Annotated in this window: 229 protein-coding genes, 9 tRNA genes, 1 other RNA gene, 4 pseudogenes and 1 riboswitch (2 of these 244 cut by a window edge); of the genes and pseudogenes, 136 read left to right on the top strand and 107 right to left on the bottom strand. The window is 70.9% G+C overall.

Annotated features, from left to right (window positions below; genetic code table 11):
• Window positions 1-899: the 5' portion of a putative hexosyltransferase gene (locus tag DEJ18_RS11050; RefSeq protein ID WP_111082698.1), read on the bottom strand. It extends 343 nt beyond the left edge of the window; the window shows 899 of its 1,242 coding nt (coding positions 1-899); the start codon lies at window positions 897-899; the stop codon falls past the left edge of the window.
• Between the two features lie 99 nt (window positions 900-998).
• Between DEJ18_RS11050 and DEJ18_RS11045 the strand changes: the two genes are divergently transcribed.
• Window positions 999-2,429 carry an MFS transporter gene (locus DEJ18_RS11045; protein ID WP_111211081.1) on the top strand — a complete coding sequence of 477 codons (1,431 nt, stop codon included), beginning with the start codon at window positions 999-1,001 and terminating at the stop codon, window positions 2,427-2,429.
• Between the two features lie 145 nt (window positions 2,430-2,574).
• Window positions 2,575-3,351, top strand: a complete 777-nt coding sequence (locus DEJ18_RS11040; RefSeq protein WP_181431255.1) for an endonuclease/exonuclease/phosphatase family protein — start codon at window positions 2,575-2,577, stop codon at window positions 3,349-3,351.
• Between the two features lie 252 nt (window positions 3,352-3,603).
• Here DEJ18_RS11040 and DEJ18_RS11035 read toward each other — a convergent pair whose 3' ends face one another.
• From DEJ18_RS11035 to DEJ18_RS11025, 4 genes and pseudogenes are all read right to left on the bottom strand, one after another.
• Window positions 3,604-4,275 carry a methionine ABC transporter permease gene (locus tag DEJ18_RS11035; RefSeq protein ID WP_111211080.1) on the bottom strand — a complete coding sequence of 224 codons (672 nt, stop codon included), beginning with the start codon at window positions 4,273-4,275 and terminating at the stop codon, window positions 3,604-3,606.
• Window positions 4,272-4,649 (bottom strand): NIL domain-containing protein, encoded by a 378-nt coding sequence (locus DEJ18_RS16010; RefSeq protein WP_502866271.1) that lies wholly within the window; start codon window positions 4,647-4,649, stop codon window positions 4,272-4,274. Before DEJ18_RS16010 ends, DEJ18_RS11035 begins: the two co-directional genes overlap by 4 nt.
• A gap of 123 nt (window positions 4,650-4,772) precedes the next feature.
• Window positions 4,773-5,303: pseudogene (locus DEJ18_RS16005) on the bottom strand (methionine ABC transporter ATP-binding protein); the annotation flags it as partial.
• Window positions 5,303-6,265 (bottom strand): MetQ/NlpA family ABC transporter substrate-binding protein, encoded by a 963-nt coding sequence (locus tag DEJ18_RS11025; RefSeq protein ID WP_111211078.1) that lies wholly within the window; start codon window positions 6,263-6,265, stop codon window positions 5,303-5,305. The pseudogene DEJ18_RS16005 and the gene DEJ18_RS11025, both read right to left, overlap by 1 nt.
• A gap of 165 nt (window positions 6,266-6,430) precedes the next feature.
• On the opposite strand from DEJ18_RS11025, the gene DEJ18_RS11020 reads away from it, so the two are divergent.
• On the top strand, window positions 6,431-6,928 hold the full coding sequence (locus tag DEJ18_RS11020) for a 2'-5' RNA ligase family protein (RefSeq protein WP_111211077.1): 498 nt from the start codon (window positions 6,431-6,433) through the stop codon (window positions 6,926-6,928).
• Between the two features lie 81 nt (window positions 6,929-7,009).
• Here DEJ18_RS11020 and DEJ18_RS11015 read toward each other — a convergent pair whose 3' ends face one another.
• The 3 genes from DEJ18_RS11015 to DEJ18_RS11005 form a co-directional block, all read right to left on the bottom strand.
• A complete protein-coding gene (locus DEJ18_RS11015) occupies window positions 7,010-8,257 on the bottom strand; it encodes a D-arabinono-1,4-lactone oxidase (protein WP_111211076.1) in 1,248 nt (415 codons plus the stop codon).
• A gap of 98 nt (window positions 8,258-8,355) precedes the next feature.
• Entirely contained in the window at window positions 8,356-9,846 is a 1,491-nt protein-coding gene (locus DEJ18_RS11010) for an MDR family MFS transporter (protein ID WP_258376973.1), read from the bottom strand.
• Window positions 9,847-9,958: 112 nt separating this feature from the next.
• Window positions 9,959-10,243: an acylphosphatase gene (locus tag DEJ18_RS11005; RefSeq protein ID WP_111080684.1), complete on the bottom strand. Its 285-nt coding sequence runs from the start codon at window positions 10,241-10,243 to the stop codon at window positions 9,959-9,961.
• A gap of 103 nt (window positions 10,244-10,346) precedes the next feature.
• On the opposite strand from DEJ18_RS11005, the gene DEJ18_RS11000 reads away from it, so the two are divergent.
• The 6 genes from DEJ18_RS11000 (at window position 10,347) to DEJ18_RS10975 (ending at window position 16,477) form a co-directional block, all read left to right on the top strand.
• Window positions 10,347-11,093: an NUDIX hydrolase gene (locus DEJ18_RS11000; protein ID WP_181434243.1), complete on the top strand. Its 747-nt coding sequence runs from the start codon at window positions 10,347-10,349 to the stop codon at window positions 11,091-11,093.
• A gap of 14 nt (window positions 11,094-11,107) precedes the next feature.
• Window positions 11,108-12,394, top strand: coding sequence for a quinolinate synthase NadA (gene nadA / locus DEJ18_RS10995; RefSeq protein WP_502866270.1), 1,287 nt, complete (start codon window positions 11,108-11,110; stop codon window positions 12,392-12,394).
• Window positions 12,394-14,064, top strand: a complete 1,671-nt coding sequence (locus DEJ18_RS10990; RefSeq protein ID WP_111211072.1) for an L-aspartate oxidase — start codon at window positions 12,394-12,396, stop codon at window positions 14,062-14,064. Before nadA ends, DEJ18_RS10990 begins: the two co-directional genes overlap by 1 nt.
• Entirely contained in the window at window positions 14,061-14,987 is a 927-nt protein-coding gene (nadC, locus tag DEJ18_RS10985; RefSeq protein WP_111211071.1) for a carboxylating nicotinate-nucleotide diphosphorylase, read from the top strand. The genes DEJ18_RS10990 and nadC overlap by 4 nt, the downstream gene beginning before the upstream one ends.
• 4 nt (window positions 14,988-14,991) lie before the next feature.
• Window positions 14,992-16,131 carry a cysteine desulfurase family protein gene (locus DEJ18_RS10980; protein WP_111211070.1) on the top strand — a complete coding sequence of 380 codons (1,140 nt, stop codon included), beginning with the start codon at window positions 14,992-14,994 and terminating at the stop codon, window positions 16,129-16,131.
• Window positions 16,132-16,213: 82 nt separating this feature from the next.
• Window positions 16,214-16,477 carry a hypothetical protein gene (locus DEJ18_RS10975; protein WP_111080678.1) on the top strand — a complete coding sequence of 88 codons (264 nt, stop codon included), beginning with the start codon at window positions 16,214-16,216 and terminating at the stop codon, window positions 16,475-16,477.
• Window positions 16,478-16,665: 188 nt separating this feature from the next.
• Here DEJ18_RS10975 and DEJ18_RS10970 read toward each other — a convergent pair whose 3' ends face one another.
• The gene (locus tag DEJ18_RS10970; RefSeq protein WP_111080677.1) at window positions 16,666-17,130 is read right to left on the bottom strand and encodes an MSMEG_6728 family protein; all 465 of its coding nucleotides are present in this window, start codon (window positions 17,128-17,130) and stop codon (window positions 16,666-16,668) included.
• A gap of 87 nt (window positions 17,131-17,217) precedes the next feature.
• Here DEJ18_RS10970 and DEJ18_RS10965 point away from each other — a divergent pair, with 87 nt between their 5' ends.
• The gene (locus DEJ18_RS10965) at window positions 17,218-17,814 is read left to right on the top strand and encodes an NAD(P)H-dependent oxidoreductase (RefSeq protein WP_111211201.1); all 597 of its coding nucleotides are present in this window, start codon (window positions 17,218-17,220) and stop codon (window positions 17,812-17,814) included.
• A 33-nt stretch (window positions 17,815-17,847) separates the two neighbouring features.
• Here the strand turns inward: DEJ18_RS10965 and aroQ are convergent, their stop codons facing one another.
• Window positions 17,848-18,282 carry a type II 3-dehydroquinate dehydratase gene (aroQ, locus tag DEJ18_RS10960; RefSeq protein WP_111080676.1) on the bottom strand — a complete coding sequence of 145 codons (435 nt, stop codon included), beginning with the start codon at window positions 18,280-18,282 and terminating at the stop codon, window positions 17,848-17,850.
• A 138-nt stretch (window positions 18,283-18,420) separates the two neighbouring features.
• Here aroQ and DEJ18_RS10955 point away from each other — a divergent pair, with 138 nt between their 5' ends.
• The 4 genes from DEJ18_RS10955 (at window position 18,421) to DEJ18_RS10940 (ending at window position 21,709) form a co-directional block, all read left to right on the top strand.
• Entirely contained in the window at window positions 18,421-20,091 is a 1,671-nt protein-coding gene (locus tag DEJ18_RS10955; protein ID WP_111080675.1) for a sodium:solute symporter family protein, read from the top strand.
• Between the two features lie 26 nt (window positions 20,092-20,117).
• Window positions 20,118-20,441 carry a hypothetical protein gene (locus DEJ18_RS10950; protein ID WP_181431072.1) on the top strand — a complete coding sequence of 108 codons (324 nt, stop codon included), beginning with the start codon at window positions 20,118-20,120 and terminating at the stop codon, window positions 20,439-20,441.
• Window positions 20,442-20,604: 163 nt separating this feature from the next.
• Window positions 20,605-21,009: a VOC family protein gene (locus DEJ18_RS10945; RefSeq protein WP_111080674.1), complete on the top strand. Its 405-nt coding sequence runs from the start codon at window positions 20,605-20,607 to the stop codon at window positions 21,007-21,009.
• A 103-nt stretch (window positions 21,010-21,112) separates the two neighbouring features.
• Window positions 21,113-21,709, top strand: a complete 597-nt coding sequence (locus DEJ18_RS10940) for a DNA-3-methyladenine glycosylase I (protein WP_111211069.1) — start codon at window positions 21,113-21,115, stop codon at window positions 21,707-21,709.
• A 40-nt stretch (window positions 21,710-21,749) separates the two neighbouring features.
• Here DEJ18_RS10940 and DEJ18_RS10935 read toward each other — a convergent pair whose 3' ends face one another.
• Entirely contained in the window at window positions 21,750-22,256 is a 507-nt protein-coding gene (locus DEJ18_RS10935; RefSeq protein ID WP_111211068.1) for a GNAT family N-acetyltransferase, read from the bottom strand.
• Window positions 22,253-23,029 carry a LysR family transcriptional regulator substrate-binding protein gene (locus DEJ18_RS10930; RefSeq protein ID WP_220034341.1) on the bottom strand — a complete coding sequence of 259 codons (777 nt, stop codon included), beginning with the start codon at window positions 23,027-23,029 and terminating at the stop codon, window positions 22,253-22,255. Before DEJ18_RS10930 ends, DEJ18_RS10935 begins: the two co-directional genes overlap by 4 nt.
• Before the next feature lie 33 nt (window positions 23,030-23,062).
• Between DEJ18_RS10930 and DEJ18_RS10925 the strand changes: the two genes are divergently transcribed.
• The 3 genes from DEJ18_RS10925 to DEJ18_RS10915 are packed head-to-tail and all read left to right on the top strand — an operon-like array spanning window position 23,063 to window position 24,547.
• Complete coding sequence (locus DEJ18_RS10925; RefSeq protein WP_111211066.1) at window positions 23,063-23,440, top strand: DUF5997 family protein; 378 nt, start codon at window positions 23,063-23,065, stop codon at window positions 23,438-23,440.
• Window positions 23,441-23,448: 8 nt separating this feature from the next.
• Complete coding sequence (locus DEJ18_RS10920; protein WP_111080669.1) at window positions 23,449-23,961, top strand: hypothetical protein; 513 nt, start codon at window positions 23,449-23,451, stop codon at window positions 23,959-23,961.
• 55 nt (window positions 23,962-24,016) lie between these two features.
• Window positions 24,017-24,547 carry an Lrp/AsnC family transcriptional regulator gene (locus DEJ18_RS10915; protein WP_111211065.1) on the top strand — a complete coding sequence of 177 codons (531 nt, stop codon included), beginning with the start codon at window positions 24,017-24,019 and terminating at the stop codon, window positions 24,545-24,547.
• Between the two features lie 43 nt (window positions 24,548-24,590).
• On the opposite strand, the gene DEJ18_RS10910 is transcribed toward DEJ18_RS10915, so the two are convergent.
• Entirely contained in the window at window positions 24,591-25,022 is a 432-nt protein-coding gene (locus tag DEJ18_RS10910; protein WP_111211064.1) for a GNAT family N-acetyltransferase, read from the bottom strand.
• A gap of 105 nt (window positions 25,023-25,127) precedes the next feature.
• On the opposite strand from DEJ18_RS10910, the gene DEJ18_RS10905 reads away from it, so the two are divergent.
• The 5 genes and pseudogenes from DEJ18_RS10905 (at window position 25,128) to ribH (ending at window position 30,842) form a co-directional block, all read left to right on the top strand.
• Complete coding sequence (locus DEJ18_RS10905) at window positions 25,128-26,651, top strand: hypothetical protein (protein ID WP_111211063.1); 1,524 nt, start codon at window positions 25,128-25,130, stop codon at window positions 26,649-26,651.
• A gap of 86 nt (window positions 26,652-26,737) precedes the next feature.
• The gene (locus DEJ18_RS10900; protein WP_111211062.1) at window positions 26,738-28,516 is read left to right on the top strand and encodes a hypothetical protein; all 1,779 of its coding nucleotides are present in this window, start codon (window positions 26,738-26,740) and stop codon (window positions 28,514-28,516) included.
• Between the two features lie 274 nt (window positions 28,517-28,790).
• Window positions 28,791-28,924, top strand: a riboswitch (FMN riboswitch).
• Window positions 28,925-29,011: 87 nt separating this feature from the next.
• The gene (locus DEJ18_RS10895) at window positions 29,012-29,668 is read left to right on the top strand and encodes a riboflavin synthase (RefSeq protein ID WP_111211061.1); all 657 of its coding nucleotides are present in this window, start codon (window positions 29,012-29,014) and stop codon (window positions 29,666-29,668) included.
• Window positions 29,668-30,321, top strand: a pseudogene (gene ribB / locus DEJ18_RS10890) (3,4-dihydroxy-2-butanone-4-phosphate synthase); the annotation flags it as partial. The gene DEJ18_RS10895 and the pseudogene ribB, both read left to right, overlap by 1 nt.
• A 41-nt stretch (window positions 30,322-30,362) precedes the next feature.
• Window positions 30,363-30,842, top strand: a complete 480-nt coding sequence (gene ribH, locus DEJ18_RS10885) for a 6,7-dimethyl-8-ribityllumazine synthase (RefSeq protein WP_111211059.1) — start codon at window positions 30,363-30,365, stop codon at window positions 30,840-30,842.
• 74 nt (window positions 30,843-30,916) lie between these two features.
• On the opposite strand, the gene DEJ18_RS10880 is transcribed toward ribH, so the two are convergent.
• Both DEJ18_RS10880 and DEJ18_RS10875 read right to left on the bottom strand, forming a co-directional pair.
• The gene (locus tag DEJ18_RS10880; protein ID WP_181431071.1) at window positions 30,917-31,087 is read right to left on the bottom strand and encodes a hypothetical protein; all 171 of its coding nucleotides are present in this window, start codon (window positions 31,085-31,087) and stop codon (window positions 30,917-30,919) included.
• A 65-nt stretch (window positions 31,088-31,152) separates the two neighbouring features.
• A complete protein-coding gene (locus tag DEJ18_RS10875; protein ID WP_111080663.1) occupies window positions 31,153-31,701 on the bottom strand; it encodes a TetR/AcrR family transcriptional regulator in 549 nt (182 codons plus the stop codon).
• Window positions 31,702-31,824: 123 nt separating this feature from the next.
• Between DEJ18_RS10875 and DEJ18_RS10870 the strand changes: the two genes are divergently transcribed.
• The 4 genes from DEJ18_RS10870 to DEJ18_RS10855 all read left to right on the top strand — a co-directional run bounded on the left by DEJ18_RS10870 (window position 31,825) and on the right by DEJ18_RS10855 (window position 35,997).
• The gene (locus tag DEJ18_RS10870; protein ID WP_111211058.1) at window positions 31,825-32,916 is read left to right on the top strand and encodes a Gfo/Idh/MocA family protein; all 1,092 of its coding nucleotides are present in this window, start codon (window positions 31,825-31,827) and stop codon (window positions 32,914-32,916) included.
• A gap of 222 nt (window positions 32,917-33,138) precedes the next feature.
• On the top strand, window positions 33,139-34,662 hold the full coding sequence (locus DEJ18_RS10865) for an MFS transporter (RefSeq protein ID WP_111211057.1): 1,524 nt from the start codon (window positions 33,139-33,141) through the stop codon (window positions 34,660-34,662).
• Window positions 34,663-34,797: 135 nt separating this feature from the next.
• Entirely contained in the window at window positions 34,798-35,337 is a 540-nt protein-coding gene (locus tag DEJ18_RS10860) for a flavin reductase family protein (RefSeq protein WP_258376972.1), read from the top strand.
• Between the two features lie 45 nt (window positions 35,338-35,382).
• Window positions 35,383-35,997, top strand: coding sequence for a superoxide dismutase (locus tag DEJ18_RS10855; protein WP_111080660.1), 615 nt, complete (start codon window positions 35,383-35,385; stop codon window positions 35,995-35,997).
• Window positions 35,998-36,133: 136 nt separating this feature from the next.
• On the opposite strand, the gene DEJ18_RS10850 is transcribed toward DEJ18_RS10855, so the two are convergent.
• The 6 genes from DEJ18_RS10850 to upp form a co-directional block, all read right to left on the bottom strand.
• Window positions 36,134-36,829 (bottom strand): TetR/AcrR family transcriptional regulator, encoded by a 696-nt coding sequence (locus DEJ18_RS10850; protein WP_146241605.1) that lies wholly within the window; start codon window positions 36,827-36,829, stop codon window positions 36,134-36,136.
• Between the two features lie 193 nt (window positions 36,830-37,022).
• A complete protein-coding gene (locus DEJ18_RS10845; protein WP_111211055.1) occupies window positions 37,023-38,531 on the bottom strand; it encodes a serine hydrolase domain-containing protein in 1,509 nt (502 codons plus the stop codon).
• Complete coding sequence (locus tag DEJ18_RS10840) at window positions 38,528-39,877, bottom strand: cryptochrome/photolyase family protein (RefSeq protein ID WP_111211054.1); 1,350 nt, start codon at window positions 39,875-39,877, stop codon at window positions 38,528-38,530. The genes DEJ18_RS10845 and DEJ18_RS10840 overlap by 4 nt, the downstream gene beginning before the upstream one ends.
• Window positions 39,874-40,377, bottom strand: a complete 504-nt coding sequence (locus DEJ18_RS10835) for a MarR family winged helix-turn-helix transcriptional regulator (protein WP_258376971.1) — start codon at window positions 40,375-40,377, stop codon at window positions 39,874-39,876. The genes DEJ18_RS10840 and DEJ18_RS10835 overlap by 4 nt, the downstream gene beginning before the upstream one ends.
• 247 nt (window positions 40,378-40,624) lie before the next feature.
• Complete coding sequence (locus DEJ18_RS10830) at window positions 40,625-41,413, bottom strand: winged helix-turn-helix domain-containing protein (RefSeq protein ID WP_284177478.1); 789 nt, start codon at window positions 41,411-41,413, stop codon at window positions 40,625-40,627.
• A gap of 422 nt (window positions 41,414-41,835) precedes the next feature.
• Entirely contained in the window at window positions 41,836-42,471 is a 636-nt protein-coding gene (gene upp, locus DEJ18_RS10825; protein ID WP_111080654.1) for a uracil phosphoribosyltransferase, read from the bottom strand.
• A gap of 106 nt (window positions 42,472-42,577) precedes the next feature.
• Here upp and DEJ18_RS10820 point away from each other — a divergent pair, with 106 nt between their 5' ends.
• Window positions 42,578-43,009, top strand: coding sequence for a nucleoside deaminase (locus DEJ18_RS10820; RefSeq protein ID WP_111211620.1), 432 nt, complete (start codon window positions 42,578-42,580; stop codon window positions 43,007-43,009).
• Between the two features lie 20 nt (window positions 43,010-43,029).
• On the opposite strand, the gene DEJ18_RS10815 is transcribed toward DEJ18_RS10820, so the two are convergent.
• Entirely contained in the window at window positions 43,030-43,986 is a 957-nt protein-coding gene (locus DEJ18_RS10815) for a cation diffusion facilitator family transporter (RefSeq protein ID WP_111211615.1), read from the bottom strand.
• A 74-nt stretch (window positions 43,987-44,060) separates the two neighbouring features.
• Here DEJ18_RS10815 and proC point away from each other — a divergent pair, with 74 nt between their 5' ends.
• Window positions 44,061-44,891 (top strand): pyrroline-5-carboxylate reductase, encoded by an 831-nt coding sequence (gene proC / locus DEJ18_RS10810; RefSeq protein ID WP_111211614.1) that lies wholly within the window; start codon window positions 44,061-44,063, stop codon window positions 44,889-44,891.
• 42 nt (window positions 44,892-44,933) lie between these two features.
• On the opposite strand, the gene DEJ18_RS10805 is transcribed toward proC, so the two are convergent.
• Entirely contained in the window at window positions 44,934-45,629 is a 696-nt protein-coding gene (locus DEJ18_RS10805) for a potassium channel family protein (protein ID WP_111080651.1), read from the bottom strand.
• Complete coding sequence (locus DEJ18_RS10800) at window positions 45,622-47,058, bottom strand: TrkH family potassium uptake protein (protein ID WP_111211613.1); 1,437 nt, start codon at window positions 47,056-47,058, stop codon at window positions 45,622-45,624. Before DEJ18_RS10800 ends, DEJ18_RS10805 begins: the two co-directional genes overlap by 8 nt.
• A 72-nt stretch (window positions 47,059-47,130) precedes the next feature.
• Here DEJ18_RS10800 and DEJ18_RS10795 point away from each other — a divergent pair, with 72 nt between their 5' ends.
• The 5 genes from DEJ18_RS10795 (at window position 47,131) to DEJ18_RS10775 (ending at window position 48,820) form a co-directional block, all read left to right on the top strand.
• Complete coding sequence (locus tag DEJ18_RS10795) at window positions 47,131-47,646, top strand: ArsR/SmtB family transcription factor (protein ID WP_111211612.1); 516 nt, start codon at window positions 47,131-47,133, stop codon at window positions 47,644-47,646.
• A gap of 87 nt (window positions 47,647-47,733) precedes the next feature.
• Window positions 47,734-47,928, top strand: a complete 195-nt coding sequence (locus DEJ18_RS10790; protein WP_111080648.1) for a helix-turn-helix domain-containing protein — start codon at window positions 47,734-47,736, stop codon at window positions 47,926-47,928.
• Window positions 47,929-48,085: 157 nt separating this feature from the next.
• Window positions 48,086-48,184, top strand: a complete 99-nt coding sequence (locus tag DEJ18_RS10785; protein WP_003792170.1) for a 30S ribosomal protein bS22 — start codon at window positions 48,086-48,088, stop codon at window positions 48,182-48,184.
• Window positions 48,185-48,275: 91 nt separating this feature from the next.
• Entirely contained in the window at window positions 48,276-48,530 is a 255-nt protein-coding gene (locus DEJ18_RS10780) for a glutaredoxin family protein (RefSeq protein ID WP_111080647.1), read from the top strand.
• Window positions 48,527-48,820, top strand: coding sequence for a Dabb family protein (locus DEJ18_RS10775; protein WP_111080646.1), 294 nt, complete (start codon window positions 48,527-48,529; stop codon window positions 48,818-48,820). The genes DEJ18_RS10780 and DEJ18_RS10775 overlap by 4 nt, the downstream gene beginning before the upstream one ends.
• A 90-nt stretch (window positions 48,821-48,910) precedes the next feature.
• Here the strand turns inward: DEJ18_RS10775 and aspS are convergent, their stop codons facing one another.
• Window positions 48,911-50,251, bottom strand: coding sequence for an aspartate--tRNA(Asn) ligase (aspS, locus tag DEJ18_RS10770; protein ID WP_111211611.1), 1,341 nt, complete (start codon window positions 50,249-50,251; stop codon window positions 48,911-48,913).
• A 261-nt stretch (window positions 50,252-50,512) separates the two neighbouring features.
• Window positions 50,513-50,914 (bottom strand): MerR family transcriptional regulator, encoded by a 402-nt coding sequence (locus tag DEJ18_RS10765; protein ID WP_111080644.1) that lies wholly within the window; start codon window positions 50,912-50,914, stop codon window positions 50,513-50,515.
• Window positions 50,915-50,989: 75 nt separating this feature from the next.
• On the opposite strand from DEJ18_RS10765, the gene DEJ18_RS10760 reads away from it, so the two are divergent.
• The 6 genes from DEJ18_RS10760 (at window position 50,990) to ccsB (ending at window position 57,302) form a co-directional block, all read left to right on the top strand.
• Entirely contained in the window at window positions 50,990-52,480 is a 1,491-nt protein-coding gene (locus DEJ18_RS10760) for a SulP family inorganic anion transporter (RefSeq protein ID WP_111211610.1), read from the top strand.
• Between the two features lie 68 nt (window positions 52,481-52,548).
• Window positions 52,549-53,205, top strand: coding sequence for a histidine phosphatase family protein (locus DEJ18_RS10755; protein WP_111211609.1), 657 nt, complete (start codon window positions 52,549-52,551; stop codon window positions 53,203-53,205).
• The gene (locus DEJ18_RS10750; protein ID WP_111080641.1) at window positions 53,202-53,828 is read left to right on the top strand and encodes a TlpA family protein disulfide reductase; all 627 of its coding nucleotides are present in this window, start codon (window positions 53,202-53,204) and stop codon (window positions 53,826-53,828) included. The genes DEJ18_RS10755 and DEJ18_RS10750 overlap by 4 nt, the downstream gene beginning before the upstream one ends.
• A 3-nt stretch (window positions 53,829-53,831) precedes the next feature.
• Window positions 53,832-54,578: a cytochrome c biogenesis CcdA family protein gene (locus tag DEJ18_RS10745; protein WP_111080640.1), complete on the top strand. Its 747-nt coding sequence runs from the start codon at window positions 53,832-53,834 to the stop codon at window positions 54,576-54,578.
• On the top strand, window positions 54,562-56,313 hold the full coding sequence (gene resB / locus DEJ18_RS10740; RefSeq protein WP_111211608.1) for a cytochrome c biogenesis protein ResB: 1,752 nt from the start codon (window positions 54,562-54,564) through the stop codon (window positions 56,311-56,313). The genes DEJ18_RS10745 and resB overlap by 17 nt, the downstream gene beginning before the upstream one ends.
• On the top strand, window positions 56,310-57,302 hold the full coding sequence (ccsB, locus tag DEJ18_RS10735) for a c-type cytochrome biogenesis protein CcsB (protein WP_258377026.1): 993 nt from the start codon (window positions 56,310-56,312) through the stop codon (window positions 57,300-57,302). The genes resB and ccsB overlap by 4 nt, the downstream gene beginning before the upstream one ends.
• An 81-nt stretch (window positions 57,303-57,383) precedes the next feature.
• On the opposite strand, the gene DEJ18_RS10730 is transcribed toward ccsB, so the two are convergent.
• The gene (locus DEJ18_RS10730) at window positions 57,384-58,352 is read right to left on the bottom strand and encodes an o-succinylbenzoate synthase (RefSeq protein WP_258377028.1); all 969 of its coding nucleotides are present in this window, start codon (window positions 58,350-58,352) and stop codon (window positions 57,384-57,386) included.
• A 333-nt stretch (window positions 58,353-58,685) separates the two neighbouring features.
• Between DEJ18_RS10730 and DEJ18_RS10725 the strand changes: the two genes are divergently transcribed.
• The 4 genes from DEJ18_RS10725 to DEJ18_RS10710 all read left to right on the top strand — a co-directional run bounded on the left by DEJ18_RS10725 (window position 58,686) and on the right by DEJ18_RS10710 (window position 62,306).
• Entirely contained in the window at window positions 58,686-59,060 is a 375-nt protein-coding gene (locus DEJ18_RS10725) for a hypothetical protein (RefSeq protein ID WP_111080638.1), read from the top strand.
• Between the two features lie 37 nt (window positions 59,061-59,097).
• Window positions 59,098-60,027: a 1,4-dihydroxy-2-naphthoyl-CoA synthase gene (locus DEJ18_RS10720; RefSeq protein ID WP_111080637.1), complete on the top strand. Its 930-nt coding sequence runs from the start codon at window positions 59,098-59,100 to the stop codon at window positions 60,025-60,027.
• On the top strand, window positions 60,027-61,175 hold the full coding sequence (locus DEJ18_RS10715; protein ID WP_111211606.1) for an AMP-binding protein: 1,149 nt from the start codon (window positions 60,027-60,029) through the stop codon (window positions 61,173-61,175). The genes DEJ18_RS10720 and DEJ18_RS10715 overlap by 1 nt, the downstream gene beginning before the upstream one ends.
• A 135-nt stretch (window positions 61,176-61,310) precedes the next feature.
• A complete protein-coding gene (locus DEJ18_RS10710) occupies window positions 61,311-62,306 on the top strand; it encodes a 1,4-dihydroxy-2-naphthoate polyprenyltransferase (protein WP_258371061.1) in 996 nt (331 codons plus the stop codon).
• 65 nt (window positions 62,307-62,371) lie between these two features.
• Here DEJ18_RS10710 and DEJ18_RS10705 read toward each other — a convergent pair whose 3' ends face one another.
• Entirely contained in the window at window positions 62,372-62,734 is a 363-nt protein-coding gene (locus DEJ18_RS10705; RefSeq protein WP_111080635.1) for a DUF4229 domain-containing protein, read from the bottom strand.
• An 82-nt stretch (window positions 62,735-62,816) separates the two neighbouring features.
• On the opposite strand from DEJ18_RS10705, the gene DEJ18_RS10700 reads away from it, so the two are divergent.
• Complete coding sequence (locus DEJ18_RS10700) at window positions 62,817-63,188, top strand: PLDc N-terminal domain-containing protein (RefSeq protein WP_111080634.1); 372 nt, start codon at window positions 62,817-62,819, stop codon at window positions 63,186-63,188.
• Between the two features lie 34 nt (window positions 63,189-63,222).
• The gene (gene menD / locus DEJ18_RS10695) at window positions 63,223-64,956 is read left to right on the top strand and encodes a 2-succinyl-5-enolpyruvyl-6-hydroxy-3-cyclohexene-1-carboxylic-acid synthase (protein WP_220034364.1); all 1,734 of its coding nucleotides are present in this window, start codon (window positions 63,223-63,225) and stop codon (window positions 64,954-64,956) included.
• 21 nt (window positions 64,957-64,977) lie between these two features.
• Here the strand turns inward: menD and DEJ18_RS10690 are convergent, their stop codons facing one another.
• The gene (locus tag DEJ18_RS10690) at window positions 64,978-66,237 is read right to left on the bottom strand and encodes an isochorismate synthase (protein ID WP_111211605.1); all 1,260 of its coding nucleotides are present in this window, start codon (window positions 66,235-66,237) and stop codon (window positions 64,978-64,980) included.
• A 118-nt stretch (window positions 66,238-66,355) separates the two neighbouring features.
• On the opposite strand from DEJ18_RS10690, the gene DEJ18_RS10685 reads away from it, so the two are divergent.
• Genes DEJ18_RS10685 through DEJ18_RS10670 form a run of 4 tightly spaced genes read left to right on the top strand, consistent with a single transcriptional unit; the run spans window position 66,356 to window position 70,845 of the window.
• Entirely contained in the window at window positions 66,356-67,150 is a 795-nt protein-coding gene (locus DEJ18_RS10685; protein ID WP_111080631.1) for a demethylmenaquinone methyltransferase, read from the top strand.
• 48 nt (window positions 67,151-67,198) lie between these two features.
• Window positions 67,199-68,275, top strand: coding sequence for a polyprenyl synthetase family protein (locus DEJ18_RS10680; RefSeq protein WP_111080630.1), 1,077 nt, complete (start codon window positions 67,199-67,201; stop codon window positions 68,273-68,275).
• A gap of 57 nt (window positions 68,276-68,332) precedes the next feature.
• On the top strand, window positions 68,333-69,709 hold the full coding sequence (locus tag DEJ18_RS10675) for an FAD-dependent oxidoreductase (protein WP_111211604.1): 1,377 nt from the start codon (window positions 68,333-68,335) through the stop codon (window positions 69,707-69,709).
• Between the two features lie 2 nt (window positions 69,710-69,711).
• A complete protein-coding gene (locus tag DEJ18_RS10670; RefSeq protein WP_111211603.1) occupies window positions 69,712-70,845 on the top strand; it encodes a heparan-alpha-glucosaminide N-acetyltransferase domain-containing protein in 1,134 nt (377 codons plus the stop codon).
• 64 nt (window positions 70,846-70,909) lie between these two features.
• Here DEJ18_RS10670 and cls read toward each other — a convergent pair whose 3' ends face one another.
• Together cls and DEJ18_RS10660 are read right to left on the bottom strand one after the other, a co-directional pair.
• Complete coding sequence (gene cls / locus DEJ18_RS10665) at window positions 70,910-72,370, bottom strand: cardiolipin synthase (protein WP_111211602.1); 1,461 nt, start codon at window positions 72,368-72,370, stop codon at window positions 70,910-70,912.
• Between the two features lie 34 nt (window positions 72,371-72,404).
• Window positions 72,405-72,893 (bottom strand): YajQ family cyclic di-GMP-binding protein, encoded by a 489-nt coding sequence (locus DEJ18_RS10660; protein ID WP_111080626.1) that lies wholly within the window; start codon window positions 72,891-72,893, stop codon window positions 72,405-72,407.
• A gap of 159 nt (window positions 72,894-73,052) precedes the next feature.
• On the opposite strand from DEJ18_RS10660, the gene DEJ18_RS10655 reads away from it, so the two are divergent.
• From DEJ18_RS10655 to DEJ18_RS10635, 5 genes are all read left to right on the top strand, one after another.
• Window positions 73,053-73,135, top strand: a tRNA-Tyr gene (locus DEJ18_RS10655).
• Between the two features lie 172 nt (window positions 73,136-73,307).
• Window positions 73,308-74,141, top strand: a complete 834-nt coding sequence (locus DEJ18_RS10650; protein WP_111080625.1) for an inositol monophosphatase family protein — start codon at window positions 73,308-73,310, stop codon at window positions 74,139-74,141.
• Between the two features lie 147 nt (window positions 74,142-74,288).
• Entirely contained in the window at window positions 74,289-75,569 is a 1,281-nt protein-coding gene (locus DEJ18_RS10645; protein WP_111211601.1) for a M23 family metallopeptidase, read from the top strand.
• A 136-nt stretch (window positions 75,570-75,705) separates the two neighbouring features.
• Window positions 75,706-75,777: transfer RNA gene (locus tag DEJ18_RS10640), tRNA-Thr, on the top strand.
• Window positions 75,778-75,826: 49 nt separating this feature from the next.
• Window positions 75,827-75,900: transfer RNA gene (locus DEJ18_RS10635), tRNA-Met, on the top strand.
• A gap of 148 nt (window positions 75,901-76,048) precedes the next feature.
• Here the strand turns inward: DEJ18_RS10635 and DEJ18_RS10630 are convergent.
• Entirely contained in the window at window positions 76,049-76,462 is a 414-nt protein-coding gene (locus tag DEJ18_RS10630; RefSeq protein ID WP_111211600.1) for a hypothetical protein, read from the bottom strand.
• Window positions 76,463-76,567: 105 nt separating this feature from the next.
• Here DEJ18_RS10630 and DEJ18_RS10625 point away from each other — a divergent pair, with 105 nt between their 5' ends.
• Genes DEJ18_RS10625 through DEJ18_RS10615 form a run of 3 tightly spaced genes read left to right on the top strand, consistent with a single transcriptional unit; the run spans window position 76,568 to window position 78,470 of the window.
• Window positions 76,568-77,017: a MaoC family dehydratase N-terminal domain-containing protein gene (locus DEJ18_RS10625; RefSeq protein ID WP_111211599.1), complete on the top strand. Its 450-nt coding sequence runs from the start codon at window positions 76,568-76,570 to the stop codon at window positions 77,015-77,017.
• The gene (locus DEJ18_RS10620; RefSeq protein ID WP_111080621.1) at window positions 77,014-77,436 is read left to right on the top strand and encodes a MaoC/PaaZ C-terminal domain-containing protein; all 423 of its coding nucleotides are present in this window, start codon (window positions 77,014-77,016) and stop codon (window positions 77,434-77,436) included. The genes DEJ18_RS10625 and DEJ18_RS10620 overlap by 4 nt, the downstream gene beginning before the upstream one ends.
• A complete protein-coding gene (locus DEJ18_RS10615) occupies window positions 77,433-78,470 on the top strand; it encodes a UDP-N-acetylmuramate dehydrogenase (protein WP_502866269.1) in 1,038 nt (345 codons plus the stop codon). Before DEJ18_RS10620 ends, DEJ18_RS10615 begins: the two co-directional genes overlap by 4 nt.
• 311 nt (window positions 78,471-78,781) lie before the next feature.
• Here DEJ18_RS10615 and DEJ18_RS10610 read toward each other — a convergent pair whose 3' ends face one another.
• Entirely contained in the window at window positions 78,782-79,963 is a 1,182-nt protein-coding gene (locus DEJ18_RS10610) for a pyridoxal phosphate-dependent aminotransferase (RefSeq protein ID WP_111211617.1), read from the bottom strand.
• A gap of 272 nt (window positions 79,964-80,235) precedes the next feature.
• Here DEJ18_RS10610 and DEJ18_RS10605 point away from each other — a divergent pair.
• The 6 genes from DEJ18_RS10605 to DEJ18_RS10580 all read left to right on the top strand — a co-directional run bounded on the left by DEJ18_RS10605 (window position 80,236) and on the right by DEJ18_RS10580 (window position 83,951).
• Window positions 80,236-80,308, top strand: a tRNA-Trp gene (locus tag DEJ18_RS10605).
• Between the two features lie 19 nt (window positions 80,309-80,327).
• Window positions 80,328-80,603: a preprotein translocase subunit SecE gene (gene secE, locus DEJ18_RS10600; protein WP_111080619.1), complete on the top strand. Its 276-nt coding sequence runs from the start codon at window positions 80,328-80,330 to the stop codon at window positions 80,601-80,603.
• Window positions 80,604-80,773: 170 nt separating this feature from the next.
• Window positions 80,774-81,838 carry a transcription termination/antitermination protein NusG gene (gene nusG, locus DEJ18_RS10595; RefSeq protein WP_111211597.1) on the top strand — a complete coding sequence of 355 codons (1,065 nt, stop codon included), beginning with the start codon at window positions 80,774-80,776 and terminating at the stop codon, window positions 81,836-81,838.
• Between the two features lie 142 nt (window positions 81,839-81,980).
• Window positions 81,981-82,412 (top strand): 50S ribosomal protein L11, encoded by a 432-nt coding sequence (rplK, locus tag DEJ18_RS10590; RefSeq protein WP_111080617.1) that lies wholly within the window; start codon window positions 81,981-81,983, stop codon window positions 82,410-82,412.
• Window positions 82,413-82,492: 80 nt separating this feature from the next.
• Complete coding sequence (gene rplA / locus DEJ18_RS10585; RefSeq protein ID WP_110824625.1) at window positions 82,493-83,185, top strand: 50S ribosomal protein L1; 693 nt, start codon at window positions 82,493-82,495, stop codon at window positions 83,183-83,185.
• A gap of 115 nt (window positions 83,186-83,300) precedes the next feature.
• Window positions 83,301-83,951, top strand: coding sequence for a Pr6Pr family membrane protein (locus tag DEJ18_RS10580; RefSeq protein ID WP_146241637.1), 651 nt, complete (start codon window positions 83,301-83,303; stop codon window positions 83,949-83,951).
• Here DEJ18_RS10580 and DEJ18_RS10575 read toward each other — a convergent pair.
• Both DEJ18_RS10575 and DEJ18_RS10570 read right to left on the bottom strand, forming a co-directional pair.
• Window positions 83,902-84,594: a YqaJ viral recombinase family protein gene (locus tag DEJ18_RS10575; protein WP_111080615.1), complete on the bottom strand. Its 693-nt coding sequence runs from the start codon at window positions 84,592-84,594 to the stop codon at window positions 83,902-83,904. The genes DEJ18_RS10580 and DEJ18_RS10575 overlap by 50 nt on opposite strands.
• 71 nt (window positions 84,595-84,665) lie before the next feature.
• Complete coding sequence (locus DEJ18_RS10570; protein ID WP_258377024.1) at window positions 84,666-85,877, bottom strand: ROK family transcriptional regulator; 1,212 nt, start codon at window positions 85,875-85,877, stop codon at window positions 84,666-84,668.
• Window positions 85,878-86,018: 141 nt separating this feature from the next.
• Between DEJ18_RS10570 and DEJ18_RS10565 the strand changes: the two genes are divergently transcribed.
• The 6 genes from DEJ18_RS10565 (at window position 86,019) to DEJ18_RS10540 (ending at window position 92,351) form a co-directional block, all read left to right on the top strand.
• On the top strand, window positions 86,019-86,765 hold the full coding sequence (locus DEJ18_RS10565; protein WP_111211595.1) for a sugar phosphate isomerase/epimerase family protein: 747 nt from the start codon (window positions 86,019-86,021) through the stop codon (window positions 86,763-86,765).
• Window positions 86,762-87,913, top strand: a complete 1,152-nt coding sequence (locus DEJ18_RS10560) for a Gfo/Idh/MocA family protein (protein WP_111211594.1) — start codon at window positions 86,762-86,764, stop codon at window positions 87,911-87,913. The genes DEJ18_RS10565 and DEJ18_RS10560 overlap by 4 nt, the downstream gene beginning before the upstream one ends.
• 134 nt (window positions 87,914-88,047) lie before the next feature.
• Window positions 88,048-89,349 carry an ABC transporter substrate-binding protein gene (locus DEJ18_RS10555; protein ID WP_111211593.1) on the top strand — a complete coding sequence of 434 codons (1,302 nt, stop codon included), beginning with the start codon at window positions 88,048-88,050 and terminating at the stop codon, window positions 89,347-89,349.
• A 91-nt stretch (window positions 89,350-89,440) separates the two neighbouring features.
• The gene (locus tag DEJ18_RS10550) at window positions 89,441-90,436 is read left to right on the top strand and encodes a carbohydrate ABC transporter permease (RefSeq protein WP_111080611.1); all 996 of its coding nucleotides are present in this window, start codon (window positions 89,441-89,443) and stop codon (window positions 90,434-90,436) included.
• Window positions 90,429-91,268, top strand: a complete 840-nt coding sequence (locus DEJ18_RS10545; protein WP_111080610.1) for a carbohydrate ABC transporter permease — start codon at window positions 90,429-90,431, stop codon at window positions 91,266-91,268. Before DEJ18_RS10550 ends, DEJ18_RS10545 begins: the two co-directional genes overlap by 8 nt.
• A gap of 144 nt (window positions 91,269-91,412) precedes the next feature.
• Entirely contained in the window at window positions 91,413-92,351 is a 939-nt protein-coding gene (locus DEJ18_RS10540) for a TolB family protein (RefSeq protein ID WP_111211043.1), read from the top strand.
• A 235-nt stretch (window positions 92,352-92,586) separates the two neighbouring features.
• Here DEJ18_RS10540 and DEJ18_RS10535 read toward each other — a convergent pair whose 3' ends face one another.
• Together DEJ18_RS10535 and DEJ18_RS10530 are read right to left on the bottom strand one after the other, a co-directional pair.
• A complete protein-coding gene (locus DEJ18_RS10535; protein WP_258376962.1) occupies window positions 92,587-93,318 on the bottom strand; it encodes an ABC transporter ATP-binding protein in 732 nt (243 codons plus the stop codon).
• Between the two features lie 92 nt (window positions 93,319-93,410).
• A complete protein-coding gene (locus DEJ18_RS10530) occupies window positions 93,411-94,934 on the bottom strand; it encodes an ABC transporter permease (protein ID WP_111210876.1) in 1,524 nt (507 codons plus the stop codon).
• A 228-nt stretch (window positions 94,935-95,162) separates the two neighbouring features.
• Between DEJ18_RS10530 and DEJ18_RS10525 the strand changes: the two genes are divergently transcribed.
• The 4 genes from DEJ18_RS10525 to rplL all read left to right on the top strand — a co-directional run bounded on the left by DEJ18_RS10525 (window position 95,163) and on the right by rplL (window position 98,772).
• On the top strand, window positions 95,163-95,903 hold the full coding sequence (locus DEJ18_RS10525; protein ID WP_111080606.1) for a response regulator transcription factor: 741 nt from the start codon (window positions 95,163-95,165) through the stop codon (window positions 95,901-95,903).
• 14 nt (window positions 95,904-95,917) lie between these two features.
• Window positions 95,918-97,516: a sensor histidine kinase gene (locus DEJ18_RS10520; RefSeq protein WP_111210877.1), complete on the top strand. Its 1,599-nt coding sequence runs from the start codon at window positions 95,918-95,920 to the stop codon at window positions 97,514-97,516.
• A gap of 302 nt (window positions 97,517-97,818) precedes the next feature.
• A complete protein-coding gene (gene rplJ, locus DEJ18_RS10515; protein ID WP_111080604.1) occupies window positions 97,819-98,334 on the top strand; it encodes a 50S ribosomal protein L10 in 516 nt (171 codons plus the stop codon).
• A gap of 54 nt (window positions 98,335-98,388) precedes the next feature.
• Window positions 98,389-98,772: a 50S ribosomal protein L7/L12 gene (gene rplL, locus DEJ18_RS10510; RefSeq protein ID WP_110824614.1), complete on the top strand. Its 384-nt coding sequence runs from the start codon at window positions 98,389-98,391 to the stop codon at window positions 98,770-98,772.
• Between the two features lie 342 nt (window positions 98,773-99,114).
• Here the strand turns inward: rplL and DEJ18_RS10505 are convergent, their stop codons facing one another.
• On the bottom strand, window positions 99,115-100,527 hold the full coding sequence (locus DEJ18_RS10505; protein ID WP_111210878.1) for an amino acid permease: 1,413 nt from the start codon (window positions 100,525-100,527) through the stop codon (window positions 99,115-99,117).
• Window positions 100,528-100,737: 210 nt separating this feature from the next.
• Between DEJ18_RS10505 and DEJ18_RS10500 the strand changes: the two genes are divergently transcribed.
• From DEJ18_RS10500 to DEJ18_RS10480, 5 genes are all read left to right on the top strand, one after another.
• Window positions 100,738-102,618: an ABC transporter ATP-binding protein gene (locus DEJ18_RS10500; RefSeq protein ID WP_111080602.1), complete on the top strand. Its 1,881-nt coding sequence runs from the start codon at window positions 100,738-100,740 to the stop codon at window positions 102,616-102,618.
• Between the two features lie 138 nt (window positions 102,619-102,756).
• Window positions 102,757-104,121: a cystathionine beta-synthase gene (locus tag DEJ18_RS10495; protein ID WP_111210879.1), complete on the top strand. Its 1,365-nt coding sequence runs from the start codon at window positions 102,757-102,759 to the stop codon at window positions 104,119-104,121.
• Between the two features lie 125 nt (window positions 104,122-104,246).
• Entirely contained in the window at window positions 104,247-105,392 is a 1,146-nt protein-coding gene (locus DEJ18_RS10490) for a cystathionine gamma-synthase (RefSeq protein ID WP_111080600.1), read from the top strand.
• Between the two features lie 77 nt (window positions 105,393-105,469).
• Window positions 105,470-106,873: an MFS transporter gene (locus DEJ18_RS10485; protein ID WP_111210880.1), complete on the top strand. Its 1,404-nt coding sequence runs from the start codon at window positions 105,470-105,472 to the stop codon at window positions 106,871-106,873.
• Window positions 106,874-106,951: 78 nt separating this feature from the next.
• Window positions 106,952-107,542: a substrate-binding domain-containing protein gene (locus DEJ18_RS10480; protein ID WP_181434227.1), complete on the top strand. Its 591-nt coding sequence runs from the start codon at window positions 106,952-106,954 to the stop codon at window positions 107,540-107,542.
• A 72-nt stretch (window positions 107,543-107,614) separates the two neighbouring features.
• Here DEJ18_RS10480 and DEJ18_RS10475 read toward each other — a convergent pair whose 3' ends face one another.
• On the bottom strand, window positions 107,615-108,196 hold the full coding sequence (locus DEJ18_RS10475) for a TetR/AcrR family transcriptional regulator (RefSeq protein WP_111210882.1): 582 nt from the start codon (window positions 108,194-108,196) through the stop codon (window positions 107,615-107,617).
• 309 nt (window positions 108,197-108,505) lie between these two features.
• On the opposite strand from DEJ18_RS10475, the gene DEJ18_RS10470 reads away from it, so the two are divergent.
• Window positions 108,506-109,762 (top strand): multidrug effflux MFS transporter, encoded by a 1,257-nt coding sequence (locus DEJ18_RS10470; protein ID WP_111210883.1) that lies wholly within the window; start codon window positions 108,506-108,508, stop codon window positions 109,760-109,762.
• A 25-nt stretch (window positions 109,763-109,787) separates the two neighbouring features.
• On the opposite strand, the gene DEJ18_RS10465 is transcribed toward DEJ18_RS10470, so the two are convergent.
• Both DEJ18_RS10465 and DEJ18_RS10460 read right to left on the bottom strand, forming a co-directional pair.
• The gene (locus tag DEJ18_RS10465; RefSeq protein ID WP_146241589.1) at window positions 109,788-110,429 is read right to left on the bottom strand and encodes a hypothetical protein; all 642 of its coding nucleotides are present in this window, start codon (window positions 110,427-110,429) and stop codon (window positions 109,788-109,790) included.
• A gap of 321 nt (window positions 110,430-110,750) precedes the next feature.
• A tRNA-Ser gene (locus DEJ18_RS10460) sits at window positions 110,751-110,835 on the bottom strand.
• Between the two features lie 164 nt (window positions 110,836-110,999).
• Between DEJ18_RS10460 and pta the strand changes: the two genes are divergently transcribed.
• Both pta and DEJ18_RS10450 read left to right on the top strand, forming a co-directional pair.
• Window positions 111,000-113,129, top strand: a complete 2,130-nt coding sequence (gene pta, locus DEJ18_RS10455) for a phosphate acetyltransferase (protein WP_111210885.1) — start codon at window positions 111,000-111,002, stop codon at window positions 113,127-113,129.
• Window positions 113,126-114,322 (top strand): acetate/propionate family kinase, encoded by a 1,197-nt coding sequence (locus tag DEJ18_RS10450; RefSeq protein ID WP_111210886.1) that lies wholly within the window; start codon window positions 113,126-113,128, stop codon window positions 114,320-114,322. Before pta ends, DEJ18_RS10450 begins: the two co-directional genes overlap by 4 nt.
• Before the next feature lie 137 nt (window positions 114,323-114,459).
• Here DEJ18_RS10450 and DEJ18_RS10445 read toward each other — a convergent pair whose 3' ends face one another.
• Entirely contained in the window at window positions 114,460-115,134 is a 675-nt protein-coding gene (locus tag DEJ18_RS10445; RefSeq protein ID WP_111210887.1) for an NAD(P)H-binding protein, read from the bottom strand.
• Between the two features lie 37 nt (window positions 115,135-115,171).
• On the opposite strand from DEJ18_RS10445, the gene ffs reads away from it, so the two are divergent.
• The 12 genes and pseudogenes from ffs to DEJ18_RS10385 all read left to right on the top strand — a co-directional run bounded on the left by ffs (window position 115,172) and on the right by DEJ18_RS10385 (window position 129,556).
• Window positions 115,172-115,268, top strand: an RNA gene (gene ffs, locus DEJ18_RS10440) — signal recognition particle sRNA small type.
• A gap of 94 nt (window positions 115,269-115,362) precedes the next feature.
• Window positions 115,363-118,356, top strand: a complete 2,994-nt coding sequence (locus DEJ18_RS10435; protein WP_111210888.1) for a DNA polymerase III subunit gamma and tau — start codon at window positions 115,363-115,365, stop codon at window positions 118,354-118,356.
• Window positions 118,356-118,955, top strand: a complete 600-nt coding sequence (gene recR / locus DEJ18_RS10430; RefSeq protein ID WP_111080591.1) for a recombination mediator RecR — start codon at window positions 118,356-118,358, stop codon at window positions 118,953-118,955. Before DEJ18_RS10435 ends, recR begins: the two co-directional genes overlap by 1 nt.
• A gap of 117 nt (window positions 118,956-119,072) precedes the next feature.
• Window positions 119,073-120,338 carry an aspartate kinase gene (locus tag DEJ18_RS10425; RefSeq protein ID WP_111080590.1) on the top strand — a complete coding sequence of 422 codons (1,266 nt, stop codon included), beginning with the start codon at window positions 119,073-119,075 and terminating at the stop codon, window positions 120,336-120,338.
• 20 nt (window positions 120,339-120,358) lie between these two features.
• Window positions 120,359-121,417 carry an aspartate-semialdehyde dehydrogenase gene (locus DEJ18_RS10420; protein ID WP_111210889.1) on the top strand — a complete coding sequence of 353 codons (1,059 nt, stop codon included), beginning with the start codon at window positions 120,359-120,361 and terminating at the stop codon, window positions 121,415-121,417.
• 134 nt (window positions 121,418-121,551) lie between these two features.
• Entirely contained in the window at window positions 121,552-123,039 is a 1,488-nt protein-coding gene (locus DEJ18_RS10415; RefSeq protein ID WP_111080588.1) for a malate:quinone oxidoreductase, read from the top strand.
• Window positions 123,040-123,085: 46 nt separating this feature from the next.
• Window positions 123,086-124,171 (top strand): annotated as a pseudogene (locus DEJ18_RS10410) (Rv2578c family radical SAM protein); the annotation flags it as partial.
• Window positions 124,172-124,658: 487 nt separating this feature from the next.
• A complete protein-coding gene (locus DEJ18_RS10405) occupies window positions 124,659-125,906 on the top strand; it encodes a sensor histidine kinase (protein ID WP_111210890.1) in 1,248 nt (415 codons plus the stop codon).
• Window positions 125,903-127,072: a hypothetical protein gene (locus DEJ18_RS10400; protein WP_111210891.1), complete on the top strand. Its 1,170-nt coding sequence runs from the start codon at window positions 125,903-125,905 to the stop codon at window positions 127,070-127,072. The genes DEJ18_RS10405 and DEJ18_RS10400 overlap by 4 nt, the downstream gene beginning before the upstream one ends.
• Complete coding sequence (locus DEJ18_RS10395; protein WP_258371057.1) at window positions 127,059-127,760, top strand: DNA-binding response regulator; 702 nt, start codon at window positions 127,059-127,061, stop codon at window positions 127,758-127,760. Before DEJ18_RS10400 ends, DEJ18_RS10395 begins: the two co-directional genes overlap by 14 nt.
• Complete coding sequence (locus DEJ18_RS10390; protein WP_111210892.1) at window positions 127,760-128,395, top strand: thymidine kinase; 636 nt, start codon at window positions 127,760-127,762, stop codon at window positions 128,393-128,395. Before DEJ18_RS10395 ends, DEJ18_RS10390 begins: the two co-directional genes overlap by 1 nt.
• Window positions 128,396-128,515: 120 nt before the next feature.
• On the top strand, window positions 128,516-129,556 hold the full coding sequence (locus DEJ18_RS10385; RefSeq protein ID WP_111210893.1) for an LLM class flavin-dependent oxidoreductase: 1,041 nt from the start codon (window positions 128,516-128,518) through the stop codon (window positions 129,554-129,556).
• 155 nt (window positions 129,557-129,711) lie between these two features.
• Here DEJ18_RS10385 and DEJ18_RS10380 read toward each other — a convergent pair.
• From DEJ18_RS10380 to DEJ18_RS10370, 3 genes are all read right to left on the bottom strand, one after another.
• Window positions 129,712-129,785, bottom strand: a tRNA-Pro gene (locus DEJ18_RS10380).
• A gap of 94 nt (window positions 129,786-129,879) precedes the next feature.
• Window positions 129,880-130,833 (bottom strand): metallophosphoesterase, encoded by a 954-nt coding sequence (locus DEJ18_RS10375; protein ID WP_111210894.1) that lies wholly within the window; start codon window positions 130,831-130,833, stop codon window positions 129,880-129,882.
• Window positions 130,830-133,466, bottom strand: a complete 2,637-nt coding sequence (locus DEJ18_RS10370) for a transglycosylase domain-containing protein (RefSeq protein ID WP_111210895.1) — start codon at window positions 133,464-133,466, stop codon at window positions 130,830-130,832. Before DEJ18_RS10370 ends, DEJ18_RS10375 begins: the two co-directional genes overlap by 4 nt.
• Before the next feature lie 50 nt (window positions 133,467-133,516).
• Between DEJ18_RS10370 and sp36 the strand changes: the two genes are divergently transcribed.
• Window positions 133,517-133,675, top strand: a complete 159-nt coding sequence (sp36, locus tag DEJ18_RS10365) for a Sp36 family protein (protein WP_181431068.1) — start codon at window positions 133,517-133,519, stop codon at window positions 133,673-133,675.
• Window positions 133,672-134,133 (top strand): RidA family protein, encoded by a 462-nt coding sequence (locus tag DEJ18_RS10360; RefSeq protein ID WP_111210896.1) that lies wholly within the window; start codon window positions 133,672-133,674, stop codon window positions 134,131-134,133. The genes sp36 and DEJ18_RS10360 overlap by 4 nt, the downstream gene beginning before the upstream one ends.
• Before the next feature lie 84 nt (window positions 134,134-134,217).
• On the opposite strand, the gene acs is transcribed toward DEJ18_RS10360, so the two are convergent.
• Window positions 134,218-136,182: an acetate--CoA ligase gene (gene acs, locus DEJ18_RS10355; RefSeq protein WP_111210897.1), complete on the bottom strand. Its 1,965-nt coding sequence runs from the start codon at window positions 136,180-136,182 to the stop codon at window positions 134,218-134,220.
• A gap of 720 nt (window positions 136,183-136,902) precedes the next feature.
• Between acs and DEJ18_RS10350 the strand changes: the two genes are divergently transcribed.
• From DEJ18_RS10350 to DEJ18_RS10285, 14 genes are all read left to right on the top strand, one after another.
• Window positions 136,903-137,985 carry a TadA family conjugal transfer-associated ATPase gene (locus DEJ18_RS10350; protein WP_111210898.1) on the top strand — a complete coding sequence of 361 codons (1,083 nt, stop codon included), beginning with the start codon at window positions 136,903-136,905 and terminating at the stop codon, window positions 137,983-137,985.
• Window positions 137,985-138,872, top strand: a complete 888-nt coding sequence (locus DEJ18_RS10345) for a type II secretion system F family protein (RefSeq protein WP_111210899.1) — start codon at window positions 137,985-137,987, stop codon at window positions 138,870-138,872. The genes DEJ18_RS10350 and DEJ18_RS10345 overlap by 1 nt, the downstream gene beginning before the upstream one ends.
• 110 nt (window positions 138,873-138,982) lie before the next feature.
• Complete coding sequence (locus DEJ18_RS10340; protein ID WP_111210900.1) at window positions 138,983-139,204, top strand: DUF4244 domain-containing protein; 222 nt, start codon at window positions 138,983-138,985, stop codon at window positions 139,202-139,204.
• On the top strand, window positions 139,201-139,608 hold the full coding sequence (locus tag DEJ18_RS10335) for a TadE family protein (protein WP_111080576.1): 408 nt from the start codon (window positions 139,201-139,203) through the stop codon (window positions 139,606-139,608). Before DEJ18_RS10340 ends, DEJ18_RS10335 begins: the two co-directional genes overlap by 4 nt.
• The gene (locus DEJ18_RS10330) at window positions 139,605-140,270 is read left to right on the top strand and encodes a hypothetical protein (RefSeq protein ID WP_146241590.1); all 666 of its coding nucleotides are present in this window, start codon (window positions 139,605-139,607) and stop codon (window positions 140,268-140,270) included. The genes DEJ18_RS10335 and DEJ18_RS10330 overlap by 4 nt, the downstream gene beginning before the upstream one ends.
• A complete protein-coding gene (topA, locus tag DEJ18_RS10325) occupies window positions 140,246-143,047 on the top strand; it encodes a type I DNA topoisomerase (RefSeq protein WP_111210902.1) in 2,802 nt (933 codons plus the stop codon). Before DEJ18_RS10330 ends, topA begins: the two co-directional genes overlap by 25 nt.
• 50 nt (window positions 143,048-143,097) lie before the next feature.
• Entirely contained in the window at window positions 143,098-143,730 is a 633-nt protein-coding gene (gene tmk / locus DEJ18_RS10320; protein ID WP_111211044.1) for a dTMP kinase, read from the top strand.
• Between the two features lie 46 nt (window positions 143,731-143,776).
• Window positions 143,777-144,919, top strand: a complete 1,143-nt coding sequence (locus DEJ18_RS10315) for a DNA polymerase III subunit delta' (protein WP_111210903.1) — start codon at window positions 143,777-143,779, stop codon at window positions 144,917-144,919.
• A gap of 84 nt (window positions 144,920-145,003) precedes the next feature.
• Window positions 145,004-145,684: a TetR/AcrR family transcriptional regulator gene (locus DEJ18_RS10310; RefSeq protein ID WP_111210904.1), complete on the top strand. Its 681-nt coding sequence runs from the start codon at window positions 145,004-145,006 to the stop codon at window positions 145,682-145,684.
• A 46-nt stretch (window positions 145,685-145,730) separates the two neighbouring features.
• Window positions 145,731-145,803: transfer RNA gene (locus DEJ18_RS10305), tRNA-Thr, on the top strand.
• Window positions 145,804-146,101: 298 nt separating this feature from the next.
• Window positions 146,102-146,812: an MmpS family transport accessory protein gene (locus tag DEJ18_RS10300; RefSeq protein WP_111210905.1), complete on the top strand. Its 711-nt coding sequence runs from the start codon at window positions 146,102-146,104 to the stop codon at window positions 146,810-146,812.
• 58 nt (window positions 146,813-146,870) lie between these two features.
• Window positions 146,871-147,158: a hypothetical protein gene (locus tag DEJ18_RS10295; protein ID WP_111210906.1), complete on the top strand. Its 288-nt coding sequence runs from the start codon at window positions 146,871-146,873 to the stop codon at window positions 147,156-147,158.
• A 102-nt stretch (window positions 147,159-147,260) separates the two neighbouring features.
• The gene (locus DEJ18_RS10290) at window positions 147,261-147,551 is read left to right on the top strand and encodes a hypothetical protein (protein ID WP_111210907.1); all 291 of its coding nucleotides are present in this window, start codon (window positions 147,261-147,263) and stop codon (window positions 147,549-147,551) included.
• Between the two features lie 83 nt (window positions 147,552-147,634).
• Entirely contained in the window at window positions 147,635-147,817 is a 183-nt protein-coding gene (locus tag DEJ18_RS10285; RefSeq protein WP_146241591.1) for a hypothetical protein, read from the top strand.
• On the opposite strand, the gene DEJ18_RS10280 is transcribed toward DEJ18_RS10285, so the two are convergent.
• On the bottom strand, window positions 147,814-149,094 hold the full coding sequence (locus DEJ18_RS10280; protein ID WP_146241592.1) for an O-antigen ligase family protein: 1,281 nt from the start codon (window positions 149,092-149,094) through the stop codon (window positions 147,814-147,816). The two genes, DEJ18_RS10285 and DEJ18_RS10280, sit on opposite strands and share 4 nt — an antisense overlap.
• A gap of 136 nt (window positions 149,095-149,230) precedes the next feature.
• Between DEJ18_RS10280 and DEJ18_RS10275 the strand changes: the two genes are divergently transcribed.
• Window positions 149,231-149,956, top strand: a complete 726-nt coding sequence (locus tag DEJ18_RS10275; protein WP_111210910.1) for an SGNH/GDSL hydrolase family protein — start codon at window positions 149,231-149,233, stop codon at window positions 149,954-149,956.
• Window positions 149,957-150,011: 55 nt separating this feature from the next.
• On the opposite strand, the gene DEJ18_RS10270 is transcribed toward DEJ18_RS10275, so the two are convergent.
• The 27 genes from DEJ18_RS10270 to DEJ18_RS10140 all read right to left on the bottom strand — a co-directional run bounded on the left by DEJ18_RS10270 (window position 150,012) and on the right by DEJ18_RS10140 (window position 169,696).
• Window positions 150,012-150,407 carry a hypothetical protein gene (locus DEJ18_RS10270; RefSeq protein ID WP_111210911.1) on the bottom strand — a complete coding sequence of 132 codons (396 nt, stop codon included), beginning with the start codon at window positions 150,405-150,407 and terminating at the stop codon, window positions 150,012-150,014.
• Entirely contained in the window at window positions 150,404-150,913 is a 510-nt protein-coding gene (locus DEJ18_RS10265; protein WP_111210912.1) for a hypothetical protein, read from the bottom strand. Before DEJ18_RS10265 ends, DEJ18_RS10270 begins: the two co-directional genes overlap by 4 nt.
• Window positions 150,910-151,230 (bottom strand): hypothetical protein, encoded by a 321-nt coding sequence (locus tag DEJ18_RS10260; RefSeq protein ID WP_111210913.1) that lies wholly within the window; start codon window positions 151,228-151,230, stop codon window positions 150,910-150,912. Before DEJ18_RS10260 ends, DEJ18_RS10265 begins: the two co-directional genes overlap by 4 nt.
• Window positions 151,230-152,066, bottom strand: coding sequence for a hypothetical protein (locus DEJ18_RS10255; RefSeq protein ID WP_111210914.1), 837 nt, complete (start codon window positions 152,064-152,066; stop codon window positions 151,230-151,232). Before DEJ18_RS10255 ends, DEJ18_RS10260 begins: the two co-directional genes overlap by 1 nt.
• Window positions 152,063-152,221 carry a hypothetical protein gene (locus DEJ18_RS10250; protein ID WP_181434228.1) on the bottom strand — a complete coding sequence of 53 codons (159 nt, stop codon included), beginning with the start codon at window positions 152,219-152,221 and terminating at the stop codon, window positions 152,063-152,065. The genes DEJ18_RS10255 and DEJ18_RS10250 overlap by 4 nt, the downstream gene beginning before the upstream one ends.
• Before the next feature lie 65 nt (window positions 152,222-152,286).
• Window positions 152,287-153,018, bottom strand: a complete 732-nt coding sequence (locus DEJ18_RS10245; RefSeq protein WP_111210915.1) for a hypothetical protein — start codon at window positions 153,016-153,018, stop codon at window positions 152,287-152,289.
• Window positions 153,018-154,118, bottom strand: a complete 1,101-nt coding sequence (locus tag DEJ18_RS10240) for a hypothetical protein (RefSeq protein WP_146241593.1) — start codon at window positions 154,116-154,118, stop codon at window positions 153,018-153,020. Before DEJ18_RS10240 ends, DEJ18_RS10245 begins: the two co-directional genes overlap by 1 nt.
• Entirely contained in the window at window positions 154,115-154,543 is a 429-nt protein-coding gene (locus DEJ18_RS10235) for a hypothetical protein (protein WP_146241594.1), read from the bottom strand. Before DEJ18_RS10235 ends, DEJ18_RS10240 begins: the two co-directional genes overlap by 4 nt.
• 52 nt (window positions 154,544-154,595) lie before the next feature.
• On the bottom strand, window positions 154,596-155,375 hold the full coding sequence (locus tag DEJ18_RS10230; RefSeq protein WP_111210918.1) for a hypothetical protein: 780 nt from the start codon (window positions 155,373-155,375) through the stop codon (window positions 154,596-154,598).
• 13 nt (window positions 155,376-155,388) lie between these two features.
• The gene (locus tag DEJ18_RS10225; RefSeq protein WP_111210919.1) at window positions 155,389-156,477 is read right to left on the bottom strand and encodes a hypothetical protein; all 1,089 of its coding nucleotides are present in this window, start codon (window positions 156,475-156,477) and stop codon (window positions 155,389-155,391) included.
• 14 nt (window positions 156,478-156,491) lie between these two features.
• On the bottom strand, window positions 156,492-157,271 hold the full coding sequence (locus DEJ18_RS10220) for a hypothetical protein (RefSeq protein ID WP_111210920.1): 780 nt from the start codon (window positions 157,269-157,271) through the stop codon (window positions 156,492-156,494).
• A 3-nt stretch (window positions 157,272-157,274) separates the two neighbouring features.
• Window positions 157,275-159,956 (bottom strand): tape measure protein, encoded by a 2,682-nt coding sequence (locus DEJ18_RS10215; protein ID WP_111210921.1) that lies wholly within the window; start codon window positions 159,954-159,956, stop codon window positions 157,275-157,277.
• A gap of 15 nt (window positions 159,957-159,971) precedes the next feature.
• Window positions 159,972-160,226, bottom strand: a complete 255-nt coding sequence (locus DEJ18_RS10210; protein WP_111210922.1) for a hypothetical protein — start codon at window positions 160,224-160,226, stop codon at window positions 159,972-159,974.
• A 59-nt stretch (window positions 160,227-160,285) separates the two neighbouring features.
• Window positions 160,286-160,849 (bottom strand): hypothetical protein, encoded by a 564-nt coding sequence (locus tag DEJ18_RS10205; protein ID WP_111210923.1) that lies wholly within the window; start codon window positions 160,847-160,849, stop codon window positions 160,286-160,288.
• Between the two features lie 100 nt (window positions 160,850-160,949).
• Window positions 160,950-161,531 (bottom strand): hypothetical protein, encoded by a 582-nt coding sequence (locus DEJ18_RS10200; RefSeq protein ID WP_111210924.1) that lies wholly within the window; start codon window positions 161,529-161,531, stop codon window positions 160,950-160,952.
• A 67-nt stretch (window positions 161,532-161,598) separates the two neighbouring features.
• Complete coding sequence (locus tag DEJ18_RS10195; protein WP_111210925.1) at window positions 161,599-162,018, bottom strand: hypothetical protein; 420 nt, start codon at window positions 162,016-162,018, stop codon at window positions 161,599-161,601.
• Entirely contained in the window at window positions 162,011-162,286 is a 276-nt protein-coding gene (locus tag DEJ18_RS10190) for an HK97 gp10 family phage protein (RefSeq protein WP_111210926.1), read from the bottom strand. The genes DEJ18_RS10195 and DEJ18_RS10190 overlap by 8 nt, the downstream gene beginning before the upstream one ends.
• A complete protein-coding gene (locus tag DEJ18_RS10185) occupies window positions 162,283-162,633 on the bottom strand; it encodes a hypothetical protein (RefSeq protein WP_111210927.1) in 351 nt (116 codons plus the stop codon). Before DEJ18_RS10185 ends, DEJ18_RS10190 begins: the two co-directional genes overlap by 4 nt.
• Complete coding sequence (locus tag DEJ18_RS10180; RefSeq protein WP_181434229.1) at window positions 162,633-163,040, bottom strand: hypothetical protein; 408 nt, start codon at window positions 163,038-163,040, stop codon at window positions 162,633-162,635. Before DEJ18_RS10180 ends, DEJ18_RS10185 begins: the two co-directional genes overlap by 1 nt.
• Window positions 162,985-163,317 (bottom strand): hypothetical protein, encoded by a 333-nt coding sequence (locus DEJ18_RS10175; protein ID WP_111210929.1) that lies wholly within the window; start codon window positions 163,315-163,317, stop codon window positions 162,985-162,987. Before DEJ18_RS10175 ends, DEJ18_RS10180 begins: the two co-directional genes overlap by 56 nt.
• Window positions 163,318-163,328: 11 nt before the next feature.
• Window positions 163,329-164,273 carry a phage major capsid protein gene (locus DEJ18_RS10170; protein WP_111210930.1) on the bottom strand — a complete coding sequence of 315 codons (945 nt, stop codon included), beginning with the start codon at window positions 164,271-164,273 and terminating at the stop codon, window positions 163,329-163,331.
• 54 nt (window positions 164,274-164,327) lie between these two features.
• Window positions 164,328-164,963, bottom strand: coding sequence for a hypothetical protein (locus DEJ18_RS10165; protein WP_111210931.1), 636 nt, complete (start codon window positions 164,961-164,963; stop codon window positions 164,328-164,330).
• 62 nt (window positions 164,964-165,025) lie between these two features.
• Window positions 165,026-166,360, bottom strand: a complete 1,335-nt coding sequence (locus tag DEJ18_RS10160) for a phage portal protein (protein ID WP_111210932.1) — start codon at window positions 166,358-166,360, stop codon at window positions 165,026-165,028.
• 9 nt (window positions 166,361-166,369) lie between these two features.
• Window positions 166,370-167,863: a terminase large subunit domain-containing protein gene (locus DEJ18_RS10155; protein ID WP_111210933.1), complete on the bottom strand. Its 1,494-nt coding sequence runs from the start codon at window positions 167,861-167,863 to the stop codon at window positions 166,370-166,372.
• Window positions 167,826-168,242 (bottom strand): hypothetical protein, encoded by a 417-nt coding sequence (locus DEJ18_RS10150; RefSeq protein ID WP_111210934.1) that lies wholly within the window; start codon window positions 168,240-168,242, stop codon window positions 167,826-167,828. Before DEJ18_RS10150 ends, DEJ18_RS10155 begins: the two co-directional genes overlap by 38 nt.
• A 292-nt stretch (window positions 168,243-168,534) precedes the next feature.
• On the bottom strand, window positions 168,535-169,368 hold the full coding sequence (locus DEJ18_RS10145) for a hypothetical protein (protein WP_111210935.1): 834 nt from the start codon (window positions 169,366-169,368) through the stop codon (window positions 168,535-168,537).
• A gap of 49 nt (window positions 169,369-169,417) precedes the next feature.
• Window positions 169,418-169,696 (bottom strand): HNH endonuclease, encoded by a 279-nt coding sequence (locus DEJ18_RS10140; RefSeq protein WP_111210936.1) that lies wholly within the window; start codon window positions 169,694-169,696, stop codon window positions 169,418-169,420.
• Between the two features lie 269 nt (window positions 169,697-169,965).
• Between DEJ18_RS10140 and DEJ18_RS10135 the strand changes: the two genes are divergently transcribed.
• On the top strand, window positions 169,966-170,337 hold the full coding sequence (locus DEJ18_RS10135; protein ID WP_146241595.1) for a hypothetical protein: 372 nt from the start codon (window positions 169,966-169,968) through the stop codon (window positions 170,335-170,337).
• A gap of 219 nt (window positions 170,338-170,556) precedes the next feature.
• Window positions 170,557-170,922 (top strand): hypothetical protein, encoded by a 366-nt coding sequence (locus tag DEJ18_RS10130; protein WP_146241596.1) that lies wholly within the window; start codon window positions 170,557-170,559, stop codon window positions 170,920-170,922.
• On the opposite strand, the gene DEJ18_RS10125 is transcribed toward DEJ18_RS10130, so the two are convergent.
• Window positions 170,923-170,994 (bottom strand) — tRNA-Arg (locus tag DEJ18_RS10125). It lies immediately after the preceding gene.
• 70 nt (window positions 170,995-171,064) lie between these two features.
• Here DEJ18_RS10125 and DEJ18_RS10120 point away from each other — a divergent pair.
• Window positions 171,065-171,244, top strand: a complete 180-nt coding sequence (locus tag DEJ18_RS10120; protein WP_111210939.1) for a hypothetical protein — start codon at window positions 171,065-171,067, stop codon at window positions 171,242-171,244.
• A gap of 111 nt (window positions 171,245-171,355) precedes the next feature.
• Here the strand turns inward: DEJ18_RS10120 and DEJ18_RS10115 are convergent, their stop codons facing one another.
• The 12 genes from DEJ18_RS10115 to DEJ18_RS10060 all read right to left on the bottom strand — a co-directional run bounded on the left by DEJ18_RS10115 (window position 171,356) and on the right by DEJ18_RS10060 (window position 177,733).
• Window positions 171,356-172,156, bottom strand: a complete 801-nt coding sequence (locus DEJ18_RS10115; protein WP_111210940.1) for a hypothetical protein — start codon at window positions 172,154-172,156, stop codon at window positions 171,356-171,358.
• Window positions 172,157-172,199: 43 nt separating this feature from the next.
• On the bottom strand, window positions 172,200-173,738 hold the full coding sequence (locus DEJ18_RS10110) for an ATP-binding protein (RefSeq protein WP_111210941.1): 1,539 nt from the start codon (window positions 173,736-173,738) through the stop codon (window positions 172,200-172,202).
• Window positions 173,725-173,847, bottom strand: a complete 123-nt coding sequence (locus tag DEJ18_RS10105) for a hypothetical protein (protein ID WP_258376963.1) — start codon at window positions 173,845-173,847, stop codon at window positions 173,725-173,727. The genes DEJ18_RS10110 and DEJ18_RS10105 overlap by 14 nt, the downstream gene beginning before the upstream one ends.
• A gap of 28 nt (window positions 173,848-173,875) precedes the next feature.
• On the bottom strand, window positions 173,876-174,223 hold the full coding sequence (locus DEJ18_RS10100) for a hypothetical protein (RefSeq protein ID WP_146241597.1): 348 nt from the start codon (window positions 174,221-174,223) through the stop codon (window positions 173,876-173,878).
• Window positions 174,174-175,010, bottom strand: a complete 837-nt coding sequence (locus tag DEJ18_RS10095; RefSeq protein ID WP_146241598.1) for an LvrA C-terminal domain-related protein — start codon at window positions 175,008-175,010, stop codon at window positions 174,174-174,176. Before DEJ18_RS10095 ends, DEJ18_RS10100 begins: the two co-directional genes overlap by 50 nt.
• The gene (locus DEJ18_RS10090) at window positions 175,010-175,513 is read right to left on the bottom strand and encodes a hypothetical protein (RefSeq protein ID WP_111210944.1); all 504 of its coding nucleotides are present in this window, start codon (window positions 175,511-175,513) and stop codon (window positions 175,010-175,012) included. Before DEJ18_RS10090 ends, DEJ18_RS10095 begins: the two co-directional genes overlap by 1 nt.
• Complete coding sequence (locus DEJ18_RS10085; protein WP_111210945.1) at window positions 175,510-175,776, bottom strand: hypothetical protein; 267 nt, start codon at window positions 175,774-175,776, stop codon at window positions 175,510-175,512. The genes DEJ18_RS10090 and DEJ18_RS10085 overlap by 4 nt, the downstream gene beginning before the upstream one ends.
• Entirely contained in the window at window positions 175,773-176,258 is a 486-nt protein-coding gene (locus DEJ18_RS10080; protein ID WP_111210946.1) for a helix-turn-helix domain-containing protein, read from the bottom strand. Before DEJ18_RS10080 ends, DEJ18_RS10085 begins: the two co-directional genes overlap by 4 nt.
• A complete protein-coding gene (locus DEJ18_RS10075; protein ID WP_111210947.1) occupies window positions 176,255-176,656 on the bottom strand; it encodes a hypothetical protein in 402 nt (133 codons plus the stop codon). The genes DEJ18_RS10080 and DEJ18_RS10075 overlap by 4 nt, the downstream gene beginning before the upstream one ends.
• A 51-nt stretch (window positions 176,657-176,707) precedes the next feature.
• Window positions 176,708-176,863, bottom strand: a complete 156-nt coding sequence (locus DEJ18_RS10070) for a hypothetical protein (protein WP_181434231.1) — start codon at window positions 176,861-176,863, stop codon at window positions 176,708-176,710.
• 448 nt (window positions 176,864-177,311) lie between these two features.
• Entirely contained in the window at window positions 177,312-177,509 is a 198-nt protein-coding gene (locus DEJ18_RS10065) for a hypothetical protein (protein ID WP_111210948.1), read from the bottom strand.
• Entirely contained in the window at window positions 177,506-177,733 is a 228-nt protein-coding gene (locus DEJ18_RS10060; RefSeq protein WP_111210949.1) for a helix-turn-helix domain-containing protein, read from the bottom strand. The genes DEJ18_RS10065 and DEJ18_RS10060 overlap by 4 nt, the downstream gene beginning before the upstream one ends.
• Window positions 177,734-177,855: 122 nt before the next feature.
• Between DEJ18_RS10060 and DEJ18_RS10055 the strand changes: the two genes are divergently transcribed.
• Both DEJ18_RS10055 and DEJ18_RS10050 read left to right on the top strand, forming a co-directional pair.
• Window positions 177,856-178,566, top strand: coding sequence for a helix-turn-helix transcriptional regulator (locus DEJ18_RS10055; protein ID WP_111210950.1), 711 nt, complete (start codon window positions 177,856-177,858; stop codon window positions 178,564-178,566).
• A 52-nt stretch (window positions 178,567-178,618) separates the two neighbouring features.
• Window positions 178,619-178,819: an ImmA/IrrE family metallo-endopeptidase gene (locus DEJ18_RS10050; RefSeq protein WP_111210951.1), complete on the top strand. Its 201-nt coding sequence runs from the start codon at window positions 178,619-178,621 to the stop codon at window positions 178,817-178,819.
• A 198-nt stretch (window positions 178,820-179,017) separates the two neighbouring features.
• Here the strand turns inward: DEJ18_RS10050 and DEJ18_RS10045 are convergent, their stop codons facing one another.
• The 4 genes from DEJ18_RS10045 to DEJ18_RS10030 form a co-directional block, all read right to left on the bottom strand.
• Window positions 179,018-180,394: a hypothetical protein gene (locus tag DEJ18_RS10045; protein WP_111210952.1), complete on the bottom strand. Its 1,377-nt coding sequence runs from the start codon at window positions 180,392-180,394 to the stop codon at window positions 179,018-179,020.
• Window positions 180,395-180,526: 132 nt separating this feature from the next.
• Complete coding sequence (locus DEJ18_RS10040; protein ID WP_111210953.1) at window positions 180,527-181,015, bottom strand: hypothetical protein; 489 nt, start codon at window positions 181,013-181,015, stop codon at window positions 180,527-180,529.
• Window positions 181,016-181,143: 128 nt separating this feature from the next.
• On the bottom strand, window positions 181,144-181,350 hold the full coding sequence (locus DEJ18_RS10035; RefSeq protein ID WP_111210954.1) for a hypothetical protein: 207 nt from the start codon (window positions 181,348-181,350) through the stop codon (window positions 181,144-181,146).
• 110 nt (window positions 181,351-181,460) lie between these two features.
• A complete protein-coding gene (locus tag DEJ18_RS10030; RefSeq protein ID WP_111210955.1) occupies window positions 181,461-182,735 on the bottom strand; it encodes a tyrosine-type recombinase/integrase in 1,275 nt (424 codons plus the stop codon).
• A gap of 419 nt (window positions 182,736-183,154) precedes the next feature.
• On the opposite strand from DEJ18_RS10030, the gene DEJ18_RS10025 reads away from it, so the two are divergent.
• Window positions 183,155-183,227 (top strand) — tRNA-Thr (locus DEJ18_RS10025).
• A 108-nt stretch (window positions 183,228-183,335) separates the two neighbouring features.
• Here the strand turns inward: DEJ18_RS10025 and DEJ18_RS10020 are convergent.
• Complete coding sequence (locus DEJ18_RS10020) at window positions 183,336-185,048, bottom strand: glycoside hydrolase family 13 protein (protein ID WP_111210957.1); 1,713 nt, start codon at window positions 185,046-185,048, stop codon at window positions 183,336-183,338.
• A 198-nt stretch (window positions 185,049-185,246) separates the two neighbouring features.
• On the opposite strand from DEJ18_RS10020, the gene DEJ18_RS10015 reads away from it, so the two are divergent.
• From DEJ18_RS10015 to DEJ18_RS10000, 4 genes are all read left to right on the top strand, one after another.
• Complete coding sequence (locus DEJ18_RS10015) at window positions 185,247-186,257, top strand: Gfo/Idh/MocA family protein (protein WP_111210958.1); 1,011 nt, start codon at window positions 185,247-185,249, stop codon at window positions 186,255-186,257.
• A 111-nt stretch (window positions 186,258-186,368) separates the two neighbouring features.
• Window positions 186,369-187,871 (top strand): D-alanyl-D-alanine carboxypeptidase/D-alanyl-D-alanine-endopeptidase, encoded by a 1,503-nt coding sequence (locus DEJ18_RS10010; RefSeq protein ID WP_111210959.1) that lies wholly within the window; start codon window positions 186,369-186,371, stop codon window positions 187,869-187,871.
• A gap of 52 nt (window positions 187,872-187,923) precedes the next feature.
• Complete coding sequence (locus DEJ18_RS10005) at window positions 187,924-188,544, top strand: isochorismatase family protein (RefSeq protein ID WP_111080562.1); 621 nt, start codon at window positions 187,924-187,926, stop codon at window positions 188,542-188,544.
• Between the two features lie 110 nt (window positions 188,545-188,654).
• Window positions 188,655-190,082: an NAD-dependent succinate-semialdehyde dehydrogenase gene (locus tag DEJ18_RS10000; protein ID WP_258376968.1), complete on the top strand. Its 1,428-nt coding sequence runs from the start codon at window positions 188,655-188,657 to the stop codon at window positions 190,080-190,082.
• 37 nt (window positions 190,083-190,119) lie between these two features.
• Here the strand turns inward: DEJ18_RS10000 and DEJ18_RS09995 are convergent, their stop codons facing one another.
• The 9 genes and pseudogenes from DEJ18_RS09995 to DEJ18_RS09955 form a co-directional block, all read right to left on the bottom strand.
• On the bottom strand, window positions 190,120-191,964 hold the full coding sequence (locus DEJ18_RS09995) for an ABC transporter ATP-binding protein (protein ID WP_111210961.1): 1,845 nt from the start codon (window positions 191,962-191,964) through the stop codon (window positions 190,120-190,122).
• Between the two features lie 153 nt (window positions 191,965-192,117).
• The gene (locus DEJ18_RS09990; RefSeq protein WP_111080559.1) at window positions 192,118-193,515 is read right to left on the bottom strand and encodes an MFS transporter; all 1,398 of its coding nucleotides are present in this window, start codon (window positions 193,513-193,515) and stop codon (window positions 192,118-192,120) included.
• A 232-nt stretch (window positions 193,516-193,747) separates the two neighbouring features.
• Window positions 193,748-194,371 (bottom strand): annotated as a pseudogene (ribA, locus tag DEJ18_RS09985) (GTP cyclohydrolase II); the annotation flags it as partial.
• A gap of 29 nt (window positions 194,372-194,400) precedes the next feature.
• Window positions 194,401-195,441, bottom strand: a complete 1,041-nt coding sequence (gene ribD / locus DEJ18_RS09980; protein WP_111080697.1) for a bifunctional diaminohydroxyphosphoribosylaminopyrimidine deaminase/5-amino-6-(5-phosphoribosylamino)uracil reductase RibD — start codon at window positions 195,439-195,441, stop codon at window positions 194,401-194,403.
• A gap of 68 nt (window positions 195,442-195,509) precedes the next feature.
• Window positions 195,510-196,097, bottom strand: a complete 588-nt coding sequence (locus DEJ18_RS09975; protein WP_111080557.1) for a GNAT family N-acetyltransferase — start codon at window positions 196,095-196,097, stop codon at window positions 195,510-195,512.
• 6 nt (window positions 196,098-196,103) lie between these two features.
• A complete protein-coding gene (trpS, locus tag DEJ18_RS09970) occupies window positions 196,104-197,111 on the bottom strand; it encodes a tryptophan--tRNA ligase (protein ID WP_111080556.1) in 1,008 nt (335 codons plus the stop codon).
• 35 nt (window positions 197,112-197,146) lie between these two features.
• The gene (locus tag DEJ18_RS09965) at window positions 197,147-197,989 is read right to left on the bottom strand and encodes an exodeoxyribonuclease III (RefSeq protein ID WP_111210963.1); all 843 of its coding nucleotides are present in this window, start codon (window positions 197,987-197,989) and stop codon (window positions 197,147-197,149) included.
• Between the two features lie 129 nt (window positions 197,990-198,118).
• Window positions 198,119-198,391 carry an HPr family phosphocarrier protein gene (locus DEJ18_RS09960; RefSeq protein ID WP_111080554.1) on the bottom strand — a complete coding sequence of 91 codons (273 nt, stop codon included), beginning with the start codon at window positions 198,389-198,391 and terminating at the stop codon, window positions 198,119-198,121.
• A gap of 97 nt (window positions 198,392-198,488) precedes the next feature.
• Window positions 198,489-199,259 (bottom strand): DeoR/GlpR family DNA-binding transcription regulator, encoded by a 771-nt coding sequence (locus DEJ18_RS09955; protein WP_111080553.1) that lies wholly within the window; start codon window positions 199,257-199,259, stop codon window positions 198,489-198,491.
• A gap of 275 nt (window positions 199,260-199,534) precedes the next feature.
• On the opposite strand from DEJ18_RS09955, the gene ptsP reads away from it, so the two are divergent.
• From ptsP to DEJ18_RS09915, 8 genes are all read left to right on the top strand, one after another.
• Window positions 199,535-201,193, top strand: a complete 1,659-nt coding sequence (gene ptsP, locus DEJ18_RS09950) for a phosphoenolpyruvate--protein phosphotransferase (RefSeq protein WP_111210964.1) — start codon at window positions 199,535-199,537, stop codon at window positions 201,191-201,193.
• Window positions 201,194-201,259: 66 nt separating this feature from the next.
• On the top strand, window positions 201,260-202,819 hold the full coding sequence (locus tag DEJ18_RS09945) for a PTS mannitol transporter subunit IIBC (RefSeq protein ID WP_181431066.1): 1,560 nt from the start codon (window positions 201,260-201,262) through the stop codon (window positions 202,817-202,819).
• 75 nt (window positions 202,820-202,894) lie between these two features.
• The gene (locus DEJ18_RS09940; RefSeq protein ID WP_111080550.1) at window positions 202,895-203,332 is read left to right on the top strand and encodes a PTS mannitol transporter subunit IIA; all 438 of its coding nucleotides are present in this window, start codon (window positions 202,895-202,897) and stop codon (window positions 203,330-203,332) included.
• A complete protein-coding gene (locus DEJ18_RS09935; RefSeq protein WP_111210965.1) occupies window positions 203,329-204,480 on the top strand; it encodes a mannitol-1-phosphate 5-dehydrogenase in 1,152 nt (383 codons plus the stop codon). The genes DEJ18_RS09940 and DEJ18_RS09935 overlap by 4 nt, the downstream gene beginning before the upstream one ends.
• 126 nt (window positions 204,481-204,606) lie before the next feature.
• On the top strand, window positions 204,607-205,539 hold the full coding sequence (locus DEJ18_RS09930) for an NADP-dependent oxidoreductase (RefSeq protein WP_111210966.1): 933 nt from the start codon (window positions 204,607-204,609) through the stop codon (window positions 205,537-205,539).
• A gap of 211 nt (window positions 205,540-205,750) precedes the next feature.
• Window positions 205,751-206,626 (top strand): DUF805 domain-containing protein, encoded by an 876-nt coding sequence (locus DEJ18_RS15910; RefSeq protein WP_349775048.1) that lies wholly within the window; start codon window positions 205,751-205,753, stop codon window positions 206,624-206,626.
• Between the two features lie 32 nt (window positions 206,627-206,658).
• Entirely contained in the window at window positions 206,659-207,249 is a 591-nt protein-coding gene (locus DEJ18_RS09920; protein WP_111210967.1) for a DUF805 domain-containing protein, read from the top strand.
• Window positions 207,250-207,386: 137 nt separating this feature from the next.
• Window positions 207,387-208,130 carry a DUF805 domain-containing protein gene (locus DEJ18_RS09915; protein ID WP_284177358.1) on the top strand — a complete coding sequence of 248 codons (744 nt, stop codon included), beginning with the start codon at window positions 207,387-207,389 and terminating at the stop codon, window positions 208,128-208,130.
• 75 nt (window positions 208,131-208,205) lie between these two features.
• Here the strand turns inward: DEJ18_RS09915 and DEJ18_RS09910 are convergent, their stop codons facing one another.
• The 6 genes from DEJ18_RS09910 to DEJ18_RS09885 form a co-directional block, all read right to left on the bottom strand.
• Window positions 208,206-208,847: a TNT domain-containing protein gene (locus DEJ18_RS09910; RefSeq protein ID WP_146241599.1), complete on the bottom strand. Its 642-nt coding sequence runs from the start codon at window positions 208,845-208,847 to the stop codon at window positions 208,206-208,208.
• A 51-nt stretch (window positions 208,848-208,898) separates the two neighbouring features.
• Window positions 208,899-209,672 (bottom strand): succinate dehydrogenase iron-sulfur subunit, encoded by a 774-nt coding sequence (locus tag DEJ18_RS09905; protein ID WP_111210969.1) that lies wholly within the window; start codon window positions 209,670-209,672, stop codon window positions 208,899-208,901.
• A 1-nt stretch (window position 209,673) separates the two neighbouring features.
• Window positions 209,674-211,467 carry a succinate dehydrogenase flavoprotein subunit gene (gene sdhA / locus DEJ18_RS09900; protein ID WP_111080544.1) on the bottom strand — a complete coding sequence of 598 codons (1,794 nt, stop codon included), beginning with the start codon at window positions 211,465-211,467 and terminating at the stop codon, window positions 209,674-209,676.
• Window positions 211,468-211,525: 58 nt separating this feature from the next.
• Entirely contained in the window at window positions 211,526-211,972 is a 447-nt protein-coding gene (sdhD, locus tag DEJ18_RS09895; protein ID WP_111080543.1) for a succinate dehydrogenase, hydrophobic membrane anchor protein, read from the bottom strand.
• A gap of 10 nt (window positions 211,973-211,982) precedes the next feature.
• A complete protein-coding gene (sdhC, locus tag DEJ18_RS09890; RefSeq protein WP_502866268.1) occupies window positions 211,983-212,327 on the bottom strand; it encodes a succinate dehydrogenase, cytochrome b556 subunit in 345 nt (114 codons plus the stop codon).
• A 192-nt stretch (window positions 212,328-212,519) separates the two neighbouring features.
• On the bottom strand, window positions 212,520-213,707 hold the full coding sequence (locus tag DEJ18_RS09885) for a glycosyltransferase family 4 protein (RefSeq protein ID WP_349775047.1): 1,188 nt from the start codon (window positions 213,705-213,707) through the stop codon (window positions 212,520-212,522).
• Between the two features lie 215 nt (window positions 213,708-213,922).
• On the opposite strand from DEJ18_RS09885, the gene DEJ18_RS09880 reads away from it, so the two are divergent.
• The 8 genes from DEJ18_RS09880 to DEJ18_RS09845 form a co-directional block, all read left to right on the top strand.
• A complete protein-coding gene (locus DEJ18_RS09880) occupies window positions 213,923-215,038 on the top strand; it encodes a mannose-1-phosphate guanylyltransferase (protein ID WP_111210972.1) in 1,116 nt (371 codons plus the stop codon).
• 585 nt (window positions 215,039-215,623) lie between these two features.
• Window positions 215,624-216,697, top strand: coding sequence for a BMP family lipoprotein (locus DEJ18_RS09875; protein ID WP_111080539.1), 1,074 nt, complete (start codon window positions 215,624-215,626; stop codon window positions 216,695-216,697).
• 93 nt (window positions 216,698-216,790) lie between these two features.
• Entirely contained in the window at window positions 216,791-218,311 is a 1,521-nt protein-coding gene (locus DEJ18_RS09870) for an ABC transporter ATP-binding protein (RefSeq protein ID WP_111210973.1), read from the top strand.
• The gene (locus DEJ18_RS09865; RefSeq protein ID WP_258376964.1) at window positions 218,308-219,708 is read left to right on the top strand and encodes an ABC transporter permease; all 1,401 of its coding nucleotides are present in this window, start codon (window positions 218,308-218,310) and stop codon (window positions 219,706-219,708) included. Before DEJ18_RS09870 ends, DEJ18_RS09865 begins: the two co-directional genes overlap by 4 nt.
• The gene (locus DEJ18_RS09860) at window positions 219,705-220,994 is read left to right on the top strand and encodes an ABC transporter permease (RefSeq protein WP_181434233.1); all 1,290 of its coding nucleotides are present in this window, start codon (window positions 219,705-219,707) and stop codon (window positions 220,992-220,994) included. Before DEJ18_RS09865 ends, DEJ18_RS09860 begins: the two co-directional genes overlap by 4 nt.
• A 127-nt stretch (window positions 220,995-221,121) precedes the next feature.
• The gene (locus DEJ18_RS09855; protein ID WP_258376969.1) at window positions 221,122-221,556 is read left to right on the top strand and encodes a cytidine deaminase; all 435 of its coding nucleotides are present in this window, start codon (window positions 221,122-221,124) and stop codon (window positions 221,554-221,556) included.
• 4 nt (window positions 221,557-221,560) lie between these two features.
• Window positions 221,561-222,847 (top strand): thymidine phosphorylase, encoded by a 1,287-nt coding sequence (locus DEJ18_RS09850; protein ID WP_111210975.1) that lies wholly within the window; start codon window positions 221,561-221,563, stop codon window positions 222,845-222,847.
• A 122-nt stretch (window positions 222,848-222,969) separates the two neighbouring features.
• A protein-coding gene (locus tag DEJ18_RS09845) for an adenosine deaminase (RefSeq protein WP_111080535.1) crosses the window boundary here: on the top strand, window positions 222,970-223,614 show its 5' portion. 468 nt of this gene lie beyond the right edge of the window; 645 of the gene's 1,113 nt are visible here — the first part of the coding sequence; its start codon is at window positions 222,970-222,972; the stop codon falls past the right edge of the window.

The following is a 223,614-nucleotide window of genomic DNA, read 5'->3' as shown; positions in this document are numbered from 1 at the left end:
AAGTGCACCCGGCCGATGAAGTTCACCCACCAGGACATCTCGGTCGCCAGGTACGCGTCCGGACGACCGGTCGCCCACGCCGCGATCACGGGCCACGCCGACCCGGCCACCGCCATCACGAGCCCGGACGCGACGACCCGCACCCGCTCCGCGACCGGGAACTCGTCGAGGGACCGCGCTCCCGACCGCCGCGCGGCGAGGTACCGGACGAGGGCGAGCACCCCGAGCGTCAGCGGGATCGCGAGCGCACCCGGGCGCGTGAACGCGGCGACGACCCCGACCACGGTGAGCAGCCCGTACCGCCGTCGTTCGATCGCGAGCAGCGCGCCGAAGGTGAGCGCGAGGAACACGGTCTCGGCGTACCCGACCTGCAGCAGGAACGACAGCGGTCCGCACGTGAAGAAGAAGACCGCCCAGAGCGCCGCGGTGGCACCGGCGTGCTCCTGCACGAGCCGGTGCAGCAGGAAGGTGGCGACGAGCCCGGCGACGACCGCCACGGCCGGGGCGCCGATCGTGAAGGGCAGGCCGGTCGAGACCGTCAGCAGTCTGATGGTGAACGGGAACGCGGGCAGGAAGGCCCAGGCGTTCTGCGCGACGTGCCCGGTGTCGTCGAGCGGCAGGACCGAGGGGTACCCGTGCAGCGAGATCGCCTCGTAGTACTGGCCGTCCCACGAGGTCAGGAACGCCGTGAACCCGTGGTCGTTGCCCCAGATGGCGTTGTCGGGCTGCACCCGCGAGACGAGCGGGTAGAGCACCATGAGCCACATCGTCGACACGAGACGCCCGACGGTCCAGAGCAGCAGGACCGCCGACCACACCGGCAGGCTGACGACGGTGTCGACCACGCGGCGACGGCCCGCGGCGACCGAGCCGGTGAGGACCCCGTCCAGGCGGCTCATGCGCGCGGTCCGCAGAGGTCGGGCACGGCAGACGACACGGCTCCACGGTAGTCGCTGCTCGCTGGGGACCCGGACGAGGCGGGACTAGCATCCGAAGCGATGACGACGACGACGACGGCACGACGGACGAGCAGCACGGCGGTCGCCGTGCTCGTGGCGGGCACCTTCTTCATGGAGCTGCTGGACGGGACCATCCTCGCCACGGCCGCCCCCGCGATGGGACGCGACCTGGGCGTCGACTCGGCGGCCGTCGGCGTCGCGATCACCGCCTACCTCGTGACGCTGGCCGTGTTCATCCCGGTCAGCGGGTGGATCACCGACCGGGTCGGCTCCCGCACCGTCTTCGTCGGCGCCATCGCGCTCTTCACGGTCGCCTCCGCGCTCTGCGCCGCCTCGACCGGACTCGTCGAACTCACGCTCTGGCGGATCCTGCAGGGACTCGGCGGCGCGCTCATGGTCCCGGTCGGGAGGCTCGTGGTGCTCCGGAGCGCGGGTCGCGACCAGCTCGTCACGGCCATCGCGATCCTCACCTGGCCCGCGCTCGCGGCGCCGATCATCGCGCCCTTCCTGGGCGGCGTGCTCGTCGACACCCTGTCGTGGCACTGGGTCTTCCTCGTCAACATCCCGCTCGGGGTGGTCGCCGTCGTCGCGGCGCTCGTGCTCGTGCCGCAGGAGCGCGCCCCCGAGCGGGTGCCGTTCGACTGGCTCGGGTCGCTGCTGGCCTGCCTCGGGCTCGGGGCGCTCGTCGTCATGGCGTCCCTGCTCGCCCTCGAGACCGTGCCCTTCGTGCCGGCCGTGCTCGCCGGGGTCGTCGGGGCGGTCTGCACCTGGCTCGCGATCCGGCACTTCCTGCGGGCACCGCACCCGATCATGGGGCTCGACGCGTTCCGGCTCGAGACCTTCCGGGTGTCCCACGCCGGTGGCAGCCTGTTCCGCCTGGCCGTCTCGGCGGTGCCGTTCGTGCTGCCGCTGCTGTTCCAGGACGCGTGGGGCTGGAGCGCCCTCGAGGCCGGGTCGGCCGTGCTCTGGGTCTTCGTCGGCAACCTCGGCATCAAGCCCGCGACGACCCCGTTCCTGCGCTGGTGGGGGTACCGGCCGGTCATCGTGGTGTCGTCGGCCGTCGCGGCGCTGACCGTCGTGGCGATGGTGTTCCTCACCCCGGACACCCCGTTCTGGCTGCTCGCGGTGCTGCTCGTCGTCAGCGGAGCTGCTCGCTCGGTCGGCTTCACTGCGTACAACACCATCGCGTTCGCCGACGTCGAGCAGCCGGACATGACGGCCGCCAACACGCTGTCCTCGACGCTGCAACAGACCGCGGCCGGGTTCGGTGTGGCGGTCGCCGCCGTCGTGCTCCGGGCAGCGTCCGGGCTCGGGGGTGACGGACTCGGCGGCACCGCCCCGTACGCCGTCGCGTTCGCGGTGATCGCGGTCCTGCTGGGGGTCGCCTGCGTCGAGGGGCTGCTCATGAGCCGGACCGCGGGGGAGACCGTGCGACCGGCGCAGCGGGTGCGGGTGACGACGCGGAACTGAGCCGTGACTCGTCACCGTTCGTCCACCGCCAGGTCACGTGTCCGCGATCCGCACCGCGCTACAGTCTCAGCAACCTGCTGCGATGCCCGAGTACCGTGACCGCCGCAGGAGAGAGGGCCGATCAGGGCCCGGGACGGAAGGCAGCATGGCCGCGCCACACGAACAGGGAACGACCGACTCCACCACCGAGGTCCGGCAGAGAGCCCTGCGCGTCGTGAGCTACAACCTCCGCGAGCACACCGCGAACGGTGAGCTCGCTGCCCTCGCCGAGTCGTCGCAGGCCGACGTGCTCTGCGTGCAGGAGTGCGACAGCACCGACCTCGCGAGCTCCGTCGGCGGGCTCACCCTCGCGGCGTCGACCCAGGGGAACCGGCTCGGCCTGGCGATCTACAAGCGGGACGACCGCTTCGAGGTCCGCGACCTCGGCATCCACTCGCTGCAGAAGTCCCTGCACGACCGGGTCCTCTCGCCCGCGCACGAGCGTCTCATCGCGATGCACCTGTACGACCGGGAGGCCGACGCCGAGGTCATCGTCGCCTCGTTCCACGCCTCGCCGCTCACCGCCACGAACTCGCTGCGCCGCAAGCAGATCGAGGCCGCGCACGACTTCGTCCGTGACCTGTCGAGCGAGGCACCGGCGATCATGGTCGGCGACTTCAACTACCCGTGGTTCCAGACGAACCTGCGCCGGAAGATCGAGGAGTCCGGCTTCGCGCTGTCGCTCTCGGACCAGCCGACCTACCTGCGCTACCGCAAGTTCACCGGGCACTTCGACTTCGCCACGAGCGTCGGGCTGCACATCGCCGGCGTCGAGACCCTGCCCGCGGGCATCTCCGACCACCGGCCGATCCTGGTCCGCGCGAACTACGAGGAGCCCGCCGCGGCGGACGCCCGAGCTGCAGCGGACACGCCCGCGGCGTAGGCGCCGCGACGTCGGCGACCGCCGGGACGGCTGCCGCCCGGCGCCCGCCCGGACGGCTGCCGTCCGGCGCCCGCCGAGGTCGCACGACCTGCCGCGCGCGTGCCGCCGCGGTTCCGGGATCCCGGCATCTCGGCGCGCGAGATGCCGGAATCCCGGCATCTCGGCGCGCGAGATGCCGCGATCCCGGAACCCGGGCGGGCCGGAACCCGGGCGGGCCGGAACCCGGGCGAGCCGGAACCCGGGCGGGCCGGCTCAGCGGCGGAGCGTCGCTCGGGCCAGGCGATTGCCGATGAACTGGCCGAGCTGCACGATGACGACGATCGCCGCGACCGACACGTAGACGACCCACCAGTCGTAGCGCTGCGAGCCGTACGTGATGGCGTACTCGCCGAGGCCGCCACCGCCGACCAGTGCGCCCTGGGCGGTCATGTCCACGATGCCGATGTAGATGAACGTGTACCCGAGGATGAGCGGACCCAGCCCTTCCGGGATGAGCACCGTCAGCAGGATCGACACCGGGTGCGCCCCGGAGGCCCTCGCCGCTTCGACGACGCCGGGGTCGACCGCCAGCAGGTTCTGCTCGACGATGCGTGACACCGCGAACGCCGCCGCCAGGGAGATCGCGAACGTCACCGCGGGCACGCCGATCGTCGTCTGCACGACCACGCGGGACAGCGGCGCGATGGCGGCCAGGAAGATCACGAACGGGATCGGCCGGACGAGGTTCACGACCAGGTTGATCACCGTGTACGCGGTCCGGTTGCCGAGCAGGTTGCCCGGCCGGGTGGCGTACAGCAGCAGGCCGAGGGCGAGCCCGATGACGCCGGCGATGACGAGCGACACGAGGGACATGACGATCGTGTCGCGGATCGCCGCGAGGAACACGTCGAAGGTGTCGATGACGCTCTGGAACGAGTTGTTCATGCGCGTGCCTCCTCGTCGACGGTGATGCCGCTCGCCCGGAGCGCGGTGACGGCCCGGTCGGCGTCGGAACCGCCGAGCTCGTAGGTGAGCGAGCCGATCCGGCGTTCCCGGATCTCGGTGACGCCGCCGAAGACGAGTTCTGCGGTGACGCCGGCGTCGCGGAACGCCTGGTCGATGCGTGCCTGCAGTCCGGTCTCGTCGGTGATCCGCACCGACACGAGGCGTCCGGGGTGCCGTTCCCGCAGTCTCGTGACGGTCTCGGCCGAGGGCCGGTCGTGCAGCGCGGTGCGCACGAAGCGCCGGGCGGCATCGGTGGTCGGTGCGGAGAACACGTCGTACACGTCCCCGACCTCCACCACGCGGCCCTGTTCCATCACGGCGACCCGATCGGCGATGCGGCGCACGGCGTCCATCTCGTGCGTGATGACGATGATCGTGACCCCGAGCTCCCGGTTCACCCGACGCAGCAGCGCGAGCACCTCGGACGTGGTCTCGGGGTCGAGGGCGCTGGTGGCCTCGTCGGCGAGCAGCAGCTCGGGGTTCGAGGCGAGCGCCCGGGCGATGCCGACGCGCTGCTTCTGCCCGCCGGACAACTGCTCCGGGTAGGCGTGTGCGCGGTCGAGCAGCCCGACGAAGTCGAGCAGTTCGGCGACCCGGCGGTCCCGTTCGGCCTTCGGCACGCCAGCGACCTTGAGCGGGTAGGCCACGTTGCCCGCGATGGTGCGGGAGCGGAACAGGTTGAACTGCTGGAAGACCATCCCGATGCGGCGACGGGCGGTGCGCCGGTCCCGTTCGGGGATCGCGGTCAGCTCCTGCCCGGCGACCGTGACGGTGCCGGAGGTGGGCAGCTCGAGCGCGTTGACGAGCCGGACGAGGGTGGACTTCCCGGCACCGGAGTACCCGATCACCCCGAGGACCTCGCCCTGGTGGACGTCGAGGTCGACACCCTCGACCGCGGTGACGGTCTCTCCGGTGTCGGCGCGGCGGTAGCTCTTGGTGACGCCGCGGAGTTCGACGAGCGCAGCCACTACTCCGCTGCCGCCTTCGCGTCCTGCTCGACGGTGGCGAGCTCGTCCTGCAGCTCCTCCGCGTCCTGGTCACGCGAGACCGCGTCCGGGTAGTCCTGCTTGAACGCCTCCTGCACGGCCTCGTCCTGGAACAGCTCGGCGAGGTCGAGGTACGTCTCGTTCGCCTTGTCCTCGTTGCGGACCGCGAAGACGTTCACGTACGGGGCGGCGGAGGAGCTGGTCGGGTCGTCGGTGAAGACCTTGTCCGAAGCGGGCAGCCCGGCAGCGGTGGCGAAGTTGTTGTTCACCACGGCGGCCTGCACGGAGCCCTGCTGCAGGGCGTTCGCGGTCTGCGAGGCGTCGAGCGGCTGCACGTCGACCTTCGCCGTCTCGATGTCGTCCGTGGTGGAGAAGGCGCTGCCGCCGTCCTCCAGCTCCAGCAGCTCCGCGGCCTGCAGGACGAGGAGCGCACGTGCCTCGTTGATGGCGTCGTTCGGGATCGCGACCTTCGCGCCCTCGGGCAGATCGGCGACGTCGTCGTACTTCGTCGCGTACAGGGGGAGCGGGTAGACGGCGGTGGAGCCGATCGGCTGCAGGTCGTCGTCCGAGGTGACGTTGTAGTTCGCCAGGTACTGGATGTGCTGGAACTGGTTGATGTCGACCTGGCCGTCCGTGAGGGCGGGGTTCGGCAGCGAGTAGTCGGCGAAGTTCGTCAGGTCGACGGTGACGTTCAACCGCTCCTTCGCGAGCTCCGTGTACGTCTTCCAGTACGGCAGGGCCTCGTCCGCGACACCGATGGTGACGGTCTGGGCCTTCCGGTCCGATCCGGCACCGGCGGCGCCGGCCTGCCCGGAACCGCCACCGCGGACGGCGACCACCACGAGGGCGACGACGATCGCGACGACGACGACGGCAGCAGCCACGATCCACCCGATGGGGCGCTTGCGCTTCGGACGGTCGGGCAGGACGGGTGCGGCGGTCATGGGTGCTCCTCGTGAAGGGGTCGCCCTGGTGGCAGGGTCGGTGCTGTGTGGTCCGTCGCCGGGGGTGAGCAGCGCGGACCCCACGAGTGTGCACGGCGACGCGGACGGGGTCGATTCGCGTTCCGCCGTGTTACGAGCGACGCCGTCACCGGGCAGGCTCGGAGCGTGCGCAGCATCGAACTCGTCCTCGACCCGGCCGCCGAACGGGCGGTCCGCGACGCCTGGGAAGCGCTGGTCACCGCCGACCTGCCGAGCATGGGCCGGCACACCTCGGACACGAACGCCCCGCACGTCACCCTGACCGCGGGCGAGGCCCTGCCCGTCCCGACCGCCTTCGACGCCCCGCTGCCGACGACCGTCCGGCCCGCCGGGCTCCTGCTGTTCCCCGCCGGTCCGGGTCGGCACGTGCTCGGGGTCGGCATCGTGGTCGACCGGACGCTCGCCGCCTTCCACGAGGCCGTGCACCGAGCGGCTCCCGGTGGTGTCGACACCGCACTGCCCGGCCGCTGGGTGCCGCACCTGACGCTCGCCCGTCGGCCGCGCGACGTCGACCTCCCGCGGATGCTCGAGGCGCTCACGGCCGTGCCGTTGCCCGAGGAGTTCGGGGTCGCCGGCGTGCGGCACTGGGACGGCGAGACGAAGACGGTCACCCCGCTCGGCTGACGCTCGGACGGCGGCGGGACGCGGGGAAACGGTCGTGACGGTCGTGCCGGGGCGCGCCCCGGGCCTCCCGGGAGGCCCGCATCAGGTCCCGAGCACCCGCTCACCGAACGCGGACGCGAACTTCCGGTCCGGGTCGCGCTCAGCGACGAGGGCGCGGAAGTCCGGCAGCCGCGGGTACAGGGCCGCGATCGCCACGCCGTCGAGGGAGCTCATCTTGCCCCAGTGCGGACGGCCGCCGAACGGGGCGAGCCGGGCCTCCAGGTCGGGGAGCAGGGCCGCGACCTCGTCCGGGTGCTTCCGCCAGGTGAGGGCGATGCAGAGCACGTCCTCGCCCTGTGTCGGGCTGAGCCAGAGGTCGTCAGCGGCCATCGTCCGCAGTTCGCACACGTGCAGGTGCGGCCGGAACCGGTCGGCGAGTCCGCGGAGCGCGTCGAGGGCGGCGGCCGCGTGCCGGAGCGGGACGAAGTGCTCGCTCTGCACCTCGGACCCGACCGAGGGGACCGCCTCGATCGGGAAGTGCGGCAGCCGGTCCCACCACGGACCCACCGAACCGTCGCGGGCGGTGTGGTGCCCGTCGCCGGGCGTGCCGGGCAGGCGGGGTGCGCTGCGGAGGTCCGTGGGCACCTCGACGTCGTCGGCGTCGTCCGGCACGCGGGACTTCACGAGCACCTCGGACACGGCGTCACCGAAGCGTGTGAACGCGCAGACGGAGTAGCCGGCCGCGAACACCTCGTCGACGCCCGCGGTGAACGTGTCCCAGCCGATCGGGCCGTACGTGTCCTGCCGCATCCGGTAGGTGGGCTGTACGTCGACCGTGACGCGCGTGACGATACCGAGCAGGCCGAGGTGGATCGCGGCCCCCGACAGCGCCGGGTCGCCGCGGCGGACGGTGCTCGTCGTGCCGTCCGGTCCGATGACCTCGAGCGCGGCCGCGGCGGTGCTGAGCGACCCGAGCGTCGTGCCCGAGCCGTGCGTGCCGGTGGCGATCGCGCCGCCGAGCGAGATGTGGGGGAGCGAGCCCTCGTTGTGGAGCGCGACCCCGGCGGCGTCGAGGTCGGGGGCGACGAGGCCGTACCGGGTGCCGGCGCCCATCGTCGCGGTGCTCCGGTCCCGGGCGACGACGAGGTCGGTCGGCACGGCGGTGAGGTCGAGCAGGACGCCGGAGGTGTCGGCGACGTCGTTGAACGAGTGGCGGGTGCCGAGCCCGTGGATGCGGGACGCCCGGGCCACGGTGTCGGCGACCTGGTCGAGCGACGCCGGGCGGAGGACCCGCTCGGCCGTGTAGGTGACCGTGCCGGACCAGTTCAGCTCGCTCGTCGTCGACCGCATGCGCCCACGATGCCACGGCCCGGGAACGACCGACGCGCCCCGTCGGGCGACGGGGCGCGTCGGTCGGACCGCGGGGCGGTGCGTCGTGCGTCGGCGCGTCAGTGCACGGCGGGCGCGGGTGCACCCTCCGGCGTGACCGGCTTCCGGACCATCGACGAGGCGAGGATGCCGAACAGCGAGATCACCGCACCGACGAGGAACGCCGAGTGCACGCCGGAGGCCGTGGCCCGCGCGGTGGCCTCAGCAACGGTCAGCCCGTCGCCGCCGGCGGCGGCGGTGGTCGCGCCGATGGTGAGCAGCGTGACGAACAAGGCCGTCCCGGCGGCACCGGCCAGCTGCTGCGCCGTGCCGAGCACGGCGCTGCCGTGCGAGTAGAGGCGCGGGGGCAGTCCGCCGAGCGCCGAGGTGAACAGCGGCGTGAAGGTCAGCGCCAGGCCGAGGCTCAGCACGACGTGGGCACCGAGCACGAACCAGACGCTCGTGTCCACCGTGACCGTCGAGAGCGCCCAGAGCACACCGCTGATGATGATCGAGCCCGGGATGAGCAGGACGCGCGGCCCGCGACGGTCGTAGATCCGACCGACGATCGGGGACAGGAGGCCCATGAGCAGGCCGCCGGGGAGGAGCAGGAGCCCGACGTCGAGGACCTCGAGCCCGAGCACGCGCTCGAGGTAGATCGGCAGCAGGATGAGCGTGCCGAACATCGCCATGAAGCTGATCGCCATCGCGACGATCGGGATCGTGAAGCCCTTCGTGCTGAAGGTGCGCAGGTCGAGCAGGGCCGCGTCACGACGCTGCAGGCGGGTCTGCCGCACGATGAAGACCGCGAGGGCGGCGAACCCGACGACGAGCGAGCCGACCGGCACGGCCAGACCCGTCGAGCCGGCCTCACCGATGCTCGAGAGGCCGTAGACGATGCCGCCGAACGCGACGGCCGACAGGACGACCGAGGCGACGTCGATCGCCGACTTCCGCGGGGTGGAGACGTTGCGGACCTTCAGCATGCCGAGCACGAGTGCGGCGAGGGCGATGGGGAGCACGAAGCCGAACAGCCAGCGCCACGAGAAGGCGTTGAGGATGAGGCCGGAGATCGTCGGGCCGATGGCCGGGGCGACGGAGATGACGATCGAGATGTTGCCCATCACGCGGCCGCGGTGCGCGGGTTCGATGAGGGTCAGCACGGTGGTCATGAGCAGCGGCATCATGATCGCGGTGCCGCTGGCCTGGACGATGCGCCCGATGAGCAGCATCGTGAAGCCCGGGGCGAGCAGCGCGACGAGCGTGCCGGCGGAGAACAGGCTCATCGCCCAGACGAACACCGGTCGGGTGTCGAAGCGCTGCAGCAGGTAGCCCGTGATCGGGATGACGACCGCCATGGTGAGCAGGAAGCCGGTGGTGAGCCACTGTCCGGTGGCGGCGCTGATGCCGAGGTCGTCCATGAGCCGCGGCAGCGCCACGCCCATGATCGTCTCGTTGAGGATGACGACGAACGCCGAGACGAGCAGCAGTCCGATCACGAGGCGGTTGCCCGCGGGGGAGGACTGCTCGATGCTCCCGGTGCGGGGCGCGGAGTCGACGGCCTGGGTCAAGGGGGCTCCTGGGGGTTCGGGGTGACACGCACCCGTGACGGACGGGTACCGATGCTGCAAGGCCCGACGACGCCAGGTCATTCCCGACGGACCGCGAACGCGGGGTGAACGGTCAGTGCAGGATGCGGAAGCCGTCCTCGTCGCCGTGTGGCACGACCTCGCGCACGGCGACGTCGGTGACGCTCGCCGACGGTGGACCGGACCGGAGCATGACGACCAGCGCGTCGACCGCGGGGGCGGGGCCCTCGGCCTCCACCTCGACGGTGCCGTCGAACAGGTTCCGGGCGTACCCGGCGAGTTCGAGGCCGTCGGCCTTGCGTGCGGTCCACCAGCGGAACCCGACGCCCTGCACCGTCCCGCTCACGACGGCGTGCTTCCTCGTGGTCGTGCTGCCCATGCCGCCGATGCTAGGCGCGGCGTGTTTCCCCGGCGTCACGGCTCGGTTCCGGTCCGGTGACCGCCGTGATACGGTCATCAGTACCCGAACACTTCGGGTCAGCATGACCCGAACAGCAGCAGGAGCAGCCGTGGACGACACCGGGATCCGGCTCGCGGTGTCCACCGTCATCGTCGCGCTCCGACCGCACCCCGACACCGGCACCCCGGCGCTGTGGATGCCGCTCGTCCGCCGCGTCACCGAGCCGTTCGAGGGGTCGTGGGCGCTCCCGGGCGGATGGGTGGGTCCGGACGAGGGGCTCGACGACTCCGCGGCGGCACGACTCCGTGAGACGACGAACGTGCAGCCGCGCTACCTCGAGCAGCTCTACGCGTTCGGGGACGTCGGCCGTTCGCCGAGCCGGGTCGTGTCGGTCGTCTACTGGGCGCTGGTCCACCCGGACGAGGCGAGCGTCGTGCCGGACGACTGGAACGTGCGGTGGTTCCTGGCCGACGAGCACCCGCCCCTCGCCTTCGACCACGACCGCATCGTCGAGTACGCCCTCTGGCGGCTGCGGAACAAGATGTCGTACTCCCGGATCGCACAGGCGTTCCTCGGTGACCGGTTCACCCTCGCCGAGCTCCGCGGGGTCTACGAGGCCGTGCTCGGTCGGACACTCGACCCGGCGAACTTCCGGCGGCAGGTCGCGCAGGGCGACGCGGTCCTGCCGACCGACGAGACCACGAGCGGCGGTCGGCACCGGCCGGCCCGGTTGTACCGCTCGAACCCCGACCTGTCGTACGCGGACAACGGCCCGCTGACGACCCCGCGGACCTCCGCGGACCCCACCCCTCCCACCACCGCGCACTGAACGGGGACGTGACCGTGTCCATCGCGACCACCATCGAACTGATCTCGAACGGCCGGGCGGCCGGCACCACCTGCACGCCCGACCTCGCCGCTCCCACCTGGGACTTCGACGCCGTCCCCGGGTACGGCCCCGGCTCGTCGATGTCCGACGTCATCCCGACCTCGGCGCCGCGGCAGGGCGTCCTGCCGGACGAGTACCGGAACGCTCCCGACGACGAGCTGCACGAGCGCATCGAGCGGGCGAAGGCCAGCCTCGGGGACCGCGTGGTCGTCCTCGGGCACTTCTACCAGCGGGACGAGGTGGTGCGGCACGCGGACTTCCTCGGCGACTCGTTCCAGCTCGCGAACGCCGCCCTGACCAGGCCGGACGCCGAGGCCATCGTGTTCTGCGGCGTGCACTTCATGGCGGAGACGGCGGACGTCCTGGCGCGGGACGACCAGCGCGTCATCCTGCCGAACCTGGCTGCCGGGTGCTCGATGGCGGACATGGCCGACATCGACAGCGTCGAGGCGGCCTGGGCCGAGCTGACGGCGCTGTACGGCTCGGAGCCGGACGCCGACGGCCGCGTCCCGGTCGTCCCGGTCACGTACATGAACTCCGCTGCCGACCTCAAGGCGTTCTGCGGTCGGAACGGCGGCATCGTCTGCACGTCCTCGAACGCGGCGACGGTGCTCGAGTGGGCGTTCGAGCGGGGGCAGCGCGTGCTGTTCTTCCCGGACCAGCACCTCGGTCGGAACACCGCGAAGGCGATGGGGATCAGCACCGACCGGATGCCGATGTGGAACCCGCGGCTCGCCGGTGGCGGCAACACCGCCGCCGAGTTGCTCGACGCCCAGGTCGTCCTGTGGCACGGTTTCTGCTCGGTGCACCGCCGGTTCACGGTCGAGCAGATCGAGCAGGCCCGGCGCGACGACCCGGACGTCCGGGTGATCGTGCACCCGGAGTGCCCGATGGCCGTGGTGGACGCCGCCGACGTCGCCGGCAGCACCGACCTCATCCGGAAGACGGTCGCCGCGGCCACCGAGCCGACGTCGTTCGCCATCGGCACCGAGATCAACATGGTCAACCGGCTCGCGGCCGAGTACCCGCAGCACACCATCACGTGCCTCGACCCCGTCGTGTGCCCGTGCTCGACCATGTACCGCATCCACCCCGGCTACCTGGCGTGGGTGCTCGAGGCGCTCGTCGATGGTGTCGTGCTCAACGAGATCGTGGTCCCCGCCGACGTCCAGGTCGACGCGAAGGTCGCGCTCGAACGCATGCTCGCCGCGAAGCCCCGTCCGCTGGGGACCCGGGCCTGATGCACGTCGTCGTCGTCGGGTCGGGCATCGCCGGCCTGACCGCCGCGATCCGCGCGAGCACCGTGCACGACGTCACCCTCGTCACGAAGGGCGCCCTGACCGACGGCGCCACCGCGTGTGCCCAGGGCGGCATCGCGGTGGCGCTCGGCGCGGACGACACCGCAGCCCTCCACCAGCATGACACGCACGTCGCGGCCGCGGGCACCGCGGACGCCCGGGCCGTCGACGTCCTCTGCACCGACGGCCCGGCGCGGGTGCGCGACCTCCTCGCCCTCGGGGTGCCGTTCGACCGCACCGGGGACGCTGCCGCACTCGACCGGTACGGCGACGACCTCGCCCGGGGGCGGGAGGCCGCGCACGGCCGCTGGCGGGTCCTGCACGCGGACGGGGACGCGACCGGGGCCGCGGTGGAGCGGACGCTCGTCGCCGCCCTCCACCGTCGGCACGTCACCATCCTGGAACGGACCTGCCTGACCGACCTCGTCGTGCGACACGGCCAGGTCGTCGGCGTCGACGTCCTCGACCTGCTCGGCGAACCGCGCCGGATCGACGCGGACGCGGTGCTGCTCGCCTCCGGGGGAGCCGGGCACCTGTACCGCGAGACCACCAACCCGCTCGTCGCGACCGGGGACGGGGCGGCCGCGGCCTGGCGTGCCGGTGCGGTGCTCGCCGACCTCGAGTTCGTCCAGTTCCACCCGACCCGTCTGGCCGTGCCCGGCGGCGGGCTCGTCTCCGAGGCGGTCCGCGGCGAGGGTGCCGTCCTGCGGGACGAGCGCGGGCACCGCTTCATGCGTGACGTGCACCCGGACGCCGAGCTCGCCCCGCGGGACGTCGTCGCGCGGGGGATCGCGGCCGCGATGCGCGACCAGGGCGGCCGACCCGTGCTCCTCGACGCCACCGGTCTCGACCCCGCCTTCCTGCTCGGCCGGTTCCCCGGCCTCACCCGGGCGACCCGGGCGGCGGGTGTCGACTGGACGCGGGAGGGCGTCCCCGTCGCCCCCGCAGCGCACTACGCGATGGGCGGCGTCGTGACCGACACCGAAGGACGGACGAGCCTGCCCGGGCTGTCCGCGGTCGGCGAGGTGGCCTGCACCGGCGTGCACGGCGCGAACCGTCTCGCCTCGAACTCGCTGCTCGAGGGCCTCGTGTTCGCCGTCCGCGCCGCCGACGCGCTCGGTTCCGCGCGGCCCGGCACGCTCCGGTTGCGGGGGGACGCGGCGCTCGTGCCCACGGTGGTGACCGGCGTGGCGGACGTCGGGCGCGCCTCCCGTCCGACCGACGACGTGCGCGGGGCGGACCGGGACCGGCCGGGAGGCCCGGACCGGCTCCGCCCTGACACCGTCGTCCGCCCCGTGGTCCAGTCCGTCATGACCGAGCACGTCGGGCTGCTCCGCGACGCCGACGGACTCGCCGCGGCCAGGCGCGCGCTCGACGCACCGTCGACCCCGGCACCGGCGACCGTCCGCGCTGCCGAGGACCGGGCGCTGCTCGACCTGGCACGCGTCACCGTGCTCGCCGCCGACGCCCGGACCGAGTCCCGCGGTGCCCACGCCCGGACCGACCACCCCGACACCGACCCGTCCGCGCCGGCGACGACCGCCTGGGTGCGTTCCCGACCGGCCGACCCCCTCGGCGCCCCGTCCGCCGTCCTGCAGGAGGCACTCGCATGACCACTCGAACCACCACCGGCGCGGACGTCACCGGCGCTGCCGGGCCCGCCGTCCTCGACCCGGGGACCGTCCCGCCGCACGTGCTCCGGCGGGTGATCGAGACCGCGCTCGAGGAGGACGCGCCCTGGGGCGACGTCACGAGCGAGACGCTCATCCCCGCCGCGGCGACCGCCACCGCGACCCTCGCGGCACGGGAGCCGGGGGTGCTCGCCGGCGGCGAGGTCTTCGTGGCCGTGATGCACGCCGTCGATCCCGGGCTCGTCGTGTCCGTGGCGCTCCGGGACGGCGCGGTGTTCGCCGCGGGCGACGTCATCGCGAGCGTCACCGGCTCGGCGCGGTCCGTGCTCCGCGCCGAGCGGGTCGCGCTCAACCTCGTGCAGCGGATGTCGGGCATCGCGACCCTCACCGCCCGGTACGTCGCCGCCGTCGCCGGCACCGGCGCCCGGATCGTCGACACCCGGAAGACCACGCCCGGCCTCCGTGCCCTCGAACGGCACGCGGTGCGCTGCGGCGGCGGCCACAACCACCGGACGTCACTGTCCGACGCGGTGCTCGCGAAGGACAACCACCTCGCGGTGCTCCTCGCCGAGGGCGTGGGCATCGGGGACGCGATCCGGACCGCCCGGCAGCGCCTCGGTCACACGGTGCACCTCGAGGTCGAGGTGGACCGGATCGACCAGATCGAACCCGTCGTCGGCGCGGGTGTCGACACCGTCATGCTCGACAACTTCACGGTCCCGATGCTCGAGGAGGGCGTGGCCCTCGTGGCGGGCCGGGCGCTCGTCGAGGCCTCGGGCGGGGTCTCGCTCGACACGGTGGCCGCGATCGCCGCCACGGGGGTCGACATCGTGTCCGTCGGCGCCCTCACCCACTCGGCGCGGGCGCTCGACCTCGGGCTCGACGTCGACGTCCGTCCGGTCTGACGCCGTGTTCTACCTCGACCGTGCCGCGACGACGCCGGTCCGCCGCGAGGTCCTCGAGGCGATGTGGCCCTACCTGACGGGGACCTTCGGCAACCCCTCGTCCACGCACGAGGTCGGTGACGCCGCGGCACGCGGTCTCGCAGCCGCGCGGTCGGTCGTCGCCGGGGCCCTCGGCGCTCGCCCGGGCGAGGTCGTCTTCACGAGCGGCGGCACCGAGGGGGCCAACACGGCGGTCAAGGGCATCGCGCTCGCCGCGCCCCGCGGACGGCACGTCGTGACGAGTGCGATCGAGCACGATGCCGTCCTCGCGAGCTGCCGGTACCTCGAACGGCACCACGGCTTCTCCCTCACGGTGCTGCCGGTCACGCCGGACGGCACCGTCACACCCGAGGCCCTGCGCGCCGCCCTCCGGCCGGACACGACACTCGTCTCGGTCGCGCACGCCGACAACGAGATCGGCACGGTGCAGGACGTCCGGGCGCTCGCCGAGGTCGCCCACGCCGTCGGGGCGCGCTTCCACACCGACGCCGTGCAGTCCGCACCGTGGTCGCCGGTCGGGCTCGACGTGCTCGGGGTCGACGCGGTGTCCGTCTCGGGACACAAGCTCGGCGCGACGAAGGGGACCGGCGCGCTCGCGGTCCGGGCCGGGGTCGCGCTCGAACCCCTGCTGCACGGTGGTGGGCAGGAACGCGGCCGGCGCTCGGGGACCGAGGACGTCGCGGGGGCCGTGGGCCTGGCTGCGGCCTGGGGGAGCCTCCTCGCGGGGCGCGACGCCGCCGCTGCGCAGGCCACCGCGGTCCGCGAGATCGTCGTCGCCGGCGTGCTCGCCCGGGTCCCGGGAGCCGTGCTCACCGGGTCGCGCGACCGTCGCCTGCCCGGCCACGCCTCGTTCTGCTTCCCCGGCGTGCACGGCGAGACGGTGCTGCTCGAGCTCGAACGGCGTGACGTCGTCTCGTCGTCGGGGAGCGCCTGTGCCGCGGGGAGCACCGAGGCCTCGCACGTGCTCACGGCGCTGGGCCTCCCGGAGGACGTGGCCCGCTCGGCCGTCCGCCTCACCTTCGACGAGACGCTCTCCGGCGACGACGCCGACCAGGTCGTCGACGCCGTCGTGACGGCCGTGGCAACGGTGCGCGCCCTCGCATGAGTGGGTGTACTAGACGTTCTACTCCAGGTCTGGGGCCGTGTCCCCCCTTCTGCGGACAGGCGGTGTCGGACAGAGTGGGGACATGGCGAACGCGACGACCCGACCGGTGACGCAGGACGACCGCTTCCGCGCGGTGCAGCTCCTGCCCGCGCCGGCCACCGTCCTCGCGCTCGCCGTCGGTGCCGGGCACGGCCTCGACGCGGTGCCCCTCGGGGTCGTCGCGGTCGTCGGTGCCCTCGCCACGCTCGCGAGCGCCCTGTTGCCCGCGCACCTCGCCCGGGTCGCGCGGTCGATGCCGGCACCGACGGAGTCCGACCGGTACCGGGAGGGTCGACTCCACCCCTGACGCCATGAGTCCTGCACCGCCGTCCGCGGCGGTGCGCCGGACCGGACGCACCCCCTGATGCGCGTCCGGCCGGGGCGCCGGTCCCTGCCGTGCCGTCCCGGAACGACCGGGCCCGCTGCGGATCCGGGACGATCGACCCCTGAACGATCGCTCCCGTTCCCCTGAGATCCGCGGCGGGCTCGGGCTCGTCAGGCCGAAGCTCGGTGCTCCACCGTGCCGGGCCAGTGGTACTCGAGGTCGTCCGGCACGTCGGGGAACAGCGGACGGTAGTGCTCGGGCGCCTTCTGCACGAGCTTCGACCGGTGCGACAGGTGCACCCGCTCGTCGGTGTTCCAGGACGGGACCTCGTAGTCGCCGCGCTCGTACGCCACCAGGTCCTCGGGGACGAGGGCCAGGTCGGCGAGGGTCTTCTCGAGGCAGGTGTCCGCGTGGCCCCGTTCGAGCCAGACCCGGCACGTCGCGTCCTGGTAGGCCATCAGTGCGGGCCGGAAGCCGCGCCACATCGCCGTCACGGGGTGGTGCTGCCAGCCGTAGTCCGGCAGCGTCAGGGCCCGCATGACCTGCAGCGTCTCGACCCGTTGCTTCCCGAGGCGCTTGTCGTCGAGCACCTCGGCGGAGGCGCGGAAGTCGGCGTACGGCAGGAAGGTCTGCATGCGCCGGACGGTACGCCGACCGGTTGGGAGCGACACATGTCGTCACATCGCGACCGGTCTCGGGACGCGCGTGTGAGCATCGAGCGCATGAGCGGAACCCTCGTCGTCGGAGTCAGTGGCAGCCCCTCGGACCCGTCCCGGACCTCGACGCTGGTCGGGGCGACGGTGCAGCGTCTGGCGGCCGAACTGCCGGACGCCGACGCCGTGACGGTCGAGATCGGGCCGCTCCTGGCCGACCTCGGCGCCGCGGCCGGGCGGGAGCAGATGTCCGCGGCGACGCAGGCCGCACTCGCAGCGGTCGAGGCGGCGGACGTCCTGGTCGTGGGGAGTCCGGCGTTCCGGGCCGCCTACTCGGGTGCGTTCAAGCTCTTCTTCGACTGGGTCGGCCAGTACGACCTCGTCGACACCCCGGTCCTGCTCACCGCGACCGGGGGCAGCGACCGGCACGCGCTCCTCGTCGAGCACCAGATGCGCCCGCTGTTCGGGTTCTTCCAGTCGACGACGCTCCCGCTCGCGGTGTTCGGGAACGAGCGCGACTTCACGAAGCGGGCCGGCGGGTACGACATCTCCAGCGTCGACCTCGAGCTGCGGATCGACCAGGCGGTCCATCGGGCGCTGCCCATCATCCGCGGCGGGTTCGTGGCGGCGGGCATCGAGGACGTGCGGCGGCCCGCGGACTTCTGACGGGCCTCCCGGGACGGAACGGGGCGGACCGGGTCAGCCGCGCAGCAGCGTGGCGACGTGTGCGACGGCCAGGCGGTACCCGTCCGCACCCGCACCGGCGATCACCGCGGTGGCGGCGGTGGCGACGTGGTCGACGTGCCGGAACGGCTCGCGCTTCCACGTGTTCGACAGGTGCACCTCGACGACGGGGACGCTGAGCGCCTCGACGGCGTCGTGCAGCGCGACCGAGGTGTGGGCGTACGCAGCGGGGTTGATGACGACGCCCGCGAAGTCGTCGAGCGCCTCGTGCAGCCACTCGACGAGCTCGCCCTCGCGGTTGCTCTGTCGGAAGTCGGCCTCGAGCTCGTGCACCGCGGCCTCGGTGTGGACGATCGCCTCGATCTCGGCGAGCGTCACCGTGCCGTACTGCTCCGGGTCGCGACGGCCGAGGATGTCCAGGTTCGGGCCGTTGAGGACGAGGATGCGCATGGTCCGAGCCTAGCGAGGGGTCGGGATCCGAGCGCGAGCACGATGCATACCGCGGCTATGTGAACGGTCACATCGCGTGTAACGTCTTCGTCCGGGTCGGCACGGTTGTCGACTGCAACACATCGACGGAGAGTGTGAATGGTTCTCGCGGCAGCGAACAGCGGGATCCGGCTCGACTTGGGCTGGGTCGACTACTTGATGATCCTCGTGTACTTCGGGGTGGTCATCTGGATCGGGTTCACGGCTCGGCGGCAGGTCCGCACGAGCATGGACTTCTTCCTCTCGGGCAGGTCCATGCCCGCGTGGATCACGGGCCTGGCGTTCGTGTCCGCGAACCTCGGCGCGACCGAGATCCTCGGCATGGCCGCGAACGGCGCCCAGATCGGCATGGCGACGCTGCACTACTACCTCATCGGTGCCGTGCCCGCGATGGTCTTCCTCGGCCTCGTGATGATGCCCTTCTACTACGGCTCGAAGGTCCGCAGCGTGCCGGAGTTCATGCTCCGCCGCTTCGGCAAGGCCCCGCACCTGGTGAACTCGATCGCGTTCGCGGTGTCGAACGTCCTCATCGCGGGCATCAACCTCTACGCGATGGCGATCGTCATCGAGGCGATGCTCGGCTGGCCGGAGTGGCTCGCCATCATCGTGTCGGCCGGCTTCGTGCTCGCCTACATCACCCTCGGCGGGCTCTCGAGCGCGATCTACAACGAGGTCATGCAGTTCTTCGTGATCCTCGCCGGGCTCATCCCGCTGACGATCGTCGGTCTCCACCGGGTCGGCGGCTGGAGCGGCCTCACCGAGGCGATCAAGGAGACCCAGGGCGTGCAGCACCTGCAGACCTGGGCCGGCACCGGCATCGGCGACGTGACGAACCCGATCGGGGCGAACTGGCTCGCGATCGTGCTCGGCCTCGGCTTCGTGCTCTCGTTCGGCTACTGGACGACGAACTTCACCGAGGTGCAGCGTGCGTTCTCGGCCAAGAACATGTCCGCTGCCCGGCGCACCCCGCTCATCGCCGCGATCCCGAAGCTGTTCATCCCGTTCATCGTCGTCGTTCCCGGCCTCATCGCCGCCGCCGTCGTGGGCAACCAGTTCGCCGACGGGACCCTGACCTACAACGACGCGATCCCGAAGCTCATCCAGATGTACCTGCCGACCGGCGTCCTCGGTGTCGCCGTCACGGGCCTCCTGGCGTCCTTCATGGCCGGCATGGCCGCGAACGTGTCGAGCTTCAACACGGTGTTCACCTACGACATCTGGCAGCGCTACATCAAGCCGGCCATGCCGGACGTGCACTACCTCAAGACCGGTCGCTGGGTCACCGTCGTGGGCGTCGTCGTCGGCGTCGGCACGGCGTTCCTCGCCGCCCAGGCCGGCAACATCATGACCTACATGCAGACGCTGTTCTCGTTCTTCAACGCACCGCTGTTCGGCGTCTTCATCCTCGGTCTGCTCTGGAAGCGGATGACCACGCAGGGCGCACTGTGGGGCTACGTGCTCGGCATCATCACGCCGACCATCACCTGGATCGCGTACCTGGTGGACCCGGACCTGTTCTCGACCGCCACGGCCGAGACGATGTACGGCGCGATCATCTCGTTCGTGACGGTCATCGTCGTCGCCGTCGCGGTGTCGATGTTCACCAAGCCCAAGGACGTCTCGGAGCTCGGCGGCCTGGTCTACGGCATCGGCAAGATCGACATGACCGCGGGGGCCGTCGCCACCGACACGGCCTGGTACCGCTCGCCGGCGCTGCTCGGCACGGTCGCGCTCGTGCTCTGTGTCGCCCTCTACCTGCCGTTCCTCTGATCGACGTCCACTGAAGGAGAACCCTCATGAGTGACACCACCCTCACCGAGGAGCAGAAGGCCGAACTCGTCCGGTCCACGCGCCGCCTCGACCTGCGCCGCATCCTCGGCGGACTGTTCGTCCTGTACGGCGTCATCACGACGATCGTCGGGATCGTGCACTGGGACACCGACCCCGAGAAGACCGGCGGCATCCACATCAACCTGTGGGTCGGACTCGCGATGCTCGCGGGCGGCCTGCTGTTCTTCCTCTGGGACCGCCTCGCCCCGGTGCCGGCCGAGGACATCGTCGGACAGGCCGAGGCGGAGGCACACCAGCGCGCCGCCGGCGAAGGCCGCGACCTGGCGTAGACAGGTGGGTCGCCCCGGCGACCCACGACGGACGGGAGGCCCGGTACCAGCTGGTACCGGGCCTCCCGTCCGTCGTCCCTCGGGCGGGGACGTCGGTTCCGCCACGGAACGGTTGCGCCGGCGCGGTCCGGGGTCCAGGTTGGTCACGACGAAGGGACCCCACATGTCGACCATGGTGTTCATCAACCTGCCGGTGTCCGACCTGGAGCGGGCGACCGCGTTCTACCGGGCGCTCGGCTACCCGCTCAACCCGGTGTTCAGTGACGACACCGCCTCGAGCATCGTCATCAGCGACACCGTCTCCGTGATGCTCCTGACGCACGCGAAGTTCTCCGAGTTCACCGACAAGGCGATCGCCGGACCGGACACGATCGAGGTCATCAACTCCCTCAGCGCCGAGACCAAGGACGAGGTGCACCGGATCGTGGACGCCGCGGTCGGGGCCGGCGGCACCGAGGACCGGCCGGAGATGGACCTCGGCACCATGTTCCAGCGGAGCTTCGTCGACCTCGACGGCCACCGCTGGGAGTACGTGTGGATGGACCCCGCCGCCGCGGAGGAGGGCTGACCCTCCCGCGGAACGCGACCCCGGCGGCGTCGCGCAACGGAGTACCGCTGCGAGCACGTGCCGGGGTCGCGTCCAGCGGAGGGGGCGACGGCAGGATGGGGGGATGACCGACGATCTCGTGACCGGCGATGACGGCCTCGCCCGTCCGTTCTGGGCATCGGCCGACCCGATGCTCCGCGCGTACTACGACACGGAGTGGGGGATGCCCGTCCGCGACGAACGGGGCGTCTTCGAACGGCTGTCGCTCGAGGCGTTCCAGTCCGGGCTCTCCTGGCGCACGATCCTGGCCAAACGTCCGGCGTTCCGTGCGGCGTTCGCCGACTTCGACCCCGACGTGGTCGCCGGCTTCGGGGAGCGCGACGTGGCCCGGCTGCTGGGGGACGCGGGCATCGTTCGGAACCGCGCCAAGATCGCCGCGACGATCACCAACGCGAACGCCACGATCGCCCTCCGTGCCGACGGCGGACTGGCGGACTTCGTGTGGTCCTTCCGGCCGGACGACACCCCTCGGCCCCGGACCGCCGCCGAGGTCCCGACGACCAGCCCCGGGTCGACCGCGCTGTCGAAGGCCCTGCGGAAGCGCGGGTTCGCGTTCGTGGGGCCGACCACCATGCACGCGTTGATGGAGGCGCTGGGCATCGTCGACACGCACCTGGTCGGCAGCCACCGCCGGGCGAGCTCCGGCGTCTGGCCCGACTGAACGGGGAGCGACGCCCGCCGTCGTCGGTGCAGCGGGGTGGTCAGTCGAGCGGCAGGCGCATCTGGACCGAGGCGACCTCGTACCCGAGTTGCTCGTAGAGACCACGGGCACCGGTGTTGTACCCGAAGACGTTGAGACCGATGCTCGTCGCACCCTCGTCCCGGGCGACTCGGTGCGCGAGCTCGAGCGCGCGCCGGGCGTACCCCTGCCGACGGTGTCCGGCGCCGATCTCGACGTCGAAGACCCACCAGTCGCTGCTGCCGGCCGTGAACGGGCCGATCCAGAGGTGACCGACGACGGTGCCGTCCGGAGTGGTCACCTCCCACACGTGGTGACCCGCAGCGGGCGAACCGCCCGGGAACCAGGTGTCGAGGGAGCGCTGCTTGTTCGCCTCGGCCTGCTCGCGGCTCTCGCCGGATCGCATGCGGGACCCGACGTACTCCGCCATGGAGCGGTCGAGCCATGCGGGCAGCCGGTCTTCGGGCATCGGCACGAGGCGCACGCCGGGCGCCGGGTGGTCGCCGTCCGGCGCCGTCCCCGCGGTCAACGGTTGCCCTTCGAGCCGCGCTTCGGCTTGCCCTGCATGCCGCGCTGTGTCCGGCCGCGTCCCGTCGAGTTCTTCCCACCGCCGCTCTTCGCCCCGGTGCCCTTCGTCGCGCTCCGCTTGGCGACGGTCTTCGCGTTCGCCGCCGTGGCCTTGCCGCCGCTCTTCGACGGACGCGAGCGGTCGGCACCGGCGGGATCGGTGCCTCCCGGCTCGTCCGTCTGGTTCCGGGAGCTGTTGGCGGTCCGGCCGCGGACGACGCCGATGAACTCCTCGGTCAGTTCCGAGGCGTCCTCGTCGCGCCAGACCAGCGCAACCCGGGTGCCGGGGGAGCCGGCGAGCGGTCGGGACACCAGGTCCTTTCGGCTCGCGGCGCGGAACAAGGACTGCGGCAGGACGACGACACCGACGTTCGCCTCCACCAGGTCGAGCGCGGCGGCGACGTCGGGCGGGACCGGGCCGGCGTCGAGGACCGTGACGTCGGCGAGGTCCGGCTCGGTCACCTCGTCGAGGTCGGCGAGCGGCGAGTCCTTCGGCGTCGCGACGACCGCCGTCTCGGTCCACAGCGGGATGGCGTGGTACTGCTCGCCGTCGGCCCGATCCGGGACCGGCATGCGGGCGAAGACCATGTCGGCGTCGCCCTCGATCGCCGCCGTGACCCCGTCGGCGTCCACGGGCAGCAGCACCAGGTCGACGTCCGGTCGGCGCTCCCGCCAGACCCGCACCCACTTGGCGGGGGAGACCCCGGGTACGAAGGCGATGGAGAGCGCGGTCATGCACCCGAGCATAGGGGCCGTACCCTTGTCACCATGGCCCAGGAACAGACCATGAAGCCCGAGACCGCTGCCAAGAAGCTCGGCATCCTCCTCTCGGCGACGCCGGAGTCGTTCCGTGCGGGCCCGATCGCTCGCACGACGTTCGACGAACTGCAGAGCGAGCCCCCGACGTGGCTGCAGGACCTCCGCCGTGACGGGCCGCACCCGCGTCCGGTCGTCGCCGCGCGCCTCGGCGTCTCGATCTCGGGTCTGGCCCGTGCCGGTGTCGACGACGTCCTGACCACCGAGCAGATCAAGCAGCTCCTGCAGGAGATGCCGGAGTGGCTCGTGCGCGAGCGCTCCACCCAGGCGGCGGTCCGCTCCGAGAACGTGCGCGTGAAGCAGGAGCGCGCCGCCCGCACCGAGAGCTGACCCTTCCCGTGCACGCGACCGTCGCCGACGCCATGCTCGTCGTGCCGCAGTTCGCGTCGGTCTGCTGCATCGTCGGCGACCGGTACCGGCCGCGGCCGGGCGTCATCGTGCCCGCGGCGGTCATGCTCGTCGCGATGCTCATGCCGGTCGTGCAGGCCGGTCCGTCGTGGACGATCCTGGCCGCGGCCCTGCTGTTGTTCCTCGCGCCACTGCCCGTCGCGCGGCGGCGGCGGCGCGCGGACGGCCGTCGGGCCGAACCGATGGACGTGCACCGAGCACTCTCCGCAGTGGTGATGGCCGGCATGCTGTTCATGGGGCACGCGTCCGAACTCGTCGGCGGTGCCGTGCACGCGCACGCGCTCGTCCTGACCGCGGTGCTCGGCGCCGGGGTGATCGGCTACTGCGCGTTCAGCGGGTGGCTGCTCCGGTACGAGTGGGCACGGGAGGACCGACGTGCCGTCCGCAGCGGTGAGGTCTTCGCCATGACCGTCGCCGTCGTGGGGATGACCCTGGCGATGTGACCGGCGGGACGGTCGTGCCCCTGCCGGCCCGGGCGCTCGGCGTTACGGTGGAGCCGTGTCCGACCGCATCGTCCGCCGACCCGACGCTCCACCGCCCCGTCTCGACGAGGTCGACGAGCGGATCCTGTGGGTGCTGGCGTCCGACGCCCGGATCCCGAACAACCGTCTGGCCGCGGCGGTCGGCATCGCGCCGTCGACGTGCCTGGTCCGGGTCCGCGCGCTCGAGGACGCCGGCGTCATCGCGGGCTACCGGGCCGAGGTGGACATCGCCCGGCTCGGGTTCTCGATCGAGGCGATGGTGTCCGTGCGCGTGCACGCCGCCGCCCGGCACGAACTCCGTGAGTTCGCGAAGCGCCTGCTGCGTGTGCCCGTCGTGCTCGACGTGTCGTTCCTGGCGGGTGACAAGGACTTCCTCGTGCACATCGCCTGCACCTCGACCGAGCAGCTCCGGGACTTCGTCGCGGACGAGCTGAGCGGGGACCCCTCGGTCGCGACCACGCAGACCTCGATCGTGTTCGAGCGTCTGGTCGCCGACCGGGAGCACCAGGCTCGCTCCTACGGCGAACTCCGTCACTGGCAGGCCTGACGCCGCCGGTCCGGTCGAGCCGAGCGGCCTCGGGAGGCTCGGGTCAGCGCGTGCGGACCATCGGCGTGTGCGGGATCGCGTCCTCGAGGAAGTCCTCGCCGGAGCGTTCGAAGCCGAACTGCCCGTACCACTGGCCGAGGTGTGCCTGCGCGTTGATGGCGATCCGCTCGGACCGGCTCTCGGCGATGGCGGCCGTCATGAGCGCGGCACCGAGACCCTTGCCGCGCGCCTGCACCGCGGTGGCGACCCGGCCGATCCGCTCGGTGCCGTCGGGTTCGCGGAGGAGGCGGAGCGTGGCGTCGACCGACCCCGTGCCGGCCCAGAACTGCAGCGTCCCCGGCTCGAGGTCGCGGCCGTCGATGTCCGGGTAGGCGCACTCCTGCTCGACCACGAACACGTCCTGCCGCAGGCGGAGGATCTCGTGCAGGGTGACGATGTCGAGGTTGCGAGTGGGGGCACTGAAGGTCGAGGTCACGCCGTTTCCTGACTTTTCCTTGTGAATGAGGAGCGTGGCAGCGGTCCTGGCGTACCGTGCCGGTCAACCACTCTACGTGCGCAGCCGAGATCAGGAGGTGAGCGCATGGACGCGACGATGCGCGCACCCTGGCGCGCGGTCCTGCGATGGGCTCTCATGGCCTCCGGGATCGCGACGGCGGTCGTGCTGCTCTCGCTCGTCCTCGGTGCCCGGCCCGCAGCGGCAGCGGGAGGACCACTCCTCGGCGGGGCGTCGTCCGGTGGTTCCCAGACATCCGCAGCACCGCGGGCCGACGGCCCGCTCGGGGGCGTCGTCTCCGGCGTCGGGGGAGCTGCGGAGCGCGTCACGAGCGGGGCGGGTCGGGTCGTCGACCGGGCCGTCGCACCCGTCCGCGGCGTCGCACCGGTCGTTGCTGCCCCGGTCCCGGCAGCGCCTGCTCCGGTCCGCACGCCGGCTCCCGCGCCGGTCGTCGCGACTCCGGCTGCGCCACCGGCTGCTCCCGTCGCACCCGCCCCTGCGGCTCTCGCTCCCGCTGCCCCCGCCGCACCGGTCGCCGCGCCACCGGCGGACGGGGCGCCGACGACTCCGGCGTCGACCGAGGCCGCGGCCGGGGCCACCGGATCCGCGTCGGCGACGCCGGCGGCCCCGTCGACCGGCGTCGACGAAGACCCCGCGGCCCGACCGGGCACGCCGCTCGTCGGCGACGTCGTGACGGCCGTGAGCAGCGCCTCGCGGCCCGTCACCGACACCGCGTCCGAGGCCCTCGCACCCGTCACCGACACCGCGTCCGAGGCCCTCGCACCCGTCACAGAGTCGGTGCAGGCCGTCACGGCCGCGGGCCCGGTGAGCAGCATCGTGGCGACCGTCGACCGGGTGGTCGGGAGCCTCCCGGTCGTCGGCACACTGCTCGGCGACGGCACGCTCGGCGAGGTCGCCGCACCCGTCACCGGCATCGTCGACGGGACCCTCGGCACGGTCGGTGACGTCGTCGCCGTCGTGCCGGACGTGGTCGCCGACGTGCCCGAGCTCGTCGATGGTCTGCCGACCACCGGAGGCGGCGTCCTGCCGGGAGGCCCGCTGCCCGTCGTCGACCTCCCCGTGCGCCCGGTGCTCCCGGGCTCCGGCGGTGCGCTGCCCGAGGTCCCGGGCGTCGGTCCGCAGTCGCCCGTGGTCCCCGCCCTGCCGGTGGACCCCGCGGTGCCCGCCCGACCCGGCGACGGCCGCGACGTCGGAGCGGACGTCACCCCGGCAGCGACCACGGACGCCGCAGCCGTCGTCGCCCTGGACGAACAGCGGCCGGCGACCACCACCGCGACGGACCTCGCCGCTCGTCCGACCGTCGGTCTGGTCGGAGCCGAGGTCGTCACCTCGGCCTCCGCAGCGGCGACGCTCGGTGGCGAGGCACACATCCTCCCGGACGGCGGCGCGCCGACACGCGCACCGTTCGAGGGCACCGCCGGAGGCACCGCAGGCGGGTCCGCCGCCGGTGGGTCGGCCGGCGCGAACGTCCTCGGCACCGTCGGTGCCGAGGTGTCGACCTCCCCCCTCACCGCGGGTCTCCGCGGTCCGGTCTCCGACGACGCCGTCCCGGCCTCGCTCGTCGGCGACCACGACGTCGCTCCCGATTGAGATCGGCGCACCTGCCCGTCACGGCAGGACGCGCCATCGACCGCAGCACGCGGTCGACCACCCATCTCGATCAGGAGTGAACGACCATGAACAAGAACGTCTCCCGAGGGCTGTGGTTCGCCCTCTGCGTGGGCGGGCTGACCTTCGGTGGAGCCGTCGCGGCGAACGCGGCGACGACCACCGGCGAGGACGGCACCGTCTCCGGAACCCAGGTCGCGCCGACCGTCGACGCGCCCGTCTCCGTCACCCGCAACGCCTTCGGCATCGTCGGTGACGCGGTGACCACGGCAGCACCCGCTCCGGCGCCTGCTGCTGCCCCTGCTCCCGCCCCCGCCGCAGCACCGACCACCAGTGGTGACGACGGCGTCGTGTCGGGCACCCAGGTCGCCCCCGAGGTCACGGCGCCCGTGCAGGTCGCCGGCAACGCGCTCGGCGTGCTCAGCGACGCGGCAGCCGCTCCCGCCTCAGCTCCGGCTCCGGCTCCTGAGCCGGCGTCGACGTCGGGTGAGGACGGTGTCCTGTCCGGGACGCAGGTGCTGCCCGACGTGTCGGTCCCGGTGACCGTCTCCGGCAACGGTGTCGGCGTCCTGGGTGACGGTACGTCGACCACTGGTTCCCCGGCGCCGGCGCAGCCGACCGGGACCGCCCCGGAGGCCGGCGGTACCACCTCGGGGTCGGACGGACTCATCTCGGGGACACAGCTGCTCGGGACCATCTCGGTCCCGGTGACGGTCGGTGGGAACGGCGTCGGTGTGGTCGGTGACGGGACGAGCACCGGTGGTGCGACGGCCGGTTCCGGCACGGGTGCTGGTCCGGCTCCGGCTGCTGGTGGTTCGACCTCGGGTGAGGACGGCATCGGTTCCGGGACGCAGGTCTCGCCGGTGGTGTCGGTCCCGGTGACGGTCGGTGGGAACGGCGTCGGTGTGGTCGGTGACGGGACGAGCACCGGTGGTGCGACGGCCGGTTCCGGCACGGGTGCTGGTCCGGCTCCGGTTGCTGGTGGTTCGACCTCGGGTGAGGACGGCATCGGTTCCGGGACGCAGGTCTCGCCGGTGGTGTCGGTCCCGGTGACGGTCGGTGGGAACGGCGTCGGTGTGGTCGGTGACGGGACGAGCACCGGTGGTGCGACGGCCGGTTCCGGCACGGGTGCTGGTCCGGCTCCGGTTGCTGGTGGTTCGACCTCGGGTGAGGACGGCATCGGTTCCGGGACGCAGATCATCCCGGTCATCGACGTCCCGATCACCATCGGTGGCAACGGCATCGGCATCGTCGGTGACGGGACCAGCACGACCCCGGTCGCCACGGATCCGGGCACGGACACGGGTACGGAGCCCGGCACCGGACCGGGGACCGACCCCGGCACGGTGCCGACGCCGGGTACCGGCACGACGCCGGGTACCGGTACGACTCCGGGTACCGGTGCGACTCCGGGTACCGGTGCGACTCCGGGTACCGGTGCGACTCCGGGTACCGGTGCGACTCCGGGTACCGGTGCGACTCCGGGTACCGGTGCGACTCCGGGTACCGGCACGACTCCGGGCACCGGGACGACCCCGGCGGTGGGGACCACCCCGATCGACCCGGGCACGGCCCCGGCGGTGGGAACCACCCCGGCCGTGTCCGGCACCACCCCGACGGTCCGAGCGGCCACGGTGACGACCGGCAGCACGGTCACCACGGCAGCGACCGTCGGAGCCAGCACGGTCACGGCGACCGACGCCTCGTCGGGAACCAACGGCACGACCGGCACGATCGGCACGACCGGTCTCGCGTACACGGGCGCTGACCCCGCCCTGCCGGCGACGGCAGCGCTCCTCCTCCTGCTCGCCGGACTCGGGACGCTGGTCCTGCGGCGTCGCCACTGACAGGGGGGACCTGCACGGATGCGGAGCACCGGACGCCCGGTGCTCCGCATCCGCCTGCCCAGGCCACGTCACCCGCGGAGCCCGGTCGAGCGCCGGGCCCGCGGACGTGCCGGAGGCTGACGGCGGTACCGAACCGCTCCGTGCCTCCAGGACGGCCGGTGCAGCCGGGCTGAGCGGAGCGGCAACAGACCGGCACCGACGACGACGCCGTGTGACGCCCGACGGACGGCCAGAGGGCGACGGTCGGGGGCCTGGGGTATCGTCTCGGGTACGCAAGCGCTCCGGGGTCGGTGCAAGTCCGAACCGGTGGTGACAGTCCACGAGCGCCGCGCCGGGTCCGCCCGGTGCGGGGTTGACCCGGTGGGATTCCGGGACCGACGGTGAAAGTCCGGACGGGAGGAAGCGCTGACGGAAGGTGACGGTCGTTCCCTGACCACCGCCTCCCGTCTGCCGACGACCGTCGCGCGCACCCGGAGTCCCGTTGAGAGGACACCAGTGTTCACCGGCATCATCGAGGAACTCGGCACCGTCACCGCCGTCGACGAACGAGGCGACTCCGTCGCGCTCACCGTCCGTGGCCCGCTCGTCGTCTCGGACGCGCAACACGGCGACTCCATCTCGGTCTCGGGCGTGTGCCTGACCGTCGTCGAGCAGACCCCCGAGACCTTCACCGCCTTCGTCATGAAGCAGACCCTCGACATGAGCGCGCACGGGTCCCTGCGTTCCGGGGACCGGGTGAACCTGGAGCGGGCGGCCTCGGTGGGGGACCGCCTGGGTGGACACATCGTGCAGGGGCACATCGACGGCACCGCGACCGTGCTCGAGACCGACGACGGCGACGGATGGCGTCGGGTGCGCTTCACGCTGTCACCGGAACTCAGTCCGCTGGTCGTCGACAAGGGCTCCGTCGCGATCGACGGGGTCTCCCTGACCGTGAGCGCCGTGTCGCCGGAGTCCACCGCTCGGGACGCCGCCTGGTTCGAGGTCAGCCTCATCCCGGAGACGCTCGCCGCGACGACCCTCGGCGCGCGTGTCCCCGGTGACCGGGTCAACGTCGAGACCGACGTCCTCGCCCGCCACGTCCGCCGCATGCTGCGACTCGACGCTGCTGCCGGCGCCCCGGGCGCACCCGTCGGGGTGGAGGCCCGGTGATGGCCGCCGACACCGACCCCGTGACGCGTACGGTCACGAGCGACCCCGGCCTGTCCTCGGTCGAGCAGGCGATCGCCGCGATCGCCGCCGGCCGGCCGGTCATCGTCGCCGATGACGAGCACCGCGAGAACGAGGGCGACGTCGTCCTCTCGGCCGAACTCGCGACGCCGGAGTGGATCGCCTGGACGGTCGCGCACTCGTCCGGGTTCATCTGCGCGCCGGTCAGCGCCGAGATCGCCGACGCCCTGGACCTGCCGCCGATGGTGCAGCACAACGAGGACGTCCGCGGGACCGCCTACACGGTGACCGTCGACGCCGCAGTCGGCGTCACCACCGGCATCAGCGCACACGACCGGGCGCGCACGCTCCGGGTGCTCGCCGACCCGACGTCGGCCCGCGACGACCTGCACCGGCCGGGGCACGTCGTCCCCCTGCGGGCCCGGCCGGGCGGGGTGCGTGAGCGGGCCGGTCACACCGAAGCCGCGATCGACCTCGTCACCGCCGCCGGACTCCGGCCCGCGGCGGCGATCTGCGAGATCGTCGACGAGCAGGGCGGCATGATGCGCCTGCCGGAGCTCGTCGGACTCGGGGCGCGCGAGGGCGTGCCCGTCATCACCATCGCCGCGCTGGCCTCCTGGCTGGACGCGGCCGACCGGGCGGCGGACGACGCCGCCCGTACCGAAGGGACACACGTATGAGCGGAGCAGGAGCGGCGGAGCGGGAGCTCGTCGACGGCAGCGGCATCCGGGTCGCGGTGATCGCCGGTCAGTGGCACGACGTCATCGCGACGGGGCTGCTCGACGGCGCCCAGCGCGAGATCGAGCGGCTCGGCGCCACCGGGCAGGTCATCCCCGTGCCGGGCAGCTTCGAGCTGCCGGTGGTCGCGAAGGCCGCCCTCGAGTCCGGCTTCGACGCTGCGGTCGCCCTCGGCGTCATCATCCGCGGTGGCACCCCGCACTTCGAGTACGTCTCGGACGCGGCGACGAGTGGCCTCACCCGAGTGGCGATCGACACCGGCAAGCCGGTCGGCTTCGGCGTGCTCACCCTCGACGACGAGCAGCAGGGCATCGACCGCGCCGGGCTGCCGGGGTCGAAGGAGGACAAGGGCGCCGAGGCCGCGCACGCCGCGATCGCCACCGCCGTGACCCTGCGCGGGTTGCGCGCGTCGGCGTAGCTCGTGCGGCGCCGCCCGTGACGCAGAACGGCCCCGCACCGGAAGGTGCGGGGCCGTTCTGCTGAGGCGTGTGACTACCGCTTGCCGAACACGTGGATCGGCAGGAAGAAGGAGAGGCTCATCAGGAGCACACCGGCGACGAAGACGAAGCCCTGACCGGAATCGACCTGGAACGCGAACCCGAACAGGTACATCGACACCAGCAGCAGCAGGATCGAGAAAACAGCGGCGAGGACGCGGCCCACGGTGGTACCTCCGGGAATCAGCGGGTGGATCGCAACCAGTCTATCCCCAGGACCGGGTGCACGGTTCACGGAGCGGGTTTCGTCGCGATCAGGCGGTCGACGACCTCGAGCAGGGCCCCCATGTCGACCGTGCCGCGGTCGGGTCGGACGTCGCTCGCGGCACCGAGCGAGGCCGCGTGGTAGAGCCCGTCGCCGAGGAGCTTGACGGCCTGTGCGGTGGGGACGTCCCCGAGCGCGTCGACCAGGGTGGCGAGCCAGGCGTTCTCGGTCTCGTCGAGGGTCCGTCCGGCCTCCTCGTACCCGGCCTGCTGCAGACGGGAGGCTGCCAGCAGCGCGAGGTCGAGCTCGCTGCCGACGAACTGGCAGTTCTCGACGAAGTAGCGAGCGGGCCCGTCCTCGGCGGCGCGCATCCGCTCGACGTCGAGTGCGGAGAGGTCGGCGAGCCGCTCGCAGAGCCCCTCGACCAGGGCGGCCTTCGACCCGAAGTGGTACAGCAGTCCGCCCTTGGAGACGCCGGCACGCGCGGCGACGGCGTCGAGCGTCGCGGGACGTTCGCCCTCCTCGCACACGATGGCGACGAAGCTGTCGAGGACGCGGTCGCGAGCACTGGCCATGCGCTGAGTCTAGGGACACCCGACGGTCCGCGGCGCCCGGGCACGGACACCGACCGTGGCCGTGCGGGCCCGGGGCGACTAGCCTCACCGAGACCGTCGAGGTCCACGACGAACAGGAGCCGCATGTCAGCGCAGACCGCGACCGAACCGAGCACGACACCGCCCGTGAACCCCCGCTGGGCCGTCCTCGGTCCCGGCAGCATCGCCCGACGCTTCCTGTCCCAGCTCTCCGCGAGCGGCGGGGTGCTCGTCGCCGCCGGGAGTTCCTCGGTCGAGCGTGCCCGGGCCTTCGCGGCCGAGGCCGGAGCACACGGCTTCCCGGACGTGACCGCCGGCACCTACGACGAGGTCCTCGCCGACCCCCGTGTCGACGCCGTGTACATCGCGACCGTGCACACCGGGCACGCCGACCTCGTCCTCGCGGCGCTTCGGGCCGGCAAGGCCGTGCTGTGCGAGAAGCCGCTCACGCCCGACCACCGCACGACGACGGTGCTCGTCGACGCGGCCCGCCGTGCCGGGCTGCCGCTCGTCGAGGCGTTCATGTACCGCTTCCACCCGCAGACGGCGGCGCTGCTCGACCTCGTGCGGGACGGCGTGGTCGGTACGGTCACACACGTCGACGCCGCGTTCGCGTTCCGGGTCGAGGAGCGCTCCGGACGCCTGTTCGACGTCGCCACCGCCGGCGGCGGCATCCTGGACGTCGGGTGCTACCCGGTGACGATGACGGCCGCGATCGTGCAGGCCGCCACCGGGACGGCGGCCGCCGAGCCGGTGGAGCTCTCCGCCGTGGGGACGATCGGCCCGACCGGGGTCGACGAATGGACCGTCGCGAGTGCGACGTACGCGTCGGGCATCACCGCGAGCCTCCGCACCGGCATCCGCGTCGAGGACGCGAACGTCGTCGTCGTGCACGGGAGCCGGGGCACCATCACGCTCCGAGACCCGTGGACCATCGGCGGGGAGCCGGTGATCGTCGTGCAGACCGTCGACGACGCCGTCGCGGAGCAGCCTTTCCCGGACGTGGCACCCTACGGGCTCGAAGCCGCGGCCACGATCGACGCCCTGCATGCCGGCCGTGTCGACGCACCGCAGATGACGACCGACGAGACCCTGGCCACCGCGCGCACGCTCGACCGCTGGCGCGCGGCGATCGGGCTGCGCTACCCGTTCGAGGCGGAGGCGGCCGACGACGTGCCCGAAGTGGGGGAGGCCTGACGGTCCGCTGACACGGCGGGCGCGACCGCCCGCCGGACGGGAGGCGCCGCACCGCCCGGCGGAGCGCCTCCCGGCCGCTCCGGTGCATTTGCGACCGTAACCGTCCGGACGGTACACTAACGGGACCCCGACGGGACGCGTGACGACTTCCGCGTCCCGTCTCGTCTGCGTCCGGCCCGTCAGGGCCGCAGGCGCGACACGCTCGAAGTCCTGGAGTCCGCCATGTCCGCACTGCTCACCAGCCCCGTCGCCACCCGGATCACCACGAGCCGCGGCTCACGGTTCGCAGCGCTCGCGGTGCTCATGCTGCCGGTGTTGCTCATCTCGGTCGACAACACCGTCCTGAGCTTCGCGCTGCCCTCGATCGCTCGTGCCCTGCACCCCGACGCGACCACCCAGCTCTGGATCGTCGACGCCTACCCGCTGGTCCTCGCCGGCCTGCTCGTCGTCATGGGCAGCATCGGTGACCGGATCGGCCGGCGTCGGATCCTCGTCATCGGTGCGACCGGCTTCGCCGTGCTCTCCGCCGCCGCCGCGTTCGCCACCGAGGCCTGGATGCTCGTCGCCGCCCGCCTCGCCATGGGCGTCTTCGGCGCCATGCTCATGCCCGCGACCCTGTCCATCATCCGGAACGTGTTCCCGGACGCCGGGGAGCGACGTCTGGCCCTCGCCGTGTGGTCGACGATGTTCGCCGCCGGGAACGCCCTCGGTCCGCTCGTCGGCGGCGTGCTGCTCGCACACTTCCACTGGGGCAGCGTGTTCCTCGTCGCCGTGCCGATCCTCGTCGTGATGCTCGTCGCCGTGCCGTTCTGTGTGCCGGAGTCCCGCGACCCCGAGCCCGGCCCCGTCGACGTGGCGAGCATGCTGCTCTCGCTCGGCGCCCTCGGCCCGCTCGTCTGGGCCATCAAGTCGCTCGTCCACCCGGAGGAGCGCGGCTTCGCGATCGCCATGGTCGCCGTCGGGGTGCTCTGCGGCATCGCGTTCGTCCGTCGTCAGCTCCGCACCCGCACCCCGATGCTCGACATGCGGCTGTTCCGCAGCACCGCCTTCACCGGCAGCGTGCTCATGAACATGGCGGCGATGTTCTCGCTCACCGGCTTCCTGTTCTTCATCGCGCAGCACCTGCAGCTCGTCGCGGGCCTCGACCCGTTCGCGAGCGGGCTCGTCCTGGTCCCCGGTGCGGTGCTCACGATCGTCGCCGGGCTCGTCGTCGTCCCGGTCGTCGCGCGGGTCGCTCCGCGCTGGGTCGTGTCGGTGTCGCTGCTGTTCTCCGCGGTGGCCTACGCCCTCGTCGCGGGGCTCGGGCACCACGCCACCATCGCGGCGCTGGCGTTCGCCTTCGTGCTGCTCGGCATCGGCATCGGCGCGTCGGAGACCGTCACGAACGACCTCATCATCTCGACCGCTCCGGCCGACAAGGCCGGGGCGGCATCGGCGATCTCGGAGACGGCGTACGAGATCGGCGCCGTGCTCGGGACCGCCGTCCTCGGGACGATCCTCGCCTCGGCCTACCGGGCGAACGTCGTGGTCCCCGAGGGGTTGTCGTCCACGGCGCACACCGCGGCGGAGGAGACCCTCGGCGGCGCGGTCACCGCGGCGGCCGAGCTCGGCGGGCCCGCGGGTCAGGCGCTCCTCGAGTCCGCGCGTGCCGCGTTCGACTCAGGGGTCACCACCACGGCGGGCGTCGCCGCGGCGCTGATGCTCGTGGCGGCCGCGGGTGCGGTCGTGATGCTGCGCCGTCGCTGATCGCGGGACTGCGCGGCACGCCCGGGATGGGCCGAACCTGTGAATCATGGACCGCCACCATGCCGCAGGTCCTACGTTGGGAGGTGGCCGCGACGACCGTGGCCGTCACACGAACGAGGAACGACCACGACTGACATGCCCGACGCCGCCTCCGCCGATCTCCCGCAGGCCGACGTCCCCCAGGCCGACATGGCCGCCGCGTACAAGGCCGCCTTCCGCGGGCACCCCGCCGGGGTCGCCGTCATCACCGCGGGAGGCCCCGACGGACCCACCGGGCTCACCGCGTCGAGCGTCGCCTCGGTCGCGGTCGACCCGCCCGTCCTGGTCTTCTCGCTCTCCACGAACTCCGGGTCCGCCGGCGTCGTGCTCGGCGCTCCGGTCTTCGTCGTCCACCTCATGGACGCCCGTGGGGTCGCCCTGGCCAAGCGTTTCGCGTCCACGGGCAGTCCCGCCGCCGACGACCCGATCTGGGGATCGCTGCCGTCCGGCGACCGGTACCTGCCCGATGCCGCCAGTGCCCTGCGCTGCCGTCCGCTCTCGACGACCCCGATCGGCAGTTCCACCGTGGTCGTCGCCGAGGTGCTCGACATCGTCGTCGGCCTCGACCGCGGGGAGCCGCTGGTCTACCACAACCGGGAATTCCACTCCCTGACCGATCGTTCCCGGCTCTCGTGAGCCGCGGGACCCCGCACCGCACATCACCGATCGAAAGGACCGCACATGGCTGAGTACACCCTGCCCGAGCTGCCGTACGACTACGCCGCACTCGAGCCGCACATCAGCGGCAAGATCATGCAGCTGCACCACGACAAGCACCACCAGACCTACGTGACCGGCGCGAACACCGCGCTCGAGCAGCTCGCGGAGGCGCGCGAGTCGGGCAACCTGGCGAACGTCAACAAGCTCGAGAAGGACCTCGCGTTCCACCTCGGCGGCCACGTGAACCACTCGATCTTCTGGACCAACCTCGGCCCGGAGACCAAGGTCCCCGAGGGCGAGCTCGCCGCCGCCATCGACGAGTTCTTCGGCTCCTTCGAGAAGTTCCAGGCGCAGTTCGCCGCCGTCGCCAACGGCATCCAGGGCTCCGGCTGGTCCGTGCTGGCCTGGGACACCGTGGGCCAGAAGCTCACTACGTTCCAGCTCTTCGACCAGCAGGGCAACATCCCGTTCGGTCTCGTCCCGATCTTCATGCTCGACATGTGGGAGCACGCCTTCTACCTCGACTACCTCAACGTCAAGGCGGACTACGTCAAGGCCGTCTGGAACATCGTCGACTGGGAGAACGTCGCGGCCCGTCTCGCGAACGCCCGGTCGCAGCGCTTCGTCACGCTCTGAGCCCCGTCGCATCGTGAGTGTCACGCTCGCGTGACCGACGGCGGGCGCTGAAGCGCCCGGTGGACGGACGGGAGGCCCGGTACCAGCTGGTACCGGGCCTCCCGTCCGTCCTCGGTGGGTTCCGCCCGGGGGAGCGTCAGTCGAGGGACCTGCCGACCGGGACCGGACCGACCCGGACAGCGCTGTCGTCGCACGCCCTGCCGTGCGGAGTACCGGCGTCCTGGGCGTCGGCGAGCGCGGTGCTCCTGTGCGGCGTGCGGGCACGGATGCCGGCGATCTCGGCGGCGAGTCGTCGGGCGACACCGCGGAGGACGACCTCGGTGTGGGCGACGTCACCGTCGAGGACGGCGCCCCACTGCGCACCGCGGCACGCGAGCACCGCGGCACGCGACGCCCGGACCGCTGTGCAGTCGTCGGCCCCGTGCGCGCGACACCAGGCGGCCAGTGTCTCGATCAGCGAGCGGTGCAGGCGCAGGTGTCGGTCGTGCCCGGTCAGGGACTCGACCGAGCCGAGCTCGAAGGTCAGGCGGGCGGCGAGGAACCGGTCCGGGTCGTCGAGGCCGCCGAACACCGCGCTCAGGTACCCGGCCAGCGCGTGCTGATCGCCGTCCGGGTCGAGTCGGACGCGGTGCACGGGGTGGCTCAGGTGCTCGACGACGGCGTCGACGAGGCCGTCACGGGAGCCGAAGTGGTAGACGATCGGGTACGCGCTCGTCCCCAGGACGCGGCCGAGGCTCCGGACCGAGACGTCCTCGAGACGGGTGTCACGCAGGTGTTCGGTGACCTTGCACACGATGGCGGGCTTCAACGTCGGGTCCGGTTTGCGTGGCATGGTCTCTTCCGAACGGGGGTCAGGGCTGACGGCCGCCACGAGACGGCGGACATGTCGCATGTTACCGGACGGGCGGCGGCAGCGCCCGACGGAGCGCGGAGCCGGTCGCTCGTCGTGGTCCGCCGTCGGTGTGCGGACCGTCGACCCGTCGACCTGCCGGTACGGCGAGGTCAGGCGATCTGCTCCTGGCCCGTCACTGCCGTTCGGCGTGCACCACGAGGGTCTGCACGAGGCCGGCCGCCATCGGAGCGAGGCGGATCTCCACCCGGAGCCGTCCCCGTCCGCCCGGCAGCCACCAGCGCAGGTGGGTGGGTGTGGCGGACCGTTCGGCGACGGGCGGTGCGGCGAGGTCGGCGTCGACCTCCGCCACCGCGTCCGCGATCGCCGTCCGTCGACGGTCCCACGGGACGTCCATGGGCACGTTCTCGGCACAGATCACCGTTGCGACGTCGTCAAACCAGTCGGCGAGCAGCCGGGTCACGGCGTGCTGCGCGACGCGCGTGGCCGGCAGGACCGCTTCGGTCCCCGGCTCGCGCCCGACGTCCGTCTGCGGACGGGACCGGGCATCCGCCGTGGTGTCGGGCTCGACCGGGGCCGAGGAGCCGCTGACGGACTCGGCCAGGACGAGGTCGAGGGCGCGGGAGGCGGCGGCGGAGACCCTCGCCTGCGTGGCGTTCTCGAACGCCACCACCCCGAGACCGGTCGACACCGACCAGCGCATGTGGGCGGAGAACCCGGGGTAGCCGCCGGAGTGCGACACGATCGACCCGACACCGGGGTCGTGCTCGACGAACAGGCCCGAGCCGTAGCCGGTGGCACGCGTGGAGCCGGGCAGGGCCTCGGCCGGGACCGCCCGCATCGCCTGCTGCATGGCGCGACGTCCCGCCCTGCCCAGGGGCCCGGCGACGGCGGTCGCCGGGTCCGTGAACGGTGCCGCGGTGCCGGTGAAGGCCGAGGCGAGCCACCCGCCCCACCGCGCCAGGTCCCGCACGGTGGAGAACAGGCCGCCGATCGGGGAGAACGCCCCCGGTCCGGTCGTGTCGAGTGCCTCCCAGGCGTCCTCGACCCGGCGGTGCCCGGTGACGACGTGCCCGCGGGCATCGGCGGCGCTGAAGACGGTGTCGTCGAGGCCGAGCGGCCGCAGCACACGATCGGTCGCGACCGCGGTGAACGGTGCCCCGGAGACGACCGACACCACCCGTCCGAGCAGGGCGTACCCGAGGTTCGAGTACGCGAAGCGCGTTCCCGGAACGGAGTCGAAGAGCAACCCGGCACGCAGGACGTCGTCGAGGTCGTCGTCCGTGATCGACTCCTGTCGGTCCGCCCACGGGTCGTCCGTCGGGAGCCCGGCGGACATCGTCAGGAGCATCCGGAGGGTCGGGACGGGGGAGTCGGCGGTGGGCAGCCGGACCGCGTCGAACGCCGGGACGAAGTCCGTGACCGGTGCGTCGAGCGAGACCAGGCCGTCGTCCACCAGGCCGAGCAGGGTCGCGGCGGTGACGCTCTTCGTGCACGAGGCGATGCGGTACACGGTGTCCGCGTCGGGCACGGCGCCGTCACCGCGGTCCCCGTGCCCGCCCCAGGCGACGAGTCCGTCCCGGTCGAACACGCCCCACACGCTGCTCGGCGCGATGCCGTCCGCCACGCGCTGCCGGTGCAGGGCGTCCACCGCGTCCAGCACGCCCGGACCCGGGCGCATCATGCGCGCCGCATCTCGGCGTAGGCGTCCAGTGCGCGCTGCCGACTGGACCTGAGGTCGAGCATCGGCTCGGGGCGGTCCTCGTCAGCGGGGACCCAGCGACGCACGTACTCGCGGTGCGGATCGAAGCGCTCGAATTGGCGATCCGGGTTGAAGACCCGGAAGTACGGTGCCGCGTCGAAGCCGGACCCGGCGACCCACTGCCAGTTCGCCGCGTTGTTGGCCGGATCGGCGTCGACCAGGGTGTCCCAGAACCACTGCTCACCGACCCGCCAGTCCACGAGCATGTTCTTCACGAGGAAGCTCGCCGTCGCCAGGCGCACCCGGTTGTGCATCGCGCCGGTGTGCCAGAGCTCGCGCATGCCGGCGTCGACGAGGTCGAACCCGGTCGTGCCGTACCGCCACCGGTCGAGCTCGTCGTCGGTGGGCTCCCGCCACGGGAAGGCGTCGAACTCGCGGCGGACGTTGGTCCGTGCGATGTCGTCGCAGTGGAAGTACTCGTTCCAGTTGAACTCCCGCCACGCGAGCTGCCGGAGGAACGCCGGGGCGGCACGCCGTCGGTCGGGCTCGAGTGTCTCGTGCAGGCGGTGCCAGACCTGGTACGGGCTGATCTCACCCCAGCGCAGGTGTGGGGAGAGGCTGCTCGTCGCAGCCTGCGCCGGTTCGTCGCGCTGGTCGTAGTCGGCCAGGGCCTCGTCGATGAACCGCTCGAGCCGGTCCCAGGCCCCGTGTTCGCCGGGGGTCCAGGCGTCTCGCATGCCGCCCGCCCAGTCCGGGGTGGTCGGCAGCAGCGCCCAGTCACCGAGCACGTCCGAGGCCACGTCGGCCGGCGCGGCGACGGACTCCGGCTCGGGCCACGGGTGCCGGGGTTCCGGCATGGCCTGCGCGGCCCGCCAGAACGGCGTGAAGACCTTGAACGGCTCGCCCTTGCCGGTCAGGACGGTCCACGGTTCCCAGAGCAGCGTCCCCGCGGAGCTGTGCGCCTCGATGCCGCTGGCGACGAGGCCGGACTTGATGCCGGCGTCGATCTCCCGCTCCACCCGGCCGTACCGCCGGTTCCAGAACACGGCGTCCGCACCGGACTCGGCGACGAGGTCCGTGACGACGTCCGCCGCGGCACCCCGGCGCAGCACGAGCCGTGACCCGTGGGCACGAAGGTCGGCGTCGAGCGCGGCGAGGGAGTGGTGGAGCCACCACCGTGCTGCGGCACCGTGGGGACGGATGCCGTCGCTCTGCTCGTCGAGCACGTACACCACGGTGACGGGGCCGGGCCGGTCGACCGCGGACCGGAGCGCCGGGTTGTCGGCGATCCGGAGGTCGTCACGCAACCAGACGATCGAGCCGCTCACGCCGAGGCCCGATCCGGTGCCGCGGCGACCGTCCGACGCGTCGGGGACGTGCCGGCAGCCGCGACCCGGAGCTTCGTGCAGAGCTCGGTGAGGGTGCGCAGCTCGGCGTCGTCGAGCCCGGCGCCGACCTGCGCGGCGATCGTCGACGCGTGCTGCACGGCGACGGCGCGGTAGACGTCGTACCCGTGGGCGGTCAGGGCGACGATCACCCCGCGGGCGTCGGTCGGGTCGGGCTGCTTCTCCACGATGCCCTTGGTCGCGAGACGGTCGACCAGTCGACTGACGCTCGGCTGGGTCAGGAGGAGGTGACCCGTCAGGTCACGCATCCGGCAGCGGCGCCCCGGCTGTGTCGAGAGGTTGAAGCAGACGTCGTACTCGTTGAAGGAGATCTCGGCCGAGGGGAACTCGGTGTTGAGGTTCCGCATCACGGTGACCTGCGCGCGGAACAACGACTCCCACGCCGCGACCGCTGTCGCCTTCTCGCTGCGGTGATCGCTCACGGGTACGTCCCTCCGTCTGGTGGACCCCCACCCTACCGAGGGGTACCGACGCAGAACGCGGGCCGGCCGCCCGAGTGGACGACCGGCCCGCTCCCTTGCACCGGGAGATTCCTGCAATCACATTCCACAGCCGGTGCCACAGCAAACACCGACTGCACGACCGACTGTATAACGAAGCGGTAACGCCAGGGAAGGCGGCCACGCCGTCGGTTCCTGCGAGTTGTCCGATCGCCGGACGAGAGCCGGTTCAGAAGAGGTCGGGCGACGGCGTGGAGGCGTAGCGCACCGACACGTCGGCGTGCCGGTCGAACCGGTACCCGACACCCCGCACCGTCCGGACGATCTCCTCGAAGGCGCCGAGCTTCGCCCGGAGGCGACGGACGTGCACGTCGATGGTGCGCTCGTTCGGGGTCTCGTCCTCACCGTCGGACCACAGTCCCTCGATGATGGCCGAGCGGTCAACCGTGCGACCCTCGCGGAGGACGAGGAACTGCAGGAGCTCGAACTCCTTGAACGTCAGGGGCGCGGTCTCGCCGTCGAGGACGACACGCTTGCGGGAGATGTCGATGACGACGCCGGTCTCCTCCGGCTCGGGCTTCTCCGTCTGCTTGCGCGCGGCCACCGCCGACCGGTCCTGCAGCGCGAGGCGGACCACGTCGACGTCCCGCCCGCCGGACCCCTCGGCCGCGACGGCGACGGCCGCGTAGGTCTCCGCCGACGGCACGAGCTGTGCCGTGAGCGCCTTCAGCTGCTCGACGACGGCGGCCAGGGTGGTGCCGGCCGCAGCCGCGGCGGCCTCGTCGAGCCCGACGTAGAGCGCGAAGCCACGCGCCTCGGTCCCCTCGGGCAGTGCCCGGTTCCGCTGCGGGGCGACGACCGGGCTGGTGGGGACGGCGGAACGGTCGGGGACCGGACGGACCGGCTGTGCCGCCGGTGCGCGACGGCTGCGGATCGGCGTGACGCTGCCGAGGTCGGTCGGAGCGGCGGCCGCCAGACGGGCGGGGGTGGTGCGGGGCTGGGCGATGGTGAGCGACATGGTGCGGTCTCCGGGTGGTGCGGCCGAGCGGAGTGGTGGGACGTCGGCCGGTGTCGAATGCGTCGGCCCGGATCGGCGGTACGCCGAGTGGCCCTGCGGTCCGTGGGGGACCGGGGCTCGTCCGGGGGAGCGGGATCAGACCTCGAGACGGTGGTGCGCGTCGTCGACGGGGTCGTCACCGGGGATCACGCGCGGGCGACGGGGGTGGTGTCGCGGGGGATCCGGCTGGAACGGGTACCGATCAGGCACACATTCGACAACGCATGACCGCCGTGGTCGGCATCATGATGCCGGCAGTCCCCTTGGCCTCGTGGAGGGCTCGGGTGGACACGGTTGCAGTCATGGCACGAGTATCGGCGGTATACCAACGTGGTGTCAACCGTCCGCGCGGACGGTGACGGATCCGGAAGGTGGTGCGGTCGCTAGTCGGCCAGGCCGTAGAGGCGGTCGCCGGCGTCGCCGAGACCGGGGACGATGTACCCGTTCTCGTCCAGGCGTTCGTCGAGCGCGCCGAGGACGATCGTCACGTCACGGTCGCCGACCGCCGCCTCGAGCGCGGCGAGGCCCTCAGGAGCGCCGAGGATGCACACGCACGTGACGTCCACGGCGCCGCGGTCGAACAGGAACTCGATCGCCGCGGCGAGCGTGCCGCCCGTCGCCAGCATCGGGTCGAGCACGAAGCACTGCCGGTTCGACAGGTCGTCGGGCAGGCGCTCGGCGTACGTCTGCGGCTCGAAGGTCTCCTCGTCGCGGGCCATGCCGAGGAACCCGACCTCGGCCGTGGGGACGAGCTTGACCATGCCCTCGAGCATGCCGAGCCCGGCGCGGAGGATCGGCACGACGAGCGGACGGGGCTTCGCGATCGCGACCCCCATCGTCTGCGCGACGGGCGTGCTGATCGGCGTCGCCGTCACCCGGACGTTGCGCGTGGCCTCGTACGCGAGGAGCGTGACGAGTTCCTCGGTCAGGGCACGGAACGTGGGGGAGGGAGTGGTCCGGTCGCGGAGCACCGAGAGCTTGTGGGTGATGAGCGGGTGGTCGGCGACGTGGACTCGCATAGGGTCGAGCGTACCGTGCCGCACCCCGACCGGCGGTCGCGGCCATCGTCGGCGTCGGGGCGGAGGACGCGTGGAGCACCCAGCCGGACGGCCGTTCGTCCCCGCCATGGAGCAGGCGCTGACCGAGGCCCGGGCGTGCCTGGCCACCGGCGACGTCCCGGTGGGCGCCGTCGTGCTCGACGCCGCCGGGGAGGTCGTCGCCGTGGGACGCAACGAACGCGAGGCCCGGCAGGACCCGACCGCACATGCCGAGGTCCTCGCGCTGCGGGCCGCGGCGGCGGTCACCGGGGACTGGCACTTGGCCGAGCACACCCTCGTCGTCACGCTCGAGCCGTGCCCGATGTGTGCCGGAGCGTTGCTCGCCGCGCGCGTCCCCCGGATCGTGTTCGGCGCCTGGGACCCCAAGGCCGGCGCGAGCGGCAGCGTCTACGACATCGCTCGCGACCGCCGGCTGCCGCACCGTGCGGAAGTCGTCGCCGGGGTCCTGGAACAGGACTGTGCGGCGCTGCTCGACACGTTCTTCGCCGAGCGCCGCTGAACCGACCGACCGACCGACCGTCAGTCGGCGGCGCGCAGGACGATCGCCTCGGTCGACGGGTGCGGGCCGTCGTGCCGCACATCGGGCTCGATGTAGATGACGCGCGCGATGGGCACCGCGGCGCGCACCCGCTGTTCCACGGTGTCGATGCCGGCGGCGACGTCGCCGAGGCGGCGGTCGCCGTCGACGGCGACCTTGACGCCGACCATGAGCTCGTCCGGCCCGAGGTAGAGGGTCTTGAGGTGGATGACCGAGTCGACCTCGGGTCCGTCGAGCACCGCCTGCTTGATCCGGGCGACGTCACGGGAGCTCGCACCCTCGCCGACGAGGAGGCTCTTCGTCTCGACCCCCAGCACGAGCGCGACGGCGATGAGGAGCACGGCGATGAGCACCGTGCCGATCGCGTCGAACACGCCGTTGCCGGTGAGCACCGTGAGGCCGACACCGAAGAACGCGAAGACCAGGCCGATCAGGGCAGCCGTGTCCTCGAGCATGACGACGGGGAGCTCCGGTGCCTTGGCCCGGCGGACGAACTGCACCCAGGACTGCCCGCCCTTGTGCGGCCGTGCCTCCTTCAGCGCCGTGCGCAGGGAGAAGCCCTCGAGACCGATCGCGATGACGAGCACCGCCATCGGCAGCCACCAGTTCTCGAGCGGGTGCGGGTGCGCGAACTTCTCGATGCCCTCGTAGAGCGAGAACACGCCACCCACCGAGAACAGCACGATCGACACGACGAACGCGTGCACGTAGCGCTCCCGGCCGTGGCCGAACGGGTGCTCCTCGTCTGCGGCCTTCTTCGCCTTCCGGCCACCGAGCAGCAGGAGCAGCTGGTTCGCGGAGTCCGCGAGGGAGTGCACCCCTTCGGCGAGCATCGACGCAGATCCGCTGATCGCCGCGGCGATGAACTTCACGATCGCGATCCCGACGTTCGCACCGAGTGCGGCGAAGATCGCCTTCGTCCCTCCGGAAGCGCTCATGTAGCTGTCCGACCCCTTCTCGTACCGACCTGGACCACGATCCTAGGCTCCCGCTGGTCGGTAGGTTGGAGGCCATGACCATCGACCTGCCCCGCGTCGCCATGCTCGGCGTCGGTTCCATGTCCGGCGCGGTCCTGCAGGGGCTCCTCGCCGCAGGGGTGGCACCCGAGACCGTCGCCGTCACCACCCGGTCCGAGTCCTCGGCGGCGTCGCACCGCGCCTCCGGGCTCCTCGCCGTCGCGTCCGAGACCGACCCCGACGCCAACCGGGCAGCCGTCCGCGGTGCCGGTGTCGTCGTGCTCGGGGTGAAGCCCTTCGGCATCGTCGACCTGCTCGACGAGGTCGCGAGCGACCTCGAGCCGGGCGCGGTCGTCGTCAGCGTCGCGGTCGGGGTGACCACCGCCACGATGGAGGCGCACGTCCCATCCGGCGTCCGCGTCGTCCGGGCGCTGCCCAACACGCCCGTCGGCGTCGGCCTCGGGGTCACGGGTGTCAGTGCGGGGGAGTCGGCGGACGCCGAGGCCGTCGCGCTCGCCAGCTCCGTCTTCGCCGTGTCCGGCGACGTCCTCGACGTCCCCGAGTCCCAGCTCGACGCCCTGTCCGCCGTGTCCGGCTCCGGCCCTGCCTACGTGTTCCTGCTGGTCGAGGAGTGGCAGCGGGCCGCCGAGCAGCTCGGGTTCACCGCCGAGCAGGCCCGCACCATGGTGCAGGGCACGGTCCGCGGTGCGGTCGAGCTCCTCGCGCGCTCGGGCCGTGAGCCCGCCGACCTCCGCCGTGCGGTGACCAGCCCGAAGGGCACGACCGAGCGTGCGGTGGCGGTGCTGCAGGAGGCCGACCTCGCCGACACGCTCGGACGGGCCGCACGTGCCGCCATCAGCCGCGCCGAGGAGCTGTCCCGGCTCTGACGCCGGTCGTCGGGCCAGGCCGCCGACCCCGCTCCGGGCGCACTACTCGAGCGCGGCGAACCGCTCGAGGTCGGTCTCGGTGCCCGAGACGATGATGAGGTCGTCCTCGCCGATGACGCTGTCCGGGGTCGCCGGGACGAAGGCCTGTCCCGGCGGCTTGATCCCGAGCACCGTGAGACCGTGGCGCGTCCGGATCACCGTCGTCGCGAGGTCCCGTCCCCGCACGGCCCGCGGCGGGAACATCTTCACCACGGCGAAGTCGTCGTCGAACTCGATGAAGTCGAGCATGCGCCCGGACACCAGGTGCGCCGTCCGCTCGCCGGCCTCGCGCTCCGGGTAGACCACGTGGTTCGCGCCGATCCGGCTGAGGATGGTGCCGTGCGACCGACTGATCGCCTTCGCCCAGATCTGCGGGACGCCGAGGTCGACCAGGTTGGCCGTGATGAGCACGCTCGACTCCAGGTCCGAGCCGGTGCCGACCACGGCGATCGCGAAGTCCTGCGCCCCGATCTGCCGGAGCGCGTCCATGTCGGTCGCGTCGGCCTGGACCGCGTGCGTCACCCGGTCCGACCACTTCTGCACGAGCGCGGCGTCGGTGTCCACGACCAGGACGTCGCGCCCCTGCCGTTCGAGCTGGCCGGCGGTCGCGGCACCGAACCGCCCGAGGCCGATCACGAGGACCGGGGCGTCGTGGCTGACGGGACCCTGCTGGGCGTGCGGACGGTGTCGGTCAGCCAACGATCGGCCTCTCCTCGGGACGTCGGAACAGCTGCCGGCTCTGACTGGCGGCGAGCGCGGCGGCGATGGTCACTGTACCGACCCGGCCGAGGAACATCGTGGCGGCGAGCACGTACTTGCCGGACTCGGGCAGGTCGGCGGACACACCGGACGACAGCCCGCAGGTCGCGAACGCCGAGATCACCTCGAACAGGACGCGGTCGAGGGGTTCCCGCGTGATCTGCAGCAGCACGACGGTGGCGACGGCGACGATGGTGGCGCCCCACAGGACGATCGCGACCGCCACGCGCAGGACGTCACTCGGGATGCGACGGCCGAACGCCTCCATGCTCTGCCGGCCACGGGCCTCCGCGACGGCCGCCAGGAAGAGCACGGCGAGCGTCGTGACCTTGATGCCGCCCGCGGTGGAGGCGGAGCCGCCGCCGATGAACATGAGCATGTCCGTGACGAGCAGGCTCGACCCGTACAGCTCGTCGAAGTCGACGAGCGAGAAGCCGCCGGACCGGGTCATCGTCGACAGGAAGAGCGCCTGGAAGGCCGTGCGGCCGGCGCCCTCGCGGCCGAAGGTCTCGGGGTTCGAGGCCTCGAGGGCGATGTAGGCGACGGTGCCGCCGAGGAGCAGCACCGCACTCGTCGCGAGCGTGAGCTTCACGTGGATGGGCCAGCGGCGCGGGGAGCGGAGCTGCTTCGTCAGCGTCCGGATGACCGGGAACCCGATCGACCCGGCGATGACGCCCACCATGAGGAGGCTGAGGAACCAGTAGTCGTGCGCGAACGGATCGAGGCCGTCGGCGTTCGGCGCGAACCCGGTGTTCGTGAAGGCCATCGCCGAGTAGTAGAAGGAGTCGCCGACCGCCGTCCAGAACGGCACCCCGGTGAGGAGCACACTCGGCAGGAGCAGCAGACCGATGACGACCTCGATCGTCAGGGTGCTGACTGCGACCGTGAGGAGCAGTGTGCCGACGTCGCCCAGGCGGACCGCCTGGCCCTCCGGCACGGCCCCGTGGTGTGTACGCAGCGGGTTCGAGTCCCCGGCGGCGATGAGCTTGGCGCGGAGGCCGAGCCGACGGGTGACCACGAGCCCGAGGATCGATGCGAAGGTGAGCACGCCGAGCGCGCCGATCTGCGTGCCGATGACCACGAGGACCTTGCCGAACACCGACCAGTGCGTCGCCATGTCGACGGTCGCGAGCCCGGTGACGCAGACCACGCTCGCCGCGGTGAACAGCGCGTCGGAGAAGTGGGTCACCGACCCGTCGGCCGTCGCCATCGGCGTCATGAAGAGCACCGTGAAGAGGAAGATGAGCACGATGAAGACCAGGATCGCCAGCCGCGAGGGTGACGCCCGCAGGGCCGTCACGAGCCTGCTCGGCCGTCGCTGACCCGCCACGGTCCCCACGGTGGGGATCGGCTCGGTGCGGTCGAGCATCGTATGCCTCCGGGGACATGGGCGGGACGGTTCGTCATGGTACATCCGCACGGCGGCGGATAGCCTTGCTGGATGGCCGACATCTTCAGCGTCGTCGCGGACCCGACGCGGCGTGCACTGCTGGGCGAGCTCCTCACCGCGTACGGGGCCGACGCCACCGGCGGGGAACTGAGCGTCGGGCAGCTCGTGCTGCGGCTCGGCGTGAGTCAGCCGACCGTGTCGAAGCACCTCCGCGTGCTCCGCGACATCGGCCTCGTCACCAGTCGCGAAGAAGGCCAGCACCGCTACTACCGGCTCGACCCCGAGCCGCTGCTCGGCATCGAGGAGTGGGTGGTCCCGTTCACGAACGCCGTGGACGCCGACGGCACCCCGGCCACCACGTCGTGGACGCCGGACGGTCAGCCGGTGTCCGTGCGGAGGAGCGGCACGGCGGGCAAGGCGACGGTCGAGGTCGGCACCGAACTCGGTCGCGTCATGGCCGAGGCGTCGCACCGCGCCACCGTCGCGATCACCGGGGCGCAGCAGGGCTGGGAGCGGGTCGTCGACCGCAGTCTGCGCCGCTTCACGAAGCGCCCCGAGGACGACTGAGCAGCTGCTGGACACCGGGCCTCACGCGCCTCTACAGTGTCCAGTGACCACACAGGTCACAACAAGCAAGCCACCCGAAGGCGGACCATGACCGGCAGTTTCGACGACGTGCGCTTCCTCACCGTCGCGGAGGTCGCCGAGATGATGCGCGTCTCCAAGATGACGGTCTACCGCATGGTCCACGCCGGGGAACTCCCCGCCATCCGATTCGGCCGGTCCTTCCGCGTGCCGGAGTCGGCGGTCGCGGAGGTCCTCCGCGGTGGCATCGCCGACGTCGGCTGAACCGACCCGGCTCAGCCGTTCCCGTCCCGGGCGTCCATCGTCCGTCCCGGCGCCGTTCGACATCGCAGCAGCCAGCCGGTAGACTCGGGCAGGTTGATTTTCCGCGGCTTCATCGGCCCGGTGTCCGTACATCAGCATCAGTCCGAGCGAGGTCCACATGGGTTCTGTCATCAAGAAGCGTCGCAAGCGCATGGCGAAGAAGAAGCACCGCAAGCTCCTTCGCAAGACGCGCCACCAGCGTCGCAACAAGAAGTAGGTCGAGAGACCCGCAGCAGAAGCCCCGGTTCGCCGGGGCTTCTGCGTTTCCGGCCCACGGACCCCCGGAGTGGCGCGGGTAGCCTGAGGTCATGACAGCCGTGACGCTCCTCACCAAGCCCGGATGCCACCTCTGCGACGACGCTCGTCCCGTCGTCGAACGTGTCGTCGCCGCACGGCCGGGAGTCACCCTCGAGGAGCGGTCCATCCTCGACGACGACGACCTGCGCCTGGAGTACGCGGAGGACATCCCCGTCGTGCTCGTCGACGGTCGTGTGCACAGCAACTGGCACGTCGATGCCGAACGACTCGCCCGGGCGCTCGAGCAGGCCGAGGCCCGAGCGTGATCCGCCACGTCGTCTCGTGGACGCTCCGCGAGGACCTCGACCACGACGCCGCGGTCGTCCGGATCCGCGAGCTGCTGACCGGACTGGTCGGGGTGGTCCCGTCGATCCGCTCCCTGCGGGTCGTCGAGAACGTCGCCTACCCGGGGAAGAACCAGGACGTCGCGGTCGTGGCCGACTTCGACGACCTCGCCGGGCTCGACGAGTACCAGGTGCACCCGGAGCACCAGGCGGCCGCGGCCGAGATCCGTGGGCTCGTCACCGCCCGCGCGGCCATCGACTGGCAGGACTGACCGCGGCGAGAGCCCGGTACGACGAGGACCGGCTCCACCACGGGTGTCCGTGGTGGAGCCGGTCCTCGTGTTCGCGCTGCCGCCCGGCGACTACGGGGTGAGGCGCGTCGGCCCGCGGAAGAGGTACGTGACCTCGCGGATCGACGGCTCGCCGAGCATGAGCATCAGCACGCGCGCCAGGCCCATCCCGAACCCACCGTGCGGCGGGACCCCGTAGCGGAAGAAGTCGAGGTACCAGCCGAGCTCGGCGGCGTCGAGGCCCTTCTCCTCCGCCTGGGCGGTGAGGACGTCGACCCGGTGCTCACGCTGGGCACCGGTCGAGATCTCCGCGCCGTTGAACAGCAGGTCGTAGCTGTTCGTGAGGGTCGGGTCGTCGGCGTGACGCATGTGGTAGTACGGCCGGATCGAGGCGTCGTAGTCGGTGACGAAGACGAACTCGGACCCGTGGTGCTCCTTGGCCCAGGCGGAGACCCGGCGCTCGCCCTCGGGGTCGAGGTCGCCGTCGGCGCGGACGACCTCGTAGCCGCTGTCGGCGACGATCTTCCGGGCGTCGGCCAGCGTGACGCGGGGGAACGGCGTCGTCGGGATCTGCAGCTCGAAGCCGAAGACCTCCTCGATGTCCTTGCCGTACTTCTCCTTGACGGCGGTGATGCCGGCGACGAGGACCTCTTCGTGCATCGCCATGACGTCCTCGTGGGACTCGATCCACGAGAACTCGGCGTCGACGCTCGTGAACTCGGTCGCGTGGCGGGAGGTGAACGACGGGTCGGCGCGGAAGGCGTCGGCGATCTCGAACACGGCACCGAAGCCCGCGGGCTGCGCCATCTGCTTGAAGTTCTGCGGTGACTGCGCCAGGTAGGCGGTCGTCTCGAAGTACTCGAGCTGGAAGAGCTCGGCGCGCGACTCGGACGCCGACGCCATCAGCTTCGGGGTGTGGATCTCGATGTAGTCACGCTCGACCCAGTAGGTGCGGAACGCGTGCTCGAGCGTGGTCTGGATGCGGAAGATCAGGTTCTGCTTGCGGTTGCGCAGGTCGAGGAAGCGCCAGTCCAGACGCTTGTCGAGCGAGGAGTCGTCGGCGATGGGCGTCTCCGGGATGGCGGCACTGACCACGGTCAGCGTGCCGACCTTGACCTCGAGCCCGCCGAGCTTGACGCGCTCGTCGTGCTTCAGCGTGCCCTGCACGTGGACGAAGGTGCCGTGCGCGAGGCCGGAGATCGACTCCGTGGTGGCGAGTGCCGTGGCAGAGGCGTCGTCACCCTCGGCCGCTTCGCGCGTGGCCGGGTTGACGAGCTGGACGGCGCCGCTCTCGTCGCGGAGGACGACGAACTGCACCTTCTTCTGATCACGGACGGTCTCGACCCATCCGGCCACGGAGACGGGGCCGTCGGGGAGGCTTGCGAGGTCGGCGATGCGGGTGCGTTCGATCACGGTCGTCGAGTCTACCGGCCGGGCGTGCCATCGGAGGCGCCCGAGGCGGACCGGGCCCCGGGGAGGCCACTTCCCCTCCACAACGATGCGCGGTCATCCGGTTCTCCACAGCTCTGCCGGGAGGCCCTTGCCCGGGCTCGGGGCCGCCGTAGCGTCGACGTCGTGGCCAGGTCGCAGGACGAACGCGGCGGTACCCGCGACGGAGGGTCCGGGATGGGACTGCGGCCTGGTCACCCGATCAGGCGGCGAACGCCGGCCCGGTCACGGCAACGAGGCGCGCAGGGTCCCCAGCGTGCCGATGAACTCCTCGGCCATCGCCGCGCGCTCCAGCAGCTTCGCGTGGCGCGCCCTGGCGTCCTCGAGGAACGCGTCGAGGCGGGCCGCCAGGTCGGCGGCCTCGTCCGGGTCGCCGGCCGTCAGACCGTCGACGACGCGGAGGAGCCCCGCCATCTCGTCGAGTGTGAACCCGAGTGGTTTCATCCGGCGGATGACGAGCAGGCGCTCGAGGTCGCCGGCCGTGTAGACCCGGAACCCGCCGGCGGTGCGGCCGCTCGGCACGAGCAGCCCGACCTCGTCGTAGTGCCGGATCGACCGCAGCGACATCCCGGTCCGTTCGGCGAGCTCCCCGATGTGCATGGTGGCGGGGACGTCGGGACCGGTCATGTCCGACATCGTGGCAGAGGGCGAGGGGCAGCGGCTGGACGGTCGACACCCTCACATGACGGTAGGGTTGCCGCGATGTCGACCGCCACCACCGCTCCCGTCACACCGAGCGTCCTCGCCGCACTGCGGTCCCCGCGCCTCCTCACGAGGGAGCTCCTGGCCGGCGTCGTCACGGCGCTCGCCCTCATCCCCGAAGCGATCTCGTTCTCGGTGGTCGCCGGGGTGGACCCCGCGGTCGGGCTCTTCTCGAGCGTCGTCTTCGCGATGGTCATCTCGGTGGTCGGCGGCCGACCGGCGATGATCTCCGCCGCTGCCGGATCGGTCGCGCTCGTGATCGCACCGCTCGTGCGGGACCACGGGGTCGCCTACCTCGTCCCCGCGATCGTGCTCGGCGGCCTGTTCCAGCTCGTGCTCGGGTTCCTCGGCGTCGCACGCCTGATGCGCTTCATCCCACGCAGCGTCAACGTGGCGTTCGTCAACGCCCTGGCGATCCTCATCTTCACCGCGCAGCTCCCGAACCTGCTCGGGAACGACGTGCCGCTCGTCGTCTGGCCCCTCACCGCACTCGGCGTCGCGCTCATCGTCGGGGTCCCCTTCCTCACGAAGGCCGTCCCCGCGCCGCTCATCGCCGTGGTCGTGGTGACGGCGATCACCATGGTGTTCGGGGTCGCCGTCCCCACGGTCGGTGACGAGGGGTCCCTCCCCACCGCGTTGCCGGGCTTCAACGGGATCACCGTCCCCCTGACCCTCGACACCCTCCAGCTCATCGCGCCGTACGCGTTCGGCGTCGCGATCGTCGGGCTCATCGAGACGCTGCTGACCGCACAGCTCGTCGACGCCGTCACCGAGACCCGGTCCAGCGCCTGGCGCGAGTCGTGGGGTCAGGGCGTGGCGAACATCGCCTCGGGCTTCTTCGGCGGCACCGGCGGGTGCGCGATGATCGGACAGACGGTCATCAACGTGAAGACGGCCGGTGCCCGCACCCGGGTGTCGACCTTCGTGGCCGGCGCGGCGGTCCTCGTCCTGACGATCGTCCTGCACGACGTGGTGGCCCAGATCCCGATGGCGGCCCTCACCGCGGTGATGCTCATGGTCTGCGTGGCGACCTTCGACTGGCACAGCGTCCGGCCGCGCACCCTCCGCCGGATGCCCCTCGGGGAGACGGCCGTCATGGTCATCACCGTGCTGGTCGTCGTCGCGACGGACAACCTGGCCACCGGGGTGCTCGTCGGGGTCGTCGTCGCCGCGCTGGTCTTCGCCCGCCGGGTCGCCCACGTCGTCGAGGTCGTGCGGGAACCGGTCGACGAGCGGACCGTCCGCTACCGGGTGCGCGGGGCGCTGTTCTTCGCGTCCTCGAACGACCTCGTCAACCGGTTCTCCTACGCCGAGGACCCCGAGCGCGTCATCGTCGACATGTCCGAGGCGCACGTGTTCGACGCGAGCACGGTCGCGGCACTCGACGGGGTCGAGCAGCGCTTCGCGAAGCACGGGTCCACGGTGGAGGTCGTGAACCTGAACACCGGTTCGACCGCCCTGCACGGTCGGCTGTCCGGCCACCTCGGCTGAGCGCTCCCGAAGTCCGTGGATCCGCTGTGGGGCGGGTGGGCGAGCGGGACCGACCTACACTGGAACCCATGCCCGCGACCAAGATCCACCTCGTGCGGCACGGCGAGGTCCACAACCCCGACCGTGTCCTCTACGGGCGGCTCCCGGGCTTCGGTCTGAGCGAGCTCGGCACCCGGATGGCACAGGCCTCCGCGACCGCCTGGAAGGACGCCGGCATCGACGTCCGGGCGATCGTGGCGTCCCCGTTGCAGCGCACGCAGGAGTCGGCCGCGCCCTGGGCCGCGGCCTACGGACTCGACGTCCGGATCGACGAGCGCCTCATCGAACCCACGAACCGCTACGAGGGGCAACCGCCCGGCTTCACCAAGCGCTCGGTCCGGCGTCCGAGCGAGTGGCCGTGGATCGCGAACCCGTGGCGTCCGAGCTGGGGCGAGGCGTACGAGTCGATCGCCAACCGCATGCTCGCCGCCGTCAGCACGGCGTGGGAGAGCGTCGACGAGGGCGACGTCGTCCTCGTCAGTCACCAGCTGCCGATCTGGATGGTGCACCGCCGGCTCGCGGGGGAGCCGCTCTGGCACGACCCCCGGAAACGCCGGTGCGACCTCTCGAGCATCACCACCCTCGTGCGGACGCCCGACCGCTCGGCCGGGCGGTTCACCGAGGTCGGGTACGCGGACCCGGCGGCCGAGCTCCGTGCGTCCGCCATCGACGAAGGAGCAGTGTGACGCGCACCACCCGCACGACCCGGGCCCGGACCACGGGCGCCGCAGCGATCGCGATCGTGACGGCACTCGTGCTCGTCGGGTGCTCCTCGAGCAACGACTCCCTGTCGCGGCAGTACGGCAACGGCAGCACGCAGAACTACATCTCCGGCACCGGGGCGGTGACCGAGGTCGCCGTCGACGAGCGGACCGACCCCATCGACTTCACCGCCGAGTCGACGGAGGGCGACGAGCTCTCCGCCGAGGCCCTGCGCGGCGACGTCGTCGTGATCAACTTCTGGTACGCGGGGTGCCCGCCGTGCCGCGCCGAGGCCGAACACCTCAACACCGTCCACGACCGCTTCGCCGACGACGACGTGCAGTTCATCGGGGTCAACGTCCGTGACGAGGCCGGCACCGCGAAGGCCTTCGAGCGGAAGTTCGGCGTCGACTACCCGACCGTCCTCGACGCGAACACCGGCACGATGCAGCTCGCGCTCTCGGGTGAGATCGCGCCGAACGCCGTGCCGACGACGATCGTCCTCGACAAGCAGGGCCGGGTCGCAGCGCGGGTGCTCGGCGCGGTCGACGGGCCGGGCATCCTGGACACACTCGTCGGCGACGAACTGACCGGCAAGGCGTCCTGAGCGGTGACCAGCGGCAATCCCTTCGCCGACGCGATCTTCAGCGGACAGCTCCTCGTCGGGCTGCCGGTGGCGGCGCTCGCCGGGCTCGTCTCGTTCCTGTCACCGTGCGTGCTGCCCCTCGTGCCGGGCTACCTCGGGTACGTGGGCGGCATCGCCGACGGCTCGCGGCGCTCCCGCGGGCGCGTGCTCCTCGGCGTGCTCCTGTTCGTGCTCGGCTTCACGGTCGTCTTCGTCCTCGGGTCGGCCGCAGCGGGGGCCGTCGGGTTCTGGCTCGTGCGCTGGCGTGACCTCATCGTGCAGCTCATGGGGATCGTCGTCATCGCGATGGGGCTCGTCTTCATCGGTCGGTTCACGTTCCTGCAGCGGACCGTCAAGGCCGACTTCACGCCGCGCACCGGTCTGCTCGGCGCCCCGCTGCTCGGCATCGTGTTCGCCCTCGGGTGGACGCCCTGCATCGGGCCGACCCTCGCGGCCATCAACCTCATCAGCTTCCAGTCGGGCAGCGCCTGGCAGGGCGTCGTGCTCGGCATCGCGTACTGCATCGGCCTCGGCGTCCCGTTCCTGCTCGTCGCGCTGGGCGCCGGGTGGGCCTCGGGTGCGATCGGCATCGTCAAGCGGCACATGCGCACCGTCAACATCATCGGAGGAGCGATCCTGATCGTCATCGGTCTGCTCATGGTCACCGGCATCTGGTCGGCCGTCATGTCGAACGTCGGGGCGGTGATCCAGAGCTTTGTCCCCGCGGTCTGACAACCAGGACGACCTGACGGACGATGCCGCCACCGGGGCCGATCGGTCGTCGGACCCGCAGCGACCGTCCGACCACGTCGACGGGACCCCCGTCACGCCGAGCCCGCGGGACGAGGGCATCGCGCAGCCGAAGCTCGGCGTCGTCGGGTACCTCCGCTTCGCCTGGCGCCAGCTGACGAGCATGCGGACGGCGCTCTTCCTGCTCATGCTGCTCGCCCTCGCGGCGATCCCGGGTTCCCTCGTGCCGCAGCGGCAGGCGGACCCGAACGGCGTCGTGCAGTACGAGAACGACCACCCGACGCTCTTCCCGGTGCTCGACAAGCTGCAGGTGTTCGACACCTACACCTCGGTGTGGTTCTCGGCCATCTACCTGCTGCTCTTCGTGTCGTTGATCGGCTGCATCGTCCCGCGGACCCGTCACCACTGGCAGGCCCTCCGGACCCGGCCCCCGAAGACCCCGGCACGGCTCGGGCGACTGGCCGGGTTCCGGACGGTCGCCGTGACGACGGAGACGGTCACCCCGACCCCGACCGCGACCGCGAACGGTGGGGCGGACGCCACGACGGGCCTCCCGTCCGTCGACCGAGCGGTCACGAGCGCCATGGCGCAGCTCAGGAAGTCCGGCTACCGCGTCGAGCGGTTCGGCGACTCCGTGAGCGCGGAGCGCGGGTACCTGCGCGAGACCGGCAACCTGGTGTTCCACGCGGCGCTCGTCGGCGTGCTCCTGGCCGTCGGCCTGGGCGGCGGGTTCAGCTACACCGGGCAGCGGCTGCTCGTCGAGGGGCAGACCTTCACGAACGTCCTCGGGTCCTACGACTCGTTCAACCCCGGCCGGTGGTTCTCGCAGTCGGACCTGCAGGGCTACAACCTGACGCTCGACGACTTCGAGACGGAGTACGAGGAGACGAACCTCGACGCGCTCGGGCAGGCGACCGACTACTCGGCGACCGTGACGGCACGGACCAAGGACGGCGGGACGACGACGAGCCGTCTCGGTGTCAACGAGCCGCTCGCGATCGGTGGGACGAACGTGTACCTGCTCGGCAACGGCTACGCCATGCAGGTGACCGTGCGCGACGGCGAGGGGAACGTGGCGTTCCAGGACGTCGTGCCGTTCCTGCCGGAGGACGCGAACTACACCTCCACCGGCGTCGTCAAGGTCCCGGACGCCTCGCCCGAGCAGCTCGGCATGATCGGGTTCTTCTACCCGACCGCGGTGAAGCAGAGCACCGGAGCCTTCGCGTCGGCGTACCCGGACACCGAGAACCCGATGCTGTCGCTGCAGGTCTACACGGGCGACCTCGGTCTCGACGACGGGGTGCCGCAGAGCGTGTACCAGCTCTCCACGAAGGGCCTGACGCAGATCGCCGGACGCCAGTCCGACACCCCGAGCATCTCGATGAAGCCGGGGGAGACCAAACAGCTGCCGGACGGTGCCGGGTCGATCACCTTCGACGGCGTGAAGCGGTACGTCTCCCTCGACGTGCACCGTGACCCGTCGCAGCTCTGGGTCGCCGCGTTCGCCATCCTGTCGGTGCTCGGGCTGCTCACCTCGCTGTTCGTCCCCCGCCGTCGCGTGTGGGTCAAGGCGGTGCGCCGGACCGGTTCCGAGCACGGCGAGTTCGACCTCGAGTACGCGGGTCTGGCCCGCGGCGAGGACCCGAACCTGGAGCGGGCGGTCGCGGACATCGCCCAGCGGCACATGTCGGACCTCGGAGTTAGGATCGCCCAGTGAACACGACCACCCTCGCCACCTACTCGGTGGTCCTGACGTACTCCGCGATGGCGGTCTACGTCATCGCGTTCATCTCGTTCGCGCTCGACATGGCCAAGCGTGCCGGCGGCGCCGGCTCGACGGCGGGCTCCGCGGCCTCGCCGGACCACGGCACGGCGGCCACCGTCGCGACCGTCCAGGGCGGCACCGTGGTCCTCGAGCGTGTCGAGCAGAAGCGCTCCGGCGGCGGCGGCCAGCGCGGATCCCGGTTCGAACGGGTCGGCATGGCGATGACCGTGCTCGCGCTCGTCGTCCACGTCGGCGCGATCGTGCTCCGTGGGATCGCGGCCGACCGCGTGCCGTGGGGCAACATGTTCGAGTTCTCCCTGACGGGCACGGGGCTCATCATCCTGGTGTTCCTGCTCGTGCAGTTCTGGCAGGACCTCAAGTTCCTCGGGGTCTTCATCACCGGGCTGACGATCATCCTGCTCGGCATCGCGACGGTGAACTACTACGTCCCCGTCGTCCCGTTGCAGCCGGCGCTGCAGTCGTACTGGCTGGTCATCCACGTCTTCGTCGCGATCGCCGGCACCGGCTTCTTCGCGCTCGGCGCCGGGCTCGCGGTCACGCAGCTCGTCCAGACGTACCGCCTCGGCCGACCGGCGTCGCGCAGGCTGCGGTTCATGGCGACCCTGCCGGACGCCGACCGGCTCGAGGTCCTCAGCTACCGGGTCATCCTGGTCGGTTTCGTGCTCTGGACCTTCACGCTCATCGCCGGTGCGATCTGGGCCGAGCGTGCGTGGGGTCGGTACTGGGGGTGGGACACGAAGGAGGTCTGGACCTTCATCATCTGGGTCCTCTACGCCGGGTACATCCACGCTCGTGCCACCCGCGGGTGGCGCGGTGCGCGGTCGTCGTGGCTCGCGCTCATCGGCTTCGCGGCCGTCATGTTCAACTTCTCGGTGGTCAACGTCTTCTTCAAGGGACTGCACAGCTACTCCGGGCTGTGAGCAGTCGCTGACGCGACCGCCTGACGGACGGGAGGCCCGACACCAGCCGGTGTCGGGCCTCCCGTCCGTCGCGTGGTGGGCCTACCCCGCCGCGAGCAGCGCGTGCACCCGCGCCAACCGCGCTCGCCACCACGCCGTGCGTTCCGGGGACGCCGCCCAGCGCTCGAGCAGCGCCGGGTCCGGCTCGACCCGCCGGACCGCGATCCCTCCGGCCACGGGCAGGAGCGGCTCGGCGGTGACGTCGCCCGTGAACATCGCACCGGTGCCCAACCCGGCCGCGTAGGCCGGTGCCATCGCTGCCGCGGCGAGGAACGCGCCCATGCCGAGCCCGACCGAGGTGTCGAGCGCACTCGAGACGACGCAGGGCAACCCGGCCTCCGCGATGACGGCTCGTGCAGCGGTGACGCCGCCGAGCGGCTGCGCCTTGACGACGAGCACGTCGGCCGCTCCGGCACGGGCGACGGCGAGGGGGTCCGAGGCCTTCCGGACGCTCTCGTCGGCCGCGATGGGGATCCCGAGGCCGGCCACGCGGCTCCGCAGGGTGGCGAGGTCCGGCACGGAGGCCACCGGTTGCTCCGCGTACTGCAACCGGTACCGGGCGAGGCGTCCCAGGGCCTCGGTCGCCTGGTCGAGCGACCACAGACCGTTCGCGTCGACGCGCACGGCGGCGTCCTCGCCCATCGCCCGACGGACGGCGGCGACCCGGGCGACGTCGTCCTCGATGCTCGTGCCGGGTTCGGCGACCTTGACCTTCGCCGTGGTGCAGCCCGGGTAGCGCCGGAGCAGGTCGGGGACGTCCGCTGCGGGGACCGCGGGGACGGTGGCGTTCACGGGGACGGCGTCCGCGGCGGGTGCCTGCCGTGTCCACCCGAAGTCGACGGCGGCACGGAGCCACGCGGCGGCTTCGGCGTCGTCGTACTCGACGAAGGGGGAGAACTCGGTCCAACCCTCGGGACCACGGAGCAGGAGCGCCTCACGCACGGTGATGCCGCGGAACCGGACCCGCATCGGCAGCGCCACGACCCGGGCAGTGGCGAGCAGGTCGCGCAGGTCGGGGACGGTCGCCGCGGCGGACGACCGGTCACTGCCGGGCGACCGGTCGACACCTCCCGCGAGCGAGCCGACACGATCCGACCGCCCGTCGGCAGGGCCCGTCGTCCCGTCGGCACGACCTGCCGGACGGTCAGCACGGTCTCGTGGTGTTCGCGGGCGGGGCGACGGGGTCACATCGGGCACCCGGCCATCCTCGCAGGAGGGTCCCGGGCTGCTCTCGGCTGTTCCGAGGGGACCGCCAGGGCGGCGCACTAGCATCGCTGCGGTCGACCACCGGTCGACGGGTCGGCTCCGTGCACGGACGCCGACGTGGATCGACGAGGAGGCTCGGTGGCGACCGACGAGTTCGCGCGGCTCATGCGCCAGGGCACCGTCGACGTCCGTCGTCCGACCGCCACGCAGCGCCGCAGGAACCCGGTCATCGGGAAGATCGCGCTCGGCCTCGCCGTCGTCGCGGCGGCGGTCGACGCGAGCGCGTTCGCGGTCTTCATGGGCGGCGACACGACCTTCGCGTTCGGCATCTGCTTCGTCGTCGTGTTCCTCACCCTGGTCGCCGCGGTGCTCGGGTTCATCTCGGCCGTGGGGTCGTTCGGCCGCTGGTACGGGGTCGTCGGCGTCGTGATGGCCTTCTTCGCGAACCCGGTGATCCTCATCGTGCTCGTCGTCATCGTGGCGCCGGAGATGCTCGCCGGCATGGAGCAGTAGCGGACCCGGTCACCGGGGCCCGCGGTAGGTTCGGGGCATGCCCTCTGCCGTCTCCGACCTGTTCGACCCCGACGTCTGGACCGCCGCTCCCATCGCCGAGCGGTTCACCGACATCACGTACCACAAGCACGTCTCCGGAGGCATCGTGCGGGTCGCCTTCGACCGTCCCGAGGTCCGCAACGCCTTCCGCCCGCGGACGGTCGACGAGCTGTACCGGGCCCTCGACGACGCCCGTCAGGACCCTCGGGTCGGCGTCGTCCTGCTCACCGGCAACGGCCCGAGCCCGAAGGACGGCGGGTGGGCGTTCTGCTCCGGCGGTGACCAGCGCATCCGCGGGCGCAGCGGCTACCAGTACGTCGGCGACGAGGGCGCACCGCCCGAGGGCGTCGATCCCGCGGCCGCGCAGGCCTCGATGGGTCGGCTGCACATCCTCGAGGTCCAGCGCCTCATCCGCATGATGCCGAAGGTCGTCATCGCCGTCGTGCCGGGCTGGGCGGCCGGTGGCGGACACTCGCTGCACGCGATCTGCGACCTCACCATCGCGAGCGCGGAGCACGGCAGGTTCAAGCAGACCGACGCCGACGTCGGCTCGTTCGACGGCGGCTACGGCAGCGCCTACTACGCCAAGCAGATCGGTCAGAAGCTGGCGCGTGAGGTCTTCTTCCTCGCCGAGGAGTACTCCGCCCAGCGCGCGTACGAGATGGGCGCGGTCAACAGGGTCGTGCCGCACGAGGACCTGGAGCGCGAGGCGATCCGGTGGGGCGAGACGATCCTGGGGAAGTCCCCGACGGCGATCCGGATGCTCAAGTACGCCTTCAACGCGGTCGACGACGGCATGGTCGGCCAGCAGGTCTTCGCCGGCGAGGCCACCCGCCTCGCCTACGGCACCGACGAGGCCGTGGAGGGCCGCGACTCCTTCCTCGAGAAGCGCTCGCCCGACTGGACCGCCTTCCCCTGGCACTACTGATGCCCCGCCCGCTGGTCGCGACGAGCGCGGCCGACCCGCTGGTCGTGCTCCGCGGCCTGGAGGCTGCCCTCGCCGGCGGCCCCGCACTGCTCCCCGTCGCGGTAGCGGGTCCGACGCTGCCGACACCGGCACCGGCCGATGTACCGCAGCGGGTGGCGCTGGTCGTCGAGACGAGCGGGTCCACCGGCACGGGCAAACGCGTGGCGCTGTCGTCCGACGCGTTGCTCGCCGGCGCCGCCGCAGCCGACACCGCCCTCGGCGGCCCGGGAGCGTGGGTCCTCGCGCTGCCGACGCACTACATCGCCGGACTCAACGTGCTGACCCGGTCGATCACCGCGGGCACCACGCCCGTCGTCGTCCCGCCCGGACACTTCGACGCGGCGGCGTTCGCGGACGCGGTCGACCGGCTGGTCGTCGGACCGGCAGCCCCGCGACGGTACACCTCGCTCGTCCCGGTGCAGCTCGCCCGTGTCCTGGACGACCCCCGGGCCGCCGCCGCGCTCGCACGCTTCGACGCGGTGCTCGTCGGCGGGCAGGCGACCCCGGTGGCGTTGACGGAACGCGCACGCGCCGCCGACGTCCGCGTCGTCACCACGTACGGCGCGAGCGAGACGAGCGGGGGCTGCGTCTACGACGGCGTCCCGTTCGGCACCGTGCGCGCCGACGTCGTCGACGGCGAGCTGCAGCTGACCGGGCCGATGCTCGCCGAAGGGTACCTCGGGGACGACGAACGCACGGCCACGGTCTTCACCGAACGTGCCGGTCACCGGTGGTACCGGACCGGTGACGCCGCGACGGTCGTGGACGGTCGTGTCCGGGTGTCCGGGCGCCTGGACGACGTGGTGATCTCCGGCGGCGAGAAGGTCCCGCTCGGCGCCGTGGAGCGGGTGGTCCGCGAACTCCCGGGGCAGGACGGGGCGGTGGTGACGCGGCGGGCGTCGGGGGAGTGGGGCGAGGTACCGGTCGTGGTGACCGAACGGTCCGTGCCGCTCGAGGTCGTCCGGGCCCGCGTCGGTGACGCCCTCGGCCGCGCGGCCCGTCCGGCGGCGGTGCTCGTCGTGGACCGGATGCCGATGCTGCCCTCCGGCAAACCCGACCGGCGGGCGGTCCGGACGCTCGCCGGAGCCGACACCGACTCCGGCACCTGACGGAGTCGACGACCGGAGCCGACCCCGGACCGGACCGGCGCCTGACCGAGGCCCGGCCGACCACGCCACCCGGGCACGGTCAGCGACCGCCGGTCGGTCCGTCGGGCGCACCGCGCGCGGATACGATGGGCGGTCGTGGCAGGAGCGAAGAACACGACACGTCCCAAGGGCAGGTCCGGCAACCCGGCGAAGGCGGCCGCCCCGCAGCGCAGCGCTCGACGCGCGACCGCGCGTGACTGGATCGGCGGCGCGCGCCTGCGGACCCTGACGCTCGGCGTCGTCCCCGTGGTGCTCGGCACCGGCGTGGCGTACGTCGACAGCCGGGCAGCGGGGGACTCCTGGTCGTTCCTGACCGCCGACGGGCACCTCGCCATCGCGTTGCTCGCCCTGGCCGTCGCGCTGTTCCTGCAGATCGGCGTCAACTACAGCAACGACTACTCCGACGGCGTCCGGGGCACCGACGAGTTCCGCGTCGGTCCGGCTCGACTCACCGGCGCAGGGCTCGCGAGGCCACGGACGGTCCTCACGGTCGCCCTGACGTTCTTCGGGCTCGCCGCCGTCGCCGGCCTCGTCATCGTGGTGCTCACCCAGCTCTGGTGGTTGCTCGCCGTGGGGGCGGCGGCCATCGTCGCCGCGTGGTTCTACACCGGTGGCAAGAAGCCCTACGGGTACAACGCGCTCGGCGAGGTCTTCGTCTTCGTCTTCTTCGGTCTCGTCGCGGTGCTCGGCACACAGTTCGTGCTCATCCGTCAGGTCACCGTGAGCGGCTGGGCTGCAGCGGTCGCCGCGGGTCTGTTCGCCTGCGCGGTCCTCATGGTGAACAACATCCGCGACATCGACGAGGACACCGCTGCGGGCAAGCGCACCCTGGCCGTCGTGGTCGGCCGGCCGGTGGCACGGGTGCTGTTCGGGCTCTTCCTGATGCTGCCCTACGTGGTGCTCGTCTGGTTCGTGCTGCTGTACTTCCGCACGGGGTTCACGTACTTCTCGCTGCTCCTCGCGCTGCCGGCACTCGCCATCGGCGTCTCGTCGCGCAAGCCCCGCGAACTCATCACGGCGCTGCAGCTGTCGTCGTTCTCGGCGCTGGCGTTCGGCGTGGTCCTCGCGATCACGCTCGCCGTCCAGCCGTAGCACCGGAGCGCTCCGGGGGGCCGCTCGGCCGGGTGCTCGGCCCCGTGCGTTCGGGGCCGGGACCGTCAGACGGCGTCCGGCCGCTTCTGTACCGGAGCGTCCGTGTCGTCCTGCTCGGCGACGGTCGGAGCGACGTGGGGACGGTCGGTGCGGTGCGGGCCCGCGTGGTCCGGGTCCGAGTCGGCCGCGTCGACGAAGTCGTCCTCGAAGTCGCTGTCCGCATCGCGCTCCGGCCGGGCACGTCGGTCGGCGATCGACGACGTCACCGCGCTCCGCAGTCCGGGCAGCGCGATGTAGGACACGAGCAGGCCGATGAGGGCCGCGCCGATCGCCGCCCAGTACCAGGGCAGCCCGACCAGGAGCAGCAGGACGAGTGCCGCCGCGAAGATGCCGAGCCGGGCGAGGGTGTAGACGAGCCACGCTTTCACCCTGCAAGTCTACGGACGCGCCGCTCGGCGCATCCCGGCGAGACGCCAGGGCGGTCCCAGGCTGCCGACCTAGACTCCGGTGATGGTCAGACTGTGGCTCGTCATCGTCGTCGCCGCCGTGGCGTTCACGGTGTACGCGCTCATCGACTGCGCGACGATGCCCCGGTCCCGCGTGCGTTCGCTGCGGAAGGGCATCTGGGTGCTGCTCGTCATCGTGCTCCCGGTCGTCGGCGGCGTGCTGTGGTTCCTGCTCGGCCGGACGCCGGCGAGCGGACAGCGCGGCAACGGTGGCGGAGGCGCCGGGTACCGTGGTCCTGAAGACGACCCGGACTTCCTCGGGGGCACGACGCCGCCCGGGCTGCAGAGCGACGACAAGGACCAGGACGACGCGACCCTCCGATCCCTCGAAGAACAGTTCCACGACGGCGACGACGACGGCCGCCCCGATCGCTGACGGCGCGTCGGCCGACGCTCCGTCCGCAAACGGCGTGGCGCAGGCGTCCGGCAGCCCGGCGACGGACTTCGCACTCGCGTTCCTGCAGGAGCTCGCCCGCGCCGGCGTGACCGACGTCGTCGTCAGCCCCGGTTCCCGCTCGCAGGCACTGGCCCTCGCGGCGGTGGCCCTCGAACGTGCCGGCGGCATCAGCGTGCACGTGCGACTCGACGAACGCACCGCCGGGTTCTTCGCCCTCGGTCTGGCCGTCGAGACCGGTCGTCCGGCCGCGGTCGTGACCACGTCGGGCACCGCGGTCGCGAACCTGCACCCCGCCGTGCTCGAAGCGCACCACTCCGGCGTGCCGATGATCGTCGTCTCCGCCGATCGTCCTGCAGAACTCCGCGGCATCGGCAGCAACCAGACCACCGTGCAACCGGGCATGTTCGGGTCGGCGGTCGGCTTCGTCCGCGACGTGCAGGCGCCGAGCACGCACGGCGTCGACGACGAGGTGCGTGCCACCGTCCGCGGGCTCGTCCGCGAGGCCGTGGCCGCGGCCGCCGGGCACGCCGGGCAGCCCGGTCCGGTCCAGCTCGACCTCGCCTTCCGCGAGCCGCTCTCCGCCGGGCTCGAGCGGGCCGACGGTGTCCCCGACGACCAGGTCGACCACGGGTACGCGCGGCGCCGGACGACGGCGTCGCTGCCCGAGGCCGACCTCGCCCCCGACGACGAACCCGCCACCGTCGTGATCGCGGGGCACGACGCCGGCGAGGACGCCGAGCGGATCGCCTGGGAGCTCGGAGCGCCGCTGCTCGCCGAGGTGTCCAGCGGCGCACGCTTCGGCCGCAACCTCGTGGCCGCCTACCGCGACCTCCTGCGCGACGAGTCGTTCGGCGGCCGGGTGCGGCGCGCCGTCGTCCTCGGGCACCCGACACTCAGCCGCGAGGTCCCGGCGCTCCTGCAACGTTCCGACGTCGAGACCGTCGTGGTCCGCGGAGCCGGAGCCGACGCGTACGACCCGGCACGGGCCTCCCGGCCGTCGGCGGCCACGCGCGTCGTGTCGGGCGTCCGGGTCACGGGACGGACCGGCCCGGGGCACCGCGCCTGGGTGGGCCGCTGGGTGGCGGCGAGCCGCGCACTCCTGGGTGGCGGCGACGCCGGACCCGACCTCGACGCCAAACGCTCGGCGGACCGCGCCGAACGGAACCGGTTCCTCCGGGACGAGGTCGCGCTGCGTCGTCGTCCGGTGGACCGGGCGATGCTCGCCGAGGCGGTGTGGGGCGTGACGTGGCCACACGACCGGCTGGTCTTCGGCGCCTCGCAGATCATCCGCGAAGCGGACATGACCGTGCCCGGCAAGAAGATCCGGGTGCACGCGAACCGTGGGCTGGCGGGCATCGACGGCACGATCTCGACGGCCCTCGGCATCGCCACCGCGCTCGAGGCCGAGTCCGGCACGGCGGGCACGACCCGGGTCGTCGTGGGGGACCTCACCTTCCTGCACGACCTCGGCGGCCTGGTGACCGGCACGGAAGAGCACCGCCCGCGGCTGCAGGTCGTCGTCGGGAACGACCGCGGGGGTGCGATCTTCCGCGGGCTCGAGGTCGCGGCCACCACCGCGCCCGAGGACATGCGGCGCATGATGACGACGCCGCAGCACGTCGACGTCGAGCGCGTGGTGACCGGGCTCGGGTGGGAGTACCGGCGCGCCGAGACGTGGGGCGACCTCGAGCGCGTGCTCACCGACCCTGCCGAGCGGGTGGTCATCGAGGTCCCGCTGGCCGACTGACCGCGCGGCCCCGCCGACCGGTCAGGCCAGCGCGTCCGTCACCGGCCGGAACTTCAGCCGCGTCTCCGCGACCTCGCGCTCGGGGTCGGACCCGGCGACGATCCCCGCTCCCGCCCACGCGCGGACGGTCCCGTCGTCCTCGATCTGCGCGCTCCGGAGCGCGAGCATCCACTCGCCGTCCCCGGAGGCGCCGAGCCAGCCGACCGGACCGGCGTACCGACCGCGGTCCACGCCCTCGAGCTCGGCGACCAGGCGGACGGCGACCTCGGTCGGTGTGCCGGCGACGGCGGCGGTCGGGTGGAGCGCGTCGGCGACGTCGAGCGCGGTCACGCCCGCGGGCAGGACGGCCTCGACGTCGCTGGCGAGGTGCCACAGGTTCGGCAGCTGCAGGCGGAACGGTTCCGGGTCGACGCGGAGGTCGGCGGCGATCGGCCGGAGCGAGGCGACGAGGCTCGAGATCGCGAAGGCGTGCTCCTGCAGGTCCTTCGTGCTGGCGGCGAGCGTCTCCGCGGCGACCCGGTCGCTCTCGGCGTCGGCACCGCGGGCAGCGCTGCCGGCGAGCACCCGGGCGGTCAGTGTCCTGCCCTCGGTGCGGGCGAGCGTCTCCGGGGTGGCACCGACGAGACCGTCGACCGCGAAGGTGACGCAGGACGGGTAGGCGGCGGCGAGGTCGAGCAGCACCGCCCGTCGGTCGGCGCCGGTCGGGAGGGTGCCGACCAGGTCGCGTGCCAGGACCACCTTCTGCGCCCGACCGGCGCTGATGGCGGTCACGGCGGCGGCGACCGAGGCGGCGTAGGCGTCCTCGTCCACCGCGCCCGGGCGGAGAGCCACGGAGACGTGCGGCCCGACGCGGGGGACCGGCACCGACGTGCTCGAGAACGGCAGGAGCGCCGGAGACGAGGTCGTGTCGATCGCGGTGATCCACGCGCGGCCACGACGACGTCCGACGACGACCCGCGGCACGATGAGCACGCTCGTCGCGGCGGAGTCGTCCGCGAACGCGAAGGACCCGAACGCCACCAGTCCGCTGCCCCGCAGCCGGACCGGGTCGTCGACGACCGCGGCGGCGACGACCTCGCGCCAGACGGCGGAGGCGTCGCGCATCCGTCCGGGCCCGGAGAACTCGAACCGCAGTGCTTCGCCGATGCCGACGATGCCGTCGCCGCCCCGGACGAAGGCCAGCGGGTGTTCGGCGAGCGTGTGGCGGAGCACGGCGCCCGGGTCGTCGAGGATCCGGGTCGAGACCGTGAGCGGTCGCACCGCTGTGGCGGGTCGGGTCACGGACCGATGGTACGCGTCGCGCCGTACCGTGTGTCCGCCGAGAGCGGGACGCGCCCGGGCTGTCACGCTCCTGCACGGCTGCCGGGAAGCGCCGGGTCGCGGGCTCTAGGATGACCAGGTGAGCAGAGCGGACATGCAGAAGCGGCCGGACGAAGTGGCGGCCATGTTCGACGACGTCGCGGCGAAGTACGACCTGACCAACGACATCCTGTCGGCCGGCAACGCTCCGCTGTGGCGCGTCGCGACGGTCAAGGCCGTCGACCCGCAGCCGGGTGAGCGCGTGCTCGACCTCGCCGCCGGGACGGGCACGAGCTCGGCGGCCCTCGCCAAGAAGGGTGCCGAGGTCACCGCCCTCGACCTGTCGTCGGGCATGATCGCGGTCGGTCGTGAGCGCCACCCCGAGATCACCTTCGTCGAGGGCGATGCAGAGCACCTGCCGTTCGAGGACGAGTCCTTCGACGCGGTGACCATCTCGTTCGGCCTGCGCAACGTCAACGACCCGATGCAGGCACTCACCGAGATGCTCCGGGTCCTCAAGCCCGGCGGGCGACTCGTCATCTGCGAGTTCTCGACGCCGCCGTTCGCCGCACTCCGCTTCGGCTACAACACCTACCTCAGGCGCGTCCTGCCGGGCATCGCGAAGCTCTCGAGCAGCAACCCGGCCGCGTACCGCTACCTGGCCGAGTCGATCGAGGCGTGGCCCGACCAGCAGGTCCTCAGCCAGTGGCTCCGCGGGGTCGGCTTCACGATGGTCGCCCACCGCAACCTGACCGCCGGCATCGTCGCGCTGCACCGTGGACGCAAGCCGGTCGCGGGCAGCGTCCGCGAGTCCGCCGCCCGCCGTGCCAAGGCCCGCCGCGACCACCAGCCGACGGGTGAGCAGCCCCGCGTCGAGCCCGAGGGCCAGGCCTAGGCCCCCGGGCCCAGGTCCCCACCGCCACCTGCGAGTACGGAGCAGCAGTTGAACCCGAGTGTCCCGGTCGCACGACGCGCGCCGAGTCTCCGAGCCTCCCTGGGCATCGGCGAGCGGTTGTTCGCCACGCCCGCCGACCGCCGGTTCATCGCCGCGGTCGACGACGGCCTGGAGCACGTCGAACAGGGGCTCGAGGACGCCATGCGCTCCGCCGACACCCTGGCGGACACGACGAGTCGCTACCTGCTCTCGGCCGGCGGCAAGCGGATCCGCCCGACGCTGACGCTCCTCATCGCGCAGCTCGGCGACGGCGTCACCGACCACGTGGTGAAGGCCGCCGTCAGCGTGGAGATGACCCACCTGGCGTCGCTGTACCACGACGACGTCATGGACGAGGCTCCGGTCCGCCGAGGCGTCCCGGCGGCCCACGTCACCTACGGCAACAACATCGCCATCCTCACCGGCGACCTGCTGTTCGCCCGCGCCTCGCTCATCACGGCGGACCTCGGACCCGAGGGCATCCGGATGCAGGCCGAGACCTTCCAGCGCCTGTGCATGGGGCAGCTCCACGAGACGACGGGTCCGCAGCCCGACGACGACCCCGTCCAGCACTACATCCAGGTCCTCAGCGACAAGACCGGTTCCCTCATCGCCACCGCCGCCCGCGCCGGCGTGATGTTCTCGGGAGCGGACCGGGCGCTGCTCGACGCCGTCGGGACGTTCGGCGAGAAGGTCGGCGTGGCGTTCCAGCTCGTCGACGACGTCATCGACCTCGCCCCGGCGAAGGACAAGACCGGCAAGATCGCCGGCAACGACCTCCGCGCCGGCGTCGACACGCTGCCGCTGTTGCAGCTCCGCCGACGCGCCACGACGGACGAGGGTGCCGCGGCGCTGCTCGCCCGCATCGAGCGGGACGTGCGCGACGCCCCGGACGACGCCGTGCACTCGGACGCCTACCAGAGCGCCGTCGCCGAGCTCCACGACCACGACGCCACCCTCGCCACCAGGGCCCTCGCCGCGAGCTGGGCCGACGAAGCCGTGGCCGCGCTGGCGCCCCTGCCGGACGGCACCGTGAAACGAGCCCTCACCCGGTTCGCGGAGACGGTCGTCGACCGCAGCCGCTGACCTGCGGAGACGGTCCCCGACCGCAGCCGCTGACCTGAACGAACTGGAGACCGATCAGTGCCCACCCTCCGACTCGCCATCGTCGGCGCCGGTCCGGCCGGCATCTACGCCGCGGACATCCTCCTTCGCGAGGCACGCGGCTTCGACGTCTCGATCGACCTCTTCGAGCAGCTCCCGGCCCCGTACGGCCTGGTCCGGTACGGCGTCGCGCCCGACCACCCACGCATCAAGGGCATCGTCAACGCGCTCCGGGACGTCCTCGACCGAGGTGACATCCGGATCTTCGGCAACGTCCGGTTCGGGCAGGACATCACCCTCGACGACCTGAAGCGGCACTACAACGCGGTGGTCTTCTCGACCGGCGCGATCAAGGACGCCGACCTCGACATCCCCGGCATCGACCTCGACGGCTCGTACGGTGCCGCCGACTTCGTCAGCTGGTTCGACGGTCACCCCGACGTCCCGCGCACCTGGCCGCTCACCGCCGAGAGCGTCGCGGTGATCGGCAACGGGAACGTGGCGCTCGACGTCTCGCGCATCCTCGCCAAGCACGCCGAGGACCTGCTGCCCACCGAGATCCCGGCGAACGTGTACGAGGGCCTGCGGTCCTCGCCCGTCACGGACGTGCACGTGTTCGGCCGCCGTGGTCCGGCGCAGGTGAAGTTCACGCCGTTGGAACTGCGCGAACTCGGCGAACTGCGCGACGTCGACATGGTCGTGTACGACGAGGACTTCGACCACGACGAGGCCTCGAAGCTCGCCATCCAGACGAACAAGCAGGTCACGGTCATCGACCGCGTCCTGCAGCAGTGGCGGAAGCGCGAGGTGGGCACGGCCAGCCGCCGCCTGCACCTGCACTTCTACGCCAAGCCCCTCGAACTCCTCGGTGACGAGGACGGCCGGGTCCGCGCCATCCGCTACGAGCGCACGCGTCCGGACGGCCAAGGCGGTGTCGAGGGCACGGGGGAGGTGCGCGAGCTGCCGATCCAGGCCCTGTACCGTGCCGTCGGGTACGTCGGGTCACCGCTGCCGGGCGTCCCGTTCGACGAGCGCTACGGCGTCATCCCGAACCACGAGGGCCAGGTGCTCGACGCCGACGCCACCCCGATCCCGGGCGTGTACGCCACCGGCTGGATCAAGCGCGGGCCGGTCGGCCTCATCGGCCACACCAAGTCCGACGCGATGGAGACCGTGCAGCACATCGTGACCGACCAGGGCAGCTGGTGGTCGCCGGAGGACCCGTCGGAGGAGGCCGTCCCGGCGCTCCTCCGCCAACGCGGCGTCGACTTCACCGACCTCGACGGCTGGCACGCGCTCGACGAGCACGAGATCGCGCTCGGTGAGGCCGAGGGCCGCGCTCGTGTCAAGGTCGTGCCGCGCGACGAGATGATCGACGTCTCGCTCCGTCGCAGCCGCGCCGGGTCGCAGGGCTGATCATGACCGGAACGCGCCCGGCACCCCGTACCGGGGTGCCGGGCGCGCCGTCGTCCGGTCGGCTCGTCGGCGTGGACGTCGCCCGAGCGCTCGCGCTGCTCGGGATGATGGCGGCCCACATCGGCGACGTGCCCGACACCGTCGACTGGTCCGACCCGACCAGCTGGGGTGCCGTGGTGCACGGCCGTTCGGCAGCGCTCTTCGCCGTCCTGGCCGGGGTCTCGATCGGTCTCGTCACGGGCCGGGAGGCGCCTCCCGGCCCACCGACGATCGGTCGGCTCCGCGCGCGCCTGGCGCTCCGGGCGGTCGTCGTGGTCGTCGTCGGTCTCCTGCTCATGACGCTCGGCACGCCGGTCTACGTGGTCCTGCCGACGTACGGAGCGCTCTTCCTCCTGGCGCTGCCCGTCCTCCGCTGGCGACCGTGGGCGCTGCTCGTGCTCGCTGCCGTCTGTGCGGTCGCGTCGGCCCCCGTCGTGATCGCGCTCCTGCCCGCCTACGCCGGCGCCGGCATGGTCGGGGTGCAGCTGGGACTCGTCTACCCGGTGGTCACCTTCGCCACGCACGTCCTGGTGGGGCTCGCCGTGGCACGGTCGTGGTCCGGCACGCGGCGGCAGGTCAGGCTCCTCGCATCGGCCGCCGTGGTCGCCGTCGTGGCCTACGTGGTCGGCAACACGGTGGCACCGGTGCCCGCGGACACGACGGGCGCCTTCCCCGGCGTCCCCTTCGTCCCCGCCGGTGCGGGCGTGGCACCGGCACTCGCGCAGGTCCTCCTCTCGCCGCGCGACCACTCGTCGTCGATCGTCGACGTGGTCGGTACGGCCGCGGTCGCCGTCGCCGTCATCGCGCTCTGCAGCCTCGTGTTCGACGGTCGCGGTCCGGCGCTCGCGCGGGTCGCGTTCCCGCTCGCGGCCGTCGGCTCGATGCCGCTCACCGTCTACGCGCTGCACCTCGTCGTCATCGCGGCGTGGCCGGAGGTACCGCACGGTGCGTCGACGTGGTGGGCGTTCACCGTCGGCGCCGTGCTGTTCGCGATGGCGTGGCGACGGTTCCTCGGCCGCGGACCGCTCGAGCGGGTGACCGGCGCGGTCGCGTCGGCGGTGCCCCTCCAGTCGCAGCGGGAGCCGGGCCGCGCCTGACCCCGCCTGTGCCGTGCGACGTGTCGAGCCGGCACGGCGAGCGGGGGACGGGCCTCCCGTGCGGCTACTGTAGCGCCGCCGTCAGACGGGCGATGTTGTCGAAGACCCGCGACCTGCGCGGGCGCGCCAGCCACTCGTCGAGCGTCAACTCGCGGCTGGCGGCGCGGTAGTCGTCCTGCACCTCGCGGAGCGCGTCGACGAACGTCCGGCCACGCACCATCACCGAGATCTCGAGGTTCAGCGTGAACGAGCGCATGTCCATGTTGCTCGAGCCGATGACGGCCACGTCGTCGTCGATCGTGAAGTGCTTCGCGTGCAGCACCGTGGGCGCCCGGTACAGCCAGATCTTCACGCCGGCCCGGAGCAGCCCCTCGTAGTAGGAGCGCTGCGCGTGCCACGTCATCGCGTGGTCGCCGATCTCGCCGACGAACAGCTCGACGTGGACCCCGCGCTGCGCCGTCGTCGTGATCGCGTAGAGCATCGAGTCGTCAGGGACGAAGTACGGCGACGTGATCGACACCCGGTCCTGCGCCGAGTACAGCAGTGCGTTGAACAGACGCAGGTTGTTCTCGCCGTCGAAGCCCGGACCGGACGGCACCACCTGGCAGTCCAGGGCGTCCTGGCGGTCGGCCCGGTGCACGGGGTCGCTCTCGCGCAGCAGGAGTTCGTCGGTCTCGCTGTACCAGTCCGTGACGAACAGGGCGTTGATGCCCGCGACGACCGGCCCCTCGAAGCGCGCGAAGAGGTCACGCCACCTCAGGCCGCGCTCGATGTTGACCTTCGTGTCGTACGAGCGGTCGATGAGGTTCTGCGACCCCGTGAACGCCACCGACCCGTCGACCACCAGGATCTTGCGGTGGTTGCGGAGGTCGGGGCGCTGGAACTTCCCCTGCAGCGGCTGCAGCGGCAGCATGAGGTGCCACTCGACGCCGGCAGCGTCGAGGAAGGCGAGGGTGTCCTTGTAGTACGGGTAGCTCTTGCTCGCCCAGTGGTCCATGAGGAACCGGACCGTGACCCCGCGCGCCTGCGCACGCGCCAGCGACTCGAAGAACGGCCGCGTCGTGTCGTCGAGCGACGCGATGTAGAACTCGACGTGCACGAACCGGCGTGCGGCGTCGACGGCGCGCGTCATCTCCGCGAACGCGTCGTCGTAGTGCGGGTACAACTCCGCCTGGTTGCCGCCGACCAGCGGCATGGACCCGAGCTGCCGGTTCAACTTCGTGATGCTCTCGAGCCACGTCGGCCACGGGTGGTCGCGGCGCACCCGCTCGATGCCTTCGGTCTGCTCGAGGATGTAGCGGTTGATCTCGGTCTGCTTCTCGCGGCGGGACCGGGGGAGCTTCGTGGACCCGAGCAGGAGGAACAGGACGAACCCGATGTAGGGGATGAGGAAGATCGCCAGCAACCAGCCCGTCGCCGTCTGCGGCTTCCGGTTGATCGGCACGAAGACGAGTGAGAAGGCGCGGATCGCCAGGTCCAACAGGACCAGGACGATGATCAGCGCAACGACGAGCCAGTGCTCCACAGTGTCGGGCCTGTCTCTGCGCGGGGGAGCGCGGTCAGCGGAAGTTGATGAACTGCAAGGGGACGTCGAACTCCTGGCCCTTGAGCAGCTGGATGGTCTGTTGCAGGTCGTCCCGGCTCTTCGAGGAGACCCGCAGCTCGTCGCCCTGCACCTGGCTCTTCACGCTCTTCGGCGCCTCGGCCCGGATGAACGCGCCGATCTTCTTCGCGATGTCCTGCTCGATGCCGTTCTTGAACTTCACCTCGATGCGGAACTCCTTGCCCGAGGGGTACGGCTCGCCCGCGTCCAGACTCTTCAGGCTGATGCCGCGCTTGATCGCCTTCGTCTGGAGCACGTCGAGGACGGCGAGCGCGCGCTCCTCGGTCGAGGCCTTGATGAGGACGTCCTCGCCGCTGAACGCGACCGAGGCACCGACGCCCTTGAAGTCGTAGCGTTGCTCGATCTCCTTCGCCGCCTGGTTGAGGGCGTTCTCCGCCTCCATCTTGTCGACCTTGCTGACCACGTCGAAGGAGCTGTCTGCCATGGGGGACAGCCTATCCGCCGTGGCGGGGCCTCGTCCTGGAGGCCCGTGGCCCCGCCGACACGTCGGCTCGGACCCGACGTGGTCACGAGCACCCCCGGACATCGGCTATGCTCTTCACCGCGCCTTCGGTCGGTGACGACACGGGCCGGGTGCGCACACGGCGAGTTACCCAAGCGGCCAAAGGGATCTGACTGTAAATCAGCCGGCGTATGCCTCCGGGGGTTCGAATCCCTCACTCGCCACCGCAGGAGTCCGCAACCGCGCGACCCGACAGGACGGCCCCGTCTCCGGACGGGGCCGTTCTGTGTTCCTGCCGGAGCCGCGCTCGGCCAGTGGCAGCGCAGCCGTGGGCCGGTGTGTCCGGTTGTCGCCTCGCTGCGTCCCCCGGGGGTGGGGTGCGGCAGGATCGAGGGCATGACGGATGCCCCGCTCGTTGCCGACGCCCCTGACACCCTCGCCGACCTGGCGGAGGCGATCGCTCGTGAAGCCGCTGCCCTCGCTGCGCGCCGTCGCGCCGAGGGGGTCGAGGTGGCCGACCGGAAGTCGAGCATCGCCGACGTCGTCACCGCCGCCGACCGTGAGGTCGAGGCCCTCATCCGGCGACGCATCGCCGAGGCCCGACCGGACGACGCCTTCCTCGGTGAGGAGTCCGGTGCCGCCGACGGCGCCTCGGGGCTCACCTGGGTGGTCGACCCGATCGACGGCACCGTCAACTACCTCTACGGCAGCCCCGCCTACGCCGTGAGCATCGCCGTGGTGCGCGGTGTGCCCGACCCGTCGATGTGGGAACCCGTGGCGGGAGTCGTCATCGCACCGGCCACCGGCCAGGTGTACCGCGCCGTGGCCGACGGGCAGGCCACCCTCGACGGACGCCCCCTCACCGTGGCCGCGCCCGGGTCCCTGGCGGAGACGCTCGTCGCCACCGGCTTCGGCTACACCGCCGACCGCCGGTGGGAGCAGGCCGCCGTGCTCGCCGGCCTCATCACGGAGGTGCGGGACGTCCGTCGTGGGGGAGCGGCCGCGCTGGACTGCTGCGCGGTCGGGGCGGGTACCGTCGACGCCTACTACGAACGGGGCATCAACCCGTGGGACATGGCGGCGGGGTCGATCGTCGCTGCCGCTGCCGGAGCCGTCGTCCGCACGTGGGAGGCCGGCGACACGCGGTCCTTCCTGTTCGCCGCGCCGAGCATCGCGGAGGACCTCGTCACCCTCGTCCGCGCACTCGAGGAGGACGTCCTCGGGGCCTGAGCGCCGCCACCCGCTCTGGGGGTGCTGCACGGACGTCCACACGACTGGCGGCGAGCACCGTCCTTTGCTACCGTTCTGGGGTCCCGTTACCTGCTCGTTACCCGACGCGAGCGCCCGTGCCTCGAACTCAGGATCGCTACCGAACACATGCTCGACTCCTCGCAGACGCCCACGACCATCGACCGCGACGCCGACCAGGTGACGCCGTCCGTGCACCTGACGAGACGAGCTCGGATCGAAGCCGAACGCGCCGCCGCCAAGACGACCCGTCGTCGGGCCGAGGCGGTCCGCCCCGCGGCGACCGCGCGCCGGGGCTCCGGGCCCGTCACGCCGCCGGCGCCCTCCTCACCGGTCCTGCCGGCGTCGAATGCAGCACCGCTGACCCCGCCGGCACCGTCCTCGCCGGTCGTCGCGCCGCTGGCCGAAGCCGCACCGGTGTCCGGCCGGTCGGCCGCCACCGCGCGCGCGGTCCCCACGAAGCGGGCGGCCAGCACCAAGCGGAAGTCCGGAGCGAAGCGCCTCGAGCGTGCTGACCGGCCCGTCGGTGTCGCCCGCGCCACGGGCGCGACTGCCCACTCCGCCCGTCGGACGCCGTCCGTCCCGGTCATCGCCGACGGCCCCCGGGTCGACCGCGCCACCCGCCACATCTCCCGCACCGCCCCGACCACCTCGCGAGTGGGCCACGGGACGTCCTTCCGACGCACGGCGTCGGGCGTGACGGTCGTCGGTGCGCTACTCTTCACGGCCGGGCTCGTCGTCTCGACGTCCCTCCCGGCGCAGGCGCTCTACGTGCCGCAGCCCGGTGCCGCGACCGTCCGTGCCGCCGTGCAGGACGTCCAGTCGCTCTCCGTCGGTGACGCGGTCGAAGGCCCCGTCGACCGTGACGCCTACACCGTCTCCCAGCCGCAGCGCGTCGTCCTCCCCTCCACGGGTACCGGGACGGGAACCGGGACCGGGGCGGCGGCCGGAGCGTCGTCGTCGACGATCTCCACGAGCGACACGTCGGGCGCCATCCAGTGGCCGTTCCCGACCGCGGTGCCGATCTCGTCCGGCTTCGGCGGTCGCCAGGTCGCCGGGTGCTCGTTCTGCTCGACCTTCCACCAGGGAGTCGACTTCGCCCCCGGCGCAGGCACTCCGATCGGGGTCGTCGCCGACGGCACCGTCATCAAGGTGCAGGCGAACGACGGCGCCTTCGGCAACGACGTCTGGGTCGAGCACGACGTGGACGGCAAGAAGTTCGTCAGCGTCTACGGACACATGCTCGACAACTCGTTCGAGGTCGTCCAGGGTCAGCAGGTCAAGGTCGGCGACGTCCTCGGTCTCGTCGGCAGCACGGGCAACTCCACCGGCCCGCACCTGCACCTCGAGATCCGCATCGACGGCGTCCCCGTGGACCCGCTGGCGTGGCTCGAAGCCAACGCGGGCTAGGCCCGTAACGGCGTCGACAGCGCGCACGAGGTGTGCGAAGACGGCGTCCGCGAGGGCGGCGCGCCCGGGCGTCGCGGTCGGTTCCAGACCACCGTCGGGGGTCTGCTATCCTCGTGTGGTGCCGCTCGCGGTACTCGCCCCGATAGCTCAGTGGTAGAGCACTTCCATGGTAAGGAAGGGGTCGTCAGTTCAATCCTGACTCGGGGCTCCGACTCGCAGTGTGATCACTCTCGCAGTGCTGATCACTGCGGATCCTTGGCGGGGTAGCTCAGTTGGTTAGAGCACACGGCTCATAATCGTGGTGTCGCGGGTTCAAGTCCCGCCCTCGCTACCGAGCTGGTCGGACGACACGCTCGTCAGACCAGCGGTACGACGCAACAGACGGAAGCCCGGCGCAGCAGCGCCGGGCTTCCGTCGTTCCGGCCCGGTGGCGGTCAGCCGGACCCTGCCACGGTGATGTGCCTCCGGACCGGTCGCGGTCACCGGTCGCGGAGCGCGATCCCCGAGGTGTCGAGTCGGTCGGTCCGGTGCAGCAGCACACCACCGCCGTGCAGGCTCGCCTCGACGAGGGCGGTCACACGGTGCCACGCCGCACGGCGACGGTGGGCTCCGATCGGACCGCCGGCGACCGCCGCCCCGTGGTCTGCGTGCCGGAGGGTCAACACGGCGTGGCCCGGCACCGAGGTCAGCGCGAGCTCGTACCGCCGGTACTGCCGGGTCGGGTGCACGAGGGCGCCGAGCAGTGCGGTGAGGACGCGATCGCCGCCGGACACGACGAGGCGGTCCGTGTCGGGCACGACCCGGTGGCCGTCGGCGCGGAGGGCCGCATCGACCAGATCGACGGCGGTGCAGCGGTCGCGCTCGAGCACCGCGTACTCGGTCGTCGTCTCCATCGCCACTCCCCGCCGGACCACACGGTCGCCCCCCGACCAGCGCCAGCTTAACCGATGCAATCTCATCTACACCCCCGCGTCCGAGGGGCTCGGTAGACTGCCGGGGTGTCAGTGAACCCCGAGCTCGTCGGCAGGACGTTCCCGCCGGCCCAGCCGTACCTGGTCGGTCGTGAGAAAGTGCGCGAGTTCTCCCGCGCCGTCTTCGCCACGAACCCGATCCACTCCGACCCCGAGGCCGCTCGTGCGGCCGGACACCCCGACGTGGTCGCCCCGGCGACGTTCGCGGTCGTCGTGCAGGAAGCGACGCTCGCACAGCTCCTCGCCGAGCCGGACGCCGGCATCGACTTCTCACGCGTGGTCCACGGTGAGCAGAAGTTCGCCTACGAGCGCCCGATCGTCGCCGGGGACGAACTCACCGCGACGCTCAGCGTGACGAGCGTGAAGACCCTGGGCGGCAACGCGATGGTCACCGCGGAGTCCACCGTCGTCGACGCCCAGGGGGCGCACGTCGTGACCGCCACGTCCACCCTGGTCGTCCGAGGAGATGACGCATGACCGACACCACGTCAGGCCCCGAGGTCGGTGCGACCGTCGCCGAGCGGCAGGTCCACCTCACGCGTGACTCGCTCGTCCGCTACGCCGGCGCCTCCGGCGACTTCAACCCGATCCACTACCGCGACGACGTCGCGGCCGAGGTGGGTCTGCCCGGCGTCCTCGCCCACGGCATGTTGACCATGGGCCTCGCGGTCCAGCCGGTGTCCGAATGGCTCGGGGACCGCGGCTGGGTCGCCTCCTACGGGGTCCGCTTCACCCGTCCTGTCGTGGTCGACCCGCGCGACGGAGCCGACGTCGGCGTCGTCGCGAAGGTCGGCACCCTCGACGACCAGGGGCGCCCGCACCGCATCGACCTCACCGTGACCGCCGCCGGGCAGACCGTGCTCGGCAAGGCGCAGGTCACGGTGGCCTTCCACTGACCGTGGCGGCGCAGACGCTCGCCGAGCTCACCACCCTCCGCGTCGGTGGTCCCGCCGGACGGCTCCTGGTCGCCGAGACGACCGACGACCTCGTCGCCCACGTCGTGGACGCCTGGTCCGACGACCAGGACTGGCTCGTGCTCGGCGGTGGCAGCAACCTCCTGGTGGCCGACGGCGGCTTCGCCGGCACGGTCGTGGTCGTCCGCACCCGCGGGGTCACCCACGAGTCCGACGCCGGCGGCGTCACCGTCCGGGTCGCGGCGGGGGAGCCGTGGGACGGATTCGTCGCCACGAGCGTCGCGCGCGGGTGGACCGGACTGGAGGCCCTCAGCGGCATCCCGGGGACCGTCGGCGCGTCCCCCGTGCAGAACATCGGCGCCTACGGGGTCGAACTGTCCGACGTGCTCACCGCGGTCGAGTTCCTCGACGCCGAGACCGGCGAGCGTTCCTGGGTCCCCGCCGCCGAACTGGCGCTCGGCTACCGCACGAGCACCCTCAAGCACGGGCGTCGCGGGGTCGTCCTGACGGTCGAGTTCCGGCTCGGGACGGCGAACGAGGACGGCGTGCCGGTGCGGTACGCGCAACTCGCCGGATCGCTCGGTGTCGAGCTCGGCACCCTGGTCGCGCCGGCCGACGTCCGGGCCGAGGTCCTCCGCCTCCGGTCGTCCAAGGGCATGGTCCTCGACGACGCGGATCCGGACACCTGGAGCGCGGGGTCGTTCTTCACGAACCCGATCGTCTCGGCGTCCTTCGCCGAGTCGATGCCGCTCGACGCCCCGCGCTGGCCGGCCGGTGACGACGTCAAGCTCAGCGCCGCCTGGCTCATCGAGCACGCCGGCGTGCACCGGGGCTACGGCGTCCCGGGGTCGCACGCCGCCATCTCCTCCAAGCACACGCTCGCCCTGACGAACCGCGGAGGAGCGACCGCTGCCGAGGTCGCCGAGCTCGCCCGCTACGTGCAGCTGACGGTCGCGAACCGCTTCGGGGTGACCCTCGTACCGGAACCCGTGGTCGTCGGCGACCTGCTCGGCTGACGACGCGCGATCACGGCGATGGTGGCGGGTCCCGGTAGGGGGTCTCGGCCCGCACACCGTCGTCCGAACGCGCTGGGCTCCGGACGGGTCGGCAGCGGACCGGACACGGGCGGGCCTCCCGTCCCGGTCGGGACCCGTCGCGTCGCCGTGCGCCGGGATGACCACGGGACCCGCCGCCGGGTCATGACCGCGCCGGGACGACGACGGGACCCGCCGGGCCATGACCGCGGTGGGACGACGACGCGCCCCGTCGGGTCTGGGCGCGTCGAGTGGTGTGGACCGCGGCGCCCGGCGGGGCGGCGCGGCCGGCGTCAGCTGAAGAAGCGGGTCAGGCGTGCGACGCCCTCGGCGATGTCGTCGTCGCCGAGGGCGTAGGACAGACGGAGGTAACCGGACGGGCCGAACGCCTCGCCGGGGACCACGGCGACCTCGGCGTGCTCGAGGATCAGGTCCGCCAGTTCGAGCGTGGTGGTGGGGGTGCTGCCGGCCCACTCGCGACCGAGGAGGGCGGTGACGTCCGGGTAGACGTAGAAGGCCCCCTGTGGCTCCGGCGTGACGAAGCCCGGGATCGCGTTGAGGCCCGCGACGATGGCCTTCCGTCGGCGGTCGAAGGCGTCCCGCATCGCGGTCACCGGTTCCTGCGGCCCCGTCAGTGCTGCGATCGCGGCGCGCTGCGACACGTTCGACACGTTCGAGGACAGGTGCGACTGCAGGTTCGAGGCCGCCTTGACGGCGTCGGTCGGGCCGATCATCCACCCGACGCGCCAGCCGGTCATGGCGTAGGTCTTGGCCACGCCGTTCACCAGGATCGTGGTGTCCGCCAGGGCCGGGACCTGCTCGAGGACCCCGGAGAACCGGACCCCGTCGTAGACCAGGTCCTGGTAGATCTCGTCGCTGATGACCCAGATGCCGTGCTCGAGCGCCCACTCGCCGATCGCGCGGGTCTGCTCGGCGGAGGCGACCGCGCCCGTCGGGTTCGAGGGGGAGCAGAACAGCAGGGCCTTCGTGCGCGGTGTGCGGGCGGCCTCCAGCTGCTCGACCGTCACGAGGTAGCCCTGGTCGCTACCGGCGAAGACGTCGACGGGGACGCCGCCGGCCAGACGGACGGCCTCGGGGTAGGTCGTCCAGTAGGGGGCGGGGAGCAGGACCTCGTCGCCCTCGTCGACGACGGTCTGGAACGCCTGGTAGACGGCCTGCTTGCCGCCGTTCGTGACGATCACCTGCGACGGGTCGACGGCGATGCCGGAGACCCGCGCGGTCTTCTCGGCGATCGCGCGCTTGAGGTCGGGCAGACCCGTCGCCGGCGTGTACCGGTGGTTGGCCGGGTCCTGCGCGGCCTGGACGGCCGCGTCCACCACGTGCTGCGGGGTGGCGAAGTCGGGCTCGCCCGCGGCGAAGGAGATCACGGGACGGCCGGCGGCCTTGAGCGCCTTGGCCTTGGCGTCGACCTTCAGCGTCGCGGACTCCGCGATCGCGGCGATCCGCGACGCGATGCGGGGACGGTCCGTGGACGCGACCGGGTCGGTGGTCGGGCGGGCGGTGGGCTGAGGGCTGGCGGCGTCGGTGCTCACGGGGTCAGCCTACCGACGCGCCGCGCCGGAGCATCCGTCAAGTGGACACCGCCATCGGGACTCCCGTACACTGTTCTGCGGCGGTTGAAGTCCGTCGGGTCAGCGCTCCGGCGCAGTCCCGGCCGTCCTGCTCGGCAGGCCACAGGACTTCTCCGACCTGGAACGGCGGGATCCCTCGCGGGTGGCCGTTCCGAAGGGCGGTGGCTCAATTGGTAGAGCAGCGGTCTCCAAAACCGCAGGTTGCAGGTTCAAGTCCTGTCCGCCCTGCACATCGGGAAGGGTTGAAGTGGCGAGCAAAGACGTGGAGACGACCGACGACGTCGTCGCCCAGGCGAAGGTCGACCGCGCACAGCGCCGCGGCCCCTTCGCTGCGATCGCGCTGTTCATCCGCCAGGTCCTCGGCGAACTGCGCAAGGTCGTCACCCCGACGCGCAAGGAACTCTTCAGCTACACGGGCGTCGTGCTCGTGTTCGTCGTCGTCATGATGGTCCTCGTGTCGGTCCTCGACTTCGTGTTCGGTCTCGGCGTCGGCTACGTGTTCGGCAACGGCCCCACGGCCTGACCCAGCTGGCATGAACCCCGGCGTGCTGCACTCCTGGCGCGCCCGGCCTGACCGCAGGTCCGACCGCTCCGGTCCTCCTCGGGGTACGGTCTCCCGGAGACGGCGACCCGTTCCCCGCCGGGGATGCGAGCGCCAACCCGATCCGCACCATCGAACGGAAAGAACCGACTGTGTCTGACTACTCCCGCGACGACATCGACCTCGCGACCGCTGCCGAGCAGTCTTCCGAGGTCGAGGAGAACCAGGAAGGCGACGTCGAGACGAGCGAACTCCGTTCGACCGACTCCGCCGAGGAGCGCGCGATCTCCGTCGAGGACGAGGACGACGAGTCGCTCGGCCTGAGCGACGAGCCGGACGACGGCACCGTCGCCGCCGGACTGGACGAGACGCTGGACGCCCTCGCCGAGTCGCGCGACCCCGAGGCCGACGCCGTGGTCGACGACGCACTCGAGATCGACACCGCGGACGAGGCCGAAGCCGCCGTCGAGGCCGTCGAGGACGAGGAAGAGTCCGAGCTCGAGTTGGAGACGGCAGCCGAGGCGAACGCCACGATCGCGGGCGAGGAAGCCGCCGACGCGCTCGACGCCGACGCCGAGCAGGCGGACGACGAGACCGAGGCCGACCCGTACGACGCCTTCAAGGCCGAGCTCCGGATGAAGCCGGGCAAGTGGTACGTCATCCACTCCTACGCGGGCTTCGAGCGCCGCGTGAAGGCCAACATCGAGAACCGCATGGTCTCGATGTCGATGGAGGACTACATCTACCAGGCCGAGGTCCCGATGGAGGACGTCGTCGAGATCAAGAACGGGCAGCGCAAGCTCGTCACCCGCGTCCGGATCCCCGGCTACGTGCTCGTCCGGATGGACCTCAACGAGGACTCGTGGTCGGTCGTCCGGCACACCCCCGGCGTCACGGGCTTCGTCGGCAACGCCCACAACCCCACGCCGCTCCGCTTCGACGAAGCGTTCGGCATGCTGAAGTCCCTGGTGCAGGTCGCCGAAGCCGCGCCGACCAAGGGCGGCTCGAAGTCCGGCGGTGCCGCACAGGCCCAGCCGCAGGCCGAGGTCGACTTCGAGGTCGGCGAGACGATCACCATCAAGGAAGGCTCGTTCGCGGGTCTGCCGGGTTCGATCTCCGAGATCAAGCCGGAGAGCGGCAAGCTCACCGTCCTCGTCTCGCTGTTCGAGCGCGAGACGCCGGTCGAGCTCAGCTTCGACCAGGTGACGAAGCTCTAGTCCTGGCGAACATCCAGTACACTGTCTGAGTTTGGGTCCGCGCGCCTCGTGCGCTGCGGGCTCGTGACCGCGATCCGGATCCGCCGGAGACGCGGGAGAGTGCACGGATCCCCGTGCGTTCGATCCCAGGAGGAAACGGAACATGGCACCGAAGAAGAAGGTCACGGGCCTGATCAAGCTGCAGATCAACGCGGGCGCCGCCAACCCGGCCCCGCCGATCGGTCCGGCGCTCGGTCAGCACGGCGTGAACATCATGGAGTTCTGCAAGGCGTACAACGCGGCGACCGAGTCGCAGCGCGGCAACGTCATCCCGGTCGAGATCACCGTCTACGAGGACCGTTCGTTCACGTTCATCCTCAAGACCCCGCCGGCCGCCGAGCTCATCAAGAAGGCTGCGGGTGTGAACAAGGGTTCCGCGACGCCGCACACGGTGAAGGCCGGACGCATCACGGCGGAGCAGATCCGTCAGATCGCCGAGACCAAGCAGCCCGACCTGAACGCCAACGACCTCGAGCAGGCGACGAAGATCATCGCCGGCACCGCTCGGTCGATGGGCATCACGGTCGAGGCCTGAGCCTCACCCCTCACACCCCAGTACTCACCGTGGGAGAGCCGCGCCGGCTCGCCAACCACGTATCTCGCAAGGAGACCACCATGGCGAAGAAGTCCAAGGCGTACCGCGCCGCGGCCGCGAAGATCGAGGCCGACAAGTTCTACACCCCGACCGAGGCCGTCGCCCTCGCGAAGGAGACCGGTTCGGCGAAGACCGACTCCACCGTCGAGGTCGCGCTGAAGCTCGGCGTCGACCCGCGCAAGGCGGACCAGATGGTGCGCGGCACCGTCATCCTGCCGCACGGCACCGGCAAGACCGCCCGCGTCATCGTCTTCGCCACGGGTGCAGCGGCTGAGGCCGCCATCGCCGCCGGCGCCGACGAGGTCGGTGGCGACGAGCTCATCGCGAAGGTCGCCGAGGGTTACACGTCGTTCGACTCCGCCGTCTCGACCCCGGAGCTCATGGGCAAGGTCGGTCGTCTCGGCAAGGTGCTCGGCCCGCGCGGCCTCATGCCGAACCCGAAGACCGGCACCGTGACGCCGAACGTGGCCCAGGCCGTGAACGACATCAAGGGCGGCAAGATCGAGTTCCGCGTCGACAAGCACGCCAACGTGCACTTCGTCGTCGGCAAGGCCTCGTTCACCCCGGAGCAGCTCGACGAGAACATCACCGCCGCGCTCGACGAGGTCGTCCGCCTCAAGCCGAGCGCTGCCAAGGGCCGCTACATCATGAAGGGCGCCGTCTCGACGACCTTCGGCCCGGGCATCCCGCTGGACGTCAACGTCCTGGCCTGATCCACTGCACCACACGACGGCCCGCACCGGAAGGTGCGGGCCGTCGTCGTCCGTGCGGGGTCCGGTGGCGGGCGGCACGACCGGTGTGCCCGGCACGGACCACTACCGTGGGAGGGTGCGGACCTTCGTGAACTCCCTGCGGCTCGTCGTCGCCGTCGTCGCCGTCGCCGCGGTGGTCACGGACCTGCAGGGTGCGCTCCGTGACGACTTCGTGTTCTGGGACTTCTTCGGGTACTTCACGAACCAGTCGAACCTGCTCGTCGCCGTCGTGTTCACCCTGACCGTCGTGGCGGCGTTCGGGGACCGTCCGACCGGTCGGCGTCTCGACCTGTTCCGCGGGGCGGCCACGGTGTACATCGCCACGACCGGCCTGGTCTACAACACCCTCCTGGCGCAGGTCGGTCAGCCGCTGGGGGCGTCCTGGTCGAACGACGTCGTGCACCGCTGGATCCCGCTGGTCGTGGTGCTCGACTGGGTGCTGTTCTCGGACCGGAGCCGCCTGCTCTTCCGTGACGTCTGGTGGTTCCTCGTCTACCCGGCGGTCTGGCTCGTGGTCGTCGTGACCCGCGGGGCCACCGACGGCTGGGTCCCGTACCCGTTCCTCGACCCCGTGTCCGGCTACGGAGCCGTGGCGTTGTACTGCCTCGGCGTGGCGGTGTTCATCGGGCTGATGGGCCTCGGTGTCGTGGCGCTGAGCCGACTCCGGGTCGTCCCGGTCAGCGGGCGTCCCGGAGCCGGTCGAGCACGAGGTCGGCGAGCGCGATGAGCCCGCGGATCGCGTCGTCGTCGCGGTCGATCCAGCGGCACTCCGGTTCGTCGGCGACCGGCACGAAGTCGTCGTGCTCCTCCCACACGAACAGCGTGCGGTCGGCACCGAGGACGTACTGCTGCCACCAGATCTGCCGGAGGTAGTGCCGGGGGACACGCTTCCAGCCGGACGAGGTCGTCTTGATCTCGGCGAGGAGCAGGCGACCGTCACGGTCCTGCCCGACACCGTCCGGCGTCGCGAGGTGCGCCCGGTTCGCTGCCGCGTGGAACAGGTGCGCCGAGGGCTGGATGCCGTGGGTCGCGGCGACCCACGAGGCGATCACCGGCTCACGGTCCTTGCCGTGCTCGGTGTAGACGTTGCCGGAGAACCGTGAGCCGTAGCGCTTGTCGGCGACGACGGCGTCGACCGCGCGGAGCGAGGCGAGACGTGCGACGTCGGTGGCGGTGATGCCCATGGCCCGCGCGCGGAGCCAGGCGACCCGGTCGGAGGAGTGCGCGACGATGCGCTCGGTGTGCCCACGCAGTGACGTGAACGCGTTCCGGCTCGACCGTGCCGGGACGGACGGCGCCGTGCCCGAGGCGGGCTGGGCCTCCCACCCGTCATCAAGGTCGCCCCACAGGGTGGGCTGCACGATCGTCACGCGACGATTGTCCACCCGACCACCGGCACCGGCGAAACCGGCGCGCTGGTCATCACCGCGGGTGACCGCGGTCAGGAGACGAGCTGGCGGCCCTCGGCCAGGGTCACCAGCTCGTCGACGCCGGCGGGGGAGAGGGCGTAGGCGATCGCGAGGGCCGCGGCGCCCTGCAGCGCCGCGATCGATCCAGCGCGGGACTGGGCGATGACGAGGTGCTCGGTGGCGAGCGGCATCGAGCGGGAGTAGACGACCTCGCGGACACCGGCGAGCAGGTGCTCCCCGGCCTGGGTGATCGAACCGCCGAGGGCGATGACCGACGGGTTCATGAGCGAGACGCACGTGGCGAGGACCTCGCCGATGTCACGGCCCGCCTGCCGGACCGCGCCGATCGCGTCGATGTCGGAGCGGGCGACCAGGTCGATGACGTCAGCGCTGGTGTGCACGTCGTGGCCCTTCGCCCGGAGTGCGCGGGCGATCGCCGGGCCGGAGGCGACGGCCTCCAGGCAGCCGGTGTTGCCACAGTGGCACGGCACGTCGCCGGCGCGCGAGACCCGCACGTGCCCGATGTCACCGGCGGTGCCCTGCGCGCCGCGCTGGAGCCGACCCTCGGAGACGATGCCGGAACCGATGCCGGTGGCGACCTTGACGAAGAGCAGGTGGTCGAGGTCCGGCCAGCCGTGTGCGCGCTCCCCGAGCGCGGCGATGTTGACGTCGTTGTCGACGAGCACGTGGGCGCGGACGTGCTGCCGGAGCCACCCGGGCACGTCGAAGCCGTCCCATCCGGGCATGATCGGGGGGTTCGCCGGGCGTCCGGTCGAGAACTCCACCGGCCCGGGCAGGCCGATGCCGACGGCGATGACGTCGTCGCGGCCGCGGCCGACCGAGTCGAGGAGTTCGTCGACGACCCGGATGAGCCACTCGAGTGTCGGGACGGGGCCGGCGGCGATGTCGATGCTGGCGTCGCGGGTGGCGAGTTGCGTGCCCACGAGGTCGGTCACCGAGACGCGGCCGTGCGATGCGCCCAGGTCGGCGGCGACGACGAGCCGCGCGGCCGGCCGCAGGGCGATCTGGGCGGGTGGGCGGCCCCCGGTGGAGGCCGCGGTGTCGACGGCGCCGACGAGTCCGACGTCGACGAGGGCGTCCAGCCGCACGCCGATGGTCGAGCGGGCCATCCCCGTCAGGGCGGCGAGTTCACCACGGGTCCGCGGCACTCCGTCACGCAGGATCTGGAAGAGCTCACTCGTCCCGACCGGCGGCGACGTTGCCGTCCGAGTCATGTCGACCATGCTCGGAGTGAACCACACATCCTCCGAGCCACGCAACGAAGTCCGTCGAACCTCTTCGAACTTCTGCTTGACCGCCGACAGAAGCGCCCATAGTGTGACGATCGGTCAGTGCAGACCACGTCTCGATGAGGAGAACACACGGTGACCCAACCGCTCTCGGTCCAGCTGTACACGGTGCGTGACGCACTGTCGGCGGACCTCCCCGGAACCCTGGCGATGATCGCCGACATCGGTTTCACGAACGTCGAGCTCTTCGGCTTCGTCGACCGTGCCGACGAGTACGCCGCCGCCCTGCAGCAGGCCGGCTTGACCGCGCCGAGCGGGCACGCACGTCTGCTGGACGCGGACGAGCAGGAGCTCGAGCGGATCCTCGCCGCGAGTGTCACCGTCGGACTCGGCACGCTCATCGACCCGCACGTCGACGAGTCGCGCTGGACCACCCGCGAGGACGTCGAGGCGATCGCCCGCCGGTTCGACGACCTCGCCGTCCGCGCCGCCGACCACGGCCTGGTGCTCGGCTACCACAACCACGCGTTCGAGTTCTCGAACCGGATCGACGGCACGAGCGCCTTCGAGGTCTTCGCCGGAGCCCTGTCGGGAGACGTCGTCCTCGAACTCGACACCTACTGGGCGAAGGTCGGCGGGGACGACCCGGTGGCCGTGCTCGGCCGACTCGGCGACCAGGTCCGCTTCCTGCACGTCAAGGACGGCGACGGCTCGCACGACGACAAGCAGCAGGTGGCCGTCGGCAACGGGGTCATGCCGGTCCGGGACATCGTCGCCGCCGCACCCCAGGCGCAGCAGGTCATCGAGCTCGACGACCACGACGGTGACGTCGTGCAGGCCGTCCGCGACTCGTACGCCTTCCTCGCGGGAGCCGCCGCATGAGCGCGGACAGCACGACCGCCGTCGACACCGCGACCACCGCCTCCCGGTCGGGTCGCGTCGGCGTCGGTGTCATCGGCGCCGGGGTCATCTCGGACCAGTACCTGTCCAACCTCACGGTCTTCCCGGACGTCGAGGTCGTGTTCATCGCCGACATCGACCTGCCCCGCGCCGCGTCGCAGGCCGAGAAGTGGGGCGTCCAGGGGTCGGGCACGGTCGAGGAGCTCCTGGCGATCGACGACATCGAGATCGTCGTGAACCTCACCATCCCGGCAGCACACGTCGAGGTCGCGCTCCAGGCGCTCCGTGCCGGCAAGCACGTCTGGGGCGAGAAGCCCTACGCACTGGACCGGGAGAGCGCTGCGGAGCTGCGTGACGCCGCGGTCGCGGCCGGACGCACCGTGTCCGTCGCACCCGACACGTTCCTCGGTGCGGGGCTCCAGACCGCGCTCCGCACGATCCGCGACGGCCGCATCGGGAAGCCGCTCAACGGGCTGACGCTCTTCCAGAGCCCCGGGCCGGAGTCCTGGCACCCGAGCCCCGAGTTCCTCTTCGCGTACGGCGCTGGCCCGCTGTTCGACATCGGCCCGTACTACATCACGACCCTCGTGCAGGCCTTCGGACCCGTCGCGAAGGTCACCGCCACGGCGTCGAAGTCGCGTGCCACCCGCACGATCGGCTCGGGTCCGAAGGCCGGCACCGAGTTCCCGGTGGAGGTGCCGACGAACCACTCGGCGCTCATCCAGTTCGAGAACGGTGGGAGCGCGCAGAGCGTCTTCTCGTTCGAGTCCGACCGCGGCCGCACCGGTTTCGTCGAGATCGCGGGCGAGACCGGCACGGTCGTGTTCCCCGACCCGAACGACTTCGACGGCGACACCGAGCTGTACGCGCTCGGCGCCGAGGAGCCCGAGACGATCCCGGCCGTCGGGTCCACCTACTCGCGGGGGACCGGCGTGGTCGACCTGGCCCGCTCCCTCCGTGCGGGCGAGGAGAACCGGGTCCCCGGTGCCCTCGCCTTCCACGTCCTCGACGTGATGGTCTCCATCGCCGAGGCAGCCGAACGTGGTGAGACCGTGCTCGTCGAGAGCACCGTCGCGCCCTCCCCGACCCTCCCCGAGGGTTGGGACCCCGCGGCGCAGACCCTGGCCTGACCAGACCCCGGCCCGACCAGGACCTGGGCGGACCGGAACCCGGTGGACCAGAGCTGCCCGTCCCACACAGCAGCACCCAGCACGATCCAGCACCACCCTCCTGCACCATCTCAACGACGAGAAAGTAGAGAGTCATGCGCACTGCCATCCGCGCACTGGCCATCACCGCGGCCGCGGCACTCACCGTGTCGGGCCTCGCCGCCTGCTCCTCCGGGTCCTCCGGCGCATCGGGCGACTCGAAGACGCTCACCTACTGGGCGTCGAACCAGGGCACCTCACTCGAGCACGACAAGGAGGTGCTGACCCCCGTCCTGGAGAAGTTCACCGACGAGACCGGGATCAAGGTCGACCTCCAGGTCATCGGGTGGAACGACCTGCAGACGAAGATCCAGACCGCCGTCACCTCGGGCCAGGGCCCGGACGTCGTCAACATCGGCAACACCTGGGCCACCTCGCTCCAGGCCACCGGCGCCTTCCAGGAGTTCGGTGACGCCGAGATGAAGGCGATCGGCGGCGCCGACAAGTTCGGCAAGGTCGCGCTCTCGACCGGTGGCGCACCGGGTGAGACCGTCACGAGCGTCCCGTTGTACGGCCTCGCCTACGGCCTGTTCTACAACAAGCAGATGCTCGCGGACGCCGGCGTCGAGCCGCCCACCACCTGGGAGGACCTCGTCTCGGCCGCCGAGAAGCTGACCACCGACGGCACGTACGGGTTCAGCCTCGCCGGTGGTTCGTACACCGAGAACTCACACTTCGCCTTCATCAACTCGGCTCAGAACGGCGGCGAGTGGTTCGACGGCGACGGCAACCCGACCTTCACCTCGAAGGCGAACGTCGACGGCATCAAGCGGTACCTCGACCTCATGCAGGAGAGCAAGGCGGCCAACCCGTCGAACGCGCAGTACGACAACGCGAACCAGTCGGTCGCGGACTTCGCGAACAAGAAGGCCGCGATGATCCTCAACCAGAACAACGCGAACACGACGATCGAGTCGCTCGGCATGAAGGCCGACGAGTTCGGCGTCGTGCCGCTGCCGGCACCGACCGGCGGCGAGGACATCGCCAGCTTCCCGGCCGGCATCAACCTGTCGATCTTCACGAACACCGACAACAAGGACGGCGCGCTGAAGTTCGTCAAGTACATGACGAGCATGGACACGCAGACGACGCTCGACAAGCCGTACTCGGCCCTGCCGGTGCTCGCCGACGCTGCCGAGTCGGTCACCGACGAGCAGACGAAGACGTTCCTCGACATCTACAACAACAAGGCGAAGCCGCTCCCGCTGGTCCCCGCCGAGGACCAGTTCGAGTCCACGGTCGGCAAGGCGATGAACGAGATGTTCGCCAAGATCGCCACCGGTTCGACGGTGTCCGAGAAGGACATCAAGGACGCCCTGCAGACGGCTCAGGACCAGGTCTCCCAGGCCGCAGGTTGACCCCGACGGGAGGCCCGGACGCGTCCGCAGGGACGCGTCCGGGCCCCCGCCCCACCTCTGAACACCCTCCACCCAGCCGGAAGGCCTGCCCATGTCCACGACGGTCCTGCCAGACTCCGAGGCCATCGACCTGACGCACACGAAGGCGCCGACCCTCTCGGGCCCGTCGCCCCGCGGGAAGCGTCGCGTCTCGTGGCTCCCGTACGCGCTCGTCGGTCCCGCGATCCTCTTCGAGCTGCTCATCCACATCGTGCCGATGCTCGTCGGCATCTGGATCAGCTTCGTGCAGCTCACCAAGTACTTCATCGCCAACTGGGGCGCCGCCCCGTTCGCCGGCTTCCGGAACTACTCCGTCGCGGTCGACTTCGACCAGGCCATCGGTCGCGGACTGCTCAGCTCGTTCCTCATCACCTGCGCGTTCACGATCCTCGTCGTCGGCCTGTCCTGGGGCTTCGGCATGGCCGCCGCGGTCGCCCTGCAGAAGCCGTTCCTCGGCCGTGGGCTCTTCCGCACGCTGTTCCTCGTGCCGTACGCCCTGCCGATGTACGCGGGCGTCATCACGTGGAAGTTCATGTTCCAGCGTGACTCCGGCGCCATCAACCACGTCCTCGTCGACCAGCTGGGGCTGTTCGGCGACGGCGCCCCGTTCTGGCTCATCGGCAACAACGCCTTCGTGGCGGTCGTCGTCGTGGCGATCTGGAAGACCTGGCCGTTCGCGTTCCTCATGCTCATGGCGGGTCTGCAGTCCGTGCCCGCCGACGTGTACGAGGCCGCCTCGGTCGACGGCGCGAAGCCCTTCCGGCAGTGGCGTTCGATCACGCTGCCGATGGTCCGCCCGGTCAACGTCACCCTCGTGCTCGTGATGTTCCTCTGGACGTTCAACGACTTCAACACGCCGTTCGTGCTGTTCGGCTCGACCGCCCAGCCCCCGGCCGCGGACCTGCTGAGCTTCCACATCTACAACGCGTCGTTCATCACCTGGAACTTCGGCTCCGGCGCGGCGATGAGCGTGCTCCTGCTCCTCTTCCTGCTCGTCGTGACGGGCATCTACCTGGCCGTCACCAACCGGAGGTCCGTCCGTGCGTGAAACAGTGGGCGCCAAGTCCTTCAAGATCGTCGTCCTCGCGCTGCTCACCGTGTTCACGGTGGTGCCGCTCTACGTGATGGTCACGACGGCACTCAAGCCGCTCGGTGACGTGCAGAACGACTTCACGTGGATCCCGTCGAACATCACGATCCAGCCGTTCATCGACATGTGGTCCACGGTGCCGCTCGGTCGGTACTTCATCAACTCGCTCGTGGTCTGCACCGTCGCGACCGTGTTCTCCCTGATCATCGCGACGTTCGCCGCCTACGCGGTGTCGCGGTGGAACTTCAGGGGCAAGAGCGCGTTCACCACGACGGTGCTCTCCACGCAGATGTTCCCGGGCGTGCTGTTCCTGCTGCCGCTGTTCCTCATCTTCACGAACCTCGGCAACTCGCTCGGCATCCAGCTCGTCGGCAGCTGGCTCGGGCTCATCATCACGTACCTGACGTTCACGCTCCCGTTCTCGATCTGGATGCTCGCGGGCTACTTCGAGACCATCCCGCGCGAACTCGACGAGGCCGCGATGGTCGACGGCTCCGGCCCGATGGGTGCGCTGTTCCGGATCATCCTGCCGTCGGCCCGTCCGGGTCTCGTGGCGGTCGGGATCTACTCGTTCATGACCGCGTGGGGTGAGGTGCTCTTCGCCTCGGTGATGACGAACGGTCTCGGCTCGACGCTCGCGGTCGGCCTGCAGCAGTACTCGACGCAGACGAACGTGTACTGGAACCAGATCATGGCCGCTTCGCTGGTCGTGTCGATCCCGGTCGTCATCGCGTTCCTGGTGGTCCAGCGGCAGTTCGTCGCCGGCCTGACCGCCGGTGCGGTGAAGTAGACGCAGCCACCTGACGGGAGGTGCGGTGCGGGTGGGACCCGCACCGCGCCTCCCGTCCGTTCTGCGGGCGCGGCCCACCGCCGTCCTGCCCGCCGCCCGCCCGCCGCCCGCCCGCCGCCCGACGACGCACGACAGGATGGACACATGACCGAGACCCGTGGGCGGCAGCTGCTGCCCGGACAGACCAGCCGCGTGCACGTGTACGACGTCGAGGCGCGGGCCCGGCGTCTCGTCTTCGCGTCCGACACGGTGCTCGTCGAGGCGCCGAACGTCCTCGACGCCGACACACTCGTGCTCAACGCCGACGGCGACCTCTGGCTGCTGCCGCTGCCGGCGGCGGGCACGGTCCTGGACGAGACCGCGCTCGTGCCGGTGCCGATGGACGGCGTGCCGGAGATCAACAACGACCACGTGCTCGACCCCTCGGGGGAGTCCGTCGTGGTGAGCGGCCGGGACGGCGAGCTCTACCGCGTGCCGCTGCCCGGCGGCGGTACCGGGACCCGGATCACCGACACCGCAGCAGTGCTGCCCGTCGCCCGGAAGTACTACCTGCACGGCATCGCCCCGGACGCCTCGGCGCTCGCCGCGATCGTCGGCGAACGCGACGAGCAGGGTGTCTGGACGACCGACGTGGCGCTGGTCGACCCCTCGACCGGTACGACCGAGTTCGTCACCCGCGACGAGCACCCCGACGACGGCTGCGCGTGGACGCCCGACGGTGCCGCCCTCCTGTTCAACACGGAGCGGTTCACGCCCGGGACCGCGCAGCTCGCCGCGCTGCGGACCGGATCGACCGAGCCCGTGCGGATCACCGCGGACGAGCGGGTGAACTGGTTCCCGCACGTCTCACCGGACGGCGCGCACCTGCTATACCTGTCGTACGAGCCTGGCGTGCAGGGCCACCCGGCCGACCACCGGGTGGAACTCCGGCTCCTGCCCGGGGTCCTGGCGTCGGGGGCCAGGATCGCCGTCGTGCCCGAGACACTCGTGGTCCTCGACGGCGGGCAGGGGACCGTCAACGTGCCGCCGTGGGCGCCGGACTCGTCGTGGTTCGCCTTCTGCGACTACCCCGTCGCCAGCTGAGGACCACCGCCGTCGCGGTGCCTGCCGGTCGCGGGGGCTCCGGGCCCGGACCGGACCACCCGCCCGAAGGCCCGGTGCCCGGTCGACGAGACCGGCACCGAGCCTCCAGACGGTGACGACGGGCGCGGTGCGCCGCCGCGGTCATGCCACGCAGCCGGTCACGACGCGCCACCGGCGCGACAGGCCGCTCAGGGACCATGGCGTGTCGTACGCGGCGGGGCACCGCGACGATCGACTACACGTCGCGGACCTGCCCCTGCTTGATGTGCAGCCGGCGCTCCGCACGTCGGGCCACCCACGAGTCGTGCGTCACGATGACCACCGTCAGACCGCGGTCCTGCCACTGCCGCTCGACGAGGGCCATGATCTCGTCGCGCGTCGCCTCGTCGAGCGCCCCCGTCGGTTCGTCGGCCAGGAGCACGCTCGGGTCCTTCACCAGCGCCCGCGCGATCGCGACCCGCTGCTGCTGGCCCCCGGAGAGCTCGGCCGGCAGGTGGTCGAGGCGCTCGCCGAGCCCGACCTCGCCGAGCGCAGCGGTCGCGCGGTCGCGGACCTCGGCCCGCGACCGGTCGGCGAGTGACCCGGAGAACGCGGTCTCCACGTTCTCGAGCGCGGTCAACGTCGGGATGAGGTTGAAGCTCTGGAACACGAACCCGATCTCGCTCGCCCGCACGTCGGTCAGCGCCCGGTCGCCGAGCGTCGCGATGTCCCGGTCACCCAGGTACACCGACCCGGCGGTCGGCCGGTCGAGCGCCCCGAGCATCTGCAGCAGCGTCGACTTGCCGCCGCCGGTCGGCCCCTGGATCGCGACGAGCTGTCCCTGCGGGATCTCGAGGTCGACACCGGTGAGCGCGGTGACCGCGCGGTTCTTCTGCTGGTAGGTCTTGGTCACGCCCGTCAGTCGGTAGACCGGTCGGGAGGCGGTGGGCACGGCACCCGTCGAGGGTGCGGCGTCGGTGGTGGTCACGGTGGCTCCTGGGTCGGTCGTCGGGACACGGGGTGCGCGGGCGGGTGCGGGTGCGGGTGCGTTCAGGGTGGCGGGCGTGCTCCGGCGCCGCATCAGGCCACGCTCCGCAGGGCTTCCGCCGGACGGAGACGGGAGGCCCGCCAGCCGCCGAGTGCGCCGGCGATGAGGCCGCCGAGGATCGCCAGACCGATCGCGAGCAGGATCACCTCGACCGTGACCGGCGCGTGCAGCACGACGTCGGTGGTCGTGGCGCTCTGCCCGCCGCCACCGAAGCCGCCGGCCGGGGCGCCGCCGGTGGTGGCGCCGCCGGCCGCTGCCGTCGCGGCACCGTCGGGCATCCCACGTCCGGACCCGGGGCCCGTCGCGGTGCTCGAGGACGCGCTCGCCGAGATCGTCGGCGCGATGACGTTCACGACGAGGATGCCGACCAGACCGACCGCGGCGCCGATGACACCGCCGATCAGACCCTGCACGAGGGACTCGCCGGCGACCTGCCGGGTGATGCGGCCGTTCGACCAGCCGATGGCCTTGAGCGTGCCGAACTCACGGGTGCGTCGGGTGACGCCGGAGACGGTGAACAGGATCGCGATGAGGAACGCCGCGGCCAGGACGACGATCGAGAGCCAGGTGCCGAGGTTCGACACGAGGGACGACGCGGTGGCGAGCGAGCCGGAGACGCTCGAGGCGAGGTCGGCCTCGGTGGACACGGTCGCGTCCGACAGCTCGTCCTGCAGTGCTGTCTTGATCGTCGCGACGTCGGACGACGACTCGGCGGAGACGTAGATCGAGGTGACTTGCCCGTCGAGGTCCGCGAGCGTCTGCGCGGTGTCGAGCGGGACGTACGTGTTCGAGCCGGTGGTCGACGCGGAGCCGGTGGAGGCGACGATGCCGATGACCTCGAAGTCCTCGCCGCCGATCTCGACCGTGTCGCCGACCGCCTTCGACGCGCTCGTGGCGTACGCCGAGTCGAGCACGACGACGTCCTCGCCCGCATCGGCTGCGGTGAAGGTGCGTCCGTCCGTGATCTCGGTGCTCGTGAGCGGTCCGACCGTGTCGCCGGACACCGGGATGCCCGTGACGGTGAAGGAGTCGACGGAGAAGGAGCCGCCGCCGAACCCGCCGCCACCCGCTCCGCCGTCACTCGGCGGACCGGCCTGGGCGGCGCTGTCGCTGCTGCCGTCGCTGTCCTCGCTCTGCTGGACCTGGCCGGAGAACGTGCTGTTCTCGAGCGTGAGGACCCCGGTGGCCGCCTCGACGCCGTCCGTGCCGGTGACACGCTCGACGTCCGTGGAGCTCAGGGTGCTCGCGCCCCGCGACACGGCCAGGCGGGACTGCGACAGGTCCGTCGATCCGCTGCCGTCCGAGGAGTCCTGGCCGCCGAAGTCGAAGGACGGCCGTCCGGTGCTGCTCGACGAGGGCGTCTCGGTCTTCGAGACCGTGATGTCGGTGCCGACGCCGTAGACGGACTGCAGCACGCTCGACTGAGCGGACTGCACACCGCTCGCGATGGACGACACGATCACGACGAGCGCGATGGCGAGTGCCATCCCGACGGCGATGATGACCGTCTGCTTCCTGCGGTTCGTGAGTTCGCGCCTGAGGTAGGTCAGGAACATGGTTCTCCTCGGTGGGGGGCCGGCTCCGGGGACACCGACCGCGCGGATCGCGCGGCGGGGCCGACGGGGAGAACCTAGGAAGGCGTGCCAAGGGCACCCCTTCCGTCCGCTATGAGAACGGTATGGGGCTCAGGACGGGGAGGGCGCGGACGCGTGACCCGGGCGATCCACAGGTCACACTGGGAGCTGCCACAGACCGCTCATAGGAATCTCTCGATACTCGAAGACGTGACCATCTCCCAGCCCTCCGCAGCCCCGCGCCTCACCCGTGCCGACGGTTCCCCGTTGCGCATCCTCGTCGTCGACGACGAGGCCAGCCTCACCGACCTGCTCTCGATGGCGCTCCGGTACGAGGGCTGGGACGTCCGGAGTGCGAACGGCGGTCAGGACGCGCTGGCGAAGGCGCGCGAATTCCAGCCCGACGCCATGGTGCTCGACGTGATGATGCCGGACCTCGACGGACTGCAGGTGCTCGGCCGACTGCGCCAGAACAACGACGACACCCCGGTGCTGTTCCTCACCGCGAAGGACTCCGTCGAGGACCGTGTGACCGGGCTCACCGCCGGTGGGGACGACTACGTCACGAAGCCGTTCTCGCTGGAGGAGGTCGTGGCGCGACTCCGGGGCCTCATCCGTCGGTCGCAGATCTCGATCAGCGAGGCCGGGGACTCCCGCATCGTCGTCGGCGACCTCGTGCTCGACGAGGAGTCGTACGAGGTCTCGCGAGCCGGACGGGCCATCGAGCTGACCGCGACGGAGTTCGAACTGCTCCGCTTCCTCATGCGCAACCCCCGCCGCGTGCTCTCGAAGGCGCAGATCCTCGACCGCGTGTGGTCGTACGACTTCGGCGGCAAGTCGTCGGTCGTCGAGATCTACATCTCCTACCTGCGCAAGAAGATCGACGCCGGCGAGCAGCCCATGATCCACACGGTGCGCGGCGTCGGCTACGTCATCAAGCCCACCTCCTGAGCGGTCGCACCCGCATGACCCTCCGTCGTCGGCTCGTCCTGAGCATCGTCGCCCTGGTCGTCGCCGTGAGCGCGGTGATCGGCGGCGGCAGCATCGTCGCGCTCTTCTCCATCCAACGGTCCGCGATCGACGAGCAACTGCAGTACGCCACGAACCGCGCGCAGCGCTCGGTCGAGCAGCAGGGGCCGAACGGACCCGGGCTCGACATCGGTCGGCCGTCCGGGCAGGCCGCCGGGACGTTGACCGTCTACTTCCTCGACGGCAGCGTCGTGGTCGGCAGCGTCCTGGACAACGCGGGCGACGTCGACCGCCTGTCCGCCTCGGCCGTCCGGCCGCTCGGCACCGTCCGCGTCGACGGGCGCCCGCACACGATCGACCTGGGTGGGGGCCTGGGGAGCTACCGCGTCAGCGCCGCGACCGTGGGGCCCGCGGTCCTCGTCGTCGGGCTGCCGCTCGCACCCGTCCACGAGAGCGTGTGGAAGCTGTTCGGGGTGGTGCTCGTGGTCACCGGGCTCGCCCTCCTCGCTGCGTCCCTCGTCGCGACGGCCGCGGTCCGCCGAGCCCTCCGGCCGCTCGACCGGGTCGCCGAGACGGCCTCGACCGTCGCGCGCATGCCGCTCGAGCGGAGCGACGCACTGGTCGGCATCCGCGTACCCGACGACGACCCGGAGACCGAGGTCGGTCGGGTCGGCGCCGCCTTCAACCGGATGCTCGGGCACATCGCCGGCGCCATGCAGGCCCGCGAGCGCTCGGAGCAGAAGGTCCGGCAGTTCGTCGCCGACGCGTCGCACGAACTCCGGACGCCGCTCGCCTCGGTGCGCGGCTACGCCGAACTGACGCGCCGGATGGGCGGTGACCTGCCGCCGGACGTGGTCTACGCGATGAGCCGCATCGAGTCGGAGTCGGTCCGGATGACCTCGATGGTCGAGGACCTGCTGCTCCTGGCACGACTCGACGAAGGGCGCGAGATCCAGTTCGCCGACGTCGACCTCACCGGCCTCGTGCTCGACGCCGTCAACGACGCACACGCCGCCTCGCCGGACCACCCGATCGAGGTGGACCTGCCGGAGGACCCCGTCGAGGTCGTCGGGGACGCCGCCCGGTTGCACCAGGTGATCGTCAACCTGGTCACGAACGCGCGGACCCACACGCCCGACGGCACACGCATCACGGTCGGCCTCGCCCGGGTGCCTGCGGCCGACGGCGGCGGCGTCGACCTCACCGTCCGCGACGACGGGCAGGGCATCGACCCGGAGTTCCTGCCGAAGCTCTTCGAGCGCTTCGCGCGCGCCGACAGCTCGCGCTCCCGGACCGCCGGGTCGACGGGGCTCGGCCTCGCGATCGTCGACGCGGTCGTGCAGGCGCACGGCGGACGGGTCGGAGTGACGAGCCGGCCGGGGGAGACGGTCTTCACGGTGCACCTGCCGGAGCGACCGGGGGAGCGGGCGACGAGCGGGGCCGGTGACGTCGCTGTCGCTGGTCCTGCTGCTGGCCGGGGTGTCGGCGACGGCGGAGTCGGTTCGGGTGACCGACCAGGGGCGGCGGGTTCTCCTGCCGACACGGCGCCGCCGACGTCGGCGGAGGCGTGGTCGGGCGTCCCGGAACGGTCCTGAGCCACCGGTCCCGGCTGGCCGCGGGCCGGCACGCCCGGGGCGTGCGCATGCCGGGCCTCCTGGCCGCGGGCGGGGTTCCGGAACGCCACTCGGATGTGTTACCGTTCTTCTCAGCCAAAGACCGCTGGTCGTCGCTGCTGTGCTCACGCATGGACAGTGGCCGAAGGTCCTCGTCACGAGGCAGCCCGCGCAGGTGTTCAGAACCACTCCCACACGTCGTGCGGGAGCAGCTCCGAGCCTCTGCGCCGGAGCTTTTTTCGTTCGTGGACCAGGGGCTGCCAGCAAGAACCCCAAGGAGAACCATGGCGAACAAGGAAGCTGCGGTCGCCGAGCTCACGGAGTCCTTCCGTAGCTCGAACGCCGTTCTGCTCACCGAGTACCGCGGTCTCACGGTCGCGCAGCTCAAGGAGCTCCGCAACTCGATCCGTGAGCACGCCACGTACGCCGTGGTGAAGAACACGCTGACCAAGATCGCGGCCAACGAGGCAGGCATCACGTCGTTCGACGACGAGCTCGCCGGTCCGTCCGCTCTCGCCTTCGTCCACGGTGACACCGTCGCCGTCGCGAAGTCGCTGCGTGCATTCGCCAAGGCGAACCCCGAGCTCGTGGTGAAGGGCGGTTACTTCGACGGTAACCCGCTCACCGCGACCGAGGTGGACAAGCTCGCCGACCTCGAGTCCCGCGAAGTGCTGCTCGGCAAGCTCGCCGGCGCCTTCAAGGCCTCGCTGTTCGGTGCTGCGTACCTGTTCAACGCACCCCTCTCGCAGGCCGTCCGCACGGTGGACGCCCTCCGCGAGAAGCAGGAGTCCGCGGCCTGACCAGGCACGCGTTCCACAACCACACCACGCATCAGTAAGTAGTAGGAGAAAATCATGGCGAAGCTTTCGCAGGACGAGCTCATCGAGGCCTTCAAGGAGCTCACGCTCATCGAGCTCTCGGACTTCGTGAAGAAGTTCGAAGAGGTCTTCGAGGTCACCGCTGCTGCCCCCGTCGCGGTCGCCGCGGCCGGTGGCGCTGCTGCCCCCGCCGAGGAGGTCGAGGAGAAGACCGAGTTCGACGTCGTGCTCAAGTCGGCCGGTGACAAGAAGATCCAGGTCATCAAGGAGGTCCGTGGCCTCACGTCGCTCGGCCTGGGCGAGGCCAAGGCGCTCGTCGAGACCGCCGACGCGAAGATCCTCGAGGGTGCGAACAAGGAAGCTGCCGACAAGGCGAAGGCTGCCCTCGAGGCCGCTGGCGCCACCGTCGAGCTCGTCTGAGTCCGACCTCCTGGTCACGAAGGCCGCTGCCCCTCGGGGTGGCGGCCTTCGTCGTGTGCGGGAGTGGTGGGCAGGTGTGGGTGTGGCGGAGCCGGGCCTCGGCTGGGCTGACGGGGTGCGCCTCCCGGCCGGTTGATCCTGTCCGCCCGGGCAACCTCGGGCCGGTGGCGCCGTCAGACGACGGTCCGGACCTCCGGGAGGCGGCGCAGCTGGTCCTCACGGATGTCGGACGTCGAGCGCCGCAGCGACCAGACGCGCGCGACGCGATCCTCGTGCGGGTCGGCGGGGAAGGGCGTGCTCGAACTCCTCGGGATCGAACGTTCCGCTGGCGTGCTTCTCGGCCTACGCGAGCGTGCTGTGGCGACGGCCGTACGCGAAGTACAGGACCGCGCCGACGACCATCCAGATGCCGAACGCGATCCAGGTCCCCGTGCCGAGCGTCACCGCCAGGAACAGGCAGAACAGGACGCCGAGCACCGGCACCACGGGGAAGAGCGGCACGCGGTAGGAGCGCTCGAGGTCCGGCTGCGTCCGACGGAGCACGATCACCGAGATGTTCACGAGGGCGAACGCGATGAGCGTCCCGATGCTCGTGGCGTCGGCGAGCTCACCGAGGGGCACGAGTGCGGACACGATCGTGACCACGACGCCGACGATGAGGGTGTTGGCGATCGGGGTACCCGTGCGCGGCGACACCCGCCCGAACACCTTCGGCACGAGCCCGTCCCGAGCCATGGACAGGAGGATCCGGGTCTGCCCGTAGAGGACGGTGAGGACCACGCTGGCGATCGCGATCACGGCACCGATCGAGAACACGAGCGCCACGACGGGCTGCCCGGTGACGTCGACGACGATGCGGACGAGCGACGCCTCGTCCGCGGAGAACGACGTCCACGACCGAGCGCCGATGGCCGCGACGGCGACCAGGATGTACAGCGCGGTGATGAGGGCGATCGACCCGATGATGGCGCGCGGCAGGTCCCGGCGGGGGTCCTCGGCTTCTTCGCCCGCGGTCGACGCGGCATCGAAGCCGATGTACGAGAAGAAGAGCCGGGAGGCGGCCGCGCTGACACCCGCGGCCCCCATCGGCGCGAGTGGTTCGAAGTTCCCGACGCGGAACGCCGAGAAGGCGACGATGACGAAGAACACCAGGAGCGCGATCTTCACGAGCACCATGAGCGTGTTCACCCAGGCGCTCTCCTTCGCCCCGGGCAGCAGGACCAGCATCGCGATGAGGACGAGCGCCGCCGCGGGCAGGTTGACGAACCCGCCGTCGCCGGGAGGCGCGGACAGCACGGTGGGCAGGTGCAGTCCGAACACCCGCAGCGTCTCGTCGACGTACTCGCTCGCACCCACGGCGACGGCGGCGACCGACACCGCGTACTCGAGGACCAGGCACCATCCGCAGATCCAGGCGATCCCCTCGCCCATGGTCGCGTAGGTGTACGAGTAGCTCGACCCCGAGGTGGGCACCGCGCCGGCCATCTCGGCGTACGACAGCGCGGACAGCAGCGCCGCGACCCCGGCGACCACGAACGCGATCCACACCGCGGGGCCGGCCAGCGGCACGGCGGTGCCGAGCACGACGAGGATGCCCGTGCCGAGCGTCGCGCCGACGCTGATCATGGTGAGGTGCCAGACGCCCAGCGTCCGACGGAGCGGTTGGCCGTCGACCCCTTCAGCCGCTTCCGCGCGGAGCTGGTCGACCGGCTTGCGCCGGAGGAGCTGGTGGCTGAGTGACGGCGCGGACGACATGGGACCTCACGGGAGCGCTGGCGGTGGACGGGTCATCGTCCCACGGCCCTCGGACGGGGTCCAAACCGGTCGTGTCCGTCCCTCCACACGGGAGGCCCGGATCACCTCCGTCCACCGCCCTCGGCGAACGGGTCGGGCCGGGTCCGCCCGCGGGCGTACATTCATCCGAGGACGACGCCGGACGGCGCGGAGAGGGTGCGGATGAGTCGGATGGACTCCGTCGCGGGCGGCGGCGGGATGCGCGGCGGCGGTCGCGGTCGGATCTCGAGCGGTGACCCCGAGGCGCAGCGCGCGGCGAACGCCGAGGCCCCGCAGATCCCGCACCTGCTCCGTCGCATCGCCGGGTTGTTCGTGCCGCACCGACGCGCGATCGTCCTGACGGTCGTGCTCGTGCTGGTGGGGGCGGCCCTGTCGGTCATCCCGCCGCTGCTGACCCAGCAGGCGTTCGACCGCGGTCTCTTCCCGCCGGAGGGTGGCCCGGACGTCCCGGTGCTCGCCGTGCTGGTCGGCGCGATGATCGGGCTCTGGATCGCGAGCGCCGGCATCGGGGTGTGGCAGACCTACCTGACCGCGACGGTCGGCAACAAGGTCATGGGTGCCATGCGGATGCGGCTGTTCGGTCACCTGCAGCGGATGGAACTGGCGTTCTTCACCCGCACGAAGACCGGCGTGATCCAGAGCCGACTCCAGAACGACGTCGGCGGCGTCGCCAGCGTGCTGAACAACACGATCTCGTCGGTGCTCGGCAACACGGTGACCGTCATCGCGGCCGTCGTCGCGATGCTGCTCCTCAGCTGGCAGATGACCCTGGTGGCGGTGGTCCTGCTGCCCCTGCTCGTCATCGCGCAGCGCAAGGTCGGCAAGGTCCGTGCCCGGATCGCCGCGCAGACCCAGGAGTCGCTGTCCGACATGACGGCGATCACGCAGGAGACGCTGAGCGTGTCGGGGATCCTGCTCGCCAAGAGCTTCAACCAGCAGCGCAGCGAGATCCACCGCTACGGGGACGAGAACCGGAACCAGATCGGCCTGCAGGTCCGGCAGCAGATGTCCGGCCAGTGGTTCTTCGCCATCGTGCAGATCTTCCTGTCGATCATCCCCGCCGTCATCTACCTGGTGGCTGCCTACCTGATCCAGGGTGGCGTCCCGATCACCGCCGGCACGATCGTGGCGTTCACCACCGTGCAGTCCCGGCTGCTGTTCCCGACCGTGGGACTGCTCCGCGTGGTGCTCGACCTGCAGACCTCCGGGGCGCTGTTCGCCCGGATCTTCGAGTACTTCGACCTGGAGCCGGCCATCACCGACTCCGCCACGGCGAAGCCGGTCGACGAGCACCGGGTCGGGCACGTCGCGTTCGAGGACGTCTCCTTCTCCTACCCGGACGGCGAACCCGACAAGCCCACCCTGCGGGGCGTGTCGTTCGAGTTGCAGCCCGGGCAGTTCGCGGCCTTCGTCGGGCCGTCCGGCGCGGGCAAGACGACGATCTCGTACCTCGTGCCGCGACTGTACGAGGCCACCGCCGGTTCGGTGCGGTTCGCGGGGCAGGACGTGCGCGACCTCGTGCACGAGGACCTCATGGCGCACATCGGCATCGTGAGCCAGGAGACGTACCTGTTCCACGCGTCCATCGGCGACAACCTGCGGTACGCCAAGCCGGGGGCGACCGACGACGAACTCGAGCGAGCGGCGCGGGCGGCGAACATCCACGAGACGATCGCCTCGTTCCCCGACGGGTACGACACCGTGGTGGGGGAGCGGGGGTACCGACTCTCCGGCGGCGAGAAGCAGCGCATCGCCATCGCCCGGGTGCTGCTCAAGGACCCGCCCGTGCTCGTCCTCGACGAGGCGACGAGCGCGCTCGACTCCATCTCGGAGCGTGTGGTGCAGGCGGCGCTCGACACCGCGGCCCGTGGCCGGACGACGATCTCCATCGCCCACCGCCTGTCGACCATCCGGGACGCCGACGTCGTCTTCGTGCTCGACCACGGGCAGATCGTCGAACAGGGGACGCACGACGAACTCCTCGCGCTGGGTGGGACGTACGCCACCCTGCACGAGCAGCAGAGCGACCCGGTGGTGGCAGCTCGCGAATGACCCGACGGCCCCCGTCGGAGCGGCTGTTCGGGTGCGCTGCGCGCGGACGAGCAGTCCGCTCGTTCGCCCTCGGCTGACACCGGCTGGGTGTTCGTCGCGGGACGTCGCACAGCGGGGCACGCGACCTAGACTCGTCGGGTGCGTTACGCGAACTCCGTCATCGACCTCGTCGGCGACACCCCGCTCGTCAAGCTCAACCGCGTCACCGAGGGGATCCGGGCGACCGTCCTGGTGAAGGTCGAGTCCTTCAACCCCGGTGGATCCGCCAAGGACCGCATCGCCACCCGGATCCTCGACGCCGCCGAGGCGTCCGGCGAGCTGCGGCCCGGCGGCACCATCGTCGAGCCCACCTCGGGCAACACGGGTGTCGGCCTCGCGCTGGTCGCCCAGCAGCGCGGGTACCGCTGCGTCTTCGTGCTCCCGGACAAGGTCGGCGAGGACAAGCGGAACGTCCTCACGGCGTACGGCGCGGAGATCGTGGTCACCCCCACGGCCGTGGCCCCGGAGGACCCGGAGTCGTACTACTCGGTGTCCGACCGCCTGGTGCGGGAGATCCCCGGCGCGTACAAGCCGAACCAGTACGCGAACCCGAACGGTCCGCGCAGCCACTACGAGACGACGGGGCCGGAGATCTGGCGCGACACCGACGGGCGCCTGACGCACTTCGTCGCCGGCGTCGGCACCGGCGGCACGATCTCGGGCACCGGTCGGTACCTCAAGGAGGCGTCCGACGGGCGCGTCCGCATCGTCGGAGCCGACCCCGAGGGCTCGGTGTACTCGGGCGGCACCGGCCGGCCCTACCTCGTGGAAGGCGTCGGCGAGGACTTCTGGCCGAGCGCGTACGACCCCGACATCGCGGACGAGATCATCGCCGTGTCGGACGCGGACTCGTTCGCGATGACCCGCCGTCTCGCACGCGAGGAGGGCCTGCTCGTCGGCGGCTCGAGCGGCATGGCGGTGGTCGCAGCACTCCGCGCCGCCCATGACCTCGGCGAGGACGACGTCGTGGTCGTGCTCCTGCCGGACGGTGGTCGTGGCTACCTCGGCAAGATCTTCAACGACCGGTGGATGCGCTCCTACGGATTCGCGGAGACCGAGGACGAGCGTTCCGTCGGCGACCTCATCGCCGGCAAGGACGGACGCCTGCCGGACCTCGTGCACGCCCACCCCTCGGACACCGTCCGCGACGTCGTCGACATCATGACGAAGTACGGCGTCTCGCAGATGCCGGTCCTCAGTGCCGAACCGCCCGTCGTCATCGGCGAGGTCGTCGGTGCGGTCGAGGAGAGGGCCCTGCTCGAGCACGTGTTCACCGGTGCAGCGGCGATGGCCGACGCACTCACCCCGTTCGTCGGAGACCCGTTGCCCCTCATCGGCATCGGCGAGTCCGTCTCGGCCGCGCGGCGGGCGTTGGAGTCGGCGGATGCGCTGCTCGTCGTCGGCGACGGCAAGCCGGTGACGGTCCTCACCCGACACGACCTCCTCACCTACCTCTCCGAATGACGACGGACGCTCGGCCGCGCACCGCGGGGCCGACCGTCACCCCACCGGCCGCAGCAGCCCCGTCGCGCGCGGCCGCGACCGTCCCACCCAGTCGTACCGAGCCTCCAGGAAGGGGCACCCGAGACATGACCGAGTTCAGCACCCGCGCCATCCACTCCGGCCAGGAGCCCGACGCCGCCACCGGCGCCGTCATCCCGCCGCTGTTCCTGACCTCGACCTACGTGCAGGACGGCATCGGCGGACTGCGCGGCGGGTACGAGTACTCCCGCTCCGGCAACCCGACCCGCGACTCGCTGCAGACGTTGCTCGCCGACCTCGACGGCGGCGTCGCCGCCTTCTCGTTCTCGTCGGGGCTGGCGGGGGAGGACGCGCTCCTGCGCGCCTACCTCGAGCCGGGCGCCCGGATCGTGATGGGCAACGACGTGTACGGCGGGACCCACCGCCTGGCGAACCGGCTGCACGTGCCGTGGGGGGTCGACCTCGTCACCGTCGAGATGAGCGAGCCGGACCGTGTCCGAGCCGCCCTCGCCGACGCCCCCGCGAAGACCGTGCTGTGGGTCGAGACGCCGACGAACCCGCTCATGAAGATCGCGGACATCGAGACCCTCGCCGCCGTCGGACACGAGGCCGGCGCGCTCGTCGTGGTCGACAACACCTTCGCGTCGCCCGCGCTGCAGCAGCCGCTGTCGCTCGGTGCCGACGTGGTCGTCTACTCGACGACGAAGTACCTCGGGGGACACTCGGACGTCGTCGGCGGTGCCGTGGTGCTGCGCGACCAGGAGCTGGCCGACGCGGTGCAGTTCGTGCAGTTCGGCGGCGGTGCCATCTCGTCACCCTTCGACGCCTGGCTCACCATCCGCGGGATCAAGACCCTCAGCGTCCGCATGGAGCGGCACTCCTCGAACGCGCAGGCCGTCGCCGAGGCCCTGCTCGCGCACCCGGCCGTCGAGCACGTGTACTACCCGGGTCTGCCGGAGCACCCCGGGCACGACGTCGCCGCGAAGCAGATGCGCGGGTTCGGCGGCATGCTCTCGGTGGCGCTCGCCGGAGGCCCGGACGCCGCCAAGCGGTTCGCCGAGTCGACCGAGCTGTTCGCGCTGGCGGAGTCGCTCGGCGGGGTGGAGTCGCTCATCGGGTACCCGAGCGAGATGACGCACGCGTCGGTGAAGGGCACCGAACTCGCCGTGCCGGAGAACGTCGTCCGCCTGTCGGTCGGCATCGAGGACGCCGGCGACCTCGTCGCGGACGTGCAGCAGGCGCTCGAGCGCTGATGTCGGGCAGCGGGGACCGGGGCACGTCCGGCCCCCGCTGACACGGACGCCCGGACCCGGCGTCCTACGATGACCGAGTGACCTCCACGACGGCGACCCGGGCGAGCCTGTTCGAGCCCCGGTACCTCGTGGCGACGATCGGGATGGTCGCGATCGTCGCTGTCTCGGCCTTCCAGAACCTCGCGATGACGACGATCATGCCGGTCATCTCCGACGACCTGCACGGCGAGACGCTGTACTCGTTGAGCTTCGCCGCGCCCCTCGCCGCGGGTGTGCCGGGGATGGTCGTCGCGGGCAACTGGACCGACCGGTCCGGCGGTCGGATCGTCGCGTGGGTGTCCGCGTCGCTCTTCGCGATCGGCACCGCGGTCGTGATGCTCGCTCCGACGATGCCGGTGTTCCTGGCCGGGCGCCTGGTCGAGGGGTTCGGCGCGGGCGCGATCGACGTCGTGCTCTACGTCCTGGTGGCCCGGGTCTTCCCGGCCGGACTGCACGGCTCGGTGTTCGCCGGGTTCGCGGCCGCGTGGGTCGTCCCCGCCCTCGTCGGACCGGCCGTCGCCGGCATCGTGACCGACGCGGTCGGATGGCACTGGGTCTTCGCCGGTGCGCTGGTCATCGCCGTCGTCGCGTTCGCCTGTCTGGTCCCGACGCTGCGGCACCTCCGCCCGCCCGCACCGGAGGCCCGACCGCCCTGGCAGCGCGGCCGCATCGCCTGGTCGGTGGGCGCGTCCGCCGCCGTGCTCCTCCTCAACCTCGCCCCCGACCTGCCGGTCGCGGTCCGGCTCGCCTCCGTCGTGGTCGGGCTCCTCGGCGCCTGGGTGGCACTCCGACCGCTCCTGCCCCGACGGACCTTCACGGCAGGTGCCGGACTGCCGTCCGTGGTGCTGCTCCGCGGGGTCCTGGCGGCCGGGTTCTTCGGCAGCGAGGCCTACGTCCCCTTCCTGCTGCAGGCCCAGCACGGACTGGAGCCCTCGGCGGCCGGACTCGCGCTCACCGTGGCCGCGCTGAGCTGGGCCGGTGCGAGCTGGCTGCACGGACGCCTGGGCGAGACGCGGCTGCCGGCGGCTCGCGCGTTCGGGACCGGGCTGGTGCTCGTGTTGGTGAGCCTGCTGTCGGCGCTCGCGGTCGCGCTGTTCGACCTGCCGGTGTGGGTGCTCGTCGCCGGGTGGTTCGTCGGCGGCGCCGGGATGGGCGTGGCGTACCCGCGGACGTCGATGCTCACGCTCCGGTTCTCGCGCGAGGGCGACGACGGCTTCGCGAGTTCGGCCCTGACCATCGCCGACGCCTCGGGCAGCGTCGTCGGGCTGGCGGTCGCCGGACTGCTGTTCACCACCGCCGGCGGACGCAACGAGCCCGGGGCATTCGCCCTCGTGTTCACGGCGATGACGGTGATCGCCCTCGTCGGGCTGGTGGCGGTCCGTCGGCTCGGACCCGTGCCGGCGCCGCCGGTGTCCGTACCGTCCGTCACCGCAGTCGGCTGACCGCGCGGGCCGACGTCGACCGCCCGTCGCCGGGGTCGTCGGGCGGGTAGCCTGGCAGACCCGGACCGAGGAGGACCCGTGCGTCGCAACGCCGCAGCCGTGCTGACCGCCACCCTGGCCGTCGGCGCGCTCACGCTCTCGGGGTGCAGCGGGACGACGACCACGGCGCCGACGCCGGTGCGGAGCACCGACCTGACGAGCTCCGACGGCGGGTTCGCCGAGAACGCGGTGATCGGCGTCGTCCTCACCGGGGACGCCGCCACCCCGAGCGACTCGGGCGACGGGCGCTCGTTGGCGACGCTGTTCCGTGAGGACCTGACCGAGGCCGGCTTCCGACCCGACGTCCGGGTGGCCGGCTCCGACCAGCCGGCCCGGCAGCGTGCCGCCGTGCGCGACCTGGTCGGCACCGGGGCGAAGGCGCTCCTCGTGCGGGCCGCCGACCCCGACGCCCTGCGGGCCGAACTCCGCGACGCGCATGACGCCGGTGTGGTCGTCGTGGCACTCGGCAGCGCACTGCCTTCGTCCGGCGGCGGGAACGACGGACTCGCGTCGGACTACCGGATCGACGGCGCGGACTCGGACGCCGACCTCGTCAGTCGCAGTGTCGACATGGTGGCCTCGTTGCAGCGCGGCGAGGAGCCGCAGGACGGCGACGACCCCGCGCAGTAGCGCCTGTCCCCGTCCGTGGTGTCGGCGCTGACGGGCTGGAGGACCGTGCCCGGACCGCGAGACGGGTACCGGTCAGCGCCACCAGGCCGGGAACGAGCGCGTGATGGTCTCGACGAGCGCCTTCCGCGAGCGCCGCGGGCCACCGAGCCACGCCTCGATCGCGCCGACGAACCCCTGCGCCACGAAGCCGGCGGCGACCTCGTCGATGATGTCGGGCTTCACGGCAGGGTCGAGCTCGCGGATGTGCATCGCGCTCGAGACGGTGAAGTGCTCGACGAGCAGGCGGTGCAGCGAGGCGTCGTTCGGGTCCGGGAGCGCCCGGGCGTAGATGTCCCGGTGGGCCGTCACGTGGTCGACCACGGCGTCGATGCCGCGTCGTGTGATGGCAGCGAGTTCCTCGGGGCCGGCACCGCGGTCGACGGCGGCACGGTGTGCTTCGGCGTCGTCAGCACGGATGCGGTCGAGCTCGGGGGTGAGCACGTCGGCGAGCAGCGAACCGGGGGAGACGGCGCGCGAGTAGAACGTCGCCCGGTTGATGCCGGCGGCGCGCGTGACGTCGGCGACCGTGATCTCGGAGACCGGGCGGTCGGCCGCGAGTCGGAGCACCGCCTCCCGGAGGGCGGCGGTGGTGTGCAGGATCCGAGCGTCGACCATGACGCTCCTCCCATCTCGTTCGCGACGGCTCCCGACGCGCCTCGGCCGGGAGTCCGACGGTACCGCACGGTCAGGTCAGGCCACGGGTCCGCCGCACCGGCGTGCGGGAGACGGACGGGCCTCCCGGCGTCGGAGGTCACCACACCGAGGCGGGAAGGGTGCGGGCGGCATGACGGACCGGCGTCCGGAGGACGCGGACGGCGCCGCCGACGGTTGTCGACGTGTCCGGCTGACCCGTACCATGGTGGAACGGACCGAATCGATTCGAGCGGCCGATCCCACCCACGTCTCCCCTCGGAGGATCTCGTCGTGTCCGCGCCTGCGACCACCGGCTCACTCAAGGTCATCAAGCACCCGGGCGACTCGCTCACCCGGGGCCAGCGACTGGTCTACGTCTTCGTGCTCGGGGCGCTCACCGCGCTCGGGCCGTTCACGATCGACCTCTACCTGCCGGCGTTCCCCTCGCTGGAGCGGGACCTCTCCATCTCGGAGGGGGCGGTCCAGCTCACCCTCACGGCGACGACCCTCGGGTTCGCCATCGGTCAGCTGCTGGTGGGCCCCTGGAGCGACAAGGTCGGCCGTCGGCTGCCGCTCATCATCGCGACCAGCGTGCACGTCACCGCCTCGGTCTGCGCCGCGCTCGCGCCGAACGTCGAGGTGCTCGCGCTGTTCCGCGTCCTGCAGGGCATGGGCGCCGCGGCCGGTGGTGTGGTGGCGATGGCGACCGTCCGCGACCTGTTCGGCGGCAAGCCGCTCGTCCGGATGCTCTCGCGACTGGCCATGGTGAACGGGCTCGCCCCGATCCTCGCGCCGCTCATCGGTTCGCAGATGCTCCGGTTCGTGTCGTGGCGCGGGATCTTCGTCTTCCTCGCCTGCTACGGGCTCGCGGTCGTCATCGCGTCGATCCTGCTCATCGTCGAGACCCTCCCCGAGGAACGTCGTCAGGAGGCCGGGCACTCCACGATCGGCCAGCGGTACCGGGCGCTGTTCTCCGACCGGATCTTCGTCGGCGTGGCCCTCATCGGCGCGATGGTGTTCAGCGGGCTGTTCTCGTACCTCAGCGCGTCGCCGTTCCTGTTCCAAGGGGTGTTCGGCCTCGACGCCCAGCAGTACGGCCTGCTCTTCGCGGTGAACTCCGTCGGGGTCGTGCTCGGCGTGCAGATCTCGTCACGGTTGGCCCAGCGCGTCGGACCGCAGTGGATCCTCGCGTGCTCGACCGCCACGCTGTTCCTGGCGGCGCTCGCGATCGTCGTGCTCGACCAGCTCGGCGCCGGCCTCGTCGGGGTGCTCGTGCCGCTCTGGTTCTACATCGCCGCCTGCGGGTTCTCGTTCCCGCTCGTGCAGGTGATCGGCCTCGCCTCGCACGGCAAGGAAGCGGGTACGGCGGCGTCGCTCCTCGGGGCGCTCAACTTCGGTGTCGCGGGGCTCATCTCGCCGGTCGTCGGGCTGCTCGGCATCTCGACCGCGACCCCGATGGCCCTGGTGATGGGCACGACGGCGTCCGTCGCGATCCTGGTGCTGTGGTTCGTGGTGCGGCCGAAGACGGTCCCGGCACTGTCGCACTGACGCCCGCGGTGCGGCGGGCGGGCGCTCACTTCCGCGCGAGTCCGACCGTCTCCGCGACGAGCAGACCGCCGACGGTCAGGACGGCCGCCCCGCCCACGAGCACCATCGCCACCGGCTGCTCGTACCAGGCGCGGAGGCGCGGCCAGCGTCGCTGGAACTCACGTGCCGACATCGCCTTCGCCACGCTGCTCGTCCGGACGTCGAGGCGGTCCACGAGCCGGTCGACACCGGCTTCGCCCCAGACGTCGCCCCGGATGCGGAACATCGCCTCGCCCGCGGTGTCGAGCGCGACGACGTCACGGCTGGTCCGGTCGGCGGACACCCCGTGTCGGGTGACGAGCACGAGTTCGTGCACGCGGGAGCGGGCGAAGGTGTGGGTGCCGGAGAGCACGCCGCGGATCGTGACCCGGTCGGGGTGCACCGCGATGTACGAGGAGCGGAGCCGCAGGTAGGCCACGAGCACCGCGGCGGTGAGCACGAGCACGACTGCGGCGACCACGAGCCAGAGCCCGGTCGGGACGGCAGACCAGACGACCGCGACCGCGATCGGCAGGGCCGAGAACACGATGCTCAGTCCGGTCGAGCGCACGAGTGACGCCCGTGGTCGTACGAGTTCCTCGGCGGTCCTCGTGTCGAGCGGTGTCGCTCGCGCCGTCATGTCCCCCACGGCTGGTCTCCTCGTCCCCGGAGTGCACGGGCACGGCGGAGCGCCGGGCCCGCGACGGCGCCCCTGCCGTCCGATGCTGGTCGGGCGACCCGGGTCCCTCCGGCTCGCTCGTCCGGTCAGCATAGGGGACCGCCCACGGCGAGCACAGGTCGTCGGCCGTTTTCCGGAGGGTCGGGGCGGACCGGGGTGCGCGGCGGTCCGCAGGCCGGGGGACCGGGGCGACTCCGGGCCTCCCGGACCGACGTGACACCGGTCCACGGCGGGGCCGGCAACGACGAAGCCCCCGCACGGGGCGGGGGCTTCGTCGTCGTGATGATCCTGCGGAGGATGGGGGATTCGAACCCCCGAGGGCTTGCACCCAACACGCTTTCCAAGCGTGCGCCATAGGCCACTAGGCGAATCCTCCGGGCGCCACCTCGCGGTGACGACACCCCATGGTACAGGTCCTGGACGGTGCTCACGACCACGGGACCTGCGCTGCTCCCGTCGCGCCTCGGTCACGACCTGCACGTGTGTGCACATGCCGGGTCCTCCCGATGTCCGCGCACGGGCGAGGTCTAGCCTGGAGGGGTGTCGACCCGCATCTACATCACGTCAGCAGAAGGACACACCGGCAAGAGCACCGTCGCCCTCGGGGTGCTCGAGACCCTCGCCCGGACCGTGGGGCGCGTGGGCGTCTTCCGACCCGTCGCGCGGTCGGTCGACGAGCCCGACTACGTGCTCGAGCTGTTGCTCCAGCACACCGCCGTCGACATCCCGTACGACGACGCCGTCGGTGTCACCTACGACGACGTGCACGCCGACCCGGACGCCGCGCTCGCCACGATCCTCACCCGCTTCGCCGGGGTGGAGCGCCGCTGCGACGCGGTGGTCGTCCTCGGGTCCGACTACACCGACGTCGGCAGCCCCACCGAGCTGTCCTTCAACGCCAAGGTCGCGGCGAACCTCGGTGCCCCCGTGCTGCTCGTGCTCGGCGGGCGCGACTCCGCCGAACGTGGCGCCCGTTCGGCGGACGGCATGGCGCAGGTCGCCGACGTCACGACGAGCGAACTCCGCGCCGAGCACGCCCAGCTCCTCGGTGTCGTGGTCAACCGGGCCGACCCGGACGCCCTCGACGCGATCGTCGCGAGCGTCACCGCCGCGGTGCGCGACCACCACCCGGACGCCCCCGTGTGGGCGATCCCGGAGGACACGGTCCTGGTCGCCCCGACCGTGCGCGCGCTCCTCGCCGCGACCGACGCGACGCTCGTCCGCGGGGACGAAGCCCTGCTCGACCGCGAGGCGCTCGGGACGGTCGTCGCCGGCATGAGCATGGAGAACGTGCTCCCGCGGCTCATCGAGGGCGGCATCGTGGTCGTCCCGGGCGACCGCAACGACGTCCTCATCGCGACCCTCCTCGCGAACGAGTCCGAGACGTTCCCGAGCCTCGCCGGCGTCATCCTCAACGGCGGGTTCGAGACCGCCCCGCAGGTGTCCCGGTTGCTCGAGGGCCTGTCGAGCTCCCTGCCGATCGCCCAGAACGGCCTCGGCACGTACGACACCGCGATGCGGATCACCCAGACCCGCGGTCGTCTCGCCGCCGACTCACCCCGCAAGGCCGACCTGGCGCTGGCCCTGTTCGAGCGCCACGTCGACGCCGAGGCCCTGCGCGACCGACTGCAGCTGACGCCCTCCGGGGTCGTCACGCCACTGATGTTCGAGCACGGGCTCATCGACCGGGCACGCGAACACCGCAAGCACATCGTCCTGCCCGAGGGCGACGACGACCGGATCCTGCGAGCGGCGTCGACCCTGCTGCAGCGGCAGGTGTGCGCGCTGACGATCCTCGGCGACCCGACCGCCATCCGGGCCCGGGCGACCGAGCTCGGGCTCGACCTCGACGGCGCGCAGCTGCTCTCCCCGTTCGACCCGGACCTGCGCGAGCGGTTCGCCCAGGAGTACACGGCCCTCCGCGCCCACAAGGGCATGAGCGTCGAACTCGCCCGCGACACCGTGACCGACGTGTCCTACTTCGGCACGATGATGGTGCAGCTCGGCCTCGCCGACGGCATGGTGTCCGGCGCGAAGCACACCACGGCGCACACCATCCGGCCGTCGTTCGAGATCATCAAGACCCGTCCGGACACCTCCATCGTGTCGAGCGTGTTCCTCATGGCGCTCGCCGACCGGGTCCTCGTCTACGGCGACTGCGCGGTGATCCCGGACCCGACCAGCGAGCAACTCGCCGACATCGCGATCTCGTCCGCCGAGACGGCGACACAGTTCGGCATCGCGCCCCGGGTCGCGATGCTCAGCTACTCGACCGGCGACAGCGGTTCCGGCGCCGACGTCGACAAGGTCCGCGCCGGCACCGCGTTCGTCCGCGAGCGCCGGCCGGACCTGCTCGTCGAGGGGCCGATCCAGTACGACGCCGCCGCCGACCCGACGGTCGCGAGCGCCAAGATGCCCGGTTCGCCGGTCGCCGGCCAGGCGACGGTGTTCATCTTCCCGGACCTCAACACCGGCAACAACACGTACAAGGCCGTCCAGCGCTCCGCCGGCGCGGTCGCGATCGGTCCGGTCCTGCAGGGCCTCCGCAAGCCGATCAACGACCTGTCCCGCGGCGCCCTCGTGAGCGACATCGTCAACACCGTCGCGATCACCGCCATCCAGGCCGGCACCGCGGCCGCCGCACCCCGCACAGAAAGCGACCCCTCGTGAGCGCAGCCCTCGTCGTCAACTCCGGTTCGAGTTCGTTCAAGTACCAGCTCATCGAACTCGAGGACGAGCGGACCCTCGCATCCGGCCTGGTCGAGCGGATCGGCGAGTCGACCGGCTCGTGGAAGCACACGAACGCCCTGACGGGGGAGACCTCGTCGAACGAGGGCGCCGAGGTGCCGGACCACGCCGCCGGGTTCCAGGCCATGATCGACGCGTTCGACAAGGTCGGTCCCTCGTTCGACGAGCACCCGCCGGCCGTCGTCGGACACCGGGTCGTGCACGGCGGCACCCGGTTCGACGCCGCGACCGTCGTGACGGACGAGGTCGAGCAGGAGATCGACGCCCTGTCGAGCCTCGCGCCGCTGCACAACCCGGCCAACCTCGAGGGGATCCGGGCCGCGAAGCAGGTCTTCGACGACGTCCCGCACGTCGCCGTGTTCGACACCGCCTTCCACCAGACGATGCCCCCGCACGCGTACACCTACGCGATCCCGGCCGACCTGGCCGAGCAGCACCAGGTCCGTCGCTACGGCATGCACGGCACGAGCCACAAGTACGTCTCCGAGCAGGCCGCGGTGTTCCTCGACCGGCCGCTGTCCGAGCTGAAGACGATCGTCCTGCACCTCGGCAACGGCGCCTCGGCCGCCGCAATCGACGGCGGTCGCTCGATCGAGACCTCGATGGGGCTCACACCGCTCGAGGGCCTCGTCATGGGCACCCGCTCCGGCGACCTCGACCCGGCCGTGCTCATCCACCTGCATCGCGAGGCCGGCCTGTCCTTCGACGACCTCGACACGATGCTCAACAAGCAGTCCGGCCTGCTCGGCCTCACCGGCAGCGGTGACATGCGCGACGTGCAGGAGGCGGCGAGCAACGGCGACGAGACCGCCGAGGCCGCGCTCGCGGTCTACCGCCACCGCATCCGCCGCTACGTGGGTGCCTACACCGCCCAGCTCGGCGGGCTGGACGCGGTCGTCTTCACCGCCGGCGTGGGGGAGAACAACGCGCTGCTCCGTCGTCGGGTGCTCGCCGGACTCGAGCACCTCGGCATCGAGGTCGACCCGGACCGCAACGAACTCCACGCGAAGGAGGCCCGGCGGATCTCGACGGACGCCTCCCGCGTCGAGGTGCTCGTCATCCCGACGAACGAGGAGCTCGAGATCGCCCGGCAGTCAGCGGCCGTCGCACTCTGACACGCGCATCCCGGCACCGGGTCCGCACCTGTTGGACATGGTGTGGCGTGGCAGTCCCGGCACCGGGTCGGCACCTGTGGGACGGGAGGCCCGCCACCGGTCCGGTGGCGGGCCTCCCGTCCGTCGTCCGGGTCAGTTCAGCCGAGGGCGTGCAGGGCGGCCGGGATCGGCGTGTCGCCGCTGGTGACCTCGAACTGCTTGCCGACCGCGCTGTCGTCGAGGAGGGCGTGCAGGGCCACCGCGGCGACGTCCGCGCGGGGGATCGACCCGCGCGGGACGGTGGTCCCGACGGTGACGGTGCCCTGCGGCGGTGTGTCGAGGAGGCCGCCGGGACGGATGATCGTCCACCGGAACCGGCGCATCCGCACGTTGGCGTCCGCCTCGGCCTTCGCGCGGAGGTAGACCTGGAAGACGCCCTCCTCGTCCTCGGCGGGGAGCTTCGCGGCCTCGGGGTCGTACGCGTCGGCCCCCATCGCCGAGATCATCACGTAGCGGTCGATGTCCAACCGCACGGCGGCCTCCGCCAGCAGCACGGCCGCATCCCGGTCGACCGAGAGCTTGCGCTCGGCCCCGCTGCCCGGGCCCGCGCCGGCAGCGAAGACCACCGCGTCGAACCCGCGCAGACGGAGCGCGAGTTCCTCCTCCGACAGCTGCTCGAGGTCGGCGACGAGCGCCTTCGCACCGGTCTGTTCGACGTCGGAGACGTGTGCGGGGTTGCGGACGATGCCGACGGCGTCGTGACCGGCGTCGGTGATGAGGCGTTCGAGGATCAGGGCGATCTTCCCGTGGCCTCCGGCGATGGCGATCTTCATGGGTTCGATGCTGCTCCTTCCGTCCGGTAGAGTGTTCAGCGGCTCCTCACGTGACGCCATCCAGGCCAACTCCCCCAGGGCGGAAACGCAGCAAGGGTAACCGGGCTCTGGCGGGTGCGTGAGGAGTCTTCTTCGTTCCTGGAGGGTTCTTCTCGGTCTTCCGGGGCGCCTCTGGTGGCCTGTGGACAGCGGTGCCGAGGTGTCGGCGGTGCCGACTACCCTGGTCGCGTGGTCACCGCCCTGTATCGCCGTTACCGGCCCGAGAACTTCGCCGAGCTCATCGGGCAGTCGCAGGTCACGGACCCGCTCCGCACCGCGCTCCGGACGAACCGTGTCAACCACGCCTACCTGTTCAGCGGCCCGCGCGGGTGCGGCAAGACCACGTCGGCCCGCATCCTCGCCCGCTGCCTGAACTGTGCCGAGGGGCCGACCGACACCCCGTGCGGCGTCTGCCCCAGCTGCGTCGAACTCGCCCGTGGTGGTGGCGGATCGCTCGACGTCATCGAGATCGACGCGGCGAGCCACAACGGCGTCGACGACGCACGCGACCTCCGCGACCGCGCCGTCTTCGCGCCCGCTCGTGACCGCTACAAGATCTTCATCCTCGACGAGGCCCACATGGTCACGCCGCAGGGCTTCAACGCCCTGCTCAAGCTCGTCGAGGAGCCGCCGGAGCACGTCAAGTTCATCTTCGCGACGACCGAACCCGAGAAGGTCATCGGCACGATCCGGTCGCGCACCCACCACTACCCGTTCCGTCTCGTCCCGCCCGCCACGATGCTCGAGTACATCGAGCAGCTCTGCGCGCAGGAGTCCGTCTCCGTCGCACCGGGCGTGCTGCCCCTCGTCGTGCGCGCCGGTGGTGGCTCGGTGCGCGACACCCTCTCGCTGCTCGACCAGCTGATGGCCGGCAGCGAAGACGGTGCGATCGCGTACGAGCGAGCCGTCGCGCTCCTCGGGTACACCGACGCCGCGCTGCTCGACGACGTCGTCGACGCGCTCGCCGTGGCCGATCCCGCATCCGCGTTCTCGGCCATCGACCGTGTCGTACAGACCGGGCAGGACCCGCGTCGTTTCGTCGAGGACCTGCTCGAACGGCTGCGCGACCTCATCGTCGTCGCGGCCACCAACGAGAGCGCCGGTGCGGTCCTGCGCGGGGTCTCACCCGAAGAACTCGACACCATGTCGCGGCAGGCCGGGGTGTTCGGGGCGACCGCGCTGTCCCGTGGCGCCGACATCGCCAACCGCGCCCTGACCGAGATGACCGGAGCGACCTCGCCCCGACTGCACCTCGAGCTCATGGTCGCGCGGATGCTCGTGCCGGAGGCCGACGACACCCAGCGTGGCGCGCTCGCCCGCGTCGAGCGGCTCGAGCGCCGCGTCGGGGTCGGTGACGCCGGCGGGCACCAGGCCGGACCGGCGGTGACGCCGGCCGCAGCGCCTGCCCCGACGACCGCCGCCGAGCCTCGTCCTGAGCCGCTGACCGCGTCCGGCACCGCCGTGACGGGCACCACCGCGTCGGGCACCGCCGCGTCGGGCACCGCCGCGTCCGGCACTGCTGCCCCGGGCACCACCGCGTCGGGCACCGCCGCGTCCGGCACTGCTGCCCCGGGCACCACCGGGTCGCGCGTCACCGCACCGAGCGCGACCGGGCCGAACACGACCTCCGGCGACGGCGTCGCCAGGTCCGCCGAGCGACACCCCGCTGCCCCCGCACCTGCCGCGAACGCGACGGAGCAGGCGGGCGTCCCGACGAACGCCTCGACCGGTGACGCCGCCCGGGACGCCGCCGCTTCCTGGGCTGCCGCCGTCCCCGAGAGCACCCCTGAGCCCGCCGCCTCCTCGTCTCCGCCAGCCGCGGGGCAGGCGTCGCCGTCGTCCACCGGCGTCGGAACCGTCATCGGTGACGAACCCGCCGTCCGGCCCGTCACTCCGGTGGGCCTGCAGCAGATGCGCGACACCTGGCCGCAGATCGTCGAGCACGTGCAGCGCGCGAAGCGCTCTGCGTGGGCGGTCGTCGCGACGGCGCAGGTCACCGCGCTCAAGGACGACGTCCTCACCCTGACGTTCCCGAGCCAGCAGGACGTGGCGTCGTTCAAGGAGATGAGCGACCCGAACACCAGCGTCAGCGAACATCTGCGGACCGCGATCACCGACGTCCTCGGGTTCCGCGTGAAGTTCGTGGCCCGCGGCCCCGGTGGTGGCGTTGCCCCCGGCGGTGGCGCACGACCGTCGAGCACGCCGGTTCCCGATGCTCCGGCACAGGGCGTCCCGTCGCAGGGTCTCCCGGCGCAGGGTGCTCCGGCGCAGCGTCGTCCCGCGCAGGCAGCGCCGACGGTGCAGTCGTCGACCGGACAGGCGCAGACCGCGCCGGCTCACCCCGGTCCGGCGGCGGGTGGCCCCGCGACTCGGACCCGTCCGGAACCGGGGGCGCCCGCGGTCCCGGCATCGACGGAGCAGCGAGCCCCGGAGCAACGAGCCCCCGAGCAGCGAGCCCCGGAGCAGCGAGCCCCGGAGCAGCCGACCCCGAGCGAGCCCCAGGACTCCGGCCCCGTGACCGAGTGGGCCGTCGCCACGATCCCCGCCTCGGACCCGACCGCCGGTGCCGTCCCCGAGGACGTCGAGCCCTCGTGGGCCGCTCCCTTCGGTGCCGTCCCCGTCGATGCCACCGTGGCCCCGGCCGAGCGTGAGACGCCGCGCGCGTCCGCGCAGCCGGCCACGCCTCCTGCTCCCGGTGCTCCGACCAGGAGCGATCACGCACCGAGCGGGGGTGACGACCGGGGGACCGCCGCCGACGCGACCGCGGCCGACGCGCCCGCCCAGGCCGGGCCTCCCCGCAGCGCTGCGGGCCAGAGCCGTCCGGGCCCGCTGTCGGACGCCGTACCGGTCGACGACTACCCGCTCGACGACGAACCGTTCGACGACGGCGCGCCGTTCCCCGACCCTGGTCCGGGCGGCGGTCGACGTGACCCGCAGCAGAGCCCGCGGACCCCGGTGAGTCCCGGGCAGTCCGCACCGCCCCGGTCGGCGACGCCGCAGTCCGCACCTCGGCGCGCACCGGAGCAGCAGCCCGCACCGCCGCATCGGCAGCAGCCCGCGGGCGGGCAACCCGCTGCCGTGCGCCGGACCGCCGTCCCCGGTCGCTACGGTGAAGCCGTCGTGCGGGAGATCCTCGGCGCGCAGTTCATCGAGGAGACGTCACTGACCGAGGGGAGTGTCTGATGTACGACGGCATCGTGCAGGACCTCATCGACGAGTTCGGGCGGTTGCCCGGCATCGGCCCGAAGTCGGCGCAGCGGATCGCCTTCCACATCCTCCAGACCGAGTCGTTCGACCCCACGCGCCTCTCCGAGCTCCTCGGCGAGGTCAAGGAGAAGGTGCGGTTCTGCGAGGTGTGCGGCAACGTCACCGAGAACGTCCGCTGCAGCATCTGCCGTGACCCGCGCCGGTCGCCGAGCACGATCTGCGTGGTCGAGGAGGCCAAGGACGTGGCCGCGATCGAACGCACCCGGGAGTTCCGTGGCCTCTACCACGTGCTCGGCGGCGCCATCAGCCCCATCGACGGCGTCGGTCCGGACGACCTCCGGATCCAGCAGCTCATGGTGCGGCTGGCCGACGGCACCGTCGACGAGGTCATCATCGCCACCGACCCGAACCTCGAGGGTGAGGCGACCGCCACCTACCTCAGTCGACTCCTCGTGCCGATGGGCATCCGCACCACCCGGTTGGCGTCCGGTCTGCCGGTCGGCGGCGACCTGGAGTACGCCGACGAGGTCACCCTGGGTCGCGCGTTCGAGGGTCGTCGGGTCGTCGGCGGCTGATCCCACCGCGCGGGATCGTTGCGTGCCGACCGGCCCCGACGCAACATCCGAGGAACACCGGCTACGATCGTCGAGCCGCGTGACGTCGCGGTGAACCGTCCCCAGGAGTGCGTGCCCGTGGCCTTGATCGTGCAGAAGTTCGGTGGTTCGTCCGTCGCGGATGCCGAGAGCATCAAGCGCGTCGCGAAGCGCATCGTCGAGACGAAGAAGGCCGGCAACGACGTCGTCGTGGCGGTCTCCGCGATGGGCGACACGACCGACGAACTCGTCGACCTGGCACACGAGGTCACCCCGATCCCGGCCGGCCGCGAGCTCGACATGCTCCTGACCGCGGGGGAGCGGATCTCGATGGCGCTCCTCGCGATGGCGATCAAGAGCCTCGGGGTCGAAGCGTCCTCGTACACGGGCAGCCAGGCGGGCATGCTCACGGACGCGCAGCACGGCAAGGCCCGCATCGTGGACGTCACCCCGAAGCGCGTCCGCGAAGCGCTCGACGCCGGGCACGTCGCCATCGTCGCGGGCTTCCAGGGCTTCAACCGCACCACCGGCGAGATCACCACGCTCGGCCGCGGTGGGTCCGACACCACGGCGGTCGCCCTCGCGGCCGCGCTCGAGGCCGACGTCTGCGAGATCTACACCGACGTCGACGGGATCTTCACCGCCGACCCGCGCATCGTGCCGAAGGCCCGCAAGATCGACCGCGTCACGACCGAGGAGATGCTCGAGCTCGCGGCATCCGGCGCGAAGGTCCTCTACATCCGTGCCGTCGAGTACGCCCGACGGCACGGCGTCACCCTGCACGTCCGTTCCTCGTTCAGCAACGTCGAGGGCACCATCGTCTACAACCCTGCCGAGGGGGAAACCGTGGAAGAACCGATCATCACCGGCATCGCCGGCGACCTCTCCGAGGGCAAGATCACCGTCGTCGGCGTGCCCGACCAGCCGGGGAAGGCGGCCGAGATCTTCACGATCGTGGCGCGCGCCGGCGCCAACATCGACATGATCGTGCAGAACGTGTCGGCTGCCTCGACCGGTCGGACCGACATCTCGTTCACGCTGCCGAAGGACCAGGGGCAGACCGTGCTCACCGCGCTCGAGGTCGCGAAGTCCGACATCGGCTACGAGGGCATCCAGTACGACGACCAGATCGGCAAGCTCGCCCTGGTCGGTGCCGGCATGCGCACGAACGCCGGCGTCTCGGCGCAGCTGTTCCGCGCGTTGCACGACGCCTCGATCAACATCGAGATGATCTCGACGTCGGAGATCCGCATCTCGGTCGTCACGCGCGCCGACACGCTCAACGACGCGATGCGCGTCGTGCACGAGGCGTTCGGCCTCGATGCCGACAACGAGGCCGTCGTCTACGCCGGCACCGGCCGCTGAACCCGAGCAGGAGCACGACCATGACCGACACCCAGCTCACCGTCGCCGTCGTCGGCGCCACCGGACAGGTCGGCGCCGTGATGCGCCGTCTGCTCGAGGAGCGCGACTTCCCGGCCAGCACGGTCCGCTTCTTCGCCAGTGCCCGCTCGGCCGGTACCACGCTGCCGTTCCGCGGCGAGGAGATCGTCGTCGAGGACTCCGAGACCGCCGACCCGTCCGGCATCGACATCGCGCTCTTCTCGGCCGGTGCCACCGCGTCCCGCGCACTCGCGCCGCGGTTCGCTGCAGCGGGGGCGCTGGTCATCGACAACTCCAGCGCCTGGCGGATGGACCCGCAGGTCCCGCTCGTGGTCAGCGAGGTGAACCCGGACGCGATCGACGCCGCCGAGAAGGGCATCATCGCGAACCCGAACTGCACGACGATGGCGATCATGCCGGTCCTCAAGGTGCTCGACACCGAGGCGGGCCTCCGCCGTCTCGTCGCGACGACGTACCAGGCAGTGTCCGGCAGCGGCCTGGCCGGTGTCGAGGAACTGCTCGGACAGGCCCGTGCGGCCCTCGAGCAGGACACCGCAGCGCTCACCCACGACGGCTCGGCCGTCACCTTCCCCGAGCCGGTGAAGTACGTCCGGCCGATCGCCTTCGACGTCGTCCCGCTCGCGGGCAGCATCGTCGAGGACGGCGAGGGTGAGACCGACGAGGAGAAGAAGCTCCGCAACGAGAGCCGGAAGATCCTCGGCCTGCCGGACCTGCTGGTCGCGGGCACCTGCGTCCGCGTCCCCGTCTTCACGGGGCACTCCATCTCCGTGCACGCCGAGTTCGAGCGGCCGCTGTCGCCCGAGCGGGCGACCGAGGTGCTCGGGAGTGCTCCCGGCGTCGAGCTCTCCGACGTCCCGACGCCGCTGCAGGCCGCCGGCCAGGACCCGTCCTTCGTCGGACGGATCCGCGCCGACCAGTCCGCCCCCGTGGGCCGCGGGCTCGCGCTCTTCGTCAGCAACGACAACCTGCGGAAGGGCGCCGCGCTCAACGCCGTGCAGATCGCCGAGGTCGTCGTCGCGCGACGCGCGGCCACCGTCTGACGCGCCGGGGCCGCGGGACGGCGCCCGAACGGCCCGTCGTGACCGCTGACGCCAGGGGAGGCCCGGTACCAGGTGGTACCGGGCCTCCCGTGGCGTCGTGGGGTGCTCACGTGCGGCGGCGGTAGGCTCGACGGGTGGCAGTGAAGCAGGTGGACCCCATCGATGTCGTCCTCGTCGGCGGAGGGATCATGAGCGCCACCCTCGCCGCGATCATCCACCGGCTCGAGCCGGACTGGACGATCCGCGTGTACGAGCGGCTGGGCAGCGCGGCGCAGGAGTCCTCGAACCCGTGGAACAACGCCGGGACCGGACACTCGGCGCTCTGCGAGCTCAACTACACCCCCGAACTGCCGGACGGCCGTGTGGAGATCGCGAAGGCCGTCACGGTCAACGAGCAGTTCCAGGTCTCGCGGCAGTTCTGGTCCCACCTGGTCGAGGACGGAACGCTGCCCGACCCGACGAGCTTCATCAACCCGACGCCGCACATCTCCTTCGTCTGGGGCGCGGACAACGTGGCCTACATGCGGGCCCGGTACGACGCCATGAAGGACCACCCCCTGTTCGCCGGGCTCGAGTACAGCGAGGACGCCGAGCAGATCCGGAAGTGGGCACCGGCGCTCATCCCCGGGCGCAGGAAGGACCAGCCGATCGCGGCGACGTACTCGGCCGCGGGATCCGACGTCGACTTCGGCTCGCTCACCCGGCAGCTGTTCGACCACCTGGAGATCGAGGGCCTGCAGTTCGAGCCCTCGCACCGCGTGACGAAGATCGTCCGCTCGAAGGTCTCCGAGGGCTGGGTGCTCGACGTCATGAACGACGTCGGGCGCTCGAAGCAGCGGGTCGCCGCGAAGTTCGTCTTCGTCGGGGCCGGAGGCGGTGCGCTGCAGCTGCTGCAGAAGTCGGGCATCCCGGAGATCCGCGGCTACGGCGGCTTCCCGGTGTCCGGGGAGTTCCTGCGCACCGACGACCCCGAAGTCGTGCAGCGGCACGCGGCGAAGGTCTACGGCAAGGCGAGCGTCGGTGCCCCGCCGATGTCGGTGCCCCACCTCGACACCCGCATCGTGGACGGCAAGGCCTCACTCATGTTCGGGCCCTACGCCGGGTTCAGCCCGAAGTTCCTCAAGCAGGGCTCCGTCCTCGACCTGTTCGCCTCGATCCGCCCGCACAACCTGCGGCCGATGCTGGCCGTCGCGTTCTCGAACCTCGACCTCGTGAAGTACCTGGTCGGTCAGCTCCTCGCGTCCAAGCGCACGAAGTTCGAGGCGCTCCGCGAGTTCATGCCGAGCGCCCGACCGGAACACTGGCACCGGATCACGGCCGGTCAGCGGGTGCAGGTGATCAAGCCCGATGCCGACAAGGGTGGCGTGCTGCAGTTCGGCACCGAGGTCATCACGTCGGCGGACGGCTCGATCGCGGGGCTCCTCGGCGCGTCGCCCGGCGCCTCGACCGCGGTGCCGATCATGCTCGGGCTCCTCCGCAAGTGCTTCCCGGACCGGTGGGACGGCTGGCAGGGTGCCGTGCGCGAGATGGTCCCGACCTACGGGCAGGACCTGGGCGACGACGCGGCCCTGGCGAGCGCGACGCTCGACCGGACCGCATCGGTGCTCGGGCTGCGCCGCTGACGAGCCACACCTTGCGCCTCGTTCGAACGTGTGTTCGAATGGAGGTATGCGGTGGGACGGACAGGCGATCACGGCCGAGCGGAGCGACATGCTCCCCGGGCTCGAGTCGAACAGCGGGTTCGTCCGGAGTGTGACGACGCCCGAGTTCGCCGGCGTGACCTTCCACGAGGTCCTGGCGAAGTCGGCGCTGAACAAGGTCGGGGGAGCGGACGGCGGCACCTGGGGCATGACGATCAACCCCTACCGCGGGTGCAGTCACGCGTGCGTGTACTGTTTCGCCCGCCCGACCCACACGTACCTGGAGTTCGACGGCGGGGCCGACTTCGACCAGCAGATCGTCGTGAAGACGAACGTCGCGGACGTCCTGACCCGGGAACTCGCGAAGCCGAGCTGGGACCGTCACCCGGTGGCGCTCGGGACGAACACCGACCCGTACCAGCGGGCCGAGGGTCGGTACCGGCTGATGCCCGGGATCATCCGGGCGCTCGCCGATTCGGGCACGCCGTTCAGCATCCTGACGAAGGGCAGTCTGCTCCGTCGGGACATCCCGCTCCTGGCCGAGGCGGCGAAGTCGGTGCCCGTCGACATCGCCATGTCGATCGCCGTGTACGACGACGACCTGCAGCAGTCGGTGGAGCCGGGGACGCCCACGACCTCCGCACGCCTGGCGACCGTCAGGGCGGTGCGTGACGCCGGGCTCGACTGCTCGGTGTTCCTCATGCCGGTCCTGCCGTACATCACGGACACCCGAGCGCACCTGCAGGACGCGGTCGGGCGGGCCGCGGCCTCGGGCGCCACGAGCCTGATGTACTCCGCATTGCACCTCAAACCGGGCATCAAGCCCTGGTGGTACGAGTGGCTCGGCCGGACCCACCCCGACCTCCTCGGCCGCTACCGGGCGATGTACCTCGACAACACCTACGCCCCGAAGGACTACCGGCGGTGGCTGGCGGAACGCGTCCGTCCGATCCTGCACGAGCACGGGCTGTCCCTCGGACGGGTCGACCCGGCGACCGGTTCGATGGGGTTCTCCGACGACGCCGTACCGCGCACGTCCGACCAGTCGCCGCTGAAACGGTCGGACCCGGGCTACACGCACCGGGCCGAGTACCGTCCGGCCGCCGCCGTCGGTGCCGCCGCCGTCCGTGCCCATCGTGGTTGGGGGTGCGGGTCGGGAGTGGAACGGGGGTCGGCAACGGCACCGTCGCGTCGGACGGAACGGGTGCGGTGGGTCCGTTCCGCTCGACGGCACGGACGGCGGCGGCACCGACGGCGGCGGCACGGACGGCGGCGGCACGGACGGCGGCGGCACGGGACGCGGCGGCACGGACGGCGGCGGCGCGGACCGCGGCAGCAGCAGTGACCACGGCCACGACGGCACCGCGCCTCTTCTGATCGTCGATCCCGCTTCCGGGGGACAGTGAAGGGTCGGTGGTCGCCGCTACCATGGTCGAGTCCGCCTCCGGACGAACCGATCGGGGTACACGACCGTGCCCATCGTGGTTGGATCGAAGACGGCGCCCCCGCGTCCGGCAGGCCGCCCCACGGCCTGCGGTAGCGGTGAGCACCCGGTGACCGGGTGCTCCGTGACCCCTCAACCGCACGGAAGGACGGCCCCGGTGCTCGGCATCCCCACGCATCTCGCCCCACGGGTGAACGCGTGGTCGACCGTGCGCGCCTTCCACGCGGCTGCGATCGGGTCCCTCGTCGCAGCCGCCCTGCTCCTCCTGCTCTACCGGATCGACGCGCCGTCCGACCACGTGTTCGGAGCGGTGCTCGCCGTCGTGCCGATGCTCGTCATGATCGGGGTGCACGTCCACGTCGGCACCTGGCGGTCGGCCGCCGCGTTCCTCGTCGTCGGTGGCCTCTGCTCGTACTGGTTCGCGACGGTCGTGCAGCGCGAACTCGCCGAGGTCCCGTGGGTGACGTCGTACCTGCTCTCGCTCGTCGTCGTACCGCTCGTGCTCATCGGCGGATCCGGTAGCGGGACCGTGCGCGTGGTGATCTGGTCCGTGTCGGGCTTCGTCGTCGGACGCGTCGTGACGTCGATCGCCGCGGCACAGGCCGGCGGTCCCGACCACCCGCTCGTGCTCGCCTGGGTGACACTCGGCTTCGTGATCGGACTGGTGCTGGCGGTCAGCCGCTCCACCGCCCGCTCCGAGCGGATCCAGCCCGAGTTGCTGCGGTCGGCGCGTGAAGAGCACGTGACGGCCTACCGCGCCGGCATCGAAGCGGAGGCGGCGGCGATCCTGCACGACACCGTCCTGAACCACCTCAACGCGATCGCGCTGGCTCCGGCCGGCCCGATGGACGAGCACCTCGCGCAGACGATGGAGTCCGACGTCGCGATGCTCACCGGACGGGCGTGGCTCGCCGGCGACGCCTCCACCACCGAGCCGACCGCCGACGACGCGACGGCGGGAGCGGTCGCCGCCTTCGAGCGGATGCTCGCCGAGCAACGCGAGACCGGCCTCCAGGTGACCGTCACCGGGGACCCCGTCTCGGTCGCCCGGCTCGATCCCCGCGCGATGACGGCGCTCCTCCGCGCGGTCGCGCAGTGCCTGACCAACGTCCGGAAGCACGCGGGCACCGACGCGGCCGAGGTCAGCGTCTTCGACGACGGCGTCGCGTGCACCGTGATGGTCGTCGACGACGGCCGCGGGTTCGACGAGCAGGCCACCGGAGCCGACCGCATGGGCCTCCGCAACTCCGTGCGGGAGCGCGTCGGCCGTGTCGGTGGCGAGGTGCAGGTGTGGTCCTCGCCCGGCTCCGGCACGAGCGTCATGATGAGCGTCCCGTACACGTCGGCGGCCGGAGCCGTCCCGGTCCTCCAGCACGGCGACGACGACGTGGAGCGTGCCTCGTGAGCGCCGGACGGCAGCGCGGGTCGAGTCGCCGGACCGCGCAGCAGTACGACCCGCTCGGCGCGATGGGGTCCCGGCCGCTCGCCGTCGTGCTCGGTGCCGGTGGGGTGCTGTGGGCTTCCCTCGTGTCACTCCTCGACCGGGACGTCCTCGGCAGTCCGACGCTCAGCGCCCTGACCGTCCTGCTGCTCGCCGCTTCCGCGGTCGTGGTGATCAGCGCCTCCAGTCCGTTCCGTGCCCCGTTCACGAGGTGGGCGTTCATCGCCCACGTCGCGCTGCTCGCGCTCGCGACCGTGACGAGTGCTGCGGCGCAGTGGGGCCCGGACCGGTCGCTCGTGAACGACTTCATGGTGCTGCTGAGTGCGGTGGGCGTCGTCGCGGTCGCCCCGTACCGTCCCTGGACGGACCTGGTCGTCGGCGGGATCGGGCTCGCAGCCGTCAACGCCGCGACCGGCGGGACGGTGGCGTTCGTGCACCCGGCGGGCGTCCCGGTGCCGGTGGCCGCGTTCCTCGCTGCGGCGCCGACCCTGGTCCTCACCGCGGCGGCTGCCGTCTTCGCCCACACCTTCGCCGGACTGGCGGAGCGGGTGCAGATCCGGGCCGGCTCGTACTCGGTCGAGCGAGCCGAACGCGACGGCATCACGGCGAGCGTGCAGCAGGACCGGTCGACGATCCTCGCGCGGGACGTCGCCCCGTTCTTCGCCGAGCTCCGGACGCGGGCGTCGGTCACCGACGCCGACCGGGCCCGGGCGCGCGACATCGCCGACGGCATCCGGCGCGTCATGGTCGCCGAGGCGGACCGGACCTGGCTCGAGTACGCCGTCCGCGTCGCGGGTGACGCCGCGGCCACCGTCGACGATCCGCACGGCCTCGCCGCGGCGATGGACGCGGACCAGCGGACCGTCGTCCGCACCTTCGTGCGCGCGGTGCTCGCCGCCGACACGGTCGACCCCGCCGGCATCCGGGTGGCCGTCGCTCCGCAGGACCGGGCCAGCGGTGGGTCACCACCGGTCACCATGACCTTCGACGTCGCCGTGGCCGACTCGGACGTCGGCATCCACCGCGCGTTCGACCCGTACTTCGCCGTCCTCCGGGTGACGTTCCCCGACCTCGACGTCGCCGTCCGACCATCGTCCCTGACATTAAGGTTCTCGTATGACCAGCACTGACCCGACCCGGTTCCCGGAGGGCGGTCCCGCCATGCCGACCCCGGGTTCCCGCCGGGTGCGCTTGGCCATCCTCGACGACCACGAGGTCCTGCTCGACAGCCTGTCGAGCTGGATCGCGGTGAACGCCTTCGACTTCGACCTGGCACTCACCGCGCACACCTGGCTCGAGATGGTGCACAGCGACAGCTTCCCGACCGACCTGGTGTTCCTCGACTTCCAGCTCAAGGAGCCGGTGTCGATCGAGGCCCGCGTCCGGACCTGCCGAGCGGCCGGGGCGAAGGTGATCGTGCTCTCCAGCGTCGACGCCCGTGAGTCCCGCGACCGGTCCCTGGCGGCCGGTGCAGCGGCGTTCCTGTCGAAGTCCCTGCCGATGCGCGAGGTCATGGACATCGCGCGCGAGGTCATGGGCGTCGCTCGCGAGACGCCGGCACAGCGGGAGTGGCGGCCGCTGCCCACCGGTGCCAGTGCGCACCAGCGTCCGAAGCTCAGTCACGGTGAGGAAGAGGCGCTCCGTCTCTACGTGTCCGGCTACTCGACGAACGAGGTCGCCGCGCAGATGAACGTGCAGTACGAGACCGCGAAGACGTACCTCCGGCGCGTCCGCGAGAAGTACGCCAAGGTCGGCCGGCCGGCGTCGAAGAAGTCGGACCTCATCCGTCGTGCGGCGGAGGACGGGTTCCTCGCCTAGTGGCAAAGCTCTACTTCCGCTTCGGCGCGATGAACAGCGGCAAGAGCACCGGGCTCCTGCAGGCTGCGTACAACTACGAGGAGCGGGGGCAGCGCGTCCTGCTCGCGAAACCCAGCGTCGACACCAAGGGCGACCGTGAGATCGTGTCACGGCTCGGGGTGACCCGCACCGTGGACGTCGTGCTGTCCGCCGACGCGGACGTCCGCGCCGCCGTCGCCGACGCGGGTGCGACCGACCCGGCGTCAGACCGGCTGGACGGCATGGTCCGTCCGGTGAGCTGCGTGCTCGTCGACGAGGCGCAGTTCCTCACCCCGCGGCAGGTCGACGACCTGCTGCGCATCGCCGTCCTCGACGACATCCCGGTCCTCGCGTACGGCATCCGCACCGACTTCCGGACCGAGGCGTTCCCGGGGAGCCGACGTCTCCTCGAGGTCGCGCACTCCCTCGAGGAGCTCAAGACCATCTGCCGGTGTGGCCGCAAGGCCGTGTTCAACGCGCGGAAGGTCGACGGACGGTTCGTGTTCGACGGGTCACAGGTCGCGATCGACGGCGTCGACGTCGAGTACGAGTCCCTCTGCGCCAACTGTTACCTCACCGAGTCGGGCGGTCGGTTGGACGGCGAGACCGGGCGCTGAGCGCCGGACGGACGGGAGGCGCGGGCCGGAGCCGTCGCGGGCTTCCCGTCCGACACGTCGCGGGCACCTGTCCCACACGTCGCCCGGAATGGGCGCTCGACGCAGGACGTTGGCTCCGACATGAGCGACGCACCCCTGCACCTTTCCGTCCTCGACCTCGCCACGCGCGAGTACGGCCAATCGAACACCGAAGCCCTGCAGGGCTCGATCGACATGGCCGTCCGCGCAGAACAGCTCGGCTACGAGCGCTTCTGGGTCGCCGAACACCACGGCATGCCCGGGATCACCTCGTCGGCGCCGGCGGTCCTGCTCAGCGCCGTCGGGGCGGCGACCTCCACCATCCGCATCGGCTCCGGCGGCGTCATGCTGCCGAACCACGCGCCGCTCGTCGTCGCCGAGCAGTTCGGCACCCTCCGCGCGCTGTACGGCGACCGGGTCGACCTCGGCATCGGTCGCGCCCCCGGAACCGACGGGGCGACCGCGATGGCCCTGCGCCGCACCGACCGGCTCGACGTCGACGACTTCCCGCAGCAGCTCGCCGACCTGGTCGGCTTCTTCACCGGCATGGAGGAGTCGAACCCACTGTCCCGCATCCGAGCCGTGCCCGGGTACGGCGACGTGCCGGAGTTCTGGCTGCTCGGTTCCTCGGGCTACAGCGCGCAGGTCGCCGGAGCCCTGGGCATCCCGTTCGCGTTCGCCCACCACTTCGCGTCGGACAACACCGAGGCGGCCCTCGCCCTGTACCACCAGGCGTTCCGGCCGTCTCGCTTCCGCTCCGAGCCGCTTGTGCTCATCGGCGTGCAGGTCGTCACGGACGAGGACCCGGGCGTCGTGGAGGAGCAGAGCGCACCCGGCATGATCTCGTTCATCCGCATGCGCCAGGGGGCGAAGCCCGAGCCGGTGTCGATGGAGGAGGCCCGTGCGTACGAGTTCTCGGACCTCGAGCGTCGGTTCATCGCTGCTCGGACCGAGCGCCAGGCGTACGGGTCTCGGGAGCAGGTGGCGGTGAAGATCAACGAGCTCGTCGAGTCGACCGGTGCCGACGGCGTCATCGTCGCTCCGGGGGCGGCACAGGCCCGCTACCGGCACCAGGCGCTCGAGGTGGTGGCCGGCCTCCACGCCGAGGGACGGCTCGTCCGGCCCGGCGTCGCGGTCGGGTAGCGCAGCGGCGGCGAGGGCTGGCTCGCCAGCGACCGGCTGAGCCAGCGACCGGTTCGGGCAGCGGAGATCCGTTGACCGAGCCGGTCTTCGCTGTGCGCGGAGCCACGGCAGATGCAGAACGGCCCTGGTTCCGAGTGGAACCAGGGCCGTGGCTGTCGGGGTGACAGGATTTGAACCTGCGACCTCGTCGTCCCGAACGACGCGCGCTACCAAGCTGCGCCACACCCCGCGGTGTGATCACTCCGTTCCCGGAGCAACCCCAGAAGTCTATCCGATGTTCGGGGGTGGTCACGACCACACGGTGACGGCCGGGCGCGTCGCGCTCAGGTGCGGGCGGTGAGGGTGACGACGACCGCTTCGGGACGGACGGCGAACCGGACGGGCGCGTAGATCGAGGTCCCGAGACCCGCCGACACGTTCAACCACGACCAGTGGGTGCGGTTCTGCCACTGGTGCAGCCCGCTCGCGTACTGCCGGGGCAGGTCCGAGTTCGTCACGAGTGCGCCGAACCCGGGGACCGCCACCTGGCCGCCGTGCGTGTGCCCGGCGAAGACGATGTCCGCGCCCTGGGTCACGAAGGCGTCGAGCACGCGGCGGTAGGGCGCGTGCGTGACGCCGATCGAGACGGGGGAGGGGCCGCTCTCGTCCTCGGACCAGGGCACCTCCGAGCGCATCTCGTCGACGTTGGCCGGCAGGAGGTCGAGCCGGTCCCAGTCGCGGTGCGCGTCCGAGGTCCCGAAGAGTTCGAACCGCGACCCACGGACCTCGATCGCACGAGCATGGTCGTTGAGGTCGAGCCAGCCGAGGGACTCGAAGAACGCTGTCTGCCGGTCGACGTCGAGCTTCGCCGGTTCGGCGTCCGGGCGTAGGCTGCTCGGCCCGGACAGGTACTTCGCCGGGTTGCGCGGTGACGGTGCGAAGTGGTCGTTCGATCCGTTGACGAACGCCCCGGGGATGCCCCGGAAGGGCTCGAGGGCGTACTCGACAGCGGCGTTGGCGGTCGCGTGTCCCAGATTGTCACCGGTGTTCACGATGAAGTCCGGCTCGACCAGGCTGAGGTCACGGATCCACTGCTGCTTGTCGGCCTGCCACGGGGCCATGTGGATGTCCGACAGGTGCAGCACGGTGACGTCCCGCGAGCCGGCGGGGAGGACCGGGACGGTCTCCCACCGGATGCCGAACCGCCGGCGCTCCACGACGGCACCCCAGGCGGCCGTGGCCGCACCGACCGCGGCGCCGGCGGCGAGGACGCCGAGAGCACCGCGGCCGCGCGTCATCGGCAGTCCTTCGGCGCCTTGCCGTTCTTGTTGCCGTAGAGCTTGAGTGTCACGCCGGTGTCCTTGCCGGCCACCGTCCCGGCTCCGGGCTCGACGGCTGCGACGGTGCACTCGTTCTTGCCGTCGCCCTTCTCGTACTCGCCGGAGACCGCCACGTTGCCGAAGCCGGACTGGGTGAGGGTCGAGCGGGCGTCGTCCAACTCCTTGCCGCCGACCTCGGGCACCGCCGCCTGCGAGCCGTCCGTGGTGTAGACGGTCACGCTCGAGCCCTTCGAGAGCTGGAGGCCCCCGGCCGGGTTGGTCGAGAGGACCGTGCCGGGCGTCCCGCCGCCGGCCTGGACGCCGCCGTCGACGTAGGTCAGGCCGGCACCGGCGATGGCGGCGCGAGCGGCCTCTGGCGTCTGCCCCTGCACGTTCGGGACCGCGACGCTGTTGCCGCGGATCGACGAGGGGGCGGGGTCGGCGAACTGGCCGCCCGGGTACTGCGTGTTCGCGATCGTCTGGGCCTGGCGCCAGAGCGCGGTGCGGGAGCCCGCGTACTGCCCGTTGGGGCCGTAGACGTAGCGGAGGCTCTGCTTGCCGACCGTGTTGCCCATCCACGCGACCGTGGCGACCTTCGTGGAACTCCCGACGAGCCAGATCTGGTCGGCCTCGTCCGTCGTACCGGTCTTGCCGAATTCGTCGAAACCGTCGGGCGTGCGAGCACCCGGCGCCGTCCCGATCGTCAGGACCTTCTTCATCGCGTAGATCGCCGTCGCGGCGACCTGCGGGTCGATGGCCTGCGTGCAGTCCTTGGGCTGACCACCGAGCGACTTGCCGTCCGCGTCCGTGACGTTGTCGATCGCGATCGGTCGGCAGAACGTGCCGTTGTTGGCGATGCCCGCGTACGCCGCGGCCATGGTGAGCGGCGCGATGTAGTTCGTCCCGAGCACGAAGGAGGCGTTCGTCTTGACGGAGCTCGTGGTCTTCTGCGAAGTGTCGTCCGCGAACTCGGCCGAGGTCGCACGCGGCTGCGCGAGGTGGACACCGAGCGACTCGGCGGTCTTCCGGATCTCGCAGTAGTCGAGCTTCTGCGCCATGTTCACGTACGAGACGTTCACCGACCGGTAGGTCGCGTTCTCGACGGTCATGTTGCCGCCTTCGCCGGGTGCGTCGTTCTTCGGGGTGTAGTTGACGCCGACCGGGCTGCCGCACTGCGTGTAGGTCGGGAAGGCGCGGGGGGTGCCGTTGACGATCTCGCCCAGTCCGTGACCGTTCTGCAGCCAGTTGAGGAGTGTGAAGGGCTTGAACGTCGAACCGGTCTGGAAGCCCTCGCCGCCGCCGTACTGCCGATCGACGCTGTAGTTGATGCCGGTGTCCGTCGCCGGGGCGCAGGCGTTGGGGTCGGCGCCTTCGGAACCGCAGGCTGCGAGCTGGTTGTAGTTCTTGTTCTGCGCCATCGTGAGGATGCGGCCGGTGTCGGCCTCGACCGAGTTGAGGACACCACCCAGGGCGAACCGCGCCTCGGTGTTCGGGGCGTAGGCGTCGATCAGTTCCTTCTGTGCCCCGTTGAGGTCGAGGTTCAGCGTGGTCTGGATCGTGTAGCCGCCGTTGCGCCAGGCGGCGTCACGCTGCTTCTGCGTCGAGCCCAGCTGGGACATCTCCTTGACGACCTGCACGGCGTAGTCGCAGAAGAACTGCGAGCCGTTGCCCGTGGCGGCCTTGCACCCCTGGGTCGGGTCCGTGAGCTTCACGTAGTCGGCGGGCTTCGAGGCGATGGCCTCGTCGAACTGCTTCTTGTCGATGTGCTCCTGCGCGTACATCGACTTGAGGATCACGTCACGACGGGCGACGTTCGCGTCGTAGTACTTCGGGTCCGACAGGTTGCGGGTGTTCGGCGACTGCACGATCGCGAGGATCGACGCGGCCTCGGCCGGGGAGAGGTCGGTGGCGTTCTTGCCGTAGTAGTGCTGCGCGGCTGCCTGCACGCCGTAGGTCTGGTCGCCGAAGTACGCGATGTTGAGGTACCCGGTCAGGATGTCCTTCTTCGGGTACTTCTTGGCGAGTCCGATCGCGAGCTTCATCTCCTCGAGCTTGCGGGAGACCGAGACCTTCGTGGCTTCGTTGTAGGCCTTGAGACGCTCTTCCTGCGTCGGGAGCTCCAGCGCCTGCTGCATCTTGATGTTGCGGACCAGCTGCATGGTGAGCGTCGAGCCACCGCCGGAGTCGCCCAGGCCACCGCCCGCGACGGTGCCGACACCGGCACGGACGAGCGACGTCATGTCGACGCCGCCGTGGTCCCAGAAGCGCTTGTCCTCGCCGTCGATGGCGGCGTTCTTGAGGTTGTCGCTGATCTGGTCGTACTTGAGTTCCTGACGGTTCTGGTCGTAGACCGTCGCCAGGTGCACGGGCTTGCCCGCCGAGTACGCCAGCACCTCGTTGCGCTGGGGCAGGTCGCCGAGCTCGATGTACTCGGGCAGCGACTCGAACACGCCGATCGTCGACGTCGTCGTGACTCCGGCGACCGCGATGGCCGGCGTGACACCGATGGTGACGAGCAGGCCGGCGAGTGCGCTGAAACCGACGAAACCGACGAAGGCGCCGACTGCGGAGACGGGCTTGGTCCGACGGGCAGACGTCTTCTGGGCAGACATAGGATGCAGCCTAAACGACACCTCGGACTGGAAGGCTGGCAAGGAACCGCATGCGCCGCTGGGAATACCTCACGACTCCGTTGATCATCCACAACACCACCGCCATCCTCAACAACTTCGGTGACCAGGGCTGGGAGCTGGTCCAGGTCGTCACCGGCCCGGAGGGCGGGCTCGTCGCCTACCTGAAGCGTCCGAAGGCCGACGCGTGAGCGTCGCGGCCCGTCTGCTCGAGCTGGGCGTCACGGTGCCGGCGGTCGCGGCCCCGGTGGCCGCGTACGTCCCCGCCGTGGTCTCCGGCGCGCACGTCTTCACGGCGGGGCAGCTGCCCTTCGTCGACGGCGCGCTGCCGGTGACGGGCAAGGTCGGGGCCGAGGTCGACGCCGAGACCGCGACCGCCCAGGCCCGGCAGGCAGCTCTCAACGCCCTCGCCGCGGTCGAGAGCGTGGCCGGCTCGCTGGACCGCGTCGCTCGGGTGGTCAAGGTGACGGTGTTCGTCGCCTCGGACCCGTCGTTCACCCGGCAACCCGGCGTCGCCAACGGCGCCTCGCAGCTCGTCGGGGACGTCTTCGGCGAGGCCGGCGTCCACGCCCGCAGCGCGGTGGGCGTCGCCGTGCTCCCGCTCGACGCCCCCGTCGAGGTCGAGCTGGTCGTCGAGCTGAGGGACTGAACCGACCGCGGACGGAACGCGTCCGCTCGCGCCGGAAGGGCCTCCCGTGGGATCTCACGGGGGGCCCTTCCTGCGTCCGGCGGGCTACATCAGCTCCGCGATGGTCGCCATGACCGTCGGGTCGGCGAGCGTCGTCGTGTCGCCGATGCGACGCCCCTCGGCCGCGTCGCGGAGGAGGCGCCGCATGATCTTGCCGGACCGGGTCTTCGGCAGCTCGGGGACGATGACGACCTGTCGGGGCTTCGCGATCGGACCGATCCGCTTGCCGACCCACGAGCGGAGCTCGGCGGAGACGGCCTCGCGGTCGACGCCCTCGGCCGCTTCGGCGGTGAGGATGACGAAGGCGACCACGGCCTGGCCGGTCGTCTCGTCCGCGGCACCGACGACCGCGGCCTCGGCCACGCCCTCGTGCCCGACGAGCGCGGACTCGATCTCGGCGGTCGACAGGCGGTGGCCGGAGACGTTCATCACGTCGTCGACGCGACCCTGCACCCAGATGTCGCCCTGCCCGTCGAGCCGTGCGCCGTCGCCGGCGAAGTAGCGGCCCGGGAACCGCGACCAGTACGTCTCGACGAACCGGTCGTCGTCGCCCCAGATGCCTCGTGCCATCGACGGCCACGGCTCGGTGATGGTGAGGTAGCCGCTGCCGCCGGGGTCGACGCGGTGTCCGTCGTCGTCGACGATCTCGGCGACGATCCCGGGCAGCGGGGTCTGGGCGGCGCCCGGTTTGAGCTTCGTGACGCCGGGCAGGGCGGAGACCATGATCGCGCCGGTCTCGGTCTGCCACCAGGTGTCGACGATCGGCGTCCGGTCGTGGCCGATCACCTGGCGGTACCACTGCCAGGCCTCGGGGTTGATCGGTTCGCCGACGCTGCCGAGGAGCCGGAGCGTCTCGAGGCTCCGGGCCTCCGGGATCTGGCGGCCGGCCTTCATCGCGGCACGGACCGCGGTCGGAGCCGTGTAGAGGACCGTCACCCCGTAGGCGTCGACGAGGTCCCACCACCGACCGGGCTTCGGCTCGTCGGGCGTGCCCTCGTAGAGCACCTGCGTGACGCCGTTCGCAAGGGGGCCGTAGACGACGTAGGTGTGTCCGGTGATCCAGCCGATGTCGGCGGTGCACCAGTAGACGTCCTTCTCGGGGTGCATGTCGAACACGTTCTTGTGCGTGTACGCGGCCTGGGTGAGGTAGCCGCCGGAGGTGTGGACGATGCCCTTCGGCTTCCCGGTCGTCCCCGAGGTGTACAGGATGAACAAGGGGGTCTCGGCGGGGAACGCACGAGCCTCGTGCTCGGGGGCCGCCGCCGCGAACTCGTCGTGCCACCACCGGTCCCGATCGGTCCAGGCGATGTCGTTGCCGCCGCGCTGCACGACGAGCACGTGCTCGACGCTGTCGGTGCCGTCGCCCCGGAGCGCTTCGTCGACGGCGGGCTTGAGCGGGGACACGGCGCCGCGACGCCATCCGCCGTCCGCCGTCACGACGACCTTGGCACCGGCGTCTTCGATCCGGGCACGGAGGCTCTCGGCGCTGAACCCGCCGAAGACGACGGAGTGGATCGCGCCGATCCTGGCGATCGCGAGCATCGTGACCACGGCCTCCGGGATGAGGGGGAGGTACACCACGACCCGGTCGCCCTGGCCGACGCCCAGGCCCTGCAGCATGTTGGCCGCGCGCTGCACGTCGGCGGTCAGTTCGGCGTACGTGATCCGTCGGGTGTCGCCGTTCGCGCCCTCGAAGTGGATCGCGACGCGGTCGCCGTTCCCAGCACGGACGTGGCGGTCGAGGCAGTTCTCGGCGACGTTGAGCTCGCCGTCGGCGAACCACCGGGCGAAGGGCGCTCCGGACCAGTCGAGCGTGCTCGTGAACGGCGTCCGCCAGTCGAGGAGCGCTCGGGACTGCTCGGCCCAGAACGCCACGCGGTCGGAGCTCGCGGCGTCGTGGAGTCCCTGGTCGGCGACGGCGTCCGCGACGAACTCCGGCGACGGTGGGAAGGTCGCTGCCTCGTCAGGGGTGTCGGCCTGCTGCGGATCGGCCTGCTGCGGAATCGTCATCGATGTCCTTTCGTCTCGTCCGCCCGGGACGCGGTCGGACCACCGAGGCAGACGACGACCGGGCGCAGTCGGAGACTACTCCCGACCGTGCGGGTGCTGACGGCGCCGGGACGACCGGGCCGAGATCGTGGAGGCGGCCGGATCCGACGGGGTCACACGAGTCCGACTGCGTCGGTCGGGATGGGGGCGGCGCGCAGCACGGCAGTCGAACCGCGCAGGTCGACGCGTTCCGCGTCCAGGAGTGTCGTCGCATCCCGTTCGTGGGGTACAGTTGTCTGTGCCGGGCTCGTTCCCGGTGGCATCGGTCATGATTCCCCCCAATCCGCCGGTGTCCAGGCGGCACCCGTTCCCCCCAACAGGTGCCGCCTCTTCCTTTTCCCGACGGTGCCCGTGCCGGTACCGATCGGCCGATGCGCCCACGATCCCGCTCGATCGGCACGGTGCCGCGCCCCGAGTGGACAGACCGGTCGACTCGGTCGCCCCCGTACCAGGCCACCCGGTCCCTCCGACGAGGGGCTCGCACGGACCGCTGCGACACGTCGGCCGCCGGTCGGTGCCGTCGTTCTCCCGGTGACCGTTCGCTCGTCGATGTCGAGCGGAACGGGGTACGGACCTGCTCGTCGGGGTACAAAGTGACCACGAACGTGATCGACGTCAATGCTGTCCACCGATCGGCCTGGAGGCCCTGGTCACGCCCCGCGCGCTCGTACCGTTCCGGACATGCACCGGCATCGCGCTCCCTTCCTGCCCGGCTCGCCTCGTCTCGCCCAGGGACGGCGCGGCACGTCGCTGATCGACTTCGAGGAGCTGGCGCCCCTGGTCGCGGACCGGCGGGTGACGGACGTGCTGGTGCTGGGCGGTCGAGGGGTGTGGACGGACCGGGGCACGGGGCTCGACGTCGTGCCGGGCCTGGTCTTGTCCGAGCAACGGACCCGTGATCTCGCGCGGGAGCTGGTGGCACGCGGCGGACGGCACGTCGACGAGTCGACTCCCTGCGCGGACGTCCGGCACGGCGACGGCATCCGCGTCCACGCGGTGCTCGCTCCGGTCTCGGTGCACGGGACGGCGCTCTCGATCCGGCTCCCGGAGGACGAACGGCCGACGATCGACCGGATGGCCGACAGCGGGTTCTTCCAGCGGGTCCCGCGTCGGGTCGTCGATCGAGCAGTGCACGAACGGCGGAACGTGCTCGTCACCGGGGCGACCGGCAGCGGGAAGACCACACTCCTGGCGGCGATGCTCGCGATGGTGCCGCCGGACGAACGGATCATCACCGTGGAGGACGTCGCCGAACTCCGGATCGACCACCCGCACGTGGTCGCTCTGGAGGCGCGTCAGGCCAATGCAGAAGGAGCGGGCGGGCTCGGACTCGAGCGGCTGCTCCGCGAAGCCCTCCGGATGCGCCCCGACCGCATCGTCGTGGGGGAGTGCCGGGGACCCGAGATCCGCGAGCTCACCTCGGCGCTCAACACGGGGCACGACGGAGGTGCGGGAACGGTGCACGCGAACGGGCTCACCGACGTCGCCGCCCGGCTCGAGGCGCTCGGGGCGTTGGCCGGGCTCGGCGCAGAGCCGTTGGCCCGCCAGGCGGCGAGTGCGTTCGACCTGGTGCTGCACGTCGAGCGGCGGCACGGCGTCCGCGCCCTTGCAGCGGTGGGACGGTTGGGTGTGGACCCGTCCGGTCGCCTCGAGGTCACGACGGTCGACGCGGTCCCGGGCACGGTCGGGTCTGGTCGACGGGCGCGAGTCGCGCCGGCCGCAGGCGTGACAGCCACCGGAGCCGGGGCGGGCAGGAGCGCGTGATGCCCGGCAGCCGGACGACCGGCGACGGGGCGACCGGTGTGGCGCGAGTGCTCGACCGCGTCGCCGTCCTGGTCGCCGCAGGCGTCCCGCCTCCCCGGGCCTGGGCGCTTGTGACCGGCGGGTCGGACCCGGTGGGAGGTCCGGCGAGCGCGCCCGCGAGCGCGGGTGCCGTGCCGGGTGACACCTCGTTCGGCCGCGACGTCCAGGGGGTGCTCGCCGTGGCAGCCCGGACCGGCGCACCGGTCGCCCCGGCGCTGCGCGCGCTCGCCGCCTCCCTCCGCGACACCGCGCAGGCCGAGCGGTCGGTCCGGGTCGCGTTGGCCGGACCGCGGGCGAGCGCACGCGTGGTCCTGGCACTCCCGGTGCTCGGCGTGCTGCTGGGCTCGGTGTGGGGAGTCGATGCGATCGGCGTGCTCATCGGTGGCCCCATCGGTCGGGGCTGTCTCACCGCCGCGACGTTGCTCGTCGCGGTCGGGCACCGGTGGACGGGGCGACTCGTGGCAGCGGCGACCGGTGCGCCGACGGTGCCGGGGCTGCTGCTCGACGTCTGGGCGATCGCGGTCTCCGGCGGTGGTGCCTGGAAGGACGCCGCCGCGACCGTCGACGCGGTCTTCGCCGGTCGCACCTGGCCGGCGGACGACCGTGCCCGACTCGCGGAGACCCTGGCTCTCGCCGAACGAGCCGGAGTCCCGGCGGCGGAGCTGCTCCGGGCCTGCGCGCTGGACCGTCGTGCGGACGCTGCCGCCGAGGGCATCGCGCGAGCGGAGCGCCTCGGGGTGCGGCTCGTGCTGCCGCTCGGCGTATGCGTCCTGCCCGCGTTCGTGCTGGTCGGGGTGGTGCCCGTGGTCCTCGGGATCCTCTCCTCCACATCCGCGGTCATCGGGTGACGTCTCCACCGGTCGATCGAGAGCAGCCCGGGCGGTGGGGTCGGAGGCCGAGACTCGGAGCACGGACCGCGAGGCCCGGGACGGACACAGGACAGAAGGAAGGACACCACATGGAAGAGGACGTCAGGCCCGTGGGTGAGCCAGCGGCGGCACGACGACGACCAGGACGGCTTCCGGGTCGACTGCTCGACGATCGGGGGTCGGCCACGGCGGAGTACGCGGTGGTCATCCTGGCCGCGGTGGCGTTCGCCGGGGTCCTCGTCGCGGTGATGCGCTCTGGCGAGGTGCAGGCCATCCTCACCGAACTCGTCCGGAGCGCGCTGACCCCGTGAGCGACAGGGCCTGCAGACGGCGACCCGGCGAGCGGGGATCGGTCACCGCCGAGTTCGCGGTCACGCTGCCCGTCGTCGCGGTCGTCCTCGCCGCGGGGATCGCCGGTGTGCTGATCGTCGACGGACAGGGCCGGTTGCAGTCCGCGGCGATCACGGCTGCGCGGGCATTCGGCCGCGGGGACGACGCTGCCGGTCGGGACGCGCTCCGGACAGCGGCGGCGGGCTCCGTGCGGGTCGACCGTGTCCGCGGCATGGTGTGCGTGCACGTCGGTCGCGCTGCGGGGAGCGGGCCGTTCGCGGGCGTCGGGCTGCGGGGCGATGCCTGCTCGGTGGACGAGCGCGCCGACGCCGGGGACGAACACGCCGACGCGGCGGCCGGCTCGCCCGAGGGCGGACGATCATGACCTGGAGGAGGGTGCGCCGGGGTGCCGGTGCGCCGGTCGCCGGGCCGGTCGGGCGGGCCGGGCAGGCGGGGCGGGTGCTCGAGTGGGAGGAGACGGCAGGCGGGGCGCGAGCGGGCGACCGGGGTTCGGCGACGGTCGTGCTCATCGCGGTCCTCGCCGCGGTGTCGCTCGTCGTCGCGTCGGCGCTCGCCGCCGCCGGACACCGCGTCGCCCTGGCCCGAGCGCAGGGCGCGGCGGACACCGCGGCGCTCACCGCTGCGGCTGCGACGGTGGAGCTCATCCCCGGCCGACCGTGCCTGGCGGCGCTCCGGTCCGCCCGGGCCGTCGGGGCGGACGTCCTCGCCTGCTCGGTGGCCGGTGCGGCGGCACGCGTCGTGGTGGCGGTCGGGTCCGGTCCGCTGGCCGCCCGGGCGGTCGCGGTAGCCGGGCCGCGGCAGGACGACGACGGTGCGACCGGACCGGTACGCACCGTCCGGGTGGTCCAGCCGGAGGTCGCGGACCCGCTCCGGCTCCACCGGGCATCCCCACGGGAGTGTGTATGGTGTGCCTGTCGGCCCGCCGGTCACCGAGTTCCCGGTCGACCCGGACGCATCCACGACGTCCGTCGGCTGACCAGCACCATCGATCAAGGAGACACGTGCCAGGCACGAAGAAGCTCGTGATCGTCGAGAGCCCTGCGAAGGCGAAGACGATCGCGCAATACCTCGGCGACGGATACGAAGTCCAGGCGTCCGTCGGACACATCCGCGACCTCGTCGAGCCCAAGAACCTGCCGGCCGATCTCAAGAAGGGTTCCCTCGGCAAGTTCTCGGTCGACGTCGACAACGGGTTCGAGCCGTACTACGTCGTCTCCGATGCGAAGAAGAAGACCGTCGCGGACCTCAAGCGCGCCCTGAAGGACGCCGACGAGCTCTACCTCGCAACAGATGAGGACCGCGAGGGCGAGGCCATCGCGTGGCACCTGCTGCAGGTCCTCAAGCCGAAGGTGCCCGTCAAGCGCATGGTGTTCCACGAGATCACCAAGGAAGCGATCCAGCGCGCCCAGGAAGCCACGCGCGAACTCGACACCGCGCTCGTCGACGCGCAGGAGACCCGCCGGATCCTCGACCGCCTGTACGGGTACGAGGTGTCGCCGGTCCTCTGGCGCAAGGTCGGACCCGGCCTCTCGGCCGGACGTGTCCAGTCCGCCGCGACCCGCCTCGTGGTCGACCGCGAGCGTGAGCGCCTCGCCTTCGTCTCCGCGAACTACTGGGACCTCACCGCGCGGTTCGAGAAGTCCGACGAAGGTGGCTTCACCGCTCGTCTGGCCCGGATCCACGGCAAGCGCGTCGCCTCCGGTCGTGACTTCGACGACCGCGGCGAGACCACCTCGGACGTCGTCCGACTCGACGAGACCTCGGCGAGTGCGCTGTCCGCCGTCCTCGAGCGTGCCGGTGACGCCGTCGTGCGCAGCGTCGAGTCGAAGCCGTACACCCGCCGTCCCGCAGCGCCCTTCACCACCTCGACCCTGCAGCAGGAAGCGGCGCGGAAGCTCCGGTTCTCGGCCCGGCAGACCATGAGCGTGGCGCAGTCGCTCTACGAGAACGGCCACATCACCTACATGCGGACCGACTCCGCCTCGCTCTCCCAGCAGGCGGTGTCGGCGGCGCGCAAGCAGGCGACCGCCCTCTACGGTGCCGACTCGATCCCGGACAAGCCGCGCTCGTACGCCGGCAAGAGCAAGAACGCGCAGGAAGCGCACGAGGCGATCCGTCCTGCGGGTGACACCTTCAAGACGCCGTCCCAGATGGAGGGCGTCCTCCGCGGCAACGACCTGCGACTGTACGACCTCATCTGGAAGCGCACCGTCGCGTCGCAGATGGCGGACGCCAAGGGCTCGACCGCGTCCGTCGTGCTCGGCATCACCTCGACGGAACCCGTGGAGGGCCTGGCGTCCACGTCCTCCGGCACCGACGTCGAGTTCACCGCCTCCGGTACCGTCATCACCTTCCGCGGGTTCCTCAACGCGTACGAAGAAGGCCGTGACGAAGACCGCGCCGCCGGTGACTCGGCCGACGACGCCAAGCTGCCGCAGATGGCGGAGGGCGACCACCTCGGTGTGCACGACGTCGCTGCCAAGGGGCACGACACGTCCGCCCCGCCGCGCTACACCGAGGCGAGCCTGGTCAAGACACTCGAAGAGCTCGGCATCGGCCGCCCGTCGACCTACGCCGCGATCATCTCCACGATCATGGACCGCGGGTACGTCACCCAGCGCGGCACCGCCCTCGTCCCGAACTGGATCGCGTTCAGCGTGGTGCGGCTGCTCGAGGACTACTTCGGTGACCTCGTGCAGTACGACTTCACCGCCGAGATGGAGAACGACCTCGACCGGATCGCCAGTGGCGACGAGGACCGGGTCGACTGGCTCAAGGGCTTCTACTTCGGCGGCGGCGACCAGCGTGGTCTGCGCACGGTCATCGACAACCTCGGTGAGATCGACGCGCGGGAGATCAACTCGGTCGAGCTCGCACCGGGGCTGACCCTCCGCATCGGCCGGTACGGCCCCTACATCGAGACGCCGAGTGACGACCCCGAGAAGCCGCGCCGCGTCAACGTCCCCGAGGACATCGCGCCCGACGAACTCACGCTCGAGAAGGCGCGCGAGCTCGTGGAGGCACCGGTCATCGGTGACCGCGTCGTCGGCATCAACCCCGAGACGGGCAAGGAGGTCCTCGCGAAGGACGGCCGCTTCGGCCCGTACGTGACCGAGCGCACCCCGGAGCCCGAGCCCACGGTCGACCCGGCGACGGGCGAGGTCCTGCCGGCGACGGCCGAGTCGGACTCGTCGGCGGCAGCAGAAGCCACCACGACGACGACGACCACCACCAAGACGGCGACCAAGGCGAAGACCACGGCGGCGAAGAAGACGACGAAGAAGGCCGCGGCCCCGAAGGAGCGCACCGCGTCCCTCTTCAAGTCGATGGACCCGCAGACGGTCGACCTCGAGACGGCGCTCAAGCTCCTCGACCTGCCCCGCACGGTCGGCACCGACCCGGAGTCCGGCGACGAGATCACGGCACAGAACGGTCGCTACGGTCCCTACCTCAAGAAGGGCACCGACACCCGGACGCTCCCGAGCGAGGACGCGATCTTCGACGTCGACCTGCCCGGCGCCCTCGAGCTGTTCGCCCAGCCGAAGTACGGAGCCAAGCGTGCCACCAGTGCGGCACTCAAGGAGTTCGACGCCGACCCGGTCTCCGGCAAGCCGATCAAGGTCAAGGACGGCCGATTCGGCCCGTACGTGACCGACGGCGAGACGAACGCGACGATCCCGCGCGGCGAAGAGGTCGAGGCGGTCGACTTCGAGCGCGCGGTCCAGCTCCTCGCCGACAAGCGCGCGAAGGGCCCGGTCAAGAAGAAGGCCCCGGCTCGGCGCGCCCCCGCGAAGAAGAAGTGACCCCGGACGCAGCCGTGCCGGAGCCGACAGCGCCGACCGCGTCGGCGGCCATCGGCCGAGGGTGGTTCATCACCCTCGAGGGTGGTGACGGTGCCGGCAAGACGACGCAGGCGGAGCGCCTCGAGCAGTGGCTCGAGGCGCACGGCCGGCAGGTGATCCGGACACGTGAGCCCGGGGGCACGCCGCTCGGTCAGCGCATCCGCGAGATCGTCCTGCACGAGCGCGGCCACGTCGCCCCCCGGGCCGAGGCGCTCCTCTACGCCGCCGACCGCGCGCACCACGTCGAGACGGTGGTCCGTCCGGCGCTGGCCCGGGGTGCGGTCGTGCTCCAGGACCGGTACATCGACTCCTCGGTGGCCTACCAGGGCGTCGCCCGCGGCCTCGGTGCCGAGCAGATCCGGACGGTCTCGGACTGGGCTGCCGACGGAGTGACGCCGGACCTCACCGTGCTGCTCGACCTCGACGTGACCGTCGGCCGGGCCCGGGTCGCCGCCGCGCGCGGTGACGTCTTCGACCGGCTCGAGTCCGAGGCGGCGACGTTCCACGAGACCGTGCGGCAGGCGTTCCTCGCCATGGCCCGCGCCGAACCGGACCGTTTCCTCGTCGTGGACGCTGCCGAACCGGCGGACGCGGTGCAGGAGCGGGTCCGGGTAGCCGTGTCGAACCTCCTCGGGATCGACTGATGTCCGTGAGCGTCTCGAGGTCGGTGGCTGCTGCGAGGATCACCCCGTGAGCGTGTGGGAAGGCCTGACCGGGCAAGAGGAGTCGGTGGCCGCGCTGCGGAGTGCCGCCGAGTCGGTCGACGGCACCGGTGGCATGACGCACTCGTGGCTCATCACCGGGCCGCCCGGCTCCGGTCGGTCGAACGTCGCCGCCGCCTTCGCCGCGGCGCTCGTCGGCAGCGGCCCGGACGACGACCACACGCTGCGGCTCATCACGGCCGGCACGCACCCGGACGTCGCCCGCCTCGCCACCCAGCGGGTCATCATCACGATCGACGAGATCCGGCAACTGGTCACCTCGTCGCACTTCTCACCCTCGGTCGGGCGCTACCGCGTGATGATCGTCGAGGACGCCGACCGGATGACGGAGCGCACCTCGAACCTGCTCCTCAAGGCGCTCGAGGAACCGCCGGAGCGCACCGTGTGGATCCTCTGCGCCCCGAGCGAGGCCGACCTGTTGCCGACGATCCGGTCACGGGTCCGCTCCGTGCGACTGCGGGTGCCCGGCATCGAGTCCGTCGCCGACCTCATCGTCGCTCGCACCGGTGTCGACCGGGTCCTCGCCACCGATGCTGCCCGACAGGCGCAGAGCCACATCGGCATGGCGCAACGCCTCGCCACGAGCGAGGACGCGCGGGAGCGCCGTCGGCGCACCCTGACCACCGTGCTCGGGATCCGCAGCGTCGGCGACGCCGTGAACGCCGCCGCGGCGCTCCTCGCCGTCGCCGACGAGGACGCCAAGGCGATCACGCTCGAGCGAGACGCAGAGGAACGCGACGCTGCGCTGCGGTCGCTCGGCGTGCAGCCGGGCGGGACCGTGCCGCCGGCGCTCCGCTCCCAGCTGCGTGCGCTCGAAGAGGACCAGAAACGCCGGGCGACCCGGAGCCTCCGCGACGGGTTGGACCGCATCCTCGTCGACGTCTCGTCGCTCTACCGAGACCTGCTGCTCCTCGGTCTCGGAGCGCCGGCGGAACCGGTCAACCTGGCGATCCGCCACGAGCTCGAGCGAGCGCTGCCCTCCGTACCGCCGGCGGCCGCGCTCGAGGTGCTCGACGCCATCGCCACCGCACGGCAGCGGATCGGGGCGAACGTCGCGGCCCTCCTGGCCCTCGAAGCGCTGCTCGTGACGGTCGCCCGCGCCGTCCGCTGACCTGCCGCCGCGCGGGCCTCCCGGCGGGCAGTCCGCACGACCTCTCATGCCGTCCGTGGCGGTGCACGTGCGAGGATCGTGCCCATGACCGACGCCGAACCGGGCCTCCGTGAGCGGAAGCGCCGCGCCACCCGACTCGCGATCCAGCAGGCGGCCCTGCGCATCGCGATCGAGCACGGCTTGCAGGCGGTGACGGTCGACGAGGTCTCCCGTCGGGCGGACGTGTCACCGCGGACGTTCTTCAACTACTTCCCGAGCAAGGAGCAGGCGATCCTCGGGGACGACCCGACCCTGCCGCAGGGGGAGGAGGTCGAGGCGTTCGTCGCCGGCGGCCCCTCCGGCGACCTGCTCCCCGACCTCGGCGTCCTCCTCGTGCACTCTGCGCGGGAACTCATCGAGGAGCGTGGGCTGATCGAGGAGCGCCAGCAGGTCCTCCGCGCGAACCCCGAGCTCTTCAGCCAGCGGATGGCGTCGATGAAGGAGTTCCAGTCAGGCATCCAGGTCGTCGTCGAACGTCGCCTGCGACGCGGCGCGGGACTGGTCGACGGCGACGGGACCGCCGACCTCGACACCGACACCGACACCGACACCGACACCGACGCCGTGCTCCGGCGCCGTGCGCGGCTCGCGTCGCTCGTGGGCCTGGCCGCGCTCCGGCATGCATGGTGGGAGTGGTCTGAGTCGGACGCCGACGTGCACCTCGTCGACGAGCTCGCCCGCTCCTTCGACGACCTCGCCGCGCTCGTTTCGCGCTCGCTCGTCTGATCCTGTACAGTTGTCTCTCGTGCCGCTCCGGCTAGCCGGAGCGCCCGCCGCCTTAGCTCAGTCGGTAGAGCGATTCACTCGTAATGAATAGGTCATCAGTTCGATTCTGATAGGCGGCTCGGCGAAAAGCCCCGGTCAAAGACTCCTTCCCGAGTCCCCGTCCGGGGCTTTTTCTCGTTGTGGTGCACACTGCAGTACACACAAGCGCTTGATGCCGCCCACGCCCAACGTACGGCGCTTGAAGACCCGGGCGGGCTGCGCCTGCTGCCGTCTTACGACCCTCAGCACAGTTGCGCCTAAGGCTCCCTTAGATCCCCTGCCTCGGACCAAAGCCACTCGACCCCCAGTAAAGGGGCTGCCTGCGCCCATTTTCTGACCGTAGGCTCAGCCGGTCCACAGCAACAACAAGGGGAACCGATGACTGACTACCAGACCGCTCCTGCTGCACCGATCGCAGCGCCGAAGCGCTCGAACCCGCTCGGGCTCACGGCCCTGATCATTGGCATCGTGGCCATCATCGGCTGCGCCATCCCGTTCGTGAACTTCGTCTCAATCTTCCTCGGCCTCGTTGCCGTGGTCCTCGGCATCGTCGGGCTCGTACAGAAGAACCGCACCCGTGGGCTCGCGATCGCTGGCACCATCCTCGGCGCGATCGCTCTGATCGTCGGCATCGTGACCGCGAGCGTCTACGCAGCCGCGTTCAACAGCGTCTCCGACGCCCTTGAGACGTCTGCCCCCGCATCGACCGACCAGGCGGCGTCAAGCGATGAGGCGTCAGCACCGACCGAGGAAACGTCGGATGCTGCAGCAGCACCTGCAGAGGGCGGCCGGACCGTACACTACGAGGTCACCAGCGATGGGGCCACGCTCGGCAGCGTCACCTACCTCACGATCAACGACGGACAGGCCTCACAGCAGCAGGACAACGCCACAGCAGCACCGTGGACGAAGGACGTCGAGATCAAGGACGAGGGACTGTTCAGCTCAAGCGTCTTCTCCCTCGTCGCGCAGGCTGGTGACGGCGCTACGACGATCACCTGCAAGATCACCGCGGACGGGAAGACCATCCAGGAGTCCACCTCGACGGGGCCCTACGCCGTCGCGACGTGCTCCGGCACGGCGAAGTAGGCGCGTCGTGAAACGACTGCGTTACGGGTCCCTCGATGTGCGAGTGAACGACCGTGTCATGGAACTGCTCGAGCTCACCTTCGACAGCTTGGACGTCGGTCAAACTCGGTTCACGGTCGAGTTGCCTGCCTACTTCCCCGGCGAAGAGGCAAGCACGGTTGTGACCGCCCGACTTCTACCGATGGTCCCGTGGTCGTTCTTCCCGGACGACAGGACCGAACCGAGCGAGGACCCTGCGGGCACCGACCTCGCGATCAGGCAGCTCGACGCCTACCTGCAGGCACGGCTTCGCGAGAACCAGGCGGTCCAGGACCACCTCGCGAATCGCGGGTATTTCGCCTCCTAAGCACGCGCGCGAACACCCCCCCTGGCTGACGCAGGCTGAGGGGGTGTTCTTGCGACGGGTGGCAGAAGGCGTGCTGTCGGAAGCTTGCGGCAGGATCACCGCATGGCTGAGCACCAGTGGGCACCACCCGAGCACCCCGACGTTACCCTGCACCAGCCCATCGGCTTCGACCCGGAGCTCGCCGGCAGCCTGACGCCCATTGACCCTCCTCAACCGGTGTGGGCAGACATCGCGTTCGAGCAGATCCCCGGCCCCCTGCACCTGAAGTGCTTCGCAATCGCCAGCAGCGACGTCGCCGTCCTCGTGCAGACCGCGTGGCAGGGACGCCTGCAGGAGGTCCTCGTCGACCGCGACTACGTCACCCGCCGCGTCCTCGACCCGAACGCCCGCTGATGGCCCGCAGACGACGCGAGAGGTGGTCGACCGGGCCAGCGCTGTCCCTTCCGGAAGCTGCTTACGGCGGGCCCGTCTTCGACTTGCCCACGCCGGACCCGGTGTACGCGTGGTTGCAGTTCCCCGACCGCATCCTCGAGGTCGAGGCGCACGTCATCGCGTGGACCGACCGGGCTGTGCTCGTCGAGTGGGGATTTGGTCAGGCCACCGAGAGCGCGTGGGTGTGGCGAGACGCAGTGCGGCCGCTGAGCGGGCCCCTGAGTTAGGACGCAAGCCCTGGAACTGGCGCGTTGTCCTTGGAAGCAGGCAAGATCGGCTGGTCGTCAGTCGGGCCTTCATCCCGCTTCACGGTGGCCGCGACGTAGGAGAGCGCCACGGGAATCCAGAAGTAGCGGTTGTAGAACGACGGGCCCGTCATTGCGAAGACAAGCGCTGTGAGGAACACCGCGTTTGCCTGCATCTGGAACAGCGGCACCGGGCGCCGAACGAACAGTCGGCGCCACGGGCCAGTTACCGCGATCAAGAGCGCGAGACACAACAGAGCTCCGCCTTGGTAGAAGGCAGCGAGGAAGATGTTGTGAACCTGCAGGTCGCCGATGACGACGCCCGATTGACCGTCGATGCCCGCGCCGAAGATTGGGTTGTGGAGGATTCCGTCGACTCCTATTCGCATGGTGTCCAAGCGAGTTGCCGAAGTGTTGAGGCTCGCGTCGCGAGCTGACAGACCGAGGGTCTGTTGGATCCTCTCCATGGGCGTCAGAGCAACCCCGGTGCCTTGCTGCACGTTCAGGGCAACAACGAGCGCAGCAGAAGCTAGGGCCGCCAGGAAGACAGCAAGCCCTGGCCGGATGCTCCCACGGAGGATCAGGTAGATGACGCCGATGCCGGCGGCGAGAATGCCGCTGACACTGCCTGACAGCACTAGCCCAACCAAGGCCAGACCCACGCAAAGGAGCGACAGGGTTCGAATCCGACGCGAGTTCCCTCGGCGAAGCCCCACGATCGCGAAGATCAGACCGACACTCGCAATTGCGCCGGTGTCGCTAACCGATTGAGCGAAACCGGAGAAACGGCCAGCGTTCGTTACCGTTCCGCCGGGGATGATCCCTGGCCCGAAACGGTACTGCAGGAGCGTGCCCGCTGAGCACACAGCTGCGCCAGCTGCCCACCAACCACTCGCGACCATCAGTCGTGCTCGATCAGGCAGCAGGTTGCGTGCCTGCCAAGGCAGGACGCATACCAGGTAGAGGAGCCGCGCCAAGGTCACGAACACTTCCGGCTGGTCCACGGACCGGTAGGCGCTGAGCAGGCCCGCCATCACAATCCCGAACGCGACGACTGGGAGTGCGATGCCGATTGGCTTGACGCGTCGGCCGGCTTCGAGGCACATCAGTAAGGCACTGCCGACGATGAGGAAGTCGCCGACGGTGAAGGGACCGAGGCGAAGGGCGAGGAGCGAGGAAGCGAAGAGGCCCACGTAGAAGAGCCGCCGCGACATGCGGGTGAGGAACCCGTCGCTTCCGTCCATGCTCGCCCCAATCATGAGCACACTCTAACGACAGCCCGAGATACGACGGCACGCGGGTACGGCCAAGACGGGGCCCACGAGCTTGATGAGGTGCAGTCGAGAGTTCATCGGCGCGGAGGACGTGTCATGAGGGTCCCTTAGTATCAGCACCATGGGGAACGGATTCGTCGCCTGGTTCGCGCGGTCGTACAAGGGCATCATCGTCGTGCTCGTCGCCATCATGGCGATCATGATGGTCGTGCTCGCCACGCAGCACGTCAACGACTCGAAGCCAGCAGCAGGCGCGGAAGCCTCACCCGTCCCAACGCTTACTTCTGCCCCGCACCAGCTCGGCGACAAGGTCGCGTTCATCGGAGACTCCTACACGGGCGGCACTGGAGCAACGGACAAGAGCAAGGCGTTCCCCCAGGTGCTCGCCGACAAGGAAGGTTGGCGCTTCACCATCGTCGCTTGCGGCGGCGGCGGCTACGTCAACCCTGGCAACTGCGGCTCCGCCTACCAGGACCACCTCGCAGAAGCGCTCGACGCGAAGCCCAGCATCGTCATCATCAGTGGCGGCCGGAACGACACAACGTTCCCCGCAGAGCAAGTGCGAGCCAACGCCGCTACCACGCTGCAGCGCGTCAAGGACGCCCTCCCGGACGCGAAGATCTACGTGACGTCTCCGGTCTGGGACGACGACGCCCCGAGCACGAAGCTCGCAGGCGTGCAGGACGCTGTGAAGTCGGCCGCTGAGGCCGCCGACGTCGACTACCTCGACATCGGTGAACCGTTGCATGGGCACCCCGAACTGCTCAGCGCGGACAGCGTGCACCCAAACGACGACGGGCACGCCGCGATCGCGACTGCCATTGCGGAGGCGCTGCCCGCGTCCTGAGCAGGAAACGACGGAAGACCCCCTCGAGATCCCGAAGGAACCCGAGGGGGTCTGCTCATGCCGGTGCCGGTCGACCACCGAGAGTCGGCCAGGCGCTGTCGTCGTGCGGCCGCCGGACTGACTTCGCCCGGTCGATGGCCTGCTGCTCCGCGATGGTGAAGACGATCGGAGGCTTCGTCCGCTCGACGGCGGCCGTGAGCGCGTCGACGGCCGCGGTCAGCGCGTCGTTCGATTCGGTGATGACGGCGACCGCATCACGGGACGCGTCGCGCTCACGCACGACCTCGGCGAGCTCAGCCCGGACCAGCCGAAGCTCCGCCCACACCTCCGTGATCGCCACGTCGCGAGCCGAAGCAGGACGCGGCGGGAGGCGACGCTGGATGAACAGCAGCACGGCGCCGACGGATCCGCCGCCCGCGGTGATGAGGGCGATGAGGACGGAGTCGCTCACGTGGTCTCCTTCGGCTTGGGGACCTCCTCGCGCTCCGACAGGTGCAGCGCTCGGTAGAACGGGACGACGGACACCGCCATCGGGAGGACGGCGTACGCGAGGCGTTCCCAGTCCCCGTCGGTGTGGGTGCGGACGATGATCGACACCGAGTAGGCGAACAGGCTCAGGATCAGCACGTACTCGGCGATGATTTCCACCAGCAGCACCCGCTCCGGCAGGGGGTGCCGGGACGGCAGCCGCTCTCGGTACCGCTTTGAGACCTGCACGCCGATCATCGATGCCACGGACGCGAGGATGATGATCGCCGGGATCCCGACGGACCATGCACGGCCGAGGGTGACCTCCACCGTCGTGATGCCGAACATGGCCGTCAGGACGCCGTAGAGGGCGAGGAACGCGTACTTCACCGTGAGGGTGACGTACAGCGACGGGTGCGGCTCGTACTGCACGTCCTCACCCCACGCCTTGCCGATCGCGACGCGGAGACGGCGGCTGCGCGCGTTCACGGGGCCTGCTCGTCGCGGTAGTCCGTCGTCGGGGGGCCGGGCTGCGCCGACTGTGGGCCAGGCGGAGGGGCGACCGCGTTCCTCGGGAGGAACGCGGCGAGGAACCCAGCGACGAATCCGACGACGATGCTCCCGGCCGCCGCGGCGACCTTCTCGGTGTCGACCTTCCCGTCAGCCCAGAACCCGGCGACCGAGATGCCGCCGATCGCGAGAGCGGCACCGGCGACACCGGCGGAGTACGCCTTCTTCGCCCGCGCGCCGAGCATGGCGGTGAGCTCGCGCAGCCGACCGCCGGTCTTCTGTTCGTGGTCACCCATCAGGCACCCGCCTTCATCGCTGCGACGAGCGCCGAGTAGGTGCGGCTGTCGACGTTCGCGTGGCGGACGACCCAGTTCGGGTCGGACGCCTCGCGGGGCAGGCCGAACGCCTCGAGCACGTCCTTGAGCGTGTTCTCGTCGCCGATGTCGCGTGCGTCGCCGACGATCGTCTGCAGACGCAGCGGCGGCCGCGACGCTCCGTTGTTGACCTGGTGGCGGACGAAGCCGGGGGCGAGCGCGTAGATCGCGCCGTACCCGGCGGTCCCCTTCGCGTTGTTGCGGATGGCGTACATGCGGTCTCCTACCGTGGGGTCGATCTTGACGGGGGTCTTCCCGACCGTGACGATCACGGCCGGGGGGACGGGCTTGCCGTAGGCGTTGCCCGCCGAGGTCTGGTGGCCGAGGAAGGTTCCCGTCCAGCCGAGGTAGGGACGGCCGATCTGGCGTGCTCGAGCGCTGATCGACATCAGGCCCGTGTTCCCCGTCGGCGAGTCGGTGAAGATCCCCATTGACTCGCGAGCGAACGCCGTGCGGCCGATCGACAAGCCGATGTCGCCGCACGGGTAGTTCCGGTCGCCCGCCCAGCGGGGAGAGCTGACCGGGCCGTAGTACACGGGCACTCCCGCCGGCGGCGAGTAGTCGTCGTGGTGGCGGTCGCTGGCCGGTGCGTACGTCCAGCCCTTTATCGCCCAGTCGTAGTCGCCCGCGCCGGGGCCGATCGACTGCACGGATCCGAACCACTTGAAGACGTTCGCCAGGCAAGCGCCCGCGCCGTCGGGTTGGCCGAGCTGCGCGGTCGCGCGACGGATGGCTGCGACGGAGTCGAGGATGCTCACAGCGTCAGCCCTCCTGCCTGGTCGGCGGTGCCGTTGACGGCGGGGGCGTCGGCCACGGTGAGGTGGTCGTCATCTGTCCACACGTGGGCGTCGTCGGGGATGACGACCGTCGACTCGTGTTCGGCGTCGAGCTGGTCGTAGATGGGTGTGCTCACGAGGCTCCTTGAACGACGAACGCCGCCCCGGTCGGGACGGCGTGAAACGGTGCGGGGAGTGGAAATCAGAGGAACGCGTAGTGCTCCTGCATCGCGCCGAGCACCTGACCACGCTCCGATGCGGTCAGCATGCGGTCCCACACGACGGCCTCGGCGTACTGGTTTTCGACCGCCGGGGACGTCTGGATCGAGTCGAGACCGAACGGTGTGAACGACGAGCTCGGCGTGATCGGAGCGGACGGGGTGATGACCTCGGTGCCATTCGCGTTCACGACCAGGTCGCCGGCACCCGTCAGGGGCGACGCTCCGCTGACCGCGACGATCATCACCGCCCACCCGGACGCGGTGCCCGCCACGGTGATGAACCCGCCGGACCCCGTGACACCGACCAGCTTGTTGCCGGCGCGGTAGAAGCGGATCCCGAATGCACGGCCGGCGTACCGGTTGCCCGATCCCGAGCTGGCGGCATCGATCAGGACAGCGACAGCGATCGTGCCCGGCTTCCCGAGCGGTGCCGACGTCGTGCTCACCATCGATGACGAGACCGACGTCATGCGGAGAACCCGCTGGCTCGTGTTCGTGCCGAGGATGAAGCCGGTGCCACCCGAGGGGGTGCGCAGGTCGTCGGAACCGACCAGGTCCGGCCATCGTGTGATCGTGTCGCCGACGTTGCCGACCACACGTTCGGCAGCCCACCTGTGGGAGTAGTCCTTCGGGCCGAGGCTGTACAGCGGGTCCGGTTCCCTCGGATCGGACAGGTTCGGGTTCGAAGCCTTTCCGAGCAGCATGATCCCCATCAGTTCCACCCTCTCGCCGCGTAGATCTCCGCGATCACCATGTACAGAGCCTGGTAGCCGACACTGCCGAAGTGGCCTGCATCGACCGAGCCGTCGCTGTTGTGCAGTCGGAACACCGTCGGCGTCAGCCCGTTGCTGATGTCCGCGAGATCCTGATCAGTGGGGGTGTTCCCCGTCGCCCGGATGACGTCCGCGTTGCGGAGCCGCGCAGCCGTGTCAACGTACTCCCGCGGGAACGCATCGCGCAGCGCAGCGTTCGCCTCGTCGAGCTTCGCCCGGATACCCTTCCCGGACTCCTCACCGACCCACGGCGGGATCGACAGAACCAGCGCTCGGTCGCGGCAGTTGTTCCACTCGAGGCTCCCGCGGATGTCCGCAACGATCCGCTCAGGGAAGTCGGTGCGACCGACCGTGTCGGTCTGCTTGAAGTTGTTCCGGCCGTACCAGTAGATCGGCCACATGTCCCGGTAGTCGTACCCGGTCTGTGCGGGCTCACCGTTCGGCACGACGGCGGGCATTCCTGCCTTGGTCCGCGTGAAGGTGCCAGTGAGATAGTCGGACGAGTCCGTCGCGACGAACGTGCCGGCGACGCCCGCGACGACGAGCGGCGTGCTGCCGGTGAGGTCGGAGCGGAGCCGTACCGTGAGCCGCATGGTGACGCTGCCGGAGGCGGGGATGACGCCGCCGGTGACCGTGACCCGGGTCGGCACGCCGCCGTTGCGCGCCGCGATCGCCTGCGACGTCTGACCGCCGATGCCCTGCGTCACCACGGTCCGGTTGTTCAGGAGTGCACTGAGCTGCGCGGCCGAGGACTCCGAGTTGGCGGTCAGGGAGTCCCCCCATCGCACGATCGGTGTCGTTCCCGTGCCGCCGCCGGTGCCGCCGAACTCCTCCGGGTACCAGGTGCCGTCCTTCCGGCGTCCGATCAGGATGCGGGCGGCGCCCGTGTCGTCGCGGTAGCCGAGGGCGACGTCCCAGTCCGTCTCGGGCGAGTCGGCGATGAACTCGACGGCGTTGGTGCCGAACCCCTGCCCCGGGGTGCCCTGCTCACCCTTGTTACCCTGCGGGCCACGGATGTTGGCGATGAGAGTCCAGGTCACGCTGCGCTCCACTCGTAGAGGTTTCCGGTGTTCGCCGGATCGGCCAGGTCGTTCGGGTTCGACTGAAGCCACCGCATCCCTGGCTTGGGGAACGGCGGCTCCTCCAGAGATGTCCACATCAGCGCGGGCCCGGCCGGCGCGTCGACGAGGTCCGCGAGGGAGCCCCCGCCGGATGGCACGAAGATGGGCCAGTCGAGCAGGTCGACTGCGACGAAACCGCCCGTGGCGTCCAGCCACTCGACGCGCAGCGTGTAGTACGTGCCCTCGGGCCGGAGCTGATCTGTCGGCTGCAGCTCGACGGTGAACGTACCGTTCGTTGCCGGAGTCACGACGACGGGTCGGGATGCGAGGACCGCTGTTGGGCTGACAGCGGAGCCGGACGGGCAGAACATCAGGCGTGGCGAGAGCGCCGCGAGGGACTGCATGTTAAAGTCGGTGAGCTTGCCAGTGACGGTAGCCATCGGGTTCCTTCCCGGGTCAGATGTCGGCGCCGCCGGCGCTGCCGGAGGACCGCCAGAGGCGGTTGTTCGAGTCGATGTACAGGTTCGGTGGCTGGTCCGCGAGGGGCAGCTCGCCGATGCGGATCGCACCGCTCGAGTCGACCTGGATGCCGTTCCCGCCGAAGGTCAGCTGCGCCACCCCGCCCACGCCGACGAGTGCGGCGCCGGACTGCAGGGCGACCTTCGACCCGTCGGACGTGAGCTCGCCGACGCCGAAGTCGACCTTCCCGCGGCCGCCGAACTTTCCGATCGTCATCCCGCCGACCGTGATCCGGCCGTTGTCGTCGATGTCGAGGTCTCCGGAGAGGGTGGTGTCACCGTTGATCTTGAGGCGGCCGTCGAAGTCCGCGGCTCCATCGACGTGGAAGGGACCCGTGACGGTGGTGTCACCCTTGATGGTGAGCTTCCCGGTGATGTCCGTGTCACCGTCGATCGACGCCGGCCCGGTGATGTCGAACCGGCCCGTCACGCTCGTGTCACCGGTGATGTCCGTCGCGCCGCCGAGCTTCGTTGGCCCCGTCACGTTGAGCTGCCCCCTGATGCGCAGTTCACCATCCACGACCTCAAGGCCGTCGATGGTGAGCGTGCCGGAGACCCCACCGGAACCCTCAATGAGGAACGAGTTCTCGCCGATGAACCGAGTCCGGCCACCAGACACGGCGGCGTCGGACAGCGGCGTGCGCGACTCGAGATCCCGGACGCGTCGCTTCAGGTCCTCGAGCTCGCGGTTCCCGCTCAGGTTGTCGAGGCGGCCCATGCTGTCCTCCCCGTCACTGCGTCTGCAGCTGCAGCTTGATCGTGTTGGTCAGGTCACCGGAGAACCCGACTACCCGATGCGTGCCCCACCCGTCGGGCAGCCAGTCGTCGTCCCGCGTGTACGTCCGGGCCGTCTGCCCCAACCGCAGGTTCCGCACACCCGGAGAGCCGTCGGCCTGCATGCTGAACGAGTACTGCCGGGTCGCCTTCTGGAACGTGCGTCGCGCCTCGTTCGCGTTGCCCTGCAGCACCGCCCGGTTGCGCTCCTGCGAGTACTGAATGATCCGCTCGAGCGCGATGTCGTCGCCGGCGAGGAGCCCGGACGACGTCGCAACCTTCAGGTCTCGGTCCTGACCGTTGCCGACGGCGTAAAAGATGTTGCCCTGCGCGTTACCGTCCTCAACGAACTCGAAGTCGGTCAGCGTCGGCGCCGCAGCGGCGAGGCTCCACTCGAGGGTGTTCCCGGTCAGGTCCCCGACCCGGGACGTCCACTGCAGCGTGTTGTCCTCCGACCACGACGGCTCGAAGTCGATGTCCGGACCGCCCTCGGCGTCCTGGATGGCGGTGAGCTCCGACTCCACGATCGGCAGGTTGAAGTCGTGGTAGCTGCGGTCCTGCGTCCCGGCCATGCCGCGCGGCGGGAGGATCAGCGGCAGCTGCCAGTTGTCGGTCGGTCCCACCATCAGCACCCACAGCAGCTGCCCGGCGATCGACGCGAGCGTCTGGTCCTTGTGCTCGAACTTCCCGTCCTCGAAACCGCTGTACCCGTTCAGACCGAACGTGGTGCGGTACTTGAACACCTCACGCATCTCGACGGTGCTCAGGGTGACCTTGTCGCCCTTCCGCGACTTCCCGGAAATGAGGCCGGCGTACACCGGCTTGTCGTCCCAGCACTGCACGAGCGTCCTCGCCCACGTGCGGGTGAGGTCCAGCCGCGACGTCCGCCGGGCTGCGAGGGTGCCGCCGATCCCGAGACTCGAGGAGACGAACTCGTGCGTGCCGCTGCCGACGCCGTTCATGCGGCGAGAGAACGACCCCGACGCCGGTTCCACCTTGACGAGCTTCTTCCCCGTCTGCGTCGCGCAGATCCAGTGCGTCCACATGGCCGAACCTCCGCTCAGATGTAGGTGTCGGGCGTGTAGACGTCGAGGGTGCCGGTGCCGCTGCCGACCTGCAGCCGATGCCCGATCGCGTCTCCCGCAGGCACAGTCCACGTGTCCGCTTCGTCGAGTGACCCGGCAGGTGCTGGGGACCCGTTGATCGTCAGGAGGCCCGTGCGGAGGTCGTAGACGTGCTTCTGTCCGGGCTGCAGGGCACGCGTGACAGACACCCTCATGCCCCGGGCCGCTACGTCCCACCCGGGCGCGGAACCGGTGACGACGAGCAGCGGGGAAGCAGCCGCGTTGCCGTAGTGCGACACGACAGCGAAGCCGACATCGTCGCTCTGCACGTGGTTCTCGTCGCCGTACTTGAACGGATTCGGGAACCACAGCTGCATCTGCCAGTCCGCGACGTGCCGGGCGCGGGCACGGGTGACGACCTTCGTCTTCACCAGCCCACCGGATGCGAAGCGCACTGTCCCGTTGCGCCGGACGGTGATCTTCTCCGTAGTCCCACCGGACAGGACGCCGGTGAGGCGTTCAGTCCAGTACTGCGTCCGCGCCTCGGAGGGCGAGACGATCAGACCGGACAGTGACACGACGCGGGCGTCGGCGTAGCCGGTCGCGTCGAAGTCGCCCGCCGCGGCGACGCGCTGCACCGTCTCCCGGCGCATGTCCGGGGTATCGTCCCAGCCCTCGAACCCGTCCGGGCCGAGGTACACGCCGTCGGGTGGGGATCCGTCGAGCGGACGGCCGAGGACCTCGAGCCCGGGGAGGGTGATGGTCAGGATGCTCACCAGCTACCCCCTCCGGAGCTCGAAGTTCACGGCGTCGCCGGCGACACGGCCGACGGTCTGCTCGGACATGCCCGGCGACGTGTGCACGTCGACCTGCACACGCGGACCGTCCGCGGCCGTGCGCCCCCCAGGGACGGTGGTGCCCGAGCCGAAGCGGCGTCCCGTGATGCCGGTCGAGACGTCCTGGAACAGCGCCACGTCGGAGTCGGAGATCCCGCCGTTGAACTGGTCCATCAGCGCCCGGCCCGACGTGCGGACCGCTCGCCACCCGGACCCGGAGAACGGGCCCTCCGGTGCTGGCGAGTGCGGGAAGAAGTTCTGCACCTTCTTCAGCACCGAGCCCGCGACCTCACCGGCCTTGCCGATCATGTCGCGGATGCCGTCGATGAAGCCGCCGATCAACGCCCGTCCCGAGTCGCGCAAGATCGAGCCGACGCGGCCGAGGGCGGCGAGGGCCTTGCCCGGCATGCTGCGGACGAACTCGAGCGCCGCCGAGACGCCTGCCGAGAATCGCGCCGTCACGTCGGCCCAGAGTCCGGCGAAGAACGCCTTGATCCGGTCCCAGTTCTGCGCGATCAGCAGCGGCACCCCGATGAACGGAGCGACCACGGCGAGGATCGTCGGACCCCACGTCGAGAAGAACGACGTCAGGTTCGCCCACAGACCGGAGAAGAACCCGACGAGCAGCGTCCACGTCACCTTCGCGGTGTTGACGATGTTCGTCCACGCCTCGGAGAGGAACGTCGTGAACGCCGCCCAGGCCGCTTGCCCGACCTTCGTCTGGGTGAAGAACCAGACCAGGCCAGCGACGAGCGCGCCGATGGCGAGGACGACGATGCCGATCGGGTTCGCCGACAGGGCGACGTTGAACGCCCACTGCGCGGCGGTCGCGACGGCCTGCGCGGCGGCGAGGGTCCGCTGGAACACGGCCGCCGCGGTCATCGCGATGCGGTTCGCGACGAGGCTGGCCGTGTTCGCGAGGATCGACGCGGTCGCCGGCAGGCGGGTGAGCGTCGATGCTGCGGTGGCGCCGCTCGTTGCAACCGTGGCGGTGCGGTTGGCGAGCATGGCGTTGGTGTTCGCGACGAGCGCCCGGGTGCGGGCGAGGTCCGCGGCGATCTGCAGGGGCGCGAGGGCGACGCTCGCCGCCGACGCCGTGTTCGCCGCGAGCTGCCCGGTCTTGAACACCCCGAACGCGGCAGCGAGGGCCACGATGGCGGTAGCGAGCACCGCGGGATGGTCGCCGAGGAAGTCGAGGACCTGCGCGAAGCCGTTCAGGAGCTGCCCGACGACGGGCAGCCCGGACGCGATCAGCCCACCGATGGACCCGGAAATCCGGCCGAGGCCGGCACCGACCTCGACGAACAGCGGGAACAGCGGCCGGGCGGCGGTCGCCACCTTGCCGAGGTCCTCGCCAACGCCGGAGAACTCGCCCGTCTTCAGCCCGGTGAACAGCGTCGAGACGGCGTCGTGCACCTTCGTCGCGAGGGCGTAGATCGTCGGGGCAGCGTTCAGGCCGAACCGCTTGGAGAGGTCGATCGCGGTCGCGTCCGACGTGTCCCCGGCGAGGATCTTCACGACGTCGACGACGCCGAGCACGGCGTCACGAACACCGGAGGCGAGCCGGAAGATCACCGGTGCCTTGTCGAGGCCGAACGCCCTGGTCAGGTCGAACGAGAACCCGTCGCCGGCGACCCCGGTGCGGATGACCGCGACGACGCCGCGAACGAAGACTGCTGCCTTCTCGACGGCCGCGCCGAAGTCGATGCTGTCGAGCTTCGCCGACACAGCCTCGAGTGCGGGCTCGAGCTTCGCCGCGAACGCGTCCGCGTAGGGGGTGAGCGCTGCCGCAGCCCGGTCGATCGCCCCAGCCGTGGACTGGAACAGTCGCGGTGCGGCGTTCACGGCGGGCTGGGCGAACATCGCGCCGAGGCGGCCGAAGGCGGCCCCGATGTTCTTGAACGCGCCGCGGGCGGTCGCCCCGGACGACAGTGCAGCGCCACCGACGCCAGCCTCGAGGGCCTTCTGGAAGCCGGCGAAGTCGACCTTCCCCTTCGAGACCATCTCGGAGGCCTCTTCGGCGGTGACGCCGTACTCCTTCGCGACGAACTGCAGCAGCGGCACACCGCGCTGGGAGAACTGGTTCAGGACGTCGGTGGACAGCTTCCCGGAGGAGGCGACCTTGCCGATGATGTCGCCCATCTCGCCGAGGCCGGTCTTCGCGATCGTCGCCGCGTCGGCCGTCAGCTTCAGGGTCCGCTCGAGCTCCTGGCCGGGCTTGATGCCGGCGGCCACGACGGTCGCCGCGAGCGTCGCCGCGGTGTCGAGGCCGAACGCGGTGCCCTTCACCGAGGCGAGGGCGTTCGTCATGATCGTCTCGACGGACTTCGCCGAGTGCCCGAGGCCGTCGAGCTGCTGCTTCGCGTCCTGGATGTTCAGGGCACGGTCGAGGCCCTTCTTGAAGATCCCGCCGATCCCGACCGCAGCGGCGCCACCGGCGGTCGCGATGGCCGCGCCGACGCCGACCGCGACGCCCTTCGCTGCGCCGAGGATGCCCTTCCCGAAGCGGGAGCCGAACTTCGTGCCGGCGCTGTCGGCCGCGGAGTCGGCTTCGCTGACGACGGCGGAACGGAAGCCGACGAAGGTGGGGAAGACCGGGACTGTTGCCTCTGCTACCTCACTCAACGGCGGCCTCCGTTCCTACGATGCGAAGGCGGACCGTCGCAGAAGCTGGGCGCGCAGCGCGGCGCGTTCCTCGGGTGTGACGTCGGCGTGCTTCCCGGTGCCCTCGGGCCACGGCATCGGCAGCCGGATCGGGTCCGGGTGTTCCTTCTCGTCGCGGTTCACGTTGAGGACCGACTGCGTCTGCAGCGCCGTCATCAGCTCCCCGTACGACACCGCGAACTGCCAGTCGTTCAGCGCGGCGGTGAGATGCGAGCCGAAGTCGCGGCGCAACTCAGCGACGAGGTCGATCGCCTCCGGATAGGAGACGCTGCGACCGATCTCGTCGAGGCTCAGGCCGTAGCGGGTGCGGAAGTCGGCTCGGAGGGCTGACCGGTGCTCTCCGACGAGTCGGTAGAGCTGGGCGATTCCCCCAGGCTGGCCCCGAGTCGCGCGCCCACCTCCTGCGCCCAGCGCATGACGATCTTGTACGCCTGCGCGCCGTCGGCGAGGGACAGGAGCCGCTGCGAGGTGGGCTCGGGCAGGAGCTCGTCGAGGACGAACCGCGGGATCTTCATCGGCTCGAGTTCCTGCGCCGTCATGAACTTCTCGAGCTGCGGGATCGGCAGGCGGAGATCGAGCGAGATCTCGCCCTCCTCGGTCTGGCACTTCAGGCTGTTCTCGACGACGAGGAACTCGGGCTTCTTGCCCGGCGTCGGACCGGACGGCACAGCGACCGGGGCGGGCACGGGTGCGGGCTCGTTCGCCTTCGCGAGGGCGGCGGGGACCTCGGAGCGGTACTCCTGGTACGGCGTCGCCGGGCGCTCGACGGCGAACGGGCCGCTGTTCGCCTCGGTCGCTGCCTGGATCGCTTCCGGCGTCTGCTCGTCGGTCGGGGGCGTGGTGGGGTCGGACATGTGGATGCTCCTCGTGGATGCGGGGTGTGGATGCGGGAAGGGTGGGGCTGTGAGGGCCGAGGCATCCACTGCTCGGCCCCCACAGGTCAGACGCGGCCGGTCAGGACGCGACGGCGGCAGCGGCGGGGGTCAGCCACTCACCGATGTGCTCGTTGTTGAGGTCCGCGGAGCGCTTCGCCTTGAAGGTGAGCTCGGTGCCGTTGACGGTGCCGCGCTCGGACTTGTCGACCTTCGCGCCGGAGACGGAGATGTCGGCGACGCGGCGGCGGATGACGCCGTTCTTGAAGATCTCCTCGGTGAACAGCACGAATTCGAGCGCGTGGCCGCCGGCGTCGATCGTGATGTAGCCGTTCTCGTCCGGGACCTTGCCCCACGAGACCTGCCGCACGATGTCGTCGTACTGCGCGAGCTTCGCGACGCACTCGGCGTTCGCGAGCCCGGACGGGATTGAGTAGCCGTCCTGCCAGAACATGATCGGGTCGCCGTCGGGCTCGAGCGTCCACTCGAAGCCGCCGTCCTCGGTGAGGAGGCCGAGCTTCTTGAACGCGGCCGGGAGGGTGAAGTCGGCGGCGCCGCCCTCGGCCGGGGTCGGCTTGATGGTGCCCTTCGGGGCGTAGCCGGCGAAGCCGGTGACGGGGATGCCGACGGCGGTGACGTCGTTCCCGTACTGGTCTGCGGACATGGGGCTGCTCCTTCGTACGTGGAAGACCCCCGCAGCGTCGGCTCCGGGGGTAGGTGGGGGTGCTGGGTCAGAGGGCGCGGCCTGCGACGCCGTAGGTGACGGTCAGGTAGCGGCGGAAGCCGGGTGCCTGCTCGGTGACGGCGTACGGGCCGTTCGTCGAGCGGACGATCGCGACGGGGTTGCCGGGTTCGAGGCCGGGGACCTGGGTGGCGAGGGCGAGCACCATGCGGGCCGCCGCGTTCGCGTCCTGCTCGTCGGGCAGGAGCAGGGTGAAGCCGACCGACCGGTCGGCGGTGATGAACGAGGTGCTGGGGCCGCTGTCGTCGCGGATGACGAGCAGCCGGTCCGGGCGGGACTCGACCGGGTCTGGCCACTTGTTCGAGACGGTGAACCCCTGGCAGTACGGCTCCGGCCGGGCGGCGAGATCGGCGCGCAGCCGCTCGGTGAGGTACAGCTCGAGGTCGTCGTGGATGACGGCGCTACCCACGGCTCACCGACCCGGCGGCGCGGGCGAGGTTGCCGGTGAAGGACTCGATCAACATCGACTTCTCGTCCGTCGCCGCGACCTCGACCACGGTCCGGTGCGCGGCCTGCCGGGTGCGGACGATGATGCCGTCCCGGTACGCGCCGGTGTCGACCTCCGCGGTGCCGCGCGCGCGAGCGGCGATCTTCTCGGCGGTGCTCTCGAGGATCGCGACGACCTCCGGGCTGCTGCCGAGCTGGTCGAGGAACGCGTCGTTGAACTTCGTCGTCATCCGAGCACCTCCCGCAGCGGGATCTCCTGCACTGGCTGCCACCCGGTGAACGGGTTGACGTCCGCCTCCGGCAGCGACTCGACCGTGTACGTGTGAGGGCCGGAGACGATGCGGTCGCCGAGCTGCACGTCGAGGCCGGGCTCGCAGTAGAGGGACTTGGTCGTGATGACCTGTTGGCGGTTCGTGTCGGCGACGCCCACGGAGGACGCGGAGGCGACGAACGCGCCGGGGATGTCGAGCGGCGGCTCCGGGTGGGCCCAGTCTGACCGCGTCTCCTTGTGGGAGTACGGGTCGATCGTGAGGCCCGCCCGGAGCCGCTGGACGGAGGTGCCGTGCGCGAACGTCATCAGTCCTCCGTGATGGTGCCTGCCCACTCGGGGTCGACGAGGTTGCCGTACCGCACCTGGTCCGGTGCCGGCATGCGGACGGTGCGGACGCCGCCGATGCCGACGAGGTCGTCGAGCTGCTGCACCTCTTCGGGGAGCAGCCAGGAGGCGATCGCGGAGCGGGTGTTCCACTGCACCGAGGCGGCGCCGACGGACTGGCGGTCGATCATGCTCTGTGGCTTGTCGATGCGCCGGCCGATGGCGTCAGCTGCGGTGGAGGTGAACACGGGGGCGACCTTGTCGGTGATCCGGTCCCCGTATCGCGCCGTGAGGAGCGCTGCGAGGACCGGACACCAGGCGTCGACCCTGGGGTCAGCTGCCTGCTTCGGGGTCAGGAACTTCCGTACCGTTTCCGGTGTCAGCTCCATCAGCGGCCTCCTTCTCCTGCAGGGCCGTGACGATCACGGCGACCTTGTCGGCCTTCTTCGAGGCGGAGCCGAGGTCGATGCCCTCGCGCTCGGCGTAGGCGTCGAGCTGGTCGCCCTTCCACGACTCCTCCGGGACCCCTTCCGGAATCTCGACGACGTCGCGCTCGTGCGGCGTCTCCGCGCCGGCGACCGACCACCCCTTCTCGAGGTAGTAGGCGGCGGCTTCGTCCGGCACGGTGACCGTCTGCCCCTTGGGGTGCGTCAGGTTCGTCGTCATGACGTCCCCTCTCAGGCCGCGGCCGGGACGACGGCACCGACGGGCTCGGAGGCCGTGCCGGTGGCGTTGACGGTGTTGCCGAGCACGTAGGCGTACCGGGCCTTGAAGCGGAGGGCCACCATGTCGCGCTCCGCGAGGTTGATCTGGTTCTCGCCCGTGCCGATGGTGGCCTGGTCGAGGAACTTGACCGTGATGTCCTGCCGGACGCCCATGAGGACCCGGCTGCCGTCCGCGACGATCGCGGTGGCCTTCGCGTTGTCCCACGAGCCGTTCTTCGCGAACTGGGCGTCGAGGCCGGCGATGTTGTTCTGCGTCGCGCCGCCAGCGCCGAGGGTCTGCTGGTAGATCGCCGCGCCGTCCGCGCCGCGGAGGTTCGCGAGGCGGAAGCGGAGGCCGTTCGCGGAGATGATCGCCGACGGGTCGGCACCCGAGTCCGCGACGGCACCGGCGGCCTGGTAGATCGACCCCGCGAGGTCGTTTGGTCCCGGCGTCGCCGACACCTGGAAGATGTTCCCGGCGGCCGTGGCGGCGGCGAGCAGGTCGAGGCTCGTCCAGGTGGCCGGCTTCTGCTTGCCGAAGAACACCGCCTGGTCGAGCTTCTTGCCGATCGCCGTGCCGCCGAGCACGGTGATGTTGTTGAGCATGTCCTCGGTGGCGTCCTCGATCGTGTCCTCGTGCACGGGCACGATGACGGCGATCTCCTCGACGACGAACTGCTTGTTGCCCCAGGTCGCCTTCGAGGTCGGCTTGACGCCCGAGTCGTCGGTCGCGGACTCCGAGACCCAGTAGGCCTCGGGGAGCGTCGCCAGGACCGGCGCGTTCGTGATCTTCGTGCCGAGGGGCACGTTGCGGAAGCTCGCGAGGGCCGCGGACTCCGCCGACGCGGTCTCGAGGAGAACGTTCGAGTACTCCTCCTGGATGAGGGTCGCGACGTCGTCGCGGGTGATGTCTGCCATGAGCAGATGACTCCTTCTGTGGGTCGCCGGTACGGCGGGATGCGGGGGTGGGTGTCAGGAACCGCGACGTGCAGCGCCGAGCTGCCGGAGCGCGGCCGCCGCCTTGCTCTTGCCGCCCTTGCGCTTGTCGTCGTCGACCGGCTCACCTCGGCGTTCTCGACGTGGCTCCTGCCGCTGCCGGGTGCCGCCGACGAGGTACGCCTTGTCGGTCGCGAGCTTCTCGACGCGCTTCTTGATCTCGTCGGTGTCGGGCTCGTTGTCCTTCACCGGGAGGTCGGAGCCGATGATCTGCAGCGCGTCCGTCGGGTCGTTGAAGCCGAGGGTCGCGGCGATCGCCTTGACCTCGGTGTTCACGAGCTTCGACAGGAACTGCTGCGTGACCTCGCCGCTGGCCTCAACACGGGCGGCCTCGACCGCCTTCTGCTGCTCGGTCTTCTGAGACTCGAGGTGCTCGTCGTACTTCCCCTTCGCCGCCTTGAGGTCGTCGTAGTCCTTGAACTTCTCGCGCTCGCGCGCCAGACGGGACTCGATGATGCGGTTGAGGTCCTCCTGCGTCGCGGGCGGCGTGTACTGACCGCCGCCGTCTCCGCCGGTGGACTCGTTCCCGCCGCCACCGCCGTCGCCGCCGTCACCTGTGAACCGGAGACGTGGCCGCAGCATGGCGGTCGAGAGGTTGAAGGGGTCGAACATGGTTCCTCCGTAGATCCGTCGATGTACCGGCAGTTCAAGCAGGTGCCGTGCCTGCGTCCCCGCTACGCGGGTGGGTTCTGGGGTGCCGGCGGCAGCGCCGGCCGGGACGCGCCCGCGGCGACCGCGGCGCGACGGCGGGTGACCTCGTCTGCTGCGTCGAGGGCGTCCACACGTGACCACCCGGGCACGAGGCCGAAGAGCAGTTCGAGGGGCGCGTCGACCGAGGCGAGCTTCACGACGGCGTCGGCGACCTGGTCCAGCGACCTGGTCGACTCGTCGGCCCACGCCATCTCCGCGTCGAGCAGGGTCTCGTCCGCGACGCCGAGGAGCGCGCCGGCGTTCCGCATGGCGAGCTCGTAGCCCTCACCAAGCGCCGTCTGCCGGTCGCGGATGTTGCGCTTGTAGCCGGACTCCGACGCGGTGATGGTGTCGCCGCTGATATTCGACATCGGGACGAGCAAGGAGTGCGGGGGCACCTGCACGAGCGCGGAGAAGTCCTGGATGTGCTTGTTCAGCGCCGTGACGACGCCGGGGAGATCCGCCGCGGTGAACGTGCCGAAGCGGGCCGTCTCTCCGGACGCGCCGGACGCGTGCAGCAGCCCGTCAACGCTCGAGCGGACCTGCGGGACACCGTTCGCGTCGGTGGCGATCTCGCCGCCAGCCATCCACTTCTGGGGGAACGCCCCGTACCGCTGCACCATCTGCAGCGTGAACGTCGCGTCGACGATGCGCTGGTACACGGGGAGCGCGTCCTCGATGGACGACTTCGGGGACCCAAGCACCGGGAGGGTGTTCTCGATGCGAGCGACCGGACAGTGGGTCAGCCCGTGTGCGTCGAAGGTGAGACGCTCCGGGGTGCGGGCAGCGCCCTCGAAGCGGTACACGCCCTCGGAGTCGATGAACATCCACCGCTGCGTGCGCGGCTTGCTCAGCGACCCGGACACGAGGTGCAGGACGTGCTTCGGGCTCTCGTCGTACGGGTCCTCGAACGCCGCGAAGGTGACGAGCGACGACATGGGACGCATGACGACGCGGTTCGGCGACGCGTGGGGAAGGGACGCGAGGTACGAGTAGCCGAGCCCGATCGCGTCGCGGTTCAGCTCGACCTGCCGGCCGTCCATGCCGGACGCCTGCCACGCGTTCCGCCAGACGATCGAGTCGCTGTAGCCCTCGATACGGCAGCCCTGCGCGATCGAGTTCCGAGCGAACAACGGCCAGGGGCTCGACGCCTTCCGGAACAGGTCCTTGTACTCGAGGTCGGCGCTGTCCGGCATCCACGTGCGGAGGAGCTTTCCCTCCATCTTCTTCTGCAGCGTCGTGAGCCGCGTCCACTCGTTTCGGGCTGACTGCCAGAACTCGGAGATCAGGGTCCCGAGGTCGGTCGCGTTGAGCGGCATGCGTACCTCCTAGGCGTAGCCGCGCACGACGGCTGGTTTCCGCGGCGGTGCCGCTTCGCGCTTTTTCACGCCCCAGTGCGCCCAGGTGACGGCCTGCGCATGGGTAATGGGCTTCGTCGGGTCCGACGGTTCCCACGTCATGCCGGCGTTCCCGATCGACCGGGTCGTCGCGAGCTCGAGCGACGCGGTCACCTCGGCCTGGTCGCGGTGCGGCACGAGTCCGGCGTTGACGTCCTCGATGAAGCCGCCGTGCGCGCCCGCGATCTCGTTCATGTTCATCGGCAGGTACTTCACACCGAGCTTGTCGAGGTCGTTGATGATGGCCGCGGCGTTCTTCGGGTCGAGCACGACGAGCGCGTCGCCGAGTTCCGCCTTCAGGTCCCGCACGAACGGGGCGATCCACCGGGTCTGCCGGTCGGTCTTCTTGTGCTCGACGGCGATCTGGTCGTCGTCGAAGCGAGACGCTGCGGCGACGGTGCCGAAGCCGCCTCCGCGGCCCAGGGCGACTGCGATGACCGCCTGTTCGCCCGCGACGGACGCGGCCGGCGTCGCTGAGTCCCTCCACGCGCTGAGGTTCAGTTCGGAGAGGCGGACGGCGGCGTCCGGACGGCGGTTCGGCCAGACGGACAGGCGTTCGCGGAGGAAGGAGTCGCGGCCGAGGCGGTTGAGCTCGTCCTCGATCGCTTCCGGCTTCATTCGGATGCCGAGAGCTGGGTTCGCCTGCTCCCACAGCTCGCGATCCTCGATGTCGAGGCCCGCGGCCAGGTCCGGGTCGTCGGAGCCGTCCGGGGAGAACTCGATCCAGCCGGAGCGGCGGTCGCTACCGGACCGTCCGCGGTCTCGGACGCCCTCGAAGTACTCGGAGTCGTCGAGTTCGTCGGGCACGGTGCCGGTGAACAGGATCTGGTGGTTCGGCACGGACGACATCGTCGGGAGGAGCGCGTCCATCGCCGAGATCGGTGTCTGCTGCCCCTCGTCGACGACGAGGACGTCGCAGGTGAAGCCGACGCCGGAGTTCTTCGACCGGGCGAGGAACCGGAGGCGGGTGCCGTCCTTCAGCTCGAAGCCCTCTTCGCCGTGCGATGTCGAGATGCCGCCGCGGACACCGCCCTTGAGCTCAGCGACGAGCAGCGGGGAGCTCCGGATGATGCGTTCGATGCGGCGGAAGGCTTCGCGGGCCGTCTTGAACTCGTGAGCGGTGTGCACGATGAGCTTCGGCTCGCCGTCCTCGCGCGGCCACAGGAACAGGTGCCCGAGCTCGTACGGCAGGATCACGTTGCCCTTGCCGTTCTGGCGAGCGACGAGCTCCCCGAACTCCGTGCACGTCCACTGGTCGCGGTCATCGACCGAGAGCAACGCGTCGAGGGACGCTTCCTGCCACGGGTCGACGCCGACCCCGATGAGGTACAGCAGATCGAGCAGCTCGTCGACCTTGCTGCCGGCGCGCGGCGGGAGGGTGAGGAGCCTAGGCTCCTGCCTGCCGTGCAGCTCGCGCTCGAGCAAGCTGTTCGCCGAGGGACTCACTCTTCGCTCCCTCCGCGGCGTCGATCTCGCCGAGTTCACGGGCGATCTCCCGCTGCTCCTTGAGCAGGGGGGCCAGCCGGGCCGGTTCGGACTCCTTCACGACAGCGATCGCAGCGCGCACGACTTCGAGACCCTCGCGCAGCACCTCCGCACGCTGCATCCGCTTCTCGTCCGCCACCGGGTCCGCAGGAACCAACGTGAGGACCGGCGTCGCGAACTTCTTCGCGCTGCGCTCAGCCGCGACCGTCTGCGTGCGCTCGTCACGAGCCGCTGCACACGCTGCGTCGACCGGCGATCCGTCCCGCAGGTGCCGCTTGTACGCCGAGTAAGTGCCACACGGGGCCTTCGGACGCGGCACGGCAGCACCTCCAACTGGTGTCGACTCCAATTGGTGTCGATCACACGTTTTGGAGTGGGGAGAGACGCGCCAGGTCAGGCGGGAAGTAGGCAGGCCCTGCGGTTCAAAGGGGTACCCCCTGGGTCAGCGGCGGCGGTCGAGATCCCTGAGGTCGAGCGCGAGGTCAGTGCGTCGCAGTCGTGCTCGTGTAGCCGCCCGGTACTGGGCGGAGCACCCGCTAAGGGGCGTCCGCTGAGCGAGTGGACGGCGCATCGGATGCGATGAAGATTCGGGCGACTTGCCAGCCGCGTACCTACTCCCCGAATAGGTAGCCACGAAGGCTCTGCCGTTCGCGGCCGAGGTAGCGAAGCTCCAGTTGTACCGCGTCGTCATCGGGGTCGGCATCGGCCCCGAGGTCTGCCATGGCGTCTTCAATACGCAGGAGCTTTTCAAGAAGGTCCTCGCGATCTGGCTCCGCTGAACGCGTAGTGCCCACAGCTCGCAGGATGTGGCTCCCGACGCTTGTCGGTCCTGGTGCCCAGCGAACGTCGTTCTCGAGTCGCCCGATGCGGGCGCTGATGGAAGCCAGGGCCTCGGCGATGCGAGCGTTGCTCTCAGCGCCCGGTTCATGAGCAGACAACGATTCAAAAGCGCCGTAGGTGCTAAGCGGGTTGCGGATCTCGTCCGGATGGTCCTGAAGCCACTGTTGAGAACCTCGGAGCGCCTTAATCGCGGAGTCGACGGATTCCGGGTCCTGCAAGTCGTAGAAGACTGCTCGTTGATCAGTTACGTCGAACGGGAGGCGTTCACCCTTCGTCATGAGATGGATCACAGGCTTCTTGAATCCGTGCGCAACTGCGAGCTCATAGAAGACGTTGGGATTATGGCCAGTCAGGTCTGCAACGATCAGGTCGCTATCCGCAATGCGCTTAATTACTTGCGCAGTGATCGAGTCGGGCGCATCTTCCTCGTCAGCGCGGTGGACAGCCCACTCGGGCTTCGCGAACGCTTTCCGAATGATGAAGTTGAGCGTCAGCCGGGCGTTGCGGTTAACGGTAGAGCCGACCTCGCCGATCGGCGAGATTACGAAGACCGTCTTCTCGTCAAAGCTGCTCTTAGGAACACGCCGCGACATATCCTCATTCATGCAGAGAAGCTAGCAGACGATCGTGACACGGCCCCCACCGTGTGAACCTTCAGGACGCGGGCCAGATGTCGACGGCCGCGCTGTCGCCCTTGCTCGCGTTGCAGTGGCGATGCATCGGCTGGAGCTCCTGGCCGGCGAGGCGGCCGCCGTTGGCGAGAGCGTCGGGGTGGTCAGCGGTGAAGGCGTCACGGTGTCCGGCGGGGAGTGTGATGTCAATCTGTTCGCCGCACCACCAGCAGTGCAGGTTCTCGGCTGCGGTGCGTCGCTTCAGTGCGGCCTGCGCACGGCGGTAGGCACGGTGCCCGTGACCGTTGCGCGGCGTGCTCATGCGGGCTCCCGGGGCGTGTGCGTGTTGGTGAGGTGTTCACGGGGTGGGCGCTGGTACGCCAGGGCATGCATCAAGCCCGGAGGAGACGCTCACGCTTGGTGGCGACCTCGACGATCGTTTCGACGCGTCTTGTGAGGCGCATGCTCTTGCTCCTTACGAACTCAGTTGCTTGGTCGAGAGGGCGAGCTGTGCGGAAGTTTGTGAGCAAGAGGCAACTATCAGAGCGGCTCGACGTGCTGGGGGCTGATGTTGCGGAGTTATCCCAAGTAGTGACCAACGTCGAGTCGAGTTTGGCCACTGTCGCAGTCAACGCCGAGCCAGGTGGTGACCACCGCAAGCCGCCCAAGGCGTGGTGGGCCATCGTTGGAATCGTTCCGGTGGCCCTCGCACTCGCTATCGCTGCGGCGCACTTTGTCTACACCAAGGATGCGGGGAGTCCATTCCGCGTCTTCGCGGACGTCATCGGGGCAGTTCTCGTGGTGCTGTCGGTCGTGGCTCAAAGCGTTTTGGTCATTCTCGATGCGTGGGGTATCGATGAGTCCGACCGAACTCGTTCGATCACGTCCATTGTCTCGATCGTGATCGGGATCGTTGGCGGTACGTTCGTCGCGATCGGAGCGCTCAACGCGCATGGCGCTTAGGTGATCGTCCTGGCAATCAGGGTGAGGCAGAGGGGCAACCACTGTGCGGTGGTGAGGACCGCGCGGCGCATCTCCTCTGGCTCGGCGGCCAGAAGGGTCCTCGCCGTGCCGTGACCCGAACCACGTCACGTCGACAGAAGGGGATCCCCGAGCTCCACGCAGCAGGACGATGAGGTGCGTGTCTGCGGGCCGAAGAAGAAGGCGTTTACTGTTGGTGACGTGAACAAGACGTTGGTTGGGAAAGCCCTCGACGGATCCTCCTTCCCCGTTCAGATGACGTGGGCCGATGACGGACCGCAGGTGATCGCTGTCAAACAAGCAACTGTGGAGGGCGAAACGCCAGGCGGCGTCCTCGGGTTCGATCTGATGTTGGATCCGGCGGGGGTCGAGATCTACGAACCCGCCGGCTCTGTCGGTTTCCAGATGAAGGTGACGTTCAACTCGCGAGGAGAACGGCGAGGGGGAGCAGACGGCATCACGTTCTACAACGGCCAGATCGTGCCCCAGTGGATTCAGCTGCAGACGGGTATCCCGCTGGACACGCCCTTCGACGAGGTCGCGATCGAACTCTGGATGTCCCGGTAGAGCGCCCCGGCAGATTCGAACTGCCGACCGTGCGGGTAGAAACCGCGTGCTCTTCCGCTGAGCTAGGGGCGCGAGGTGGCCGACGAGATGTCGGCGGTGGAGGAGATGATGCGGCACATCCCTCTAACGAAAGGCGTTACTCATGGCTGCTGATGGCTTCAAGGTTCAGGCGAAGGCTTACGACACCGAGATCAGGCTCTTGGCCCAGATCGATAAGGCAATCGAGGACGGGTGGCCGACTCAGCAGATCCAAGACCTCGCGCTGGCCTACCGCTACGTCTCGGGTGGGACCCAGCCGGGCGCGGTCGTCATCAAGAAGTAGTTCTGACGCGCACTAACGCAGCATGCCCGCCCGGGATTTCCCTGGCGGGCATGCGGTGTCACGGACAGCATAGCGCCAACGGGGCCTGCGTTTGTCAAGTCGGACCGCGTGTCACTCCGGCTTGGGGTGGCGTACCTTCCCGGCAACGGTGCCGAGGAACTTCGGAAGCACTGAGGGGGTCGCGTACTTCTTCGCGAGCCTTGCCTGCACCCGGTCGGCCTTCTGCTGCTCCTTCACCGCGAGCAGCCGGCGCTCGATCTCGTCGCTGTATTCAGCCTGCGTCCACTGGTCCGAGCACTCGACGCAGAGGACGCGTGCGCCCTCGGGCGGGAGGAACACCTGCCTGCCCTTCTCGGTCCAGGTCTTCACCTTGGTGAACGGGTACAGCGCCACCCGGCCGCCGCACCCACCGACACGGCAGCTGAGGTTCGACCAGTGCGGTGTTGCGTTCACCGGGTAGCGAGCCGCCGCCTGGTGGATCTCGTTGAGCTCGGTCGTGAAGTAAGCAACGTCGTCGGGCTGACGGCGGAAGATCTCGTCGAGGTGGATGAGCAGCCACCGAGACATGATCGAGACGTCGTAGCGAGCCTGGTGGGGCTCGCTGCCGAGAGGCAACCCGACGACGCTGCCGGCACGAGTACGCCACGCCTGTTTCGCCGGTCCAGGGGATTGCACCTTAAGTGCGTTGCCCCAGAACAGTGCCCAGTGCACGATGCGCCCGTAAAGCTCGTTCGCATCGCTGAACGCCCCTTCGTTGAACGGCAGCGGTGGTTCGACTCGCTTCGACCGGACCGTGTCGTCCGCGCCCGGTTTCGTCTTGATCGGGATGAGGGCGACCATGTGCTCGATCAGGTCCGGGGCCTGTCGCAGCGCATCGCGCGCGTTCTCGTACTTTGTGGTGGTGTCCGTCACGTTGGCTCCTTCATGGTGGTCTCGGTGGTCTCGGTGGGCTGGGTCAGGCGGGCATCCAGGGCATTTCGCCCGGGCTCCCTCGGCGGAGGTGTTTCGGCCAGTGCCGTTCGTCGCGGTCGCCGCGCCAACGGACGACGGCGACCATGGAGTCGTCGTCTTCGATCGGGCGGAGGCCGAGTCCGAACTCGGGCCAGCCGAGGAGTGCAGATGACCCGCGGGGGCGGAGGTCGCGCTCGCCGCCGAGGGACTTGCCGTGGCCGGCGTGCGCTTCCATGACGAGCGCGACGCCGCGTTCCCGGAGCCCGTCGAGGGCGACGATGAGCGGGGCTGCGTCGTCGTCGGAGTTGATGGCTTTCGCCAGCAGCTTGTAGAGCGGCCCGATGTACACCAGGTCGGGTTTGTGGCTGTCCATGAGCTTGTGGACCTGGTCGAGGTCCGCTTGCCGGGTGAGGTCGAGACGCGTGCCGGCGGACACGAGGACCTGCTTGCCGGGGTCGTCGGTGCCGTACTGGCGCGCCATGTTCGTGACGTAGCGGGCGTTGCGTGCCCACTGGACCTCGCTGTTCTCCGCGTCGATGGCGAGGACGCGGATGGGCGCGGTTTGCTGGTTATGGAACGGGTGCACGCCGGCGGCCGCGGCGATGGCGAGCTGACGGCTGAAGTACGACTTCCCGGACCCCTCACCGCCGGTGAGGATGAGCCGGTCGCGTCGTTCGAGGAGGCCGGGGATGAGCCAGTCCTGCGTGTCCGCGATGTTGAGGATGTCGGCGAGGTACTTCGGTTCGAGGATCGCAGCGCCGACAGATGCACGGCGGCGCTGAACTTCGTCGTTGACCTCGAGCATCTCGATCTTCTGCGCGACGAGGCGTTCGAAGTTCTCGTCGACCGGTGCCGGTGCCGCTTGCTCTTCGGGAAGGACCATCGGCTCGAAGTCGCCCCAGCCGAAGCCTGCAGCGATGTGTTCAGCGGGGTCCTTGCCGACGTGGGGCTGCAGCAGTTCAACTGAGGCCGCTTTGCCTGCGAGCAGGTCACGGACTTGCAGCGCGTGCCGCAGCCCCGGCTCGTCCATGTCGCGCACGACACGGACCGTTTTGCCGTGCAACGGTTCCAGGTCGTAGAGCCCGAACTTGCCGGCTCCGCCTGGGTTGCAGACGGCGACGAGTCCGAGCTTCTCGAGCGCGAGGACGTCCTTCTCACCCTCGGCGACGTAGACCACGGAGACGTCGCCGTTGACCCGTTCGATGCGGTACAGGGACCGGTCTTCCTTGTTCCCCGACTGGAAGAACCGCTTGTCGGGCGACCGGTGCACCACCCGCCCGCCCTGGTACCTGTAGTCCATGCCCTTGCGGGGCTCGTCGAACAAGTCCTGCATGGTCAGGTTCAGGGCGGCGAGTACGTCGGTGATGGGGTCGGAGAAGGAGTAGACGAGGGTGCTGCCCTCGATCGACTGGATCGACACCGACCGGTCCCGTCCGGAGTGGCCGGGCGCTTGCGCTTCGGCGGAGTCGTTTCCCTTCTGGTAGACGCGCAGCCCTTGGTTCGTGAACGCGTCGATGACGCGGTCGAAGCTAGCCCTGCCCATCGGCGCTCCGCCCAATCTGCCCGTACTCCTCGAACGTCAGCGGCTCCGTGATCGCGATGTTCAGCTCGTGCAGCCGGGCAGCTTCCCGCTCGGCGTGCTCGGCTCGCATCAACGCGTCGTCCCGCTGACGGCGCAGCTCACGTCGCGTTGCCAAACGGAACCACCCCCACTCCGCCCGGCTCGCCGTACTCGGGGTCGTTCTCGATCGCGTCGACGGCCCACCGCTGACCGGGCGGGGGAGGCGGGTGCGGGCCCCGGACCTCCCGCTCGCGAGCCACGCGGAGCTTCCGCTGCTCGATGATGTGCCCGGGCTCGAAGTAGACGCCCGGTTTCGTGCGGCGGTGTGCGATGAGTGCCGTCTGCGCCTCGTCGAATGGGATATCGCCGACGATGGCGTGCCACGCGTTCACGATCTCCGGCGTGATGCTGCGGTGATCAATTGCCGAGGCGACCGTGAGCAGCTTCGAGACTTCGGTCTTGTTCACGCTGTTCCTCCTGTTCGAATTGACGGACGACGTCGAGGTTCGCGACGTAGGCCGGTTGCTTAGTGGGTGTCTGCGCACGGTTCGGCAGTGGTTCGTCATCCCAACGGCCCTGGTTGAGCCAGGACGCCGGGTGCGCGATGAACTGCTTGTTGGCAGGCAGATTCGGATCGTTCGCGAACCGACGAGCGGCCTCGATGAGCGTGTGCGCAGGCGTCCCGCCCTTCACGGCATGGAAGAACGCGGCTTGGGCTTTGAGGCGGCCGACCTTCCGTGGGTAGACCTTGTAGAACCGCTCGAAGGCGTCAGCAAGAGACTCGATCACGCTCGTCTCCGGAGGAGCGAGCAAGAGAACTTCTTGTTGATCGTCTTCTTCCAGATGGTGTTCTGGTAGATGGTCTTCTTTAGTGTCGGATTCACCGACGACGGGTGAACCGTCGTCGGATGAACCGTCACCGGCGAATCCACCGATGTCGGGTTTTCCGTCAGCGGTGAGCGGTTCGCTGAGCTCGTACTCGACCTCGTTGAACCGGCCCCCGTCGCCTCTGTTCTGCACCCGACGGAGGTACCCGAACGCGGACAACTCGTTCACGACGGTGCGGATCGCGTCTCGCCCTTCCGGGCCTGTTCGCTGCAGCGCGGCGATGGTGATGTGCCAGCCCACGCGGTGCGACATCAGCTCGAGGAGCATCCCCTTCGCTCGCCGGGAAAGCCGGTTGTCGCGGGCCCAGTCGTTCGGGACCTGCACATAGCGTCCCTCGAAGCTGAGGCTTGAGCGTCGGATCCCCATCAGCTCACCTCGGCTCGGATCGCTCGGGCGAGCATGGTCGCGACGTCGGGCAGTTGCGCCACCATGTCAGCGTGCGTGAGCTTGCCCTGCTGCCCGTAGACGGCCAGCCGGAGCACGTTCTGCAGCTGCATGAGGATCGGGAACGAGACGCCGAGCGCGTTGGTCGGGTTCGGCGTCGCCTCGGTGCGCTGCTGCATAACCTCGTCGAAGACGCGGTCGACCAGGGCGAGCGCCGGCACGAGCTCGTCGAGGTGGTCAGTCGGCAACTGAGGGGGCTCGCGCAGGGCGATGGCGAACAGGAAGTGCCCGTCGTGCACGGTGCCATACCCGTGCCGCTCGAGCTCCCGCGCAGCTGCCTCAGCGTCCTCGGGTGTCCAAGTGCCGCTGTCCTGTTCGAGGATGTCGAACACGGCGCAGGGGGCCGACAGGTGGTCGTTCAAGGCCTCCCGTGCAGCGGCGGAGAGAGTGCCGCTGACTGCGAGGTGGTGCGTCAAGTTGGTCACGATTCGTCTCCGTCCGTGTAGGTGATGTCGAGGGGGAGGCCCTGCCGGATCGCGGCGGCCTTCGCGGTGAGGGACGCGCCGAGCGCATCAGCGGCGTCCGGGCTGAGGGTGAGGGTGTGGCCGTCGCAGCCGAAGCCGTCACCGTGGAGCGAACCGCGAAGAGGGGTGAGGTCGACGACGACGACGGGCGAATCGTCCTCGAACTGCTCTGATGTGACAGGCAGCGGTGCCGTCGTGCTGACGGCGGCGCTCGCCGCAGTCACGTCGTCACCGTCGTGGGCTTCCGGTTGAGGACCGCTGCGTACGCGCTCGCCTCCTGGTACGCGGCGGTGAAAGCGAGGAAGTCCGCGGCGGCGAGCGCCATGTCGTCCGACACTTCCGCGTACACCGACCATTCGTCGTCCTGGTCGTCGACGCGCTCGACTGAGACGATCCAGCCGTTGCCGCGCTTCTCGTCGGCGTGGTGAAGGCCAGGAGTGCCGGTACGGCCGTCCATGCCGTCGATGTGTCGGGTGTTGTCGCAGCCGAGGACAGCGCAGGGACGCGGCGGGTCCTTCATCAGCCGGCAGACCGCCTCGGTGACCTTGCCGACGTAGCTCCGGGTCGGGTCGAACAGGCCGTCCTCGACCTTCGCCAGGTATGCGGTCGACGTGCCGGCCATGGCGGCGACGAGGGGCTGGGAGACGCCGCTCTGCTCGCGGAGGGCCTTGAGGTGGCGGCCGGTGCCGGCGGGTGCGGTCTTCATGCGGCCACCGCCTCGGCTACGCGACGGAAACGGACGCTGACCTCGAGGGTTCGCTGGTCGACCACTGCGTTGACGTACTCGTACATGCCGAGGAACACGAACTCGAATCCGAGGGGGTTGCCGGGCTCGTCGGGGTCGTCGCCGCCCCAGAGGTAGCCCGGGGCCTTGTCGTCGAGGTGCGCCATGCGCTCTGGAGCGTCGGCGTACACCCTCGTCGGCATGACGTTGTCACGACGAGTCGAGAGCTTGAACTGTGTGCCCGGTTCGATCGGCTGCACCTTGCCTCCGACGCGGACCTGGTCGACGTACGTCAGGTTGACGTCAACGGTGTCGGTTCCGAACTCGCGGAGGACAGCGGCATCGATGTCAGAGGGGTGTGAGACACTGCTGGAAGTCATTGTGATTTTCCTTCGGGAGTGAAGGCCCGGCGTTCCAGCGCCGGGCCTTCGTCATGTGGTGGGTTGGTCGGGGTCGAGGTACCAGTCGTTGACCTCGAGGTCTTCGTCGGCTTGCGCGAGATCGCGGCGGAGTTCGCGGGCCCGTTTGCTGCGGGTGTAGTTCCGCCAGCCACGGGGGGCGAGGTCGTCGCTGGGCTCGTCGCTCACAGCCCGGACGGCAGGAGCATCGCGGCGAACCAGACGCTGACGATGCCGATGGGGACGAGCCAGTTGGTGATGCGGGTGCGGTGCATCGGTGCTCCTTCGTGTCAGAGGGGAAGATGACGACGTGCGTCGTGTGCCCGTTCCGAGTGCCGATCTCGGTCTGACCCCGCAGGCGTGCCTGCTCCTGGGGACGGGCGTGAACCGAGCCGTTCCTGACCGCACGCTGGGCGGCCGTGTTGACCCCTCGCGGGGTAGCTCTCGGTCCGTAATGCTTGGTGCGGGACGACGGGTTGCCCAGCGACGGGTGCCGTGTACGTCTCGCCTTGCTTTGTTGCCACGCTGTTGAGTTCTCAAGGTTCTGTTGCGGCGGGGGCGTGCTCCGCAGAGCCGTTTCCGAGCGCGCCGACCAGCGCCATCCGTGTGGCGCGCGGGTCGGAAGAAGGGGGAGCGGTTAGTCCCGCTCGGTGAGGCCCGCGACGTAGCGGTCGAGGTCCTCCTTGCGGAACTTGATCCGCTTGGTGTCGCCGACGGGTATCAACTCACCCTTGGCTCGAAGGTCATCAACGTCGCGAAGGCTGCCGCTGATGTAGTAGGCGGCGAGCTCCCGGGTGAACAGGGCGGGAGCGAACTCGATGCGGGGAACCGTCATGCAGCCTCCTGCGTGATGACCGGGTAGCTGATTGCTTCCAGCGAGACCCCAAGGGAGTCAGCGAGCCTGCGCATGACAGCGGGGGACGGCTGTCGTGCGCCGTTCTCGAGCTTGGTGAGGTAGCCGGGGTCGACCTCCGCACGCTTGGCGAGCTGCCCGTGACGGAGACCCGCGAGTTCGCGGATGACCTGGAGGGCCGTCCCGTTCAGTCGTCGTGTCTGCATGTGTCCATAGTAGGCAAAAAGACTGCGTTTGGCGGGAGTGGCAACGAAGTTTTCCTTCGTGTCGCGCGGTTGTGGGGTTGGAGCGGTCCGGCGGTTGCCATCCGTTGCCTGATTCTGCTTGAATGGCGTTCGTGATCACAGGAGAGTCGTTGAGGAGCGCGCGCGAAGCAGCCCACCTCACCCAGCAGCAGGTAGCAGATCGGGTGGGCGTATCTCTCCGAACCGTAGGCAATTGGGAGCGCAGCAGCGACGACGCAGTGCCTCGAAAGTGGTGGTCGGACGTGAGGCGCTTCCTCCCCAAGGCGGACATCGATGTGGCAATGAAGTTGCCTCCACAGATCAACATGGACATCGACGGCGACGACTTTCAGTCGGACCTTCGAGCATCCGTCCGCCGGATCTTTGGTGACGGTCCCCTCAACGGAGAGCAGATTCAAAACCTGTCGGATATGTACGACGGGGCAGCGGAAGCGCTGGACTGGGCGGAGCTCGCTACCGCAAGCGGCGTGGATCCAGAACTCATTCGTCAGCTGACTGCGTCGGTTGTCTCTATCGTGATCGACTCCGGCACCTACTCCGTTTTCAATGCGACGAAGAGTCACGACCCGCTGCAGGAGATCATCTTCCGGGCGTCGCAGATCGCAGCAAGAGCGGACGCAAACTCGACCCGGAAGGACTCCTTCCGGTCTCGCATCAGCTTCCCGAAGCCGAGCGTCTCACCTCCGGGCGAAGACGACGAGGCCGGCATTGAGACCGAGGCTGAGGTGCAGTCGGCCTATGGCGAGTCGGCACACCGAGGACCGAGAAAGGCGGATGAGCCGCACGCTGAATGAGAGGAAGTGCATGAAAGACCTGATTTAGCTCGCAGCGTCCTACGGCGTCCGGATCGCGTACGTGCACATCGACGACGCCAACGGCTTCTATGACGCCGAGCAACGCGTCGTGAAGGTCGACATCAGCTCGACACCGAACGAGAAGCGCAGCGTCGTCGCGCACGAGCTTGGGCACGTTCACCACGGGCACACCTGCGGGGACGGGCGGGACGGCGCGTGCCTACGCCGCCTTCCTCCTAGTGCACTCGATTGACTACGCATCCGCGGAGAACGTCAGCGCCGACGTCTTCCACATCGCCGACGAGCTCGGGGTGACCGTCGAGGTGATCGACGACTATCGAGCCATGTGCATCCAGCGCCTCGGGGCGAGCGCACGTGCAGTCGATCGGCTCGTGGGGAGCTTGGCGCAGACGTTGCCGCCGCGAACCTGCTGCCCACGGCTTGATGGCTCCTACTGGTGCTCCGGCCCGTACGGGCTCCACCCTCGTAGGAACGGGCGGAGATCTTCGTGCTTCGGGTCGGGGAAGGTGTGGCCGGAGAGGCTGCGGAAGGGGTCGGCGTCGGCGGTGACCGACTGCGCGAGTGTGACCCATGGCCCTAGGTCGTCCTCACCGGCTTGGTATCGCCGAACCAGTTCATCGGTGAACGATTCCAGCTGTTGGTACTCCGCCCATGTGGCTGCATGGCTGGCGATAAGCGCCCGCCGCTGTTCATCGCGGAAGAGCCGCTTCGCCTTCTCCATCGCTGCAGCCCAGTCAACAGCGCGCTGTCGCTTGTGTTCTTCTGCCTGACGCACCCGTGCTTGAGCCTGCAGCCGACCGACCTCGATGCTTTGAAAGACCTCCCCGAGACGGTCCTCTACCGTCCGAGTCTTCGTCTGAGCCCACTTCGCGCCATCGAAGCTAGAGTTGGGGCGAGCAAGACGGATCTCGAGCTGGCCTGTGGGGACGAACCAGTAGTGGCGGCTCTGCTGCCAAGCGGGGAGACGTTGGATCCGGTTGTACTCCTGCTGGTCGAACTTCCCGGCTTGGTAGTACTCGAACTTCTTCCCACCGCGGCCCGCGACCTCCCGCAGCTGAATTCGCATGACGGTGTCGCCCGTGTCAACCTCGACGTGTCCACTCCACGGAGGTATGCGCTCCCCACGTCGCTGCTTCTTCGCGTCGACCTCTCGAGGATCCCGAACCGCGTAGCCCAGCTGCTCGGCATAGCGGGCGAAGGCCTCGATGACTCGCGATGCTCGGGGGATCAGCTCCTTCGTCACGAACTGATCAGACTTGCTTTCAGCGAAGGTCTTGGCGTGCGCTCCTAGGCGGGCGCGCGGCGCGACCGGAGGGACATTCGGCACGTCGACCAGATCCCAGAAGAAGTCGTCGTACTCGATCACGAGCGGCCACGCTTGCGTCCAGTGCTTGCGTCGGCACGAGAGCTTTTTGCCTCGCGGTCGGGCATCACTGCGATTCACCGCGTCAACGAGCTTGACGTAGTCGACATCGCCGTCCGGCTTGTCGATCGTGAGCGCACGGCCTGCTGCGTCAAGCCGCGCGACGAGTTCTTCAGCGGCGCTGCTTTGAGCTCCTGAGTCCGGCGCTTGCACCGTCGGCGCTCCCTGTTCGGCAGCCACCCGAGCGGTGCCGGCCGCTGTGAGAACTGCCTTCCAACTCGGACCGTGCCCGGTGATGGTCAGCAAACCGCGGCTGGCGAGCGCCTTCGCGGTGATGCGGTGGCCATAGTTGTCGTCGACGTACTCACCGTCAGGGCAGCCGCGTTCGACCCAGCGGAGCACGCGGAGCTGCTTGTCGTTGAGGTGATGGCTCGCGTGCGGCATGGCACGATTGTCCTTTGCAAGGCCGGCTTTTGCACCGCCGAGCCCTGTCTAGCTACAGAGAGACGCCCTCGCAGCCCGCCCAAAGGGCTGCGAGGGCGTCTTGCTTGCCAGGGATGGCGGTGGTGTGTTTGCTTACAGCGTTACGGCGGCCGGCCGACCAGGTTTGCGAGACCAGGTCTGAAGCCAGCTTTCGACTGCTGCTTTCACCCGAAGCGGGCCGGCGGCGGTCTCGACGACCGCGGCAGGGAAGTCGTTGCGCTGCGCGATGGTGCGCGCCCGCTGGCGACTAACGCCCGCCATATCGGCGATCTCGACGAAGCCGACAAGCTCCGGGATGGTGGGATGGTTGTTGCGGTCCTCCCGAACTTCTTCCGTCATGACGTCGAGCTGAACGACCTCGGACTGAGGGAAGGTGGTTTCGATGATTGACTGCGCCGCGGAGACCGCGGCGTTGGCGTTGGTCGCTTCTACGGTCAGGCTTGCTCCGACCCGACTGGATGCCGGGTCGAGGCTGATCTGTCCTGCGTAAGGAGCGAGCGCCTCGAGCACGTTGAACGCGGCGTCGCTGCTGATCCGATCAGCAGTGGAGAGCTCGACGTCCACGTACCAGTTCGTGCGCATGGGGTGCCTCCTGGTTGACCTGTCGTGGTGAGTTGGGTATCCGAATGGGATGGAGGTCTGTGATGCGGCGTGCGGGCAGTGCTACGGTGGGGGAAGTTCAGCCGCAAACTGTTCTTCCCCCATCCGCGCTACTTCCTCCGCGGGAGGAAGCCGGACCTCTTCAGAGCAGCGATCGCGTTCGCGCGCGACCGGTGGTCTGAGTTCGTGAGATGCAGCATGACGAGAGAGGCTTCTGGATCGGGTGGCTTTACCATCCAGCCCTTCGTCCTCTCGGTCACTTCGAAGCTCTGAGCTTCGAGTTCCTCGCGGAGTTCCTTGACCCACTTGTCGGTCATGGGACCTCCATCCCTGTTTAGTTGCGATGTCCACCGGCTGGGTGCTGGCGTACTAACCACTCTACCACGAACTGTTGTCGTTGACAGTGGTTGATGGCTGATGCTGATTGCTAGACGCGAAGTGCGAAGTGGGAACCAAGCTTGTCCATCGCGTCTCGGGCGGCGGCCGATGACACGTGCTGGTAGCGCCGAGTCACTGCCTCCGACTGGTGGCCCACGATCTCGCCGATGATCTTCGCGTCGACGCCGAGCTCCATGAGGACGGTCGCGGTGGTGTGGCGGGCCCAGTGCGTCGTCGGCACCGGCGACCCCGGGGCCAGGTGCTCCTCCTCGATGACGCCAGCCTCGAACAGTAGGTCGCGCCAGCTCTGCTCGTCCTCGCCCCACAGGTACGGTTCACCGTTCGGCTTGCGCCACACGAGGCCGTACGGGTTGGGGCGATCGGCCGTGCTGACCAGGTACCGGCGCAGCGCTTCGGCGAGCGCCGGCATGAGTGGGACGTACCGGGGCTTGCCGGACTTCGGTCGGATCAGGCAGAGGCGACCGTTGAGCTGCTCGTACTCGAATCCGTCCGGGATGCGGAGGCGGCGAGCGCGACACGATCCGGCGCGAGACTTCCCGCACTTCCACCCGCCGTCAGGGTCCTCACCGCATCCGTGCTCGAACGGCACTTCGGACAGCGCCCACTCGACGCCGAGCGTCGGCGTCGGGGAGTCCAGGTCCAGGGAGGCGAGCCGCGCGCCGAGGCGCTCGCCCTGTCGGAGGCCGCCGAGCAGCGCCACCCACCAGCGCGTGCCATCGTCGTGCTCCGCAGCCACCTGCAGCACGCTCAGGGCCGCCTCGGTGCTCAGAGCGCCCCGGTTGGACGCAGCCTGCGCGGGTGCGTCGACGTCCTCGCAGACGTTCCTCGCTGCGATGCCCTCGACACGCGCCGACTCGAGCATCAGGGACAGGACCTGGAACGCCTTCCGCGACGTCGACGAGGACCGTCCGGCGTCGGCCACGGCCTTCGTCATAATCCGGACGTCAGAGGGCTTGAGGAACGCGACCTTCTTCGTACCGATGGTTGGCACGATCCAGTTCCGCGCCACCGACTCGTAGGAGAGGAGAGTGTTCGGCTTCAGGTTCGGCTTCCCGACCGTCTCGAGCCAGTGGTCCGACCATTGCTGCACGGTGGTCTTCGTGTCGAGGGCGGAGCCGTGCTGCTTGATCTGGTCCTTGATGGCGTCAAGCTTCCGCCGAGCCCCCTCCTTCGTCTTCGACGTCACCATGCGCTGCCGCCGGCGGCCGTCCGGGTGGAACCCATCATCGATCACCGCACGCCAGAGCTTGCCGCCACGGATGGCGTAGAGCGCTCCGTCTCCGGAATCTCGCTTCCTCGGCACTAGACGCTCCTTGTCCGCTTGCGCCTGATGTTCTCAGCCTGGCTGACGGGTTCCAGATGGTCAGGATTGACGCACCGACGGTGCAAGCAGCTCCGGCCACCAGGACAATCGGCGTCGTCCGTGTGGCACCGGTGGTCGAGGACCATCCGACGGGGGATCGGTCCCCGATGCTCGGCGTAGACCGCGCGATGAACCGAGCGGTACGGAGCGCCAGTCGATGCGTAGCCGTCGAGGTCAAGCTCGCCAGTCCAATGCCAGCAGCCGTTGTCAGCCACCGTCCATGTCCTCAACTTGGGCTCCTCCCGTGGTGCACACATCAGTACACACAACTAACCGCAATCCGAGTGTTTGCGGTTGCGCTGTCTGATGGTAGCCCGATCCCCGTAGTTTCGGGAAAGTAGGGCGGTGTGGCGAAGATCGCCGCAGTGCCCATTCTACCGCTCCTATTCACTCGTAATGAATAGGTCGTCGGTTCGATTCCGACAGGCGGCTCCGATCACCCCCTCGTTCCTCCCGGAACGAGGGGGTTTCGTGTCTCCGCAGGACGTTTCCCCGAAGAGCCTGTCTCCGCAGGGCGGCCGTCCTCCCCGCAGGGGCCCGTCACCGGCACTCGTGCACGCGCGCCTCCCACGGGCGCAACCGTCCGGCCGAGTCCGGCTCCCCGAGGTTCCCGAGCACGAGGTCGCCTGCCCGCCCCGCGACACCCGCCGGCAGGACGAGCTCGGACGCCGACAGGTTCGCGACCACGACGAGCGGCGGGTCGTCCTCGTCACGAGCAGACGCGGCGGGAAGCGACCGCGTGAACGCCCACAGTGCAGGGTGCTCCGGCTCGAGCAGCGCGAAGGTCCCGAGTCGCACGGTCCGTGACCGGTGCCGCAGGTCGATCAGGCGGCGGTGGTGCTCGTACACCGAGCGGTCCCCGGCGGCGCGGTCGGCAGCGACCGTGATCCGCGGCCAGCCCTGACCCATCCCGATCCACGGCTGCGCGGTCGAGAACCCGCCGGCGGGTTCGCTGTCGTCCCAGGGGATCGGCGTGCGGGCGTTGTCGCGACTCCGGAAGGCGAGGGCCTCGAGCGCCGACGCCGTCGGCATGCCCCGGCCGACGGCCCCACGGAACCAGTTGAGCGACTCGACGTCCCGGTACTGCTCGATCGCGGTGAACCCGGCGTCGACCATGCCGATCTCGTCGCCCTGGTACACGTACGGCGTGCCGCGGTGCAGGTGCAGCACGGTGGCGAGCAGCGTCGCCGACTCGTACCGGAACGCGAACGGGTCCGTCCCGGACCCTGGACCGTCCGCCGCCGACCGCGCCGCCGCCCCGAACCGTGACACCGGCCGCGGCTGGTCGTGGTTCGACAGGTACAACGAGTTCCACCCGCGCGCTTCGAGCCCGGTCTGCCACCGCGCGAGTGAGGCCTTCAGCGCCGGCAGATCGGTCTCCTGGCGGGTGAACTTCGACGCCGGCGCGTGGTCGAGGCCGACGTGCTCGAACTGGAACACCATGTCGAGCTCGTGTCGCTCGGGGTCCGTGAACAGCGCGGCGTCCTCGACGGTGACGCCCGGCATCTCCCCGACGGTGAGCAGCGCGTCCCGACCGGCGAACACCCGCTCGTGCATCTCCTGCAGGTGCTCGTGGATCCGCGGCTGCATGACGTACGCGTCGCTGTCGCCGGAGAGCGCGTCGTCGTCCTTCGCGATGTGGTTGATGACGTCCATCCGGAAGCCGTCGACGCCGCGGTCGAGCCAGCGGTTCATCATCTCGTACACGGCTTCACGCATGTCCGGGTTCTCCCAATTGAGGTCCGGCTGCTGCGGTGTGAACATGTGCAGGTAGTACTGACCCGTGCCGGGGTCCCACGACCACGCCGGCCCGTCGAACGCGGCGCGCCAGTCGTTGGGCTCGTGGCCGTCCACCGGGTCCCGCCAGATGTACCAGTCGTGCTTCGGGCAGGTGCGCGAGCGCCGTGCGGCGCGGAACCAGGGGTGCTGGTCGCTGGAGTGGTTGACGACGAGGTCCATGACGAGTCGCATGCCCCGTCGGTGCACCTCGACGAGCAGCGCGTCGAACTCGTCGATCGTGCCGAACAGCGGGTCGATGTCCTCGTGGTCGGAGATGTCGTAGCCGTTGTCGGCCTGCGGGGAGCGGTAGACGGGGGAGAGCCAGATGACGTCCACCCCGAGGTCGGCGATGTGGTCGAGGTGCTTCCGGAGCCCGGCGAGGTCGCCGACCCCGTCCCCGTTCCCGTCGGCGAAGCTCCGCGGGTAGACCTGGTAGACGACGGCTCCCGTCCACCACGGTTCCGGTTCGGTCACGGCGCCTCCTCGCGTCCGGAACGCGCCTCCGGCGCGTCGGCCAACCACCTGTCGGACGCCAGGCCCGTCACCCGCCCGGTGCCGAGCCTCCAGTCCGTCTCCTGGTGACGCGCACGGTACGCCGACGGCCCTGACCGCCGACCCCGGGCACGCACCCGGCGGTCGGCCCGGCGCGGCGTCCGGCTGGTAGACAGGGGCATGGCCGTTCGATGGGGAGTGCTCGGGACCGGTGGCATCGCCCGGTCGTTCGTCGGTGACTGCACCGCCGCGGGGGTGGAGTTCGTCGCGGTCGGTTCGCGCACCGAGGAACGTGCCCGCACCTTCGCCGACGAGTACGGCATCCCGCGAGCGCACGGTGACTACGCCGCCCTCGTGGCCGACGACCAGGTGGACGCGGTGTACGTGGCGACGCCGCACTCGCGGCACGCCGAGGACGCGCTCCTCGCGATCGAGGCCGGCAAGCACGTCCTCGTCGAGAAGGCCTTCACGATCACGGCCGCCGAGGCACGACGGGTCCGCGACGCAGCGAAGGCCCGGGGTGTCCTCGTCGTCGAGGCGATGTGGACCCGGTTCCTGCCGCAGACGGCGATGATGCGTCGGGTCGTCGCCGAGGGCCGCATCGGGACGCCGAGACTCGTGCAGGCAACCCACCACCAGGCCCTGCCGACGGACCCGCGCCACCGGCTCAACGACCCGGCGCTCGGTGGCGGGGCACTGCTCGACCTCGGGGTCTACCCGGTCTCGTTCGCGGTCGACGTGCTCGGCGTCCCGACGGCGCTCGTCGCGTCGGGCACCCTGAGCGACCAGGGTGTCGACACCCAGATGGGCATCGTGATGACGCACGAGGGCGGTGCGCAGTCGACCGTGCACTTCGCGCTCGACCTCCGGAGTCCGAACGGCGCGTCGATCATCGGCACCGAGGGTCGGATCGACCTCGACCCGACCTGGTGCACGCCGACGACCTGGCGCATCCGGGACGCCGACGGCGTGGTCGTCGAGGAGTTCGACGGGCGCGAGGAGCTCGCCGGGTACGGACACGAGGCCCTCGCCTTCGAGGCGGCGGTCACGGCGGGCGCCGCGCACGGCGGACCCGTCGAGATCGCCGCGGGCGGTCCGGCCGACATCGAGCACACCGTCGCCGTGATGGCGGTCATGGACGAGGCGCGCCGGCAGGTCGGCGTGCGGTACCCGGCGGACGACGAGGGCTGACCGGCAGGAGTCGCCGCTCCGGGCCGACCGGTCCGGGCTCACCGCTCGGGGCTCCCCGGTCCGCACGCCCCGTCCTGGAGGCCCGGACACGCGTCTCGTAGGATCGTCGCGATGTCCGAGCAGTCACCCCAGCCGTCCACCGGCGGCCCCGTCTCCCGTTCCGTCGCGGCACTCCGCGCCTCCGCGCACCGACGACCCGTGCCGTGGGCGGCCGGCGGCCTCGTCGCGGTCCTCGTCGTGGGCTCCGGGGGCGCGGTGGCGGTGGGCGCGGCGACCGGGGACCAGCCGCGCCCCGCGGTGTCCGCCAGCGCCTCCCGGACGGTCACCGCCAGCCCGACGTCGACCGTGACACCGTCGGCATCCACCACGCCGACCGCCACGGCGGTGCCGAGTGCGACCCCCACGCCCACCCCGACCCCGACCGCTGCCGCACGGACCTGCTCGATCGCCGGTGCCGCGTCCGCGAGCGGCCTCGGCCGCTTCGAGGGGTACGTCATGGACGCCGCCACGGGCGAGGAGCTGTTCTCGCGGAACGGTGGCACCCCGGCGCAGACCGGCAGCGTCATGAAGACCCTCACGAGCGCGACGGCCCTCGCGGTGCTCGGCGGCGGCCACACGATCCCGACGACCGTCACCGACGAGGGCGGCGGCACGATCGCCCTGGTCGGCCACGGCGACGCGACCCTGTCGGCGGGCAACGGCACCGTCTACCCGGGCGCCCCGACCCTCCCGCAGCTCGCGCAGCAGGTGAAGGCCCGGCTCGGTGCCACGCCCGTGCGCACGATCGTGGCCGACGGCACCTGGTGGAGCGAGGCCGACGCCTGGCACCCGACCTGGCCGGTGAGCGAGCGGACGATCGGGTACCAGCCCGAGGTCACCGCGCTCATGGTCGACGGCGACCGAGCGAACCCCGCCGCTGCGACCTCGCCCCGGTCCGAGGACCCGATCGGTCGGGCCGGGGAGGCCTTCCGGACGGCCCTGGTGGACGCCGGGGTCGTCGGGGCCGCGACGGCGCCGATCACGAAGCGGGCGACGACCTCGCAGACCACGATCGCGCAGGTGCAGTCGCAGCCGGTGTCGACGCTCATCGGGCAGATGATCCCGAACTCGGACAACACCCTCGCCGAGATGCTCGCCCGGGTCTCGTCGAAGGAGGCCGGTGCCGGCGGGACCGCGGCCTCGCTCACGGGTGTCTACGCATCGGCCCTGCGCGGGTACGGCGTCGACCCCGCAGGCATCACGATCATCGACGGGTCCGGCGAGAGCGCGGCGAACGCGGTGTCACCGTCGTTCGTCGCCCACCTCATGGTGCCGGTCACCACGGGGGCGAAGGGGCTCGGGACGCTCGCCGGGGTGCTCCCGGTCTCCGGCGTCTCCGGGACCCTGTCGAGCCGGTTCACCGGGGCGAACGCCGACGCCAGGGGCAAGGTGCACGCCAAGACCGGGTGGATCGACAGCGCGAACACGCTCGGCGGGTACATCGACGCCGCGGACGGTACCAAGCTGACGTTCGCGTTCTACGCGATCGGGTCGTCGCGGGCCGCTGCGCTGCCGGCGCTCGACGCCGTGACGGCCGCGGCGTACCGGTGCGGCGGGTCGCTCGCCGCCTCCTGACCCGGAGACCTCCGCTGCCCCGGCGCTGAGCCGACGGGTGTTGGATGGACGCATGGCCAGGGCACTGCTCATCACCGACGTCCAGAACGACTTCACCGAGGGCGGCGCGCTCGCGGTCGACGGGGGAGCGGCGGTGGCCGAACGGATCACCGCCTTCCTGCGACGGCACGCCGACGAGTACGACCTCGTCGTCGCGTCCCGCGACTGGCACGACGCCACCGGGGACAACGGCGGGCACTTCGCCGGATCCGACGGACCGGACTTCCGGACCACCTGGCCGGTGCACTGCGTCGCGGACACGCCGGGCGCCGAGTACCACCCGGCGCTCGACCTGTCCTTCGTCGACGTGCACGTGCGGAAGGGCCAGGGCGAACCGGCGTACTCCGCCTTCGAGGGGACGACCGACACCGGTGCCGACCTGGTCGACGTCTTCTTCGACCGCGAGGTCCACACCCTCGACGTCGTCGGCATCGCCACCGACCACTGCGTCCGTGCGTCGGCGCTCGACGGAGTGCACGCGGGCCTCGACGTGTTCGTCCACGAGGACCTCGTCGTCGGTGTCGACCCCGCGGCCAGCGAGGCGGCGCTCGAGGAGATCCGTGACGAGGGCGGCCACACCGGCCGCAGCGACATGGACGAGGGGCGGCAGCGCCCGGGAGGAGCGGTCCTGTGACCGACACGACCGAACCCAGCAGCAGCACGACCGACACCAGCAGGACGGACGGGACCGTCACGACCACCGTCGGGGACGAGCACGTCAGCGTCTCGGACGTCCCCACCGGCCTGTTCATCGGAGGGTCCTGGCGACCGTCGTCGAGCGGGGCGACGTTCGACGTCCGCGACCCCTCGACCGGAGCCGTCCTCGCGAACGTCGCGGACGCCACCCCGGAGGACGGGGTCGCAGCCCTCGATGCCGCCGTCGCCGCGCAGGAGGACTGGGCAGCCACCGCGCCCCGCCGCCGGTCCGACCTGCTCCGCCGCGCCTTCGACCTGGTGCACGAGCACGCCGAGGACATCGCCGCGGTGATGACGCTCGAGATGGGCAAGCCGCTCGCCGAGTCACGGGGCGAGGTCGTCTACGGAGCCGAGTTCCTCCGCTGGTTCTCGGAGGAGGCCGTGCGCATCGGCGGCGACTACCGCACCAACCCGGAGGGCACCGGTCGGGGGATTGTCCTCAAGCGCCCGGTCGGACCGGTGTACGCGATCACGCCGTGGAACTTCCCGCTCGCGATGGCCACCCGGAAGATCGCGCCGGCACTCGCAGCCGGGTGCACGGTGGTGCTGAAGCCGGCGGACCTCACCCCGCTGACGACCCTGTACCTCGTCGAGTTGTTCCGTCGTGCCGGCCTGCCGGACGGCGTGCTCAACGTCGTGCCGTCCTCGGACGCGAAGGCGTTGTCCGCACCCGTCATCGCGGACCGCCGCCTCCGCAAGCTCACGTTCACCGGGTCCACCCCGGTCGGGTCGGCGCTCCTCAAGCAGGCGGCCGACAACGTCCTCAAGACGAGCATGGAGCTCGGCGGCAACGCCCCGCTGCTGGTCTTCGACGACGCCGACCTCGAGCGCGCCGTCGACGCGGCCATGCAGGCGAAGTTCCGGAACGTGGGGGAGGCCTGCACCGCCGCCAACCGCTTCTTCGTGCAGGAGGGCATCGCCGACGACTTCACCGCCGCGCTCTCGGCCCGTGTCGACGCGCTGCGCATCGGTCGGGGCACGGAGGAGGGCACCGACATCGGTCCGCTCATCGACGACCGTGCGGTGGACAAGGCGGCGTCGCTCGTCGACGACGCGGTCGAGCGTGGAGCCCGGCTGGTCTCGGGTGGGCAGCGGGTCGCGCGCTCGGGCACGTACTACGCGCCGACGCTCCTCGACGACGTGCAGCCCGGTTCGGACATCCTCACGACCGAGATCTTCGGCCCGGTCGTGTCGATCACGCGCTTCGCGACCGAGGAGGAGGGCATCCGGCTCGCCAACGACACCGAGTACGGCCTGGTGGCCTACGCCTTCACGGAGGACATCCGACGTGGGCAGCGGCTGGCCGAGCGGCTCGAGACGGGCATGCTCGGGTGGAACACCGGGGTCGTGTCGAACGCGGCGTTCCCGTTCGGCGGCGTGAAGGCCTCCGGTCTGGGCCGCGAGGGGTCGCACGAGGGCCTCGAGGAGTACCTGGAGACGGTCTACGTGCTCACGCCCGACCCCTTCGCCGCCTGACCCCTTCGCCGCCTGATCCCTCGCGTGTTGCGGAGCGTCAGACGAGCAGCTGGTGCTTCGCCAGGTCGCGGTAGAGCGGCGTGCTCTGCACGAGCTCGGAGTGCGTGCCGCTGCCGACGACCCGGCCGTGCTCCAGGACCACGATGACGTCCGAGTCGACGACGGTGGACAGCCGGTGCGCGATGACGAGCAGCGTCCGGTCCGCGGCCACGGCGTCGATCGCCAGGCGCATCTTCTGCTCGTTGACACCGTCGAGCGAGGACGTCGACTCGTCGAGCAGGAGGATCGGGGGAGCGGCGAGCAGGGCGCGCGCGATCGCGAGGCGCTGACGCTCACCGCCGGAGAGCATCACGCCGTCCTCACCGACCTGGGCGTCGAGCCCACGCGGGTCGCGGTGCAGCACGTCGCCGAGGTTCACCGCCTCGAGCACCCGGACGCACTCGGACTCGGAGGCGTCCGGCGACCCGAGCAGCAGGTTCGCGCGGAGGGTGCCGGCGAGCACCGGAGCGTCCTGCTCGACGTACCCGATCTGCGCCCGGAGTTCGGCACGGTCGAGTCCGCGCACGTCGAGTCCGCCGAGACGGATGACACCCTCGGTGGGGTCGTAGAAGCGCTCGATGAGCGCGAGGGTGGTCGACTTGCCGGCACCCGACGGACCGACGAGGGCGACCCGCGACCCGCGTGGCACGCTGAAGGACACGTCGTGCAGGACGGCCTGCTCGTCACCGGTGCCACCGGCGGCGGGAGCCGGAGCGCTGAGGTCCCCGGACCCGGCGGCCCCGTCCGCACCCACGGCGTCCGGGGTGGCGGCGTAGCGGAACGTGACGTGCTCGAAGGTGATGGCGTCGTCGGTCGCGACCGCCGCGGCCGGGTGGACGGCGGCGTCGTCCTGGTCCTCCGTCGGCAGGTGCAGGATCTCCTCGATGCGGCCGAGCGCACCGAGGGCCTGTGCCACGGCGACGACCGCGCCGAGTGCCTGACCGAGCGGCATGACCATCATGAAGAGCAGCAGGATGAAGGTGATGAGGGTCGCGATGGTGATCTGCCCCGCGGCGACCTGCGCGCCGCCGATGCCGAGCACGGCGATGAACGCGACCTGCATGACGATGCTCGCGACCGGGACGACGAAGGCGGACATCCGGGCGATCACGAGCCCGCGACGGTAGGCCTCGGTCGCGTGCTGGTCGACCTCGCTGACCTCGCGCGCGGTCGCGCCGGCCGCGCGGATGGTGCGCACGGCCCCGATGCCGCGCTCGACCGCCGCCGTGAGGTCGCCGACCTTCTCCTGCGCGGCCTTCGACGCGACCCTGATGCGCCGGCTGAGGCCGCCGACGACGACGACCGCGACGATGACGATCACGACGACCACGACGAGCAGCAACGGGTCGATGACGGCCATCGCGACGACCGCGCCGACGAAGGTGAGGGCGCCGCCGATCGACTCGATGAGGCCCTGCGTCAGGACCGCGCGGAGGAGTGTGGTGTCGCTGCCGACGCGGGACACCAGGTCACCGGTCCGCCGCACGTCGAACTCGGAGATCGGCAGGTTGAGGATGCGGGCGATGAGCTTCCGCCGTGTCGACAGCACGACGCCCTCTCCGGCGCGCTGGAGCAGGAAGTGCTGCACCCCGTTGAGCACGCCGGCGACGAGCACGAGCACGACGAGCGCCCACACGAGCGTCGACATCCCGGTGCCCTCCTGCACCGCGGTGACGACCTGGTTGACGAGCAACGGCTGGGCGAGGGAGGCCGCGGCGCCGAGGATGCTCAGCACGATGATGACGACCATCGCCGGCTTGTTCTCGAACAGGTAGGACAGCAGTCGACCGAAGGTGGCGCGGGGCCCGTCGGTCGGCTTCGGGCGTGCGAACGGGTTGCTCATCGTGGGTCGATTCTCTCACCGTCGCACCGACAGGGGGACGGGAGGTCCCCACCGGGCTCGGCCGGCCCGCCGCTGGCGCGTCGGTCGGTACCGGCCGGCGTGGGCCCCACCCACCGGACCGGTGGGTGGGCTCCCGTGCGTCAGCGGTCGCGGCTAGCGCGCGTCGCGCCCGGAGGGGACGGCTTGCCGCGCCGCGGCCTCGTCGAGATCGGCGCCACGCGTCTCGCGGACCAGCAGCAGCGCGACCAGGGTGACGACCGCCGCGATCGTCAGGTACAGGCCGACCAGGAAGATGTCCCCGTCCGGCTTCCACAGCGCGACCGCGATCGTCGGCGCCAGGGACGCTCCGAGGATCGACGCGATGTTGTACGCGAGCGCGGAGCCGGTGTACCGGACGTTCGTCGGGAACAGCTCCGGCAGCAGGGCACCCATCGGGCCGAACGTCAGCCCCATCAGGGACAGGCCGACGATGAGGAACGTGACGACGGTGATCGGGCCCTGCGACGCGGCGAACCAGAGCTGGAACGTCAGACCGAAGAGCGCGATGCCGATCGTGGTCGGGATGAGCGTGCGGCGACGGCCGAACTTGTCGGCGAGGATCCCGGCCACCGGCGTGAAGATCCCGAAGAACACGACGCCGATCATGAGGAGGGTCAGGAACTCGCCGCGCGTGTACCCGAGGCCGACCTTGGGGACCAGCGAGGTCGCGGTGGTGCCGTACGCCAGCGTGAAGGTCGTCATGAAGTAGAAGAGCACGTACGTGGCGACCATGCCGAAGGTGCCGACGACGACGGCCTTCCACGAGGTGCGGAACACCCGGGCGAGCGGGACCTTGGCCACCGTGCCGGTCTCCTGCACGCCACGGAACGCGGGCGACTCGACGAGCTTGAACCGCACGTAGAGGCCGACGAGCACGAGCACGGCGGACAACAGGAACGGGATGCGCCAGCCCCAGGCCTGGAAGTCGGCGTTCGGGGTGCCGTCCGCGCCGGCCGGCATGGCGGCGTTGATCGCGATGAACAGGCCGTTGGCGAGGAGGAACCCGATCGGGGCGCCGAGCTGCGGCATCGAGCCGAACACGCCGCGCTTGCCCTCCGGGGCGTTCTCGGTTGCGAGCAGCGCTGCACCGGACCACTCGCCGCCGAGCCCGACGCCCTGGGCGAAGCGCATCACGGCGAGGAGCACGGGGGCCCAGATGCCGATGGTGTCGAACGTCGGCAGGCAGCCGATGAGGAACGTGGCCGTCCCCATCACGAGCAGCGAGGCGACGAGGGTCGTCTTCCGGCCGATGCGGTCACCGAAGTGGCCGAAGAGGACCGAACCGACCGGGCGGGCGAAGAACGCCAGCGCGAAGGTGACGAAGGACGACAGCTGCGACGCGGTCGGGTCGTCGTTCGGGAAGAACAGCGTCGGGAACACGAGGACCGCTGCGGTCGCGTAGACGTAGAAGTCGTAGAACTCGATGGAGGTGCCGACGAGGCTCGCGATGACGACGCGCGAGCGCGGGTTCGTCTTCGGGGCGGACGTCGTGGTGGCCGGTGCGGCGGACATGGGCGTGAGGGCACTTTCGCGGTGCGCGCGCTCGGCGGGAGCGCAGCGTGGGGCCGGACTGCGGACGCCGACCGGTTCGCGCGGGGTGGCGCGGACACCGGGTCGGGTGCGTTCGGTGGTGTGGTCCCGCTCGTGACGGGGTCCTCAGTGTACGACGGATGTCGCACACCTGCGAATCCACCCGGAGGTGCCCGTCAGTTCGTCGGGACCCGCCCGGCCGGCCCGGGAGCCGTCAGCTGGCCGCGCCGGTCCCGAGGTGGGCCGGCAGGGTGTGGCCCATCCGGTCACGCTTCGTGTCGAGGTACCCGGCGTTCTGTGCGGAGACCCCGACGACGAGCGGCACGAGTGCGTCCACCGCGATGCCGTGCTCGACGAGCTGACGACGCTTCTCCGGGTTGTTCGACAGCAGCCGGACCCGTGTGATGCCGAGGTCGGCGAGGATGCCGGCCGCCCCGCCGTACTCCCGCGAGTCGGCGGGGAGCCCGAGCGCGAGGTTCGCGTCGAGGGTGTCGAGGCCGTCCTCCTGCAGGCGGTACGCCTTGAGCTTGTTGATGAGGCCGATGCCGCGTCCCTCGTGCCCACGGAGGTACACGACGACGCCGCCCTCGGCCGCGATGGTGTCGAGCGCCGCGTCGAGCTGCGGACCGCACTCGCACTTCAGTGAACCGAACGCCTCGCCGGTCAGGCACTCGGAGTGCACCCGCACCAGGGCGCCGTCCGTCGGAGACGACCCGTCGGGGGAGGCCGCGATGACGGCGACGTGCTCCGCGCTCGTCACGAGGTCCCGGTAGGCCCGCATCTCGAACGTGCCGTGGGTGGTGGGGACGTTCGTCGCGACCTCGAACTGGACCGGGCTCCCGGGGGTGGCGGAGGTCAGTGCGTCGGTCATGTGGTGCTCCGGTCGGTGGGGGCCCCGTCGACCGCGCTCCCGGACGGCTGCGGGACCGGACGGGCGCGGACCAGCAGGTCGGGGCCGAGGCTGGACGTTGACAGTACACGCAACATCCGCGCACCGTGGATACTTCCCACCCCGATGTCGTCGAGGGCGACCCGGGGACCGCCGAGGAGGACCGGGGCGAGGTAGACGAGCAGTTCGTCGGCGAGCCCGGCGGCGACGAACGCCGACGCGACAGTCGGTCCGCCCTCGACGAGCACGCTGTGCACGCCCTGCTCGCGGAGGGACCGCAGCGCTGCCCCGAGGTCGTGCCCCGGGATCGTGACGACGCCTCGGGGGTGACGGTGCAGTGCTGCGTCGGCGGGCAGGGGACGGTCGCCGAGGACGACGGGCAGGGGCTGGTCGGCGAGGAACTCCCCGGCGTCGCCGCGGGCGGTCAGGCTCGGGTCGTCGGCCAGGGCGGTGCCGGTGCCGACCAGGACGGCGTCGTGCGCGGCGCGCTGCTCGTGGACGTGCTGCCGGGCGGCGGCTCCGGTGATCCACCGGCTCGACCCGTCGGCGGCGGCGGCCCGGCCGTCCAGGCTCGACGCCCACTTGACGGTGACCCACGGGCGGCCGAGGCGGACCGAGAGCAGCCAGCGTTCGAGGAACGACTCGGCCTCGGCCGAGAGCACCCCGGCGACCACGTCGACGCCAGCGGCTCGGAGGCGGTCCGCGCCACCGTGGGAAGCGGCACCGGGGTCGTCGACGGCGTAGACGACCCGGGCGACGCCGGCGGCGATGAGGGCGACCGAGCACGGCCCGGTCCGGCCGGTGTGGTCACAGGGCTCGAGTGTCACGACGGCGGTCGCTCCGCGCAGCTGCGCCGGGTCCACCTTCCGCATCGCGTCGACCTCGGCGTGCGCGGTGCCGGCGCCCTTGTGCCAACCCTCGGCCAGCACCTGACCGGCGGGGGAGAGCAGGACGGCACCGACACGGGCATGGTCGCCGACGACGGGGCCCCGTGCCGCGAGTTCGAGCGCCCGGCGCATCGCTCGCGTCTCGGCGTCGGAGGCGGTCCCGCCGTGCGGCGCCGGGGTCGGGTCGGGTGCGGTGTCGCTCACGGAGCGAGACTACCGGCGACCCCCGGCGTCGACCCTGGCGGCCAACCGAGGTCCGAGGCGGGGGCACCGTCCGCTCGACGGAGACCCTTCCACGCCTGGGCGGGGGAGCCGTCGCGGTTCGGCACGAGGGCGTCACCGCTCCCCGTGTACGAGAACCCCGCCCGCCGGGCCACGGCTGCCGAGGCGGTGTTCCCGACGTAGCACTCCCAGTACACGTCCGGAGCGCCCTGCGCGAAGGCCCACGTGACGACGAGTTCGACGGCGTCGTGCACGAGCCCGGCCCCCCGAGCCGACGGAGCGAGCCAGAACCCGAGGTCCCGGCGGGCCGTCCGGTAGCTGATCACCCCGTCGAGCCAGGTCGATCCCTGCCGCCGGATCGCCCAGGTGTACTCCCGGTCGGACGCCCAGCCGGGGCCGACGAGGGCGTCGACGAACCCCTGTGCGTCCTGCGGTCGGTACGGCTGCGGGATCGTCGTCCAGCGCGCGATCTCCGGGTCCTGGCAGGCCTCGGTGATCGCGGCCGTGTCGGCGCGGGTCGGCAGGTCGAGCCGGACCCGTGCCGACTCGAGGATGACGGGGAGCACGGTCGGTCAGCGCGCTCGCGGCACGAAGCCGATCGCGTCGTACACCCGGGCGAGCGTGGCGTCGGCGATCGCCTCGGCGCGCTCGGCACCGACGGCGAGCAGGCGGTCGAGCTCCGCCGGGTCGTCGAGGAGTTCGAGCGTGCGGGCCCGGACCGGCTCGAGCTCGGCGACGACGGCGTCGGCCACCGCGCCCTTGAGGTCGCCGTACCCCTTGCCGACGAACGACTCCTCGAGGTCGGCGACCGCGGTGCCGGTGAAGGCGGAGAGGATCGCGAGCAGGTTCGTCACGCCCGGCTTCGCCTGCCGGTCCGCGCGGATCTCGCGCTCGGTGTCCGTGACGGCCGACCGGATCTTCTTCGCGGTCCGCTTCGGGTCGTCGAGCAGACGGACGAGACCGTTGTCGGACGCGGCCGACTTGCTCATCTTGCTGGTCGGGTCCTGCAGGTCGTAGATCCGGGCCGTCTCGGAACCGATCCGGGCCTCCGGGACGACGAACGTGTCGCCGAAGCGCGAGTTGAAGCGCTGGGCCAGGTCACGTGTCAGTTCGACGTGCTGGCGCTGGTCGTCGCCGACCGGGACGACCGCCGTGTCGTACAGCAGGATGTCGGCGGCCATCAGGACCGGGTACGTGAAGAGCCCGACCGAGGCGGACTCGGCACCCTGGCGCGCGGACTTGTCCTTGAACTGGGTCATCCGGCTGGCCTCGCCGAAGCCCGTCAGGGTGTTCAACACCCAGGCCAGCTCGGCGTGCGCCGGCACGTGCGACTGGACGAACAGCGTCGACTTCGACGGGTCGATGCCCGAGGCGATGTACTGCGCCGCGGTGGCCCGGGTGCTCGCGCGGAGCTCGGCGGGGTCCTGCGGGGAGGTGATCGCGTGCATGTCGACGACGCAGTAGATGGCGTCGTGGTCGTCCTGCAGGTCACGCCACTGCATGAGCGCGCCGATGTAGTTGCCGAGGTGGAGTGACCCGGCCGAGGGCTGGATGCCGGAGAAGATGCGCGTGCTGGTCATGCGGGAGTCCTGGTGCTCGAGAGCGGGTGAGGGGATCAGAGTTCGTAGTCGACGACCACGGGGGCGTGGTCGGACCACCGCTGGTCGTACGCGGCGGCGCGGTCGACGGTGTACGAGGTCACCGTCTCGGCGAGCTCGGGCGTGGCGACCTGGTAGTCGATGCGCCACCCGGAGTCGTTGTCGAACGCCTGGCCGCGCCAGGACCACCACGTGTACGGACCGTCGACGTCGCCGGCCTGGGCGCGGCCCACGTCCACCCACCCGAGGCCGGGGCCGGTGGAGCCGTCGGCGCCCTCGACCTGCTCGCCCTCAGGGCCGAAGAACCGGCTGAAGTAGGCCCGCTCACGGGGCAGGAAGCCGGCGCGCTTGACGTTGCCCTTCCAGTTCTTGATGTCCCGCTGGTCGTGGCCGACGTTGAGGTCACCGACCACCACGGCGAGCGGGTTGTGCGTCCGGAGTGCGGGCAGGCGCTCGGTCATGGCGTCGAGGAACTTCCACTTCTCGTCCTGCTTCGGGGTGTCGACCTCGCCCGAGTGCACGTAGGTCGACACGACCGTGACGGTGCGGCCGCCGATCTCGTAGTCGGCCTCGAGCCACCGGCCGGCGGAGTCGAAGTCCTCGGCCCCGAGCTCGACGCGGTGCAGGTGGGCCCGGTGCCGCGACGCGATGGCGACGCCCGCGCGGCCCTTCGCGGTGGCCGGGTCGTGCACGACGTCCCACTCGTCGCCGAGCAGGCCGGTCAGGTCCTCGGTCGAGGCGCGCACCTCCTGCAGGGCGAGGACGTCGACGTCGCGCTCGGCGAGCCAGTCGCCCATGCCCTTCCGGAACGCGGCACGGATGCCGTTGACGTTGACGGTCGCGAGGCGCAGGCGGGTCATGCCGACCAGCCTATCGGCGGCGTCCGACGGCCCGGACGCGGTCGCCGTGGCGCCCCCGCGACACGACGGGAGGCCCGGTACCAGCTGGTACCGGGCCTCCCGTCGCGGACGTGGTCGCGCCGAGCGCGGTCAGGCCGCGTCGTGGTCCGTCTGCAGGAAGTCGACGAGGCTGTCCGCGGTGGTCTCGGCGTCGTCGCCGGACACGGTGAGCGTGACCTCGTCGCCGTTCTCCACCCCGAGGCCGAGCAGGCCCAGGATGCTGCCGGCGTTGGCCGACTTCTCGCCCTTGGCGATGGTGACCTGGTGCCCGGACGCGGTGACGTTCTGGACGAACAGCGAGGCGGGGCGGGCGTGCAGGCCGGATGCGCTCGCGACGGTGACGGTGCGGGTGGCTTCGGACATCGATGGACTCCTGTCGATGGGTGGTGCGCTCATGCTAGCGAGCGCGTGGCGGGTGGTTCCCGGGCTGGCGGGGGAGGGACGGACCCCGAGACGGCGGTCAGTCGCGTCCGGGCCAGAAGACCTCGGTACCGGCGGCCTCGACCTCGCGCACGAGGTCCAGGTTGACGCCGGGGTCGGTGATGATCGTGTCGATCGCGGCGAGCGGGGCGACGCGGCCGAACTCCTCCCGCCCGAACTTGGTGTGGTCGGCGAGCAGGATGCTCCGGCGCGCGGACTTGATCATCGCGCTCTTCACGGCGGCCTCGGCCATGTTGTGGGTCGTCAGCCCGCGCTCGGGTGTGATGCCGTTGATGCTGACGAACGCGACGTCGACGCTCACCATGCCGATGAGCTGGTGCGTCCACGTGCCGACCCCGGCGAGCGAGTCGCTGCGGATGTTCCCGCCGAGCAGGTGCAGGTCGATGCCGGGACGGTTCGCGACGGCCATCGCGACGGGCAGTGAGTGCGTGACGACGGTGAGGCCGCGGTCGGTCGGCAGGAGCTCGGCGAGGCAGATCGTGGAGGTGCCGGCGTCGATCATCACCGAGCCGTTCTCGGGCAGCTCCTCGAGCGCCGCCTCGGCGATGACCATCTTCTCGGTCTGGTTGATGCCGCCGCGGTCGCCGACGCCCGGGTGCAGGGTGATCCGTTCGACCGGGATCGCGCCGCCGTGCGCACGCCGGACGAGCCCGCGCCGCTCGAGGCTCGTCAGGTCGCGGCGGATGGTCTCCGGGGTGACGGCGAGCAGTTCGGCGAGGTCCTTTACGTCGACCCGGCCGTGGGCGCGCGCCTGCTCGACGATGCGCTGGTGGCGTTCTGGTGCGTACATCTGGCCTCATCGGGTCGAGCTCGTCGCCACCTGCGGGATGGCATCCGGAGCGGAACGGACATGCTCGGGCAGGTCCACTCCGGCAGGCCCGCGGCGGTTCTGGACGACAAACGCAAACGGGCATCTGTTTCTGCATTTTTATCCCCGGATGTGTTTGTTTGTCAACGCGGGGCGATGTAAGGTGCTGCAGAACCGTCCGGATGCAGCACGCCCCGGACGCGGCACCGCCCCCGAACCGCCCACCGCTGCTGCGCGTGAGATGAAGGAGTCTCCCCATGTCCGATCTGCTCGGAACCGGCGTCGGCCGCGGCGTTGCCCACGGCCCCGTGCTCCGGATGGCGGACCCGCTGGGCGAGCCCTCGACCGCTCCGCTCGACGGCTCGGCCGACGACGCCAAGCAGGCCGTCCACGACGCGCTCGCCGCGGTGGCCGACGACCTCACCAAGCGTGGACAGCTCGCCGGGGGCGACGCCCAGGCCGTGCTCGAGGCGCAGGCGCTCATGGCGCAGGACCCGACGCTCCTCGACGACGTGCACACCCGCATCGACGGCGGCACCAACGCCGAGCGCGCCGTGTACGAGGCGTTCGCCCAGTTCCGCGACCTGCTCGTCGGCATGGGCGGGTACATGGGGGAGCGCGCCGCCGACCTCGACGACGTCGCCCAGCGCATCGTCGCGAAGCTCCGTGGCGTCCCGGCCCCGGGCGTCCCCGAGTCGGACACGCCGTTCGTCCTCGTCGCGCGTGACCTCGCGCCGGCCGACACCGCACTCCTCGACCTCGACAAGGTCCTCGCCCTCGTCACGCGCGACGGCGGCCCGACCTCGCACACCGCGATCCTCGCCCGCGCCAAGGGCATCACCGCGATCGTCGGCGTCACCGGGGCCGACGACCTGGTCGAGGGCCAGCAGGTCGTCGTCGACGCCGTCGCGGGCACCGTCGTCACCGAGCCGTCCGCCGACCTCGTCGCCGACGTCGAGCAGCGAATCGCCGAGCGCCGCGCCGCCGCCGCCGCGCCGCTCACCGCTGGAGCGCTGGCCGACGGCCACGTCGTCCCGCTGCTGGCCAACCTCGGCAGCCCCGCCGACGCGCAGGCCGCGGTCGAGCTCGGCGCCGAGGGTGTGGGCCTGTTCCGCACCGAGTTCCTGTTCCTCGACGCCCCGACGGCCCCGACGGTGGAGTCGCAGCAGCAGTCGTACGAGCAGCTCCTCGCCGCGTTCCCCGGCAAGAAGGTCGTCGTCCGCGCGCTCGACGCCGGTGCCGACAAGCCGCTGCCGTTCCTCACCGACAAGGACGAGGAGAACCCGGCGCTCGGCCGCCGGGGCCTGCGCGCCCTCCGGAACAAGGAGCAGGTCCTCCGTGACCAGCTCACCGCGCTCGCCCAGGCCGACGCCGCCACCGAGGCCGACCTCTGGGTGATGGCCCCGATGGTCGCCGACGCCGAGGAGACCGAGTACTTCGTCGGCCTCGCCCGCGAACTCGGCATCCGCACCGCCGGCGTGATGGCCGAGGTGCCCTCGCTCGCGCTGATGGCCGAGCAGGTCTTCCGTTCCGCGGACTTCGTGTCGATCGGCACGAACGACCTGACGCAGTACACGATGGCCGCCGACCGGATGCTCGGCACCGTCGCGAGCTACCAGGACCCGTGGCACCCCGCGGTCCTGCGTCTCGTCGCGCAGCTCGGCGCGGCCGGTGCCGACGCCGGCAAGGCGGTCGGCATCTGCGGTGAGGCGGCAGCCGACCCGCTGCTCGCCGTCGTCCTCGTGGGCCTCGGCGCCACCACCCTCTCCATGACCCCCGCGGCCCTCGCCGACGTGCGTGCCGAACTCGGCCAGCACACCCTCGACGAAGCCCGCGAGATGGCGACGGCAGCACTCGCCGCCAGCACGGCAGCGGCCGCCAGGTCCGCCGCCGCGGCTGCGGTCCACGCCGCCTGAGCCGCCCCTCCCACACAGCACCACACCCGATCCCTGCAGCAGCACACACACAGAGAGTCAACGCACATGACAACGTCGTCCGTTGCAGCGCCAGACACCCGCGACAAGTCGCGGGGTGGCGCTCGCGTCGCCGTCCAGAAGTTCGGCACGTTCCTGTCCGGCATGGTGATGCCCAACATCGCGATCTTCATCGCGTGGGGCCTCATCACCGCGTTCTTCATCGAGACCGGCTGGACGCCCGTCGGCGTCCTCGGCGGCTTCGGTGAGACGGACGGCGTGGCCAACATCGGCCTCGTCGGGCCGATCCTGACCTACCTCATCCCGCTCGCGATCGCCATCCAGGGCGGCCGGATGGTCTACGAGACCCGCGGCGCGGTCGTCGGCGCGATCATGGCGATGGGCGTCATCGTCGGCGCCAACGGCACGATCATGATCCTCGGCGCGATGATCAGCGGCCCGCTCGGCGCCTGGCTCATCAAGCAGGTCGACAAGATCTGGGACGGCAAGATCAAGCCCGGCTTCGAGATGCTCGTGAACAACTACGCGGCCGGCATCCTCGGCTTCGTGCTCGCGCTCATCGGGTTCTTCTGGCTCGCCCCGCTGTTCAAGCTCATCGCCGAGGGCCTCGGCGCCGCGGTGAAGTTCCTCGTCGACAGCTCGCTCCTGCCGCTCGCCAGCGTCATCATCGAGCCGGCGAAGGTGTTCTTCCTGAACAACGCCATCAACCACGGCGTGCTCAGCCAGCTCGGCGCGCAGCAGGTGCAGGAGTCCGGCAAGAGCATCCTGTTCCTCCTCGAGGCGAACCCCGGCCCCGGTCTCGGCGTCCTCCTCGCCTTCACCTTCTTCGGCGTCGGCATCGCCCGCTCGACCGCGCCCGGCGCGATCCTCATCCAGTTCTTCGGTGGCATCCACGAGATCTACTTCCCGTACGTGCTGCAGAAGCCGATCCTCTTCGTCGCCGTCATCCTCGGTGGCGCGACCGGTGTCGCCACGAACGTCGCCTTCCAGTCCGGCCTCGTCGCCCCCGCCTCGCCGGGTTCGATCTTCGCGGTCCTCACCGCGACGGCGAAGGACAGCTTCCTCGGCGTCATCCTCTCGGTGATCCTGTCGGCGGCCGTCTCCTTCGCGGTGGCGTCGTTCTTCCTCCTCGCCAGCCGCAAGCGTGACCTCGCGTCCGGCAACGGCGGCGACATGAGCGCCGCGATGGCGAAGCTCCAGGCCAACAAGGGCCGTGAGGCCAACGCCGCGACCGCGGGCCTGCTCGGCGACAACTCCCCGGCCAACGAGGAAGAGGCCGAGGCCTCGCTCGGTGGTGTCGGTTCGGCCAGCACCGCGACGGCGACGCGCATCGAGAACGTCGTCTTCGCCTGCGACGCCGGCATGGGCTCGAGCGCCATGGGTGCGAGTGTCCTGCGGAACAAGATCAAGAAGGCTGGTATCGAGGGTGTCACGGTCGTCAACAAGGCGATCGCGAACCTCTCGGGTGACGAGGACCTCATCATCACCCAGGAGGAGCTCACGGACCGCGCGAAGCAGAAGAACCCGAACGCCCAGCACGTCTCGGTCGGCAACTTCATGAACGCTCCGCAGTACGACCAGGTCGTCGACCAGCTCAAGAACCAGTAAGACAAGAGCACGATGGGGGAGGGGACGGGCGACCGTCCCCTCTTCCGCCGTCATCCACGAACAAGGAGATCCCGAATGCCCGTCCTGCAGGAGAGCCAGATCCGCATCCACACCGAGGACGCCGCGCCGACCAAGTCGGAGGCGATGAAGGAGGCGGCTGCGATCCTCCAGGACGCCGGTGCGGTCACCGCGGACTACTACCCCGCCATGCTCGAGCGTGAGAAGAGCGTCTCGACCTACATGGGCAACTTCCTGGCGATCCCGCACGGCACGAACGACGCGAAGGACGCCATCAAGGCCTCGGCGCTCTCGTTCGTCCGCTACGCAACCCCGATCGACTGGGACGGCAACGACGTCCGCTTCGTCGTCGGCATCGCGGGCGTCAACAACGAGCACCTCGACATCCTCAGCAAGATCGCGATCGTGTTCTCCGACGAGGACCAGGTCCAGGCCCTGACGGACGCGCCCGACGCCGCGGCCGTCCTCGCGATCCTCGGTGAGGTCAACGAGTGAGCACCGCCGTCCACTTCGGAGCCGGCAACATCGGCCGCGGCTTCGTCGGGCTGCTGCTGCACCAGGCCGGCTACGAGGTCGTCTTCGCGGACGTCGCCGCCCCGCTCATCGACGCCCTGGCCGCCGCCGACTCCTACACGGTCCACGAGGTCGGTGCCGGTGCGCAGGACCACGAGGTCACCGGCTTCCGTGCCGTGAACAGCGCGCAGGACGAGGCCGGTGTCATCGCCGAGGTCGCGACCGCCGACATCGTCACCTGCGCGGTCGGTCCGACCGTCCTCAAGTTCATCGCGCCCGTCATCGCGAAGGGCCTGCAGGAGCGTTCGGTCGACGCCGCGCCGCTCGTCGTGATGGCGTGCGAGAACGCGATCAACGCGACGGACCGTCTCCGCGAGTTCATCGTGGCCGCCCTGCCCGAGGACGAGCGCGAGGGCGCGCTGGCCAAGGCCGTGTTCGCGAACACCGCCGTGGACCGAATCGTCCCGGCGCAGCCCGCGGACGGCGGCCTGGACGTCACGGTCGAGACCTACTTCGAGTGGGCCATCGACCGGACGCCCTTCGCCGGTGCCGAGCCCGCGATCCCGGGCGCACACTACGTGGACGGGCTGGCGGCCTCGATCGAGCGGAAGCTGTTCACGGTCAACACCGGGCACGCGACGGTCGCCTACCACGGCTTCCTCGCCGGGGCCGACAAGATCTCCGACGCGGTCGCCCTGCCGGCGGTGCGCTCGGCCCTCGAAGCCGTGCTCGGTGAGACGAGCGACCTGCTCGTCCGCCGTCACGAGCTCGACCCCGAGGTGCACCGCGCCTACGTCGCGGCGATCATCGCCCGCTTCGAGAACCCGCACCTGCCCGACACGGTGACCCGTGTCGGCCGGCAGCCGCTCCGGAAGCTCTCGCGCGACGAGCGCTTCGTCTCACCGGCCGCCGCCCTGGCCGAGGACGGCACCGAGCCGAGCGCGCTGCTCGACGCGATGGCCGCCGCGCTCCGCTTCGACGTCGCCGACGACGAGCAGAGCGTCGAACTGCAGGCGCTGCTGCGCTCGGACCGGTCCGACGCGGACATCGCGTCCGAGATCACCGGTCTCGGCGGCGAGCACCCGCTGCACGCGTCCTTCACGGGACGCGTCGGAGCGGCGCGCGCCTGACCCTGTCGCGCGCGCGTCCACCGGACGGACGGGAGGCCCGGTACCAGCTGGTACCGGGCCTCCCGTCCGTTCCGCGGGTGCCGGGTCCTGCTCGACGGCCGCGGCGCCGCGAGTACGGTCGCGCTCATGACGAAGCAGTGGGTGGCCCCGCGTCCCGGTGGGAGCGCCGTGTTCGAGCTGGTGGACGTGACGGTGCCGGCACCGGGACCCGGTGAGGTGACGGTCCGTGTCCGGGCTGCCGGCATGAACCCGGCCGACGCCAAGCGCACCCGCAGCGGGGCCCCGGCGGACTTCCCCGTCCCGATCGGCTACGAACTGGCCGGGGTCGTCAGCGCCGTCGGCCCCGGGACCACGATCGCCTCCGGCCCCGTCGCGGTCGGCGACCCGGTCCTGGCGTTCCGGGTGCGCGGTGCGTGGACCGAGGAGATCACCCTCCCCGCGCAGGACGTGTTCGCGAAGCCGGCGACCCTCGGCGACGCGGAGGCCGCCAACCTCCTGCTCGCCGGCACCACCGCGGCCGACCTCATCCGGGTCACCGGGGTGCGGGCGGGCGAGACGGTGCTCGTGCACGGCGCGTCCGGAGCGGTCGGCGTGAGCCTCCTGCAGCAACTCCGCTCGCTCGGCGCCCGCGTGGTCGGCACCGCGTCGGCCGCCTCCGCGGACGCCGTCCGTCGGTTCGGGGGCGAGTGGGTCGCGTACGGCGACGGCCTGGAGGCGCGGGTCCGCGACCTCGCCGCGTCCGGTGTCGACGTGGCGATGGACTGCGTCGGTTCGGACGAAGCGGTCGACGTCTCGCTCGCGCTGGTCGCCGACCGGAGCCGGGTCGCCACCATCGCCGCGTTCGAGCGTGCGGCGGACGCCGGCATCAGGACGATCGGTGGTGCGCAGCCGGAGAGCAGGGCGTTCCGGGACTCGGTCCGGCAGCGGCTCGTGGACCTGGCGGGGCGCGGCGACCTCGTCGTCCCGGTCGCGCGGACGTTCCCGTTGGCCGAGGCCAGGGCCGCGCTGGACGTGCTCGAGTCCGGGCACCCGGGCGGGAAGCTCGCGCTGCTGCCCTGAGGCCCGTGATGCGCTGCACCACCCGTCACGCCGGAACCGACTGCCGTGGTGTCGGTCGCTCACGGGGCCGCGGTCCTGCCAGACTGGGTCCAGCGCGTGGGGACAGCGTGCGGGGGAGTGGGACGGCCGCGGCGGAGACCGCGGGGCCGACTCTGCTGCACGGCTGTGGTCGACTCCGGGCGCCCCGTGACCGTCCGCAGGAAGGAACCCCGTGAGCGACCAGTACCCACCGCAGGACCCGTACGGCCAGCGACCCGGCGACCAGCCGAGCGGCGACCAGCCGGCCGGTGACCAGCGTCGCGACGGCGGGCAGCAGCCGCCCTACGGGCGGCCGGACCAGCAGTCGCCGTACGGTCAGCAGTCTCCGTACGGGCAGCCGAACGCCCGTCAGCAGCCGTACGGGCAGCAGTCTCCGTACGGGCAGCCGGATCCGGGTCAGCAGCCGTACGGCCAGCAGCCGCAGTTCGGTCGGTCGACTGGTGGGCAGCAGTCTCCGTACGGCCAGCCGTACGGCCAGCCGACGTCCGGCCAGCAGTCTCCGTACGGCCAGCCGTACGGCCAGCCGACGTCCGGCCAGCAGTCTCCGTACGGCCAGCCGTACGGCCAGCCGACGTCCGGCCAGCAGACGCCGTACGGGCAGCAGCCGGGTCAGTACCCGCAGCAGCAGTCGTACGGTCGGTCGCCGGCGAACCAGGGCGAGCCGCCGATGTGGGCGCCCTGGTACGGCATCCCCTTCCCGCAGGCCTTCAGCCGCTTCTGGAAGAAGTACGTCCGCTTCGACGGCCGCGCCAGCCGGAGCGAGTTCTGGTTCTGGGCGCTCTGGTGGGTCATCGGCAGCGCTGCGGCCAGTCTCGTCGAGACCCTGATCGGTGCGGGGGACTCCGAGTGGGTGAGTGGCCTCTTGGGACTCGCCACGCTCCTCGGCTTCATCGCGCTGACGGTGCGACGCCTGCACGACGTGAACATGTCGGGCCTCCTCGCACTGCTCTTCATCATCCCGCCGGTGGGCGCCGTCTTCGCGCTCGTCGTCGGGCTCCTGCCGTCCGTGCCCGCGGGGGCACGCTTCGACGAGCCGCACCGCGGCTGACCACTTCCGACCGACCACCTCCAGGGGGACACATGACCGATCAGTACCCGACGCCGAAATCCGGCGCACAGCCCGAGGCCCGGCAGCAGTACGGGCAGCAGCAGTACGGGCAGCAGCAGTACGGCCAGCAGACGCCCGGTGCAGCTGCACCCGTCGGACCGGACGGGCAGCCGCCGCTCTGGGCGCCCTGGTACGGGATCTCGCTGCCGAAGGCCGTCGGTCGCTTCTTCCGCAAGTACGCGACCTTCAGCGGGCGCGCCAGCCGGAGCGAGTTCTGGTGGTGGATGCTCGTCAACGCGATCGTCTCCGCCGTGCTCTCCGGCGGCGGCGTCCTGCTGGCGGCCGCACTCGCCTCGACCCGGACGGTGCAGACCGACTACGGCACCTACGAGCTGCAGAACCCGGCGCCGCCGATCGCCTTCGTGTTCCTCATCGCGGGGGCGCTGTGGGCGCTCGCGACGCTCGTGCCGTCCCTCGCGCTCGGCTGGCGTCGCCTGCACGACGCGAACCTGTCGGGGGCGCTCTGGATCATCGCGCTGTTCGTCGGGATCGTCGGCATCGTCTTCGGTGTGCTGCCCTCGAACCCCGAAGGCGCTCGCTTCGACCGACCGACGGACCGCTAGGTCCGGCATCCCGACGGCGCCCTCCCTTCACGGGGAGGGCGCCGTCGTCCTGTCACGGCTCCGTCACGGGAGCGCCACCCGGCCCGCCTTCCTGGTTGACTCAGATCCGAGTGCCACTCGACACCAGGGAGACCACCGTGAGCGACAACCCGCAGCAGCCGTACGGCAAGCGCGACGACGACCAGCCGTACGGGCAGCAGCCGTACGGGCAGCAGGGACAGGGCGGCCAGCAGCAGCCGTACGGCCAGCAGCAGGCCGGGCACCAGCAGTACGGTCAGCAGCAGTACGGTCAGGCCGACCAGTACGGGCAGCAGCCCTACGGTCAGCATCAGTACGGTCAGCAGCAGTACGGTCAGCAGCAGTACGGTCAGACCGACCAGTACGGGCAGCAGGGCTTCGGCCAGCAGGTGCAGGCCGGTCCCGACGGTGCACCACCCCTGTGGGCACCCTGGTACGGCATCTCGTTCCCGAACGCGGTCAAGCGCGTCTTCACGAAGTACATCCGGTTCGACGGGCGTGCGAGCCGCAGCGAGTTCTGGTGGTGGTCCCTCGCGCAGGTCATCGTCATCGGCGTGCTCTACGTCCTCATCGGCATCGGCGGCGCGACCTCCGGCCTCCAGTCCGACCCGGTCACCGGGACGACCTCCGGGTCGCCGAACGCGCTCTACTGGATCGCGACCGTCCTGCTGACCCTCTACTTCCTCGCCACGATCATCCCGAACCTGGCGGTCACATGGCGTCGGCTGCACGACGCGAACCTGGCGGGGCCGTTCTTCTTCCTCTCGTTCGTCCCCTTCTTCGGCAGCATCATCCTGATCGTGCTGACGATCCTGCCGTCCAAGCCGGAGGGGCAGCGCTTCGACCGTCCCGAGCGGGGCTGACGCACTCCAGCCACGACGAAGCCCTCCTCCCCGAGCCGGGGAGGAGGGCTTCGTCGTGGCGCGACGACCGGCGGGTCAGACCACGCGGACGCGGGCGAGGGAGCCGTCGACGACCAGGTCGCGGATCGTCGTGGTCGGGTCGGCGATCTCGAACCGCAGAGCGCCACCCGGCTGGTCGAACCACGGACGGACGAACCGGACGATGACGAGGAACGGCCGCTCGACGACGTAGCGGTGCACCTCCGGGGACACCGTGGCGTGCGGCGGCAGCGAGCGGGCGTGCAGCGGGGTCTCGAGCGGGTGCAGGAGGTACCCGTCCGGGCCACCGATGCGGTCGACGGGGACACCCGCCGGGATCTGGATCGTCAAGCCGGCGTCACCGGTCGCAGCGACCTGCTGGGCGAGCTGCGGGTAGGTCGACGCCGACCGGTCCCGCATCTGGTCGAGGTCCGAGCGACGGATGTCCCGCGCGTCCGGGAACGGGCGGTTGAGGAAGCGGCGGAGCATCTCCACCGCGTCGGACTCGCCGCGAGCCGTGGCGAGCCGTCGAGCGGTGCCGTAGTCGACGACCTCGAGGGCGAACGAGTCGGGGTCGGCGGGCACGATCCGCAGCGCGCCCTCCACCGGCGGCTCGTGCAGGGTCTCGCCGGGGAGCTGCACGTACCGGACCGTGTAGCCGAGCTGATCGAGGATGGGCCGAGTGTCCGCGAACGTCATGATCGGGAGCCTAGCGCGCCCGCCCATGACGTCGCTGGCGGAGTCGACCCGTCACCCACGGCCGCGCATGACGGCCTGCTTCACCTCGGAGATCGCCTTCGTCACCTGGATCCCGCGGGGGCAGGCGTCGGTGCAGTTGAAGGTGGTCCGGCAGCGCCAGACACCCTCCTTGTCGTTGAGGATGTCGAGGCGCACGTCGGCAGCGTCGTCGCGGGAGTCGAAGATGAAGCGGTGCGCGTTCACGATCGCCGCCGGACCGAAGTACTGCCCGTCCGTCCAGAACACCGGGCACGACGACGTGCACGCGGCGCAGAGGATGCACTTGGTGGTGTCGTCGAAGCGGGCGCGGTCGGCGACCGACTGGACGCGTTCCTTGCCCTTCTCCGGCGTCGACTTCGCCTGCAGGAACGGCTGGACCTCGCGGTAGGACTTGAAGAAGGGCTCCATGTCCACGATGAGGTCCTTCTCGAGCGGCAGGCCCTTGATCGCCTCGACGTAGATCGGCTTCGAGATGTCGAGGTCCTTGATGAGCGTCTTGCACGCCAGACGGTTGCGCCCGTTGATGCGCATGGCGTCCGAGCCGCACACGCCGTGCGCGCAGGACCGACGGAACGTCAGGGACCCGTCCTGCTCCCACTTGATCTTGTGCAGGGCGTCGAGGATGCGGTCGGTCGGCAGCATCATGACGTCGAAGTCCTGCCAGCGCGGCTCGTCGTCGACGTCCGGGTCGAACCGTCGGACGATGACCGTCACGGAGAACGATCCGGGAGGGGCGTCCTGCACGGTGTCGGTACGGGGCGCGTCGGAGACCAGGGTGTCGGTCATCTCAGTACTTCCTCTCCATCGGCTCGTAGCGCGTCATGACGACGGGCTTCCAGTCGAGCGTGATGTGGTCGTCGGCGAGTGACGAGTGCGGATCACCCGTCAGGTACGCCATGGTGTGCTGCATGTAGTTCTCGTCGTCGCGCTTCGGGTAGTCGTCGCGCATGTGTCCGCCGCGGGACTCCTTGCGGTTCCGCGCGGAGTAGACGACGACCTCGGCCAGGTCGAGCAGGAAGCCGAGCTCGACGGCCTCGAGCAGGTCGGTGTTGAACCGCTTGCCCTTGTCCTGAACGGACACCTGCATGAACCGGTTGCGCAGGGTGTGGATCGTCTCGGTCACGCGGGCGAGGGACTCGTCGGTCCGGAACACCTGCGCGTTCTTGTCCATCTCCTCCTGCAGCTCCTTGCGGAGCACCGAGACCCGCTCCGTCCCCGTCGAGGCCCGGAGCTGCTCGAGCATGCCCCGCACGTTCGCCGCGGGGTCCTCGGGCAGCGGCAGGAACTCCGCGGTCTGGACGTACTCGGCGGCGTTGTTGCCCGAGCGCTTGCCGAAGACGTTGATGTCGAGGAGCGAGTTCGTGCCGAGGCGGTTCGACCCGTGCACCGAGACGCAGGCGCACTCACCGGCGGCGTAGAGCCCGGGCACGACCGTGGTGTTGTCGGAGAGGACCTCGGCCTTGACGTTCGTCGGGATCCCGCCCATGGCGTAGTGCGCGGTCGGCATCACCGGGACCGGTTCGACCACGGGGTCCACCCCGAGGTAGGTGCGGGCGAACTCGGTGATGTCCGGCAGCTTCGTCTCGAGGACCTCGGCACCGAGGTGCGTGCAGTCGAGCAGCACGTAGTCCTTGTTCGGGCCGGCACCGCGGCCCTCCGCGACCTCCTGCACCATGCACCGGGCCACGATGTCGCGGGGCGCGAGGTCCTTGATGGTCGGGGCGTAGCGCTCCATGAACCGCTCACCAGAGGCGTTGCGGAGGATCGCACCCTCGCCGCGAGCACCCTCGGTGAGGAGGATGCCGAGTCCGGCCAGGCCGGTCGGGTGGAACTGGAAGAACTCCATGTCCTCGAGCGGCAGACCGGTCCGCCACACGATGCCGACGCCGTCGCCGGTGAGCGTGTGCGCGTTCGAGGTGGTCTTGAACATCTTGCCGAAGCCGCCCGTCGCGAAGATCATCGCCTTCGCGTGGAACACGTGCAGTTCCCCGGTCGAGAGCTCGAAGGCGACGACGCCGGCGGGCTGCTTGCGGCTCACCCCGTCGTCGCCGACGACGTCGACCATGATGAGGTCGAGCGCGTAGAACTCGTTGTGGAACTCGACGCCGAGCTTCACGCAGTTCTGGAAGAGCGTCTGCAGGATCATGTGCCCGGTGCGGTCGGCGGCGTAGCAGGCCCGCCGGACCGGGGCCTTGCCGTGGTCGCGCGTGTGGCCGCCGAAGCGTCGTTGGTCGATCTTGCCCTCGGGCGTGCGGTTGAACGGCAGGCCCATGTTCTCGAGGTCGATGACCGCATCGATCGCCTCCTTCGCCAGGATCTCAGCGGCGTCCTGGTCGACCAGGTAGTCACCGCCCTTGATCGTGTCAAAGGTGTGCCACTCCCACGAGTCCTCTTCGACGTTCGCGAGCGCTGCCGCCATGCCGCCCTGCGCCGCACCCGTGTGGGAGCGGGTGGGGTAGAGCTTCGAGATGACCGCGGTCTTCGCCTTCGGTCCGGCCTCGATGGCGGCGCGCATGCCGGCGCCTCCCGCGCCGATGATGACGATGTCGTACTGGTGGTGGTGGACGGTGATGTCGGTCACAGGGGTCTTTCGATCAGGAGGTGGAGCGTGCGGGCCGGACGGCGTGTGCGGTGCGTCGCTACTGCGCCGGGCAGAACGACGGCAGGTCCGCGGCGGCGGCGCCAGCGGGGCACGGGTCGAAGGTCCAGCACACGAGCGTGCCGAGGACGATCAGCAGCACGCAGGCGACGAGCACGGCGCCGAGCAGGGTCTTGCGGACGCCGGGCTTGGCCACGTAGTCGTTGATGATCGTGCGCATGCCGTTCGAGCCGTGGATCAGCGCGAGCCAGAGCATCGCGGTGTCCCAGATCCGCCAGAACGGGCTCGCCCACTTGCCGGCGACGAAAGCGAAGTCGATCTGCTTGACGCCCTCGCCGGCGACCATGTTGACGAAGAGGTGGCCGAAGATGAGCACGACGAGCAGGACGCCCGACGCGCGCATGTAGATCCAGCCCCACTTCTCCCAGTTGGTGGTACGGCGGGCAGCGTCCGCGCTGCGGGGCGGTGCGATGGTCTCGGTGGTCATGACGGACCCCTCAGTTGAAGTCGGCGACGAGGTTCATGAGCTGACGCGGCAGGAAGCCCGCGATCGCCACGGCCCAGAGCACGAGGACGACCCAGAACATCGCCCGCTGGTACTTCGGACCCTTCGACCAGAAGTCGATGAGGATGATCCGCAACCCGTTGAACGCGTGGAACACGATGGCGCCGACGAGGGCGATCTCGCCGAGGTTCATCAGCGGCGTCTTGTACGTGCCGATCACGGCGTTGTAGGCCTCGGGCGAGAGCCGGACCAGTGCCGTGTCGAGGATGTGCACGAGCAGGAAGAAGTAGATCGCGACACCGGTGATCCGGTGCAGGACCCAGGACCACATCCCCATCGATCCCCGGTACAGCGTTCCCTGCGGGACACGCGTCCGAGGTGCATCGATCGACGTGCCGTCGATGGTCACCTGCGGTGCGGCTGTCGCCGTCCCGCCTGCGGTCTGCTCGGCCATGAGCTCGCCTTCCCGTAGGGCCGGCGCACCGATCGGCGCGCCGTTGCCGTCGTGTTCGTGTGGAACACGTCCATCCTACGTCCGAGCACCGACCTTCTCGTTCCACCCGGTCCGGGCGGTGCGCGTGGGGGCCGGGGGAGCGCCGATCGTGCGGGCCGTCTCGTGGTGCGCGAGGAGTTCGTCGCCGACCGCTTCCCACGTGGTCCCCTCGACCCGGAGGCGACCGGCGGACCCCATCCGTTCGGCGAGCGCCCGGTCCGCGTGCAGGCGGGCGACGGCGGCCCGCAGGGCCAGCGGGGCGTCGGGGTCGTAGAGCTCGCCGTCGAGGCCCGGCGCGACGAGGTCGAGCGGCCCGCCGGAAGCCGGGGCCACGACCGGCAGGCCGGCCGCGTGGGCCTCCTGCAGGGTCTGTCCGAAGGTCTCCGCGGCACCCGTGTGGACGAAGACGTCGAGCATCGCGTACGCGTCCGCCAGGTCGTCACCCCGGAGCGGGCCGGTGAAGGTCACGTCCAGGTGGCGGAGTCGACGCTCGAGGAACTGCCGGGAGGGCCCCCCTCCTGCGACCACGACCCGGAGGCCCGGCACGCCGCCGAGTTCGGCGAGCCGCTCGACCTCCTTCTCCGGTGCCAGCCGACCCACGTAGCCGACGATGGTCTCGCCCCGCGGCGCGATCCTGCGTCGCATCGCACGGACGTGCGCCGACGAGCGGCGAGCCGGGTGGAACAGCGCCGTGTCGACGCCGCGACCCCACCGGGCGACGCGTGGTACGCCCTCGTCGGCGAGCATCGCCGCCGTCGCGGACGACGGTGCGAGCGTCAGCGAGGCGCCGGCGTGGATGCGCCCAAGGACCCGCCGCACCAGCGGGGCTGCGGCGGACAGGCCGTTCCGGCGGGCGAACCCGGCCACGTCGGTCTGGAACACGGCGACGGAGGGGATGCCGAGCCTCCCGGCCGCCGTGATCGCACGACCGCCCAGCAGGAACGGACTGGCCGCGTGGAGCACGTCGGCGCCGGAGGCGGCGAGGATCGTGTCGAGCACCGGGTGGGGGAGCGCGACGGGGAACTGCCGGTACGCGACCGCGGGGATCCGGTGCACGTCGAAGCCCAGGTGTCGCTCCTGCTCGGAGCGCGACCGCCAGGCGGCGATCCCCGGCGTGTCGGGGGCGATGACCACGGCGCGGTGACCGCGGCGACGGAGGTGTTCGAGCACCGCGAGGACGCTCGTGGTGACGCCGTTGAGGGTGGGCAGGAAGCTCTCGGTCACGACGGCGACGGTCCGGGGGGACTCGGTGCCTCGCTCCACGCTGCGTGCGTTCATGGCACGGCCCATGTTCACGCCGTCGCGTGGACGAGCGGGGGGCGCAACGTGAACGTGGCGCACGCGAGGGGTGAACAGAGCGTGCGCGCTCCGCCGGAGCGGTCGACGACGTGTCCAGGCCGTGTCCAGCTGCTTCCCCGGCACGCCGGTACGGTGGGCGCGTGACGGACGCACTCGACGACTTCTACGCGATCATCCCGGCCGGCGGGATCGGCTCGCGCCTGTGGCCGCTCTCGCGCGCCGACGCCCCCAAGTTCCTGCACGACCTGACCGGCTCCGGCTCGTCGTTGCTCCGACAGACCTGGGACCGCCTGGCGCCGCTCGCCGGCCCGGACCGGATCATGGTGGTCACCGGTCGGGCCCACCGGGTCGCGGTCGAGTCGCAGCTGCCCGGCGTCGAGGACCACAACATCGTGCTCGAGAGCGAGCCGAAGGACTCCACCGCGGCGATCGGGCTCGCCGCAGCGATCCTGCACCGACGTGAGCCGGACGTCGTCATCGGCTCCTTCGCCGCCGACCACGTGATCGGGGACGCACGCGGCTTCCGCCGGTCCGTGCGCGAAGCCGTCGCCGCCGCCCGTGCCGGGTACATCACCACGATCGGCATCACCCCCTCCGAGCCCGCGATCGGCTTCGGGTACATCCACGCCGCCGACGAGTCCCTCGGCGCCGAGGGGGCGACGACCGCACACGCCGTCCGGTCCTTCGTCGAGAAGCCGAACCTGAAGACCGCCCAGAAGTACGTCGCGAGCGGGTCGTACCTCTGGAACGCCGGCATGTTCATCAGCCGCGCCGACGTGCTCCTCGCCGAGATCGGGCGGACAGAGCCGGACCTGCTCGCCGGCATCGAGGAACTCGCCGCCGCCTGGGACACCCCCGCGCGCGGTGCCGTCGTCGACCGCATCTGGCCGGGCCTGAAGAAGATCGCCATCGACTACACGGTCGCCGAGCCGGCCGCCGCGGCCGGTCGGATGGCGGTCGTCCCCGGTGACTTCGACTGGGACGACGTGGGCGACTTCGCCTCGCTCGCGAAGCTGCAGTCCGGCGGGCGGAAGAACAACCTGGCCGTGCTCGGCGACAACGCGCGCATCCTGGCCGACTCCGCCAGCGGCATCGTCGTGTCGCAGAGCAACCGGCTGATCTCGCTCATCGGGGTGGACGACATCGTCGTCGTCGACACCCCGGACGCGCTGCTCGTGACCACCAGCGCGAACGCTCAGCGGGTCAAGGGCGTGGTGGACGCGCTGAAGATCAGCGGGCGGGACGACGTGCTCTGACGAGCACGGTTCGGTGGCGCGGGGTGGGTCGACCGGACGGGGGAGCGGCGGTGTCGTCGTCTCGGGGCAACTGCGAGCGGGGGAGCGAGCATGGCGGACATCGAGTACGACGCGGGGGACGCATCCGCACTGCGCCGTGCGCTGCGTACCGCCGACAGCGTGCTGCGTGGGCAGGCCGGCAAGCGCTCGGAGCGGTGGCCACGGGGCCACAGGACTTCTCCGGTGCCTACGCCGATCGGTTCCGCGAGGCTGGCCTCATCGAAGCGGAGGACCGTGGCAAGCTCGCAGGAGTGCTCGCCGACTTTGACTCCTGAACCACGCGTTGGACGGGTGGATGTGCGGGATGCCTGCGCGATCCTCCAGGCCGGGGCCCGGCTGTAGCGCTCCATCACGAAACCCCGCGAACTGGGGTCACGGGCGGACCATCGCGTTTCCGGCGCGTTACGACGCGGTCGCGATCACGTAACCGATGCCGGAGGGCGTCCGGAGGGGTCCTGCACCGCCCGGCCGGTCGTGTACTGTCCTCACGATCGCCCGGTGCGCAGTGACTCCGGGCCGACTCCCGATCTCCCCGGAGGAACCCCCGTGTCATCTCGTTCCCGTCGCATCGCCATGAGCGGCCTCGCGCTCGTCGGCACCGTCGCCGTGCTCGCCGGCTGTGCGTCCGCCCCGTCCGAGTCCAGCTCGTCCAAGAAGTCCGACTTCCTGCCCTGCATGGTGTCCGACGCCGGTGGATTCGACGACAAGTCGTTCAACCAGCTCGGCTACGAGGGCATGGTCTCGGCCGCGGACGAGATCGGCGCCCAGTACAAGAAGGCCGAGTCCAAGGACGCCACCGTCTACGACTCGAACATCCAGCAGCTCGTCAGCCAGAACTGCAACCTCGTCGTCACGGTCGGGTTCAACCTCGCCGCCTCGACGAAGAAGCAGGCCGAGGCCAACCCGGACACCGACTTCGCGATCATCGACGACAACTCGATCGACGCCGAGAACGTCAAGCCGATCACCTTCGACACCTCGCAGGCCGCCTTCCTCGCCGGCTACGCGGCCGCGTCCTACTCGAAGTCCGGCGTCGTCGGCACCTTCGGTGGCATGCAGATCCCGACCGTCACCATCTTCATGGACGGCTTCGCGGACGGCGTCGAGTACTACAACGAGCAGAAGAAGAAGGACGTCAAGGTCGTCGGCTGGGACGTCGCGAGCCAGAAGGGCTCCTTCACCGGCGGCTTCGAGGCCGGCACCCAGGCGAAGTCGGTCGCGCAGTCGCTGCTCGACCAGGACGCCGACGTGATCCTGCCGGTCGGCGGGCCGATCTACCAGAGCGCCGCCGAGGCGATCAAGGACGCCGGCAACGGTTCGGTCCTGATCGGCGCGGACAGCGACCTCTACGAGGCCGACCCCCGCTACAAGGACATCGCCTTCACCTCGATCGAGAAGGGCATGAAGCCCGCCGTCAAGGACGTCGTCGAGCAGGCCGCCAAGGGCGACTTCGCGAAGACCCCGTACGTCGGCACGCTCGAGAACGACGGCGTCGGCATCGCGCCGTTCCACGACTACGAGTCCAAGGTCGACTCGGGTCTGCAGGGTGAGCTCGACGAGATCAAGGCCGGCATCATCGACGGCTCGATCGAGGTCGAGACCGAGGCCACCGTCAAGTAGTCCGTCGAACGCGGGCGGGGGAGCACTCCTCCGCCCGCGTTCTCGCGCGCACGGAGACCGTCGCGCACCCGAGACAGAAATAGACTCTCCGACATGAAGCTCGAACTCCGCGGCATCACGAAGCGGTTCGGCACCCTGGTCGCCAACGACCACATCTCGATCACCGTGGAACCGGGCGAGGTGCACTGTCTCCTCGGCGAGAACGGTGCGGGCAAGTCGACCCTCATGAACGTCCTCTACGGCATGTACCAGGCCGACGAGGGCGAGATCCTGCTCGACGACGTCGTCCAGCACTTCGACGGGCCCGGCGACGCCATGCGCTCCGGCATCGGCATGGTGCACCAGCACTTCATGCTCGTCCCGGTCTTCACCGTCGCCGAGAACGTCATGCTCGGGCAGGAGGAGACGGCGTTCGGCGGGCGTCTCGACCTCGCCGGCGCCCGCAAGCGCGTGCGCGAGATCTCCGCGCGGTTCGGCTTCGACGTCGACCCCGACGCGCGGGTCGGTGACCTGCCGGTCGGTGTGCAGCAGCGCGTCGAGATCATCAAGGCGCTGTCCCGTGACGCCTCGGTCCTGGTGTTCGACGAGCCGACGGCCGTCCTCACCCCGCAGGAGACCGACGAGCTGATGGGCATCATGCGCCAGCTCCGCGAAGCCGGCACCGCCATCGTCTTCATCACGCACAAGCTCCGTGAGGTGCGCGAGGTCGCCGACCGCATCACCGTCATCCGCCTCGGCAAGGTCGTCGGAGAGGCATCGCCGACCGCGTCGAACAGCGAGCTGGCCGCGCTCATGGTCGGTCGCAGCGTCGAACTCGTCGTCGACAAGGCGCCGGCGACCCCGGGGGAGGCCGCGCTGGTCGTCGAGGACCTGACGGTCACCGACGCGGACGGCATCGTGCTCGTGGACGACGTGTCCTTCACGGTCCGTCGCGGTGAGGTGCTCGCCATCGCCGGCGTGCAGGGCAACGGCCAGACCGAGCTCACCGAGGCGATCATGGGCCTCGAGCCGGTCCGCTCCGGCCGCATCACGCTCGACGGTCGCGAGGTCACCGGCCGCAGTGTCAAGCAGATCCTCGACGCGGGTGTCGGCTTCGTGCCCGAGGACCGCAAGGAGGACGGGCTGGTCGGGGAGTTCACGATCGCCGAGAACCTCATGCTCGACCGTGCCGATGCCGCCGAGTTCGTCCGCGTCGGCACCATCCGCGCCGCCGAGCGTGACACCTTCGCCGACGAGAAGATCGCCGAGTTCGACATCCGCACGCCCGGACGGACCACGGCCGCCGGGCGGCTCTCCGGCGGCAACCAGCAGAAGATCGTCCTCGCCCGCGAGCTGAGCCGGCCCCTTCGGCTCTTCGTGGCCGCGCAGCCCACGCGCGGCATCGACGTCGGCTCGATCGAGTTCGTGCACAAGCGCATCGTCGAGACCCGTGACAGCGGCGTCCCGGTGATCGTCGTCTCCACCGAGCTCGACGAGGTCGTCGCGCTCGCCGACCGGATCGCCGTGATGTACCGCGGCGCCATCGTCGGGATCGTCCCGGCGTCCACCCCCCGGGACGTCCTCGGACTCATGATGGCGGGCGAACTGCCCGCAGGAACGGAGCTCGCCGCGTGAGCGACACCACGCCGGAGCACGGCGGCGCCACCCCGCCGTCGGACCGCAGCACGCCCCCCGTCGACGCGACCACGGGCCTCCCGACCGACTCCGCCGCCGTACCGGCCGTCGACGACCGCCTGCAGGAGGTCGCCGGCCCCCCGCACCTGATGACCGACTCGGCGGCCGACAGCGAGCGCCGCGAGGGCGGCGACGGCCGCTGGAGCGACGCGATGCGCAGCATCGTCAACGGCTCCGTCCTCACCACCGTGCTCGCCGTCGTCCTCGCCCTCGTCGCGAGCGGCGTCCTCATCGCCCTGACCGACAAGGACGTCCAGGCCGCGGCCGGGTACTTCTTCGCCCGCCCGACCGACATGCTGCGCGCGATCGGCACTGCGGTCGGCGGCTCGTACTCGTCGCTCTTCCAGGGATCGGTCGTCAACTTCGGCGCCCCGTCGTTCGCGAGTGCGATCACCCCGATCACCCGGTCCGTCGACTACGCGGTGCCGCTGGTGGTCGCCGGTCTCGGCGTCGCCGTGGCGTTCCGCGCCGGCCTGTTCAACATCGGCGGCCAGGGGCAGGTCCTCATCGCCGCCGCGGCAGCGGGCTGGGTCGGCTTCTCGTTCGACCTGCCGGCAGCGGTGCACATCCCGCTCACGATCCTCGCCGGCATCGTCGGCGGAGCGGTCTGGGCCGGCATCGTCGGCGTCCTCAAGGCCCGGACCGGTGCCAACGAGGTCGTCCTGACGATCATGCTCAACTACGTCGCCCTGTACCTGCTCTCCTTCATGCTCCGCACTCCCGGGCTGCTGCAGGCCGGTGGGAGCCCGAACCCGATCTCCCCGGCGACGAAGGACAGCGCCCTGCTGCCGGCGCTCTTCGGACCGCGCTTCGGCATCAACGTCGGCTTCATCGTCGCGATCCTCGCCGTGGTCGTCGTCTGGTGGCTCCTCAACAAGTCCTCGCTCGGCTTCCGCTTCCGGACGATCGGCGAGAACCCCCGCGCCGCACGGGTCGCCGGGATGAGCGTGCCGAGCCTCACCATCTGGGTGCTCGTGATCTCCGGTGGGCTCATCGGCATCGCGGGCGCCTACCAGGTGGAGGGCGCCGTCACGACCGGCTTCACGTCGGGCATCGACGCCGGCATCGGCTTCGACGCCATCACGGTCGCGCTCCTCGGTCGCTCGAAGCCCTGGGGTACCTTCTGGGCGGCGATCCTGTTCGGCGTGCTGAAGAACGGCGGGTACGCCATGCAGGCCGCGGGCGGTATCCCGATCGACATCGTCGATGTCATCCAGGCCCTCATCGTCCTGTTCATCGCGGCCCCGCCGCTCGTCCGCGCGATCTTCCGGATCCCGCAGCCGGGCGCCCGCCGTCGCACCAAGCACAGCACCAAGCGGAAGGCGGTCGCCGCGTGAGCACCATCAGCCCCACCGCGGACCCGACCGCGTCCGTCGCCGACCGTCCGGTCGAGACCACCAGGAGCTGGAAGGCACCCGTCGCCTTCGTCGTCTTCACGGTGCTCGCCGCCGTCCTGTTCCTCGGCGTCGGCCGAGGCGGGACGACGACGTTCCGCCTCGCCAACCCCGGCGACTTCGTGCAGCTGCCGGACGTCGGCCTGCCCGCCCTCCCGACCGGTGTGGTCGTCGTCGTGCTCCTGTCCCTCGCCACGGCGGCGTCGTTCGTGCTGGTCGGCCGGTTCCGGCCCGTGCCGCTGTGGTTGACGAGCGCCTTCGCGGTCGTGTTCGTCGTCGGGTTCCTCACCTGGGCGGCCTCCGACAAGACGATCCCGCTGCCCGGCCTGCTGGTCGGCGCGATCGGCCTCAGCGTCCCGCTCGTGTTCGGTGCGCTCGGCGGCGTCATCTCGGAGCGGGTCGGTGTGGTCAACATCGCGATCGAGGGCCAGTTCCTCGCCGGTGCGTTCACGTCCGCCCTGATCGCCTCGATCACCGGGTCCGCCTGGGTCGGTCTCGTCGGCGCCCTCGTCGCGGGTGTGCTCGTGTCGTTCGTCCTCGCGGCGTTCAGCATCAAGTACCTCGTCGACCAGGTCATCGTCGGCGTCGTCATCAACGCCTTCATCTCCGGCCTCACCGGCTTCCTGTACTCGCAGGTGCTCTCGCCGGACGAGGAGCGCCTCAACGTCGGCATCACCTTCCCGCGCTTCGAGATCCCGGTCCTGCACCAGATCCCGGTGATCGGACCGGTGCTGTTCGAACAGACCGTGATCGTGTACCTGGCGTACATCGCGGTCGCCGTCGTGACCTTCGCGCTCTTCAAGACCCGCTGGGGCCTGCGCCTCCGTGCGGTCGGCGAGCACCCGGAAGCGGCCGACACCGTCGGGATCAACGTCACCGGCACGCGGTTCTGGAACGTCTCGCTCGCCGGTGCGATCGCGGGCCTGGGTGGTGCGTACTTCACGCTCGACGCGGTCGGGCCGTTCACGAAGGACATGACCGACGGCGCGGGCTACATCGCGCTGGCCGCCGTGATCTTCGGCCGGTGGGACCCGATCCGGGCCACGCTCGCGGCGCTGCTGTTCGGCTTCGCGTCGAACCTGCAGAACACGCTCGGCGCCATCAACTCGCCCGTGCCGAGCGAGTTCCTGCTCATGCTGCCCTACGTCGTCACGATCTTCGCGGTGGCCGGCCTGGTCGGCCAGTCGCGGGGACCGGCGGCCGCCGGCAAGCCGTACATCAAGAACTAGCCGGGAGGCTCGGCACATGACCGACACGAACGCTGCGGGAGACGACGGCGTGGGCACCGACCCCGCGACGGGGGAGCCGATCTGGACGGACCCGGCCACGGCCCTCCCGTCCGACCCGGACGCACCCATCGACGGGAGCACCGCGACGGACGGGGACGTCGACGTCGACTGGGACGCGCTCCGCGAAGCCGCCACGACCGCGATGGGTCGCGCCTACGTGCCGTACTCGTCGTTCCCGGTGGGTGCTGCGGCGCTCACCGACGACGGCCGGATCGTCTCCGGCTGCAACGTCGAGAACGCGTCGTACGGCGTGACCCTCTGCGCCGAGTGCTCGCTCGTGTCGCAGCTGTTCATGACCGGTGGCGGCAAGCTCGTCGCGTTCACCTGCGTCGACGGCGACGGCGCCGCCCTCATGCCGTGCGGCCGCTGCCGTCAGCTGCTGTTCGAGCACTCCACCGAGGGCATGCTCCTCGAGACCGTCTCGGGCATCCGCACCATCGACGAGGTCCTGCCGGATGCCTTCGGGCCGCGCACCCTCGCCACCTACCAGCAGGAGCACTGATCACATGGCCGTCGAGCCCTTCGACACCGTCGACCTCATCCGCACGAAGCGATCCGGCGACGCCCTGAGCACCGCCGAGATCGACTGGCTCGTCGACGCGTACACGCGCGGCTACGTCGGTGACGAGCAGATGGCCGCGCTCGCGATGGCGATCTTCCTCAACGGCATGGAGCGTCGGGAGATCAAGGACCTGACGCTCGCGATGATCGCATCGGGCGAGCGGATGTCGTTCGGCTCGCTCGGCAAGACCACCGTCGACAAGCACTCCACCGGTGGCGTCGGCGACAAGATCACGCTGCCGCTCGCGCCCCTCGTCGCCACGTTCGGCGTCGCCGTGCCGCAGCTCTCCGGTCGCGGCCTCGGCCACACCGGGGGCACGCTCGACAAGCTCGAGTCGATCCCCGGCTGGCAGGCCGCGGTCTCGAACGAGCGGATGACCGAGATCCTCGACCAGGTCGGCGCCGTCATCTGCGCTGCCGGCTCGGGGCTGGCGCCCGCCGACAAGAAGCTCTACGCCCTGCGGGACATCACCGGCACGGTCGAGTGCATCCCGCTCATCGCCTCGAGCATCATGTCGAAGAAGATCGCCGAGGGCACGGCCGCGCTCGTCCTCGACGTGAAGTTCGGCTCCGGCGCGTTCATGGCCGACTTCGAGCAGTCGAAGCTCCTCGCCCAGACGATGGTCGACCTCGGCAAGGACGCGGGCGTCGCCACCTCGGCGCTCCTCACCGACATGGAGGTCCCGCTCGGCCTCACGATCGGCAACGCCCTCGAGGTCCGCGAGTCCGTCGAGGTCCTCGCCGGTGGTGGCCCCGCCGACGTCGTCGAGCTCACCGTCTCGCTCGCCGAGGAGATGCTGCGCCTGGCCGGGGTCCAGGACGCCGACCCCGCCGCGGCCCTCGCCGACGGGCGAGCCATGGACACCTGGCGGCGGATGATCGAGGCCCAGGGCGGCGACGCCGCCGCCACGCTGCCCGTCGCGGCGGAGACCCACGTCGTCACCGCGACCGGGTCCGGCGTGCTCGCCACGCAGGAGGCCCTGCCCTTCGGCATCGCGGCCTGGCGCCTCGGTGCCGGTCGCGCCCGTGCCCAGGACCCGGTGCAGGCCGGCGCCGGCATCGAACTGCACGTCAAGCCGGGCGACTCCGTCACTGCCGGGCAGCCCCTGTGGACGCTGCACACCGACGAGCCCGCCCGGTTCGAGCGTGCCCTGGAGTCGCTCGAGGGTGCCTGGTCGATCGGTGACTCCGCGCCGGAGCGCGGTCCGATCGTGCGCGAGCGGATCCAGTAGCGGCTGGACACCCACCCGACCGAAGGCTCCCCGCACGACGTGTGGGGAGCCTCCAGTCCGTCGCGGCTCGTCTTGTGCACCGGACACTGCGCCGACGGGGCGACCACCGATAGCCTGGGCGGATGAGCGACGCCGCCACCATCCACCGCCTGCCCGACGCCGGAGCGGTCATCAACGACCTGCCCAAGGTCTCGCTGCACGACCACCTCGACGGCGGACTCCGCCCGGCGACGATCATCGAGCTGGCGGAGACCGACGGGGTCGACCTGCCGACCACGGACCCGGCCGAGCTCGCCACCTGGTTCGCCGACCAGGCGAACTCCGGCTCCCTCGTCGAGTACCTGAAGACCTTCGACGTCACCACCGCCGTCATGCAGACCGCCGCGGGCCTGACCCGTGTCGCCCGCGAGTTCGTCGAGGACCTCGTCGCGGACGGCGTCGTCTACGGCGAGATCCGCTGGGCGCCCGAGCAGCACCTGCAGCGTGGGCTGACCCTCGACGAGACGGTGGAGGCGGTGCAGGCCGGCATCGAGGAAGCGGTCGACGCCGCCGGCGGCTCGATCCGCATCGGCCAGCTCGTCACCGCGATGCGGCACGCCGACCGGTCGATGGAGATCGCCGAACTGGCCGTCCGGCACCGCGACCGTGGGGTCGTCGGGTTCGACATCGCCGGTGCCGAGGCCGGGTTCCCCGCCTCCAAGCACCGCGCGGCCTTCGACCACCTCGCCTCCGAGCTGTTCCCCGTCACGGTGCACGCCGGCGAAGCC

Source organism: Curtobacterium sp. MCSS17_015, assembly GCF_003234265.2.
GTDB lineage: Bacteria > Actinomycetota > Actinomycetes > Actinomycetales > Microbacteriaceae > Curtobacterium.
Note: the sequence above shows the minus strand (reverse complement) of the source record. Positions and strands in the feature narration are given on the sequence as shown.

Bases quoted from the DNA above. Each gene is read 5' to 3' on its own strand.
- DEJ18_RS11045 (WP_111211081.1), top strand. From the start codon at position 999: ATGACGACGACGACGACGGCACGACGGACGAGCAGCACGGCGGTCGCC.
- DEJ18_RS11040 (WP_181431255.1), top strand. From the start codon at position 2,575: ATGGCCGCGCCACACGAACAGGGAACGACCGACTCCACCACCGAGGTC.
- DEJ18_RS11035 (WP_111211080.1), bottom strand. From the start codon at position 4,275: ATGAACAACTCGTTCCAGAGCGTCATCGACACCTTCGACGTGTTCCTC.
- DEJ18_RS16010 (WP_502866271.1), bottom strand. From the start codon at position 4,649: ATGGAACAGGGCCGCGTGGTGGAGGTCGGGGACGTGTACGACGTGTTC.
- DEJ18_RS11025 (WP_111211078.1), bottom strand. From the start codon at position 6,265: ATGACCGCCGCACCCGTCCTGCCCGACCGTCCGAAGCGCAAGCGCCCC.
- DEJ18_RS11015 (WP_111211076.1), bottom strand. From the start codon at position 8,257: ATGCGGTCGACGACGAGCGAGCTGAACTGGTCCGGCACGGTCACCTAC.
- DEJ18_RS11005 (WP_111080684.1), bottom strand. From the start codon at position 10,243: ATGGGCAGCACGACCACGAGGAAGCACGCCGTCGTGAGCGGGACGGTG.
- DEJ18_RS11000 (WP_181434243.1), top strand. From the start codon at position 10,347: ATGACCCGAACAGCAGCAGGAGCAGCCGTGGACGACACCGGGATCCGG.
- DEJ18_RS10990 (WP_111211072.1), top strand. From the start codon at position 12,394: ATGCACGTCGTCGTCGTCGGGTCGGGCATCGCCGGCCTGACCGCCGCG.
- nadC (WP_111211071.1), top strand. From the start codon at position 14,061: ATGACCACTCGAACCACCACCGGCGCGGACGTCACCGGCGCTGCCGGG.
- DEJ18_RS10975 (WP_111080678.1), top strand. From the start codon at position 16,214: ATGGCGAACGCGACGACCCGACCGGTGACGCAGGACGACCGCTTCCGC.
- DEJ18_RS10970 (WP_111080677.1), bottom strand. From the start codon at position 17,130: ATGCAGACCTTCCTGCCGTACGCCGACTTCCGCGCCTCCGCCGAGGTG.
- DEJ18_RS10965 (WP_111211201.1), top strand. From the start codon at position 17,218: ATGAGCGGAACCCTCGTCGTCGGAGTCAGTGGCAGCCCCTCGGACCCG.
- aroQ (WP_111080676.1), bottom strand. From the start codon at position 18,282: ATGCGCATCCTCGTCCTCAACGGCCCGAACCTGGACATCCTCGGCCGT.
- DEJ18_RS10955 (WP_111080675.1), top strand. From the start codon at position 18,421: ATGGTTCTCGCGGCAGCGAACAGCGGGATCCGGCTCGACTTGGGCTGG.
- DEJ18_RS10950 (WP_181431072.1), top strand. From the start codon at position 20,118: ATGAGTGACACCACCCTCACCGAGGAGCAGAAGGCCGAACTCGTCCGG.
- DEJ18_RS10945 (WP_111080674.1), top strand. From the start codon at position 20,605: ATGTCGACCATGGTGTTCATCAACCTGCCGGTGTCCGACCTGGAGCGG.
- DEJ18_RS10940 (WP_111211069.1), top strand. From the start codon at position 21,113: ATGACCGACGATCTCGTGACCGGCGATGACGGCCTCGCCCGTCCGTTC.
- DEJ18_RS10930 (WP_220034341.1), bottom strand. From the start codon at position 23,029: ATGACCGCGCTCTCCATCGCCTTCGTACCCGGGGTCTCCCCCGCCAAG.
- DEJ18_RS10925 (WP_111211066.1), top strand. From the start codon at position 23,063: ATGGCCCAGGAACAGACCATGAAGCCCGAGACCGCTGCCAAGAAGCTC.
- DEJ18_RS10905 (WP_111211063.1), top strand. From the start codon at position 25,128: ATGGACGCGACGATGCGCGCACCCTGGCGCGCGGTCCTGCGATGGGCT.
- DEJ18_RS10900 (WP_111211062.1), top strand. From the start codon at position 26,738: ATGAACAAGAACGTCTCCCGAGGGCTGTGGTTCGCCCTCTGCGTGGGC.
- ribH (WP_111211059.1), top strand. From the start codon at position 30,363: ATGAGCGGAGCAGGAGCGGCGGAGCGGGAGCTCGTCGACGGCAGCGGC.
- DEJ18_RS10875 (WP_111080663.1), bottom strand. From the start codon at position 31,701: ATGGCCAGTGCTCGCGACCGCGTCCTCGACAGCTTCGTCGCCATCGTG.
- DEJ18_RS10870 (WP_111211058.1), top strand. From the start codon at position 31,825: ATGTCAGCGCAGACCGCGACCGAACCGAGCACGACACCGCCCGTGAAC.
- DEJ18_RS10865 (WP_111211057.1), top strand. From the start codon at position 33,139: ATGTCCGCACTGCTCACCAGCCCCGTCGCCACCCGGATCACCACGAGC.
- DEJ18_RS10860 (WP_258376972.1), top strand. From the start codon at position 34,798: ATGCCCGACGCCGCCTCCGCCGATCTCCCGCAGGCCGACGTCCCCCAG.
- DEJ18_RS10855 (WP_111080660.1), top strand. From the start codon at position 35,383: ATGGCTGAGTACACCCTGCCCGAGCTGCCGTACGACTACGCCGCACTC.
- DEJ18_RS10850 (WP_146241605.1), bottom strand. From the start codon at position 36,829: ATGCCACGCAAACCGGACCCGACGTTGAAGCCCGCCATCGTGTGCAAG.
- DEJ18_RS10845 (WP_111211055.1), bottom strand. From the start codon at position 38,531: ATGATGCGCCCGGGTCCGGGCGTGCTGGACGCGGTGGACGCCCTGCAC.
- DEJ18_RS10830 (WP_284177478.1), bottom strand. From the start codon at position 41,413: ATGTCGCTCACCATCGCCCAGCCCCGCACCACCCCCGCCCGTCTGGCG.
- upp (WP_111080654.1), bottom strand. From the start codon at position 42,471: ATGCGAGTCCACGTCGCCGACCACCCGCTCATCACCCACAAGCTCTCG.
- DEJ18_RS10820 (WP_111211620.1), top strand. From the start codon at position 42,578: ATGGAGCAGGCGCTGACCGAGGCCCGGGCGTGCCTGGCCACCGGCGAC.
- DEJ18_RS10815 (WP_111211615.1), bottom strand. From the start codon at position 43,986: ATGAGCGCTTCCGGAGGGACGAAGGCGATCTTCGCCGCACTCGGTGCG.
- proC (WP_111211614.1), top strand. From the start codon at position 44,061: ATGACCATCGACCTGCCCCGCGTCGCCATGCTCGGCGTCGGTTCCATG.
- DEJ18_RS10800 (WP_111211613.1), bottom strand. From the start codon at position 47,058: ATGCTCGACCGCACCGAGCCGATCCCCACCGTGGGGACCGTGGCGGGT.
- DEJ18_RS10795 (WP_111211612.1), top strand. From the start codon at position 47,131: ATGGCCGACATCTTCAGCGTCGTCGCGGACCCGACGCGGCGTGCACTG.
- DEJ18_RS10790 (WP_111080648.1), top strand. From the start codon at position 47,734: ATGACCGGCAGTTTCGACGACGTGCGCTTCCTCACCGTCGCGGAGGTC.
- DEJ18_RS10785 (WP_003792170.1), top strand. From the start codon at position 48,086: ATGGGTTCTGTCATCAAGAAGCGTCGCAAGCGCATGGCGAAGAAGAAG.
- DEJ18_RS10780 (WP_111080647.1), top strand. From the start codon at position 48,276: ATGACAGCCGTGACGCTCCTCACCAAGCCCGGATGCCACCTCTGCGAC.
- DEJ18_RS10765 (WP_111080644.1), bottom strand. From the start codon at position 50,914: ATGACCGGTCCCGACGTCCCCGCCACCATGCACATCGGGGAGCTCGCC.
- DEJ18_RS10760 (WP_111211610.1), top strand. From the start codon at position 50,990: ATGTCGACCGCCACCACCGCTCCCGTCACACCGAGCGTCCTCGCCGCA.
- DEJ18_RS10755 (WP_111211609.1), top strand. From the start codon at position 52,549: ATGCCCGCGACCAAGATCCACCTCGTGCGGCACGGCGAGGTCCACAAC.
- DEJ18_RS10720 (WP_111080637.1), top strand. From the start codon at position 59,098: ATGCCCTCTGCCGTCTCCGACCTGTTCGACCCCGACGTCTGGACCGCC.
- DEJ18_RS10715 (WP_111211606.1), top strand. From the start codon at position 60,027: ATGCCCCGCCCGCTGGTCGCGACGAGCGCGGCCGACCCGCTGGTCGTG.
- DEJ18_RS10700 (WP_111080634.1), top strand. From the start codon at position 62,817: ATGGTCAGACTGTGGCTCGTCATCGTCGTCGCCGCCGTGGCGTTCACG.
- DEJ18_RS10670 (WP_111211603.1), top strand. From the start codon at position 69,712: ATGACCGGAACGCGCCCGGCACCCCGTACCGGGGTGCCGGGCGCGCCG.
- DEJ18_RS10660 (WP_111080626.1), bottom strand. From the start codon at position 72,893: ATGGCAGACAGCTCCTTCGACGTGGTCAGCAAGGTCGACAAGATGGAG.
- DEJ18_RS10650 (WP_111080625.1), top strand. From the start codon at position 73,308: ATGACGGATGCCCCGCTCGTTGCCGACGCCCCTGACACCCTCGCCGAC.
- DEJ18_RS10645 (WP_111211601.1), top strand. From the start codon at position 74,289: ATGCTCGACTCCTCGCAGACGCCCACGACCATCGACCGCGACGCCGAC.
- DEJ18_RS10630 (WP_111211600.1), bottom strand. From the start codon at position 76,462: ATGGAGACGACGACCGAGTACGCGGTGCTCGAGCGCGACCGCTGCACC.
- DEJ18_RS10620 (WP_111080621.1), top strand. From the start codon at position 77,014: ATGACCGACACCACGTCAGGCCCCGAGGTCGGTGCGACCGTCGCCGAG.
- rplK (WP_111080617.1), top strand. From the start codon at position 81,981: ATGGCACCGAAGAAGAAGGTCACGGGCCTGATCAAGCTGCAGATCAAC.
- rplA (WP_110824625.1), top strand. From the start codon at position 82,493: ATGGCGAAGAAGTCCAAGGCGTACCGCGCCGCGGCCGCGAAGATCGAG.
- DEJ18_RS10570 (WP_258377024.1), bottom strand. From the start codon at position 85,877: ATGGTCGACATGACTCGGACGGCAACGTCGCCGCCGGTCGGGACGAGT.
- DEJ18_RS10560 (WP_111211594.1), top strand. From the start codon at position 86,762: ATGAGCGCGGACAGCACGACCGCCGTCGACACCGCGACCACCGCCTCC.
- DEJ18_RS10555 (WP_111211593.1), top strand. From the start codon at position 88,048: ATGCGCACTGCCATCCGCGCACTGGCCATCACCGCGGCCGCGGCACTC.
- DEJ18_RS10550 (WP_111080611.1), top strand. From the start codon at position 89,441: ATGTCCACGACGGTCCTGCCAGACTCCGAGGCCATCGACCTGACGCAC.
- DEJ18_RS10540 (WP_111211043.1), top strand. From the start codon at position 91,413: ATGACCGAGACCCGTGGGCGGCAGCTGCTGCCCGGACAGACCAGCCGC.
- DEJ18_RS10530 (WP_111210876.1), bottom strand. From the start codon at position 94,934: ATGTTCCTGACCTACCTCAGGCGCGAACTCACGAACCGCAGGAAGCAG.
- DEJ18_RS10520 (WP_111210877.1), top strand. From the start codon at position 95,918: ATGACCCTCCGTCGTCGGCTCGTCCTGAGCATCGTCGCCCTGGTCGTC.
- rplJ (WP_111080604.1), top strand. From the start codon at position 97,819: ATGGCGAACAAGGAAGCTGCGGTCGCCGAGCTCACGGAGTCCTTCCGT.
- rplL (WP_110824614.1), top strand. From the start codon at position 98,389: ATGGCGAAGCTTTCGCAGGACGAGCTCATCGAGGCCTTCAAGGAGCTC.
- DEJ18_RS10505 (WP_111210878.1), bottom strand. From the start codon at position 100,527: ATGTCGTCCGCGCCGTCACTCAGCCACCAGCTCCTCCGGCGCAAGCCG.
- DEJ18_RS10500 (WP_111080602.1), top strand. From the start codon at position 100,738: ATGGACTCCGTCGCGGGCGGCGGCGGGATGCGCGGCGGCGGTCGCGGT.
- DEJ18_RS10490 (WP_111080600.1), top strand. From the start codon at position 104,247: ATGACCGAGTTCAGCACCCGCGCCATCCACTCCGGCCAGGAGCCCGAC.
- DEJ18_RS10475 (WP_111210882.1), bottom strand. From the start codon at position 108,196: ATGGTCGACGCTCGGATCCTGCACACCACCGCCGCCCTCCGGGAGGCG.
- DEJ18_RS10445 (WP_111210887.1), bottom strand. From the start codon at position 115,134: ATGAAGATCGCCATCGCCGGAGGCCACGGGAAGATCGCCCTGATCCTC.
- recR (WP_111080591.1), top strand. From the start codon at position 118,356: ATGTACGACGGCATCGTGCAGGACCTCATCGACGAGTTCGGGCGGTTG.
- DEJ18_RS10420 (WP_111210889.1), top strand. From the start codon at position 120,359: ATGACCGACACCCAGCTCACCGTCGCCGTCGTCGGCGCCACCGGACAG.
- DEJ18_RS10395 (WP_258371057.1), top strand. From the start codon at position 127,059: ATGACCAGCACTGACCCGACCCGGTTCCCGGAGGGCGGTCCCGCCATG.
- DEJ18_RS10385 (WP_111210893.1), top strand. From the start codon at position 128,516: ATGAGCGACGCACCCCTGCACCTTTCCGTCCTCGACCTCGCCACGCGC.
- DEJ18_RS10375 (WP_111210894.1), bottom strand. From the start codon at position 130,833: ATGACGCGCGGCCGCGGTGCTCTCGGCGTCCTCGCCGCCGGCGCCGCG.
- DEJ18_RS10370 (WP_111210895.1), bottom strand. From the start codon at position 133,466: ATGTCTGCCCAGAAGACGTCTGCCCGTCGGACCAAGCCCGTCTCCGCA.
- sp36 (WP_181431068.1), top strand. From the start codon at position 133,517: ATGCGCCGCTGGGAATACCTCACGACTCCGTTGATCATCCACAACACC.
- acs (WP_111210897.1), bottom strand. From the start codon at position 136,182: ATGACGATTCCGCAGCAGGCCGATCCGCAGCAGGCCGACACCCCTGAC.
- DEJ18_RS10350 (WP_111210898.1), top strand. From the start codon at position 136,903: ATGCACCGGCATCGCGCTCCCTTCCTGCCCGGCTCGCCTCGTCTCGCC.
- DEJ18_RS10345 (WP_111210899.1), top strand. From the start codon at position 137,985: ATGCCCGGCAGCCGGACGACCGGCGACGGGGCGACCGGTGTGGCGCGA.
- DEJ18_RS10340 (WP_111210900.1), top strand. From the start codon at position 138,983: ATGGAAGAGGACGTCAGGCCCGTGGGTGAGCCAGCGGCGGCACGACGA.
- DEJ18_RS10330 (WP_146241590.1), top strand. From the start codon at position 139,605: ATGACCTGGAGGAGGGTGCGCCGGGGTGCCGGTGCGCCGGTCGCCGGG.
- DEJ18_RS10310 (WP_111210904.1), top strand. From the start codon at position 145,004: ATGACCGACGCCGAACCGGGCCTCCGTGAGCGGAAGCGCCGCGCCACC.
- DEJ18_RS10300 (WP_111210905.1), top strand. From the start codon at position 146,102: ATGACTGACTACCAGACCGCTCCTGCTGCACCGATCGCAGCGCCGAAG.
- DEJ18_RS10295 (WP_111210906.1), top strand. From the start codon at position 146,871: ATGGAACTGCTCGAGCTCACCTTCGACAGCTTGGACGTCGGTCAAACT.
- DEJ18_RS10290 (WP_111210907.1), top strand. From the start codon at position 147,261: ATGGCTGAGCACCAGTGGGCACCACCCGAGCACCCCGACGTTACCCTG.
- DEJ18_RS10280 (WP_146241592.1), bottom strand. From the start codon at position 149,094: ATGATTGGGGCGAGCATGGACGGAAGCGACGGGTTCCTCACCCGCATG.
- DEJ18_RS10275 (WP_111210910.1), top strand. From the start codon at position 149,231: ATGGGGAACGGATTCGTCGCCTGGTTCGCGCGGTCGTACAAGGGCATC.
- DEJ18_RS10260 (WP_111210913.1), bottom strand. From the start codon at position 151,230: ATGGGTGACCACGAACAGAAGACCGGCGGTCGGCTGCGCGAGCTCACC.
- DEJ18_RS10245 (WP_111210915.1), bottom strand. From the start codon at position 153,018: ATGGGGATCATGCTGCTCGGAAAGGCTTCGAACCCGAACCTGTCCGAT.
- DEJ18_RS10235 (WP_146241594.1), bottom strand. From the start codon at position 154,543: ATGCAGTCCCTCGCGGCGCTCTCGCCACGCCTGATGTTCTGCCCGTCC.
- DEJ18_RS10230 (WP_111210918.1), bottom strand. From the start codon at position 155,375: ATGGGCCGCCTCGACAACCTGAGCGGGAACCGCGAGCTCGAGGACCTG.
- DEJ18_RS10225 (WP_111210919.1), bottom strand. From the start codon at position 156,477: ATGTGGACGCACTGGATCTGCGCGACGCAGACGGGGAAGAAGCTCGTC.
- DEJ18_RS10205 (WP_111210923.1), bottom strand. From the start codon at position 160,849: ATGTCCGACCCCACCACGCCCCCGACCGACGAGCAGACGCCGGAAGCG.
- DEJ18_RS10200 (WP_111210924.1), bottom strand. From the start codon at position 161,531: ATGTCCGCAGACCAGTACGGGAACGACGTCACCGCCGTCGGCATCCCC.
- DEJ18_RS10190 (WP_111210926.1), bottom strand. From the start codon at position 162,286: ATGACGACGAAGTTCAACGACGCGTTCCTCGACCAGCTCGGCAGCAGC.
- DEJ18_RS10185 (WP_111210927.1), bottom strand. From the start codon at position 162,633: ATGACGTTCGCGCACGGCACCTCCGTCCAGCGGCTCCGGGCGGGCCTC.
- DEJ18_RS10180 (WP_181434229.1), bottom strand. From the start codon at position 163,040: ATGGAGCTGACACCGGAAACGGTACGGAAGTTCCTGACCCCGAAGCAG.
- DEJ18_RS10175 (WP_111210929.1), bottom strand. From the start codon at position 163,317: ATGACGACGAACCTGACGCACCCCAAGGGGCAGACGGTCACCGTGCCG.
- DEJ18_RS10170 (WP_111210930.1), bottom strand. From the start codon at position 164,273: ATGGCAGACATCACCCGCGACGACGTCGCGACCCTCATCCAGGAGGAG.
- DEJ18_RS10165 (WP_111210931.1), bottom strand. From the start codon at position 164,963: ATGTTCGACCCCTTCAACCTCTCGACCGCCATGCTGCGGCCACGTCTC.
- DEJ18_RS10160 (WP_111210932.1), bottom strand. From the start codon at position 166,360: ATGCCGCTCAACGCGACCGACCTCGGGACCCTGATCTCCGAGTTCTGG.
- DEJ18_RS10145 (WP_111210935.1), bottom strand. From the start codon at position 169,368: ATGAATGAGGATATGTCGCGGCGTGTTCCTAAGAGCAGCTTTGACGAG.
- DEJ18_RS10140 (WP_111210936.1), bottom strand. From the start codon at position 169,696: ATGAGCACGCCGCGCAACGGTCACGGGCACCGTGCCTACCGCCGTGCG.
- DEJ18_RS10120 (WP_111210939.1), top strand. From the start codon at position 171,065: ATGGCTGCTGATGGCTTCAAGGTTCAGGCGAAGGCTTACGACACCGAG.
- DEJ18_RS10110 (WP_111210941.1), bottom strand. From the start codon at position 173,738: ATGGGCAGGGCTAGCTTCGACCGCGTCATCGACGCGTTCACGAACCAA.
- DEJ18_RS10105 (WP_258376963.1), bottom strand. From the start codon at position 173,847: ATGCGAGCCGAGCACGCCGAGCGGGAAGCTGCCCGGCTGCACGAGCTG.
- DEJ18_RS10095 (WP_146241598.1), bottom strand. From the start codon at position 175,010: ATGGGGATCCGACGCTCAAGCCTCAGCTTCGAGGGACGCTATGTGCAG.
- DEJ18_RS10080 (WP_111210946.1), bottom strand. From the start codon at position 176,258: ATGAAGACCGCACCCGCCGGCACCGGCCGCCACCTCAAGGCCCTCCGC.
- DEJ18_RS10075 (WP_111210947.1), bottom strand. From the start codon at position 176,656: ATGACTTCCAGCAGTGTCTCACACCCCTCTGACATCGATGCCGCTGTC.
- DEJ18_RS10065 (WP_111210948.1), bottom strand. From the start codon at position 177,509: ATGACGGTTCCCCGCATCGAGTTCGCTCCCGCCCTGTTCACCCGGGAG.
- DEJ18_RS10060 (WP_111210949.1), bottom strand. From the start codon at position 177,733: ATGCAGACACGACGACTGAACGGGACGGCCCTCCAGGTCATCCGCGAA.
- DEJ18_RS10055 (WP_111210950.1), top strand. From the start codon at position 177,856: ATGGCGTTCGTGATCACAGGAGAGTCGTTGAGGAGCGCGCGCGAAGCA.
- DEJ18_RS10045 (WP_111210952.1), bottom strand. From the start codon at position 180,394: ATGCCGCACGCGAGCCATCACCTCAACGACAAGCAGCTCCGCGTGCTC.
- DEJ18_RS10040 (WP_111210953.1), bottom strand. From the start codon at position 181,015: ATGCGCACGAACTGGTACGTGGACGTCGAGCTCTCCACTGCTGATCGG.
- DEJ18_RS10035 (WP_111210954.1), bottom strand. From the start codon at position 181,350: ATGACCGACAAGTGGGTCAAGGAACTCCGCGAGGAACTCGAAGCTCAG.
- DEJ18_RS10015 (WP_111210958.1), top strand. From the start codon at position 185,247: ATGGCCGTTCGATGGGGAGTGCTCGGGACCGGTGGCATCGCCCGGTCG.
- DEJ18_RS10010 (WP_111210959.1), top strand. From the start codon at position 186,369: ATGTCCGAGCAGTCACCCCAGCCGTCCACCGGCGGCCCCGTCTCCCGT.
- DEJ18_RS10005 (WP_111080562.1), top strand. From the start codon at position 187,924: ATGGCCAGGGCACTGCTCATCACCGACGTCCAGAACGACTTCACCGAG.
- DEJ18_RS09995 (WP_111210961.1), bottom strand. From the start codon at position 191,964: ATGAGCAACCCGTTCGCACGCCCGAAGCCGACCGACGGGCCCCGCGCC.
- DEJ18_RS09990 (WP_111080559.1), bottom strand. From the start codon at position 193,515: ATGTCCGCCGCACCGGCCACCACGACGTCCGCCCCGAAGACGAACCCG.
- ribD (WP_111080697.1), bottom strand. From the start codon at position 195,441: ATGCGCCGGGCGCTCGAACTCGCGGCACGGGGCCCCGTCGTCGGCGAC.
- trpS (WP_111080556.1), bottom strand. From the start codon at position 197,111: ATGACCAGCACGCGCATCTTCTCCGGCATCCAGCCCTCGGCCGGGTCA.
- DEJ18_RS09965 (WP_111210963.1), bottom strand. From the start codon at position 197,989: ATGACCCGCCTGCGCCTCGCGACCGTCAACGTCAACGGCATCCGTGCC.
- DEJ18_RS09960 (WP_111080554.1), bottom strand. From the start codon at position 198,391: ATGTCCGAAGCCACCCGCACCGTCACCGTCGCGAGCGCATCCGGCCTG.
- DEJ18_RS09955 (WP_111080553.1), bottom strand. From the start codon at position 199,259: ATGTACGCACCAGAACGCCACCAGCGCATCGTCGAGCAGGCGCGCGCC.
- ptsP (WP_111210964.1), top strand. From the start codon at position 199,535: ATGTCCGATCTGCTCGGAACCGGCGTCGGCCGCGGCGTTGCCCACGGC.
- DEJ18_RS09945 (WP_181431066.1), top strand. From the start codon at position 201,260: ATGACAACGTCGTCCGTTGCAGCGCCAGACACCCGCGACAAGTCGCGG.
- DEJ18_RS09940 (WP_111080550.1), top strand. From the start codon at position 202,895: ATGCCCGTCCTGCAGGAGAGCCAGATCCGCATCCACACCGAGGACGCC.
- DEJ18_RS09930 (WP_111210966.1), top strand. From the start codon at position 204,607: ATGACGAAGCAGTGGGTGGCCCCGCGTCCCGGTGGGAGCGCCGTGTTC.
- DEJ18_RS09920 (WP_111210967.1), top strand. From the start codon at position 206,659: ATGACCGATCAGTACCCGACGCCGAAATCCGGCGCACAGCCCGAGGCC.
- DEJ18_RS09910 (WP_146241599.1), bottom strand. From the start codon at position 208,847: ATGACGTTCGCGGACACTCGGCCCATCCTCGATCAGCTCGGCTACACG.
- DEJ18_RS09905 (WP_111210969.1), bottom strand. From the start codon at position 209,672: ATGACCGACACCCTGGTCTCCGACGCGCCCCGTACCGACACCGTGCAG.
- sdhD (WP_111080543.1), bottom strand. From the start codon at position 211,972: ATGACCACCGAGACCATCGCACCGCCCCGCAGCGCGGACGCTGCCCGC.
- sdhC (WP_502866268.1), bottom strand. From the start codon at position 212,327: ATGGGGATGTGGTCCTGGGTCCTGCACCGGATCACCGGTGTCGCGATC.
- DEJ18_RS09870 (WP_111210973.1), top strand. From the start codon at position 216,791: ATGAAGCTCGAACTCCGCGGCATCACGAAGCGGTTCGGCACCCTGGTC.
- DEJ18_RS09850 (WP_111210975.1), top strand. From the start codon at position 221,561: ATGGCCGTCGAGCCCTTCGACACCGTCGACCTCATCCGCACGAAGCGA.